This window comes from Diaphorobacter sp. ED-3, from assembly GCF_027625375.1.
Classification (GTDB): Bacteria; Pseudomonadota; Gammaproteobacteria; order Burkholderiales; family Burkholderiaceae_C; genus Diaphorobacter; species Diaphorobacter nitroreducens.
In genome coordinates, this window is the sequence record NZ_CP115182.1 from 3,906,308 (window position 1) to 4,114,005 (window position 207,698).

Genomic DNA, 207,698 nt, shown 5'->3' on the forward strand with positions numbered 1-207,698 from the left:
ATGCTGCGCTATGACAGCGTGCATGGCCGCTTCAAGGGCGAGGTTTCGGTCGAGGGCAACACGCTGATCGTCAACGGCAAGAAGATCCGCCTGACGCAGGAGCGCGACCCCGCCAACCTGAAGTGGAACGAAGTCGGCGCCGACATCGTGATCGAGTCCACCGGCCTGTTCCTGGACAAGGCCAGCGCCGAGAAGCACATCGCTGCCGGCGCCAAGAAGGTGCTGATGTCGGCCCCGTCCAAGGACGACACGCCCATGTTCGTGTTCGGCGTGAACCACGCCACCTACGCCGGCCAGGCCATCATCTCCAACGCGTCCTGCACCACCAACTGCCTGGCCCCCGTGGCCAAGGTGCTGCATGACAAGTGGGGCATCAAGCGCGGCCTGATGACCACCGTGCACGCCGCCACCGCCACGCAAAAGACCGTGGACGGCCCGAGCAACAAGGACTGGCGCGGCGGCCGCGGCATTCTGGAAAACATCATCCCCAGCAGCACCGGCGCCGCCAAGGCCGTGGGCGTGGTGATCCCCGAGCTGAACAAGAAGCTGACCGGCATGTCCTTCCGCGTGCCCACTTCCGACGTGTCGGTGGTGGACCTGACGGTGGAGCTGGAGAAGGAAGCCAGCTACGACGAGATCAAGGCCGAGATGAAGGCCCAGTCGCAGGGTGCACTCAAGGGCGTGCTGGGCTACACCGAGGACAAGGTGGTGGCCACCGACTTCGTGGGCGAGACCTGCACCTCGGTGTTCGACGCCGACGCCGGCATCGCCCTGGACAAGACCTTCGTGAAGGTCGTGGCCTGGTACGACAACGAGTGGGGCTACTCCAACAAGTGCCTGGAGATGGTGCGCGTGATGGCCGGCAAGTAAGCCGCAGCCTCCGCCGCTCACAGAGAACGCGCCTTCGGGCGCGTTTTTTATGTCAAATACGCCTCCAGCGCTTATCCATCAAGCGCAGGTAGCTATTTATTCAATAGCAAAGCACGTCCACGGCCAGCGCCTCATACTTGCGGCATGACCACCTCTCCCGCCCTCCCCACCGCCGCCGACGTGCTGCGCTTTTGGTTCGACGAGGCCACGCCGCAGCAATGGTTCGCCAAGGACGCCGCGTTCGACGCCGCCATCCGCACCCGCTTCGCCGCGCTGCATGCGCAGGCCGCGCAGGGGGAGTTGTGGCACTGGCGCGGCGATGCCCAGGGCCGCCTGGCGGAAATCCTGGTGCTCGACCAGTTCTCGCGCAACCTGCACCGCGACACCCCCGCCGCCTTCTCGCAGGACGGCATGGCCCTGGTGCTGGCGCAGGAGGCCTTGGCACAGGGTCTGGACGCGCGGCTGGAGCCCGCGCAGCGCGCCTTCCTGTACATGCCCTACATGCACAGCGAGTCGCCGCGCGTGCAGGAAGAATCGGTGCGCCTGTTCACCGCGCTGGGCAACCCGGGCAGCCTGCACTTCGCGCATGCGCACCGGGACATCATTGCGCGCTTTGGCCGCTATCCGCACCGCAACGCCGCTCTGGGCCGCGCCAGCACGGCCGAGGAGCTCGCCTTCCTGCAGCAGCCGGGCAGCAGCTTCTGAAGGCAAAAGGCCGCAGGAGCCCACGCTCCTGCGGCCTTTTTCATGGTGCAGCGCCCTACTGTCGGGCGCTGGCAGCTATTGCATCAATAGCGCCCGCTCACTCCGCCGTGCGGATGGTGTCGCGGCCGTTGCGGTCCTTGGCACGCTCGATGTCGTCGCCCAGCGCGCGCACCAGCTTCTCCACGGCCGCCGTGAAAGCATCGGCCACCTTGGCCGCCTCGGCACGCGCAGCCACAGGCTGGCGGCCAGCGGGGCGCACCTCGATCACGCAGCGCTTGTCGGCCGCGCCGGACTTGCCGCCGTCCACATCGGACAGGAACACCTCCACGCGCGTCACGTGCTCGCGAAAGCGCGCCAGCTTGGCGGTGGCTTCTTCCTGCACCCAGCGGGCCAGCGATTCGCCGCCCTGGATGTGGTCGTCGGTATGCACCTGGATCTGCATGTTTTCTCCTTCGTGAAGTGGATGGGTCGATGGGGCGGACGGTAGCGCCCCTGTCTTTATCATGCCCCAGTAGGCGCCTGCATGCTTGATTCGTATCAAGCAAAACGCACAGCCGCGCTCTGCGGCTCGTTCCTACAGCGTGCGGGCAAGCGCGGTGTTACAACTGAGTCGATGACTGTCCTGCCGCCCTGGCTACAGCCCGACCGCATGCCGTCGGTGACGCCCTCCCAGCCGCGCCTGAAGATCGGCCTGTCCGCGTGCTTTTCGCATGCGGACCCGGGCCGGCCGCTGTTCACCAACAAGACCCTGCAGTACGTGGAGCAGTCCATCGCGCACTGGATCATGTCGGCCGGGGCGCTAGTAGTGATGGTGCCCTGCCCCACGGGCGAGACCGCGCGCGGCGACGTCACGCTCAAGCACTACGCCGAGTGGCTCGACGGCGTGGTGATGCACGGCGGGGCGGACGTCTGGCCCGGCAGCTACGGCGAGGTGCCGCTCAAGGACGCATGGCTGGGCGACCGCGTGCGCGACCTGTACGACCTGGCGGTCGTGGAGGCCTTCGAGCAGGCCGGCAAGCCCATCTTCGGCGTGTGCCGCGGGCTGCAACTCATCAACGTGGCTTTTGGCGGCACGCTGTACCAGGACATCGAGACCCAGCACCCCGGCGCGCTGCAGCACCGCAACCCGAGCACCTACGACCAGCACTTCCACGAGGTGGACATCGTGCCCGGCACGCGGCTGGCGCGGCTGTATCCGGAGCAGCCGCGCGTCACCGTGAACAGCATCCACCACCAGGGCATCAAGAACCTGGCGCCCGGCTTCGACATCGAGGCCTGGAGCTACCCCGACGGCGTGCCCGAGGCGATACGCCGCAACCCGAGCCACGGGCGCGGCTACATCGCGGCGACGCAGTGGCACCCGGAATTCCGCGCCAGCGCGGCCGTCACGCTGGACGACTCGCCGCTGCTGCACGACTTCCTGGCCGCCTGCAGCCGGGCGCGCGTGCTGCCCCGACCCGGCCACAGCCCGCTGCAGATCCGCGACCGCGCGGAGCGCCTGCTGCGCCGCGCATTGCTGCGCAGGCGTTAACCAAAATGGTCGCTGGCGCTTGATAGGCAAGCGCTGACAGCTATCAATAACGCAGCATCAATGGTGGTGCCCGTGCCCGCCATGCACATGGCGGTGGGCGATCTCCTCGGCCGTGGCGGCGCGCACCTCGGTCACCTTGCAGGCAAAACGCAGCGCCTTGCCGGCCAGCGGGTGGTTGCCGTCCAGGTGCACCACGGGGCCCTTGATCTTGACCACGTGGAACATCTGCGGCTGGCCGTCGGCGCCGGGCCCCTGCAACTGGCCGCCCACCTTCACGCCGGGGGGGAACTCGCTCTTGGGGATGGTGCGCACCAGGCTCTCGTCGCGCGCGCCGAATGCGTCCTCCACCGCCAGTTCCAGCGTGACGGCATGGCCCGGGGCCTGGCCTTCCAGCGCGGCCTCGACCTTGGGGAAGATGTTCTCGTAGCCGCCGTGCAGGTAGGCCACATTGCCGGCATCGAGCGGCTTGCCCGTGGCGGGATCGGTGACGCGGTAGCTGAGCGTGACGGCGGTGTCTTGGGTAATGTTCATGGCTTGGTTTCCGTGGAGGGCGGCGGCGCGGGCAGGCGCCGCCACAAGGCCGCCATTGTCCCGCACACGCCAAGGCCGCGCGGGCGGCCGGGCCGGCCGCTGCGCAGGCGTTCAGGCCTGCGGCACCTCGTCCTGCGCGCTGCCCGGGTGGCGCGCAAAGCGCCGGGGGGCGCTGCCGTGCACCGGGTCGCTCGCATCCCAGGGCCAGCCGCCGAACTGCGTGCGGCGAAAGTCCTGCATGGCCTGCATGATTTCCTGCTGGGTGTTCATCACGAACGGGCCGTACTGCACCACCGGCTCGCCGATGGGACGGCCCTGCAGCAGCAGGCATTCCACGGTGTCGCCGCCGGTGTTGACCAGCTCCAGCGCCCGATCGGCCGCCACCTCCAGCGCCGCGTGGCCGCCCTGGGGCTCGCCGGCGATCGAGAGCCCTTCGCCCACGAACCAGTACAGCATGCGGCGCGTGCCCTGTCCGCGGGCCGCCGGCAGCGTCCAATGCGCGCCGGGCTCCATGCGCAGCGTCCAGATGGCGACGTCGGCGTCCGCCTGCGCGGCCCAGGACTCGGGGGGCGGCGGCAGCGGCGCGCCGGCGCCGTCCAGCGCGCCGGCGACCACGGTGACCGTGGTGCGCAGGCCGGCCGCGTCGGCATGCTCCAGGCGCGGGATGCGTTCGTTCCACAGCATGGTGAAGTGCGGCCGCACCATCTTGTGGCGCGCGGGCAGGTTCAGCCAGATTTGGAACAGCTCCAGCGGATTGGGCGCGTCGGTGTTCAGCAGCGGGAACATCTCCGAGTGCATGATGCCCGCGCCGGCGGTGACCCACTGCACGTCGCCGCCACCGAAGCGCGCGGCCGCGCCCAGCGAGTCGGCATGGTCGATCAGGCCCTTGCGCACCAGCGTGACGGTCTCGAAGCCCCGGTGCGGGTGGCCGGGAAAGCCGGGCACGTGCTCGCCGTGGTACATCGAAAAGCCGTCCTTGCGGCTGAAGTCGCTGCCCATCTGGCGCCCCTCCAGCGCCACCGCCTGCACGCCCATGGCGCCGTTGCCGGCGGGATAGGCGTCGTCATGGTGGGCGCAGAACAGGAACGGATCGAGCGTGGGCCACAGCGGCCCCAGGGGCTGGGATTGCAGGACGGGACTGGCGCGGGTGTTCATGGGGTTCCTTTCCAAGGCCGGCGCGGCGACACGGCGCAGGCACTGTGCATCATGTGGGGACGGAAGGCCATTTGCCCAGCGGGCGCCGGCGCGACACTGCGGCCCATGCGTGGAACGATGGCAGCCCAATCTTCGAGCAAAAACCGTCGCAAAGGCAGTCGGGCTGAGCGCTGGCAGCTACCTTTTCATGAGCAACCTGGCGCCCTGTGCGCGGGCCCCAGCTCCCGCAGCGAAGGCCCGCCCGCGTCACCTGCCCCGCGCCTTCAGCCCGGCGCGGAGTCCGCCAGCACCATCCACGACACGCCAAAGCGGTCGTTGACCATGCCGAACGCGGGCGAAAAGAAGGTCTTGGCCATCGGCGCCACCACCGTGCCGCCGTCGGCCAGCGCGTCGAACCTGCTGCGCGCCTCCACCTCGCTGGCCACCGAGAGCGTGAGCGAGATGCCGTTGAACACCGGGTGGCCGCCCGCCATGCCGTCCGAGGCCATGAGGGTCGTCTCCCCCACGCGCAGTTCCGCATGCATGACCTTGTCGCCGGGCACGGCGGCCGACACGGAGCATTCGCCCGCGGGCGGCTCGGGGCTGTCCCGAAAGCGCATCAGCAACTGCGTCTGCGCGCCCAGCGCCTGGGCGTAGAACGCCAGCGCCTCTTCGCAGCGGCCATCGAACATCAGATAGGGTTGGACTTGCATCGCGTTCTCCGCACAAAGGGCCGTGGGGTTGAAAGGCACCGCCTACGCCGCCGCGCCGATGGCGGGCCGGGCCTGTCCGCGCGGGTCCAGCGCCACCTGGATCTGCGGCGCCCCGCGCACGTCGGGGCGGGCGCGGTCGCCCAGGTCCTGCAGCGCGGTGAACTGCCCGTCCAGGTACAGGAAGGTGATGCTGGCGGCAATGTGGGCCAGCGCTTGCCGCGCATCGTCAAAGCCTTCGGCCTCCACGCGCCCGTCGCCATCCAGCTGGTAGGCCCAGCCCTGCGCCTGCGGTGCGAGGGCACCCAGGTCGATGAGCTTGTCGCGCACATTGCTGGCGTACACGCGCCCGCCCGATGCGTACAGCGTGAAGGTGTGGGCGGGGTGGCTTTCGGCCGGCGGCGGCGCGGCGTCGGTGGCGTCGGTGGCGTCGGTGGCGTCGGTGTGGGAGGGGCGAGAGGTCATGGCGGCGTCCTGGCGGTGGCAGGTGGGATGCCGCGCCACACATGATGCGGCCCCGGCAGCGCCATCGTAGGCAGCCGGCCGCGCGCGGGCTGTAGGAAAACGCCGGGCGCTGCTGCTTTGCATAAAAAAGGCCTACAGCCACCGCCCATCAAGCGCTGACAGCTATGCAAATAGGAGCATCAGCGCCGTCCGCGTCCCCACCACCAGCCCACCGCCAGGCCGACCACACCGAGCACCGCCACCACCGTGGCCGATCCCGCCATGCGCTGGCGGTTGCCGCCGTCGATGGAGGTCTGGTGCGAGGGGGCAAATAGATTGCCTTGGGTGAGCGGCGCGGGCGCTGCCCGGCGCAGCCCCAGGTCGCTGAACCAGCGCATGGCGCGGGCCGTGCCCTGCGGCGCCAGCGCATGCGCCACACGCCCGGGCATCGCGCCCAGGCCCAGCCAGGTGACGGCGCGCGGGTGGGCCGCATCGGCCAGGTCCACGATGGCCTGGGCCACCGCGCGCGGGTCCACCATGGGCAGCGGCGGGCGGATGCGCCGGCCCGTGTAGTTGGCGCCATGCGACAGGCCCGGCGAATCGACGAACGTGGGCGCCACGTCGCACACATGCACCTGGGGCAGGTCGACCACCTCGGCGCGCAGGCTTTCGGACAGGCCGCGCAGGCCGAACTTGCTGGCCGTGTAGGCGGCCGCGTAGGGCGCAGGCACCCAGCCGCCCAGCGAGATCAGGTTCACCAGCAGGCCGTGGCCCTGCGCGCGAAAGCGCGTAAGCGCCGCGTGCGCGCCGTGCACGTGGCCCAGCAGGTTGGACTCGATCACGCGGCGATGCGCGGCCAGCGGCACATCGTCAAAGCGCCCCACGGCTCCCACGCCCACGCCGTTGATCCACACATCGATGCGCCCGAAGTGGCGCACCGCCTTGTCGGCCAGGGCCTGCACCGCGTCGGCGTCGGTCACGTCGGTGGGAATGCCCAGCGCCTGCCCACCCTCGGCGCGGCAGGCCAGCGCCACAGGGGCCAGCGTGTCAGGGTTGCGCGCGGCCAGCACCAGGCGCGCGCCGCGGCGCGCAAACGCCAGCGCCGTGGCGTGGCCGATACCGCTGGAGGCGCCGGTGATCACCACCACCGGATTGGGCGAGGACGCAAAGACGCTGGACGGGCTGGCGGGCAAAGCTGTGGTCATGGTGCGGCGGGCCGCGCAGACGCTGCGCGGCGCAACGAAGGGCAAAACCCTATTTGTAACCGCGCTGGCGGCGCAACGGCGTAGGACAGCCGCCCTCACGCTGCGCATTTGCATCCAAACAGCCCGCAGCGCTTGCGTATCCAGCGCGAAGCGCTATGGGTAGCGCAGCATTCACGACAGCGGCTTGGTGCCGAAGCGCACCAGCAGCCCGCGCGGGGTGACGGTGATGCTCTCGGGCTGCAGGCCCATGCCGTCGGCCAGCGCCAGGTCTTTGTCGCGCAGCTGGTGCAGCACCACCTCGCGCAGCGACTGGTCGGCCAACTGCTGGCCGTAGCGCTGCAGCATGCCGGCGGCAGAGGGCTGCACACCGTCCAGGCGCAGCGCGTTCACATGCAGGTCGTGCGCGCGGATGGTGCGGTCGGTGGGTTCGTAGCGCAGGCCGAAGTCCACATCGAACGCGCCCGTGTATCGCCGCGCCTGCAGCAGCGCGCCGCTGGCCGCCACGTCCAGCACGGCGTTGAGGCGGTTGCGCTCGGGCAGCAGCGTGAGTTGCGGCGTCTGCAACTGCAGGTCCAGCAGCCCGCCCAGCGGGTAGCTGCGCGGGAAACGCTCGGCCAGTGCCTGCTGCAGCTGCTGGGTGCTGATGGTGTAGCTGGGCTGCGCGCTGGCACAGCCGGCGGCCAGTGCCAGGGCGGCGGTCAGTACGTGCGAGAGGGCGAGTCGGCGGTGCATGGCGTTGTCAGCGAAAGACTTGGCATTGTGCGCAGCGCCGCGGCCCGCGGTGCAACCAACTGCGTCAACCGGTGTGCTGCGGGCCGGCCAGCGCGCGCAGTTGCTGGTGCGCAGCGCTGTCCAGGTCCACGGGGCGCTGGTGCTTGGCCAGCAGGTAGCGCTCGCTGAACACGTCCAGCCAGGCCAGCAGCAACGCGGCCGCGTGGGTGTCGCCCGCCTGCGCCAGGCACAGCGCCGCCACCTCGGCGGTGCAGAAATGGTCGCTGCGCTTGGAGCGGCGCAGGCGGTAGCGCGAGGCCTCGTCGCTGTGCAGGCTCAGCACCGGGAAGCGGTCCAGATAGGGGCTTTTGCGGAACATCTTGCGCGCCTCGGGCCAGGTGGCGTCCAGCAGCACGAACAGCGGGCGCGGGCCCTGCGGCGCAGCGGCGGGCACAGCCGCGTCGGCCTGCGGCGCCACGGCCTGCACCACGCGCGCGGCCTGCGCGAACTCACCCGGGAACACCACGTAGGGCTGCCACTGCGGGTCGGCCAGCAGCGCCAGCAGGGCGGGATCGACCTCGGTGCGCGCCCAGCCAAACGCGTGGGTGTCGGGCACCAGGTCGGCGATCAGCCAGCCCGTGTTGCTGGGCTTGAGCGGCTCGGTGTCCGCCATCAGCAGGCACATACCCGCGCGCACCGCGGGCTGCGGGCGCAGCGCGCACTGGCAGTGGCTCAGGGGCAGGCGGCAGCCCTCGCAACGCTCGCGGCGCGAGCCGCCGCGCGCCAGGAACGGCTTGGCGCTGCGGGCCAGGCGCGCGGCGCGCAGCAAGGAAACGGCATGGGGCATGGAAGGGCGGCGTGCGCCGCAACGGGCGCGCACAAGGGTCGGCAAGCCGGCGATTGTGGGGCATGCGCGCGGCGCGGCCGCCGCTTTCATCAGGGTAAGCCCTCGCATCGCGGCGCAACTGTTTTAGCCATTGAAATTTAAAACACGGTCTTTGACCAACTACCGCACCCACGCCTAAATTTCATGACAGATCACGTTTCATCCAAAGAAACACACGCCATGCCCCCCACCCCCTCCAGCGCACGCCCCAAGGCCGTGGTGAACCACCTGCCCGGTGGCAGCACGTCCACCGTGGAGCGCGCCATGCGCGTGCTGCGGGTGATGTCCGAGGGCGGCAACGCGCGCCTGACCGACATTGCCGCCGCGGCCGAACTGGACAAGGCCACCACACTGCGCCTGCTGGAGGTGATGGTGCGCGACGGCTTCGTCGCGCGCGATGCGCAGAGCAAGCAGTTCTCGCTGGGGCCCGAACTCATGGTGCTGGGCGCGGCCGCGCTGCGGCGCTTTGACCCGCGGCCGCTGGCACGCCCCAGCCTGCTGCGGCTGGTGGGCCAGTTCGAGGACAGCGTGGTGCTGTCCATCCCCAGCGGCGTGGAGTCGCTGTGCATCGACGTGGAGGAAGGCACCTACCCCATCCGCGCCAACTACCTGCGCGTGGGCAGCCGCCGCCCGCTGGGCGCCGGGGCCGGCAGCCTGGCACTGCTGGCCTGGATGCCCGAGGCCGAGCGCGAGGCGGCGCTGGAAATCCTCGCCAGCCAGATGAGCCGCTACCCGCGCATCACGCCCGCGCTGCTGCGCGAGCGCATCGCCGACGCGCGCGAACGCGGCCACGTGGTGCTGCTGGACGTGGTCGTCGAGCGCATGGGCGGCATCGCCGTGCCCGTACTCGACCCCGAGGGACGCCCCGTGGCGGCCCTGAGCATTGCCGCGCTGAACGACCGCATCCTCGCGCGGGAAGCCGCCATGGCCCAGGCGCTGATGCGCGAATCCACCGTATGCCAGGTGCGCTGGTCCGAGGCCGTGCGCACCAGCCGCCGCCAGGCCGGCGCAGCCTCCCCCTCAAGAACCCTCCCGGAGACCCTGCGATGACCCCACCCTCCCCCGCCTACCTGCGCGGCGCGGGCAGCACACCCTTTGGCCGCCACGAAGGGCGCGGCGCGCTCGACCTGATGGCCGGCGCCGCGCACCAGGCGCTGGCCAGCGCCGGCCTGGCGCGCGCCGACATCGACGGCGTGCTGTGCGGCTACGCCACCACGCTGCCGCACCTGATGCTGTCCACGCTGTTCTGCGAGCGCTTCGCACTGGCGCCGCACTACGCGCACAGCATGCAGCTGGGCGGGGCCACGGGCGCGGCCATGCTGATGGCCGCGCGTGAGCTGGTGCGCTCGGGCCGCTGCCGCAACGTGCTGGTGGTGGCGGGGGAGAACCGCCTCACGGGCCAGTCGCGCGACAGCTCCATCCAGACCCTGGCCCAGGTGGGCGACGCCGACTACGAGGTGCCCAACGGCGCCAGCGTGCCCGCGTACTACGCGCTGATGGCCTCGGAATACATGCACCGCACGGGCGTCACCAGCGCCGACCTGGCCGAGTTCGCCGTGCTCATGCGCGCCAACGCCGCGCGCCACCCCGAGGCGCACCTGCGCACGCCCATCACCCATGCCGAGGTGCTGGCCGCCAAGCCCATCGCCGCGCCGCTGTCGCTGCTGGACTGCTGCCCCATTTCCGACGGCGCCATGGCGTTCGTCGTCTCGGCCGAGCCCGGCCCGCACGCCCCTGTGCGCCTGGCGGGCGCGGGCCAGGCGCACCGCCACCAGCACCTCACCGCCATGGCCGACGTGATGCGGTGCGGCGCATCCGATGCCGCCGCCCAGGCCTTTGCCGAGGCCGGCCTGACCCCTGCGGACATCGACTACCTGGGCATCTACGACTCTTTCACGATCACGCTGGTGATGCTGCTCGAAGAGATCGGCTTCGCGCCGCGCGCCGGCGCCGCCGCACGGGCCCGCGCGGGCGACTTCGCGCCCACGGGCGCGCTGCCGCTGAACACGCACGGCGGCCTGCTGTCGTTCGGCCACTGCGGCGTGGCCGGCGGCATGGCCCACACCGTGGAGGCCTGGCGGCAGATGACGGGCCAGGCGGGCGAGCGGCAGATCCGTGCGCCGCAACGCGCCTTCATCCATGCCGACGGAGGCGTGATGTCGTCCCACGTGAGCCTCATTCTTTCAACGGAGGGCTGACCGCCATGACCTCGCTGGCAACCCCTTTCAACGACGGCCTGCGCGCGGGCGTGGTGCGCTTTCAAAGCTGCGCCGCCTGCGGCCATGCCCAGACCCTGGCGCGCTACGCGTGCCAACGCTGCGGCCACGACGGGCTGGACTGGCGCGACGCCGCCGGCACCGCCACCGTGCGCGCCACCACGGTGGTGGCGCGCGCGCCCTCGGAGGACTTCCGCGCGCTGGCGCCCTACACGCTGGCGATCGTGCAGCTCGACGAGGGCCCGCGCCTCATGGGCCACGCGGCCGCGGGCGTGCAGATCGGCGAGCGCGTGCGCGCCGAATTCTTCGAGCACCTGGGCCGGCCGCTGCTGCGCTTCGTGCCAGATGAAGCAACACCCCCCTGAGACGCTTCGCGTCCTCCCCCCGCTCTCGCATTGCTGCGCAACGCGGGCAGGGGGACGCAGCCCTCGCTGCGGGGCGGCGCGGCCGGCCCAGGCCCTTGCTCGGCTGTCCTGGTTTCGGTTGCGCCAGTTGCATCGGCCGCGCTTTTCATCCATCGACTGAAAGATCACAAGGAGACAAACCATGCCATTCACCTCTTTACACCGCCGCCGCTTCACGGGCCTGGCCTGCGCCGCGCTGTGCGCCGCCGCCACGCCCTTTGCCTGGGCCAGCGACTACCCGAACAAGCCCGTGAAGCTGGTCGTGCCCTACCCGCCCGGCGGCCCCACCGACATCGTGGCGCGCGTGGTGGCGCAGAAGCTCCAGGAGCAGATGGGCCAGCCCTTCGTGATCGACAACCGCCCCGGCGCGGGTGCCAACATCGGCGCCGAAGCCGTGGCCCGCAGCCCCGCGGACGGCTACACGCTGGTGGTGGCCACCACGGCGCATGCCATCAACCCCTCGCTGTTCAGCAAGCTCAACTACTCCATCACCAAGGACTTCGCGCCTGTCTCGCAGCTCACCAGCGGGCCGCTGGTCATCGTGACCCACCCCGCCACGCCGGCCAACAACGTGAAAGAGTTGATCGCGCTGGCCAAGTCCAAGCAGGGCGGGCTCAATTACGCGTCGTCCGGCAACGGGCAGTCCACGCACCTGTCGGCCGAGCTGTTCAGCGCGTCGGCCGGCGTGAAGATGGCGCATGTGCCGTACAAGGGCAGCGCGCCCGCACTCACCGACGTGATGGGCGGCCAGGCGGACCTGATGTTCGACACCATGCTCTCGTCCATGCCGCACGTGAAGGCCGGCAAGTTGAAAGCGCTGGCCGTCACCAGCAGCCAGCGCTCGCCCAGCGCGCCGGACATCCCCACGGTGGCCGAGTCCGGCCTGCCCGGCTACGAGGCCATCGCCTGGAACGGCGTGCTGGCGCCCGCGGGCACGCCCAAGGAAGTGGTGGACCGCCTGAACGCCGAGCTGAAGAAGGCGCTGGACAACCCCGAGGTGAAGCAGCGCTTCGAGGCCCAGGGCTTTGCCGCCGCCTGGAACACGCCCGCCGCCTACGCCGGCTTCCTGCAGGCCGAGGTGGACAAGTGGGGCAAGGTGGTCAAGGCCTCCGGCGCCCGGATTGACTGAGGCCCGCTGAATGGCCGCGCCGCGCGCCACACGCTCGCCCCGCTGGGCGCTGCGGGGGCGGCGCGGCCGGCTTCAGGCCCCGGCCGGGTTGCCGCCGAGCTGGCGTGTGCTGGCTGCCTGCGCCGCGCCCCTGTCCCTGCCATTGCATTCCACGGCCCTGCCAGCGGCGGGGCGACTGAACGCCCAACGTCTCGCAACCCATCATGTCTGACCTTCTTACCTCCGCACTCAACCCCCGCTCGGTCGCCATCGTTGGCGCCTCCGAGAACATCCACAAGATCGGCGGCCGGCCCATCCACTACATGCAGCGCCACGGCTACCGGGGCACCATCTATCCCATCAACCCGGCGCGCGAGGAAGTGCAGGGCCACAAGAGCTACGCCGGCCTGGCCGCGCTGCCCGAGGTGCCCGACCTGGCGCTGATCGCCGTGGGCGGCGACAAGACGGTCGCCGCCGTGGAGGAGTGCGCCGCGCGAGGCGTGAAGTCCGCCGTGGTGATCGCCTCGGGCTTTGGCGAGACGGGCCCCGCCGGGCGCGAGCTGCAGGACCACATGGTGGCCACCGCGCGCGCCGCCGGCATGCGCCTGTACGGCCCCAACACGCAGGGCCTGGCCAACTTCGGCACGGGCGCCATCGCGGGCTTTTCCACCATGTTCATCGAAGTGCCGCCCATGGACGGCCCCGTGGGCATCGTGAGCCAGAGCGGCGGCATGAGCGCCATGGCCTACGGCCTGCTGCGCGGGCGCGGCCTGGGCGTGCGCCATGTGCATGCCACGGGCAACGAGGCCGACGTGACCGCGTCCGAGATGGCCTGGGCCGTGGCGCACGACCCCGATGTGCAACTGCTGCTGCTGTACCTGGAGAACATCGCCCACCCCGAGATGCTGGCCGCCACCGCCGCCTACGCGCGCGAGCGCGACCTGCCCATCGTCGCGGTGAAGGCCGGGCGGTCGGCCAGCGGGCAGAAGGCCGCGTCGTCCCACACGGGCGCGCTGGCCAACGAGGACCGCACGGTGGACGCCTTCTTCAAGCACCACGGCATCTGGCGCGTGCGCGACCCGCATGAGCAGGCACGCGCCGCGCACGCCTACCTGAAGGGCTGGCGCCCCGAGGGCCGCCGCCTGGTGGTGATCAGCAACTCCGGCGCCAGCTGCGTGATGGGCGCCGACGCCGCCGAAGACATGGGCCTGTCCCTGGCGGAGCTGAGCCCCGCCACGCAAGCCGACGTGGCCTCCAAGCTGCCGGGCTTTGCCACCGCCAGCAACCCCATCGACGTCACCGCCGCGCTGCTGTCCAACAGCGGCCTGTTCGGCGACGTGCTGCCCGCCGTGGCGCAGGACCCGGCGGCGGACCTGTTCTTCCTGAACATTCCCGTGGCCGGCGCGGGCTACGACGTGGACCGGTTCGCCCGCGACGCCGCGGCCTTCGAGGCCGCGACGGGCAAGCCCGTGGCCGTGGCCGCGTGGCAAGAGAGCGTGGCCGCGCCCTTTCGCGCGCACGGCATCGCCACCTTCCCCAACGAGGGCGAGGCCATCGCCGTGCTGGCCCAGGTGGCCGGCCACACGGAACGGATGCGCCAGCCGCGCGCCACGTGGCCCGCATTGCCCCACGTGCAGGTGCCGGCCGGCGCACAGGGCTTTCTCAACGAGGTGGACAGCCTGGGCCTGCTGGCGCGCCACGGCGTGCCCACGGTGCCCATGCACCTGTGCCGTACCGCCGACGAGGCGCGCGCAGCGTTGGACGCCATCGGCGCGCCCGCGGTCGTGAAGGCCTGCTCGGCCGAGGTGCCGCACAAGTCCGAGCACGGGCTCGTGGCCCTCAACGTGCAGACGCGTGAGCAGGCGGCCGAGCTGTTCGAGCGCTTCTGGGCCAAGATGGACGCCATGGGCGTGCAGCGCGACGGGGTGATCGTGGCGGCCACGCGCAAGGGCCAGCACGAGTTCATGGTGGGCGCGCGCATGGACCCGATCTTTGGCCCCGTGGTGGTGGTGGGCGACGGCGGCAAGTACGTGGAGGCGCTGAAGGACTGCGCCGTGCTGCTGCCCCCGTTCTCCGAGGCCGACGTGCAGGCCGCGCTGCGCACGCTGCGCATCGCCCCGCTGCTGGATGGTGTGCGCGGCGAGCCGCCGCTGGACGTGGCCGCCCTGTCGCGCATCGCCGTGGCCGTGGGCCAGGTGATCGCGGGTGCCGGCGGCGCCATTGCATCGCTGGACCTGAACCCGGTGATGGTGGGCGCCGCAGGCCAGGGCGCCGTGGTGGTGGATGCGCTGGTGGAAGTATCAAAAGCATAGCTGCTCGCGCTTGCTACATAAGCGCTAGAGCCGTTTTTGACCATGAACCGGCGCGCTGGCCGGGGCGCGGCGCACGCCCACCCTGGTGCGTGCGCTTGTGCCGCGCCGGGCCGGATGCGTGAGGGCTCGCCGCGCCACGCGTGCGCCCTGGGCGGGGTGGGCCTCGGGCGGGTCAGCCCCGCGCCGGGATGCCCCGCGCCTGACTAGCCCCGTGCCGGATCAGCCCCGCGCCGGGTTAGCCCCGCGCCGGGATGCCCCGCGCCGGAATCTCCAGCCCCCGCTGCACGGCGGGGCGTGCCACGAAGGCCGCCAGCACGCGCTGCACCTGCGGGAAGGCGTCAAAGCCCACCAGATCGCCCGCGCCGTAGAAGCCCACGAGGTTGCGCACCCAGGGGAACACGGCGATGTCGGCGATGGTGTAGTCGCTGCCCATGATCCAGTCGCGGCCCGTCAGGCGCTGCTCCAGCACGCCCAGCAGGCGCTTGGATTCGGCCACGTAGCGGTCGCGCGGGCGCTTGTCCTCGTAGTCCTTGCCCGCGAACTTGTGGAAGAACCCGAGCTGCCCAAACATCGGCCCCACGCCACCCATCTGCCACATCAGCCACTGCAGCGTCTCGTAGCGCGCGGCGGCGTCCTGCGGCAGAAAGCGCCCGGTCTTCTCGGCCAGATAGACCAGGATGGCGCCGGACTCAAACAGCGCCAGCGGTTGGCCGCCGGGGCCGTTGGGGTCGAGGATGGCGGGGATCTTGTTGTTGGGGTTGAGCGCGAGGAACTCGGGCGAGAGCTGGTCGTTGGTCTCAAAGCTCACCAGGTGCGGCTCGTACGGCAGCCCCGTCTCTTCCAGCAGGATCGACACCTTCACGCCATTGGGCGTGGGCAGCGAATACAGCTGCAGCCGGTCGGGGTGCGCGGCGGGCCACTTGGCCGTGATGGGGTGGGTCCATGCCATGGGCAACTCCTTTTTCAATCCTTGACGAGGCCGCAGTCCACCACCAGGTTCTGCCCCGTCACGGCGCGGCCCCAGGGCGAGAGGAAGAACAGCACCGCGTCGGCAAACTCGGCCGGCGTGGTCACGCGGCGCAGCGGGGTCAGGCTGGCGATCAGGTCGAACACCGCCTCGGGCGTGGCGCTGCTGGCGTCGGTGGTGCGCAGCAGCCCGCCCGACACCATGTTCACCGTGATCCCATCCGGCCCCAGATCGTGCGCCGCCGTGCGCGTGAGCGACAACAGCGCTGCCTTGGCCGCCGTGTAGTCGTGGTACGGCACCACCGGGTTCTGGAACAGGTTGGTGCCCACGTTCACGACACGCCCGAAGCCCTGCGCGCGCATGGCGGGCAGCGCGGCCTGCATGGTGTTGAGCGCGCCCTTGACCGCGCCCTCGATCTGCTGGCTGAAGCGCGCCCAGGTGATCTCGCCCAGCTTGGGGCGCGCATCGCCGTCGAACGAGAACTGCGCCAGCGCGTTGTTCACTACGGCGCTGATGGGGGCGCCGGTGCGCTCGCGCGCGGTGGCAAACAGGCGCTGCACGGCGGCCGCATCGGTCACGTCGGCCTGCAGCGCAATGGCGCGCGGGCCCAGCTCGTCGGCCAGCGCCTGGGCGGCGGCATCGCTGCGGTGGTAGTTGATGACCACGCCCGCGCCCTCGCGCGCCACGGCGCGCGTGATGGCCTGGCCCAGGCCCCGGGCGCCGCCCGTGACCAGCACCCATTGTTCAGACAGTTGCATGCGTGAACGCTCCGGGGGTCAGGCGGCCTTGGGCGGGCGGTGCAGCACGCACAGCTTGTTGCCGGCCGGGTCACGCAGATAGGCCAGGTACAGCCGCCCACCCGGCGCATGCTCGCGCCAGCCCGGCGGGTCTTCACACGTCACGCCGCCGCTGGCCACGCCCGCCGCATGCGCCGCATCCACCTGCTCGGGCGACTCGGCCGCAAAGCCCGTCGTGGCGCCGTTACCAAAGCAGGCCGGCTCGCCGTTGATGGGCGCGGAGATGGCAAAGGTGTTGCCCGCGTGGCGCCAAAAGGTGCGGCCCTTGGGGTCGGTGAAGCCAGGCTTGCAACCCAGGGCGCCCAGGAAGGCGTCGTAGAACTGCTTGGATTGGTCGGGGTTGCTGGCTCCCAGCATGACGTGGCTGAACATGGGGGTGGGTCTCCTTGATCCTTGGTGAAGCGCGTTGGTGCGCCCTATGTGGGCTGATGCGCAGCGGCTGAGGCCGCGCCGAGGATGGTAGCCGGCAACGCTACAAAGTGCAGGAGCAAGACCAAACGGTCAATGATTGGACCTCTATCGGCCAGGCGCAATCGGTCGTCAAACGGGAAACCAGTCTTTCAATGTTCGAGCTAAGCTGCCCGCTCGGGTAGAAAGCGTTTGGCAGCGAAGGGCAGGATGCCGTAGACGTCTGGAGCGGCAAAGCGATGACTGCCGTAGCGGGTCAGTTTGAGCGAGGAGTTAGGCCTCACTTAGGCCGCACTGGCATGAGCAAGCAACTCCCGGACCTTGATTCGAGCCGCGTAAACACTTGAGGCGACGATGAACTGGCCTGCAATCGCGGTCAAGAAGAGCAATAGACCGGTACCGTTGCTGATGCCGGATTTCGCGGCCCATGGGACTAGGGAGACAGCGGCGAAGATGAAGCAATAGATCAGACCAACCCAAACGTGAGCCTTGAGCAATGGGTAGTCCGGCCATTCGGTGAGCACTCTGATGGACTCCTTGTCTTCTTGCAGCAAAAGGCGAGATTCGTTAACCACCCACATGCCGATGCCGACCGGTGCCACGAGCATGTACCTCAGGAACTCTTCACTCAGCGACAGGGCATTCGCCAGCGAATCCAGTTCTGGCTTAAAGACAAGCCAGATCATTCCGGCAGCAAAAAGAACAAGCGCCTCAAAGCTCAGGGCAATGACGCGAATCCAGTAGAGCAACATTGTTGATCAATGCCCCATGTCCCGCTGGGCGTGTCCGAATTTTTGTGTAAACGGGTCGGACTTCAATTGACGGAGATGCGGTCTCCGAACTGAATGGTAAAGCGGGTCAGCGCGGCCTTCCAATCCCGGATGGGCATGGTCCACTTCTGGCTGATGTTGCGCAGCGCCAGGTAGAACAGCTTGGTCAGCGCCTCGTCGCTGGGGAACGAGCCCCGGTTCTTGGTCAGCTTCCTCAGGCTCATGTTCACCGACTCGATGGCATTGGTGGTGTAGATGACCTTGCGGATTTCCGGCGGGTAGTCAAAGAACGGGGTCAAGCGGCTCCAGTTCCTGCGCCAGGACTGGCCGATGGGCAGGTACTCGGCATCCCATCGGGCCTCGAACTCTGCGAGCATCAGTTCGGCCTCCTCGGCGGTGGCGGCCGTGTAGATACGGCGCAGGTCGGCCGCCACTTCCTTGCGGCGCTTCCATGAGACGTAGTTCAGGCTGTGACGCACCATGTGAACGATGCACAGTTGCACCACCGCCTTGGGGAAGACTGCCTCGATGGCGTCAGGGAAGCCCTTGAGCCCATCGACGCAGGCGATGAAGATGTCCTGCACGCCCCGGTTGCGCAACTCGGTGACCACCTGCAGCCAGAACTTGGCGCCCTCGGTCTGGGCCAGCCACAGGCCCAGCACCTCCTTGTCGCCCGTCATGGTGATGCCGATGGCCAGGTACACCGCCTTGACCCGCACCGCGCCCTCGCGCACCTTCACATGGATGCAGTCCAGATAGACGATGGGATAAATCGGCTCCAGCGGTCGGGCCTGCCAGGCCTTGACCTCGTCGGCCACGGCATCTGTCACCGAGGAAATCAGGCTGGGTGAGACCTCGGTGCCGTACATCTCTTCGAGGTGGGCCTGTATCTCGCGCACCGTCATGCCACGGGCGTACAGCGAGATGATTTTGTCGTCGAAGCCGGCCCAGCGGGTCTGGTGCTTGGGGATGAGCTGAGGCTCGAAGCTGCCATGGCGGTCGCGTGGCACTTCGATGGGCAATTCGCCGAACTCGCCCTTGAGGGTCTTCTTGCTCTTGCCGTTGCGGGTGTTGCCAGCGGGGTTGGCCACCGCCTCGTTGCGTTCATGGCCCAGGTGCTCAGTCAGCTCAGCGTCCAGGGCTCGCTCGACCAGCAGCTTGGTAAGTTGCTTGAGCAGACCGTTCTCGCCGATGAGGTCTTCGGGCTTCTTGTAGTTGGCCAGCAGGCCAGACAGCAGTTCTTCGGGTACGTCGTGTTTCTTGGTGTTCATTGTGCTTACGGACAGGCCGGCTTACGCCGGCGGTGGATTGTCCGTTTACACAAAATTCTGCACACCCTCGTCCCGCTCTTCGCTGACGCGCTCAAAATGCATTCTCGCGGCTGTTGCCAGCATTTCAGGCTCAGGCTCCTTCTCGAAGAGAAAGCTCTTCTGTGATTCTGCCGTACGGACGACGACCTCTGTATCTCCTTCTATGCCCACGGCTTTTCCGTGTCCATAGCCATCGGCCGCCATGAGCATTGCTGCATCAGTTATGTCTGGCTCCGACTTTGGCTGGTACTTCGGGTTCTCAAGAATCCGTTCGATCAGCTTCACCAGTTCGGTCGATAGGCCCTTACTGCTATCGGTCGTTTCCCGTATGGCGACTTCGGTCGCTTGTCGTCGTTTGACATACTTGTCCAGACTACCCCACAAGCGCCCGAAGAGAGGGTTTGGTGGGTGTACACGCGCAGAGAGCTCGGTAATCTTGTTCAACGAACTGAGCTTCTCAAGAAACGCACGGTAGTCGGCAACGGGCTCAATCGTGCAGTCGACAAAAAAGTTGTCGTAGGCGGCTTCAATGATCGCCTTGAATCGGCGCGGAAACACATCCTCCTGAATTCCGTTCCAAACATGAAGAAACGCAATACCGGAGAACTCAGGCAGATATACAAACGGCGCACTGGCCTCCAGCAAGTTAGGCGCAACTGCCTCGACTTGCTGCTTGGTTGGCTCGTCAACGAGTTTGACCGTACCCTGACGCGAGAATTTGGCGAGATTTCCGAAGACATAGGGAGAAGTTGCACTTCGCCGATCCGTTACGTCTGTGATGGTCCAAACAAACTCACCGATTGGCACAACAGGGGCCTTGGCAATCGCATCAAGCAGGCGGGATTGATTTAGTTCACCGAGCTTAATAACTCGCGAAAGATAGTAGCGACCCCGTTTCATGTGGTTATCCTTCCCAATTGTTTATCGTGTGTCGAACTCAATACACACTTGCCGAAAGTGGCTGCAGGTGGCACGGTCAGCCCGCTGGATGCCACAGAAGAATTTGAGATCTGAAGCGCTGCTTTTCGAAATGTGAGTGAAGGGCAGCAGAGATTCGAAAGTAGCCACCAAACATCTTTCAGAATTTATAAAACCAACAATCTCTGCGTAGCCCGCGTCGTGGCCACATAAACCACCCGCGCCTCCAATATGGCTTCCTGGTTTTCTGCGGCTTTTGCATCCGAGCCTTTTTCAGTCATCACCGCCACCACCGGCCACTCCAACCCCTTACTCGCATGCATCGTCATCACTTTGATGGAGTCTTCTTCGGGGCGGTAATCGCCTGAGCGCTTGCGCACCCGGTGCGGCAGCCCCTTGCGCGCCAAAGCCGTGGAGCATTCATCCATCTCCTTGTGATGCCTGCACAGCACGGCCATGTCGCCCCAGGCGTGGCCCTGAGCGTGCTGGTCGGCCAGTAGTTCGGCCATGCGTGCCACGCGCTCGGGCAGGGTGGGCAGGTCGATGACGATGGGCTCGGGGCCTTCGCGGCCGCAGCTCAGGGGTTGCAACAGGGGGATGCCGTCGTCGCCGCCCTCGGCGTCTTCGGGCTTGAGCATGTCGCCCGCCATGCGGTGGGCCAGCTGCAGGATCTGCCGCGTGTTGCGGTAGTTGATCTTCAGGATGGTGGTGCGGCCGGCGGCCTGGATGCCCACGCTCTTCAGGCTGAAGTTCTTTTTCTTGGTGCGGTCGTAGATGCTTTGCGCGTCGTCGTACAGCAGCAGCAGGCTGTTGGTGGTGGGGTCCACCATCTGCGTGACCAGCTTGAGCCATTCAGGCGCGAAGTCGTGCCCCTCGTCGATGAGGATGGCGTGGTACTGGCCTGCGGGGATGTGGCCCGCGTCCACGCCGTTGATGACGCGCTGCACGTACTCCTGCATCAGCTTGTCCACGGGCCAGCCGCGTGTGTTGTCTGGCAGCAGGTGGTAGGCGACGAGTTGGTCGCGGCACCATTTGTGGAAGTGGCGCACGTGCACGCGCTCCGCCAGCCCCTTGGCCTGCATGGTGGCGGCCAGCTTCACGGCCAGCGGCTCGTTGTAGCAAAGGATGAGGATGGGCTTGCTGCCGGGCGTCTGCGTTTGCGCCAGGTGCTCGGCGCGGTAGCCCAGAATCATGGTCTTGCCCGAGCCCGCCACGCCGTGGATCACGCGGTGGCCGTCACCCAGGCTGCGGGCCAACTGCTCTTGTTGCAGGTCCATCACGCGCATGATGTCGGGCAGGCGGGCGTCTTCGTCATCGCCCTCCGCACCTGTGCCAAACAGGCTTTGCTGCTGGGGCACGCGCACTTCGGGAAAGAGTATCCAGCGCACGCGGTCCAGCTGCGGCAGCGTGATGGCGCCCTTGCCGAAGCTGTGAGGGAACATGGCCCACAGCCGCTGCTGGAAGGCTTCGGCGTCCACGTCCTCGTACATCTCGTCCTTGCAGATGGCGAGGTGCGGGGGGATGGCCTCGCCCAGGCCGGCGCCCTCAAACTGCTTGCGCGTGATGTTGGTGAAGACCACGCCATGGCCCCAGGGGAAGGCCAGCTTGCCCTGGTACGGCCCCGCGCCCTGCACGAGCTGTGGGTCGCGCTCCAGCGCGTTGACCACCTGAATGGCGCAGTGCCGCGCCTGTTGCAGTGGGCTGATGACGACCTTGAGCTGCCCGTCGGGCGCAATCTCGAAGCGCTCGCGCGTGGCGCTGCGGATGGTGTCCAGGCGCCAGTCCTTTACCTCCAGGATCAGCGCGCCCCGCCGCGGGTGCAGCACCACGAAGTCGGGCCGCGTCTGCTTGGGGCCAATGGGCACGTCCCACCACAGCAGGTAGTCGTCCTCGAGTTTCTGTTCCAGCCGCTCGGCCAGCCTGCGTTCACCCGACTGCATGCGCCCCGCGCATGAGCCAAGTGCGGGTATCAACGTCGCCATTCCTCCCCGCCCATCCCATTTGTTTCGGATTGAAACCTTATAGGCGGCGAAGCTGATTCCAAACTGACGAAAACCCCGAGCCTGCGGCATCCGGCTGGATGGGGGCACGGTGCGTGGCTTAAGACAAAAACGGCCCCTAGCGCTTATGCAGTAAGCGCTAATAGCTATCGGAACAGGAGCAACATGAATTCAGGGCGTCAATGCCCTGCAGTCACGGCGCTGCACCAAGCGCATCAGGGGAGCACCACGGCCCCCGGCGCCGCCGCAAAGCCCGCTCAGCGCGCCGGCAGGGACGTGACCGCCCCGTCCACCGTCTGCTCGCGGCTGCCCCGCGGGCACGGTTGGTCGGTGTAGATCACGCGGCCGTCGGGTTGCTGGCATTTGCGCGGCGGCGCCATGGGGGCCGATGCGGCACCGGCCGCGCCCTGTGCGGCGGGCGTGGGCCGGCCGGCCTTGCCCGGCGGCAGGGTGTCGGGGCCGGGGCGGGTGATCTTGCGCCACATCTGCGCGGCCCAGGGGGCGGCGTGGGGCGTCCATTGGTCGGCCGTCCACCACGCGGCGGCGGCGCCGGCAATGACGGCGGCGGCCAGGCCGCCCCAGAAGATGCGCTCGCCGCGGCTCAGCATGGCGTCAGGCCAGGTGCTGGCTCAGGATGCCGGCCAGCTCGAACATGCCGACGCGGTCCTTGCCGAAGACGGCGCGCAGCTTGTCGTCGGCGACGATGGTGCGCTTGTCCTGCGGGTCCTGCAGGTTGTGGGCCTTGATGTAGTCCCACAACTTCTTGACGGCCTCGGGGCGCGCCACGGGTTCAGTGCCAATCACGGCGGCCAGTTGGGCGCTGGGCGCCTTGCCGGCGGCGGTGCTGGCCTTGCGCGGGGTCTTGGCGGCCGTGGTTTTGGCCGCGGCCTTCTTGGCGGCGGCCTTGGTGGCAGGTTTAGAGGCTTTTACGGCTCCAGCGCCCGTCCCGCGTGCGCTGGCAGCTCCTGTTTTTGCAGCAGCCGTCTTGCGCGGCGGGTATTTGGATTCGCGCTGCTCGAACTCGAAGTTGACCTTGCCCGCCTCTTTGTCCCAGGCCAGGAAGGCCTTGAACGCGCGGCGCGTGCGCATGCTGACGAACTTGTCCAGCAGATCGGTCTTGCCGGTGGCCAGCAGCTTTTGCATCTGCGCGCGCTCCACGGGCTGCTGCAGGATGACCTTGCCGCTCTTGAAGGTGCACGACGGCGTGGGCTGCTGGGCGGTGGGCACGGATTTGCTGCACACGTAGTTGCTGCCGTGTTCATACACGGGGGCGCCGCAGCTGGGGCAGGCACCTAAGCTTTCCTGGCCGGTAAAGTCCACGATCTCGCCCGATTCCTCGGCGTTTTTGTCGTCGCCAAAGTCGAATTCGAGCTTGTAGTTGCCCGCCTCTTCGTCGCGGGCAATGGTGACCTCGGCCACGAAGGGCCAGCCGGCCTTGGAGCGGAAGCCCTCCAGCGGGCCGATGCGGCGGTCGCGCAATAGCTGCTCGGCCTCGGCGGTTTCAAACGTGCGGCCCGCGGGCGACTTGGTGAACGAGAAGCCGCAGCCCTCGCCCGCGCCGTTCGCGCCCGTGCAGGCGTAGCGGCGGTAGTTCTCCTTCACCACGCCGCCGCAGTTGGGGCACGGCGTGGACAGCGTGGCGTAGTCGCCGGGGATGGTGTCGCGGTCGTATTCCTTGGCCTTCTTGACCAGCTTCTCGGTCATGGCCTGGATCTGCTGCATGAAGGCTTCGCGGCTCAGCTGGCCCTTTTCCATTTGCGCGAGCTTGAATTCCCATTCTCCCGTCAGGTCGGCGCGGCACAGCTCCTGCACATCCAGGCCGCGCAGCAGCGTCATGAGCTGGAAGGCCTTGGCCGTGGGGATCAGCTCACGGCCCTCGCGCAGCATGTATTTCTCGGTCAGCAGGCCTTCGATGATGGCCGCGCGCGTGGCCGGCGTGCCCAGGCCTTTCTCCTGCATGGCTTCGCGCAGCTCTTCGTCGTCGATCTGCTTGCCGGCGCTTTCCATGGCGCCCAGCAGCGTGGCTTCGGAGTAGCGCGCGGGCGGCTTGGTTTTCAGGCCCTTGGCCTCGGCGAACTCGGTGTGGGTCATCTCGCCGGGCTTGACGGGCACCAGCGGCTGGCCCTTGTCGCCGGCCTTGCCGTCTTCGACCTCGTTGGCGGCTTCCTTGCCGTAGATGGCCAGCCAGCCGGGCTTGACCAGCACCTTGCCCTCGGTCTTGAACGAGTGGCCCACCACCTGGCTGATGCGCGTGGTGACCTGGTATTCGGCACTGGGGAAGAACACCGCCATGAAGCGGCGCACCACCAGGTCGTAGAGCTTTTGCTCGGCCTCGGACAGGCCGCTGGGGGCCTGCGTGGTGGGGATGATGGCAAAGTGGTCGCTCACCTTGCTGTTGTCGAAGATGCGCTTGGACGGGCGCACGTAGCCGTCGTCCAGCGCCTGCTGCGCGAACGGCGCCAGGTGGCGCATGCCGCTGCCGGCCAGCATGCCGAAGGTCTGCCTGGCCACGGGCAGGTAGTCCTCGGGCAGCGCGCGCGAGTCGGTACGCGGGTAGGTCAGCGCCTTGTGGCGTTCGTACAGGCTTTGCGCCAGGGCCAGCGTGGTCTTGGCGGAGAAGCCGAACTTGCCGTTGGCCTCGCGCTGCAGGCTGGTCAGGTCGAACAGCAGCGGCGATGCCTGAGTGGTGGGCTTGCTTTCCTCGGTGACGGTGGCGGCCTTGCCGCGCACGGCGTCGGCGATCTCCTTGGCCTGGTGGTGCGACCAGACACGGTCGGCGCGGGCCTCGGGGTCGTCGCTCTTCTTCCACTTGGGGTCGAACCACTTGCCCAGGTATTCGCCGGCTTCGGCATGAAAGCCCGCGTGGATTTCCCAGTAGTCGCGGCTGACGAACTTGCGGATTTTTTCCTCGCGCTCCACCACCAGCGACAGCGTGGGCGTCTGCACGCGGCCCACGGTGGTCAAAAAGAACCCGCCGTCGCGCGAGTTGAAGGCCGTCATGGCGCGCGTGCCGTTGATGCCCACCAGCCAGTCGGCCTCGGAGCGGCTGCGCGCGGCGCTGGCCAGGCCCTGCATCTGCTGGTCGCTGCGCAGGTTCTCGAAGCCGTCGCGGATGGCCTGGGGCGTCATGCTCTGCAGCCACAGGCGCTTCACGGGCTTGCCCAGCCCGCCCTTGGCGCCACCGGCGTACTGTTCGATCAGGCGGAAGATCAACTCCCCCTCGCGGCCCGCGTCACAGGCGTTGACCAGTTCGGTCACGTCCTTGCGCCTGGCCTGCTTGACCACCGCGTTCAGGCGGCTCTTGGTCTTGTCCACGGGCTTCAGGTCGAAATACGGCGGGATCACCGGCAGGTGGGCAAAGCTCCACTTGCCGCGCTTGACGTCGAATTCCTCGGGCGCCTGGATCTCCACCAGGTGGCCCACGGCGCTGGTGACCACGTAGCGCTCATTCTCGAAATGGTCCTCGTGCTTCTCGAACTTGCCGGCAACCGGCGTGAGGGCGCGCACGATGTCCTGCGCCACCGAGGGCTTTTCTGCAATTACCAGTGTTTTGGTCATTTTGTGGGTCTCTTACGCCATACCGCGCCCTGCTGGCGCTTCTACAATCCGCCTCACACGCGCGCACGCGCACGCATGTGTGCACACATTCAAAGTAACAGAGTTTCCCCATGCCCCGCACCGCTTCCACCGCCGCCCCCACGCCCGCCGCCGGTCGGCGCATCCAGACCCGGCGCTCGGGCGTGCATGGCAAGGGTGTGTTCGCCGTGCAGGACATTGCCGAGGGCGAGGTCCTCGTCGAATACACGGGCGAGGTCATCAGCTGGCAGGAAGCCCAGGACCGCCACCCGCACGACCCCGCGCAGCCCAACCACACCTTCTACTTCCACGTGGATGAAGACCGCGTGATCGACGCAAAGTTCGGCGGCAATTCCTCGCGCTGGATCAACCACAGCTGCGACCCCAACTGCTTTGCCGACGAGCAGGGCGGCCGCATCTTCATCACCGCGCTGCGCAACATCCGCGCCGGCGAGGAGCTGAACTACGACTACGGCCTGATCATCGAAGAGCGCTACACGCCCAAGCTGAAGGCCGAATACCCCTGCTGGTGCGGCAGCAAGAATTGCCGCGGCACGCTGCTGGCGCCCAAGCGCGGCTGGGCGCCGCCGGGCCTGGCACCCCAACCTCCCACCGAAAAAGCCGGGAAGGCCCCAAAGACCCGCAAGGCCGAGGAAGCCAAGGGCAGCAGCAAAGCCGGCAAGCCCGCCAAATCCGCGAAACCCCGCCAGGGCCGCAGGAGCGCCCAGCGGTGAGCCCCGCCGCCACCCCCGTGCGCTGGCCGGCCGAGGCCCTGTGGGAGGCGATTGCGCCGCTGCTGCCCGGCTTCACCGTGGAGGTCCTGCCCAGCATCGACTCCACCAACAGCGAACTCATGCGCCGCGCGCGCGACGGCCGGCTGGAGCCCACGCTGCTGGTGACGGAGGAGCAGACCGCCGGCCGTGGCCGCCTGGGGCGCGACTGGCACAGCGCCGCCACCTACCGCGACACCGGCGTGGTGCCCGCGCTCACGTTTTCGCTGGGCCTGCCGCTGGCGCCGCACGACTGGTCGGGCCTGTCGCTGGCCGTGGGCGTGAGCGTGGCGCAGGCGCTGCAGCCCGTCCTGCCCCCCGAAGGCAGCGGGCACCCGCGCATCCTGCTCAAGTGGCCCAACGACCTGTGGCTCCAGGATGGGCGCAAGCTCGGCGGCATTCTGGTGGAGACGGCCACCGTGACCGCGCCCGGCGCGGCCGTGCCGCCGCTGGTGGCGGGCCAGAGCCGCTACGTGGTGGTGGGCATCGGGCTGAACGTGTTGCCCGTGCTGGCCGACGGGCTGCGCACGCCCCCCGCGTGCCTGCGCGAGGTGGACACCACGCTCACCGCGGCCAGCGCGCTGCAGCGCATCGCGCCGCCGCTGGTGCATGCACTGCTGGGTTTTGCCGAGCATGGCTTCGCCCCCTTCCAGGCACGCTTTGCGCAGCGCGACCTGCTGGCCGGGCGCGCCGTCACGCTGAGCGACGGCACGCAGGGCACGGCCCACGGCGTGACCGAGGACGGCACGCTGCTGGTGCACACCGCGCGCGGCATGCAGCCCGTCACCAGCGCCGAGATCAGCGTGCGCCCGCAATGACCGCCACGCCGCGTTCCCCGCGCTTTTTGCGCGCCCCCCGCACCCTGAAGGACTGAGCCATGCTGCGCCTTGCCGTCGTGCTTCTGCTGCTGGCCAACGCCGGCTACTACGCCTGGTCGCAGGGGCTGCTGCGCGGCTGGGGCCTGGCGCCGGTGGATGAGTCCGAGCCGCAGCGCATGGAGCAGCAGATCGCCCCGCAGAACCTGCGCCTGCTGCCCCAGGGCGGCAAGGGGGCCGCATCGTCCGCGGCACCGACGGGCCCGGCGTCATCCCCCGCAACCGCCGCCGCGCCCGCGGAGCCCCCGGCCTGCCTGCAGGCGGGCGTGTTCGACGCGCGCCAGGCCGACGCGCTGCGCCAGGCGGCGGCCGTCTTGCCCGAGGGCAGCTGGACCCTGGAGCCCACGCCGATCACGGGCCGCTGGATGGTGTACATGGGGCGCTTTCCCGACGAAGAGGCGGTGGCCAAGAAGCGCGCCGAGCTGCGCGCGCTCAAGATCCCCTACGACCGGCCCGGCGCGGCACTGGAGCCGGGGCTGTCGCTGGGGCGCTTTTCCACCGAGGAGGCCGCGCAGCGCGGCATGGCCCTGCTGGCCAACCAGGGCGTGCGCACCGCGCGCGTGGTGCAGGAGCGCGCCGACGCGCCCGGCTTCATGCTGCGCCTGCCGGCCGTGAACGACACGCTGCGCACACGCCTGGACACCACGCTGCAGCCGGCGCTGGCCGGCAAGACGCTGCGCCCCTGCGCCTGATCCCTGGCACGCGCCGCCGGCGCGGTTTGCCGGCCGCGGTGGCCTGCGCGGCATGGCGCGCGGCAGCCTTGATGGATGGCGGCCTTCGCGCCGGCAGCGCCGCTGCCGGCCCGCCGTCAGCCGTCAGCCCGCGTCCAAGCTGATCTGCGCAAAGCGGCTCACGCGCCGCATCTTGTCCACTTCCTTCTGAATCTGGGCCCCGAATTCCGCGGGCAGCGAGCCCGAGGGGAACAGCCCGTGGTCGGCCAGCGCCTTGCGCACGGCGGGCTCCTCCAGCGCCTGTGCGACGGCATTGCGGCGCGCGCGGACCACGACGGCGGGCGTGCCGGCGGGTGCCACCAGACCGAACCACGACGGATCGTTGTTGGTGAACAGGCTCAGCTCGGCATAGGTGGGCACCTTGGGCAGCACGGCCAGGCGCTGATTCCACGACACGGCCAGCGCGCGCAGCTTGCCCGCCTGGATATGAGGCAGCGACGACGCCACCTGGTCGCAGTACACCTGCACCTTGCCCTCCAGCAGGTCGGCCACGGCGGGCGCCGCGCCGCGGAAGGGCACGTGCTTCATGGACGTGCCGGTGGTGCTTTGCAGCAACTCGGCCCACATGTGGCCGATGGTGCCCGCACCGGGCGTGGCATAGGTGATCTTGCCCGGCTGGCTCTTGATCAGCTTGATGAACTGCTCGAAGTTTTGCGCCGGCACGCTGGGGTGCACCACCAGCACGCCCGGGGCCTTGACGATCTCGGTCACCGCCGCAAAGTCCTTGATCGCGTCGTAGGGCAGCTTCTTGTACACGGCGGGGTTCACGCCATGCGTGGAGAGCGTGGCCACGCCCAGCGTCATCCCGTCGGCCGCGGCCTTGGCCACCGCCTGCATGCCGGTGGCGCCGCCCGCGCCGGGCAGGTTGTCCACCTTCACGGGCATGCCGAGGATGCGCGACAGCGGCCCGGCCAGCACACGCGCGGTGATGTCGGTGGCGCCGCCCTGCGGGAAGGGGACCACCAGCCGCAGGGTGCTGCTGGAGGCCTGGGCGCTCGCCAGGCCGGGGATGGCGCCAGCGGCCGCCAGTGTCAGGATGTCTCTACGCTGCATGCAATGCTCCCTCAAGGTTGGTCTTTGGTAACAAACCATTCTGGTAACCCCGCGGGCCGCTGACCAATGAGCATTGCGACACATCTCATTTCAATGCGGAATGCACTGCCGGCGCACACCGCGTCGGCGCCCGGTGGCCGTAGGGAAGAAATCCCGCATTCACCCTTGCCTGGTAAGCGCTAGCAGCTATGTTTTTATCGCCACTGGCCTGCACAAGCGCGTGGAATGACAAAGGCCCGTCCATGGGAACGGGCCTTGCGTTGGGAACCTCGGTACAGCCGACCGAGGCCGCCGCCAGCGGTCAGCCGCGCGGGTCGGTCGCCAGCAGAGACTCCACCAGCGCGCGCAGGTCGGCGCGCAGCCGGTCGAACCCTGCCGGCAGGATGTCCAGCGTCTGCTCGTCCATGTAGAGCTTGCGGTTGATCTCCACCTGAATGCTGTGACGGTGCTGCGCCGGGTTGCCGTAGCGGCGCACCAGTTCCACACCCTTGTAGGGATGGTTGTAGTCCACGCTGTAGCCGCGCTCGCGCAGGAACGCGCAGATCTGCTGCGACAGCGCCGGGCTGGCGGTGGCCCCGTCGCGGTCGCCCACCACGAAGTCGGCATGGTGCAGGCCCGGGTAGAGCGTGGCGTGGCTGGCGGCCACGGCGGGCATGGAGTGGCAGTTGAGGTGGATGCTGTAGCCATGGCGCGCGTGGGCGGCGTCGATCTCGGCCGCCACCGCCGCGTGGTAGGGCCGCCAGCAGCGCTCGATGCGTGCACGCACCTCGTCCACGCCCAGCGGGCGGTCGTAGATGGGCTCGCCCTCGTCGGTGAACTTCCAGATCAGCCCCTTGCCCAGGCGCACCTTCTGCAGCACCACGGGGTCGGTGGTGACCGGGTCGGGCCAGGGCGCGTCCAGCAGGGTGGCGTCCAGTTCGGTGGTGTCGCGGTTGGCGTCCAGGTAGATGCGCGGGAAATGCGCCTCCACCCAGCCCACGCCCAGCCCGGGCGCGAAGGCGTAGAGCTTTTCGACGTGGGTGTCCTCCGCACGGCGCAGCACGGGCAGGTCCAGCGCAGCGCGGAAGTCGGCGGGGTAGACGGTGCCGCTATGCGGCGAATCCAGCACCAGGGGCGTGCGCCCCGCGATGCGGGAGACCATGCGTGCGGGTGACGCAGCGGGCGGCGCCGCAGGGGCGCCGGCTGCGCCGGGCTCGGCCTGCAGGTACTGGCTGTGGATCAGTTTCAGCACTGCTTGCATAGGCACACTCCGTGGAAATCAGTCCAGTTTGATCTTGGCATAGGCTGCCACCTGTTTCATCTTGTCAATTTCACGCGCGATCTGCGCGGAGAACTCGGCGGGCGTGGTGCCCGACGCATACAGCCCCTGGGCCGCCAGGCGATCGCGCACCGCCGGCTCCTTGAGGGCCTGGGCCACGGCCTGTTGCACGCGCTGCACCTGGGCCGCGGGGGTGGATTTGGGCGCCACCAGGCCGAACCACGACGCATCGTTGGCCTGCTTGTAGCCCAGCTCGGCATAGGTGGGCACGTCGGGCAGCACGGCCAGGCGTTCGTGCCAGGACACGGCCAGGGCCTTGAGCTTGCCGGCCTTCACGTGCGGCAGCGACGAGGCCACTTGGTCGAAATACACCGGCACCTGGCCGCCCAGCACGTCGTTGGTGGCCGGACCCGCACCGCGGTAGGGGATGTGCACCATGCTGGTGCCCGTGGCGCTCTTGAACAGCTCGCCCCACATGTGGCCGATGGTGCCGTTGCCCGGCGTCGCGTATTCCACCTTGCCGGGATGGGCCTTCAGGTGCTTCACGAGGTCGGCGAAGTCCTTGACGGGCAGCACCTTGGGGTTGACCACGATGATGCCGGGCGCCTTGACGATCTCGGTCACGCCGACGAAGTCCTTGATGGGGTCGTAGGGCAGCTTGCCCAGCACGGCCGGGTTCACGCCGTGGGTAGACAGCGTGGCCACGCCGAAGGTCAGCCCGTCGGTGGCGCGTGCCACCTCGGCCATGCCGATGGAGCCGCCCGCACCGGCCTTGTTCTCGATCACCACCGGCTGGCCCAGCAGGCGCTGCAGGGGTTCTTGCAGCGAGCGGCCGGCAATGTCGGTGGCGCCGCCCGGCGGGAAGGGCACGACGATGCGCAGGGGACGGCTGTTGTCCTGGGCGAAGGTCATTCCAGAAACTACAGAGGTAACCGCCAGCGCGGCAATCAGTTTGCGACGTTGCATGGACTCACTCCTTTGATGGTGCACGAAAGATAAACGAAGGGGTGCGGACGGAAAAGCAATAGCTGTGCCTGTTATCATTCCATTGTGGAATGTTTTGATCGGCAAACCCCATGATCCTGCGCCGCCTTCACCCGCCGCTGCACCTGCTGCGGGCGTTCTGTACCGTGGCCCGCTTCGGGGGCATCTCGCGCGCGGCCGAGGCGCTGCACCTCACCCAGAGCGCGGTGAGCAAGCAGGTGCAGGAGCTGGAGCGCTGGGTGGGCGTTCCGCTGTTCGAGCGCAGCCGCAAGCGCCTGTCGCTCACGCCCGCTGGAGAGCGCTACGAAAAGGCCGTGAGCGCCCTGCTCGCCCGCCTGGAGGCGGCCACGCTGGAGCTGATCACCAGCGGTGACGAGGGCGGCGCGCTGCACCTGTCGGTGCTGCCCACGCTGGCCGCCAAGTGGCTGATTCCGCGCCTGCCGCAGCTGCGTGCGCAGCACCCGCAGATCACGCTGCACTTCGTGCCCTACGTGCACGGCTACGACTTTGCCGACCCCGAGCTGGACTGCTCCATCCTGTTCGGCGATGGGCACTGGCCGGGCGCACGCGCGCACTACCTGACGGGCAACGACGTGGCCCTGATCGGCCCGCGCGCCGGGCTGGCCGGCGCGCCGCCCCTGCACAGCCCGCAGGACGTGGCACGCCACACGCTGCTGCGCCACGTGAGCGTGCCCGGCGCCTGGCAGCACTGGGCCGAGGCGCACGGCGTGAACGGCCTGGACCCGCTGGCCGGCCCGCAGTTCGACCAGTTCCAGACCATCATCCGCGCGGTGTCGGTGGGCATGGGACTGGCCCTGGTGCCGCGCTGCCTGGTGCAGGACGAGATTGCCGCCGGCACCGTCACCGAGCCGCTGCCCGGCGGCGGCTACACGAGCGACCTGGGCTACTGGCTGTGCTACCCCGAGTCGCGTGCGCAGCTGGCCACGCTGGTGCGCTTTCGCGACTGGCTGCTGGCGCTGGCGGACCCCGCGGCGGGCACGGCCGCACCGGCTGCTTGAATCCACCTCAAAATGCCCTCCAGCGGTTGCCCATCAAGCGCGAGCAGCTATTTAATCGATAGCATCGGACAGCGGCAGCGCTATGGCCCCGATTCGCGTGCCGCGAAACGCACGCTGAAGCGCGCGCCGGGCATGGCCGCGCCGGGGCGCACGTCCTCCAGCTCCACCTCGGCACCGTGCTGGCGCGCAATCTCGCGCACGATGGGCAGGCCCAGGCCGGAGCCGTCGGCGTCCGTCCCCAGCGCGCGGTAGAAGGGCTGGAAGACCAGTTCGCGCTCAGCCTCGGGCACGCCGGGGCCCGAGTCCTCCACCTGAAGCAGCAGCACATGGCTGAACGGGTCGGGCAGCACGCGCGCGGTGATCACGCCGGGCTGCTGCGCGCTGGACGGGGTGTAGTTGATGGCGTTGTCCACCAGGTTGCGCACCAGTTCCTTCAGCAGCGTGGGGTTGCCGTCCATCCACACGCCATTGGTGCCGGGCTCGACGCCGTCGTAGCCCAGGTCGATGTGCTTGTCCATGGCGCGCGGCACGCTGTCGCGCACCACCTCGATCACCAGCCGCGCCAGGTCCAGCGGCTGGCGCTGCACCACGGCGCTGCCGCCCTCGGCCCGCGCCAGCGCCAGCAACTGGTTGACGGTGTGCGTGGCGCGGATGGACGAACGCCCGATCTGCTTGAGCGACTGCTTGAGCTCCTCGGTGCTGGTGCCCTCGCGCTGCGCCAGGTCGGCCTGCATGCGCAGCCCGGCCAGGGGGGTCTTGAGCTGGTGCGCGGCGTCGGCCAGGAAGCGCTTTTGCGTGGCCATGGATTCCGACAGGCGCCGCAGCAGGTCGTTCACCGAGTCCACCAGCGGCGCTACCTCCATGGGAACGGCCTTGTGGTCCAGCGGCGAGAGGTCGTCGGGCTTGCGCGCGCGGATGCGCTCCTCCAGCTGGTGCAGCGGCTTGATGCCGCGCGCCAGCGCCAGCCAGACCAGCAGCACCGCCAGCGGCAGGATGACGAACTGCGGCAGCATCACGCCCTTGATGATCTCGGTGGCCAGCACGCTGCGCTTGGCGCGTGTCTCGGCCACCTGCACCAGCGCGGCGGGCGCGTCGGGCAGCGGCACGCGCACCCAGATGTAGGCCACGCGGATGTCGATGCCGCGCAGCTCGGCGTCGCGCAGCCGCACCTCGCCGGAGAACGCCTGCTCCTCGGGCGGCGGGCGCGGCAGGTCGCGTTCGCCCGACAGGTAGTCGCCCGTGGGCGAGAGCACCTGGTAATAGACGATGTCGGACTCGTCGGCGCGCAGGATCTCGCTGGCGGGCTGGGGCAGGTTGAACAGCACCTTGCCGTCCTGCACCGTGACGAGCTGCGCCAACGCATGGGCGTTGTACTCCAGCGCGCGGTCGAAGGGCTTGTTGGCCAGGCCCTGGGCCACCAGCCAGGTCAGCGCCAGGCTCACCGGCCACAGCAGCAGCAGCGGCGTGAGCATCCAGTCCAGGATTTCGCCGAAGAGGGAGCGCTGCTCGCGCTGGAAGATTTTCAAGGTGGTGGGTGTTTTTGGCCGCTAGCGCTTATGCATCAAGCGCAAGCAGCTATCAATAACAGAGCATCCACGGGTCCCGTCAGCCGGGGATCTTTTCCAGGCAGTAGCCCAGGCCGCGCACGGTGGCGATGCGGATCGGCCCGCGCTCGATCTTCTTGCGCAGGCGGTGGATGTAGACCTCGATGGCGTTGTTGCTCACCTCCTCGCCCCACTCGCACAGGCGCTCCACCAGCTGCTCCTTGCTCACCAGGCGGCCGGCGCGCTGCAGCAGCACCTCCAGCAGGCCCAGCTCGCGCGCGGACAGCTCCACCATCTTGCCGTCGATGGTGGCCACGCGGCCCGCCTGGTCGTACACCAGGGGCCCGTGGCGGATGGCGCTGCTGGTGCCGCCCATGCCGCGGCGCGTGAGCGCACGCACGCGCGCCTCCAGCTCCGACAGCGCGAACGGCTTGGCCATGTAGTCGTCGGCGCCCAGGTCCAGGCCCTTCACGCGCTCGTCCACGCTGTCGGCCGCCGTGAGGATCAGCACCGGCAGCGCCGAGCCGCGCCCGCGCAGGCGCTTGAGCACCTCCAGGCCGTGCATCTTGGGCAGGCCCAGGTCGAGGATCAGCAGGTCGAACTCGTTGTTGGTCAGGAGCGCGGTATCGACCTCGGTGCCGCTGGCCACATGGTCCACCACGGCGCCCGAGCCGCGCAGCGTGCGCAGCAGCCCGTCGGCAAGCACCTGGTCGTCTTCGGCGATGAGGATGCGCATGGGGTGTCTCTCCTGGTTGTCGTGCGCCGGCCTGCGCTCTGCCTGAATTTTAGGCCGCCGTGCCCTCGCCGCCGGCATAGGCCTCCAGGCCCAGCGCGACCACCGTGGCCACGTCCTGCCCCACCTCGGCGCGGAACTCGCCCTCGGCCTGCGCCACCGCCGCGCGAAACGCCTGCAGCCACGCCAGTCCCGTGGGCGTGAAGCGCACCAGGCGCGCACGCGCATCGCGCGGATCGGGCTCGCGCGTGACCAGGCCCCAGGCCGCGCACTGCTCCACCAGCGCGGCCATGGACTGCTTGGCCATGCCCGCGCGCTCGGCCAGGTCGGTGAGGCGGTCCCCCTGCAGCGACAGATGCCGCGTGATGTGGATGTGCGCGGCGCTCACCTGGTCGCGCGCCGCAAGGTTGGACAGCGCCAGCGGCACCTGCACGTCGCGCGCCATGAGCTGCAGCACGCGCGCATCGAAGCGCCGCATGGCATGGCCCAGCAGGCGGCCCAGGTGGGTCTGGCGCCAGCGGTCGTCGAGGCTGGGGGGAGCGGTCATCCGCATATTGTCAGCCAAACTGACCAAAAATTGATTGGATAACGCATCAACCGCCCATAAACTACTGTTCAAGCATCCAGCCTGTCATTGGAAACAGTTTCCAGGCAGGCACACGATTTCACCGTGATCCCGACCCGAAGGAGCATTTCATGGACGCCACCGTCAAAGGCAACGCAACCGCCGTCAACAGCGAAAAGGCCAAGGCCCTGCAAGCCGCCCTCGCGCAGATCGAAAAGCAGTTCGGCAAGGGCACCATCATGCGCCTGGGCGAGGGCGAGGCCATTGAGGACATCCAGGTGGTCTCCACCGGCTCGCTGGGCCTGGACATCGCCCTGGGCGTGGGCGGCCTGCCGCGCGGCCGCGTGATCGAGATCTACGGACCGGAAAGCTCGGGCAAGACCACGCTCACGCTGCAGGTCATCGCCGAGATGCAGAAGCAAGGCGGCCAGTGCGCTTTCGTGGATGCCGAGCATGCGCTGGATGTGCAGTACGCCAGCAAGCTCGGCGTTCAGCTCACCGACCTGCTCATCAGCCAGCCGGACACGGGCGAGCAGGCGCTGGAGATCGTGGACAGCCTGGTGCGCTCGGGCGCCGTGGACCTGATCGTGGTGGACTCGGTCGCCGCCCTCACGCCCAAGGCCGAAATCGAGGGCGAGATGGGCGACGCCCTGCCCGGCCTGCAGGCACGCCTGATGAGCCAGGCACTGCGCAAGCTCACCGCCACCATCAAGAAGACCAACTGCATGGTCATCTTCATCAACCAGATCCGCATGAAGATCGGCGTGATGTTCGGCAGCCCCGAGACCACCACCGGCGGCAATGCGCTGAAGTTCTACGCCTCGGTACGCCTGGACATCCGCCGCACCGGCACCATCAAGAAGGGCGACGAGGCGATCGGCAACGAGACCAAGGTGAAGGTGGTGAAGAACAAGGTCTCGCCCCCGTTCAAGACGGCCGAATTCGACATCCTGTTCGGCGAGGGCATCTCGCGCGAGGGCGAGATCATCGACATGGGCGTGAACGCGCGCATCCTGGAAAAGAGTGGCGCCTGGTATGCCTACAACGGCGAAAAGATCGGCCAGGGCCGCGACAACGCCCGCGAGTTCCTGCGCGAGAACCCTGGCCTGGCCGTGGAGATCGAGAACAAGGTGCGCGAGAGCCTGGGCATCGCACTGCTGCCCACGGGCCACGCGAGCCCGGCGGCCGACCTGCCCGAAGACAAGCCTGCGCGCGGCAAGAAGGCCGACAAGACGGGTGAGATCGAAGCGTAACCGCGCACCGGGTTTTTGAACGAAATCTGCCTCCAGCGCTTGACCATCAAGCGCTGGAAGCTCTTTTTTCAATAGCATTCATGGGATTCACCGCCCTCTCCCTCAAGGGCCGTGCGCTGCGCCTGCTCGCCCAGCGCGAGCATTCGCGCAGCGAACTGCAGGCCAAGCTGGCGCGCCACGTGCAGGAGGGCGACGATCTGCCGGCGCTGCTGGACGAGCTGCAGGCACGCGACTTCATCAATGCAGAGCGCGTGGCCGAGTCCGTGGTGCACCGCCGCGCGGAGCGCTTCGGCACCCAGCGCGTGCTGCAGGAGCTGCGGCGCAAGGGGCTGGACGAGGATTTGGTGCGCAGCACCGCCGCCCAGCTGGCGGGCACCGAACTGCAGCGCGCCCGGGCCGTCTGGCGCCAGCGCTTTGGCGACCAGCCCGCCGACACGCCGCAGGAGCGTGCGCGCCAGATGCGCTTTCTGGCCACGCGTGGCTTCGCCGCCGACGTGGTGCGCCGCGTGGTGCGGGGTGGTGATGAATGGGAATAGAACGGGGCTTGGCGCGCTTCTGTCCGGCGTCAAAGCTATTTCATCCATAGCAGCTGTCGACGCGCAGTCCGCCACCGGTCGCATCCCGCAACGCCGCGCCGTCGTGCAATGCCAAACCGCGCAATACGCGCGATGGCTTCAGCGCCGCCACGGACATGCCAGAGGCTTGAGGCCCGCGGCGCGGCTGTGCGCAGCCGGCCCCCGTTGAGCGCGTTGGGCCGCTGCGCGACCGCTCAACCCAGCAGGCGCTCCGGGTTGGCGTCCAGCTTGGTGAGCGCATCGCGCGTGGCGCGCAGCGTGAGGCTCTCCTCCTCCTGCGCCACCAGCAGGCCCGCCTGCAGGTAGGCCCCCAACCGGCGCAGCTGGATGAGGTAGCTGCCGCCATCGCGCGTGGCAAACAGGTGCAGTTGCTTGCGCTGGCTGTGCCAGGCGTATTGCACCTGGGTGGACGCGCCGTTGTGGTCCAGCGTGAACCAGGTGCCCAGCGGCAGCTGCTGCGCCCAGGCCACCATGTCGTCCTGCACAGGCGCACCGTTGTCGGCGATGACGTGGATGGACGAGGCGTCGATGCCCAGCAGCATCTCGATGTTGTCCGCACTCAGCGGCATGTCGCCCAGCGCCTCGTCGCCAATGTAGTCCTCCAGGTTCGCCAGGCGTTTGGCCATGGCATCGATGTGCGCCTGCGGGATCGAGGCCGTCTTGGAGAGGAAAGCGTCGGCCAGCGTGTCGGTGATTCCCTTGATCTGTGCGTCCTGCTCGGGCCCCGCCACGCCGATCAGCGCCAGCCCCTGGCGCAGGCTCTGCAGCAGCGCCGGCAGGTTCTGGATGACCAGCGCACGGTCGGCGCGGTTGGGCTTGGCGCCCGCCGCCCACACCAGGTCGGCCGCGGCGCGCTTGAAGGCGGCGGTACTGGCATGCTGGGCCCCGTCGCGCACGGCCGACATCGCCAGCACCTCGGCCCATGTCTTGAACAAGAACTCGCGGATCTCGTCGCGCACCGGCATGTCCTTGAGCAGCGCGCGCAGTTCGATGGTGTACTGGATCGCCAGCGTCTCGCGCTGCTCCACCTGCTGGGCCACGCTGACGATGCGCGAGGTGCCCTGCTTCTCGGTGAGGAATTTGGCGAGGAATTTCTCGAACTCGTCGTGCACCAGCTGGAACACGCGCTGGCCGGTCTCGGGGTACTGCTCGATCACCTGCACGATGCGGCGGATCTCGGCCTCCAGCGCGCTGCCATTGATGGAGCTGGCGTCAAAGCCCAGCACGCAGGCGCCCATGCGGTCGATGAGCTGGCGCGCGGGGTGCGTGAGGTTGCTGAAGAACTCGGGCTCGGCCAGCGCCACGCGCAGCACCGGCACCTGCAGGCGTGCAAACCACACGCGTACCGAGGGCGGGATGCGGTCTTCGCTCAGGATGCTTTGGAACATCAGCGCCACCACCTCGATGATGGCCTTCTCGCTGGCGGTACTGGCCTTCTTCTTGAACTCCACGGACCGCTCGCGCACGGCGCTCGCCACGCGGACCACGGCCTGTGGGCTGTAGTCCTCGACCAGCGTGGCCACGTCGCTGTAGTAGCTGTCGGCCGAGACGCGGTGCGCCGCCAGCGCATGGGCCAGCGCCGCGGACGCGGGGGGTGCCTTGACCATGTCGTAGCCCGTGGTGGGCTGCGTGAGCAAGCGCCGCAGCTGCATCATCACGCCCTGGGCGCGCTGGCGCGCGCGCACCAGCGGGCTGCCTATGCCGGCCATCACCGGCTGCCCGCGCATGCCGGGGGGCGGGGGCATGAAGGCCGACGCCGCCTGGCGCGTGGGGGCAAATTCCGTGGGCCGCCCCAGCGCGGCGCGCGACTGCTGCAATGCCTGCGAGGCCAGTCCCACGGGACCGGACGCGGGCGGCGGCTCGCCGGGGCTGCCGGTGTTGGGGCCGGCGGCCGCGCGGCGCACGCGGGCGCGCAGGTCGTCCTGCGCCACGACGCCCTGTTCGTCGTACAGCTTCACAAGGGCCTGGTACTGCGCCAGCGCCAGCGCCGCCAGTTCGCGCTGCAGCGGGTCGATCACCATCTGCAAATGGTCGCGCTGCAGGCCCACCTCCAACCACTGCTCGACCAGATGCAGGCACAGGGTTTCGGGGCGCAGGATATCGGTGCCGGCCAGCTCACGGCCTTCCAGATGCTGTGTGCGCTGCCGCGCGGCATCGAAAGGAGCGGCCACATGCTCGGTGAGGGTCAGCGCCATGCGCGAGGCGATGATCTTGTTCTCCAGCACGTCGTCGCCCAGCAGCTCAAGCCCATCGAACGCCTTGGACGCGTTGAGGGTGCCGCGCCCCTTGACGGGCGGGGGCGCCAGGCTTTCCCGCCAGGCCCGGCCCAGATGTTCCACCCAGGTCTTGCGGTGGGCCTGATGGCCCATCCAGGCATCGCGCCGCAACTGCATGTCGCGCTGCGTGGCGGTCTGCCCCATCAACTCGGTCAGGAAGTCATGGACTGTTTTGTCCAGCGCCGGCAAGCCGGTGCACAGCCCCTCCACGAAACGCTGGCGGGCCAGGTGGGCCAGCCGTCGGTGGGCAGAGGAAGTGGGCGAAAAATCCATAGGGCTCCGATATTAGCCCCAGCCGCTGTCGCGCCCCGGCCTTTGCATCGGCACGCGGACAAGGCGGCTGCGCACGCGCATCGTCAGACCACGGCGCCGGAGTTCGGGTCGGCCGGGTCGCCTTCCTTGCGGGTCGGCGCCTTGACCAGGTCTTCGCGCTTGACGCCCAGCCACATGGCGATGGCCGCGGCAACGAACACCGACGAGTAGATGCCGAACAGGATGCCGATGGTCAGCGCCAGTGCGAAGTAGTGCAGGCTGGGGCCCCCGAAGAAGAACATGGACAGCACCATGGCCTCGGTGGAGGCATGGGTGATGATGGTGCGGCTCATGGTGGAGGTGATGGCGTGGTCGATCACCTCTTGCGTGTTGAGCTTGCGGAACTTGCGGAAGGCCTCGCGGATACGGTCGAAGATCACCACCGACTCGTTCACCGAATAGCCCAGCACGGCCAGCACGCCGGCCAGCACCGACAGCGAGAACTCCCATTGGAAGAACGCAAAGAAGCCCAGAATGATGACCACGTCGTGCAGGTTGGCGATCACCGCTGCCACGCCGAACTTCCACTCGAAGCGGAAGGCCAGGTAGATCACGATGCCCAGCACCACCATGCCCAGCGCCATCAGGCCGCTGTGCACCAGTTCTTCGCCCACCTGCGGGCCCACGAACTCGGTGCGCCGCAGCGTGACCTCAGGGTCCTGCGCCTTCAGCGCGCTCAGCACCTGCTCGCTTTGCTGGGCCGAGGTGACGCCCTTTTGCACGGGCAGGCGGATCATCACGTCGCGCGAGGTGCCGAAGTTCTGCACCACCACGTCGGCATAGCCCAGGCCCGCGACGGTGTCGCGCACCTTGCCGATGTCGGCCGTCTGCGTGTAGGCCACCTCCATGACGGTGCCACCCGTGAACTCCACCGACAGGTGCAGGCCCCGCGTGACCAGGAAGAACACCGCCAGCGCGAAAGTGATGAAAGACACCGCGTTGAGCACCAACGCGTACTTCATGAACGGGATGTCTTTTTTGATGCGGAAAAACTCCATGGTTTTCCCCTTTCTTAGTTGCTGTTGCCGCGGGCAGCCACCGAGCGGTGCTCATCGCCCTCGGGCTTCCACACCTGGCCGATGGACACGCTCTTGAGCTTCTTCTTGCGGCCATACCAGAGGTTGACCAGGCCACGCGAGAAGAACACCGCCGAGAACATGCTGGTCAGGATGCCGATGCAGTGCACCACGGCAAAGCCGCGCACCGGCCCCGTGCCGAAGGCCAGCAGCGCCAGGCCCGCAATCAGCGTGGTGACGTTGGAGTCCAGGATGGTGGCCCAGGCGCGCTCGTAGCCCGTGGCGATCGCCGCCTGCGGGGCCACGCCAGCGCGCAGTTCCTCGCGGATGCGCTCGTTGATCAGCACGTTGGAGTCGATGGCCACGCCCAGCGCCAGGGCCATGGCGGCGATGCCGGGCAGGGTCAGCGTGGCCTGCAGCATCGACAGGATGGCGATCAGCAGCAGCACGTTCACGCCCAGCGCGATCGTGGAGAACACGCCGAACAGCCTGTAGTACACGCACATGAAGGCCGCGATGGCCACCATGCCCCAAACCACCGACTGGATACCCCGTTCGATGTTGTCGGCACCCAGGCTCGGGCCGATGGTGTATTCCTCGATGATCTCCATGGGCGCGGCCAGCGAGCCGGCGCGCAGCAGCAGTGCGGTGTCGTTGGCCTCGGCCGTGGTCATGCGGCCGGAGATCTGCACGCGACCACCGCCAATCTCGCTGCGGATCACGGGCGCGGTCACCACCTCGCCCTTGCCCTTTTCGAACAGCACGATGGCCATGCGCTTGCCCACGTTCTCGCGCGTGATGTCCTTGAAGATGCGCGAGCCCTTGGCGTCCAGCGTGAGGTTCACGGTGGGCTCCTGGGTCTGGCCGTCGAATCCTGGCTGCGCGTCGGTGAGGTTCTCGCCGGTCAGCACGACCTGCTTCTTCACGATCACGGCCTGGCCGTTGCGGTCCAGGTATTTCTCGGTACCGAACGGCACGGGGCCCGTACCCATTTCGGCGGCGCGCGCCTCGGTGCCCTCGTCCACCATGCGCACTTCCAGCGTGGCGGTGCGGCCCAGGATGTCCTTGGCCTTGGCCGTGTCCTGCACGCCGGGCAGCTGCACCACGATGCGGTCCAGGCCCTGCTGCTGGATCACGGGCTCGGCCACGCCCAGTTCGTTGATACGGTTGTGCAGTGTGACCATGTTCTGCTTCAAGGCCTGCTCTTGCACCTTGCGCAGGGCCTCGGGCTTGATGGTGGCGCGCAGGCGCATACCGTCGCCGTCGGCGCTGCTCACGACCGCCAGGTCCGGGAACTGGTCAGCGATCAGGTTGCGTGCCGCCGTGAGCGTGGCCTCGTCGCGCACGCGGATGTCCACGGCCTGCCCTTCGCGGCCGATGCCGCCGTGCCGGATGTTCTTCTCGCGCAGCGCGCTGCGCAGGTCGCCTGCGTACGACTCGATCTTCTTCGTGATCGCCGCCTGCATGTCCACCTGCAGCATGAAGTGCACGCCGCCGCGCAGGTCCAGGCCGAGGTACATGGGCCGTGCATGCAGCGCGGTGAGCCAGTCGGGCGAGCGCGACACGAGGTTCAGCGCCACGATGTAGGAAGGATCACTCGGGTCGGGGATCAGGGCCTTCTCGATCGCGTCCTTGGCCTTGAGCTGGTTGTCCGGCGTGTCAAAGCGCGCGCGCACCGAGTTGCCGTCGAACACGATGGAGTCCGAGGCCACGTTGGCGGCTTTCAGCGCATCCTCGACGCGCTGCTGGACCGCGGCGTCGACCTTCAGCGTGGCCTTGGCCGACGACACCTGCACCGCAGGCGCCTCGCCAAAGAAGTTGGGCAGGGTATACAGGGCCCCAATGAGCAACACGATCACCAGGATCGCGTACTTCCAGACCGGATAACGGTTCATGATCGCGCTCTTCAATCCATGCGGGGCAGCGGACGCGGGATGCGGCGCAGCACTGCCCTCATAACAAGGCCCGTAGGCCTACAGCTGGGACGGTTTACTTGACCGTGCCCTTGGGCAGCACCTGGGCCACGGCGCTGCGCTGCACCTGCACCTGCACGCCAGGCGCAATCTCCAGTTGCAGGTAGCCTTCGCTCAGGCCCACCACCTTGCCCAGCAAGCCGCCGGCCGTGGCCACTTCGTCGCCCTTGGCCAGCGCGTCGATCATGGCGCGGTGCTCTTTCTGGCGCTTCATCTGGGGACGGATCATGATGAAGTACAGCACCACGAACATCAGTACCAGCGGCAGCATGCTGGTGAGCGATCCCATCAGGCCGGCCTCGGCGGCTGCGGCGGGGGCGGTCTGTGCAAAAGCAGAAGAAATCAACACGGGAAGAACTCCAATGGTAGTAATAGGTGCAAAGGGGCTCCGCCGGGAGGCGCCAGGGCCTGCGGGCGGTGAGCCGGCCATTGTATGCGGGGGGCTGCCGGCCAGGGCTGCGCGCACCGGCGGCCGGCGGGCTGCGGGCACCCTCCGAGATTCAGTATCAAAACACCTTGCAACGCCCGTCCAATGAGCGCCAACAGCTATCACATATATAGCATAAAGCCCCGGACCAGGGGCGGTTAATGCATCGGATGCGACGCGCCCATCGTCGGCCTGGGCCTACGCCGGCGCCTGGCAGGGCTTCGTAGCATGCCTGTGTGCCGCCCGCAGCGGCCGGCGCCGCGCCGCGGCCCCTTCCCTCCCACCCCCCGTGTCAAGAAAGGAAACGCTTTCCATGGATTTCGCATCGGTATCCGCCTGGCTGGAGACAGAGTGGTTCTGGGGCATGTCCGCTGCCGAAGTATTGGCGGCGGCGGCCACGGCCATGGGCATCTACCTGGCGCTCACGCTGCTGCTGCGCTGGGCCGTCGCGCATGCCGACCGCAAATCCGGCGGCGGCGATGCCGGCGCGGCAAGCCTGCTGGCGCAGGTGCTCGCCGGAACCAGCCGTCTGCTCATCCTGCTGGCAGCACTGCTGGTGGGCACCGGCATGCTGGACCTGCCCGGGCGTTGGCATGACCGTGTGAGCCAACTCTGGTTCCTGGCCGTGGCGGTGCAGCTGGGGCTGTGGGGCACGCGCGCCATCAGTCTGGGGGTCGAACGCTACCGGCGCCACCATGGCGCCGCGGGCACGGGGCAGATCAGCGCCTCGGCCACGCTCATGTCCTGGGGGCTGCGCACGCTGGTGTGGGCCACGGTGCTGCTGGCCATCCTCTCGAACCTGGGGGTGAACATCACCGCCTTCGTGGCCAGCCTGGGCGTGGGCGGCATTGCGGTGGCGCTGGCAGTGCAAAGCGTGCTGGGCGATCTGTTCGCCTCCATGGCGATCGCGGTGGACAAGCCCTTCGAGGTGGGCGACTTCATCGTCGTGGGTCCCATCGCAGGCACCGTGCAGCAGGTGGGCGTAAAGACCACGCGCATCCGCGCCCTGAGCGGGGAACAGGTGGTGATGAGCAACACCGAGTTGCTCAAGCAGACCATCAACAACTATCGCCACATGCGCGAGCGCCGCATCGTGTTTGGCTTTGGCGTGGCGCAGGACACCTCGCCCGCGCAGGCGCAGGCCCTGGCACAAGCGGTGCGCGACATCATCGAGGCCGAACCGCAACTGCGCTTCGACCGCGCGCATTTCAAGGGATTTGGCGCCAGCTCGCTCGATTACGAAGTGGTCTACATCGTCAAAGACCCGGACTACAACCTCTACATGGACCTGCAGCAGCGCATCAACCTGGCGTTGCTGGGCCGGCTGCAGGCGCTGGGCATGCGGCTGGCGGTGCCGGTCAGCCGCGTGCAGTTGGCCGACCCGCCGGCCGGGCAGGAAGGCCCGTCCAGTGCGGCCGGCATGCCCATTCCTCAGAACGCGTGAACGACCGCGTTGCCCTCGGGCAGGGGCAGGCGGCGACGGGCGGGGTCAGAAGGAATGGGCGGGCATGACAGGCCCGCCCACCGTCTCAGGCCACTTGGCGGGGCGCACCCGCGTGTGGGGCGCGCCAGCGGTCCATGAGTGCGAACCACTTCTTGCGCGCGGCCTGCAGGTGGCGCTCCTTCACATGGCCGTAGCCGCGGATGTCCTCAGGGATACGCGCGATCTCCACCGCCAGCGCCAGGCGCTCGGCCGTCAGGCCCTTCAGCAGTTCCTCGATGCAGGCGCGGTATTCGCGGATCAGCGCGCGCTCGGTCTTGCGCTCCTCGGTCCGGCCGAAGACATCGAGCGCCGTGCCGCGCAGCCCCTTCATGCGGACCAGCACGCCGAAGGCCTTGCGCATCCAGGGCCCGTAGCTTTGCTTGACCAACTCACCCTTGTCGTTGTGCTTGGCCAGCAGCGGGGGCGCCAGGTGGTGCACCAGCTTGTAGTCGCCTTCGTACATCGCGGCGATCTTGTCGGTGAACGCCTTGTCGGTGTGCAGCCGCGCCACTTCGTACTCGTCCTTGTAGGCCATCAGCTTGAACAGGTAGCGCGCCACCGCTTCGGTGAGGCGCGTGCCCTGGCCCAGTGAATCCTCGGCCGCGCGCACCTTGTCCACGAAGGCCTGGTACTCGGCCGCATAGGCGGCGTTCTGGTAGCCCGTGAGGAAGTCCACACGCTTGGCGACCATCTCGGCCAAGCCGGGCTTCTTCACGAACTGGATCACCTGCGCGGCCTGGAACAGCGCCTGCACCTCGGCCAGGTTGTGCGCGCAGCGGCGTCCCCATTCGAAGGCGGCCTTGTTGTTCTCCACCTGTACGCCATTGAGCTCCATGGCGCGCATGAGCGCGGCGTGGGACAGCGGCACGCGGCCCTTCTGCCACGCATAGCCCAGCATCAGCGGGTTGGTGTAGATGCTGTCACCCAGCAACTGGCTGGCCACCTGCTCGGCGTCGAACACGCCCAGCAGCTCGGCGCCCACCGCCTGGGCGATGGCGGCCTCGCAGCCGTCAGCCGGGAACTGCCAATTGGGGTTGTGCACAAAGGCCGCGGCCGGTGTGCCGTGGCTGTTGAGGGCGACAAAGGTGCGCCCCGGCTGCATGGCGGCCAGCGTGGCCTTGTTCGCGGCAACGATGGGGTCGCAGCCGATCACCAGGTCCGCCTTGGCCGTGTCCACCTTGGTGGTGTGGATGGCCTCGGGGCGGTTGGCGATCTGCACATGGCTCCAGGTGGAGCCGCCCTTTTGCGCCAGGCCCGCCGCGTCCTGCGTGATGACGCCCTTGCCCTCCAGGTGCGCGGCCATGCCCAGCAGGGACCCGATGGTGATCACGCCCGTGCCGCCCACGCCAGCCACGACGATGCCCCACGCGGCCTCGGCCGCCGGCAGCACCGGCTCGGGGATGGGCGCCATCGTGGACAGGTCGCCCTTCTTCTCCTTCTTGGGCTTCTTGAGCTGGCCGCCCTCGACGGTGACGAAGCTCGGGCAGAAGCCCTTCACGCAGGAATAGTCCTTGTTGCAGGTGCTCTGGTTGATGCGGCGCTTGCGGCCGAACTCGGTCTCCACCGGCTCCACCGACAGGCAGTTGGACTGCACCGAGCAATCGCCGCAGCCCTCGCACACCAGCTCGTTGATGACCACGGTCTTGGCGGGTGTGGCCAGCAGGCCGCGCTTCCTGCGGCGGCGCTTCTCGGTCGCGCAGGTCTGGTCATAGATGATGGCCGTGCAGCCTGCGATCTCGCGGAACTCACGCTGGATGCGGTCCAGCTCGTCGCGGTGGAAGACTTCAACGCCCGGCGGCAGGTCGTTGAGCAGCTCGGGGTGGCCGGTGCGCGCGGCGTTGGCCGGGTGCGTGCGGCCGTGGTACTTCTCGGGCTCGTCCGTCACCACCGCCAGCCGGACCACGCCCTCGGCGCGCAGGCTGTGGGCGATCTGCGCCACCGAATGCCCCTCGGGGCGCTCGCCCACCTGCTGGCCGCCGGTCATGGCCACGGCGTCGTTGTAGAGGATCTTGTAGGTGATGTTGGCGCCCGAGGCGATGCTCTGGCGAATCGCCAGCAGGCCGCTGTGGAAGTAGGTGCCGTCGCCCAGGTTGGCGAACACGTGCTTGTCCTTGGTGAACGGCGCCTGGCCCACCCAGGTCACGCCCTCGCCGCCCATCTGCGTGAAGGTGCTCGTGGCGCGGTCGGGCATCCAGTTGGCCATGTAGTGGCAACCAATGCCGGCCACGGCGCGCGAGCCCTCGGGCACGCGGGTGCTGGTGTTGTGCGGGCAGCCGCTGCAGAACCACGGCATGCGCTCGCCGGTGTCGGTCTTCACCTCCAGCAGGCCGCACTCGCGCGCCTCCACCACGGAGATGCGCGCGTCCATGCGCGCCACGATGTCCTCGGGCACGCCCAGCTTCTTCAGGCGTTTGGCGATCGCCTTGGCGATGATGGCCGGCGTCAGGTCGGCCTTGGGCCGCAGCAGCCAGTTCTGGCTGGGATTGGGCATGCTCCATTCGCCGCCGGAGTTGTCACCCTCGATCTCGTCGAACTTGCCCAGCACGTTGGGACGCACGTCGGCGCGCCAGTTGTAGAGCTCTTCCTTGATCTGGTATTCGATGACCTGGCGTTTTTCCTCCACCACCAGGATCTCCTGCAGCCCCTGCGCGAAGTCGCGCGTGATGGTGGCTTCGAGCGGCCACACCACGTTGACCTTGTGCACGCGGATGCCCAGCTGACGGCAGGTGTCGTCGTCCAGGCCCAGGTCCACCAGTGCCTGGCGCGTGTCGTTGTACGCCTTGCCGCTGGCGATGATGCCGAAGCGGTCCTGCGGGCCCTGGATCACGTTGTAGTTGAGCTTGTTGGCGCGGATGTACGCCAGTGCCGCGTACCACTTGTAGTCCATGAGGCGCGCCTCCTGCTCCAGCGGCGCATCGGGCCAGCGGATGTGCAAGCCGCCGGGCGGCATGGTGAAGTCCTCGGGCATGACGATCTTCACGCGGTCGGGGTCCACAGAGATGCTGCTGGACGACTCCACCACCTCCTGGATGGTCTTGAGTCCGGACCACAGGCCCGAGAAGCGGCTCAGGGCAAAGGCGTGCAGCCCCATGTCCAGAATGTCCTGCACGCTGCTGGGGAAGAACACCGGCAGGCCGCAGGCCTTGAAGATGTGGTCGCTCTGGTGTGCCGCCGTGCTGCTCTTGCTGATGTGGTCGTCGCCCGCCACGGCGATCACGCCGCCATGCCGCGCCGTGCCGGCCATGTTGGCATGCTTGAACACGTCGGAGCAACGGTCCACGCCCGGGCCCTTGCCGTACCAGATGCCAAACACGCCGTCGTACTTCTTGGACTGGGGGTAGATGTCCAGTTGCTGCGTGCCCCAGACGGCGGTGGCGGCCAGCTCCTCGTTCACGCCGGGCTGGAAGACCACGTGGTGCTCCGCCAGGTGCTTGCGGGCGCCCCACAGGGCCTGGTCGTAACCGCCCAGGGGCGAGCCACGGTAGCCGCTCACGAAGCCCGCGGTATTCAGGCCCACGGCTGCATCGCGCTGGCGCTGCAGCATGGGCAGGCGCACGAGGGCCTGCACCCCACTCATGAAAGCGCGGCCGTGGCCCAGCGTGTATTTGTCCTCAAGGGTGACCGTCTCCAGCGCGCGGCGGACGTGTTCGGGCAGCGGGGCATTCATGTCTTGTCTCCGTGGGTTCTGTGATCCGCCGCCTCTGTTGGGCGCGGCGTGCGGGACGGTGCCGTGTGGGCGCCACCCGATCTGCGCAGTGTATGCGCGAGACACCGATATGTGTTTGCTTTATTTGCCGCGTTTACCCTGATGCGCGAAAGCTTCTTTCTTAAAACAATCCAAAAATGGAAACCTTGGACAAATACGACATCGCCATCCTGCGCGAGCTGCAGGCCGAGGCGCGCCTGACCAACGCCGAGCTGGCGCAACGCGTAGGCCTGTCCGCTGCACCGTGCTGGCGGCGCGTACGCGCCCTGGAGGAAGCGGGCTACATCCGCGGCTATCACGCGGAAATCGACCGCCACAAGATCGGCCTGGGCGTACTGGCGTTCGTGCGCCTGGACGCCGAGCGCAACACCGGCGACCTGACGCTGGCCATGGAGCAGGCCATCGCCCAGATCCCCGAGGTGGTCTCATGCCACTACATCAGCGGCACCGGCACCTTCGAGCTGCAGGTGGTGGCACGCGACCTGGACAGCTTCTCGCAGTTCGCACGCACCGTGCTGCTGAACCTGCCCAACGTGAAGGACATGCACACCAGCTTCTCGCTGGGCGAGGTCAAGGCAGGCGGCGCGCTGCCGTTGGCGCACCTGGGCCCGGTGCGGCCCGTGGTGCGTGGCGCCGCAGCGTAGGACCACTCCTAATTCAGTAGCTGGCACCGCTTTCCCTATAAGGGTTTGATCACATTTTCATTGCAACTGGTGCCCAGGCGCCACGATCCCAGCAACCCGCTGAAGCCGCCCGCGCATCGGGGCGGCGTTGTTCCAGCGAGGTCAAACTCCAGCGCGTTCAGGGAACATGACGCCAACGGCCATCGCGCCTGGCGGTCCTTCTCCTGGTGTCAGGCAGATGGCACACTCGCATCTTTTAGGCACCGCTGGCTGCATAAGCAGTCACACTTGAGCGACGAGCCTCTCGCCCTTTCACCTTCCCATGCAAGACCGCCTGAAATGGACGCAGTCCGCGCTGGTACGAATCCTTCGCCCCGCGGTCAGGCTGGCGTTGGCGATGGGACTGAAGCACGCCCAACTCGAAGAAATCCTGAGGGACCTGCTGCTGGAGGAGGCGCGCCATCTCTGGCGCAGCCAAGGCATTCCCGACCCCAACCTGAGCCAGATCTCGGTCACCACCGGTCTCAATCGCAAGGACGTGACCGCCAGAGTGCGCCAAGTACGCGATCCTTTGCCTGCCACCGAAGGGTCGTCGGCCGCCAAGGCTTTCACGGCCTGGTTGCAGCTTGCCGCCGAGGAGCCCAGCCGGCGCCGCCTTCCTATTGTGGACACCGGCCATGGCCCCTCCTTTGAACTGGTGGCGCGTCTCGCCACCCGCGGCGATGTGCACCACAGAACCCTGCTGGAGGAGCTTCAGCGCCTGAATTTGGTCAGGGGGCTGACGGGCGACGGCGAAGGCGAGGTGGAACTGGTGGGCGACGGTTTCATCCCGGGCACCAGTCTGCGGGACATGCTGGCCTTCACCGGGGACAATGTGCGGGACCATCTGCTGGCCGCCGTCAGCAATACCTTGGGGCAGCAGCCCCGGATGCTGGAACGCTCCGTCTATGCCTCGGGCTTGACCGTGTCGGAGTGCGAACGCATCCACCAGTTGGCGCGGGAACATTGGGATTCCGTGCATTACCGCCTGGTACGGGAAATGACCCAGGCCCATGCCTCTGCGGCAGGCATGGGAACGGCACGCATGCGCGTAGGGGTGTATGTCTACCATGAGGACGAGCCGCCGGACGTGAAGCCGACCACCCGTGCAGGCTCTGCAAGGCGCAGGAAAAAAACATGAGGACTGGGATATACGCGCTGATGACCACGCTGGGGCTGGTGCTCGCAGCCTGTGGAGGCGGCGACGGCGTGGGCTCGGGCGGCACCGGCATCGCCATGTCTTCCGTGGCCATTGGCAGCGTCGACAGCCTCGGCGAATCACCCAGCGGGTCGTACATGGTTGTGAACGGCGTGCGCTTCGATATCAGCCACGCCCAGGTGGAAGTGGAAGGCGTCTCGCAGGAAGACGCCAATGGTCAGCAAAGCCTGAAGAGCGGCCAGAGCAGCCTGAAACCTGGCATGACCGTGCAAGTGAACGGCACCCTCGATACCGGATTCAGCACGGGTACGGCCGCGCAGGTACTGTCGATACCGGAGCTACGGGGGGCGGTGGATGCCGTGGACGCGGCGCTGGGGCGCATCGAGGTAATGGGTGCGCGGGTATATGTCGATGACGAGACCGTGCTCGACGGGCTGTCCGGCTTGGCCGCCTTGCAAGTCGGCCAGATCGTGCAGGTACATGCGTTGCCCACCAGCAGTGGGCTGATGCGCGCGACCCGGCTGCAGCTGACCACCGCCACGCTCCCCTCGGTACAGCCCGTGCTGTGGGGCAGCGTGCAGGCCCTCGATACGGTGGCCCGCCGGTTCCAGTTGGGCACGATGCAGATCCAGTATGCACAGGCTGCCTTTTTGAACGGTCTGGAGGCGGGCATGCTGGACAACGGCATGCCGCTGTATGTGCATGCAGCCCAGGCACCGTCCGGCAACGTGCTCGTGGCCCGCGTGCTGCGGCCAGCGCACAGCCTCTCACGCCAGGCAGACACGCCCGTCGTGCTGGAAGGTGTGGTGACGAACTTCGCCTCTGCACAATCCTTTGCGCTGCAAGGCACGGATATCGATGGCTCGGGCGCGCAAATAACCGGGGGGCGGGCTGATGACATCCGCAACGGCGCAACGCTGGAAGTGGCGGGCCGGATGTCTGCCAACGGCGTGCTGGTCGCGCAGCGGATACGCGTGCGGCAAAGGGCTGTAGTTGACCCTCCATCCGCGTTGCCTCCTCCCGCAAACACCAACGGCAACGGGAACGGGAATGCCGGAGGCAACGGCAACGGCAACGGCAACGGCAACGGCAATTCCAACAGAGGCTGAACACCGTTTCGCACCCGCCGAGATTGCGGCCCCGGCACAGCAAGCGCGCCGCATTCCCGTCACAATGGCCGCACATGCCGCCCCAGCCCCTCCATGACAGCGGACCGCTGAGTTCACCACCCACACCGCCAGGCCCCGACGCGGCCTCCGCCGCCGCCCACACCGCCGAGGCCGCCGCCACAGCCGAGTTGCAGCACAGCGCGGCGCAGCGTGCGCCGCAGTCGCCCTTCGCGCCGCTGTCGGTGCCGGTGTTCCGCATGCTGTGGCTCACCTGGCTGGCGGCCAACACCTGCATGTGGATGAACGACGTGGCCACGGCCTGGCTGATGACCACGCTGACCGATTCGCCTGCCCTGGTGGCGCTGGTGCAGACGGCCTCGACGCTGCCCGTGTTCCTGCTGGGCTTGCCCAGCGGCGCGCTGGCCGACATCCTGGACCGGCGGCGCTATTTCATGGTCACGCAGTTCTGGGTGGCGGCCGTGGCGGTGGTGCTGTGCGTGGCCATCCTCTGGGGTGGGCTCAACCCCTACCTGCTGCTGGCGCTGACCTTCGCCAACGGCATCGGGCTGGCGATGCGCTGGCCGGTGTTTGCGGCCATCGTGCCGGAGCTAGTGAACCGCCAACAGTTGCCCGCGGCGCTGGCGCTCAATGGCGTGGCCATGAACGCCTCGCGCATTATTGGCCCGCTGGTGGCCGGCGCCATCATCGCCAGCGCGGGCAGCGCCTGGGTGTTCGTGCTGAATGCCGTGCTGTCGCTGGTGGCGGGGTTCACCATCATGCGCTGGCGGCGCCAGCCCATGCCCAACCCGCTGGGGCGCGAGCGCCTGACCAGTGCCATGCGCGTGGGTCTGCAGTTCGTGCGCGAGTCGCCTCCGATGCGCGCCGTGCTGTGGCGCATCTCGATCTTCTTCCTGCATGCCACGGCGCTGCTGGCGCTGCTGCCGTTGGTGGCGCGCGACCTGCAGGGCGGCGGCGCGGGCACCTTCACGCTGCTGCTGGCCTCCATGGGCGCGGGCGCCGTGAGCGCTGCCATGTTCCTGCCGCGCCTGCGCCAGATGATGTCGCTGGACCAGCTGGTGGCGCGCGGCACGCTGCTGCAGGCGCTGGCCACGGCCGTGGTCGCCATTGCGCCCAACGTGTACGTGGCGGTGCCGGCCATGCTGGTGGGCGGGGCGGCGTGGATCACCACCGCCAATTCGCTCACGGTGGCCGCACAGCTGGCGCTGCCCAACTGGGTGCGCGCGCGCGGCATGTCCATCTACCAGATGTCCATCATGGGCGCCACGGCCGTGGGCGCGGCGCTGTGGGGGCAGGTCGCCGCACTCTCCAGCGTGCACATGAGCCTGGCATTGGCGGCACTCACCGGGGTGCTGGTGATGGCGCTGGTACAGCGCCTGGTGAGCAACCGCCATGGCGAGGAGGACCTGAGCGCCTCGCGCGCCTTCCAGGCACCGCGGGCCGACAGCCCGCCCGCCGCCGGCCTGCGGCTGGTGGTCAGCATCGAATACTTCATCAACCCCGCACGGGCGGCAGAATTCCGCGCCGTGATGCAGGAAAGCCGCCGCGCGCGCCTGCGCCAGGGCGCCTTGAGCTGGGAGCTGCAGCACGACATCGCCGACCCGCGCCGCTACGTGGAGCGCGTGGTGGACGAATCCTGGACGGAGCACCTGCGGCGCTTTGACCGCGTCACCGCCTCCGACGTGGCGCTGCGCGACAGGCGCTTTGCCTTCCACGTGGGCGACGCGCCGCCCGTGGTGTCGCGCTACGTGGTCGAGGGCGAATGAATCACTACCATATTGATAGCTTTCAGCGCTTGCCTTACGGGCATTTCAGCATTAATTTGTATTGAAAGCGCCATAAATCAAGTTCGAACAGCTTCCAAATCAATAGCGCTACCGCGGCCACAACGCCCACAGGCGCAGGCCCTGCTTCAGGCGCCCGGCAATCTCGCCCGCCTCGGGGCCCCAGCCGGTGAAGTAATCCGCGCGCACCGCGCCCAGGATGGCGCTGCCCGTGTCCTGCGCCAGCACCAGGCGCGACAACTGCGCCGTGGGGCCGCTGGAGGCCAGCCACACCGGCGTGCCGTAGGGGATGCTCTGGCGGTCCACGGCGATCGAGCGCCCCGGCGTGAGCGGCACGCCCTGCGCGCCCTTAGGCCCGAAGGCGGCGTCCAGCGCGTCCAGCGGCTCCTCGCGGAAGAACACGTAGCGCGGGTTGGACCACAGCATCTCGTTCACGCGCTGCGGATTGGCCCGCACCCAGGCGGTGATGCCGGGCCAGGTGGCATCGCGCACCAGGCCCTGGTCCAGCAGCCACTTGCCCACGCTCTTGTACGGCTGGTCGTTGGTGCCCGCGAAGGCCAGGCGCACCAGGCGCACGCTGCCGTCCGCCTCCTGCACGCGCAGCCGGCCCGAGCCCTGGATGTGCAGCACCATGGCTTCCACCGGGTCGCGCACCCAGGCGATCGCGCGGCCGGCCAGCGCCGCCTGGGCCTGCGGCAGGGTGTCGATCTGCTGGCGCGTGTACCAGGGCTTGCGCGCCGCCAGATCGGCCGGGGGTGCATACAAAGGCACGCTGAAGCCGTTGCCCGGTTGGCGCGCGGCGTCCAGATAGGGCTCAAAGTAGCCCGTGAGCAGGCCGTCGGCCGCTCCGTCCAGCGACTCGACGCGGTAGGGCTGCAGGCGCTGCATCATCCAGCCGCGCTGCTCCTCGGGCGACGCGATGCTCAGGCGGCGCACATCGCCGCACAGCGGCGCGAACGCCGGCGCGGGGCGCTCGCAGCTGCGCAGCCAGGCGTTCCAGGCCTCGTGCAGCGCATCGCCCTCAAAGCCCGGCAACTCGCCCCAGCCCACCGGCACCCAGCGGCTCTTGGACTGCGTGAGCGTGCCCGGCACAGGCACCGGTACAGTGGGCGCGGCGGGCGGCTGCACGGACGGCACGCTGGGCGCCACGGGCGCCGGAGGACGGGTGGAGCACGCGGCCAGCGTTCCTACAATCAGCGCCGATACCACCAGGCGCAGGAGACGAAGATTCATGGGGCTGATTTTGCTTGAAGCATTGCTTGCACTGGTGCTCCTCGTGGGCATTGTCTGGTGGACCATGTTCAGCGGCCGCAAGGGCGGCGAGCCGCCAGCGGCCCCCAGCGAGCCTCCCTCGCGGGACGACGCCCCGCGCAACGACTGAGGTCGTTCTCGGGTTGTGGCCTGGCATCTGCGCGGCCCATCGAACGCAGGCCGATCGGCCCCAGGTCGCGCACGCGCGTTGCGCCGCGTCCTACAGACGAGGCGTCGCCGGATTGCTACGCTGCTCACACTGGCCCAGCCGCCCGCTGGAGGGCTGCGAGCCGACCGAGCAACAACAAAGGAGTTCTCTCATGCGCAAACCTCTCCTCATCGGCAGTCTCGCGGTGGTCATGCTGGCCACGGGCTGTGCCAACATGACCGACACCCAGCGCCGCACCGCCACCGGCGCCGGCGTGGGTGCGCTGGGCGGCGCAGCCATCGGCGCCATGACGGGCGGCCATGCGGCGCAGGGCGCCGTGATCGGCGCTGGCGTGGGCGCCCTGGGCACCTACATCTGGTCCCAGCACATGGAGCGCCAAAAGCAGGACATGCAGGCTGCCACCCAGGGCACCGGTGTGACGGTGACGCAGACGCCGGACAACCAGCTCAAGCTGGACATCCCGAGCGATATCTCGTTCGCCACCAACCGCTCGGACATCCAGCCCAACTTCCGCCCCATTCTGGACCGCTTTGCCGAGGGCCTGCGCAACAATCCGAACACCGAGGTGCGCATCGTCGGCCACACCGACTCCACCGGCAGCGATGCGATCAACAACCCGCTGTCGCTGGACCGCGCCGAGAGCACGCGCAACTACCTCACGGCGCGTGGCGTGAACGGCAACCGCATCCACGTGGAAGGCCGTGGCTCGCGTGAACCTGTGGCCTCCAACGACACCTCCGACGGGCGCGCCCGCAACCGCCGCGTGGAGATTTATGTGGGTGAGCGCCAGGGCCGCGGCTGATCTGCGGCGGGCCGTCGGCGCGGCAAGCCTGCCCGCGCCGACGATGTGAAGACGAAGACGACGCGCGCCCGCAAGGGCCCGCGTCTTTTTTTACGCCGGTGGCGCGGCGCGCAGCAGGTTGGCAAGCTCCACCGCCGACTTGACCTGCATCTTGTCGAACACGCGCGCGCGGTGCACCTCCACCGTGCGCACGCTGATGTCGAGCTGATCGGCGATGAGCTTGTTGGGCAGGCCTTCGACCACCAACCGCATCACATCGCGCTCGCGGTCGGTCAGGTCGGCCAGCCGGTCCTGCAGTTCGTGGCGCGCGCGGCAGGCCTCGATGTGCCGGGCCGACAGCTCCAGCGCTGCTTGTATGCGGTCCACGAGCTGATTGTCGGAAAACGGCTTCTCGCAGAAGTCGAACGCGCCGCGCTTGACCGTGGCCACGGCGGTGGGCACGTCGGCGTGGCCCGTGAGGAAGATCACCGGCATGCCCGCGGTGTCGCCGCGCTCCACCATCTTGTCGAACAGCGCCAGGCCGCTCATGCCGCCCGGCATGCGCACGTCCAGCAGCAGACAGCAGGGCTGGCGCTGCATGAGGCCGCTGGCGGTGCGCTCGGCCAGCATGGTCTCGAACGCTTCGGCGCTGGCGAACGCCTCGCTGAGCACACGGCGCGAGCGCAGCAACCAAGCCAGCGCCTCGCGCACCTCGGCGTCGTCGTCCACGATGTACACAGTGGCGTTGGAGGCGGGTTCCATCAGGGGTCGGCTTTCTGAAATGCGGGCAGGGTGAAAGTGAATACCGTACCACGCGGCTCACGCGCCGCATGGTCCAGAAAGCCTCCATGCTGCTCCACCACGGTGCGGCACAGGCTCAGCCCCAGGCCCATGCCTTCGACGCGGGTGGTGTAGAACGGCGTGAACAGTCTCTCGGCCACGTCCTCCGGAATGCCCATGCCCATGTCGGCCACCGAGAACTCCAGCCAGCTGTTGGACGCATTGGAGGCCGCGCGCCGCACCCGCAGATCGAGGATGCGCGGATGGATCTGCGGGTCGTCCATGGACTGCATGGCGTTGCGCGTGAGGTTCAACAGCACCTGCTCGACCATGGTGCGGTCGCACAGCGCGGGCGGCAGGCCGTCCTCGATCGACAGCACCACGCGCACGCCCAGCTTGCGCGCCTGCAGCCGGATGATGGGCAGCACCGCATCGAACAGGTCCTGCGCGCTGACCGGCTCGCGGGTCTGGTCGCGGCGCCGCACGAAGTCGTGCACGCTCTTGATCACGCGGCCCGCGCGCTCGGCCTGCGCTGCAATGCGCTGCACGCCCACGCGCACGTCCTGCAGGTCCTGGGGCGACGGCAACTCGGCGCCCGGCGCCGGCTCCAGCAGGTTGAGCGAGCCGTTGGCATAGCTGGAGATGGCCGCCAGCGGCTGGTTCAGTTCATGGCTCAGCAGCGATGCCATCTCCCCCACCGTGGCCAGGCGTGCCGTGGCCTGCAGGCGCTCCAGCGACGTGCGCGACAGCTCCTCCACGCGCCGCTGCTCGCTCACGTCGAGAAACGAGCCCATCCACCCCGTGTGCAGACCCTGTGCGTTGATCAACGGCGCTTCGTAGATCATGACGGGAAAGCGCGTGCCGTCCCTGCGCATGAAGGTGGATTCGTACCCTTCGCGCGGCGGGTCGAGCCGGCCCGACATACGCACCACCTGCCGCTCCGCATATTCCTGCGCGTGCTCGGGCGGCCAGTAGGGCAGCGGCGACGTCTGGCCCACCAGCTCGGATGCGGGAAAGCCCACCATGTCGCAGAACGCCGGGTTCACATAGGTGATGCGGCCGTTGAGGTCGCGCGCACGCAGCCCCGTGACCAGCGAATCCTCCATCGCCTTGCGAAAAGCCAGCGCGTCGCCCAGGTCGCGCTCGGCGCGCAGGCGGCGCCGGTTGTCGCGCACCAGCACCACCAGCACCGACACCAGCGCGATCGACATGGCCGTGACCAGGGCCGTGAGGACGTTGGGAAACACGCTGGGCGCGGCGTGCCAGCCGTCCATGCGCAGCACGAGGGTGTTGCCCGGCAGGTCGAACAGCTGCTGCGCCGTGAACATGCGCGAGCCGCGGCGCAGCGCGCCCACCAGCGCCAGCCGCGTGCCGTCGGCCTCGGTGAACGACACCTCCTGGGTGCGCTGCAGGCTGGGCGCCACCAAGTCCTGCAGCACGGTCTGCAGCGCGTAGGTAGCCACCAGGAAGCCGCGCACGCGTCCGTCCTGGATCAACGGCAGGCAGACCTCCATCATCTCGGCGCCCATGCCGTCGGGCAGGGGCTGGAAATAGCTGCTGGAGTACGACGGGCCGGTGATGCGCCGGGCGTTGGTACAGGCCAGCATGGTCTCCGAATGCGTGCCGCTGCGCGTGGTGGCGTCCCACGGCAGGGGGCGATAGGGCGACTCCGCATGTGCGCGCAGCAGCAGCTGCGTGTCCCGCCATTCGATGCGCACCAGCTCGCGGCGCGTGCTCAGCAGCTCGGCCGCGCGCGCCTCCCACGCGGCCAGATCGGGGTCGCCCGCCTGCAGCGCCTGCAGGTTCTGCAGGTTGTGCGCGAAGGCGTTGCGGATGTCGGCCACGGCGTCGGCAGTGTCGCGTTCCAGGCGGCTTTGCACCTGGCTGGCCTCGTAGCGGCCAGCCAGCCATACCTGGGTAACCAGCATGCCCGCCACCAGCGCCACCAGCAGCGTCCACAGGGACCAGCGCCGCCACGCACCCACCCAGCGGCGCCACCGACGGGGTACCTTGTCCTGGGGCCCGTCTTGGGGCGCCGAAGGGGGCAGCAGCGACTGCGGGCCCTGCTGCGGGCCCGCAGCATCTCTGTCCCGCCCGCCCGCCGGTCCGCCGCGCTCCACGGTGCCGCCCATCAGAGCACGCAATGCTCAAGCGCCGGCAGCTGGCGCCGCACCTGGCGCAGATGCGCCGCATCCAGCGTACCCAGGACCACGCCCGCGCCCTCGGGCTGCTGGGCCAGCACGCTGCCCCAGGGGTCCACCAGCATGCTGTGGCCCCAGGTGCGCCGGCCGTTCTCGTGCGTTCCGCCCTGCGCCGGCGCCAGCACATAGGCCAGGTTCTCCACGGCGCGCGCACGCAGCAGCACCTCCCAGTGGGCCCGGCCGGTGGTGTAGGTGAAGGCGCTGGGCACCAGCAGCAGGTCGGCACCCGCGCGCGCGTGCTGGCGGTACAGCTCGGGGAAGCGCAGGTCGTAGCACACCGACAACCCCACGCGCCACACGTTGCCATCCCGCGCCGGCAGGGCAAAGCGCACGCTCTCGCGCCCGGCCTGGATCACGCGCGCCTCATCGAAGCATTCAGTGCCGTTGTCGAAGCGGAACAGGTGGATCTTGTCGTAACGCGCCACGCAGTCGCCCGCGGGCGAGAACACCAGCGTGGTGTTGTGCACGCGCTCTTCGCTGTCGCACACCAGCGGCAGCGTGCCGCCCACCACCCACAGGCCCAGCTCGCGCGCCGCTTGCGCCAGAAACCGCTGGACCACGCCGTCGCCCATGGTCTCGCGCAGCGCCAGCTTGTCCGCATCGGCCAAGCCCATGGCGCAGAAATACTCGGGCAGCACCGCCAGCTCCGCGCCGGCCTGCGCCGCCTGCTCCAGCAGATGGCGCGCCTGCGCCAGGTTGGCCTGCAGCGCGACGCCAGAGACCATTTGCAAGGCTGCGACTTTCATGGTTTGTCTCCTGATGCCGGTGGAACGGTAGGGCTCGCTGCGCCTTCCGGCGCAGCGCTCTTGCGGCGCTGGATGCGCTCCACACGCGGTTCTGACCAGGTGCCGTCGATGCGGAATTCCTGCGTGGCGGCCTGGATCAGCGGGCCGCGCAGGAAAACCTGCGCGAGGAAACTGCCCAGGCCGATGACGGGGTTGATCGCCGTGGCCACGAGGGAAGCCGTCATGGCGTTGATTTCGGGCACGACCACCACGTGCAGGTCCTGCGTCTCGCGTTCGATGTCGGCGCTGCCTTCCATGAGCACGGCGGCATTCACGCCCTTCATCTGCAGATTGTTGGTGGTGGCCACACCGTTTTCGATGCGCATGTCGCCACGCACGAAGTCGAATGCGAAGCCTTCGCTGAACACGTCGCGGAAGTCCAGCGCGAAGCGCCGCGGCAGGGATTGCAGGCTCAACACGCTCAGCAGCTTGGCCAGTCCCGGGTCGGCCTGGAGGAACTGGCCTGCCTCCACGTTCACATTTATCTGGCCGCTCATGGTGCGGTAGTCGGGTGACAACGGCGAGCCCAGCCAACCCACCTGGCCCCCGATGCGTCCCTTGCCGTGGCGCACCACGCCATCCATGCCAAAGCGTGCCAGCAAGGCGCCGCAATCGCGGATGTCCAGCTCGAAGTCCATCACCGTGCGCCGTTGCGCCTGCGCCCCGCTGCCCACCAGCGCCCAGTGGCCCTGCGAGGTCAGCACGGCCTCGGGGGCGGTCAGATTGAACTTGGACAGGCGCCACTCGCGCTGGCCGCCCTCCGTGCCGCGGTTGCGCGCCTCGATCTCGATGCGCCCCAGGCGCCGTCCGCGCAACTCGAAATCCTCCACCACGATGTCCAGCGCCGGCAGCGTGCCCGGTTCGCGCGCATCGAGCAGCGCGTTGACCTGCGTCTCGGCCATCTGCGGAATGGCCAGCCGCGCCAGCCGGGCGTGCAGCAGCCCCTGGGCCGCATCGGCACGCGGCGCGGACGCGCCGGCAGGGCGGTACTCCAGGTACCCGTCCAGCTCATCGGCATCCACGTTGGCACGCCACACGGCGCCCTGCCGCGACGCCCCCACCACCACGTCGTGCAGCGTGCGCCCGTGCAGCGTGAGCGTGGCGGCACGCACGGCCAGGCTGGTGGGCAGGTAATCGGTGGCCAGTGCCTCCCCGGAGGGCGCGGGTGCCGGCACTACTGCCTGTGCCTGTGCTGACGGTGCCGAGGGCTCTTGCAACAGCGCCGTCCACGCATCCACGTCCAGCGCACCCAACACGGCGTGTGCCGCGACACCCTGGACGGGAGGCGCGGGCATCTGCGCCGGCGGCACGCCGATGGCGAGCGCGCCGCGCAGCACGCGCGCCTGCGGCCCGTCCAGTGCGCGCAGGTAGTTGAGCCTGCCCACGTCGCCCAACTCCAGCGTCAATTCGTCCTGCAAGGGCGCGGTATCCGAGGCTGCGGCCTCGGGCGTCAAGCGGTTCTCGAAGCGCACGGGCAACGGGGCCTGCGCTGCCTTGCCCAGTGGCGCGGGCGCCGTCAGCGAAAGACCGACGAGGTCGCTGGCCACCTGCAGTTCGGCCACTCCCCGCCGCACCCCCACGGCCACCGTGTAGGCGGCGCTGCCACTGGCGCCGCGCACCAGCCGCGACACCAGGCCCAGCTGCTGTGCCTCGCGCAGACCCTGGGCGGTGGCTGTGCCGCGCGCACGCACGCGCACCGAGGACTCTCCAGCCCCCGCCGGCGCCGCATTCATGCCGCCTTCCAGCCGTACCTCGCCCCCCAGGGCGCGTCCCTGCACGCCAACCAGCGTGAAACCGCTCTGGCTGAACTGCACCACGCCCCGGGCCGCGTTCACCAGGGGCGCCTCGGGCACAAAGTGCACGTCGTTGCCCGCCAGGGTGACGCTGCCGCGCACGGTGGACTGGTCAATACGGCTGATGGGCAGCGTCAGGCCCAGCTGCAGTTCGGCCACGCCGGTGGCGGCGGCCCGGTCCAGCGCCCCCTGCGTAAGCCGGGAGATGGGCGAGGCGCTCACCAGCGCCAGCATGTCGGGCAGCGGGCCGCGCACGTCGGCCCCGACCACCACTTCGGTGTGCTGCAGGTCCGCGATCTTCGCGTTCACTTTCTGCACCCGCAGCGCGGGATACCCGGCAAAGCGCCCCGTGGCGTTGCGCACTTCCATGCCCGCGCGGTCAAACACTAGCTCCCCCGACAGTGCCGTGAGAGCCGGCCAGGGCCGGTCGCCCGCGTGCAACAGCGCCGGTGGCACATAGCCGTACGTCACGTCCTTGACACGCGCTGCGATGTGGAATTCGCCCTCGCGCGGAACATGGCCATAGGGAAAGTCGTGCAGGTCGCCCTTCACGCGGAACTGCACCTGGCTGGCGGTCCCCGCAAGGATGGCGTCGCGTAAATAGTGCCGCGACTCCGCTGGCACGGTGAGCGGCAGGTAGCGATGCACGCGCGTGCCATCGGCCCGCGACAGCGTGCCCGAAAGGTCCAGCACCCCCGGAAAGCGCGCGCGCGCAGGCGACGCCGCAGGGTCGCCCGTGTGCCAGCTCAGCCGCGCCTCGCCCTGGGCGTCCGCATTGGCAAAGCGCAGCTGGCTGGTCTGGACCGCGATGCGCTCGCCCTCGATCTGCCAGCGCACCCCCGCTTCCAGCCGCTGCACGGGCACTACGGGCTCTTCAAACACGCCGGGCAGGCGCAGAGTCCCGTCGGCCATGGCCAACTCGGCCTGCCCCCCCGCCTGGGTGAGATCGAAAGACACCTGCGCACCACTGAGGCCGGCGACGGTAGGCACGGCGTCGTCCGCCGCCAGCGCCAACCCTGCGACCTTGCCGCGAACCTGGTACTTCTGCGGCTGCGCCAGCGGCCCTTGCCATTCGGCCCGCAACTGCTCCACCAGACCGCGCGGCGCATAGTCGCGCACCGCGCCGTGCACGGTGTCGCCCAGGGGCAGCCGGCTCGCGATCTGCGCCAGGGCGGCCAGGTCCAGCCGGTCTGCCTGCAGTTCGCCACGCTCTCGGCCTGCCTGGCCCTGTCCGCTGTGGCGCAGCGCCAGATTGCCGCCGGGCCAGCGCAAGCCATCGTCGGCCACGAACTGCAGATTCTGGGTGGACAGCTCAAAGCCGTGGTCCAGCCAGCGACCGCCCACCCGCCCCGTCACTGTGCGCAGCGCCAGTGGGCGCAGGTTCTTGCCCAGGGTAGCGTTGACCTCGTCGAGTGCCATGTCCACCGTGCCGCCGCCGATCTGGCCGCGCTGCACATCCACCCACGCGCGCACGGCGCCCCGGCCCTGCGCGACCTGCAGCCCCTCCAGATCGGCGTGCCGGTGCAGGCGCGACACGTCCACGCGCGGGAAGTGGGCGAACAGCTCGCCGCTCCAGCGCTGCCAGTCGCCGCTGTGCGTGGACAGCAGCGGCTGGCGGAACTGGCCGCGCAAGGTAAAGGGTGCGCCCCATTCGGCGGGCGGCGTGGCGTCCAGGCGCACCTGGTGGCGGCGCGCGCTGTTGCGCAGCACCACACTCACCTCGGTGAGCGCCAGCGGCTCGGCGCTACGCTGCTCGTCGGTCCAGCGCAGCGTGCCGGCGCGAATCGCCACCTCGGCCTGGGAGAACAGCCAGTCGGCCGCCGCACTGTCGCCCTCGGCGCTGTCGCGGAAGGCCAGGCCCGCGATGACGATGCGCCCGTCGCGCTCGCGGCGCATGTCCAGCTCGGGGCCTTCGATATAGATCTGCTCGAACCCAAAGCGCAGCAGCGAGCGCGGCGACAGCGCCACCATCACGCGCGGCAGGCGCAGCGCCTCGCGTCCCTGGGCGTCCAGCAAGGCCACGTCCTTCAGCTCCACCGAGGGGATCAGCCCTTCGCTGCGCGCGCTGATGGAATGGATGCGCACAGGTACCCCCAGTGCCCGTTGGGCCTGCTGTTCCAGCTGCGGACGGAAGTCGCCGATACGCGGCACAATCCAGCCATGCAGCCCCCCCCAGGCGGCCGCCAGCAGCAACCAGAAGGTCACCAAGGCGACCAATCCCCATCGCGCACAGCCCGCCACGAGTTTGAGAAGGCGGGAGGGATGGGGCGGAGACTCTGTCATGGCGGGCGAAACGATGGCAGGAATTATGACCCGCACATCCTCTGAGGGTTCAGCACCCCACGGTGTCGTTATGTACGGCCGCGCCCCGGCGTGGCCCGCGAGCGCACCGAGCAGCCCTTGCCATGCAGATGCCTTCGACTGATCCCGTGACCGCCGGCAGCCCGCCGTCGGAATACTCGCGCTTCCACCAGCGCCTGCACCGCCGTTACCAGGCCGAGCTGGCTCTGCTGCCACCGGGCGTGCCCACCCGCGAGACCATGGCCCAGGCCTGCGACGCCCTGCTGGCGCGCGGCCACGACCTGGGCGCGGCGCTGCGCATCCTGCGCCAACTGGTGATGGAGCGGCTGATCACGCTGGACTGCGACCAGGCCGCACCGCTGTCCGACATCACCCTGGCCGTGACCCGGCTGGCAGAGTTGGCACTGGACCGCGCCTGCCGGCACGCCCGCGCCGAGCTGGACGCGCGCCACGGCGCGCCGCTGGGGCCCCAGGGCCAGCCCGTGCAGCTGTGGATCGTGGGCATGGGCAAGCTCGGCGCGCGCGAGCTGAACGTCTCCAGCGACATCGACCTGATCTACGTCTACGAACACGAGGGCGAAACCGCCGGCCAGCCCGACGGGCGCGGCAAGCTCTCCAACCACGAATACTTCGCCCGCGCGGTCAAGGCCATCTACAGCCTGCTGGGCGACACCACCGAGCACGGCTTCGTGTTCCGCGTGGACCTGGCCCTGCGCCCGCACGGCAACTCGGGGCCACCAGCCGTGTCGCTGGCGTCGCTGGAGGAATACCTGCTGGTGCATGGCCGCGAATGGGAACGCTTTGCCTGGCTCAAGAGCCGCGTGGTGGCGCCGCTGGACTGCCTGGACATGCCGAACGTGCAGGCGCTGCGCGGCGTGGTGCTGCCCTTCGTCTTCCGCCGCTACCTGGACTACAGCGTGTTCGATGCACTGCGTTCGCTGCACCGCCAGATCCGCGACCACGCCGCCAAGCGCAGCGCCGGCCACCCCGAGCGCGCCAATGACGTGAAGCTCTCGCGCGGCGGCATCCGCGAGATCGAGTTCACCGTGCAACTGCTGCAGGTGGTGCGCGGCGGCCAGTTCCCCGAACTGCGCTGCCGCCCCACGCTGGAGGCCCTGGAACGCCTGGCCCGTGCCGGCCTCATGCCGCAGGAGACGGCCGAGCAGCTGGCGGCCGCCTATACCTTCCTGCGCCGCGTGGAGCACCGTATCCAGTACCTGGACGACCAGCAGACCCATGTGCTGCCCACGCGCGACGATGATCTGGCCTGGATCGCACGCACCCTGGGCCTGAACTGCTGCGACTTCCTGCGCGCGCTGGACGCGCACCGCGAGCTGGTGGCCCAGGAGTTCGACATCCTGCTCGGCGGCACGGGCCACAAGCAATGCAGCAATGGCGGATGCGGCGGCCCGCGTGCCGCAGCGGCTGCGTCGCCCGCCCCCGACCTGGAGGCGCTGCTGGAGCAACTGCCCGCCAAGGTGCGCGAGCGCGTGGCCGAGTGGCGCACCCATCCGCGCGTGCAGGGCCTGCGCGATGAGGCGCGCGCGCGGCTGTTTCGCATCGTGCAACGCACCGGGCGCTGGCTGGCCGAGGGCCAGGTCAACGAGGACGCCGCCGTGCGCCTGGTGGGCTGGCTGGAGCCACTGCTGCGCCGCGAGAGCTACCTGGCGCTGCTGCTGGAGCGCCCCTCGGTGCACGAGCATCTGCTGCACCTGCTGGGCGCCGCCAGGTGGCCCGCGCGCTACATGATGCAGCACCCCGGGGTGATCGACGAGCTGGCGGGCGACGCCCTGCTGTCCGAGCGCTTCGTGCCCGCCGACTTCGAACGCGAACTGGGACTGCGCCTGGCCGCGCTGCAGTCCACGGGCGAGGACGACGACGAGAACCTGCTCGACCTGCTGCGCCGCGCCCACCATGCCGAGACCTTCCGCACGCTGGCGCGCGACGTGGAGCGGCGCATCACCGTGGAGCAGGTGGCGGACGACCTGTCCGCGCTGGCCGACAGCGTGCTGCGCGTCACGGCCGAGTGGTGCTGGGGCCGGCTGCGCAACCGCCACCGTGAGCAGCCGCAGTTCGCCATCATTGGCTACGGCAAGCTGGGGGGCAAGGAACTGGGCTACGGCAGCGACCTGGACATCGTCTTCGTGTTCGACGACGACGACGAGCGTGCCCCCGAGGTCTACGCCGCCTTCGCGCGCAAGCTCATCAACTGGCTCACCGTGAAGACCGGCGAGGGCGACCTGTTCGAGATCGACACCGCCCTGCGGCCCAACGGCAATTCGGGCCTGCTGGTGACCAGCTTCCAGGCCTATGCCGACTACCAGCAGCAGCGCGGCAGCAACACCGCCTGGACCTGGGAGCACCAGGCCATGACGCGCGCGCGTTTCGTGATGGGCAGCGAAGGCCTGCACGCGCGCTTCGACGCCGTGCGCCAGGCCGTGATCACCGCGCCGCGGGATGCCGCCGCGCTGCGCAGCGAGATCGTCGCCATGCGCGAGCGCGTGCGCAGCGCCCACCCGGCGCCTGCGGACCAGTTCGACGTGAAGCACAGCCCCGGCGGCATGGTGGATGCCGAGTTCGCCGTGCAGTACCTGGTGCTGGCGCACTCCGCGGCGCACCCCGAGCTGCAGGGCAACGTGGGCAACATCGCGCTGCTGCAGCGCGCCGAGGCCGCCGGCCTGTTGCCTGCGGGCGTGGGCCGCGCCGCCGCCGACGCCTACCGCACGCTGCGCCACGTGCAGCACCGCGCGCGGCTCAACGAAGAGCCCACCCGCGTGCCGCCCGAGACGTTGGCCGCCGAGCAAGGCGCCGTGCGCGCGCTGTGGCGCGCCGTGTTCGGCTGAGTCGGCTACGGCATTTAGCTATATTTTTCATAGCTATTAGCGCTTACCCATAAAGCGCAAGGGGCACTTTTGATACATGGAATTTCCATTCGTGCGCAGATGTAGCGCCCCGTAAAAATCAAACAAACGTTTGATTCATCGCGGTCTAATGCGCCGCGATGACGACGTCCGCCCCCCCTCTCGCCCCCCCGCCCCCCCGCCCCGGCGCCCCCGGCGACAGCCCGCCGCCGGCGCGCACCCGGCTGCTGATGGCGGCGCTCAAACTGTTTTTCCGAACAGGGCTACGCCAAGACCTCGATCCGCGCGATCGCCGCCGAGGCCCAGGTCAACGTGGCCTCGGTGAGCTACTACTTCGGCGACAAGGCCGCGCTGTACGCGGCGCTGTTTTCCGCGCCCTTCGGCTCGCTGCAATCGCTGGTGCCCGACTTCATGCGCCCCTGCCTGTCCCTGCGCGCCGCGCTGCACTGCTTCTACCAGGGCGCGCTGGGGCCGCTGCACGACGGCGAGATGGCACGCCAGGTGGTGCGGCTGCACATCCGTGAAATGCTGGAGCCCACGGCGCAGTGGCAGATCGAGCTGGCAAAAGACGTGCGCGCACCCAACGAGGCCATGGCCGCGCTGCTGTGCCGGCACCTGGGGCTGCCGCAGGCCGACGACGACCTGCACCGCCTCACGCTCACCGTCACCGGACTGGCCTTTCAGCTGTGGAGCCACCAGGAAGTGGTGTGCGCCATGCAGCCACAGCTGCTCGCATCCCCGGCGGCCGTGGACCAGTGGGCGGAACGCCTGGCCGACTACGCCATGGCCATGGTGGCCACCGAGCGGCGCCGGCGTACGCGCGCTCAGCCTGCCACCCCTTCGGCCCCGGCCTCGCCCTCTCCTTCGACCTCTTCCACGCCCCGCCGGCGCACCGCCCGCAGGTCTACCGCACCATGAAGCGCCCCGTCCTCCAGCGCCTTGCGCTTTCCACCCTGCCCCTGGCACTGGCCGCCTGCGCCGTGCAACGCCCGCCCGCGGCCGTGCAGGCACCCGCACCCGCCGCCTGGCACGCACCGCTGCCCCACCAAGGCAGCGTGGCCGATCTGGCCGACTGGTGGCAGCGCCACAGCGACCCGCTGCTGGGCGCGCTGATCGTGGACGCACAGGCCCTCAGTCCCACGGTGGCCGAGGCCGGCGCCCGTCTGGCACAGGCCCGCGCGCAGCAGACGGCCGCACGCGCGGCGCTGCTGCCCAGCCTGGACGCGCAGGCCAGCGCCAGCCGCGGCTTCAACGAGCAGGTGCGCGGCGTGGCCACCACCGCGCAGGCGGGGCTGCAGGCCGGCTGGGAGATCGACCTGTTCGGCCGCAACGCCGCCGTGGCGGACGCCGCGCGCGAGCGCCTGGCCGGTGCTCAGGCGCAGTGGCACGAGGCCCGCGTTTCCGTGGCGGCCGAGACGGCTCTGCAGTACAGCAATTGGCACCACTGCGCGCGCCAGTTGCAAGTGGCGCAGGCGGATGCGCGCTCGCGCGGCGAAACGGCCCGCCTCACGCGCGAGAGCGAACGCGCCGGCTTCACCGCCCCCGCCACTGCCGCGCTGGCCACGGCCAGCCAGGCCGACAGCGCGGTGCGCGCCGAGCAGCAGCGCCTGCAGTGCGAGGTGATCGTCAAGACACTGGTGGCCCTCACCGGGCGCGACGAGCCCCTGCTGCGCACGCAGCTGGCTGCCGCGCCGCCGCTGCACCCGCCCGAGCAGCTGTTCAGCATCGACGGCCTGCCCGCGCAGACGCTGGCGCAGCGGCCCGACGTGTACGCCGCCGAGCGCGAGGTGGCGGCCGCCAGTGCCGAGGTGGGCGACGCCCAGGCGCAGCGCTACCCGCGCCTCACGCTCAGCGGCACCATTGGCCGCGGGTTGGTGCGCACCGCGGGGGTGCAAGCCACCAGCAACACCTGGTCCATCGGCCCGCTGGCCGTCACGCTGCCGCTGTTCGACGGCGGTCGCCGCGCCGCGCAGGTGGATGCCGCCCGTGCGCGCTACGACAGCGCCGCGCAGGCCTACCGCGCGCAGGTGCGCCAGGCCGTGAGCGAGGTGGAGCAGGCCCTGGCGCGGCTGGACAGCACCGCGCGCCGCAGCACCGACGCCCGGCGCGCCGCCGAGGACTACCGCCGCTCCTTCACCGCCACGCAGGAGCGCTGGCGCGCCGGCCTGGCGAGCCTGGTGGAACTGGAGGATGCCCGCCGCACCGCCCTCGCCTCGGACACCGCCGTGGTCGCGCTGGAGCAAGAGCGCATGGCCGCCTGGGTGGCGCTGTACCGCGCGGCCGGCGGCGGCTGGACGCCCGAGGCCGACGCGCCGGCGGCCCAGACTTCCACGCAGGCGGCCACCACGCCCCCTTCTTCTTCGCACTAAATCCCTTTCGACCGCCATGCCGCGCCTGACACCGACCCGCACCCTGATCGCCCTGGCTTTGCTGGGGCTTGCCGCGACCACCGCCGTCCTGCTGGGCAGCGGCCCCACCCATGTCGAGGACTCCGCACAGGCCGAGGGGCCGCGCCCCGCCCTCACCGTGGCCACCACCCAGCCGCAGCGCGGCAACGTGACCCAGCGCCTGCCGGCCAACGGCAACGTGGCCGCGTGGCAGGAGGCCAGCATTGGCGCCGAGGTGAGCGGCCTGCGGCTGACCGACGTGCGCGTGAACGTGGGCGACACGGTGCGCGCCGGCCAGGTGCTGGCCACCTTCGCGCCCGAGACCATCGAGGCCGACGTGGCCCAGGCCCGCGCCAGCCTGCTGGAGGCCCGCGCCGCCCAGGCCGAGGCGCAGGCCAACGCCGACCGCGCCAACACCCTGAGCGCCTCGGGTGCGCTGAGCCAGCAGCAGATCCAGCAATACGCCACCGGCGCGCAGACCGCACAGGCCCGCGTGGCGGCGGCACAGGCGGCGCTCAACGCCCAGCAGCTGCGCCTGAAACACACCCAGGTATTGGCGCCCGACAGTGGCGTGATCTCCGCGCGCACGGCCACCGTGGGCGCGGTGGTGGGTGCAGGCACCGAGCTGTTTCGCATGGTGCGCAAGGGCCGGCTGGAGTGGCGCGCGGAGGTCACCTCCAGCGAGCTGCCCCGCATCCGTCCCGGTGCCAAGGCGGTGGTGACGGCCGCCAGCGGCGCGCAGGTGGAAGGCACGGTGCGCATGCTGGCCCCGACGGTGGACCCGCAGACGCGCAATGCGCTGGTGTACGTGGACCTGCCGGCGCACCGCGAGATAAGGGCGGGCATGTTCGCGCGCGGCGAGTTCCTGCTGGGCGAGCGCGACGCGCTGCTGGTGCCCCTGTCGGCCGTGGTGGTGCGCGACGGCTTCTCGCACGTGTTCGAGGTAGGCACGGACTCGCGCGTGGCCATGCACCGCGTGCAGACCGGTGAGCGCAGCGGCGAGCGCGTGGCCATCACCTCGGGCCTGGCGCCCCAGGCGCGCATCGTGGCGCGAGGCGGCGCCTTCCTGAACGACGGCGACCTGGTGCGCGTGCAGGCTGCGCCTGCCGCAGATTCAGCACCAAAAGAGGCTGCAGCGCCCGTCCCTCAAGCGCAAGCAGCTAGCAAATAAGGAGCGACCATGAACCTCTCCGCCTGGTCGATCCGCAACCCCATCCCGGCGGCCATGCTGTTCGTGCTGCTCACGCTGGCCGGACTGCTGGCCTTCCGGTCCATGAAGGTGCAGAACTTTCCCGACATGGACCTGCCCGTGGTCATGGTCACGGCCTCCCTGCCCGGCGCGGCGCCGGGGCAGCTGGAGAGCGACGTGGCGCGCAAGATCGAGAACGCCATCGCCACCACCCAGGGGCTCAAGCACATCACCTCCACGCTGACCGACGGCACGGCCACCATCGCCGCCGAGTTCCAGCTCGAAAAGCCCGTGCAGGAGGCGGTGGACGACGTGCGCTCGGCCGTCTCGCGCGTGCGCGCCGACATGCCGGCCGACCTGCGCGACCCCATCGTCACCAAGCTGGAGCTGTCGGCCCAGCCCATCCTGGCGTTCGCCATCGCATCCGACAAGCTGGACGACGAGGCGCTGTCGTGGTTCGTGGACGACACGCTCACGCGCCGCCTGCTGGCCGTGCCCGGCGTGGGCGCGGTGAACCGCGTGGGCGGCGTGGCGCGCGAGGTGCGCGTGGCGCTGGACCCGCTCAAGCTGCAGGCGCTGGGCGCCACCGCGGCCGAAGTCTCGCGCCAGCTGCGCCAGGTGCAGGTGGAAAGCGCGGGCGGTCGCGCCGAGCTGGGCGGGGCCGAGCAGCCGCTGCGCACGCTGGCCACGGTGCAGACGGCGCAGGAGATCGCGGCGCTGGAGATCGCGCTGTCCGGCGGCCGCCATGTCCGCCTGGACCAGGTGGCCACCGTGACCGACACCGTGGCCGAGCCACGCACCGCCGCGCTGCTGGGCGACAAACCGGTCATCGGCTTCGAGGTCTCGCGCAGCCGCGGCGCCAGCGAGGTGGAGGTGGGCGCGGGCGTGCAGCGCGCGCTGGACCAGTTGATGGCCGACCACCCGCACCTGCAGCTCACGCGCACGGTGGATTTCGTGGACATCGCACAGGACGAGTACGACAGCTCGATGAAGCTGCTGTACGAGGGCGCCATCCTCGCGGTGGTGGTGGTGTGGCTGTTCCTGCGCGACTGGCGCGCCACCATCGTGTCCGCCGTGGCGCTGCCGCTGTCGGTGATACCGGCCTTCATCGGCATGCACCTGCTGGGCTTTTCCATCAACATCATCACGCTGCTGGCGCTGTCGCTGGTGGTGGGCATCCTGGTGGACGATGCCATCGTGGAGGTGGAGAACATCGTGCGCCACCTGCGCATGGGCAAGACGCCGTACCAGGCGGCCATGGAGGCAGCCGACGAGATCGGCCTGGCCGTGATCGCCACCACCTTCACGCTGATCGCCGTGTTCCTGCCCACCGCATTCATGAGCGGAATCGCCGGGCGGTTCTTCAAACAGTTCGGCTGGACGGCGGCGCTGGCGGTGTTCGCCTCGCTCGTCGTGGCGCGCCTGCTCACGCCGATGATGGCCGCCTACATCATGAAGCCCATGGTGGGCCACGAGAAGGAGCCGCGCTGGCTGGCCGCGTACATGCGTGCCTCGCACTGGTGCCTGAAGCACCGCGTCCTCACGCTGTTGGGCGCGCTGCTGTTCTTCGTGGGCTCGCTGGCGCTGATCCCGCTGCTGCCCTCGGGTTTCATCCCGGCGGACGACAACGCCCAGACCCAGGTCACGCTGGAGCTGCCGCCCGGCGCCAAGCTGGCCGACACGCGCGCCGTGGTGGCCCTGGCCACCGAGCGCGCCATGGGCGTGGGCCATGTGGAGAGCATCTACACCACGATCGGCGGCGGCTCGGCCGGGGCCGACCCGTTCGCCGGCGCGGGTGCGGGTGACCCGCGCAAGGCCACGCTCACGCTGCGCATGACGCCGCGGGGCGAGCGCCCGCGCAAGCAGGAGATCGAGCAGCGCCTGCGCGCCGCCATGCAAGAGCTGCCCGGCGTGCGCGTGAAGGTGGGCCTGGGCGGCTCCAACGACAAGTACATCCTGGCGCTGGCCAGCGAAGACCCGCAGGCGCTTGCGGCCGCCGCCCGCGCGGTGGAGCGGGACATCCGCACCATCGCGGGCATTGGCGGCGTGAGCTCCACGGCGAGCCTGGTGCGCCCGGAGATCGCCGTGCGTCCCGACTTCGCCCGCGCCGCCGACCTGGGGGTCACCAGCAGCGCCATCGCCGAGACGCTGCGCGTGGCCACCGTGGGCGACTACGACCAGTACCTGCCCAAGCTCAACCTGGCGCAGCGGCAGGTGCCCATCGTCGTGCGCCTGGAGGATGCTGCGCGCGAAGACCTGTCGGTGCTGGAGCGCCTCACGCTGCCCGGCGCGCACGGCCCGGTGCGCCTGGGCGAGGTGGCCGAGCTGTCGCTGGCCGGCGGCCCCGCGGTCATCAGCCGCTACGACCGCTCGCGCAACGTGAACTTCGAGATCGAGCTGGGCGAGCGCGGCCTGGGCGAGGTCACCGAGGCCGTGCGCCAGCTGCCCGCCGTACGGGGCCTGCCTGCCAGCGTGCGCCTGATCGACGTGGGCGACGCCGAGATGATGGGCGAGCTGTTCGCCAGCTTCGGCCTGGCCATGCTCACCGGCGTGGTGTGCATCTATATCGTGCTGGTGCTGCTGTTCAAGGACTTCCTGCAGCCGGTCACCATCCTCGCGGCGCTGCCGCTGTCGCTGGGCGGGGCGTTCGTCGCGCTGCTGCTGGCCGGCAAGAGCTTCTCGATGCCGTCGCTCATCGGGCTCATCATGCTCATGGGCATCGCCACGAAGAACTCCATCCTGCTCGTGGAATACGCCATCGTGGCGCGGCGCCACGGCATGAGCCGCATGGACGCGCTGCTGGACGCCTGCCACAAGCGCGCGCGCCCCATCATCATGACCACGCTGGCCATGGGCGCCGGCATGATGCCCATTGCCCTGGCGCTGGGCGGCGCGGACATGAGCTTCCGCTCCCCCATGGCCGTGGCCGTGATCGGCGGCCTCATCACCTCCACGGTGCTCAGCCTGCTGGTGGTGCCGGCGGTGTTCACCTATGTGGACGACTTCGAGCAATGGCTGCGCCACCGGGTACTGCGTCGTCCCCATGCGCGCGAGGCGCAGGCAGGCGAGGCGCGGGCACCCAGCTAGGGTCTAGCATGTTTTAGGGCTCCAGCGCTTTGACAGCAAGCGCTAGAAGCTATATTTTTAATAGCAAATACGCGGCATCGCGGGCGGTCAGATCGCAACAAGGTGAAACCCATGCTTTCAGCATGGTCGATAGCCAAAAGCTTTTTCGCCGCCTGCAGACATGGTGCAATGGCGGCGTGTATGGGCTTTTGCCCTCCCTGCCCTCCCTGCCATCCCTGCCATCCCTGCCATCCCTGCCATCCCTGCACCATGCCACGCCTGACCTTGCCGCTGCTCCTATGCGCCACGCTGCTGGGCCCCCCGCCGCCCAGGCGGCGGATGTTGCGGCAACTCCCGCAGTAGACGCCCAGGCCTGCCCCGCCCTGCTGCAGCACACCGTGCCGCGCCTGCAGGACGAGGCGCCGCAGGCCTTGTGCCAATACGCCGGCAAGGTGCTGCTGGTGGTCAACACGGCCAGCTACTGCGGCTTCACCGGCCAATACCAGGGCCTGGAAGAGCTGTACGCGCGCTACCGCGACCAAGGGCTGGTGGTGCTGGGCTTTCCGTCGAACGACTTTGCACAAGAAACCGGCAGTAACACCGAGATCGCCCAGTTCTGCGAAAATACGTTTGGCGTGCGCTTCCCGATGTTTGCCAAGAGTCACGTAAAGGGCAGCGAAGCCCTGCCGCTGTACCGCCAGCTCGCCGCAGCGTCCGCGGGCCAGACGCCACGCTGGAACTTCCACAAGTACCTGGTCAGCCGTTCGGGCAAGGTGGTGGGAAGCTACGGAAGTTCGGTGGAACCCCACAGCAAAGCGCTGATCCAGGCCATCGAGCAGCAACTGGCGGCGCCGCGTTGAGGCTTGGTGAAATTTTTTTGAATTTTTTTATGGGTGAGATCTGGAACTTTTTACCATCACCCCCACTCTAGGAGCTAACCGCGGCCGCGAATCCATCGCGGCGTGATCCGAATAACCGTTTTTAACGTTGCGAAGCCTTCCAGGCCCGGCCTGGCTGCAACCCTGGGGCGCTTCTCCTCCCTCCCTCTCTTCATTCGTTTCGGGGCGCTTCGCAACTTTTTTTATTCCGCAGCAAAAAGCGCGCACTTCCTCACGGAAGGCGCGCTTTTTCTTTAGGCCCAGTGGGTCGGCGGTTCAGCGCGGCTGGGTGTCGATGAAACTCTGGCGCTGCATCAGCTTGTCCATCAGGCGGGCCAGGTTGGGGTGGTCCGTGCGCCAGGCGATGTCAGGAAAGCGGAACTCCAGCCACCCGAGCGCGCTGCCGACGGCAATGTCCGACAGCGTAAGGTGGATGCCGCTGCAATAAGGCTTGTCGCCCAGCCCCTTGCTCATGGACTGCAGGCTGGCGCGCGCCTTGGCGAGCTGCCGGTCGATCCACGCCTGGCTGCGCTCGCCGTCCCGACGGCCGGCCCAGGTGGCCTCCAGGCGCGCGAGGATGGCGGCGTCCAGCAGGCCGTCGGCCAGCGCCTCCCAGGTCTTGACCTCGGCGCGCTCGCGCCCCAGGGCGGGAATGAGCTTGCCCACGGGGGACAGCGTGTCCAGGTACTCCACGATCACGCGCGAATCGAACACCGCCTCACCGCCCTCCATGATCAGGCAGGGCACCTTGCCCAGCGGGTTGGACGCGCTGATGGCCGTATCGTCGGCCCACACGTTCTCCTCGACGAACTGGTAATCCAGCTTTTTCTCGGCCAGCACCACGCGCACCTTGCGCACGTAGGGGCTCGTATTCGATCCGATCAGTTTCATGGTGGTGTGCAGCGCCTAGGGGGGATGGGGTTGGTCGGGTGAGCGCGATTCTAGGGGCGGGCGCGCCGGCCGCAGCCCCTCAGCATTCCAGGCGCCCACCTACAATGACGGCCCATGAGCCTGTCCACCATCACCGCCCTGTCGCCCCTTGACGGCCGCTACGCCGCCAAACTCTCCGCCCTGCGTCCCATCATGAGCGAGCACGGCTACATGCACCGCCGCGTGCAGGTGGAGGTGGCCTGGTTCATCGCGCTGTCGGACGCGGGATTCGCGGAGTTCAAGCCGCTGTCCACCGGCGCGCGCGCCTACCTGCTGGGCCTGGTGAAGAACTTCTCCGAGGCCGACGCGAGCGCCATCAAGGACATCGAGAAGACCACCAACCACGACGTGAAGGCGGTCGAATACTGGATCAAGTCCAAGTTCGAGGCCCGCCCCGAACTGGAGCAGGCTGCCGAGTTCGTGCACTTCGCCTGCACCAGCGAGGACATCAACAACACCAGCCATGCGCTGCAGATCCGCTCGGGCCGCGACCAGGTCATCCTGCCGGGCCTGGACCGCATCGTGCTCAAGCTGCGCGAGATGGCCCACCAGTTTGCCGACGTGCCCATGCTCAGCCGCACCCACGGCCAGACCGCCAGCCCCACCACGGTGGGCAAGGAGCTGGCCAACGTGGTCGTGCGCCTGCAGGCGGCCTGCGAGCGCATCGCGGCCGTGAAGATCCTGGGCAAGATGAACGGCGCCGTGGGCAACTACAACGCCCACCTGTCGGCCTGGCCCGACTTCGACTGGGAAGCCTTCAGCCGCAAGGTCGTGGAGACGCCCGAGCCGCTGGGCCTGGGCCTCACCTTCCAGCCCTACAGCATCCAGATCGAGCCGCACGACTACATGGCCGAGCTGTTCGACGCCATCGCCCGCGCCAACACCATCCTGGTGGACCTCTCGCGCGACATCTGGGGCTACGTGAGCCTGGGCTACTTCAAGCAAAAGCTCAAGGCGGGCGAGATCGGCTCGTCCACCATGCCCCACAAAGTCAATCCCATCGACTTCGAGAACGCCGAGGGCAACCTGGGCCTGGCCAATGCGCTGCTCAGGCACCTGTCCGAAAAGCTGCCCATCAGCCGCTGGCAGCGCGACCTCACCGACAGCACCGTGCTGCGCAACATCGGCGTGGCGCTGGGCTACGCCGCGCTGGCCTATACCTCGCTGATGACCGGCCTGAACAAGCTGGAGCTGAACGAAGAAGCCCTGGCCGACGACCTCAACACCAGCTGGGAAGTGCTGGCCGAGCCCATCCAAACCGTGATGCGCCGCTACGGCGTGCAGGGCGCGTACGAGAAGCTCAAGGAAGTCACGCGCGGCAAGACCGTGACGGCCGAGGCGCTGCACGCGCTGATCAACGGCCTGGAGATCCCCCAAGCCGACAAGGACCGCCTGCTGGCCATGACGCCGGGCAGCTATACCGGCAAGGCGGCCGAGCTGGCGCGCCGCGTCTGATCCAGCCGGTTTGAGCCTTTTGCCTGCCCGCGCTTGCCAGTCAAGCGCGGGCAGCTCTCATTTTGAAAGCATCCCATGGCCCTCAAGTCCACCATCTTCAAGGCGAACCTGCAAATCGCGGACATCGACCACGGCTACTACGCCGACCATGCACTCACCCTGGCGCGCCACCCCAGCGAGACCGACGAGCGCATGATGGTGCGGCTGGCCGCCTTGGCGCTGCAGGCCCATGAACTGCAGGACACCTGCCAGGGCGATGGCACGCTGGCGTTCGGCGCGGGCCTGTCCGATCCGGAGGACCCGGACGTATCGCTGACCGACTTCACGGGTCGCAAGCGGTTGTGGATCGAGGTCGGGCAGCCCGAGGACAAGCCGCTGACCAAGGCCTGCAGCAAATCCGATGCGGTCATCGTTTATTGTTTTCACCACGCAGCCGAGGTGTGGTGGAAGGGCATCGAGAACAAGCTCACGCGGCTGGACAAGCTGCAGGTCTGGCGCCTGCCCGCCGACGCCGCCCAGCAACTGGCAACACTGGCCGAGCGCAGCATGCAGCTGCAGGCGACGGTGCAGGAAGGCGGCCTCACGCTGAGCAGCACCCTGGGCAGCGTGCATGTGGAACCGCTGCGCTGGAAGTAACGTGGCGTTTTGAGCAAAAACACCTCTAGCGCCCGACCAACAAGCGCCACCAGCTCCTGAATAAATAGCAATTTACTGCGGCATCAAGGCGCCGCAATTCCAGCACTGCTCGAAGCCGCCCTCGATCGCCTCACCGCACGCGTGGCAGCGCCATTGGCGCTGCGGCAGATGCTGGAACTCCCGCAACAGCGCACGGGCGCGTTCTGCATGTTCGGGGTACGTCAGCCAGATCTCGGGTAGGCACTCTCCTGGCGGCAGGTGGCCCGCCGCCGCGCCCAGATGCTGGCGCTGCACGCTGGCGGGCATGCCGGCTTCGCACAGTAGGTCGCGCCACAGCGTGGCCATGGCGATATCGGGGGCCTGGGTCAAACGCAGCATGCGGCCACCTTAGCCGCCGCGCGCCCCGCCGTAAAGCCGGTCAACCAGCGCCGGGAGCGCCGCCGGCGCAATCGGCGGGGCGCTCGGCCGCACGTTCGGCATAGCGCGTGAAGCGCAGCGCCGTGCCCTCGCGGGTGATGCGCCGCCACACGGCGCGCTTGTCCATCGGGCTCATCGCCAGCCAGTGCTGCACCTCGGCAAAGCTGCGCCCGCAGCCCTTGCACCATTCATCCCCCTGGCTGGTGGAGCAGATGGCGATGCACGGTGTGTCGGGCGTGGTCTCATACCAGGCCAGCCACGCCGCCAGCGCCGCGGCGGGCATCTGCTGCGGCGCCACGTCCTCGGCCCGCGCAAACACCATGCGGCCATACACCTCGGCCAGCGCCTCGATTTCCGGCGCCAGTCCCACGCCATCGGGCGATGGGGCGCGGGCGCGCCAATGATTGATGGCGGCTTCGATATCGGCGATGTGGATGCAGGACATGGCGGGTAAGGGCGGGCCGATGATACCGCCCGTCCCGGTGTGTTCCATGCGCATGGCGGCGGGGCCGCCAGGGCCATTCGCTATGTTTTAAATAGCATGGCAGACATATTCCGCCGCGCATCTGGCAACATTTTCTTCAAACCGCCTTGCGCAAAAAACGCCTGCCGCTTGCGCGCCGCCCTCGTGGCATGTTCCAATCGCAGGTTCGAAGGGGAGTAGCTCCTGACCTCCAAGTCCTGACGGCCATCGCCCCGGGGTGCGGAGGCCCTCGGTCTGTCGTCAGTACGAAGCGCACCGCTTCCGGCAGCCCGGGCCCGGCATGCGCCACGCATCGCACGCGGCTGAGCAAGACCTTTGATGGCCCTGTGGGGCTGATCAAGGCCGTCCTTACCTCTTCGCGCGTCGCAACCCACGCGGGTGGACGAGTCCCTGGTCACCGTGCAGTGTCTCTCTTGCGGAGCCGCCCACCGCCACCTACAGTGGCTGCGGGCCTCCTTTCGGTTACTGATAACGAGGACTTTATGGAATTTCTGACTTCACCCGAGTTCTGGGTTGCACTGGGGCAGATCATCATCATCGACATCCTGCTCGGTGGTGACAACGCCGTGGTGATCGCCCTGGCCTGCCGCAAGCTGCCGCCCGCGCAGCGCACCAAGGGCATCATCTGGGGCACGGCGGGCGCCATCATCCTGCGCGTGGTCCTGATCGCCTTCGCGATGACGCTGCTGAACCTGCCCTTCCTGAAAGTGGTGGGCGCCATCCTGCTGGTGTGGATCGGCGTGAAACTGCTGGCCCCCGACGAGGACGGCCACGGCAGCGTGGCCGAGAGCGACAAGCTGCTGGCCGCCATCAAGACCATCATCGTGGCCGACCTGGTGATGAGCGTGGACAACGTGATCGCCATTGCCGGCGCCGCACAGAACGCGGGCGACCACTCGCTGCTGCTGGTGGTGCTGGGCCTGCTGATCTCCATCCCGATCATCGTGTGGGGCAGCCAACTGGTCATCAAGCTCATGGAGCGCTTCCCGGCCATCATCACCGCCGGCGGCATGCTGCTGGGCTGGATCGCCGGCGGCATGCTGGTCTCCGACCCCGCGCTGGCCAACCCCGACAAGTGGCAGTGGATGTTCAAGCTGGAGCAGTCCGACACCCTGAAGTACGCCGCCAGTGTGGCCGGCGCCCTGCTGGTGCTGGTGGTCGGCAAGGCCATCGTCGCGCAGCGCGGCAAGACGGCCCCTGCACAGCACGGCTGAAACAGGCCTTCCTGCACACGCACCCATAGGCCCGACAGGAGATCCGCCATGGACAAGGTCATCGTGTATGTGGACGACGCAGCCTACGCGCGGCAAGTCCTGGAGCCGCTGGCGACCCCCGCCACTGCGGGCACGATCCACTGGGTGCTGGTGGCCTGCGCACCGCGCATGACGCACCGCATCAGCAAATGGGTGAGCCATAGCGCACGCGAGAACTGGCGCGCCAAATGGGCGGACAAGCTGTTTGCCCAGCTGCAGCCCTGGCTGCGGGCGGAGGGTGCGCCCATCAGCACGGTACTGGCCAAGGGGCCGCTGCCCGAGCTGCTGGCGCAGCTGCAGGCCGAGCATGGCGCGTGCAGGGTGGTAGACGCCCGTCGCCCCAAACTGGAACAGGAGGTGAACACCCCGACCGACGCAGCGCCCGCCGCCGCGCCGGTCATCGTGCGCAAACCGCCACGGCGCTGGACGGTGCCCGGCTCGCTCGCCAGCCTGGGCCTGCTGTTCATGCTGGCCGCCGACTGATCGGCACGGCAGGACTCGGCAAAACCACTGTTCAGCCCAGCCGGCCCATCGCGTGCAAGCGCAGATGGGCCGGCTTTTTTTACACGCGCTCATGCCGCATGCGGCGCGGCGCATTCACCGGCCCGGTGCTATGCTGCGCGCCATGCGACTACTGCTCAAATGGCTGCTGAGCGCGGCCGCCCTGCTTTGCGTGGCCTACCTCTACAGCGGCGTGGAGGTGCGCAGCTTCGGCGCTGCGCTGATCGCGGCCTTTGTGATCGGCCTGTTCAACGTGGTGCTGCGCCCGGTCCTCGTGGTGCTGACGCTGCCGGTGACCATCGTCACCATCGGGCTGTTCCTCTTCGTGATCAACGCGCTCATGTTCTGGGCCGCCGCGTCGGTGCTGGGCGACGGTTTCCAGGTACACGGCTTTACCGCCGCGCTGATCGGTTCGCTGATCTACTCTCTGCTGGGCATGCTGATCGAATCAGCGCTCGGCGGCCTGTTCCTTAAGAAGTGACTCCACGGCACGCAGGCGCGTGTCGATGATCGACGCTTCGATGTAATCCCCCGCCGCGCTGCTGCGCCGCGCAAGGTCCTGCCCCGCCTTGAAACGATCCACCGCGGCCGCGTAGTCATAGCGTGCGGCGTGTGCCTCGGCCTCGGCGCGCACGGCGCGCAGGGGCTGCCCCTGCTGTTGCCATACCTGCGCCAGCGCCTGCCAGACGGTCGCGTCCCGAGGATGCGTGGCCACCCAGGTCTGCAAGGGCCCCGCCATCTCGCCTGCCGCGCCCGTGCGCAGCAGGGCCTGGGTGCGCAGCAGCATCTCTGGCCGTGCGGGCGCGGGCGCGCTGGGCACACCGCTGCCTTCCGTGACGACGCTGCCCTGCAGGTACGTCAGCGCCGCGGGCGCATCGCCCGCAGCCAGCTCCAGCTCAGCACCCAGCAGGCGCGCCTGGCGCAACGCGGCAGCATCGGAACCTGCGCTGGACTGCAGCGCACGCAACGCCTTGCGCGCAGCCGCCATGTCGCCCAACTGCACCGCGCTGAGGGTGGCCGCATACCAGGCCGCCACCCGCTGCGGTGCGGGCCGTGCGGCAAAGCCGGCGTCCTGCGGCTCGGCAACCCACTGTCGCCAAGCGTCGACACCGGGGCGCATCAGCACGCGCGCGCGCGCAGCCATCATCAGGTGCTCCAGCGTAGCCCGCGCGGGCTGCGCCGCACCCGGCGGGATGCGGCTGTGCATGTCCGCAATGCGCTGCGTGGTCAAGGGGTGGCTGCGCAGGTAGGGCCAACTGCCGTTGTCGTTGATGCGGTTGGCCTGCTGCAGCTTGTCGAACATGCCCACGAAGCCCTGCGGCGCAAAGCCAGCGGGCACCATCAGGCCGTAGCCCACACGGTCGGCCTCGCGCTCCATGTCGCGCGAGAAGTTCAGCTGGCTCTGCACGGCCAGCGCCTGCCCACCCACCATCAGGGCCTGGGCCGCATCGGGGCTGCGGCTCGCAGCCAGCGCGCCGAGGATCAGCGCACCCAGCATCAGCGGCGTCTGCCGCCCCTGCTGCGCGATCAGGCGTGAAATGTGGCGCTGGGTGACATGGCTGAGTTCGTGCGCCAGCACCGACGCGAGCTCGTCGCGCGTGCTCACCACGCCGATCAGCCCCAGGTGCACGCCAAAGTAGCCGCCCGGCAGGGCAAATGCGTTCACCGTACGGTCGCGGCCCAGCAAGATCTCCCAGGCAAAGCGTTCCTCGAGTTCGGGCGACAATTCCCCCCGCGCCTTGGCAGCCTGCACCAGTGGCAGGAACAGGCTCTGCACATACTCATTCAGCACCGCGTCATCGATGTAATCCGGGTCGCGGTACAGCTCGCGGATGATGCGGTCGCCCAGCTTGCGCTCGGCGCTGGTCGTCATCTCCAGGCCGTCTCCCAGTGTGGGCAGCGATGGCTGTGCCACCACAGCCGGTGCTTGCAGGGAGCCAAATGCTATAAAAAAAGAAGCTGTCAGCGCTTTCCAGCTGGGCGCTGGAAGCCAATTTTGTAGAGAACCTTGCACAACACTCCTTCACCCGCGCGAACGGGCCGGCCATCAATCGCGGCCATCTGCACATGGCCGTATGATGCCCCGGCCATTGGAATGTTTCGCACCCGGTTGTAAACCCGCCTTATGACAACGTCCCCCTCTCCCCTCACCCACTTCGACGCCCAAGGCCAAGCCCACATGGTGGACGTGGGCGCCAAACCGGCCACGCACCGCGTGGCCATTGCCACGGGCCGCATCGAGATGCAGCCCGCCACACTGGCGCTGGTCGAGTCGGGCACCGCCAAGAAGGGCGACGTGCTCGGCGTAGCGCGCATCGCCGGCATCATGGCAGCCAAGAAGACCAGCGAGCTGATCCCGCTATGCCACCCCCTGGCCCTGACGCGCGTGGCCGTGGAGTTCGAACTGCTGCCTTCCGACAACGCTGTGCAATGCACGGCTACCGTGGAAACGGTGGGGCCTACGGGGGTGGAGATGGAGGCCCTGACCGCCGTGCAGGTGGCGCTGCTCACCGTCTATGACATGTGCAAGGCGGCGGACAAGCGGATGTTGATGACGGGGGTGAGGGTGCTAGAGAAGCACGGCGGGAAATCGGGAAGCTTTGTGAAGTGAGATAAATCAAAACCCGCCCCATCGTCAATTGGCTACCGGCCGCCCACTTGCTATTCGAATTTGACTCCGTACCCTAGCTCACCAGAGCCAAGCTGGTAGGTTCGCTTTCTGGCCTCGGTGACGACGCAGTTTCCGCTAAGTGCGTGTCGTCCACTTTGTGGCAAAAAATCTTTACTCGTGCACCTCGAAGCCATCTCCTGGCAAAAAACCCAAAACGTGCGCGGATTTATCCAACACCGCCACCCATTCCTGCTTGTGCAATACGGGTAAAAATAATGCTTTGTCCACTGTCAGTCCATGCTGGCTCAGCAAGTGCTTGGCATCATCCTCAGTGGCTGGATAGTTGACAATAAACGCTTTCAACGGTTTGGCACGCGCCAAGGCCTTGGCTTGGTATGCTGTGTCGTAGGGTATGTAGAAGTTGGGTCGCTGTGAGTAATCCCGCCCACCGAACGTCGATTCAAGCATCACATCTTGGCGTTCTTGCGCATCTCTGGGATCCCGGATACCGACTGTCACGGGCCCCTTTAGCCAATGCGGACGTAATGACGCATCAAGCTGGTCAATGGCTTGGTGTACATCCGCGTCGCCGTAGTCACCTGATGTAATGACGCGGAAACGATCCACCTCGTGTACCAGAAATAATGGGCGCGCCTGGTGGACTATATAGACGCCATAGGTCAACGCTGCCAGTTGAATGAAGACCACCAGCGACATGTCGGTCAGCAATTCCCGGCGCGGTTTTCTGGGATTGAACAACACCAGTGTCAGCATGGGACCGCAGACCACATCGACGCTCACCAAAATGAGGAACAGAGTAAGCCCTCCTGAGAGCAGGCCGTACGGGTGGGGATACCAAACAAGAAAAACGAGTACGGCTGCAAACGCGGCCACGAATATCGAGGCCAGGAAATGAAACAACGCAGCCCTGGCGGCGGCTCGAATACGCAGAGAGAACGACATGATGAAATGGGAGAATCTGTCAGCGGCACTCAGCGGGCAGGTATTTGGCCGGTAGGGTGCCAAGCGTCACATTGGTCATACCGCGCGTTGTAGCAGTTATTGACGTATTCCCCGCGCAGGCCCAATCGATAGACTCATTGGAGGCGGCAGTAGGCGCAGCATTGTTCACATTAGGGGATAAGGTGAAAGTTAACCCATTGCGCCCCGAGGGGATGCCATTGCCAGAATTGGCCGCCACCGTTACGAAGATAGGCCAAGCCCCGTCAGAGGCATAGGGCGTACAAGCAGCGCCAACTGCTCCGGCGACGCCCACGCAGATATTAGCTACGTATTTTGACTGTTTACCCAACACAGGACTGAGATTTATAGCCGTAGCGGCAGCATCCAACCCTGCAGCACGGTTCTGCGTATAGCCTTCAGCGAGATGATTCTTGGCCACAGATCCAGCCACCAATGCCTCCGCAAATTTTGCACGGATGGCGTAGTCTTGGTATGCAGGTATGGCTATGGCGGCCAGAATGCCGATGATGGCCACGACAATCATCAGTTCGATCAAAGTAAAGCCTTTAATGGAGCGTACGGCCATAGGGTAGCCTCATCCCAAACACGGAGCGCCAAAAGTAGGGAAAAAAAGAGGGTGCCGCGGGGCACCCTCTTACATAGCTCATGTCAAGCCCTACTGATCTGCAAGGCTTAGCATGAATTACTTAACGGCACTCAGCCGGTGCGTACTTTGCGGGCAGAGGCGTCCCTGGTACAGTGATCGTCACCCCGGTGAAGCGTGCTTTAGCTGTAACTTGGGTGGAGCTAGCGCAAGCCCAATCAACAGCACCGGACACCGTGGCTGTCGGCTTTGCACCTTGCACCAATGGCAGGAACGAGACAACGTTACCGTTCATGCCAGTGGGGATGCCGTTAGCTGGTGTAGCAGCGATACCCATGTTGATTTGCCAAGGTCCTGTTGCACCGCCAGCGTGAGCTGCACAGTTAGCACCAACGGCCGGCGGTTGGTCAACACAGATGTTAGCCACATATTTGGACTGCTTTTCCTTGAAGTCGGTGGAGTTGATTCCCGCAGCAGCCGCGTCCAGAGCAGTCACGCCACCGGTTTGAAACGCCTCGCTCAGTACCGCTTTAGCGGAAGAGGCAGCGATAATACCTTCCGATACTTTGGCCCGAATGCTGTAGTCTTGGTAAGCAGGCAAAGCCACGGCAGCCAAAATACCGATGATCGCCACCACGATCATCAATTCGATCAGGGTGAAACCTTGTTGCAGGGTACGCTTCATAAATCCTCCTCGGAATTAGGTAATAGCCCCCGCAGAGGAATCCTGCGGGTTGAGAAAACTTGAGCAGCTTCTGTGCCAACATCAGAATGCAACCAAACGTTGCAGCGCGCGACATTTTTCACCAGTTTCCTAGGCCCCGCAAAGGAACAGCCTAATCAATCGGTCACACGTCGACACATTTGTCACCCCAAGGTGTTCTACGTGGAGAACTACGCAGCTCGGTTTGTTAGACGCAGCGTGACATTGGTGCATTCTGCGACCCGCGGCAGCACCCTTTCTCCCATCAGGCACTAACGGCTTTTAAGAGCGAAGCGCTAATGATCGCCACACTACCGTTGCCCTCTGCACGCTCTAGCCTTGCACAAACTCCATCTCAGTGCTGGCCAGAGCGATGCGGTCACCATTCTTGAGAGTTATGGGGTCCACTCCAATGGGCGTACCGTTCAGGAACGGAAAGTCCCCACCCTCCACATGAGCCAGCACGAAGCCGCTGTGCCGCTTGGTGATGGATGCCACGGCGACGCCGGGCTTGCCAATGGTGGTAACCACTTTTGTCAGCGCCACCTCACGGCCAGCGGCGGGGCCGTTCATCACCCGCACGGCGGCGCTCAGCACGACTGGCGCAGGGGCCGCAGGCTTGGCCAGCGGCGGCAACATGCCGGGCTTGAAGACCATCGTCTTCTCATAGTCATGACCAGGCTCTTCGTGCAGGAAGCGGATCTTGTACTTCCCCAATTCCACCGTGTCGCCGTTGCGCAAAGGCTGTCGCTTGATGGCCTTGCCATTGACATAGGTGCCGTTGGTGCTACCCAGGTCCTCTACTTCCACATCATCCCCATTCATGAGGAAGACCGCATGTTCACCACTGACGGCAAGGTTGTCGATGACCACGTCGTTGTAGGGGCGGCGGCCTACCGTTGTGCGTTCCTTGGTGAAGGTAACTTCCTTGATGACGACTCCATCGATCGACACGACCATTCTGGGCATGATCACTTTTCCTTATCCAAACAACTTAGCTAGTAGAGGGAAGTAGCAATTTCCGGGCACAGGCAAACGAAGCCCTGGCGGTCGGGCTGAGCTTGGCGGAAGGGTCACGAGGTGCGCAGCAGGCGCGCCATGAGACCGCCGCGTTTTTTGGCGTCCTGAGCGAGTTGCGTTTGCGCCAGCACTACGCTGATGTTGTCCCGCCCTCCCATGGCGTTGGCCATGGCCACCATGCGCGCCGCTTTATCTTGTAGCGCAATGGGCATCCGCGCCAGTTCGGCCAAATCTTCGTCACTCAACATATCCGTCAGGCCGTCGGAGCAAAGAATGAACAAGTCACCGGGCTCGACAGGAAATTCGTTGATTTCTATGTGCACGGACACATCCACCCCCAGCGCCCGTGTCACCAGGTTGCGCTGCCCCGAAACGGCTGCTTGTGCCGGCGTGAGCAGTCCCAGGTCGATCTGCTCCTGCAACCACGAGTGGTCGCGCGTGATCTGCCGCAAGAGGCCCTCGCGCCACCGGTAGCAGCGCGAATCACCGATGTGGCCGAGAATGAGCCGGTCGTCACGGAACACGCCGACGACCAGCGTGGTACCCATTCCCAGGTACTGGGGGTTGGACATCGAGGCCCCGAGGATCGCGTGGTTCGCATTGTCCACACAGGCCTCTAGTGCATGCCGTACATCCGAAGGCGATGCCGCGGAGCCGTCGCCTTGCAGCCAGCGGACCATCTCGGTGCCGATGTAGGTGATCGCCATCCCGGCAGCCACCTCGCCCGCGTTGTAGCCCCCCATGCCGTCGGCCAGGATGACCATCTGCGCCGTCTCATGGATGGCCACAGCGTCTTCGTTGTTGGAGCGCACCCGCCCCGTGTCCGTCAACGCGCAGAATTCGTAGCTCAGCATCGGCAGAGGTTTCATAAGAGACTCCCGCGATACGCCTCACGCGAAGGCGCTTTACATGCGGTTGAGGAGGGCATCGCTGCATATCCCTCACAACCAGCATTGCGGGACTGCGCATCATAGTCGAGGCGCACGGGGCGACAGGTCCGTCATGATGTTGAACGCGTGCAAGCCAGGCCCGTTGACGTGTGTTGCAAAAGAGGCCCTACGCAGCCCTTCTTGGCTGCCATTTTTGCTACTTCATGGACATGTCCGTCAGGTCGCGGCACATTCCCGTCGCACTACCGCGCGCCAGACTTTTCACGCCTGCCGAGGTTCGCCGCGGGATTGCATCAGCTTGCCCACCATCACCACCAGTACGGCGCCCGCTAGGGCGGCTACGTAGTGGAGCCACGGATGACCCATCGCGTAATCGTGGAGCAAGTTGTCGTTGACGATGGTCTCGCCTCCCACCCAACCGATCAACGCGGCCCCCAGCGTGACGATGACGGGAAAGCGTTCCATGAGCTTGATCATCAGGGTGGAGCCGAAGATCACCAGCGGTATGCTGATGGCCAGCCCCAGGACGAGCAGCACCATGTTCCCCTGGGCGGTCGCGGCGACGGCTATGACGTTGTCCAGGCTCATCACCAGGTCGGCAATCAGGATAGTGCGGATGGCCGCGAACATGCCCCCGGCGGATTTGGAAGCACCGTCATCTTCCTCTTCGCCCGTGAGAAGTTGATAACCAATCCACAGCAGCAGACAGCCCCCGACGATCTGCAGGAAGGACAGCTCCAGCAGCTTGGCCGCCACTACCGTCAATACGATGCGCAGCACCACCGCCGCGCCGGAGCCGAACATGACGGCCTTCTTCTGCTGCTGCGCAGGCAGCGAACGCGCCGCCAAGGCGATGACGACAGCGTTGTCGCCCGACAAAATGATGTTGATCCAGACGATCTTCACCAGGCCGATCCAGAAATCGGCATTGCTCAAGTACTCCATTGATGGCTCCAGTGTTATGAATCGAAAACGCCAGCCTGGGTAAACCAAGCTGGCGTTTCTTTTGTGTTGGAACCGACAGAGTAGAGAGGGACGACCCTCGCGCGCGTGCGTAATTTTGCGTAACCTGGCGCGCTACCGCGCCAGGCTCGCGGATTACAGCAGGCCCTTGAGCAGGCGACCCATCTCGGAAGGATTGCGGGTAATGGTGAAACCGCACTCTTCCATGATGGCCAGCTTGGCGTCCGCCGTATCGGCGCCGCCGGAGATCAGCGCACCCGCATGGCCCATGCGCTTGCCCGGAGGAGCGGTCACGCCGGCAATGAAGCCCACGATGGGCTTCTTCATATTGGCCTTGCACCAGCGGGCAGCTTCTGCCTCGTCGGGGCCGCCGATCTCGCCGATCATGATCACGGCGTCGGTGTCAGGATCGTCGTTGAAAGCCTTCATCACGTCGATGTGCTTGAGGCCGTTGATCGGGTCGCCGCCGATGCCGACGGCGGACGACTGGCCGATGCCCAGTTCGGTCAACTGTGCCACGGCTTCGTAGGTCAGCGTGCCGGAACGGCTCACCACGCCCACACGGCCCTTCTTGTGGATGTGACCGGGCATGATGCCGATCTTGATCTCGTCCGGCGTGATCAGGCCAGGGCAGTTGGGGCCCAGCAGCAGCGTGCGCTTGCCGCCAGCGGCTTCCTTGGCCTTCATCTTGTTGCGCACTTCAAGCATGTCGCGCACGGGAATGCCTTCGGTGATGCAGATCGCCAGGTCCAGGTCGGCCTCGACGGCTTCCCAGATGGCGGCGGCCGCGCCTGCGGGCGGCACGTAGATCACGGAGACGGTAGCACCGGTTTCCTTGGCGGCGTCCTTGACCGACCCAAAGATTGGAATGTCAAAAATCTTCTCGCCGGCCTTCTTGGGGTTCACACCCGCCACGAAGCAGTTCTTGCCGTTTGCGTATTCCTGGCACTTTTCCGTGTGGAACTGACCGGTCTTGCCGGTGATGCCCTGGGTGATGACCTTGGTGTCTTTGTTGATGTAGATCGACATGTTTTATCTCCGGGCCTGCTTAACGGACGGCTTCGACAATCTTCGTGGCGGCTTCCGCCATGGTGTCGGCGCTGATGATGGGCAGGCCGGATTCGGCCAGCATCTTCTTGCCCAGCTCTTCGTTCGTGCCCTTCATGCGCACGACCAGCGGCACCTGCAGGTTCACGGCTTTGCAGGCGGTGATCACGCCGGTGGCGATGGTGTCGCACTTCATGATGCCGCCGAAGATGTTGACCAGAATGCCCTTGACCTTGGGGTTCTTGAGCATGATCTTGAAGGCTTCGGTGACCTTCTCGGGGGTGGCGCCGCCACCCACGTCCAGGAAGTTGGCCGGCTCGCCGCCAAACAGCTTGATGGTGTCCATGGTGGCCATGGCCAGGCCCGCGCCGTTCACCAGGCAGCCGATGTTGCCGTCCAGGGAGATGTAGGCCAGATCGAACTTGGAGGCCTCGACTTCCGCCGGATCTTCCTCGTCCAGGTCGCGCAGGGCCACGATTTCCGGGTGACGGAACAGCGCGTTGGCGTCGAAGTTGAACTTCGCGTCCAGGGCCATCAGGTTGCCCTTGGAGTCGCAATTCAGCGGGTTGATCTCGACCAGGGACGCGTCGGTGTCCATGTAGCACTTGTAGAGCTTGGCGAACAGGTCCACCGCCTGGTCCACCGAAGCGCCCGTCAGGCCGATGGCGGCAGCCACCTTCTTGGATTGCTCGGGCGTGATGCCGGTCAAGGGGTCGATCATCTCGGTGATGATCTTCTCGGGCGTGGAGTGGGCCACTTCCTCGATGTCCATGCCGCCTTCGCTGGAAGCGATCAGCGCCACTTTCTGCGTGCCGCGGTCGGTGACCAGGGACACATACAGTTCGTTCTTGATGTCGGCGCCATCTTCAATGTACAGGCGGCGCACCTTTTGCCCTTCAGGGCCGGTCTGGTGCGTGACCAGTTGCATGCCCAGGATCTCGCTGGCGCGTGCCTTCACGTCATCAATGGTCTTGGCCACCTTCACGCCACCGCCCTTGCCACGGCCACCGGCGTGAATCTGGGCCTTCACGACCCACACGGGGCCGCCGAGCTTTTGTGCGGCTTCCACGGCTTCTTGCACCGTGAAAGCGGGGATGCCACGCGGGACGGGCACGCCGAAACTGCGCAAGATTTCCTTGCCTTGGTATTCGTGAATCTTCATGAGGTCTCTCTCAGGGGAAGGATGGTGTTTGTACCCGTTCTGCCGAAGAGCGGAAATACAGCCGCATGCTCGGGAATGGCAACCGGTAAATGTATCATGCTGCGACGCACCATTGATGTGGATATAACTTACGCCCCCGGCCCCACCTCTGGGCCGGCCCTTGCAGGAGCTACTGATGTCCAAGGTCTTTATTGATGGCGAGGCAGGCACCACCGGCCTGCAGATTCGTGAGCGCCTGCAGGCCATGCCCCAGGTGGAGTTGGTCAGCATCGCCCCCGAACTGCGCAAGGACGCCGCCGCCAAGCGCGCACTGATCGCCGGTGTGGACCTGGTTGTGCTGTGCCTGCACGACGATGCCGCGCGCGAAACGGTCGCGCTGGTGGACGCCATCACTGCCGAGACCGGCCGCGCCATCAAGATCATTGATGCCTCCACCGCCCACCGCACGGCGCCGGGCTGGGTGTTCGGCTTTCCCGAACTGGCGCCCGGCCAGTTGGAGGCCGTGCGCAACGCCACGCGCGTATCCAACCCCGGCTGCTATGCCACCGGCGCCATCGCCCTGCTGCGCCCGCTGGTCGACGCCGGCCTGGTGCCTGCCGACCACCCGCTGGCACTGCCGTCGGTGAGCGGCTACTCCGGCGGCGGCCGTACGATGATCGAGGCCTACGAGCAAGGCCAGGCGGCGCCCTTTGAGCTGTATGCGCTGGGCCTGTCGCACAAGCACCTGCCCGAGATCCTGAAGTACACCGGGCTCACGCGCCGCCCGATCTTCATCCCCTCGGTGGGCAACTTCCGCCAGGGCATGCTGGTGCAACTGCCGCTGCATCTGGATCTGCTGCCCGGCCAGCCGAAGGCGGCGGACCTGCACGACGCACTGACGGCCCATTACGCCAAGAGCAATACGCCCGAGCAGTGGGTGAAGGTGCTGCCGCCCACCGAGGACGGCAAACTCGATGCCCTCGCGCTCAACGACACCAACCAGTTGGAACTGCGCGTGTTCGCCAATGAGCGCTACCGCCACGCCGTGCTGGTGGCGCGCCTGGACAACCTGGGCAAGGGCGCGAGCGGCGCCGCGGTGCAGAACCTGCGGTTGATGCTCGGGCTATAACATCAAAAAACATAGCTGCCTGCGCTTATTTCATCCAGGTTTCAACGGAAAAATCCTTTGAAATGGATGTACAGCAAGCGCAAGCAGCTCATTTTTATATAGCGAACACGTGCCCGTACCGCGCCGGCTGATCCGCCGAGCGGTCAAGGCTGCGCAGCATGCCCCCGCCCGGCAGGCGAGCGCCGCGAAGCACGCACTGCCGTCGCTGCTTTCAGGCCTGCCCCACGCGCTGGAACAGCCCGCCGGGCAGGCGCGCGACACGCCCCTCCAGTTCCAACTCCAGCAGCCGTACCTGCAGCGTGGCGGCATCCAGCCCCGTGCGCGCCACCAGTGCGTCCAGCCCCAGCGGATCGAACCCCAGCGCATCCAGCACACACTGATAAGACGGCGCAAGGGGCTCCTCGGACGCGTCCTGTGCTGCGGGGATGGCGGCTGCCGGCGCATGCCAGCGCAGTTCTTCCAGCACATCCTGCGCCGACTCCACCAGCTTGGCGCCCTGGCGTATCAGCGCGTGGCAACCACGCGACTGGGGCGCGTGGATGGAGCCGGGTATGGCGAACACCTCGCGCCCCTGCTCGGCCGCGAGCCGCGCGGTGATCAGCGAGCCCGAGGCCAGCGCCGCCTCCACCACCAGAGTGCCCTGCGACAGGCCGGAGATGATGCGGTTGCGCTTGGGAAAGTTGGCCGGCAACGGCGGCGTGCCCAACGGGTATTCGCTGACCAGCAAGCCGTGGCGCGCGATGCGGTGGGCCAGCTCCTTGTTGGCACGCGGGTACACCCGGTCCAGCCCGGTGCCCACGATGGCAATGGTGGCGGGCGCGGCGCCGTCGGGCGGATCGATCAGCGCACCCTCGTGCGCCGCCGCGTCGATGCCCAGCGCCAGCCCAGAGATGATGCACAAACCCGCCTCCCGCAGAGCGCGTGCGAACTGCCGCGCATGATCCGCCCCCTGGGCCGTGGGGTTGCGGCTACCCACCATGGCCAGGCTGTGCGCCGGCGCGAACGGCGCGCCGCCCTGCACGAACTGCGGAGCACCCAGCAGGTACAGCAGCAGCGGCGGATCCTCGGTGGCCAGCAACGCAGGAGGATAGGCCTCGTCACCCAGCGTGACGATGCCGTGCGCCGGCTGCGCGGGCGCCCGCCCGTCCAGCAGCCACTGCCACGTCCGCTCGGTCAGCGCCTCCAGCTCCTCGGGCACGCGGGCGAGCGCGCGCGCCTGCGCCGTGGTGACGCAGGACTGCCAGGCCCTCTCGCCCTGCGCAAAGATGTTCTGGGGAAGGCCGAACGCGGCCAGCAGCCTGCGCGCGGCACCGTTGCCCACGCCAGGCGTGAGCATCAGTCGCAGCCAGGCGGCCAGTTCGTCGCGTTGCATGCGCGGTGACAAGGCGGGGGAGCGGCCGCCCGCAGGTGACGGCGCCCGGGGCTTACTCGGGGTTGACCAGACGGTCGCCCACACGCACCGCCTGCTGCGACTGCAGGATCAGGGCGTAGGACACGCGGTCGAACGTGAGGAACACCATCGCCACGCCATTGCTCTCGCTGGGCAGGCGCACCATGGCGCGCTGCTCGTCGGTCTTGTCCTTGAAGCGCTCGCCCTTGGTGAGCAGCTGCAGCACATGGCCGGCTTCCATGCCGTCGCGCGTACCGCGGTTGATGGTGATTACCTGGTTCTGGCCGGCGTTGGCCACGGCCGCGCTGCCGTAGATCGACACCACGCTGGCATCCACGGGGCCCTGCGGTGCCCGCGGGGTGTAGCTGTTGAAGCTGCGCTGTGGTGCGGGCAGCAGGCGGTCGCCGGCCCGGATCTCTTCCTTCGCGCCCCTCAGGTCCACCGTGGCGGGAACGATGTCCACCGCTGTGCCGTGGGCTTGCCCCTCCAGCACTTCCCCCCGGCCCTCGCTGGAACTCTTGCCCCGCGCTACATCGCTCTGGGGCACTGGAGTGGTAGTTTCACTGCGCACCAGTTCGGCGCGGCCGACATACTGCGCTTCGTAGCCCAGCACCTCACCAGTGTGCGGATCCTTCAGCGGAATGGCGTTGCGGAACACGCGGTACTGGCGCGGCACGCCAGGCGCCATCACGAGGGGGCTGCCTTCAGGGCCGCGCACGTAGGCGCGGTCGCCGTTGGCCATGATCATGCGTTCGTCGCGCGTGGCCACGATGCGCGGGGCCTGCTGCAGTGTGAGCTCGTCCACCACCAGAGGCTCGACGAGGAAGGGTTCGATCAGGTGCGGCTTGAGCGTGGGCAGCGCCGTGCCGGCCAGGCTGTCATAGCGCGTGCGCGGCGACACGCGCACGGTCTCGGGCGCGCCTTTGCGGCTGGTGCTCAGGCGGGCATAGCCGTCCACCTTTTCCAGGTACAGCGTCTGGCCCGGGAAAATCAGGTGCGGGTTGGGAATGGACTGCAGATTCATGCCCCACAGTTCCGGCCAGCGCCAGGGGCGCTTCAAATACATGCCGGAAATACCCCACAGCGTGTCTCCCCGTTTCACCACGTAGGTATCGGGCGCATTGGCAGCCAATTCGGACAGGGGAACGCCGCGTGAAGCCACCTGCTGCGCGGTGGCGCGCTGCTCGGAAGTAATCGGGTAATTCTGGGCCTGCGCCGCCGGTGCCATGGCGGCACCCGCCAACAAAGCCAGTGCGCCGAGCGCCGTCACGCGCATACGGGCCTGAGCCGCCATATTGTTCCTCGTGTCATTCATTGGAAAAACGCCCCTCTCGCTGCGGTGCAGTTAATTGTTTTACAGAAGAAACTGCCGCGAATACATTACAAACCATTTGAGATTCTGTGCCCAAGCCCTTGATCGGGCAACGATTATTGTGATTGGGCCCCGCAATGGCGGGCAAAAGTGGCGAAAATAGCGACATATTGAGCGCTCTGCCATGGCAATTCTTCCGATTCTCTGTTACCCCGATCCTCGCCTGCACAAGGTCGCCCAGCCCGTGACGGCGGTGGATGAGCGCGTGCGCGCCATCGTGGACGATATGTTCGCCACCATGTACGACGCCCATGGCATCGGCCTGGCCGCCACGCAGGTCGATGTGCACGAGCGCATCGTGGTGATCGACGTCTCCGAAGAGCGCGACACGCCGCTGGTGTTGATCAACCCCGAGATCACCTGGGCCAGTGCCGAGAAACAGGTGGGCGACGAGGGCTGCCTGTCGGTGCCTGGCATCTACGATGGCGTGGAGCGCTCCACTGCCGTGCACGTGCGCGCGCTGGACCGCGACGGCCAGCCGCGCGTGATCGAGGCCGAGGGCCTGCTGGCCGTGTGCATCCAGCACGAGATGGACCACCTGCTGGGCAAGGTGTTCGTGGAATACCTGTCGCCCTTGAAGCGCAACCGCATCAAGACCAAGCTGCTGAAGCAGCAAAAGCAGGCCGAACGCGCATGACCCCGCTGCCGGCGCACGCAACCGCACCGCGCCGGCTCCGCTGGAGCGCACTGCTGCTGGCTGTTTTTTTGGCGGCCTGCGCCGTACCCGAATGGCAGAAAGCAGGCACGCCGCGTGCGGACATCGAGCGCACCATGGGCGCACCCACGCTGACCGTAATGCTCCCTGAAGGCGGAGAACGGCTGGTCTACAGCCGCCAGCCCGCAGGCCAACAGGTCTACCACCTCGACTTTGACGCCCGGCAACGCCTGGTGCGGGTGGAGCAGGTACTGACGCTGGAGCGCTTCCATGCGCTGCGCAATGGCGTCGATACGCGCGCAGCCGTGCGACGCACCTTCGGCCCGCCTGCGCTGGTGGAGAAGGTGGCGCGCTTCAATGGCGATATCTGGACCTACCGCTTTCGTGACAATGGAGAGCCCCGCCAGGCCCATGTGCACATCGACCCGGCGGGCGTCGTGCAGCGCGTGATGTTCACGGACGAGCGGCTGAACGACAACGACCCCTTTCACTGAGCCCCACCCCGGGGCCGCTATTCCACGCGTTGTATGAGAGTCATTTTTGCCGGCACGCCCGAGTTTGCGCGCGTGGCCCTGGAACGCCTGCTGGCCGCGGGATTCACCGTGCCCCTGGTGTTGACCCAGCCCGACCGCCCCGCGGGCCGCGGCATGAAACTGCAGGCTTCACCCGTCAAGCAGTGCGCGCTGCAGCACGGCATCGCCGTGGCGCAGCCGCTGAGCCTGCGCCTGGATGGCAAGTACCCCGAGGACGCAGCGGCCGCCAAAGCCTCCATCGAGGCTGCGCAGGCCGATGTGATGGTGGTGGCCGCCTATGGGCTGATCCTGCCGCAGTGGGTGCTCAACACGCCCCGGCTCGGCTGCCTGAACATCCACGCCAGCCTGCTGCCGCGCTGGCGCGGCGCGGCGCCCATCCACCGCGCCATCGAGGCCGGCGACGCGGAAACCGGCGTGACCATCATGCAGATGGACGCGGGCCTGGATACCGGCGACATGCTGTTGCTGGAAAAGACCGCCATCAGCCCCGCCGATACCACCGCCACGCTGCACGACCGGCTGGCGCAGCTGGGCGGGCGGCTGATCGTGGAGGCGCTGGAGATGGCCGCCTGCGGGGGCCTCAAACCCACACCGCAGCCGGCCGAGGGCGTGACCTACGCGCACAAGATCGACAAGGCGGAAAGCACCATCGACTGGAACCAGCCGGCGGAGGTGATCGCCCGGCGCGTGCGTGCCTTCGACCCCTTCCCCGGCGCGGCCACCACGCTGGGGGCCGATGCCATCAAGGTATGGAGCTGCAAAATAGATAGCTGCTCGCGCACGCTGGATGCGGCCTGCGGCCAGATTTTGTCTATAGATGCCGACGGCATCTGCGTGGCCTGCGGCGCCGGCAGCCTGCTGCGCTTGACGGTGCTGCAACGCGCGGGCGGCAAGCGGCTGCCCGCCGCGGACTTCCTGCGCGGCTTCCCACTGGCGCCAGGCATGGTGCTGGGCGCCGCCCCATGAGTCTGCCTTTCCTGCGCGCCCAGCTGCGCGACCCGGCCTTCCGCCAGGGCGTCAGTGACATGGCCGGCACCTGCCTGGGCATCGGCGCCTGGGGCCTGGTGACGGGCGTGGCCATGGCCAAGAGCGGCATGTCGCTGCCGATGGCGCTGTTCATGTCGCTGGCGGTGTATGCCGGCAGCGCACAGCTGGCCGTGCTGCCGCTGATGGTGGCGGGCGCACCGCTGTGGGTGGTGTGGCTCACGGCCACCTGTGTGAACCTGCGCTTCGTGATCTTCAGCAGCATGTGGCGCAGCTATTTCGCCCACCTGCCGCGCCGCCACCGGCTGGCGCTGGGCTACTTCAGCGGCGATGTGATCTTCGTGAGCTTCATGAAGCGTTTTCCCAAGCCCGTGCCTGCGCCCGAGCAGGTGCCCTATTTCTGGGGCGCGGCCTCGGCCAACTGGCTGGCCTGGCAGGTGCCGTCCATTGCGGGCATCGTGCTGGCCAACGCCATCCCGCTGTCCTGGGGGCTGGGCTTTGCGGGCGTGCTGGCGCTGCTGGGCATCCTGCTGTCCATGCTGAACGACCGCGCCACCTGGCTCGCCACGGCCGTGGCCTGCACGGCGGCGGTGGCCACCTTCGCGCTGCCGCTCAAGCTCAACATCCTGGTGGCGATCGCCGCAGCCGTCACCGCAGGGCTGGCCGCCGAAGCGGCCGAGCGCGCGCTGCGGCGTGCGCGTACCCGCGCGGTGGGAGGCGACACATGAACGGTGCCTGGATCGAGCCGGCCATCGCCATCCTGGGGCTGGCGGGCATCACCCTGCTCACGCGCGCGTTCTTCATGATCCCCGAGCGCGACCTGCCGATGCCCGACTGGCTGCGCCGCGGCCTGAAGTACGCGCCGCTGGCCGCGCTGGCCGGGGTCATCGCGCCCGAGCTGGTCATGAGCCAGGGCGCGCTGATCCAGACGCTGCAGGACGCACGACTGCCCGCCGTGGCCGCCGCCGCGGGCTACTACTTCTGGCGCCGCGGCATCCTGGGCACCATCGTCGTGGGCATGGCGGTGTACCTGCCGCTGCACATCGGGCTGGGCTGGTAGAGAGTTACGGCGCGGTTACCAGGCGCCTACAATCCGCGCAGTTTTCATGACCGCACCGTGACGGCGCGGCGCACTCACCCACTGTTCCCATGCACATCCTTCGCTTTTCCGACCTTTGCGCCCAAGGCCAGGCCCGTGGCCAGCGCGTGTTCATCCGTGCCGACCTGAACGTGCCGCAAGACGACGCCGGCCGCATCACCGAGGACACGCGCATCCGTGCCTCCGTGCCCTGCATCCAGATGGCGCTGGAAGCCGGCGCCGCCGTGATGGTGACCAGCCACCTGGGCCGCCCCACCGAGGGCGAGTTCAAGCCCGAGGATTCGCTGGCCCCGGTGGCCCAGCGCCTGTCCGAACTGCTGGGCCGCGAGGTGCCGCTGGTGGCCGACTGGGTGGACGGTGTGCAGGTGCAGCCCGGCCAGGTCGTGCTGCTGGAAAACTGCCGCTTGAACAAGGGCGAGAAGAAAAACGACCCCGAGCTGGCGAAGAAGATGGCCCAGCTGTGCGACATCTACGTGAACGACGCCTTCGGCACCGCCCACCGCGCCGAGGGCACGACCTACGGCATCGCCGAGTACGCGAAGGTGGCCTGCGCCGGCCCGCTGCTGGCCGCCGAGATCGACGCCATCCAGACCGCGCTGGCCCACCCGAAGCGCCCGCTGGTCGCCATCGTGGCCGGCTCCAAGGTCTCGACCAAGCTGACCATCCTGCAAAGCCTGTCCAAGAACGTGGACGGCCTGGTGGTGGGCGGCGGCATTGCCAACACCTTCATGCTGGCGGCCGGCCTGCCCATCGGCAAGAGCCTGGCCGAGCCCGACCTGGTGAACGAAGCCAAGGCCGTGATCGCCGCCATGGCCGCGCGCGGCGCCGAGGTGCCGATCCCCACCGATGTGGTGGTCGCCAAGGCCTTCGCGGCCGACGCACCCGCCACCGTGAAGAAGGCCAGCGAAGTGGCCGAGGACGACCTGATCCTGGACATCGGCCCCGAGACGGCGGCCCAACTGGCCGCGCAGCTCAAGGCCGCGGGCACCATCGTCTGGAACGGCCCCGTGGGCGTGTTCGAATTCGACCAGTTCGCGGGCGGCACCAAGGCCATCGCGCAGGCCATCGCCGAATCCAGCGCCTTCAGCATCGCCGGCGGCGGTGACACCCTGGCGGCGATTGCCAAGTACGGCATCGAGAAGGACGTGGGCTACATCTCCACCGGCGGTGGCGCGTTCCTGGAGGTGCTGGAGGGCAAGCCCCTGCCGGCCATCGAAATACTGCAAAAGCGCGCGGCAGGCTGATCCCGCCCCAGAACGCTATAAAAATCAGAGCTGCTAGCGCTTATTGCATAAGCGCTAGCAGCTCTTTTTACTTGCACTCCTGCACCTGCACGGCGCGGGCCGGCCACAGCACGGTGCCGATGGCCACGGCCATCAGGCCCACGGCGCTCCAGTCCTGCCAATGCAGCACCTCACCCAGCCACAGCGCGCCGCTGAACACGCCCAGCACCGGAATCATCATCACGCTGAGCGTGGAGGCCACGGGCGGCAGCGTGCGCACCAGGAAGAACCACGCCGTCTGCGCAAAGCCCAGCGCCAGCAGCCCGTTGTAGAGAATGGCGGCCCAGGCCTGGGCGTCGGGTGCCACCCAGCGCTCGCGCTCGAACGCCACCGCCAACACGGTGAGTACCACGCAGGTGATGGCCACCATCCAGAACGACAGCGTAAGCAGCGGCACCGGCACGGTCAGGCGCCGCAACAGCTGCGTGCCCATGGCCCAGCTCGCGGCAGACACCAGCATCAACGTCACGCCCAGGGGCCTGCCGCCCAGCGCGCCGATCTCATGCCACAGCAGCAGCAACACGCCCACCAGCGCCGCGCCCACGCCCACCCACGCACGACCGGCCAGGCGGTCGCCGAACACCAGCGCGCCCAGCACGGCCGAGAAGATGGGCATGGTGTAGCCCAGGATGGCCGCGCGTCCGCTGGACAGCTGCGGGATCGCCAGGATCATGAGCACGTGCCAGAGCACCATGTTGGTCAGCGCCAGCAGCGCCACGCGGCCCCAATGCGCGCGCGCAATAGTGAAGGGCAGCTTGCGCACCCCTATCACCGCGGCCAGGATGGGCAGGCCCAGCCACAGCGAGGCCATGCGGAAGGTGAGCGGCGGAAAGTGCGCCACACCCATCTTCATCACCGGCCAGTTGAGGCCCCACACCAGGGTCAACAGGGCAAGAACGACGAGCTGGCGGCGGGAAAGGGCAGGCATGGACGGCGATTGTGCCGGGCAGGCGCCGTCCTTGCCGAAGCCGCCCGCGAAAACACCTGGACGCCGTGGTGCACGGCACCGGCATGGTGTTGCCTAAAATCACGGACATGACTTTTCTTGACATGCTGCGCGACGCCACCACGCGCAACGACTCCCTGTTGTGCGTGGGCCTGGACCCCGAACCCACGCGCTTTCCCGAGTCCGTGCGTGGCGAGGCGCACAAGATCTACGACTTCTGCGCCGCCATCGTGGACGCCACGGCCGACCTGGTGTGCGCCTTCAAGCCGCAGATCGCCTACTTCGCCGCGCACCGTGCCGAGGACCAGCTGGAGCGCCTGATGCAGCACATGCGCTGCAACGCCCCGCATGTGCCCGTGATCCTGGACGCCAAGCGCGGCGACATCGGCTCCACGGCCGAGCAATACGCCAAAGAGGCCTTCGAGCGCTATGGCGCGGATGCCGTGACGCTCTCGCCCTTCATGGGCTTTGACTCCATCGAGCCCTATCTGGCCTACCACGGCAAGGGCGCCTTTCTGCTGTGCCGCACCTCCAACCCCGGTGGCGATGACCTGCAGGCCCAGCGCCTGGCCAGCGTCGAAGGCCAGCCGCTGCTGTACGAGCACGTGGCCCGCCAGGCGCAGGGCCCCTGGAACAAGAACGGCCAGCTCGGCCTGGTGGTGGGCGCCACGTACCCACAAGAAATAGAGCGCGTGCGCGCGCTCGCGCCCACGCTGCCGCTGTTGATCCCCGGCGTGGGCGCGCAGGGCGGCGACGCAGCCGCCACGGTGCGCGCCGGGCTGCGCGCCCACGGGCCAATCATCGTGAACTCCTCGCGCGCCGTGCTCTATGCCTCGGGCGGTGCGGACTTTGCCGCGGCCGCACGCAGCGCAGCCCAGGCCACGCGCGCCGCGCTCAACGCCGCGCGCGCCTAGCCCAGCGTTTTCCGGCCATGCAACTCAAGTGGCTGGAGGACTTCATCGCCCTGGCGCATGAGCGCAGCTTCACCCGCGCGGCGGAACTGCGCCATGTGACGCACCCGGCGTTCGGACGGCGCATCCGCGCGCTGGAGGCGTGGGCCGGCACGCCGCTCACGGAGCGCGACGGCGGCGGGCCCGTGCGGCTCACGCCCGCGGGGCAGGCCTTCCTGGAAACCGCGCAGCAGATGGCGCAGAACCTGGCCCATTCGCACGAGGAGTTGCGCGCCATCGCGGGGCGGCAGGCGCGCACCGTCACCCTGGCCACCGGCCGTACCCTGGCACGCACCGTGGTGGCCGACTGGCTGGCCCGCATACAGCCCGTGTTGGCGGGCGGCGAGCTGCGCGTGCGCACCTGTGCGCTGGATGAGTCCGTGGCCATGATCGAGCGTGGCGAGGCCGACTTCACCCTGGCCTACCACCACACCTCGCTCGCCGTGCGCCTGGACGCACGGCAGTTCACCCACCTCACGCTCGCCAGCGACCGCTTGGTGCCCGTCTCCCGCGCCCGCGCCGGCGGTGCGCCGCTGCACCACTTTGGCGGCACGGATGCGGTGCCCTACCTCGCCTACTCGCACACGCTGGCGCTCGGTCGGCTGGTGGAAGACCGCCTGGCGCATGACCCGCTGGCGCCGCGCCTGGCGCGCGTGGTGGAATGCGACTCGGCCGACGCGCAGTACGAGTACGTGCTGCGCGGCCTGGGCGTGGCCTGGCTGCCCTGGTCCATGGTGCATGCCGACTGCCAGTCGGGGCGGTTGGCCCGCGCGGGCGACGAGCGCATGCAGGTGCGCTTCGACGTGCGCATGTACCGGCCCAAGCGCCGGCTCTCGCCCTGGGCCGAGGCGCTGTGGGCCACATTGGCGCGCCAGTGATCCCCGGAGAAACCCGCGGGCCACGTGCCCACAATGCACGGCCTGGTGCCACTTCGGCACGACGCAGCCACGGTGCGCTTTCCACAATGGCACCCACCTCGACCTGCCTATGGAAAACGCCATGCACACTTCCCGCACCCCCGCCCCGTTGCGCCGCGCGCTGCTGGCCAGCGCCGCGCTGCTCGCCGCTGCCAGCCCTGCCGCTTTCGCGCAAGCGCCCGCCTACCCCAGCAAGCCCATCACCATCGTCGTGGGCTACCCGCCCGGCGGCAGCACCGACCTGACCGGCCGCGCCGTGGGCGCGGAGCTGTCCAACCGCCTGGGCGTGCCCGTGGTGATCGAGAACCTGGGCGGCGCGGGCGGCGCCATTGGCGCGCAGAAGGTGGCCAGCAGCGCGCCCGACGGCTACACGCTGCTGGTTGGCGCCAGCAACGAGATCGCCATCAACAAGCTGGTGACCAAGAAGGTCAAGTACGACATCAAGGACTTCACCGCCATCGGCCTCGTAGCCTCGCAGCCCCTGGTGCTGGTGGCCAGCACCGGCACCGGCGTGAAGAACCTGGCCGAATTCACCGAACGCGTGCGCAAGAACCCCGGCAAGTTCAGCTATGGCAGCTCGGGCGTGGGCACAGCGCTGCACTTGGCCGGCGAGATGATCAAGGAGCAGGCGGGCCTGTTCATGACGCACATCCCCTACCGCGGCGTGGCGCCGCTCACCAACGACCTGGTGGGCAACAACCTGGAATTCGGCGTGTTCGTGCTCTCCAGCGGCCTGCCGCACATCAAGAGCGGCAAAGTGATCGCCCTGGGCACCACCGAGGCCAAGCGCTCGACCGTCGCGCCCGACATTCCGGCGCTGGCCGAATCGGCGCAATACAAGAACGTGGACATCGGCACCTGGTTCGCCCTCATGGCGCCCGCCCACCTGCCCAAGCCCGTGGCCGAGCGGCTCAAGAAGGCGCTCAACGAGACGCTGGAGTCGCCGGACTTCCGCAAGCGAATGGAAGCCGCGGGCTCCACCGTGGCATCCCCCAGCCTGGACGTGGACAAGTTCCTCGCCGCAGAGGTCGCCAAGTACAAGAAGATCATCGAGTTCGCCAAGATCGAAGAATGATGAGCGCTCCCCTGCCTTTCACTTTGACCGCGCCCGACCTCGGCGCCTGGCGCGCCGGCAACACCGGCACCGACGGCGTGTGGCGCTTCGACTCCGGCACGCCGGGCCGCCACGTGATGATCAGCGCCCTCGTGCACGGTAACGAGCTGTGCGGCGCCTGGGCGCTCAAGGGCCTGCTGGAAGCCGGCCTGCGCCCCGCGCGCGGCACGCTCACGCTGGCGCTGTGCAATCTGGCCGCGTTCGACCGGTTCGACCCCCACCACCACGACGCCGCCCGCTTCGTGGACGAAGACCTCAACCGCCAGTGGGTGGATGCGCGCATGGACGCCGGCGACACGCTGGAGCGCCGGCGCGCGGCCGCGCTGCGCCCCTTCGTGGCCGAGGCCGACTGGCTGCTGGACCTGCACTCCATGCACGAGCCCTGCGCGCCGCTGCTGCTCACCGGCATGCAGCCGCGCAACCTGCACCTCGCGCGCACCCTGGCCGCGCCCGAGCACATCGTGGTGGACGCGGGCCACAAGGACGGCACGCGCATGCGCGACTATGGCCGCTTCGGCCAGCCCGATGCCGAGGGCGGCGACACGCGCTCGCTGCTCGTCGAATGCGGCTTCCATGGCGACCCGGCCAGCCGCGCCGTGGCGCAGGACCAGTGCGTGCGCTTCCTGCAAGCGGCGGGCGTGGTGGATTCCGCCACCCTGGCACGTGGGCTGCCCGGCTGGCGCCTGCCCGACGCGCCGCGCCAGTGGGCGCTGGAGGTCACCGGCCCGGTGGTCGCCAGGAGCGAGCGCTTTCGTTTCACCCAGCCCTTCACGGGCCTGGAGGTGATCCCCCAGGCCGGTACCGTCATCGGCGACAACGATGGCGAGCCCGTCACGACGCCGTACGACGACTGCGTGCTGGTCATGCCCAGCACCCGCCAGGCGCGTGCCGGCGTGACGGTGGTGCGCTTCGCCACGCGGCGGCCGCTGTAGGCGGCACGGCCAGCGGCCGGTGCTTCGCCCCGCGCAGGGCAGGCCGGCCGCGTGGCAGCGTCTGGGGCATGCGCAGGTTTCGCTTCCATACTGATAGCTGCTAGCGCCCGTATTTATTGGCCTAATGGCCAAAAACACCCTCAAACCCGTCCCAACACCTCTGGGACGGGAAGGCGCCAGCGCGCGCCCAAAAAGCTGAACTCGTTCAAGGACAGACCGGTTTTTGCCGAATAACATTACGTTACACGCCCTTGGCATCTCTATCTCTTTGTCTCGCCCGCCCACTCGGCGGTCTCGCGGACAAGGAAAGGTTCCCGCTATGACCTCGCTTTCTCAGCGCCTGCCGCTGCTTTACAAATTCCTCATCCTGGGCCTCGCCGGCATCCTCATGAGCGCCGTGCCCACCTGGCTGTTCGTGAGCGGCGCGCTCGACGACCTGGCGCGCGCCCGCCACGAGGCCCGTGGCGCCCCGCCGCTGCTGGCGCTGCACAAGGTGGTGCAGGGGCTGCAGGTGCACCGCGGCCTGTCCAACGGCATGCTGGGCGGCGACGAGACCCTGGCCGCGCGGCGCCCGGCCGCGCGCGATGCGGTGAACAAAGCCTTCGCCGAGGCCACCGCCCGCCTGGACGCGGCGCAGGTGCCCGCGGCCCAGCGCGACGCCTGGCAGCGCGCCCAGCAGGCCTGGCAGCAGCTGGAGCCGGCCGTGGCCGCACGCTCGCTGCCCGCCGCGCAAAGCACGGCGCAGCACACGGCGCTGATCACGTCGCTGCTGCAGACCGGCGAGCAGCTGCTGCACAGCTACGAGCTGCAGCTGGACCCCGACTTCGCCACCAACGCGCTGATCCAGGCCTCGCTGGTGCATGCGCCGCAGCTGGGTGAGAAGCTGGGCGTGATGCGCGCCCAGGGCGTGGGCTTCCTGGGCCGCGGCGGCGAACTGCCGCCGGAGGCCAAGGGGCTGCTGCAGTCGCTGCGCCAGCGCGTGGTGGAGCTGCAGGGCGACACGCTGCGCAACCTGGCGCGCGCCACCGAGGCGAGCCCTGCCTTTGCGGCCACGCTGGGCACCCCGGCGCGCACGCTGGACGCGCAAATCACGGCCACGCTGGCCCTGGCCGACAAGGCCCTGCTGCAGGCCGACACGCTGACGCTGCCCGCGCAGGAGTATTTCGACACCTACACCCGCACCATCGACGCGCTGTACGCACTGAACGCCCAGGCCATGCAGGGCGTGGACGAGGCCCTGCAGGCGCGTATCGACCGCCTGCGCGCCACGCTGGCGTGGCAGGCGCTGGCGCTACTGGGCACGCTGGCGGGCGCCACGGTGCTGATGCTGGTCTTCGTGCGCTCCATCACGCAGCCGGTGGCGCAGGCCGTGGAGCTGGCCCGCGCCGTGGCGCGCGGTGACCTGTCGGGCAGCGACATCGCCCACGGCAGCAACGAGATGGGCCGCCTGATCGCCGCGCTGTTACAGATGCGCCGCCAGCTCACCGAGGTGGTGGGCCGCGTGCGCCAGGGCGCGGAGGGCGTGGCCACGGCCAGCGCGCAGATTGCGCAGGGCAACACCGACCTGGCAGCCCGCACCGAAAGCCAGGCCAGCGCCCTGGAAGAGACCGCCGCATCGATGGAGCAGATGACCGCGACCGTGCGCCAGAACGCCGACAGCGCCGCGCGTGCCAGCGAGCTGGCCACCAGCGCCAGCGGCGTGGCCGCGCAGGGCGGCGAGGTGGTGGCGCAGGTGGTGCAGACCATGCACGGCATCCACAGCTCGTCCGGCAAGATCGCGGACATCATCGGGGTGATCGATTCCATCGCGTTCCAGACCAACATCCTGGCGCTGAACGCCGCCGTGGAGGCCGCGCGTGCCGGCGAGCAGGGCCGCGGCTTTGCCGTGGTGGCCAGCGAGGTGCGCAGCCTGGCGCAGCGCAGCGCGGGCGCTGCGCGCGAGATCAAGGAGCTGATCTCCGCCAGCGTGCATGACGTGGAACGCGGCAATGCGCTGGTGGAGCGCGCCGGCAAGACCATGGAAGATGTGGTGACCGCCGTGCGCCGCGTCAACGACATCATGGGCGAGATCAGCAACGCCAGCCGCGAACAGTCGCTGGGCGTGGCCCAGGTGGGCGAGGCCGTGAGCCAGATGGACCAGACCACGCAGCAGAACGCCGCGCTGGTCGAAGAGATGGCCGCCGCCGCCGCCAGCCTGCGCAGCCAGGCGCAGGAGCTGGTGGAGGGCGTGGCGGTGTTCAAGCTGGGCGAACGACCGCACGCCGTTGCGCTATCCAATTAATAGCTGTTAGCGCTTATCCATAAAGGGTTTGAGGCCACTTTGCCTCAAACCCGCATTCGCCTCAGGCTTGCAGACGCGCCATCTCGGCGTCCACCGCGTCGTGGCGCTGCAGCATGGCGGGCGAGGGTTGCTTGCCCAGCTTGCTCACCAGCACCACGGCCAGCGCGCCCAGAACGAAGCCGGGCACGATCTCGTACAGGCCCAGCCAGCCGCCCTGCTTCCACACCACCACCGTCACGGCACCGACCACGATGCCGGCCAGCGCGCCGTTACGGGTCATGCCGCGCCAGAACAGCGACAGCAGGATGACCGGCCCGAACGCCGCGCCGAAGCCCGCCCAGGCGTAGCTCACCATCGACAGCACGCGGCTGTTGGGGTTGCCCGCGATGACGATCGCCACCACGGCGATGGCGAACACCATCGCTCGGCCCACCCACACCAGCTCGCGCTGCGTGGCGTTCTTGCGCAGGAACACGCGGTAGATGTCCTCGGTCAGCGCGCTGGAGCACACCAGCAACTGGCACGACAGCGTGCTCATCACCGCCGCCAGAATGGCCGCCAGCAGCAGGCCGGCGATCCAGGGGTTGAAGAGCTGGCGCGCGATCTCGATGAACACCGTCTCGGCATTGGCCTGCACGCCGGCAGCCTGCTGCGTGTGCACCGCGAAGTACGGGATGCCGACCAGGCCCACAGCCACCGCGCCGCCCAGGCACAGCACCATCCAGGTCATGCCGATGCGGCGCGCGCGCGGGATGGATGCCACCGAATCCGCCGCCATGAAGCGCACCAGGATATGCGGCTGGCCGAAGTAGCCCAGGCCCCAGGCCATGAGCGAGACCACGCCGATCACGCTGGCGTTGTGCATCAGGTCGAGCTTCTGCACACCGATCATCTCGGTGAGGCTCTGGCCGGCCTGCAGTTCGCCGGTGATGGCGAAGTAGGCCACCACGGGCGCCAGGATCAGCGCGGTGATCATCAGCGAGGCCTGGATGGTGTCCGTCCAGCTCACCGCCAGGAAGCCGCCGATGAACACATAGGCGATGGTGCACAGCGCCCCCACCCACAGGGCCGTCTGGTAGGGCAGGCCGAACATGCTCTCGAACAGGCGCGCACCGGCCACCACGCCCGAGGCGCAGTAGATGGTGAAGAACACCAGGATCACCGCCGTGGTCACCAGGCGCAGCACGTTGGAGCCGTCCTCGAAGCGCGAGGCCAGGTAGTCGGGCAGCGTGAGGGCGTTGTTGGTGCGCTCGGTGTACAGGCGCAGCCGCGCGGCCACGAGGCGCCAGTTGAGGTACGCGCCGATGGTCAGGCCGATGGCGATCCACGCCTCGCTCAGCCCGCTCAGGTACACCGCGCCGGGCAGGCCCATGAGCAGCCAGCCGCTCATGTCGGACGCGCCGGCCGACAGCGCGGTGACGAAGCTGCCCAGGCTGCGCCCGCCCAGGATGTAGTCGGAGAGGTCGGTCGTCGCGCGGTAGCCCAGCCAGCCGATGAACAGCATGGCCAGCAGGTAGATGCCGAAGGTGATGACGGTCGGGTCTAGCAGGTTCATGAAACGTCCAGGCCCGCGGGGCGCGCTGCGCGCCGCGAAGTCCTGCCAAAAAAAGGTGGAGGGGAAGCCGGCGCGGAGGCCGGGGGCTGCCGTGCCGACAAGCGCCGGCCAGCGAAGTGGCGCGATGATTCCAGAGCCCGCGCCCATTCATTCGCCATAAAGCCGCGCTGGCGTAGTGAAACACTCCGCCGCGGCGCGCAACTGTAACTGCCGGCGGCGCAAAACCTCAGGGTTACTACTGATTTTGGGCGGCAGACAGGTATGGCGCCAGGTAGCGGCCCGTGTGGCTGGCCGCATTGTGGGCCACCTGCTCGGGCGTGCCCTCGGCCACCACGGTGCCGCCGCCGGCCCCGCCCTCAGGGCCCATGTCGATGACCCAGTCGGCGGTCTTGATGACGTCCAGGTTGTGCTCGATGACGATGATGGTGTTGCCCGCGTCGCGCAGCTGCAGCAGTACCTTGAGCAGCAGGTCGATGTCGGCGAAATGCAGGCCGGTGGTGGGCTCGTCCAGGATGTAGAGCGTACGGCCGGTGTCGCGCTTGGAGAGTTCCTGCGCCAGCTTCACGCGCTGCGCTTCGCCGCCCGAGAGCGTGGTGGCGCTTTGGCCCAGGCGGATATAAGACAAGCCCACGTCCAGCAGCGTCTGCAGCTTGCGCGCGATCGTGGGCACGTCCTTGAAGAAGGCGTGGGCGTCCTCCACCGTCAGGTCCAGGATCTGGGCGATGTTCTTGCCCTTCCACTGCACCTCCAGCGTCTCGCGGTTGTAGCGCTGGCCGTGGCACACGTCGCAGGGCACGTACACGTCGGGCAGGAAGTGCATTTCCACCTTCACCACGCCGTCGCCCTGGCAGGCCTCGCAGCGCCCGCCCCCCGAGCCCTGCGCCACGTTGAAGGAGAAGCGCCCGGGGCCGTAGCCGCGCTCCTTGGCGGTGGTGGTCTCGGCCATCAGTTCGCGGATCGGCGTAAATAGGCCCGTGTAGGTGGCCGGGTTGCTGCGCGGCGTGCGGCCGATGGGGCTCTGGTCGACGTTGATGACCTTGTCGAAATACTCCAGCCCCTCGATGGTTTCATGCGCTTCGGGCTCGTCGTGCGCGCGGTAGAGCTGGCGCGCCACGGCCTTGTGCAGCGTGTCGTTGACCAGCGTGCTCTTACCCGAGCCGGACACACCCGTCACGCAGGTGAACAGCCCCACCGGGAACTGCACGCTCACGCCCTTCAGGTTGTGCCCCGTGGCGCCCACCACGCGCAGCGCCTGCAATTGCCCCTGCGTGGCGCGGTGCTCGGCCAGGCGCTCTTTCTTGCGCAGGCTGGCAGTCGTCTCGGGAAAGCGCGACTTGGGCTTCTTGTCGGGTTCGGGCGCTGCGGCGCTCTGTTGCAACACGGGCAGCCAGGGCGTGCGCCGCGCAGGCACCGGCAGGGTCTTGGCGCCGCTCAGGTACTGCCCGGTGAGCGATTGCGGGTTGGCGCACAGCTCGTCATAGGTGCCCTGCGCCATCACGCGACCGCCATGCACGCCCGCGCCGGGCCCCATGTCCACGCAGTGGTCGGCGGCGCGGATCATGTCCTCATCGTGCTCCACCACGATCACGCTGTTGCCCAGGTCGCGCAGCCGCGTGAGGGTGGCGATCAGCCGGTCGTTGTCGCGCTGGTGCAAGCCGATGCTGGGCTCGTCCAGCACGTACATCACGCCGGTCAGGCCGCTGCCGATCTGCGAGGCCAGGCGAATGCGCTGCGCCTCGCCGCCCGAGAGCGTCTCGGCGCTGCGGTCCAGGCTCAGGTAGGACAGGCCCACGTCGTTCAGGAAGGTGAGGCGCGCGGCGATCTCGCGCACGATCTTGCCGGCGATCTCGGCCTTGGCGCCGGCCAGCTGCAGCGACTCGAACCACTGCAGCGCGTCCGCCAGCGTGCGGTGGCTCACGTCGTAGATGCCCAGCGCGGCGTCGCCCTCGCCCACCTTCACATGGCGCGCTTCGCGGCGCAGGCGTGCGCCGTGGCATTCGGGGCAGGGCTGGGCGCTGCGGTAGCGCGCGAGGTCTTCGCGCACCACGGCCGAGTCCGTGTCGCGGTAGCGCCGCGCCATGTTGGGCAGGATGCCCTCGAAGGGGTGCTTCTTGACGATGGGCTTGCCCTTGTTCGGGCCGCTGTCCAGCAGGTAGCTGAAGGCGATCTCTTCCTCGCCCGAACCGTGCAGGACGACCTCGCGCACGCGTTCGGGCAACTCCTCGAAGGGCGTCTCCACATCAAAGCCGTAATGCCGCGCCAGGCTCTCCAGCATGGCGAAGTAGTAACCGTTGCGCCGGTCCCAGCCCTTGATGGCGCCGCTGGCGAGGCTGATGGCCGGGAAAGCCACCACGCGCGCGGGGTCGAACACCTCCTGCTGGCCCAGGCCGTCGCACGCGGGGCAGGCGCCCGTGGGCGAGTTGAACGAGAACAGGCGCGGCTCCAGCTCAGGCAGCGAGTAGCTGCACACCGGGCAGGCGAACTTGCTGGAAAACAAGTGCTCCTGGCCCGAGTCCATCTCCAGCGCCAGTACCCGGCCGTTGCCCTCGTGCCCGCCCACCCGCAGGGCGGCCTCGATGCTCTCGGCCAGGCGCTGCTGGGCGTCGGGGCGCACCTTCAAGCGGTCGATCACCACGTCGATGTCGTGCTTCTCGGTCTTCTTGAGCTGCGGCAGGCTTTCGTGCTCGTAGATCTGCCCGTCCACGCGAAAGCGCACGTAGCCCAGCGCCTGCATCTGCATGAACAGCTCGGCGAACTCACCCTTCTTCTGGCGCGCCACGGGCGCCAGCAACATGAGCTTGGTGTCCTCGGGCAAGGCCAGCACCGCATCCACCATCTGGCTCACGGTCTGCGACGACAGCGGCAGGCCGTGGTCCGGGCAGTACGGCGTGCCCGCGCGCGCGAACAGCAGGCGCAGGTAGTCGTGGATCTCGGTCACCGTGCCCACGGTGGAGCGCGGGTTGTGGCTGGTGGCCTTCTGCTCGATGGAAATGGCCGGCGACAGACCCTCGATCAGGTCCACATCGGGCTTGTCCAGCCGCCCCAGGAACTGCCGCGCATAGGCCGACAGGCTCTCCACATAGCGGCGCTGCCCTTCGGCATACAGCGTATCGAACGCCAGGCTGGACTTGCCCGAGCCCGACAGCCCGGTGATCACCACGAGCTGGTTGCGCGGGATGTCCAGGTCGATGTTCTTGAGGTTGTGCGTGCGCGCCCCGCGGATGCTGATGCGCTGCTCGCGCAGGACCTGCGCCAGTGGGCGCCCTCCGGCCGCATCGGCAGGCGAAGGGTGGCGATCGTCGGAGGGTGGCTCGAAGGTGGGCATCGCGCGTGCCTGGAGGCAAACGCACGATGATAGGTCACCCACCCCGCCCGCGCAGAAGCCGCGGCCGGAGCACCCTGGGCGTCAGTCTGGTAAGCCATGCAGATGCTCCCAAAAAAATAGCTGTTTGCGCTCATCTGTATTGCATCTGACCGCGATTTCATGCCCAATTCGCCACACGCCGCGATGGCCCGCCCTGCCGCGTGCGGCCCGGCCATGGGTGAGAATCCGTGCTTTGACTTGCCCCCGCGCCCGTGCCGGACACCACCACACCCACTCCGCCCTCCACCGCCATGACCCCGATGGAGCGCCGCGCCAGCGTCAGCCTGGCGCTGATCTTCGCGCTGCGCATGCTGGGCCTGTTCCTGGTGCTGCCGGTCTTTGCCCTCGAAGCCCGCAAGTACCCGGGCGGCGACGACCCCGCCCTGGTGGGGCTGGCCATGGGGATATACGGGCTCACGCAGGCGGTGCTGCAGCTGCCGCTGGGCATGGCGTCGGACCGCTTCGGGCGCAAGCGTGTCATCGTCCTGGGGCTGCTGGTGTTTGCCGCGGGCAGCCTGCTCGCCGCGCTGGCCGACTCGGTGATGGGGCTGCTGGTGGGGCGCGCGCTGCAAGGTGCGGGCGCGGTGTCCGCCGCCGTAACGGCGCTGCTGGCCGACCAGACACGCGACGCGGTGCGCACCAAGGCCATGGCACTGGTGGGCGCCAGCATCGGGCTGATGTTCGCCATCGCCCTGGTGGCGGCGCCGCTGCTGGCCGCGCACATCGGCCTGGCCGGCCTCTTCGGCCTGACCTGCGCGCTGGCGCTGGGCGGCGTGGCCGTGGTGCTGTGGATGGTGCCGCCCGAGCCGGTGCAGCATGCCGACGCACCGCGCGGGCGCCTGGCCGACGTGTGGCGCCATGCCGACCTGCTGCGCCTGAACCTGGGCGTGTTCGTGCTGCACACGGTGCAGATGGCCATGTGGGTGGCCGTGCCGGCCCTGCTGGTGCAGGCCGGCTTGCCCAAGGACGCGCACTGGCAGGTGTACCTGCCGGCCGTGGTGCTGTCCTTCGTCGCCATGGGCGGGCTGTTTGCCATGGAGCGGCGCGGACGGCTGCGCGCGGCGCTGCTGGTCGCCATTGGACTGGTGCTGGTGGTGCAGATGGGCTTTGGCCTGCTGGCGGCCGGAGGCGCTGCGCCATCGCTGATGCCGGTGGCGGCGCTGCTGTTCATCTTCTTCTGCGGCTTCAACGCGCTGGAGGCCACGCAGCCCAGTCTGGTGTCGCGCATGGCGCCGGCCAACCTGCGCGGCGCGGCGCTGGGCGCCTACAACACGCTGCAGTCGCTGGGCCTGTTCGCGGGCGGCGCGCTGGGCGGCGCGCTGGCGAAGTGGGCGGGCGCGCCGGGATTGTTCACCGCCACCGCCGTGCTCACGGCCCTGTGGCTGCTCATCACCTGGCCGCTGCGGCCGGTGGGACGCGGCGGCGGCCACTGATTTTTTCACCCTCCGGCGCACCGGCGGCGTGCAAGCCGCTATGCTGCGCACCTGCGGCCTCGCAGGGGTCGCCTGTTGGACTCATCTGGCCCGGAACCCTTCCCTGCCGTCCGGGCTAAGCACAAGGATTTTTCATGGCATCCGTGAACAAAGTCATCATCGTCGGCAACCTGGGGCGCGACCCCGAGATGCGCACCTTCCCCAGCGGCGACCAGGTCGCCAACGTGCGCATCGCCACGACGGACCGCTGGCGCGACAAGAACACCGGCGAGAACAAGGAAGCCACCGAATGGCACAGCGTGGTCTTCAACGGCCGCCTGGCCGAGATCGTCGGCCAGTACCTGCGCAAGGGCTCCCAGGTCTACGTGGAAGGCAGCCTGCGCACGCGCAAATGGACCGACCAGAGCGGCCAGGAGCGCTACACCACCGAAATCCGCGCCGACACCATGCAGATGCTGGGCAGCCGCCAGGGCATGGGCGGCGGCTATGACGACAGCGGCTACGGCGACAACGGCGGCGGCGGTGGTGGCGGCTACGAGGCCCCGCGCCGCGCCGCACCCGCGCCGCGCCCCGCCCCCCCCGCGGCCCGCCCCGCCCCCGCGCCCGTGGCACAGCCGCCGCGCGCCGCATCGGGCTTTGACGACATGGACGACGACATTCCGTTCTAAAAAACACTTAGCTCTTGGTTGTCAACATCGGGCCCGCAGCCCAATAGCTGCGGGCCTTTTTCGTTGTTTACATCGCCTTCCTTGTTCGGTGCTGGGGCTGGGTATCGTCCACCCCCATGGTGCGTAAACAACAGAACCCATACGTGATCCGCAAGGTCGTGCTCGCTTCAGGCGAGCGCTTTCCCGTGCCCGTCGAGCGGGCCACAGGACTGCCGCTCTACAAGCCGACGCTGTACGCGCTGACCCGGCTTCGGACGAAGAACCGCGCGAGCGAAACGATCGGCCAAAGCAGCCTGGCCATCATTGTCCTGATGCGCTTCTTGAACGACCACCAGATCGATCTTGACGAGCGAATGGCAAGTGGACGGCTGTTCACTCTCTCAGAAATCGAAACGCTCGTTCGGTACTGCCGTACTTTGGTGGACGATCTGGAGCAATTGAAGCCGAAACCTCCGTCGACTCGCGCTTCGAATGTTTCTTCACTTGAACGCGCTCGGATGCGAAAACGAGGAAGGGCAACTACTCGTGAGCTGAAGACCGGCAGTGCTGGAACAAGAGGTCTCTATATCGCCAATTACCTGCAATGGCTGGTGGAGCTGAGAGCCACTGATGCTATTGTGAAACCACATCGCGGCCAGGCCGAAGCTCAGCGCCCGCGAGTCCGCGGTCGACGATCAGTACGGTAAGTGGCTGGTGACTGGACAGCTCGATGGCCCGATCGAGGAGAGGCTTGTACGCGATGACCTTGCCGTCGCGGATGCCTGCGTCTGCGGTGATGACGAGTCTTGGTGTGCAGTCCTCGATGCGAGTTGCCAGGCTGCCGCTCGCGAAGCCGCCGAACACGACCGAGTGCACCGCGCCTATGCGCGCGCAGGCGAGCATGGCGAACGCGGCCTCCGGGATCATCGGCATGTAGATGAGCACGCGGTCGCCCTTGCGGACGTTGTTCGCGGTGAGCACCGCTGCCATTGCCTGTACTTCGACATGCACCTCGGCGAAGGTGAAGGTCTCCTCCTGGTTGACCTCGGTCGACCGCCAAACGAGCACCACTTGATCGGCGCGCTGTGCGAGATGCCGGTCTACTGCGTTGTGACAGAGGTTGAGCTGGCCGCCGGTGAACCAGTTGGTGAACTCGGGTTGGGTGGGGTGAAGTGCTGTCTCGAAAGGGTGATGCCAGTCGATGGTCTGTGCTTCCCGGGTCCAGAACGCATCAGGTGATTCGATGGACTCGCGGTAGAAAGATGAGTAGTCCATGGGCGTGCCTCGCCAGGAGCGATAGAAGAGGGACAACGCCGCGCTTCAAAGGCGCGGCATCGGGCTTCAAGCGTTCTTCGGGCTGACAGGCAGCGGCACCATGACCGGCTGGCCGGGCGTGGTGCAACCCGTGTCGCAGCACTTGCCGGGCTGGCGGTTTTTGGTGATGGCACGGTTCTCGTCATGGAGGACACCGCGCTCGAGCAGGCGCTCGACCAGTTCCACCTTGCTGCCGACCGGGTAGTTGCGCCAGATTTCCTGCTTCATCGCGGCTGGCGAGCCGCCACCGTGCAGGCTGATGATCGAGTACCAGCCGCCCTGGTAGGACGCGGTGAGGTCTTCGATGAAGCGCGCCGTCTGGATGCGCTTGTCATAGGGGATGTTGGGGCTGGCTTGAAGCACCTCGGACAGCTTCGCAGCCGTTGCGGGGTTGTGATCCTCGTCCGGGCCAGGCAGCGCCACGATGAGACCACCAGAGACTTCGTGCGCGATGCGGTGCATGTCGTAAATCTGGGTCGCCAGCAGCAGCTTGCCGATGTTGCTGAAGACAGGGTCCGGCATGTACGAACCGCTGTGCTCGTCGCGGGTGGCGTAGACGCTGGCCGCCACGCCGCAAGCGTAGAAGCCTTCAGTGATCTTGATGAGCTCGACCATCGGGTCGCGCAGGTTGCTCTTCTTCGCCGGATCGAGGCCATTGGCCTCGCACATCAGCGCGCCGGCCCCGATGAGCAGGTCACCGAAGCCAGCACGCGCGCCAATACAGCTATGGCGATGGTGGGTCGCGTAGCTGTAGGTCAGGACGTGGCTGTGCTCCCAGTCGCCCGCGTAGAACACACGGTCCCAGGGCACGAACACCTTGTCGAAGATGACGACCGCGGTCGACTGGCCATACTTGCGCGAGAACAGCGCGTCGCCGTGCTCAAGCCTCTCGCCAGGGCGGCCGGCGGGCCGCGACACGATGGTGATGCCAGGGGCGTCGCAACGGACCGCGCAGCAGACCGCGAAATCCGCGTCCTCGGGGCCCATGTTGCGGCTCGGCATGACCAGCAGTTCATGCATGTAGGGGCCGCCGGTCACGATGGCCTTGGTACCGCTGATGACGATGCCCTTGCCGTTTTGCTCGACGATGTGGACGTAGGTGTCGGGGTTGGCCTGCTGGTGCGGCTTCTTGCTGCGGTCACCCTTCGCGTCGGTCATCGCCACGCCCAGCGACAGGTCCTTGTCCTGAACGTGGGCCAGGTACTCCGCGAAGCGCGCGCGGTGCTCGGTGCTGCCCTTGGCGTCGTCGAGGGTGGCAGAGACCTGGGCAATGCCGTTCAGCGCGTCATGCGCGAGATAGCGCTGCGCGCAGCCGGTCTCCTGGCAAAGCACGCGCACCGCTTCGAGCTTGTTCAGCAGGTCGCCGGCCGACTCGTTGACGTGAAGCATCCGGCTGACGACGCGGTTGCGCGAGCCCTGGGTGGCGAGTGCGATGGGCTGCAGCTCCTCGCGAAGCGCGTAGTCGTAGGTGAACGCCAGGGCATTGACTCCGGGGCGGAAGGCCGGCTCGTCGGCCACGCTCTCGACCTCGCGACCATCGACGTAGACCTTGGGCTTGTATTCCCGCAGTGACTCACGGTACTGGTCCCCCGTCATGAGGTTGACTCGGGTGGGGCTCGCTGCGGCTTCGAGAGGGGCGTTCATGATGTCTCCTGTTGAACGGTGTCGATTTAGTTTAAACACCGTTCAATTTATTGGTCAACGTATACTTGACCAATGATCTCAGCCAGCAACACTGCCCGTCGCCCGGCAGCCAAGAAGGCGAAAGCACCCAGCGGTGCCCGTCAGGCGCGCAACCAGGCGCTTGCTGATCTCCGGCGTGAACTGGTGCTGGACGCCGCGCGGTCGGCGTTCTTCGAGCTGGGGATGGAGAAGACCAGCATCCGCGAAATTGCTCAGCGTGCGGGGTACACGCCGGGCGCGATCTATAGCTACTTCGCCAGCAAGGAGGAGATGTATGGCGCGCTGCTCGCGGAGTCGCTGGACCGTCTGAACGAACATGTGCAGGCGGCGCTGGCCAAAGGACCCACGGGCGCGGAGCGCCTTCGCGCCGCAGCTGGCGCGTTCTTCGACTTCTACCTCGCCAACCCTCGAGACCTGGACCTGGGCTTCTACTTGTTCCAAGGTATGAAGCCGCGCGGCCTCACGCCAGAGCTCAATGACATGCTGAACTCCCGATTGCTTCAGGCGCTGCAGCCCACGCAGGCGGAGCTGGAGGCCTTGGGCATGCCGTCAAAGGTCGCGCTCCAGGAGGTAACGGCGCTGTTTGCCCACATCGTCGGCATCCTGGTGATGAGCCACACCGGCCGGATCAGGATGTTCAAGCAAGCATCAGTCGACCTGTTCTCGACGTACCTATCGCAGCTCGTTGACCGTGCGGCCAGAAAAGCAAAGGCGCCCAAATGAACGTCATCACAGCCTCCAATTGCGTCCTGGTGCTCGTCGACTACCAGGGGCGCTTGATGCCGGCCATCCATGACGCGGAACGGGCCGTCGCGAATGCGGTGCTGTTAGCCAAGGCTGCGCACTTGCTGGACATCCCCGTCCTGGGTACGGAGCAGAACCCTCCGGGCCTGGGGCCAAATGATGAGCGGGTCCGCTCAGCCTGTGCGCAGACGCTGGCCAAGACGCATTTCGATGCTTGCCAGGACGGCCTGGTCGGCCTGTTGGATGCGGCGCGCCCCGGCTTCACCCAGGTCGTCGTTGCTGGCTGCGAGGCACATGTCTGCATGCTGCAGACGGTCCTGGGTCTGCTAACGGCGGGCAAGCAGGTCTGGGTGGTGGAGAACGCCAGCGGCTCGCGCCGTCCGTCCGACCATGCCGCTGCGATGCACCGGCTTGGAGGATCGGGCGCCACCGTCGTTACCCACGAGATGGTGATCTTCGAATGGCTGAACGACTGCAAGCATCCGAAGTTCAAGGATGTCCTTGCGCTCGTCAAGGAAGCTGGGTAGCCAACCGCCTGAGCCGACCGGAGCGGCGCTGCCGAGAGTCGTATTTCAGCTGCCCTCCCTGGCCGGCGAGGTTGCCTGCGTTCAGTGGCAGGTTCTAGCCGAAGTGGTCGCTCAGGCGCTGCGCCACGAACGTCTCAGATCAGCCAGAAGCGGTCCATTGACCCGCCCTGCGCAACATGTCTGGGTGCCGGATCGACCGCCGCCGGACTCGTTGCTCAACAGACGCTGGACCGGAGTGCTACGGGAGCGTCGGAATACGCACCTCCCAACCCTACCCACACTTCGGCCATCCGAGGCCCATTTTGGGCAGAGTTTGAAGCGTCTGGCTGCTGAACCCACACTTGCGACCAGCGATACCGCAGCGACGCCCGTGGGCATTGGGCAAAACGGCGTATCAACAGTTCCTTGTGCTTAGAACCGTTCTGATTCGGCCTCGCACCAAGCACAACGGGCGCCCCAGGGCGCCCGTTTGCTATTGCAGTGATAGCTGCTCGCGCTGGATGGACAAGCGCTGCAGCCCGAAAACACTCAAATCAGTGCACCACCATGAGGGAGAACGGCCAGACATAGGCCTGCATCGTCACGTACAGGCCCACCAGGCAGGCCAGCGCGATGGAGTGGAAGAACACGTAGCGCAGGATGTCGCCCTCGTGGTCGAACCAGCGGGTGGCGGTGGAGGCCACGACGATGGACTGCGCGTCGATCATCTTGCCCATCACGCCGCCCGAGCTGTTGGCTGCGCCCATCAGGTTGGGCGACAGGCCCAGCTGCTCGGCTGCCACCTTCTGCATGCCGCCGAAGAGCACGTTGGAGGCCGTGTCCGATCCCGTGAGCGCCACGCCGATCCAGCCCATGAGCGTGCCAAAGAACGGGTACAGCACGCCGGTGTTGGCAAAAGCCAGGCCCAGCGTGGTGTCGGTGCCCGAATAGCGCGTGAGCGTACCCAGCGCCAGCATCAGCACGATGGTGAGCAGCGAGTAGCGCACCAGCCAGAAGGTGCGGAAGAACGTGGTGACGATGGCCACCGGGTTGTACTTCATGACCAGCGCGCTCACCACGGCCGACAGCAGGATGCCCGTGCCGGTGGCCGACAGCAGGTTCAGCGTGTAGACGGCGGCCTCCTTGTGCGGCGCGGGCACCACAGGCGGCACCTTCTCGATCAGGTTGTGCAGCCCGGCCATGGGGAAGGCCGGCGCGAAGATGCCATTGAGCCAGGCCTTGACCGAGGGCAGGCCCCAGATGAACACGAACACCGACAGGATGACCCAGGGGGTCCAGGCGGCCACCAGCGCCTGGGTGCTGTGGCGCTTGACCGGCTGCGGCGGCTTGGCCTCTGCGGCGCTGGGGTCATGCCCGCGCAGCGAGGGCGACGTCCACACCGTCTTGGGCTTCCACACGCGCAGGAAGGCCACCAGGCAGACCATGGAGACGATGGCGGCGATGATGTCCACCAGCTCTGGCCCGATGTAGTTGGACACCAGGAACTGAGGAATGGCGAAGGACACACCCGTCACCAGGATGGCCGGCCAGATTTCCATCATGCCCTTGCGGCCGGCGAAGGCCCAGATCAGCCAGAACGGCACCAGCAGCGAGAAGAAGGGCAGTTGGCGGCCGATCATGGCCGTCACCTCCATCAGGTCGTAGCCGTGCACCTTGGCCAGCGTGATCACCGGCGTGCCCAGGGCGCCAAAGGCCACCGGCGCCGTATTGGCGATCAGCGACAGGCCCGAGGCCGCCAGCGGCGAGAAGCCCAGGCCGATGAGGATGGCGGCCGTCACCGCCACGGGGGTGCCGAAGCCGGCCGCGCCTTCAAAGAACGCGCCGAAGCAAAAGGCGATCAGCAAGAGCTGGATGCGGCGGTCTTCCGTGATGCCCGACAGCGAGTCCTGCAGCACGGCGAAGCTGCCGTTCTGCTCGGTGAGCTGGTGCAGGAAGATGATGTTCAGCACGATCCAGCCGATGGGCAGCAGGCCGGTGAAACCACCGAACAGCGCCGCACGGCCGGCCATGTCGCCCGGCATGCCGTAGACGAAGACCGCCACGAGCAGCGCCGTGATCAGGCCCATGCCTGCCGCGATATGCGCCTTGATGTGGAAAAAGCCCAAGGCCGCGAGCATGACCACCACTGGCAGCGCGGCCAGTGCGGTGGAGATGACCATATTGCCCAGTGGGTCGTAGATTTGTTGCCAGACCTTAGCCTGTGCCCCCTGTTGTTGTCCCGGTTTTGGAAGGAGAAATGCCTCGCACGCCCAGTACCGGAGGTCAACCGGCTGGAGCGGCGCGGACGAGACTGTAGAAAGCCCGCCCGCGACGCAGCGTGAAAAAACCGGAGACCGATGCTGAAGCAATTTCACACCATAGCAAGGACGCAGGTCCGGCATCCCGGCTATTCGGGTATCCCCTGATGCCGCCTACACCCCCCGGGGCGGGCTTTCAGCCGTTCACGGCCGCAATCACCCCACCGCCCAGGCACACCTCACCGTCGTACAGCACGGCCGACTGGCCCGGCGTCACGGCCCACTGCGCCTCGGGGAACTGCAGGCTGAAGGCGTCGCCCTGTGCGGCCAGCACCGTGCAGGCGGCGTCCTGCTGGCGGTAGCGCGTCTTGGCGGCGCAGGCGCCTGCTGCGGGCGGATGGCCGGCAATCCAGCTCGCGTCCTGCGCATCCAGGCGGTGCGACAGCAGCCACGGGTGCTCGTGGCCCTGCACCACGCGCAGGGTGTTCGTCTCCAGCTCCTTGCGGGCCACGAACCAGGGCGCATGGTCGCCGCCGCCGCGCACCGGCTGGCCAGACGGTGCTTTCGCCCCGGCGCCTTTTTCCTTGACACCGCCGATCCCCAAGCCCTGCCGCTGGCCCAGCGTGTAGAACGACAGGCCCACGTGGCGGCCCAGCTTGCGCCCGCGGTCGTCCAGGATGGGGCCGGGTGCATGCTGGATGTAGCGGTTGAGGAACTCGCGGAACGGTCGCTCGCCGATGAAGCAGATGCCGGTGGAGTCCTTCTTCTTGGCGTTGGGCAGGCCGATGTCGGCAGCGATGCGGCGCACCTCGGTCTTGTGCAGCTCGCCCACGGGGAACAGCGTCTTGGACAGCTGCGCCTGGTTCAGGCGGTGCAGAAAGTAGCTCTGGTCCTTGGACGGGTCCAACCCCTTGAGCAGCTCGAACAGGCCCGTGGCCGGGTTCTGCCGCACGCGCGCGTAGTGGCCGGTGGCGATCTTCTCGGCGCCCAGGCGCATGGCGTGGTCCAGGAAGGCCTTGAACTTGATCTCGGCGTTGCACAGTACGTCCGGGTTGGGCGTGCGGCCGGCCTGGTATTCGCGCAGGAACTCGGCGAACACCCGGTCCTTGTACTCGGCGGCAAAGTTGACGTGCTCGATCTCGATGCCGATCACGTCGGCCACGCTGGCCGCGTCCAGGAAGTCCTGGCGGCTGGAGCAGAACTCGCTGTCGTCGTCATCTTCCCAGTTCTTCATGAAGATGCCGACCACCTCATGGCCCTGCTGCTTGAGAAGGTGCGCCGTGACGGCGGAGTCCACGCCCCCCGACAGGCCCACCACGACCCGGTGTTTTTTCATCGCCCGGCCGCCCCAAGAGGAAAAGCGGCCCCTCTGGGGGGCAGCGACCACACGAAGTGAGGAGCGTGGGGGGCATGTTTCATAGGTGTGCGATTATCCCAGCCCACCCCGGCCGGGCGGCGCCTGGGGTCAACCGGGTGTTGGAGACGATGGAACTGCGGCAATTGCGATATTTCGTGCGGGTGGTGGAGCTGGGCTCCATGAGCCGCGCCGCGTTGGACCTGAACCTGGTGCAGTCCGCGCTGAGCCAGCAGATCACCCGGCTGGAGGGCGAGCTGGCCACGCGCCTGCTGCACCGCACGCCGCGCGGCGTGGCCCCCACCGAGGCCGGGGCCGCGTTCTTTCGCGAGGCGCAGCTCACCCTGCGCCATGCCGAGCAGGCGGTGCGCGCCGCCCAGCAGGCGCGGCTGTCGGGCACCGTCACCGTGGGCCTGGCGCCCACCACCTCGGCGCTGCTGGGGCTGCCGCTGATGCAGGCCATGCGCGCGCGCTACCCCGACGTGCGGCTGCACATGGTGGAGGGCATGTCGGGCCACCTCTCGGCCATGCTGCATGCGCGCGAGCTGGACCTGGCCGTGCTGTTCGACTCGCGCCTGCACCAGGCGCAACTGGCCGGACGCACCCAGCGCTGGCAAATCCAGCCGCTGCTGGAAGAAGACCTGTTCCTGATGCGCGGCGCCGCCGCCCCGCGCCTGGCCGCCGAGGTGGCGATCACTGAGCTGCGCGAGGAGCCGCTCATCCTGCCCACCGGCCCGCACGGCCTGCGCAGCACGCTGGACACGGCCTTTGCCAGCGCGGGCATCGCGCCGCATGTGGTGCTGGAAGTGGACTCGCTGGCCATGGTGATGGCCGCGGTAGACGCCGGTCTGGGCTCCACGCTGCAGCCCTGGGCGGCACTGGGCCGCTACCCGGACGCGGCCACGCGCTTTCAGTGCGCGCGCCTCACGGGCGCACCGGCGCGGCGCGTGAACCTGCTGTGCAGCCTGCCGGACGAAGAGCTGTCCCCCGCCGCACTGGCTGCACGCGTGGTGCTGCTGGACTGTGCCCGCGGTCTGGTCACCGAGGGCCGCTGGATCGGCACCTCACTGCTTGCGCAGGCACCGGCAGGGGTTCCCGCCCCGTAGCGGCTGCTTTCGGGCGTCGCGCCCGGGCGCGCAGCCATCACCGTTCGTGATACCCCCATACCCGCCCGCGGCTGCACGGCTGGCGGGCCGCTGCCTACAGTCCACGCTCGACTGCTGCGCCCCTCGCCCCTACCGGGTGCGCCTCCACGAGCGAAATCTATGCAATCTCCCCCGATGGACACCGATGTCCTGGTCATCGGCGGCGGCAACGCCGCCCTGTGCGCCGCGCTGATGGCCCGCGAGGCCGGCAGCCGCGTGCTGCTGCTGGAATCGGCCCCGCGCGCCTGGCGCGGCGGCAACTCCGCCCACACCCGCAACCTGCGCTGCATGCACGACGCGCCGCAGGACGTGCTGGTCGATGCCTACCCTGAAGAAGAGTACTGGCAGGACCTGCTGAAGGTGACCGGCGGCCAGACCAACGAGCACCTGGCGCGCCTGGTGATCCGCGCGTCCAGCACCTGCCGCCCCTGGATGCGCCGCCACGGGGTGCACTTTCAGCCCGCGCTGGCCGGCACGCTGCACGTGGCGCGCACCAATGCCTTCTTCATGGGCGGCGGCAAGGCGCTGGTGAATGCCTACTACCGCAGCGCCGAGGCGCTGGGCGTGCAGGTGCGCTACGAATCGCCCGTGGAGCGCATCGAGATCGAGAACGGCACCTTCCAGGCCGCCTGGGTGAAGGGCCAGCGCATCACCGGCAAGAGCTGCGTGCTGGCCGCCGGCGGCTTCGAGTCCAACCGCGAATGGCTGCGCGAGGCCTGGGGCCAGAACGCGCGCGGCGAGTGGCCGGCCGACAACTTCCTGATCCGTGGCACGGCCTACAACCGCGGCGTGCTGCTGAAGCACCTGCTCGACGACCACGGCGCCGACCGCATCGGCGACCCCACGCAGGCGCACATGGTGGCCATCGACGCACGCGCGCCGCTGTACGACGGCGGCATCTGCACGCGCATCGACTGCGTTTCGCTGGGCGTGGTGGTCAACCGCGAGGGCGAGCGCTTCTACGACGAGGGCGAAGACTTCTGGCCCAAGCGCTATGCCATCTGGGGGCGCCTGGTGGCGCAGCAGCCGGGGCAGATCGGCTACTCCATCATCGACAGCAAGGCCATCGGCCGTTTCATGCCGCCGGTATTCCCCGGGGTGAAGGCCGACAGCCTGCCCGCGCTGGCCGAAAAGCTCGGCCTGCCCGCAGAGACCTTCATGCAGACGCTGAACGCCTACCACGCCGCCTGCCGCATGGGCCAGTTCGACCACACCACGCTGGACGACTGCCATACCGAGGGCCTGGCGCCCGCCAAGACCCACTGGGCGCGGCCCATCGACACCGCGCCGTTCTACGGCTACGCGCTCAAGCCCGGCGTCACCTTCACCTACCTGGGCCTGCACACCGACGACACCGCCGCCGTGCGCTTCGCCGACCAACCCAGCCGCAACCTGTTCGTGGCGGGCGAAATGATGGCCGGCAACGTGCTGGGCAAGGGCTACACCGCCGGCGTGGGCATGTCGATCGGCACGGCCTTCGGCCGCATCGCCGGGCGCAACGCCGCGCTGGCCGCCGCGGGCCAGGCTGCCGCGCACGGCGCGGTGAACGACGAGGGCTGAACACCATGCAAACCCTGAAATCCCTGACCGACGAAGCGATAGGCCTGGCCCAGGGCGGGCCCGCCCGCGTGATTCCCATCGTGCCCGCGCCGGCGCAGAGCGCCGCCGAGACCGAGGTGGCGCGGCAGATGCAGATCTGCAACGCCTGCCGCTACTGCGAGGGCTTTTGCGCCGTGTTCCCGGCCATGACGCGCCGCCTGGACTTCACCCAGGCCGACGTGCACTACCTGGCCAACCTGTGCCACAACTGCGGCGCCTGCCTGCACGCGTGCCAGTACGCGCCGCCGCACGAATTCGCCGTGAACATCCCGCAGGCCATGGCCCAGGTGCGCGGCCAGACCTACGCCGACTACGCCTGGCCGCCCGCGCTGGGCCGGCTGTACCGCCGCAACGGCCTCACGCTGTCGCTGGCCCTCGTGGCCGCGCTCACGCTGTTCCTGGTGCTGGGCGCCGCGCTGCAGGGCGGCGGGCTCGGCGCGCTGTGGGGCGCGGACCTGGGCGGCAACTTCTACCGCCTGTTCCCGCACAACCTGCTGGTGGGCCTGTTCGCGCCGGTGTTCCTGTTCGTGGTGTTGGCCTTGTCCATGGGCGTGCGCCGCTTCTGGAAGGACGTGAAGCCCGCCACCAGCGGCGCCGACGTGAGCGCCCCCGCCGCCACCGAGGCCGCGCACGACGTGCTGCGCCTGAAGTACCTGGACGGCGGCCATGGCGACGGCTGCCACAACGAGGACGACGCCTACACCCTCAAGCGCCGCCGCGCGCACCACCTCACGTTCTACGGCTTCCTGCTGTGCTTTGCCGCGACCTCGCTGGCCACGGTGTACCACTACGTTTTCGGCTGGCCGGCGCCCTACGAGGCACCCAGCATTCCCAAACTGCTGGGCGTGGCGGGCGGCGTGATGCTGGTGCTGGGCACGATCGGCCTGTGGTACCTGAACCGCACGCGCCACCCCGCACACGGCGACGCCGCGCAAAAGCCCATGGACCTGGGCTTCATCGCCCTGCTGTTCCTGGTGGCCGCCAGCGGCCTGGCGCTGTGGCTGGTGCGCATCACCCCGTCGGCCGCGCCCGCGCTGGCCCTGGTGCTGTGCCTGCACCTGGGCGCGGTGATGGCCCTCTTTGCCACGCTGCCCTACGGCAAGTTCGCCCACGGCGTGTTCCGCACCGCCGCGCTGCTGCGCCACACCACCGAAAAGCGCCAGCCCAACCCTATCGGGCTGGGCAGCGATTGATTGCTTCTAAAACCATAGCTGTTAGCGCTTGATGGATAAGCGCTAGAGCAACATTTGACTTACAACGACTAAAGGAGCCTCGCCATGAAAAAACGCACCCTGATCCAGGCCGCCGCCGTGGCCCTCACCTCCGTCGCCTGGGCCGGCCCGGCACTGGCGCAGGACTTTCCGCCGGCCAAGCCGGTCACGCTGGTCGTGGGCTTTGCGCCCGGGGGCGCAGCCGACGCGGCGGCCCGCCTGATCGCCAAGAAGCTGGCCGAGAACATCGGCCAGTCCGTGGTGGTGGAGAACAAGGGCGGCGCGGGCGGCAACATCGCCCACCAGCAGGTGGCCGCGGGCGTTTCGGATGGCACGGTGCTGCTGTTCGGCTCGGTGGGTCCGCTGACCATCGCGCCGCACCTCATGAAGCTGCCCTACGACCCGTTCAAGGACCTGGCGCCGATCTCGGGCGGGGTGTACTTCCCCAACGTGCTGGTGGTGCACAAGGGCGCGGGCGTGAAGACCCTGGCCGAGTTCGTGCAACTGTCCAAGGCCAAGCCCGGCAGCGTGGACTATGCCTCCACCGGCGCGGGCTCGGCCTCGCACCTGGCGGGCGAGCTATTCAACCAGCGCGCCGGCATCGACATGGTCCACGTGCCCTACAAGGGCGGCGCCCCCGCGCTGCAGGACCTGCTGGGCGAGCGCGTGACCAGCTACTTCGCCGCGCCGCCCACCGCCATGCCGCACGTGGAGGCGGGCAAGCTGATCCCGCTGGCCACCACGGGCCTGACGCGCCCGGCCTACCTGCCGAACATCCCCACGGTGGCGGAATCGGGCTTCCCGGGCTTTCAGGCGCTGAACTGGTACGCCTTCGTGGCCTCGGGCAAGACGCCCGCGCCGCTGCTGGAGCGCTGGAACAAGGAGATCGTGAAGGCGCTCAACGACGCCGGCGTGAAGGAGGCCCTGAACAAGCACGGCCTGTCGCCCCACCCCACCACGCGCGCCGAGCTCGCCAGCTTCATGAAGAAGGAATACGACCAGTGGGGCGCCATCGTGCGCGAGCGCAAGATCACCGCGCAGTGACCTCCCCATGAGCAGCTGCGCCGCATCCCCCTGCTCTCGCTTTGCGGAAGGAGGGGCGACGGCCAGTGACCGTGCCAAGCCCGCGCCACGGCGTCTGCTGGCTTGGCTGGCGCTGCGAGCCAAGCCCAGCGCCCTGATCCTCAGCCCGGCGTCCGCAGCACGCTGGCGTCGGTGTGGATCAAGTCCAGCGGCGCGCGCCGGCCGGCCAGGTAATCCTCGACGCACTGCAGCACCAGCGGGCTGCGGTGGCGCGCGCTGCAGCTGCGCAGCTCCTCGGGGGTGAGCCACACGGCGCGCAGGATGCCGTCGTCCAGCGACCGCCAGGCGTGGTGCGCGCCCACATTGCCCGCAAACGCAAAGCGCAGGTAGGTGATGTCATCCCCCGTGCGCGTGCGCGTGAAGCGGTTCAGGTACACGCCCACCAGCGCCGTGGGCTCGAAGTCGTAGGCCGTCTCCTCCAGCACCTCGCGCACGCAGGCCTGGATGGGCGACTCTCCCGGGTCCAGGTGGCCCGCGGGGTTGTTCAGCCGCAGCCCGTCGGCCGTGTCTTCCTCGACGAACAGAAAGCGGCCCTCGCGCTCGACGATGGCGGCCACGGTGACGTTGGGTTTCCAGCGGTTTGGCATAGCCGCGATTATCACCAGCGCATGTGGACACTTTCTGACGGCTTGCGCTGGGTCAAGTTCCGGCGCGCCCCGAACGCGCAGCGCTCGGGATAATCCCCACCCCATGCTGCAGCGCATTCGCCACCACCGACGCCTGGGCTCCGCGGTCCTCGCGGTGTTCGTGTGTGCGTGGCTGGTGGCGCTGTGGGCCAACGTGCAGGTGCGCCAGGCGCTGCCGGCAGTCGACCTGGCGCACCTGGACGTCTGCTTCGCCGCACCCGCGGGTGGCCCCGCGCCGCACGCCGACCCGGCTGCGCACGACAGCCACCATGCCGACCCCGGCTGCCTGCTGTGCATTGCCCTGGCCACACCGCCGGCGCTGACGCTGGCCGCCCTGCGCCCGCCCGCCCCGCACGTGCACCCCGCACAGCGCAGCCGCGCGCCGGCCGTGGCGGCCTGGCGCGCCCAGGCGCCGCTGCCCCCGCGCGGCCCGCCTTCCACCCACGCCTGACTGCAACCACCCGCCGGCCCATGGGGCTGGCGCCTTCCGTTGTTTGCCTGCGCGCTGATCTGCCGCCCCCGCGGCCGAGCAGCGCCGGGCGTGGATTTCTCATGACTGCATATTCCTTCCGCGCGCCTGCCTTGCGGTGCGCGCCCCTGTCCTCGCACCTCACCCCCTGCGCGCTGGCCTGCGCGCTGCTGCTGGCAGGCCCGGCCCTGGCCGCGAACGACGCCGTGAACAACGCGGCCGCGGCCCCCGAGCACACGCTGCGCGACGTGGTCGTCACGGCCGTGCACGACCACTCGCCCGTGCAGGTGGTGGCCGACCCCAAGCAGCCGCGCCAGCCCGTGCCGGCCAGCGACGCGGCCGACTACCTCAAGACCATCCCGGGCTTCTCGGCCATCCGCAGCGGTGGCTCCAACGGCGACCCGGTGTTCCGCGGCCAGTTCGGCTCGCGCCTGCCGCTGCTGACCAACGGCACGCAGCTGCTGGGCGCCTGCCCGGGGCGCATGGACGCGCCCAGCTCCTACATCTCGCCCGAGACCTACGACACGCTCACCGTCGTCAAGGGGCCGCAGACCGTCGTCTGGGGGCCGGGCACCTCGGCCGGCGTGGTGCGCTTTGACCGCGAGCGCCCTGACTTCACCGAACCCGGCGTGCGCCTCAGCGCCAGCCTGCTGGGCGCCAGCGCCGGGCGCAACGACCAGAACGTGGACTTTCAGGCCGGCAACGCGCAGGTGTACGTGCGCGTGACCGCCAACCATTCCCACGGCCAGGACTACAAGGACGGCGACGGACGGCGCGTGCCCTCGGCCTGGGACAAATGGAACACCGACGTGGCGCTGGGCTTCACGCCCGACGCCGACACGCTGCTGGAGCTGAGCGCCGGCACGGGCGACGGCGAGGCGCGCTACGGCGGGCGCGGCATGGACGGCACACAGTTCAAGCGCGAGAGCTGGGGCCTGCGCTTTGAGAAACGCCACCTCACACCCTGGCTGGCCAAGCTGCAGGCACAGGTCTACGGCAACCGCGCCGACCACGTGATGGACAACTTCACGCTGCGCACCTTCCAGCCTGGCGGCAGCATGTCCATGCCCATGGCCAGCAACGTGCGGCGCACCACCGAGGGCGCGCGCGTGGCCGCCACGCTGCAGTGGCAGCCCGACTGGCAGCTGGAGACGGGCCTGGACGCGCAGCGCAGCCCGCACGACAAGCGCAGCGGCACGCCCAGCGTGCCCTACGACAGCAAGCCCTGGATGCGCGACGCCAAGTTCGAGAACCTGGGCGCATTTGCCGAGCTGTCATGGCAGGCCCAGGCCGACACGCGCTGGGTGGGCGGCCTGCGCCTGGACCGCGCCGAGGCCTGGCGCTACCCTGCCCCGAGCGGCATGGGCGGCATGGCCCCGGCGGCCGGCGCGGACCACCGCACGCGCTCGGCCATGCCCAGCGGCTTCGTGCGCTGGGAACGCACGCTGGCGCCGCAGGGCGCGCTGGTCTACGCGGGCCTGGGGCACGTGCAGCGCTTTCCGGACTACTGGGAGCTGATCTCCCCCGGCAACAGCGCGGCCAGCGCCGGCAACGCCTTCGCCACGCTGCGCCCCGAGAAGACCACGCAGCTGGACATGGGCGCGCAGTGGAAGGGCGCGGACTGGCAGCTGTGGACCTCGGCCTATGTGGGCGTGGTGCGCGACTACATCCTGTTCGACTACACCGGCATGAAATCGGCCGTGCGCAACGTCGACGCCCGCACCGCCGGGCTGGAGTTGGGCGCCAGCCAGCGCCTGGGCACGGCGTGGACGGCGCAGGGCACGCTGGCCTACAGCTGGGGCCGCAACACCAGTGAAGGCCGCCCGCTGCCGCAGATGCCGCCGCTGGAGGCGCGCCTGGGCCTGGAATACGCCCAGGGCCCGTGGAGCGCCGGCGGCCTGTGGCGCCTGGTGGCCGCGCAGCACCGCCATGCCAACGGCCAGGGCAACGTGGTGGGCCGCGACCTGGGCGCGAGCGCCGGCTTCGGCGTGCTGTCGCTGCACGCGGGCTACCGCATCAACGCGCAGCTGAAGCTTGCCGCAGGGGTGGACAACCTGCTGGACAAGAACTACGCCGAGCACCTGAACCTGGCGGGCAACGCCGGCTTCGGCTACCCGGGCGGCGTGCGCATCAACGAACCCGGCCGCACGCTATGGCTGCGCGCGGACCTGCAGTTCTAGGCTTCGGAGGCAATTAAAAAGATAGCTGGTCGCGCTTGCCGCATGGGGCTTTCAGGCACAAAACATGCTGAAACCCTTTGATGGCAAGCGCTAACAGCTATCGTTTTTACAGTGCCTGCGCCATGTACACCGCGCCAGCGCCGTAGCTGTCCAGGTGGCGCTGCTGCGCGGCGTCCTGCACCAAGTGCGCGGCATAGCCCTGGCGCGCCCAGTAGGCTTGCGAGCCCTGCACCGACACCAGCGCCGTGTGGCGCAGCCCCGCCGCGCGGGCCCGCGGCAGCAGCCGCGTGAGCAACGCACGCGCCAGGCCCCGGCCGGCGCAGGCGGGCAGCACCGCCATGTCGTGCAGGTACAGGGTGTCGGGCGCCGGCACGGCATCGAAGTCGCCGTGCAGCGGCGTGACCTTGCCCAGCAGCGAGTGGTAGGCCGCCAGGTAGGCGGCCACGCGCCCCTCATGCTCCAGCACCAGCGAGCAATTGGCGGGGCTGGCCAGGCGGCGGGCAAACACCTCGGCGCTTTCGACGTAGGCGTCGCCGTAGCAGGCGCGCTGCACCGCCAGCAACGCGGGCAGGTCGGCCGGCGTGAGGGCGCGCGGCGCGCCGGTCATCGCTGCGGCGGCAGGGCCCTGGACGGGTGCGGAAGGTAGTCGTCCAGCGACAGGCCCTTCTCTTTCAGCAGCCCCTCCAGCACCGGCGCCAGGCGGCCCAGGCTTTCCTGCACCGCTTCGCGCACGGTATCCACCACCACCTGGGTGCTGCGCTCGATCTCGATGTTCAGGCGGTCGCCCACCTGCACGCCCTCGAACACGGTGGCGCGGCGCGTCTCGGGGATCAGCCAGACCTCGAACCAGCCCTCGGCGCGGTCCACCTCGGCCACGGTGAGGCTGGCGCCGTGGAGGGCGATGTAGCCCTTGGCAAACACGTAGCGCCGAAACGCCTCGGGCACGGCCACGCGCCAGACAAGGTTGTTCTCCAGTTCGCGGCGCTCCACGAGCGTGCCGGTGAAATCCACGTGGCCCGACAGCGGGTGGCCACCGATCTCGGCACCGTCCTTGGCGGCGCGCTCTACGTTCACGCGGTCGCCCACGGCATAGCTGCCCAGCGTGGTGATGTTCAGGCTTTGCAGCATCACGTCGAACGTGGCGCGCGTGGGCGAGAGGATCTCGGTCACCGTGAGGCACACGCCGTCCGTCGCCACGCTGGCGCCGATGGCGAGGTCCTGGCAGAAGCCAGCGGGGAATTCGAGGGTGAAGGTGCGCAGGCCGGCGCGGTCGTCGATGGCGGCGATGCGCGCGGTGGCCTGGACGATGCCTGTGAACATGGCGCGGATTCAGATAGCGGAAGACTCCGGGATTGTGCCAGCCGCACTCACGCAGCGCCGCCGCCCTCCGCCGCCGGCAGGCACAGGCGCAGCCGCGCCCCGCCCAGCGGCGAGGCCTGCGCCTGCACGCTGCCGCCATAGGTCTGCGCCAGCGCGCGCACGATGTCCAGCCCCAGCCCCGAGCCGGGGCGCTGCTCGTCCAACTGCACGCCGCGCTCGAACATGCGGTCGCGCAGCGCCTCCGGAATGCCGGGGCCGTCGTCGTCCACGGTGAAGCACAGCAGATCGCCCTCGCGCCGCACGTCCACCACCACGCGCGTGCGCGCCCACTTGCCGGCGTTGTCGATCAGGTTGCCCAGCAGTTCGTACAGATCCTGCTCCTCGCCGCGAAAGGCGCCGTCTTGCGCCTGCGGCGCCAGCTCGAACGCCAACTGCCGGTCGGCATGCAGGCGCTGCATGGTGCGCAGCAGGGCCTGTACGGGCGCCAGCACCGGCGTGCGCAGCCCCGTGGCGCGCACGGCGGCGGCGGCACGGGCGCGGGCGAGGTGGTAGTCCACCTGGCGGCGCGCGCTGGCCACCTGCTCGGTCACCAGCTGCGCCAGCGGCGTGCTCTCTTGTGCCGCGGCATTCGCCAGGATGGACAGCGGCGTGTGCACCGCATGCGCCAGGTTGCCCGCCTGGGTGCGCGCGCGCTGCACCATGTCGGCGTTCTCGGCCAGCACATGGTTGAACTCATTGACCAGCGGCTGCAGCTCCTGCGGGAAGCACCCCTCCAGCCTCGCGGCGCGCCCGCCGCGCACGGTGGCCAGCTGCTCGCGCAGCAGTTGCAGCGGGCGCAGTGCCAGCTGCAACTGCACCGCCACGGCGATGGCCAGGCCCAGCGCCAGCAGGCCCAGTGCGATCAGCAGCAGGTGGGTGAAACGCTGCAGCGGCTCGGCCAGCAGGGCCGTGTCGCCCGCCACGACCAGGCGCAGCGGCGGGGCGTCGTCCTCGGGCAGCTGCAGAGTGCGTGCCACGGACAGCAGCGCATGGCCCTGCGCATCGTGCAGCTGCAGCACGCGGTAGCCGCGCGCGGGGTAGTCGCCCGGCACGGGCGGCAGCGCCAGCACATGGTCCCACAGCGAGCGCGAGCGCGCCACCGCGGCCTGCGGCGCCGCGCCCACCTGGTCCACCTGCCAATACAGGCCCGACAGCGGCTGCGCCAGCCGCGCATCACCGGCCAGCGGCGCCACGGCCGTGCCGCCCTGCGGGGTCCATTCCACCGAGGCGCTGAGCTGGTCGAGCTGCACCACCAGTTGCGCCTGTAGCTGCTGGGTGATGTGGTCTTGGAACAAGGTGCGCAGCGCCCAGCCCGCGAGCGCGACGCTGAGCAGCATCCACGCCAGCGTGCCCGCCAGCAGGCGCAGGCGCAGAGAGCCGCCCACCCTCATGCCGTGGCGCCGGCCTCGGCCAGGCGGTAGCCCAGGCCGCGCACGGTCTCGATGCTGCCCGGCGGCAGCTTCTTGCGCAGGCGGCCCACGAAGACCTCGATGGTGTTGGAGTCACGATCATTGTCGTGCGGGTAGATGTGCTCGGACAGCTCGGTGCGCGACAGCACCTGCCCCTTGCGCTGCATCAGGAGCGAGAGCAGTTTGAACTCATGGCTGGTGAGCGTGAGCGGCTGGCCGTCCACCAGCACGCGCGCCTGGCGCGTGTCCAGCCAGATCGGGCCGCACTGCCACTGCGCGCTGGCGTGCTCCCCCAGGCGGCGCAGCAGCGCACGCAGGCGCGCGAGCAGCTCCTCCATGTGGAAGGGCTTGGCCAGGTAATCGTCTGCGCCCGCGTCCATGCCCGCCACCTTCTCATGCCAGGCGGCGCGCGCGGTAAGGATCAGCACCGGCATGTTGCGCCCCGCCGCGCGCCAGCGGCGCAGCACCGACAGGCCGTCCAGCACGGGCAGGCCCAGGTCCAGCACCACGGCGTCAAAGTCTTCCACCTCGCCCAGGTAGTGGGCCTGCGCGCCGTCGCTGGCGGCTTCCACCGTGTGGCCCGCCGCGGCGATCGCCTGCACCAGTTGGTCCCGCAGCGTAGGTTCATCTTCCACGACGAGGATGCGCATCAATGTTCCTTGCGTTTGATCTGCAGCACACGTCCATCGACCGCGTCGATCTTCAGCTTGGCCATGCGGCCGTCCTGCTGCAGCAGGCGGATCTCGTAGAGGAAGCGACCGTCATCATGCTCGAACTCTACCTTGAGCACCTGGCCCTGGTACTCGCGCTCGACCTTCTCGAGCACGGTACGCAGCGGCAGCACCTGGCCGCGCTCCAGGGCCTGGCGCGCCAGGTCATGGTCGCCATGGCCGCGCTCGGCGGCCTGCGCGGCAGTGCCCGCGGTGGCGGCGGCCACCGCAAGGGCCATCAGCACGAAGGGGCGGCGCAATGCGTTCATGGGCGTTTTTTATACGTGCACGGCGATGAATGTCGCATGAACGCGGCCTTCAGCACGAGTTCATCGTGGCTTTTCCAGAATCGTTGCCAAGCCGCTCGCCACACACCCGGCGGGCCACTTGCTCAACGCACAAGAAGGAAACGCCATGCGCATCAAGATCGTCCTGGGAGGCTGGCTGCTGGCCATCACGCTGGCCTGGCTCGCGGTACTGCCGCCCGAGCTGGGCGTCTCCCCCCTTGTGGATGCACAGGGGGCGGCCACTGGCTGGTGGCAGCTGCGCCAACAGGCGCTGTATCTCTCGGGTCTGTGGAGCATCGGCCTGATGGCACTGGCCATGGTGCTGGCGCTGCGCCTGCCCTGGCTGGAGCGCCCGCTGGGCGGCATGGACCAGGTCTACCGCCTGCACAAGTGGGCCGGCATCGGTGCGGCGCTGACGGCCATCCTGCACTGGGGCGCCGATGCATCCAGCGACTGGATCAAGGGCCTGTGGGGCCGCGCCGGCCGGCCGGCACGTGACGCCGTTCTGCCCTGGCTCACCGACGCCCGGGGCTTTGCCAAGGACCTGGGCGAGATGGCTTTTTACCTGCTGCTGGCCATGGTGGCCATCACGCTGCTGACCCGGCTGCTGGCCTACAAGCCGTGGCGCTTCCTGCACCGCGCCATGCCGCTGGTGTTTCTGGCGCTCACGCTGCATACCGTGGCGCTGATGCCGCTGACCTTCTGGACGCTCCCGCTGGGCCTGCTGATGGGCACGTTGCTGGCGCTGGGCAGCCTGGCCGCCGTGTGGTCGCTGGCCGGCTGGATCGGCCGCGCACGCAGCCACGCCGGCCACATCCATGCGGTGCGCACGCTGGGCGATGGCGGCGCGGCGGCGCCCGTTGAGGTGATCTGCGCCCTGCCGGCAAGCTGGCCAGGCCACCGCGCGGGGCAGTTCGCCTTCGTGCGCTTTGATGCGTCGGAAGGCGCGCACCCCTTCACCATCGCCAGCGCACCGGGCAGCCTGGGCACCAGTGCGCAAGGCGAGTCATTGCTGCGTCTGGTCATCAAGCCACTGGGCGACTACACCCGCACCCTGGGCCGACGCCTGCAGGCCGGGCAGCGCGTGGACATCGAAGGCCCCTACGGCCGCTTCGACGGCCGGGGCCGCCACCGCCGCCAACAGGTGTGGGTGGCGGGTGGCGTGGGCATCACGCCTTTCCTGGCACTGCTGGAAGCCCGGCAGCCGGGCGCCACGCCGGGGCCCTCCAAACTGCAGCCGGTGCAGATGCACTACTGCACCCGCGACGCCGCCACCGATCCGCTGCTGCCGCGCCTGCGCACGCTGTGCGCGCAGGCCCAACCACCGGTCACGCTCACGGTGCACGGCGACGCCCAGGGCCAGCGCCTCAGGCCCCAGGACCTGGAGGCCACCCCCGGCCCGCTGGACATCTGGTTCTGCGGTCCGCAGGGTCTGGGCGATGCGCTGCACGCGCACGCCAGCGGCCCCCGCCCGTGGCGCGTGCACCGCGAGTCCTTTGCCATGCGTTGATCCACCGAAAGGAGCTTTCCATGAAACACCCGACCCCGTTGCTGGCCCTGTGCCTGGCCCTAGCAGCAGCCCCTGCGCTGGCGGACGATGACTGCGAGGCCCCCGTGCAGCACTGGCAGTCACGCGACGCCGTGATGCGGCACGCGGCCGCTCAGGGCTGGCAGGTGCAGCGCCTCAAGATCGATGACGGCTGCTACGAAGTGCGCGGCCGCGACGCCCAGGGCCGTGCCTTCAAGGCCAAGCTGGACCCCCAGACGCTGCGCGTGGTGAAGATGAAACTGCGCGATGACAGCCATGAACCTGAGCGCGAACGCCGGCGCGAGCGCGATCGCACCCCGTCCCGCGATGCGGCTCCCGCCCAGGACACTGCGGCACCCCTGACGGCGCCGGCCCAAAACCCCGTACTGACGCCCGGCACCACGCCACGCAGCCAGATCGAATGACCCTTTGAATCATCCACACGCTCTTACCGGAGAACCTCCATGTCCAGCACCAAACCCCTGCTGACCACCGTGGCCGCCGCCTGCGCGCTGACCCTGCCCGCCTTGGCACACAGCCGCGAGGTCACGCTCTCGACCACCCTCAAGAACTACGGCGGCGACGGCGCCTACCTCGCCGTCTACCTCACCGACGCCAAGGGCGCCTACGCGGGCACGCTGTGGGTGGCCGGCGGCAAGGCCAAGTACTACAAGCACTTGGCCGACTGGAACCGCCTGTCCGCCAAGGACGGCAAGCGCCTGCAGGGCGTGACCGGCGCCAGCGTGGGCGCGGGCCGCACGCTCAAGGTGACGGCCGACCTGGCCGACGCGCTGCTCGACGCGGGCTACGAGATCCGCATCGACGCCGCCGCCGAGGACATGCGCGACAGCCCGTCGGAGATCCGCGTGCCCCTGTCCACCGCCCAGGCCGGCAAGCCGCAGGCGGGCAAGCAGTACATCCAGTCGTTCACCTACCAACTGAAATAAGCGAGGGGGCATCCATGGTTTGGCGGCAGATCCACCGCTGGTTGGGCCTGGTGGCCGGCGCGCTCGCGCTGGTGCTGGGCATTACGGGCACACTGTTGGCCCTCGACCCGCTGCGCAACGCTTGGCAGGCAGCCCCCGCGGCGCAGGACCTGCCGGTGGCGACGCTGGTGCAGCGCGTGCAGGCCAACGTGCCCGGCGCGGAGGAAATCCGCCACCTGCCCTCGGGTGGCATCGTGGTGCATGCCTTTGACAACGGCCAGGCCCAGGCCCTGCGTGTGGACCCTGTGGACGGCCGCGTGCTGGGCGGCTACGAGCCCTCGCTGCTGCCACGCTGGGTGAAGAACCTGCACCGCTCCCTGCTGCTGGGCGACGCCGGGCGCATGACCGCGGCCGTGGTGGCGCTCGCCATGCTGGTGCTCTCGGTCTCGGGGCTGGTGCTGCTGCTGCGCCGCATGGGCGGCTGGCGGCAACTGGCCGGCCCGGTGCGCGGCACGCTGGCGCAGCGCCTGCACGTGCTGGCGGGACGGGTCATCCTGTTGGTGCTGGCGGTGTCCGCCGCTGCTGCCCTGGTCATGAGCGCCGCCACCTTCGGCCTGCTGCCGCTGGATGCCCTGGCAGAGCCCGACGTGGCCTCCGTACAGGGCAGCCAGGCCGCCCTGCGCGCCGACCAATTGCCCCTGCTGCAGGAGCTGCGCGTTCAGGACCTGCGCAAGCTGAATCTGCCGGCGGCCGACGATCCGCAAGACACCTGGCGCGTGACCACCGCGCAGGGCCAGGGCTGGGTAGACCGCTACAGTGGCCAGACCCTGGCCTGGCAGGACGCCACGGCGGCGCAGCGCGTACACGACTGGGCGTTGCTGCTGCACACCGGCGAAGGCGCGTGGGTATGGGCGCTGGTGCTGGGCGCCATGGGAGCCAGCATCCCGCTGTTCTGGACCACGGGCGTGGTGTTGTGGTGGCAGGCCCGTCGCAGCCGCCCCCGCATGGCCAACAACAGCCCGCTCGCGCAAGCCGACAGCCTGGTCTTCGTGGCCAGCGAAGGCGGCACCACCTGGGGCTTTGCCCAGGCCCTGCATGCCGCACTGGTCGCCACAGGCCAGCGCGTGCACACCACGGCACTGGAGCACTGGCGCGTGCCACCGACCGCACGCCAGGTCTATGTGCTGGCGGCCACCTATGGCGACGGCCAGCCGCCGGCCCATGCGGCGCGCGCGCTGGACGCCATCACGCGCCAGCCCGTCACGGGAGCGCAAGTCACGGTACTGGGCTTTGGCGACCGGCAGTTTCCCGCCTTCTGCGCGTATGCCGAGGCGCTGGAGCAGGCGCTGTGCGCGCAGGGCTGGCCCACGCTGCTGCCGCTGGAGCGCATCCATCAGCAGTCCGCGCAGGAGTTCGCACGCTGGGGACGGGCCTTGTCGCAAGCACTGGGTCTGCCCCTGCAGATCGACTACCAGCCGCGCCTGCCGCGCACGGTGGCACTGACGCTCGCCGCGCGGCAAGACTTTCCGGGCGGCGCGGGCGAACCCGCGGCCATCCTGCGCTTTGCCCTGCCCGCCCGCGGCCTGCCCCGCTTCGCCGCGGGCGACCTGATCGGCATCGTCGCGCCCGGCCAGGCCGTGCCGCGCTACTACTCGCTGGCCAGCGGCACGCGCGACGGCTTCGTGGAAATCTGCGTGCGCCGCATGCCCGGCGGCGTGTGTTCCAGCCACCTGCATGCGCTGCAGGCGGGCGACAGTGTGCAGGCGTTCATCCGCTCCAACCCGGGCTTCGTGCTGCCCGCGGGCCGCGCGCCAGTACTGCTGATCGGCGCGGGAACGGGCGTGGCGCCACTGGCAGGTTTCATACGCGACAACACGCGCCACCGCCCCATGCACCTGTACTACGGCGCGCGCCATCCCGAACGGGACTTCTACTTCGGCACCGAGCTCCCGTCCTGGCAGGCCGACGGCCGCCTGGCCGGGCTGCACACCACGTTCTCCCGTACACCGGGCGGTGGCTATGTGCAGGAAATCCTACGCCGCGATGCCACGCAGGTGCTTGCACTGATCGCGCAGGGCGCCCTCGTGCGTGTGTGCGGCAGCCGCGCCATGGCCCAGGGCGTGGCACAGGTGCTGGATGCGCTGCTGGGCCCGCAGGGCCAGAGCCTGGCGCAACTGAAAGAGCAGGGACGCTATGCCGAAGACCTGTTCTGACCCGCGGCGGCTGGCGCTGCATGGCCCCACCATGGGCACGCGCTGGTCGGTTACCTGCGATGCGGCGCCAGACACCGATGTGCAGGCGCTGCAAACCGCGCTGGCCGCCGCCGTGCAACTCGTGGATGTGCAGATGTCGCCCTGGCTGCCGGGCAGCGATCTCAACCGCTTGAACCACGCCCCCGTGGGGGCCTGGGTCACGCTGCCCGCTGAAATCCTGGAAGTATTGGTCTGCGCGCTGGACGTCTGCCGCCTGAGTGCGTGCGCCTTCGACCCGGCCGCGGGTGCGCTGGTCGATGCCTGGGGCTTTGGAGCGGTGCGCGACGCTCCCGACGCCAAGGCGATCCGCACAGCCACCAGCGCGGCACCTGTCGCGCGCACCCCCACGTACGAGGCGCTGGAGCTGGACAGCGGCATGCTGCGCGCCCGCAAGCACGCACCCGTGCACCTGGACCTGTGCGGGATCGCCAAGGGCTACGCCGTGGACCGCATGGCCGACGTGCTGCGGCAGAACGGCGTGCCGCACGCCCTGGTGGCGCTGGACGGCGAGCTGCGCGCCGTGGGCGGCCAGGCCGATGGCCAACCCTGGGCCGTCGCGGTGGAAAGCCCCGAGACCGGCCGCCGCGCCGTGCACAGCGTGGTCGAACTGCAGGACCTGGCTGTGGCGACCTCGGGTGACTACCGGCACTATCTCCGGGTAGGCGACGCACGGCTGGCGCACACCATGGACACGCGCCGTGGCGCCCCCGTGCGCAACGAAGTCGCCTCTGTCACCGTGTTGGCGCGCCAGTGCATGCACGCCGACGCCTGGGCCACCGCGCTGCTGGTGGCCGGCCCTGGCGAAGGGCTGGCGCTGGCCCAGCGCATGGGGCTGGAGGTGCTGTGGATGCTGAGGCGCGGCAACGGACTGGTCACGCTGGGGCTGGGCCGGTTCGGCTCGGGCGCACCGGCGAGCGGGGTATGAACGGCAGGTGAATCCAGCGTTCAGCACTGATTCACCGCCTCCCGCGCAGACTGCAGGCACAGTCACTTTCGGCTGCAATCACCGGGCACAAAGGAGTTCATCATGCGCACCACCTTCTCTCTCGCCGCGATCGGAATGCTGGTGGCCGCCCTCGGCGCCCCCGCATTTGCCGGGGACCGCGACCACCAGGACCGCCGCCACCCGCGTGAGCGCGCCATGGTCACGCGCTGCAACGACAACGCAGGCCAGGGCATGCAGACCATCCCCAACAATGCAAGCGCCCAGGAGCGCGCCCACGGGTGGCAGTATTTTTCGGACCCTGCCGCCTGCCGCGCCGTCGTCATCAGCCCCCAGGGCGACTACTACTTCAGCCGCGGCAGGGGCCTGCGCTGGGTGGCCGCGGCGCAGACGGAGGTCTGACGGGACGAGGCAAGGAGCTGGAACCCACGAGGCCGCTTATGCGCCGCCGGGCTCCACGCCATTCCACGCCGCAGCCTGCAGGCTTTCGGGCAATTCATGCGCCAGCGCCTGGTGCTCGCGCTCATGGTGATGCTCCAGGACATGCCGCAGCGCATGCGCCGCATCCAGCAGCCCCAGCACCGCAGCGCGGCGGGCCTGCTCGCCCTGCGGCGGCTGCTGCGCCATTGCCCGCACCTTCAGCAGGTACTCGTCGGCCAGCAGCGCGATACGGTCGTGCTCCACCAGGTACACCCGCGCGGCCCAGCGGGCACCCGGCGGCACATGGGGCAGTAGCCGCGTATTTTCGATCTCGATGTGCTGGGCCAGGTCGGCGCGCCAGCGCTGCAGGCGCCGCAGCGCGCCCTCGAAATCCGCGCCCACGACATCCAGCAGATGGGCATGCAGCTGCGCCTCCAGGCGCTCATGCTGGTGTTCGAAAAATCCGGGGGAACTACTCACGTGCATAGATCGGAAAAGGCCACGACGACCGGCGCAGGGGTTATACACCGCAGCCCCGCTGCGCCGGCCTGGGCGAGCGCTCACAGGGCCTGGATCTTGATTTTTGCTAAGGAACCGGGCATTGGGTTGAACGCCCCGGCGGCCGGCGCTCTATCTTGTAGAGCAGGCATATGGTCCCATGCCGGAGCCCATGAGATGGCCGGCATCAGCAACCCATGCGCCTGCGGTCGATTGGCCCATTTCTTGAAGGAGAAATTCATGCAACTCGCAGCATTCGTGCGCCACCTCGCTGACTCGCTCGCCCACTGGGCCGTCCGCCCCGCCTCGGCCCACTGCGACACCAACGATGGCCCCGCCGTCACCGATGGGCGCCGCGCGCTGGACTGCGGCAACGTCAACATCGCACTGAAGTGGGTGCGCCCCGAGGATGAGAACGAAGTCCGTACCGCCTTCGAGCGCGCCCGGCGGGTTCGCACCGCGGGCGGCGAAGCGGCAGTGTTGGCGGACCAGTGGTTCTTGGAGAACCTGGTGCGCATCCACCGCGCCGGTGAAGGCGCAGCCTACGACGGCATCAAGCCCGCTGGCACGGTGATCCCCGCACAGGTGCGCGCGGCCGACGAGGCGCTGGAGCGCGGGACGATCGAGCCGCTGCGCGGCCTCATCGACACGGCGCGCTGGGACGAACTGGAAAAGCGCTTCAACCACGCCCTCGCGCTCAAGCGCTTCGACACCAACGACCTGGTGGCCGCGCGCACCTACATGGATGCCTACGTCGCGTTCTTCAAATACGCCGAAGGACACGACCATGAACACCACCATGCACACGCCGGCCACGGGCACGCCGCCGGCGGCTGCGGGCACCATTGATGTTCTGGCTCACCCGGGTGCGATCGCACTCCATGGCGCCCACGCTGCCCGATGGCAGCCTGGCGCTGACGCGCCGCCTGGGGCGCACCACGCCCCTGCGGCGGGGTGACATGGTGATCGTGCGCCTAGGCGAGCAGGGTCACGCGATGGTCAAGCGCATCATCGGCCTGCCAGGTGAAAAGGTAGCCCTGAAGGCTGGCGCTGTCCATATCGATGGCCGCGTGCTGCCAGAACCTTATGCCAGCCCTTCGGTGTTTACTGACAGCTACCGCGTGCTGCCGGACCACTATTTTCTGCTGGGGGACAATCGAGACGCCTCCAGCGACAGCCGCACCTGGCGCGACCCCTACGTGCCGCGCAAGGCCATCCTTGGGCGGATCGTGGCATGGCCTTGCGCGCGGCACCTGCAAGGACTCCAGCGAGGAATCACACACCCATGGCAACCATGAAAACTCCCGCCTATTACGACGCCGTGCCCTCCATCGTGATGGTGGATCCGCTGGCCCAGATACTCGGCTCTGCTGAAGATGGCCTGCTGGACTACCGCTACATCGACGCAGTCAAGCTGACCGGTCATTCCTGCCCCACGGTGGCCGGCGCCTGGCTCATGACTCGCGCCGCCCTGGCGCAGCTGTACCCCGGTGGCACGCCGCGGCGCGGCGACATCCGGGTAGAGCTGCGCCAGCCGCTGGACGAGGGCGTGACCGGCGTGGTTGCCAGCGTGGCCGCCCTGGTCACAGGCGCCGCCAACGCCGGCGGGTTCAAGGGCTTGGCCGGGCAGTTCGGCCGCAAGGACCTGCTGCAATTTGCTGTCCCCATGGACGGAGACATCCGCTTTACGCGCACGGATACCGCGAAGTCCGTAGCGTGGGTGCGCCGGGGATTCCCGGCACCCCGCTCGGCCGCCCTGGCCCAGCTGATGCGCGACGCGCTGGCGCGCGGGGCCCCCGAAGACGCCCGGCGTGCCTTCGCGTCAGCCTGGAGCGCGTGGGTCGCCCAGTTGCTGCAGCCTGGCGGCGAATCAGAGTGGGTAGCAGTGGCGACCCGTTGAGCCATGGCGCGGCGCGAGATTCCCAGCGAAGTGCTCCTGGCGCGCCTGCCGCTGTTCCAGGCGCTGGATACCGCGACGCTGGCGCGCCTGGCGGCCGTTACGACGCGGCACCCCTTCAAACGCGGGGAGCCGGTGTTCCGCCGGGGCGACCCGGTGGAAGGCATGTATGTCGTGGTCTATGGCGAAATCAAGCTCTGGGGCCGCACACCCAAGGGCGCACCGCGCCTGACCGGCATGGCCGGTCCGGGGCAATGTTTCGGCGAGCCGGTGATGTTCCTGGAGCGTGCGGCGGTCGTGACCGCCGAGGCCGCCAGCGACGCGCTGCTGCTGCGCATTGCCCGCACGGCCATCTTCAACGAGCTGGACAGCAGCCCTTCGTTTGCACGCGCCATGATCGTGGGCCTGAGCCGGCGCGTGGAAGGCCTGGTGCAGGAGTTGGAACGGCAGGCACTGAGCAACGGCACCGAGCGGTTCGTGGCCTATCTGCTGCACCGCTGCGACGATCCGGGCGCCCCTTTTGAAACCACGCTCCCGGCCGCCAAGAACGCGATCGCCTCGCAACTGAACCTCACGCCCGAACACTTTTCGCGCATCCTGCAGGAGTTGCAGCAGGCCGGGCTGCTGCGGGTCACGGGGCGAAAGATCGCCGTGCCCCAACCCGATCGATTGATGGGTGCGTGGATGCGGGAGTGATCCCCGCGGGCTCTTTGCCCAGTGCCATACAGAGTCTGGCTATCCAAAGTTCACACCCATTTCCCCGGCGCAAGCACCTACACTGCCGCCATCCCTTGTACTTCTGGCGCGCTCTTGCATGGCAGAACAGTCCTCCTCACATCGCCACGGCCTGCAGGGCCTGAGCAGTGCCGAAGCCGCCGAACGCCTGGCACGCGACGGACCGAACCAGTTACCCGGCAACGCACCCAAGTCGACGTTCGCCATCGTGCGCGAGGTGCTCACCGAGCCCATGTTCCTCATGCTGCTGGCCGCGGGCGGCGTCTATCTGGCGCTGGGGGACAAGGGCGAGGCGCTGTTCCTGCTCAGCTTCGTCTTCGTGGTCATCGGCATCACGCTGGTGCAGGAGCGCCGCACGCAGCGCGCGCTGGAGTCGCTGCGCGACCTGTCCGCACCCCGCGCCCTCGTGCTGCGCGATGGAGTGCAGCTGCGCATTGCGGGACGGGATGTGGTGTGTGGCGACCTGCTGGTGCTGCGCGAAGGCGACCGGGTCGCCGGCGATGCCCAGTTGCTCAGCGGCCAGCTGGAGGTGGATGAATCCCTGCTCACAGGGGAATCCGTACCCGCCGCCAAGCACCCCTGCGCCAGCGAAAGCGCGTCCACCCTGCAGGCTGACACCGATAGCGACCGCGTGTTCGCCAGCACCGTGGTCACCCGCGGAACGGGCCTCGCGCGGGTGCATGCCACAGCAGGGCATACCGCCGTGGGCCGCATCGGCGCGGACCTGGCGACCACACAGACGCCGTCCTCGCCGCTGCAGCAGCGCTCGCGCCGGCTGGTGCGCAGCCTGGGGCTTCTGGCCCTCGTGCTGGCCGGCGCCCAGGTGCTGCTGGGCTGGGGCTGGGCGGGCCGCCCGCTGCTGGACAGCCTGCTGTCGGGCATTGCCCTGGCCATGGCGCTGCTGCCCGAGGAAATCCCGGTGATCCTCACCGTGTTCCTGGCGCTGGGGGCCTGGCGCATCGCCCAGCGGCAGGTGCTGACGCGGCGCATCACGGCCGTGGAGACCCTGGGCGCGGTCACCGTGCTGGCGGTGGACAAGACCGGCACCTTGACCATGAACCGCATGGCCGTGGCCGAGCTGGCCACGCCCACGCTGCAGTGGCGCGCCGAGGGCGCCGAGGGCGCCCAGGCGCTGCCCGAGGCGCTGCACCCACTGGTCGAATGGGCCATGCTGGCCACGCCGGGCGATCCGTTCGACCCCATGGAAAAGGCCATTCAGCACTTCGGCCACACCTGGCTGCAGGGGACGGAGCACGTGCACGACGGGCGCGAGCCCGAGTTCGCCTACGACCTGTCGGGCGAGATCCTGGCCATGACCCGCGTGTACGCCACCGGCGCGCCCCAACAGCACCTGCTGGCCACCAAGGGGGCGCCCGAGGCCGTGGCCGACCTGTGCCACCTGGACGCGGACCGGCGTGCGGCGCTGCGCCGGCAGGTGGAAGACCTGGCCGAGCGCGGCCTGCGCGTGCTCGGCGTGGCACGCGGGCAGTGGACGGGGGAGGGCGCCTCGCCGGGCGAGCCACCGGCATGGCCCGGCAGCCAGCACGACTTCGACTTCGAGTTCCTCGGCCTCGTGGCGCTGGCCGATCCGCCCCGGCCCGAGGTGCCCGAGGCCATCGCCCAATGCCGCAGCGCGGGCGTGCGCGTGGTGATGATGACGGGCGACCACCCGGCCACCGCCCGCGCCATCGCGCGGCAGGTGGGCCTGTCCGAACGGCCGCAGGTGCTCACCGGCGATGAGCTGCAAGCGCTGGACGACGCCACGCTACGCGAGCGCCTGCGCCACACCGACCTGTGTGCGCGCCTCAAGCCCGCGCACAAGCTGCGCCTGGTACAGGCCCTGCGCGCCGATGGTGCCGTGGTGGCCATGACCGGCGACGGCGTGAACGACGCCCCCGCGCTCAAGGCCGCCGACGTGGGCATCGCCATGGGCGAGCGCGGCACCGATGTGGCGCGCGAGGCCGCGGCCCTGGTGCTGCTGCAAGACAGCTTTGCGCACATCGTCGCCGCGATCCGCCAGGGGCGGCGCATCGACGACAACGTGCGCAAGGCCACACGCTTCGTCTTCGCCGTGCACGTGCCCATCGTCGCGCTGGCGCTGGTGCCTACCCTGCTGCACTGGCCCGCGCTGCTGCTGCCGGTGCACATCGTGCTGCTGGAGCTGCTCATCGACCCGGCCTGCTCCGTCGTCTTCGAGGCCGAGCCCGAGCAGGCCGACACCATGCAACGCCCTGCCCGCCCGGTGCAGGACTCGCCCTTTGCCCTGCGTGCGCTGCTGGGGCCCCTGGCACAAGGCCTGGGCGTGGCCGCGCTGCTGCTGGCGACGCAAGCCTGGCTGCATGCCCAGGGCTGGGAGGCCGCCCAGGGCCGCGCCGTGGTGCTGGGCACACTGCTGGTGTGCGTGCTGCTGCTCATCCAGGCGCAGCGTGACCCGACGCGGCCGCTGCTGGTGCTTCAGCCGCGCGCCAACCGCTGGCTGGCGCCCATGGCGGCGGCCGTGGGCCTGTTGCTGGCAGCGCTCCTGGGCATTCCCGCTCTGCGTGCGCTGATGGGCCTGGCCCCCGCAGGCCTGGCCGCCTGGGGCGCCGGCGCCGCGGTGCTGGCCCTGGGCCTGGCCTGGCTGGAGGGGCTGCGGCAGATCGCCCGCCGCGGGGCAGGCGCCCGACCGGGCACCTCTTCGGGCCCGGCCCGCTGAGCCGCCGTTCGCTCTTTTTTCAGGAGCTTATGACGCTTTATGGACAAGCGTTTGCGGCGTTTTTAACCGGAAAACCTCATGCCGGCACGGGCGTCGCGGGCCGGGCCTCCGCGCCACGCGCATGGGTCAGCAGGCAGCCGATGAAGTCCATCAGCGTCGTCGAGGCATGGTCGCGGTTCCAGACCACGGTGATGGGCCCGAAACGGATGCGCGAGTCGATGGCGATCTTGCGGAACAGCCCCAGCGCGCCCAGGTGGTCGGCCATGGATTCGGAGCACACGCCCACATAGTCGCCCTTGTGCAGCAGGGCCTGCATCATCGCCAGCGAGGCCGTCTCCACCTTCGGGGTGAGCCACGAGGCCTCCTGGGCGATGAGGAAGGCGTCCATCTGGATGCGGGTCAGGGTGCCGCCGGGCGGCATGACCCATTTCTCGGCCAGCAGGTCGGCAAAGCTCAGCCCTTCCCAGCGGTCCCAGTACTGGCTGCCGCGGCCGATGACGATGGCCACCTGGTCATCGAACAGGACACGGTGCTCCAGCCCCGGACGGTGGGCACGCGCATCCAGCACGCCGATCACCGCGTCCAGCGCGCGCGTTTCCAGCCCCTTCAGCAGGTTGTCGAACGGGCCGTCGTGGATGAACACGGCCACGTTCGCATGGTCCTGCTGGAAGGCATTCACGGCTTCGGGCAGGCCTCCGGCGATCCCCGCCCAGACGCTGCCGACGTTCAGCCGCGGCACGCGCCCCTCGGCGACGGCATGCATCTCGCTGCCGGTGCGCACGATGTCCCCCAGCACATTGATCGCCAGGCGCTTGAGCAGGTGCCCCGCGGGCGTGAGCTGCACCCTGCGCCCGCGCACCACGAGCGGCGTGCCCACCACGCTCTCCAGTTCCGCCAGCCAGTGCGACATTGCCGACTGGGTCATGTGCAGCCGCGCCGCCGCCTCGGTGAGCGTGCCCGCCTCCTCCAGCACGAGGAAGGACTCCAGGTGCCGCACCTTCAGGCGACGCGCCCAGGAGGTGCCGGTCGGCCGTTCATTCATGAGTAAACCTTCATGGTTGTATTGTGCCTTTTCACTGGCGGATGCCTCCAGGCGTCATGACAATGTGTTCATCTTTTACCGCCGTCAACGAAGGGATCGCCGTGTCGCACGCTCTGAGCCATGTTTCCAAGTTCCTGGTGGGGGCCGCCCTCGTGGCCTCTGCGGTGTCCGCGTACGCGCAGGGCGCCTACCCTAACCGCCCGGTGCGCCTGGTGGTCTCGCAAGCGGCGGGCGGCAGTTCCGACACCATCGCGCGCCTGTGGGCCGAGCATGCCGGCAAGGCGTTGGGCGGCACCATCGTGGTGGAGAACAAGCCGGGGGCGGGCGGCATCATCGCGGCGCAGAACGTGCTGGGCCAGCCGGCCGACGGCTACACGCTGCTGTACGGCAGCGTGTCGCTGATGGTGCTCAACCAGTTCACCTACAAGCCGCTGCCGTACGCCCCCGAGAAAGACTTCGCGGGCGTCGCCATGCTCACCACGGTGCCCTTCGTGCTCTCGGCCAACCCGGCCACGGGTATCAAGTCGCTCAAGGAGCTGACCGATAAGGCGAAGGCCGCGCCCGGCAAGCTGAACTTCGCCTCGGCGGGCCTGGGCAACTCCACGCACCTGGCGGTGGAGCTGCTGTCCAAGGCGCTGGACATCTCGATGACCCACATTCCCTACAAGGGCGAGGCGGACGGCATCCTGGCCACCATGGGCGGGCAGACGGAGGTCATGGCCCCGGTGTACGGCACCGCGCTGCCCCACATCAAGAACAGGAAGCTGAATCCCCTGGTGGTGCTCGCGCCCCAGCGCGCCCCGGACCTGCCGGACGTGCCCACCGCCAGCGAGCTGGGCGTGAAGGGCTTCGACAACATGGGCTGGAGCGGCATCGTGGCGCGCGCCGGCACGCCGGCCGACATCGTGGACAAGCTCAACCAGGCCACGCAGGCGTTCCACCAGAACGAACAGGTCCAGGCTAAGCTCAAGTCCATGGGCGTGATTCCGGTCTCCGGGCCGGCCTCGCTGGTCATGGAGACCACCGCCCGCGACACCAAGGCCTGGGGCCCCACGCTGGATGCGTTGAACCTCAGCGCCAAGTAAGCACGCCGCGAACCTCCCCCTTCCGTCAACCGCCCTCCTACGCCATGACACGAGAAGCAATGGTCGTCTGCCCCCAGCCCGAGGCCGCCGAATCGGGTATCGACATCCTGCGCGCCGGCGGCAACGCGGTGGACGCCGCGGTGGCCACGGCGCTGGCCCAGACCGTGGTCGATCCGCTGATGTGCGGCATTGCCGGCTTTGGCACCGCGGCCGTGTACCTGCCCGGCTCCCAGGTGCACGAGTACTTCGACTTCCACTCCCCCGCGCCGCTGGCCGCGCGCGAGGACATGTGGGAGCACCTGCTCGAGGGCGAGACGCCGGACGGCTTCGGGTTCATCCTGCGGGGCCGGGTCAACGACATCGGACCGCAGTCCATCGGCACGCCCGCCACGCTCAAGGGCCTGGAGGCCATGCACCAGGCCCACGGGCGCCTGCCCTGGAAAGCGGTGGTCGAGCCCGCCATCCGCTGGGCCAGCGAGGGCTTCTTCGTGCGCCCCGGCATGCACGCCTTCTGGATCGACGAACCCACCATGGGCCGCGTGGGCAACCTGGAGCGGCTGCAGTACAGCCCGGAGGGCCGCCAACTCTACTGCCGCCCCGACGGCCGGCCCAAGCCCATCGGCGCGCCGCTGCGCAACGAGGGCATGGCGCGCGTGCTGCAGCGGATCGCCGACGAGGGGTCGCACCCGTTCTACCACGGCGACCTGGCCCAAGAGATGATGGCCCACCTGCAGTCGCAGGGCGCGCTCATCACCCTGGAAGACCTGGCCCGGTACCAGGTGCAGCGCCACGCACCGCTGGTGGGCAGCTACCGCGACCGCACCGTCACCACCAACCAGCCGCCGGGCGGCGGCGCCATGCTGCTGGAGATGCTCAACATCCTGGAGCATTTCGACCTGGGGGCGATGGAGCACAACAGCCCGGCCTACATCCAGCGCGTGTGCGAGGCCATGAAGCAGGCCACGTCGGACAAGGACCGCTACATCGGCGACCCGCGGTTCTTCGAGGTGCCGCTGGAACTGCTGCTGTCCAAGGACAGGGCGCGCGAGGTGGCCGAGCAGATCCGCGCGGGCCGGCGCTTCACCGTGGAACGCCTGAACCCCGGCGCGCCCGTGCCGCGCGACACCACGCACCTGAGCGTGGTGGATGCCGACGGCAACGCCGTGTCCATGACGCACTCGCTGGCCATGCCCTCGGGCGTCATCACGCCAGGCATGGGCTTTCTCTACAACGGCTGCATGGGCGTCTTCGACCCGCGCCCGGGCCGCGCGGGCAGCCTGCAGCCCGGCAAGAGCCGCTTCACCTCGTCCTGCCCCACCATGACCTTCAAGGACGGGCGGCTGGACATCGTGCTGGGAGCACCCGGCGGCACGCAGATCGCCATGGGCGTGCTGCAGGTGCTGCTCAACGTGATCGACCACGGCATGGAGATGCAGGCCGCCGTCTCGGCGCCGCGCTTTTCCTCCACCAGCAACGCCATTGACGTGTGCAACCGCATTCCGCGCCATGTCACGCGTGAGCTGGAGTCCGCCGGCTACCGCATCGGCCGCAACCCCTACAACTACACCATCGCCTGGGTGCATGGCGTGCAGGTGTGCGCCGACGGCCTGCACGGGGGCGCCGACCCCGGCCGCGACGGCGTGGCCTACAAGCTGCGCTAGGGGCAGCGGCGCGCCGCGCTTACCAGAGCATTCACCAGCGCACCGCCAGCCCCGCCGCATGGCCGCGCGTGAAGGCTTCTTCGAACACCGAGTAGCCCGACCAGTCGGCGTGCGCGAACAGCAGGCGCTGCGTGCCCGGCGTGGGCGGCACGGGAACACGCTCTCCATTTAATAGCTGGTAGCGCTTGCCAGACAAGCGCGAGAGGCCGATTTGGCTCAAAAAAGCCTGCGTGCCCGGTACGGGGATGGACATGGCGTGGCCGTAGCGTGTGATCTCCATGCGTGTGGCGCGCTCGGGCAAGTCCGGGTGGGGCACGGACAGGGCCGCCAGGATGGCGCTGCGCCAGTGCGTCCAGGGTTGCTCTGCCAGCTGCTGGCGGGCGCCCGGCACGTCGCCCAGCGCCTGGTAGTAGGTGAGCACCGTGGGGCCGCTGGCGGCGGCGCGCGGGTCCAGGCGCTGGTGGCCGGCATGCACGTAACCCAGGCCGCCGGGCACGGGGTCGGCATAGAGCACGTTGTCCCACGCGGGCGCGGCGCCCTCGCGGTCGGCCAGCGGCGCACTCACATGGATATTGGCCACCAGCCACGGCGCCCACTGCAGGCGGCGCGCGGCCTGGGCAAGGAAGTCCGGCGCAGGCTGCACCACGCGCGCGGCGACGTACACCGGCAGCGCCACGATGCAGCGGCGCGCCTGCCAGCGCTCGATGCTGTCGGTGGCATGCAGGTACACATCCACCTCCACGCCGCGGCGCGTCTCGGCGATGCGCAGCACGCTGGCGCCGGTGCGCAACTGACCGCCCTGCACCAGCGGCGCGGCCAGGCGCTGGGTGAGCCAGCCGTTGCCCTCGGGCCAGGTGAGCACGCCCTCGCGCTCATCGCCGGCATCGGCCTCCAGGCCCGGGGCATGAAAGCCGTGGCGGCTGGCGAAATAGTGGATGCCGGCCCAGGCCGAGACGCGCGCCGTGCCGGCGCCATAGTCGTCGCGGCAGCAGTAGTCCAGGTACCAGCGCAGGTGGGCGTCATCCAGGCTCTGCTGCGCCAGCCACGCATCGAAAGTCATAGCATCCAGCGCTTGATGGGCGGACGCCAACGGCTTATTGGGCACCCAACTCTTGAGCACCGGCATGGTGAAGCGCACGCCGCGCGAAAGCGCGGCCACCTGCTCGGCAAAGCGCCGGTACTGCGCCAGCGTGGACTCCCCCACCCCGGCGACGGGCAGCAGGCCCTCCTGCCAGTGGCCATGGAAGTAGAGGCGCTCCTGCGGGCTGTGGCTCAGGTGGCGTTCGTCATACCGCCAGCGGCCGGCCACGCGCTGGCGCAGGCCCAGCTCCTCCAGCAGGTCCTGCACCTCGCGCGCATGCTCTCCGGGCACGGGCAGGTAATGCGCGCCCAGCGGGCAGGCAATGCCGTTCACGCTGCCGGCGCGGCTGTTGCCGCCGGGCTGGTCCTCCATCTCCAGGCACTGGAAATCATCCACACCCGCCAGGCGCAGCGCGCGTGCGGCCGCCAGCCCGGCCACCCCGCCACCCGCGATCACCACCTCGGTGCGGCGCACGATGTCGGGCGTGTAGGGCGCGCCCTCGGCCAGCCGGTCGCGCAGCGCATGGCCGCGCGCCATGTCGATGCCGGTGTAACCGCCCAGCACGTCGGCCGGCGCAGGCTTGTCGCAGCCGGACAGGCCGAGCCCCGCGGCCAGGGCGGCGCCGGCCTGCAGCAACTGGCGCCGGCGGTGAGAGAAAGGAGTGTGGGCGGGGTGGGACATGGGCCGCCCACTGTACGGCATCGGCCCCGGCCGGGTTCGTCAGACACCGCCGGCAGGGGGCAGGGTCGTCCCGCAGCATCGGCCCAGGGATCAGTGGGCGACCTGGCCCCACTCCTGTTCGTAGGTGTGCACCAGCACCTGGTTGGACAGGCGGTTGACCTCGGCGGGCACGCGCGCCATGTCCCGCGGGAAGTCGAACAGCAGGGGCAGCGCGGCCGCGTCCAGAAAGCGCAACCCCGCGGGCAGCTCGGCCGGCACGCGCCAGGGGCGGCGGCTGGCGATGACGAAGCCCCATTCGCCAAAGCTCGGCACATGCGCGTGGTAGGGCCGCGCCTGCAGGCCCACGGACTCGATGGTCGTGACCACCGTCCAGAAGCTCCTGCGCGCCACCAGCGGCGAGGTCGTCTGCACCACCGCATAGCCGCTGGCGGCCAGGCGCTGGTCCAGCAGCGCGTAGAAGCTGTTGGTGTAGAGCTTGCCGATGGCGAAGTTGGTGGGGTCGGGAAAGTCCACCACGATCACGTCATAGGTGTCATCTCCCTGTTGCAGCCACTGGAAGGCATCGGTGTTGACGATGGTGAGCTTGCGTGACGCCAGCGCATCGCCGTTCAGCTGCCGCAGCGTGGGGTGGCTGCCGAAGAGCTGCGTCATCGCCGGGTCCAGCTCGACCAGCGTGACCGACTCCACCGAGGGGTACTTGAGCACCTCGCGCACGGCCATGCCGTCGCCGCCGCCGAGCACCGCCACGCGCTTCGGATGACCGTGCGCGGCCATCACGGGGTGCACCAGGGCCTCGTGGTAGCGGTATTCGTCGCGCTCGGCGAACTGCAGGTTGCCGTTCAGGTACAGGCGATGCCCCGCGCGCCCGTGCGTGACCACGATGCGCTGGTAGGGCGAGGCGCTGCTGAGCACGATGCGGTCCTGGTAGAACTTGTCCTCGGCAAAGCGCGTGATGTGCTCGGCCCCCAGCAGCCCCGCCAGCAGGGCCGCCAGCACCAGCGCACAGGCCAGCGCATGCGCGCCAAAGCGCCGCAGCTCATGCCGGAACAGCCACAGCGCCCACACGGCCACGGCCGCGTTCATGAAGCCGAACAGCAGCCCCGTGCGCACCAGCCCCAACTGCGGCACCAGCAGCAAAGGGAACGCCATCGACACGGCCAGCGCGCCAAGATAGTCGAAGGTGAGCACCTGGCTCACGAGGTCCTTGAGCTGCACGTTGCGCTTCAGGATGCGCATGACCAGCGGGATCTCCAAGCCCACCAGCGTGCCCACCAGCAGCACCATGCCGTACAGCAGCACGCGGAAGGCGCTAGGCACGTAGGCATTGGCCAGGAACAGCACGGCAGGCAGCGCCCCGCCGATAAGCGCCACCAGCAACTCGATGCGCAGGAAATGCGCGGGCAACTGCCGCTCGAAGTAACGCGACAGCCACGAGCCTACGCCCATGGCGAACAAATAGGTGCCGATGACGGTGGAGAACTGCAGCACCGAGTCGCCCAGCACATACGACGCCAGCGCCCCGGCCGCCAGCTCGTACAGCAGCCCGCAAGCGGCCACCACGAACACGCTGGCCAGCAGGGCGACGTCGATGGGGCGGGGGCCCGGCAGGGGTACGGCCGGGGTTGTGATGCCAGGGGCGCCGCCAGGAGTGCTCATGCCAGCGCCGTGTCCAGTTGCTGCGCCAAGCCTTCGATGGTTAGCCAGCCAAACACCGCGCGGGCGCCGCTGGTGCGCGCCCACAGCTCTCCGACCTGGCGTTTCTCGATTTCGTAAGGGTCGTTCAGCAGGTGCGCGCCTTTGAACTCCAGCAGTGCCACGCGCCCGTCCACCAGCTCGGCCACGAAGTCGGCATAAAAGCGCCCGCGCGAGGTGGGCAGGCCAAAGCCGCAGGGCGCGGTGTCCAGGTTGCGCACCCAGTGGCGCACCTTCGGGTGGCGGTCGATGAGCTGCGCACATTGAAACTCTTGCCCGCCATCCTTCAGATCGGCCAGCACCGGGAAGTAGTGCTTGCCAAACTGATAGCGCCCGCCGTAACGCGAGGCCACGGGCGCGGGATAGCGGCCCGGCTCGAACACATGCGGGTGCGCCCAATCGGGCTCGATCAGCCATGCACCGCCATCCCCCAGACCCAGCACCTGTTGCTGAAAGGCACGCCGCGTGGCCGCCTCGCGCAGGTCGCCCACATGAGCCTCGATGGCGCGTGTCAGCTTGAAGCGCGCCTGCGCCAGCACCACCAGCGGCACGCCGCAGCCGTGCAGTTGGTGGTTCACCACGGCAGCCAGGTAGGCGCGGCGCTGGCTCTGCGTGAACCCGGCCAGTTCAGGTGCCTTGAACAGGGACTGGTCCAGCCAACCCACCAGGGTGTCGGCATCGATGCTACTGCTCTCCCAGTCCATGGCCATTTGCGCGCTGCCCGCAAGGCGCAGCGCCACGCGGGCGCCGTCCATGCCGATCTCGAAAACGTCCGACTCCTGCGCCACCTGAAAGCTGGGCAACTGCACCGCCTGCGGCGCCAGCAGGTCCAGCTCCACGGCCTCCAGCACCGCCTCGCGCTCCAGCGGCCACAGGGGGGCCTGCGCGTCAAGCCGATAACCCAGCGTGGGTAATGGCGCAAAGGGCATGTTGCGCGATGCGGGCGCAGCTTGCGCCGCCACCAGCGCGTTGTGCTGTGCCACCTGCTCGCGCACTTGCTCCTGCTTCTTGGCGCCGCGCACCTGGGCCAGCAGCAGCGCTTCGGTGTCCTGGCCGATGTGGCCGGTCACCACCACCTGCTGCACGCCGGCAATCGCCCGCTGCTGCACGCCAGGCAGGGCCAACAGCTTGGGTGAGGCGGCAATTGCTTCAAAATTTGTAGCTATTGGCGCTTGCTGGATGGGCGCTGGAGCCTGATTTTTCTCCAAATCGTTGTCCCACAGCGGCAGGCTGCTCGGTGGCGCGATCATGCTCGCCACATCCAGCGCCTCAAAACCCATGTGCTCGATCAGCCGATCCGCCAGCGCATGCGCGGCTTGTGAGAACTCCGCCGCGCACACATGGGCGTAGGCGCGGTTGAGCGCCTCGCGCCCCCGGCGCGCGGCGTAGGGCATGCGCAGCACGCGGCCCAGCAGTTGCTCCACCGCCGTGGCGCTGCTCAGTTTCTGCAGGCTGCACAGCACATAGGCAAACGGGCAGTCCCAGCCCTCGCGCAGCGCCTGCACGGTGATGACGTAGCGCACCGGGCAGTCGCGCGCCGCCAGGGGGATGTCATCCAGACCACGCTCCTTGCCGGTGGCCACGACCACCTGATGGGCCGGCAGCTTCAGTTCATCGACCAGATAATCGCGCAGCTTTTCGGGCGGCATTTCTTCGCCCGCGTTCTGGGCCTGAAAGAGCACGATGGGCCGCACATAGCCCGCGCCCGCCGCCTCGTCCTTCAGTGCCTCGGCCTCCAGCTTGCGCTGGGTTTGCACCGCGCCGAATACGGCGGCGGGCCAGCCCTCGGGGTGCTCGGCCAGTACGATGGGCAGCTTGATCATGTCCTCGGCCGCGAGCTCCTGCGCACTGACGTGGTACAGCACGTTGGTCTTGGCGGCAATGGGAGTGGCCGTCAGCTCCAGGATGAACGAGGGGTTGAGCCGCTGCAGCGCCGTGAAGCTCTTGTCCGTCTTGGCGGTGTGCGCCTCGTCCACGATGAGGAGGGGCTGGTGCAGCGCCAGCCAGTTGGCCAGGCTCCAGCGCGGCTGGCCCGCAAAGCCTGCCAGCACGCCGGTGGCGTCGCGCTCCACATCCTCGTGCGTCACCAGCGCGTCGGGCAGCTCGCGCAGGCGGCCCAGCGCCCGCTCGTCCACGCCCCTGAAATGCGGCTCGAAACTTTCTGAAAAGCTGTACACGTTGCGCTGGCCCGCATCCTCGATGCGAAAGCTCTGGATCGACGCCACCACCACGATGGCGTTGCGCCCCCACTCGGGCGGGGCAATCTGGGCCACGTCCTCCAACACGCACACGCGCAGCCCCTCACCGTAGGCATCGGCCAGCGCAGCGCGGTAGGGGTGGCCGGGCGTCTGCAAGGCCTTCAGCGTCTGCTGGCGGATGGCATCACTGGGCACCAGCCAGACGGTCACCGGCGCATCCACCGCCGCCCACTCGCGCGCCAAGAGCGGCACGGCATGCGCGGCCAGCACCGTCTTGCCACCGCCCGTGGGGATGCGCAGGCACACGCAGGGCAGATCGTCGCCAAACGCCCCCGCATGCCAGGGGCGGCCCGCCAGTTCGCTGAACGCACTCACGGGGCCCTTGACCCGCGCCGCGCGGGCAAAGGCGGCCAGAGTGTCGAGCGCGGTCTGCTGGTAGGTCTTGAGGGAGATGGGAGTCATGGAAGATGGTTTCCCTGTGCGATGCGGTACGCCTGCTGCGGTGACTTGGGCTTGTCCGGTTGGGTCATGGCGATGCGCTTTTGCGCCAGCAGCGGGCGCAGGTAATCCTGCCGGATAGTTTCGGGCTTGCGACTCAGCAGCAGGGCCAGTTCTTCGGCCCGCCATGCACGCAGACTGCAAAGCTCCACCACCAGTTCGCGCACCGGCTCCGGTGGGTGGCGCCGACCTATGCCGCCGATACGAGCAGCCAATTGACCTGGAATTTCATCCAGTAGCGCATTCCGTTCCTGGTCCGACTTGCTGGATAGGCTCCCAGGCTTACTGGATAAGACCTCAGTCATGCTGGATAAGGGGACAGGCTTACTGGATAAGACCTCAGTCATGCTGGATAAGGGGACAGGCTTACTGGATAGCGCGTCCAGCTTGCCAGGCAAGGCGCCAGGCGCTCCGCCCAGCAGCCTGTCCGTAGGCCGGTACCACGTGGCCGAGCCGCGGCCCTGCTGGCTGAACAGGCCCGCGTCCCGCAAGCGCCGCAGGGCACTACTGGCGGTGAGGGTGTCCACCTTGTTCAGAGCGCGGTAGGTCGCGTTGTCGATGGCGTTGGCCTCGCGGGCCACGACCAGGGCGCGGGCCTCTTCGTCGCTGAGGTGCAGCGCCTTGAACTGGGCCAGCCAGCGGATGTCATCCTCCCCCAGAAAGTGGTGAAAGAAAAACAGGGTGGTGAACTGATCCTGCCCCCGATCGGACTCGAACAAGGGCGGCACCAGCCCCGCTGTGTCCATCGCCTCGCGCATGGCCCGAATGCCGCTGCCCTTGGTTTCGGCAAAGCGGGTTTCGTGCAGCACGGCGGCGATGTGGGGGTTGCGCGGCATGGAGCCTGGTTCGCCCAGGTGATCGGGCGACTTGAGCGAAAAACCCGGGTTGCGGATTTCGAGCCGGTTGGCATAGCGAATCACCTGCACTGGCGCCTGTACACGGTAGCTGCGGTGCATCAAGGCATTCACCAACGCCTCGCGTAGCGCGCGCAGCGGGATGACGGGCTTGTCACGGCGCTGCAACTGGCCCTCTTCCAGCCTGAAACCCTTGGGCAGGTCGTCCAGCACGGCCGCCTGGGTGCGGCGCAGCAGCGTGAACAGCGGCGCACGCAGCTCGACCGTGTCGAAGCGGCGATCGGGATGCGGCACCCATTCCCGCCCCGGCACCCGGATGTAATCGACCCGCGTCATCGGGAAGCAGCGCCGCAAAGCCCCGGCCTTCCCAAACAGCAACAAGCCCGCCACCGTGGGCTTCCAGTCGCCTGCCGCATCGCGCCGCACCGCGTTCAACGCCTGCAACAGCTCTGCGTCCGTCCACCTCAGTTCCTCGGCGTCGGGGTTGGCCTCGGCCCGGGCCTGGCGGTAGTCGGCAATGGCGGCGGCGTCGAAATCGTCCTGCTCGGCGCCAGAAACCAGCCCCACGTCAAAGCTCTCGCGTTGGCGCGACTGGTACAGCATCTCCAGGTCGTCCTCGGTACACCGCTGGTCGGTGCTGCCAATGCGGCGAAATGCGCCCTTGGGTAGGCCGGTTGCCTTGAAATAAATCGGTTTGTCCTGTGGCGCAGCCTCGGGCACGAACACGACGACGGGTTCACCCGCCAGCGTTTCGGTGCGGATATCCACCCGCAGCGGCATGTTGAACGTTGTGGCGCACTGGCTGGCCAGGTCTGCGCTGAGCTTGTCCGGCTGAGGTACGCCCTCCACGGCATAACCGGGGAACAGCGCCTGTTCGTCCGGCACCACCCCCAGCAACAGCCAGCCGCCGCCCAGATGGGGCTCATTGGCAAAGGCGCAGATGGTTTCCAGCAATGATTTGCCCGGCTCCTGCGCACGCTTGGCCTCAATGCGCTCGTTTTCATCGAGCAGGTTCAGGCTTTCCAGCAGTTCCTGGGCATTCATCGCCTCACCTCGCCTTCACGTCATACGGAATGTGCTTGAACGTCACCCGCGCACGCGCCAGCGTCTCGGGGCCCAGGCGGTTAGCCTCGCCATAGACCACCAGCGGCGCCTCGGGATGGGGCGTAGCGGCGTGCAGTTGCAAGAGCGCATCGAGGACGGCGCGCGTGAGCACATTGCCGCTGGCCGGGCGCTTGTCGCCCAGGATGCCGTTGAAGAGCAGGTAGTAGGCCGTGCGGCTGCGCAGCACCAGCTCGGGAGGCTCGGTTTCAGGTGGAATTGCGGCCTCGGGTGCATCAGGCAAGCGCGAGAAGCTATCAAAAACAGAGTGCGTACCGAGCCAGGGCGTGCCCGCCTGGCCGTTGGCGGAGTCGAAGGCGGTGCCCGTCTCCTGTTGCCAGACAAAAGCCGCCAGCGTGGCGAAGCGTACCTCGGGGTGGATGCAGCCTTGTGCGTCAAAAACGGGAGCACCCAGGCGGGCGAAGCGAAAGCCGCCGCCGCCCTGCCAGCCCACCGCCTGGCTGATTCCGCCCTGCTCGCCCGCTACCACCTTCTCCAGCCGGGGCAGGCAGTGCGTGGCGGCGTGCTCGCCCATCTCGATGCCGATCCAGCGGCGGCCCATCTTGTGGGCTACGGCGGCCGTGGTGCCGGAGCCGAGGAAGCTGTCGAGAACCAAGTCGCCGGGGTTGGATGCGATATGGAGGATACGTTGGAGCAGGCGTTCGGGTTTGGGGGTGCCGAAACTGGTGTCGCCACCGAAAAGGGTATTGGCTTCCTTCTTGGCTTCGTCTGTGTGACCAACCTCTTCCGATGGCCACCATGTCCAAGGAGCCAGTCCCGGAACTTCGGAGAGGTAGCGAATGATGTTGGGCTGCGCATCCCCGTTCTTGCCGAAGTAGATCCTGCCCTCGCCAAGCAGACGCTCGTAGGTTGCTCTGGCGATGCCCCAGCAACGTCCTTCTGGCGGGTAAAACGATTTGCCGCTGGGCGTGATGACCTCGTAGAACTGTTCGGGTGTGGCATGACCTGCTTGAGCCGTCATCGGCACCGGCCGCCAACGTCCTTTGGGGTCGTTGTTGGGGTTGCGATAGACCTTGGCCTGCTCCTCATTCATGGGAACCAGATTGCGCTCACGTTTGAAGCGCTCAGGACTGCGCGCATAGACATGCAGGTAGTCATGCACATCGCCAATGGCTTCGCGGTTCTCGCGTGAATAGCGCTTTTGCCAAACACAACTCGCCACAAAATTCCGCCGCCCAAACACCTCATCCATCAACACCTTGAGGTAATGCCCCTCGTTGTCGTCGATGGTCACCCAGATCGAGCCGTCCTCGCTCAGCAGCTCGCGCAGCAGTTGCAGGCGCGGCAGCATCATGCTGAGCCACTGGCTGTGCTCCAGGTGGTCGTCGTAGTGCTCGAACGCGCTTTGCGTGTTGTACGGCGGGTCGATGAAGATGCACTTCACCTTGCCTCGGTAAAACGGCAGCAGGGCCTTCAGGGCTTCGAGGTTGTCGCCCTGGATCAGTAGGTTGCCCTGCGCGCTGGCGGCATCGCCGTGGGTGGAGACGGTGTCCAGCAGCCGGTAGGGCACCTGGGCGGCGGTGGTGAAGGCGGTGGAGCGGTTGAGCCAGTCGAGGGTGGGCATATCAGGCAGTCAAAGGCCCGCAGCGGGGGGCGCAAGGCAAGCCCGCTATTGTGGTGCAGGCATTGCCCGGCCCGGGCCTTCAGTGAATGGCCGCCGCCACGATGATGCTGATGCCCAGGCACATCGCGGCCACCACCATCGCCAGGGCGCGGTTCTGCTTTTCCACGATCTCGGCCCACAGGTCGGTGGGCGTGATCTTGTCGATCAGCCAGAAGCACAGCCAGAAGATGACCACGCCGATCAGCGCGTAGAGGATGGACCCGAGGAAGGCCGCGGGCCGAAGCCATTCGATTCCCATCATGGCGTTTGCTCCTTGGAAGGGTTGAGAGAAGAAGGTGTCACAAAAGTCGTCACTTGTGGCCGCCGCCCGTGCTGTAGCCGCCGAACGAGCCGCCCGAGCTGCGGTAGTACCCGCCTGAAGAGCCCGAGCAATTGCTCATGAGCACCAGCAGGATGATCAGCACGATGAGGATCACGATCACCGTGCCGCAGCCGATGCCAGAGCCCGCGGCCACCGGCCCCGCGTCCTGGCGGCGGAACAGCGCCGCCTTGTCGCCCAGCTTGAAGGCCTGGGCCACGGCGCTGCTGTCCATGCGGCTGCCGTGCGACCAGGTGACCTCGCTGCGCGACTGCTCGCGCGACAGCAGGCCCTTGCCGTTCACGGCGGCAAAGTCGCTGTTGCTGGTCTTTTGGCCGCGCTCCACGGGCCAGTAGAACTCGCCCGCCACATAGTTGGTCTCGGCCTGGTAGGTGGAGGTCAGGCGGTACTGCGTGCCCAGGTAGGTGGCGGTGGGCGCGCCCGGCTTGTGCTGCGGCGCGCCCGTGGCGGGGCGCACCAGGCTCCAGCCATCGCTGGCGTCCACCAGGAACAGGAAGCCCCGCTGGCGGTGGTACAGCAGGTATTCCTCCCAGCCGAAGTGCTCATCATCCCCGGGCTCCACGCCCGTGCGGTGCTGAAAGCCCACCACCTGCCATGGCGCGCCCTCGAACTGGCCCACGCTGCCCAGCGGGATCAGCGGCTGCACCGGTTCGTACTGTGCGGCGTGGCGCAGCTCGCCACCCAAACCCGCGCTCAGGTCGATCAGGCTGTGGCACGACGGGCAGGTGCAGCTTTTGGTGCTGGACAGCTGCACCTGCACCGGCGCGCCGCAATGGGGGCAACTGAACTGGCGGCCCTTTTCCTCCTTGGCGGACTCGTCCTTCAGGCCCTGGAACTGCAGATCCTCCAGCCGCACCGCCCGGCCGCGCTGCACCTGGGGCGGCTGGGTGCCGTAGTCGATGGAGAGCACCTCGCCGTCGGCCGAGCGCAGCTCCACCACCTGGAACGGCGTGCCCAGCGGCGGCAGCTTCGGCACCTCGCCCTCGGCCGCGACGAGTTGTACGCGCACATTGGCCGCCACGCTGAACGGCTGGCCGGCCACGGCCGTGGTCATGCCGACGCGAAAGCGCTCGGCTTCGGGCAATTCCCGCCCCAGCGTGGCCGGGCGGGTGAAGACATAGGCGCCGTTGTCCTCGCTGAGCGTGGCGGTGCTGCCGTCCTGCAGGAAGGCAACCCACTCGGTCCAGCGGCCTTCCTCGCCCTGGTATTGCAGGCGGCCGATCAGCGTGAAAGGCAGCGTCTGGCCGTCCAGCGCGATGCGTCCGCTGGCCAGGAGCTGCAGCGGGCTGTGGTCGTCGAAGACCTCGGCCATGCGGCCCAGGCGCTGCAGCACCTCGCCGCTGCGCACCACGGTGCTGTGGCAGTAAGCGCAGATGGCATGGGTGGATTGCGCGCTCTTGAATTCGACCGGCGCCCCGCAGCCCGGGCAGGGCGCGCGGTAGGTCCGCTGGGTGCCGCTGTCGGCCATGCGTCGTGGATCTAAGGTGTTTTTGGCCTTCAGCGCTTGTGTGGCAAGCGCTGGCAGCTACTAAAAAGAGAGTGTACGCGCGTCAGATGAGCTTCTTGAGCAGCTCCGCCTTCTTCGCGTCGAACTCCTCCTGCGTGAGGATGCCCTTGGACTTGAGCTCGCCCAGCTTCTCCAGCGTGGCCATCACTTCCTCGGGCCGCACGCCCACCGGCGCGGCGGCAGGCGCGGCCTGCGGGGCCGATGGCGCAGCGCCGCCCTGCAGGCCCTGTTGCAGGTTCTGCGCCAGCACCTGGCCCAGCGCCACGCCGGCGCCCAGGCCCATGGCGTCGCCCGCCACGCTGCCGCCACCGTTTCCACCACCCGCCGCGCCTTCGGCGAACTTCGGGATGGCCTGCGCCGTCTGGTACTGCATGAACTTGCCCATGTCGTTGCCGACCATGCCCATGCCGATCTTCTGGTCGAGGATCTTCTGCAGCTCTTCGGGCAGCGAGACGTTCTGCACCGTCATCGATTCGAGCTTCAGGCCGATCTTGGCGAACGCGGGCTGCAGTTCGTGTGCCAGCGCGTCGGCAAACATCACCTGGTTGGCCGCGAGGTCGAGGAACGGCAGGCCGCTGCCCGCGATGGCGTTGCTGATGTTCTGCAGCACCAGGCCGCGCAGCTGGCCCTCCAGGTCCGCCGAGGAGTAGGACTCGCGCGTGCCCGAGATCTCGGTGTGGAACAGCTTCGGGTCCGCGATGCGGTACGCATAGTTGCCGAAGGCGCGCAGGCGCACCGCGCCAAAGTCCTTGTCGCGGATGGTGATGGGCTGGGGCGTGCCCCACTTCTGGTCCACCTGCTGGCGCGTGCTGAAGAAGTACACGTCGCTCTTGAACGGCGACTGGAACAGCTTGTCCCAGTTCTTCAGGTAGGTCAGCACCGGCAGCGTCTGCGTGGTCAGCTTGTAGGTGCCGGGGCCGAACACGTCGGCCACCTGGCCTTCGTTGACGAACACCGCCATCTGCGACTCGCGCACCACCAGCGTGCCGCCGTTCTGGATTTCCATCCCCTCCATCGGGAAGCGCCAGGCCAGCGTGCCATCGCCGTCCTCGGTCCACTGGAGGATGTCGATGAACTGCTTCTTGATGAAGTCCATGAGGGCCATGCGGTGCTCCCGTTCGGGTCGGTTGAGAGGTTGAAAAAAAGAGAGCGGCCATCATATCCGCGGCGATTCGACAGTTTCTATCTGCAACTTAGCCAGGAACAATTGGCCAAACCAAATGCGAATGACTAGCATTCTCCATATACCGCTACAGGAGAACACCATGTCCCGCATCCGCATCGCCGCCCGCCACAACCTGCCCACGCTGGCCAAGACCGGCAGCTATTACGTGATCCACATCTGCGTGGCCGCCCTGGTGGCGTATGCCGTCACGGGCAATCTGATTGCGTCGCTCACCCTCAGCCTGCTGGAGCCCACGGTGCAGGCTGTGGCCTTCTTCTTCCATGAAAAGGCCTGGGAGCGCGCCCGCCAGCGCCGCGAGGCACAGGCACACGCCCCTGCGGAGGCCGCCCATGCGCATGCCGCCTGAGACCCCGGCCCACCTGCGGTCGGAGTCGTTTACCGACTGGCTGGCGCAGCAACTCGCGCACCTCGCCCGGGCCGCATGATGGGCTAGCGGGTTGCGATTGCTCTTATTTACGTAGCTATTAGCGCTTGCCAGATAAGCGCCAGAGGCACTTTTCGTCTAAACCGACAGCGTCACGCCCGCACGTCCAGCAACGCGCCCGCCATCTCATCGGCGCGGCGCAACACCAGCAGGTTGGCCTGCAAGGCATAGGTGGCACTGATCTGCTCCACGGCCTCCGCTTCCAGCGCCACGCCGGGCGCGGCCGCAGGCGCTGCCACGCGCGCCTGCACGCCGCCCGGCGCCGGTGCGGCCTGCTGGTCCACCGTCTGGCGCCGAAAGCCCGGGGTGTTCAGGTTGGCCACGTTGTGGGCACTGCTGTCCAGGCGCAGCTGCGCGGCCTGCAGACCGGATTGGGCGATGGCGGCAAGGGTGGTCATATGCCTTGCATTATCGGCAGCGCGGCCCGGCGCTTGAGCGACCCGGGCGGGCCGTCAGACCCCATGCGCCTGCAGCAGGCAGCGCTGCAGCAGCTGCGCGGCCCGGCTGGGCGCGGGTGAGCGGCGCACCAGGCTGACGAAGCGGCAGTCGTAGCGGAACACCGCGGGCCGCACGGGCTGCATGCGGCCCTGGCGCTCGAAGCTCTCGGCATAGTGGTCGGGCAAAAAGCCCAGAAAGCGCCCCGACAGCACCAGCGTGGCGATGGACTCCTGGTCAAACCCCGTGGCCGCGCGCGTCAGGCGCGCCTCGTGGCTCAGCTCCATGTTGGGCGAGTGGTAGCCCAGCCCCGCGAACGGGTAGCGGCGCACGGCGTCCCAGTCCAGATCGTCGTGGGGTGCGCCGAACAGCGGGTGGCCCGCGCCGCAATACAGCAGCATGGTCTCGCCGAACAGGTCGGAATAGACCAGGCTCTGCGAGCTGCGGTGGGCGGGGATGATGCCCACCTGGAAGCTGCCGTCGATCACGCCGCGCTCGATGGCGTTGATCGACCCCACATGCAGCTGCAGCTGAACGTCGGGCGCTTCCGCCGTGAAGGCGGCGATGGCGTCGCCGATGCGCGCGGCCGGGTTGCTCGCCGTCTTGTCGAACACCGCCACGGCGAGTTGTCCGCCCATGCGGTCGTGGATGTCGTCGATGCTGCCCAGAAAGCCGCGCACCGAGGCCAGCAGGCGCAGCGTCTCCTCATAGACCCGCTGTCCCTCGGGCGTGAGCGCAAAGCCCGCGCGCCCGCGCCGGCACAGCGTCAGGCCCAGGCGCGTCTCCAGGTCCTTCACATGGCGGCTCACGGTGCTGGTGCCGATGTTCAGCTCCAGCTCGGCCGCGGCCATGCCGCCGCACTCGACCACGGCCTTGAACACCTGCAGCAGGCGCAGGTCCATGTCGGACAGCTGCCCCAGCACGGCGCGCGGACGGCGGGCGTTTTTTACTTGCATGGATTGCTAAGTGAATGTGGATATTTGTTGCTTCAACGGATTATTACCATGACCAACAATGCGCGCATTCCCTTCAGGAGATCGCCATGAGCTTCGCCGTCATCGACCCCAACCCCGCAGCCGCCGTACGCACCGACGCCGCCTGGCTGGAAGCCCACTGGATGCCCTTCACCGGCAACCGCAACTTCAAGGCCCAGCCGCGCATGATCGTGAGCAGCCAGGGCGCCTACTACACCGACGCCGAAGGGCGCAAGATTTTTGACGGCCTCTCGGGCCTGTGGTGCTCGGGCCTGGGCCACGGCCGCACGGAGGTGGCCCAGGCCATCGGCCGCGCCGCCGCCACGCTGGACTACGCGCCGGCCTTTCAGTTCGGCCACCCCGCGTCGTTCGCGCTGGCCAACAAGCTCAAGGAACTGACGCCCGCCGGGCTGGACTATGTGTTCTTCACCGGCTCCGGCTCCGAGTCGGCCGACACCTCACTCAAGATGGCGCGCGCCTACTGGCGCGCCAAGGGCCAGGGCACCAAGACGCGCCTGATCGGCCGCGAGAAGGGCTACCACGGCGTGAACTACGGCGGCATCTCGGTGGGTGGCATCGTTGGCAACCGCAAGCTGTTCGGCCAGGGCGTGGAGGCGGACCACATTCCCCACACCCAGCCGCCGGCCGGCACCTTCCAGAAGGGCATGGCCGAGGACGGCGGCCGCGCGTTGGCTGACAAGCTGCTCGACGTGATCGCGCTGCACGACGCATCCAACATCGCCGCCGTGATCGTGGAGCCCTTCTCGGGCTCGGCCGGCGTGGTGATTCCCCCGAAGGGCTACCTGGAGCGCATCCGCGAGATCTGCACGCAGAACAACATCCTGCTGATTTTTGACGAGGTCATCACCGGCTTTGGCCGCTGCGGTGCCTGGACCGGGGCCGAGGCCTTCGGCGTGACGCCGGACATCCTGAACTTCGCCAAGCAGGTGACCAACGGTGCGCAGCCGCTGGGCGGCGTGATCGCCGCCAAGGAGATTTACGACACCTTCATGGCGCAGGGCGGCCCCGAGTACATGCTGGAGTTCCCGCACGGCTACACCTACTCGGCCCATCCCGTGGCCTGCGCGGCGGGCAACGCGGTGCTCGACATACTGCAAAAGGAAGACATGCCCGGCCGCGTGAAGGCGCTGGCGCCCTACTTCGAGAACGCCGTGCACGGCCTGAAAGGCGCCAAGCACGTGGCGGACATCCGCAACTACGGCCTGGCCGCCGGCATCACCATCAGCGCCCTGCCCGGCGAGCCCGCCAAGCGCCCCTACGAGATCGCCATGAAGTGCTGGGACAAGGGCTTTTACGTGCGCTACGGTGGCGACACCATCCAGCTTGCGCCCCCGTTCATCAGCACCCAGGCCGAGATCGACCGCCTGGTCAGCGCCCTGGGCGATGCCCTGCACGAAACCGTTTGAACTCCTGTTTTGATAGCTGTTAGCGCTTGATGGATAAGCGCTAGAGCCCGTTTTAGCTTAGAACATCATGCACCACGACAAGAACGTCACCACCACCATCGGCCACCTGATCGACGGCAAGATCGTTGCCGACACCGAACGCACGCAGCCGGTGTTCAACCCCGCCACCGGCCAATCGACCACCCGCGTGGCGCTGGCGAGCAAGGCCACGGTGGAAGCCGCCATTGCTTCGGCCGAGGCCGCCTTCCCGGCCTGGCGCAACACGCCGCCGCTCAAGCGCGCGCGCGTGATGAGCAAGCTCAAGGTCCTGCTCGAAGAAAACGCCGACAAGATCGCTGCGCTGATCACCGCCGAACACGGCAAGGTGCTGGCCGATGCCCACGGCGAGCTGCAGCGCGGCATCGAGAACGTGGAATACGCGAGCTACGCGCCCGAGCTGCTCAAGGGCGAGCACAGCCGCAACGTGGGCCCCGGCATCGACTCGTGGAGCGAGTTCCAGGCGCTGGGCGTCACCGCCGGCATCACGCCGTTCAACTTCCCGGCCATGGTGCCGCTGTGGATGTGGCCCATGGCCGTGGCCTGCGGCAACACCTTTGTGCTCAAGCCGTCCGAGCGCGACCCCACCAGCACCCTGTTCATCGCCCAGCTGGCGCTGGAAGCGGGCCTGCCCCCCGGCGTGCTGAACGTGGTCAACGGCGACAAGCTGGCCGTGGACACGCTGCTGCAAGACCCGCGCGTGAAAGCCGTGAGCTTTGTGGGCTCCACCCCCATCGCCGAGTACATCTACGCCGAAGGCTGCAAGCACGGCAAGCGCGTGCAGGCCCTGGGCGGTGCCAAGAACCATGCGGTGCTCATGCCCGACGCCGACGTGGCCAACGCCGTGAGCGCGCTGATGGGTGCGGCCTATGGCTCCTGCGGCGAGCGCTGCATGGCCATCCCCCTGCTGGTGGCCGTGGGCGACGAAGTGGGCGACGCCGTGATTGCGGGCCTGAAGACCGAAATCGCCAAGATGAAGGTCGGCCCCGGCACCGACAACAGCAACGACATGGGCCCGCTGGTGACCAAGCCCCACTTCGAGAAGGTGAAGGCCTATGTGGACAGCGGCGTGGCCGAAGGCGCCACGCTGGTGGTGGACGGCCGTGGCGTGCAAGTGGCGGGCCACGAGGAAGGCTACTTCCTGGGCGCCTGCCTGTTCGACAACGTCAAGCCCGGCATGAAGATTTACCAGGAAGAAATCTTCGGCCCCGTGCTCGGCGTGGTGCGCGTGAAGACGCTGCAGGAAGCCATGCAGCTCATCAACGACCACGAATACGGCAACGGCACCTGCATCTTCACGCGCGACGGCGAAGCCGCCCGCTACTTCACCGACCACATCCAGGTCGGCATGGTGGGCGTGAACGTGCCGCTGCCCGTGCCGGTGGCCTACCACTCGTTCGGCGGCTGGAAGCGCAGCCTGTTCGGCGACCTGCACGCCTATGGGCCGGATGCCGTGCGCTTCTACACCAAGCGCAAGACGATCACCCAGCGCTGGCCCTCGGCGGGCGTGCGCGAGGGGGCGGTGTTCAGCTTCCCGAGCAGCCGCTGACGGCACGGCGGGGGTTGAGAAATGCGGCTGCTGGGCAGGCGTCGGCATCGCTATTACAGTTGTTCACAACAATTTGTCTGCCCATGAAGCTGGCCCCCGATCCCTCTTCCCGCAGCAGCGTGCATTGGACCGTGCGCATGAACCGGCGCGATCGCACGATCTTCTACCCGTTGCTTTTTCTGGCGCTGGGTTCGCATCTGCTCGTCACCGACGCGCCAGGATGGACGTGGGTGTTGCTGGCCTTGAACTACCTGGTCTTTCCCCAGGCCGCCTACTGGCGGGCACGACACGCGGTCGACCCGCTGCGCGCAGAAATGCAGAACCTGGACACCGACGTCGTCCTGTTTGGCCTGTGGGCTGGCATCCTGGGCTTCCCGCTGTGGATCACCTTCATGCTGGTCGCATCGGGCTGCATCAACGTCGTGGTCTTCCACGGCGCCCGAGGGGGTATTCGCCTCGTTGTGGGAATTGCCACCGGCGTTGCACTGGCGACGATAGTGGCCCCGCTGACGTAGAAGCCCGACACGGACCTGCGCACCTCCCTGCTCTGCATAACGGCCATGGGGCTGTATCTGTTCGCATTCGCCAGCGATGGCTATCACTGCGCCATAGCCCAGCAGGGTGCATGCGCAGTTGCGCAAACAGTGCGAGGAAATCCAGTCGCTGCAGGTCCAGTTGAGCGAACAAGCCCTGCGCGACCCACTGACCGGGCTGTCCAACCGCCGCCATCTGGACACCGTGTTGGCGGCCACGCTGGAACGCTGCCGCAGCGAAGGACAGCCGCTGTCGCTGTTGCTGCTCGACATCGACCATTTCAAGAGCATCAACGATGCACATGGCCATAGCACCGGCGACCTGGTGCAGCAGGCAATGGCGCAGTTGCTGCTGCAGCATGTGCGCCCCGAGGACACAGCCTGCCGCCTGGGAGGCGAGGAGTTCGTGGTGGTGCTCGACAACACCCCACTGGCCGTGGCGATCGAGCGCGCATAGGAACTGCGGCGGGCTTTCGAAGCGCTTCGTATCCGTGCTCCAAGCGCGGAATTGACTGCCACCCTGTCCTGCTGCGTGGCGGCCTTCCCGGACCAAGGCGATACGCCCCAGGCGCTCATCGCTTGCGCCGACCAGGCGATGTACGCTGCCAAACAGGCCGGCCGCAATCGCGTGACCAGTAGTGCCAGGCCTCCCACCGAGCAAACGGCGGACAGCACGTTGATGGCCTGAGCCGTCGGGCATACGAGGTCCGATCGCAACCTGCGGTAAAACTGTTTCACCCACATACGCATGTCTGCGTACCAGGGTTTCCACGCAAGCCTCCCCTACAATCGCGGTCCCTCAGAGCCTGTTTGCGCTCCTTTCCTGCTTCGCAGCCCTTGAAGGCCGGCAGGCGATCGCGGCAGGCTCGCGATCAGCTGACAACCCGCCCCGGCGGTTCGGGCGCGGCGTCAGCCCCCTGACTTTTGAGCTGGAGACGCCTCAATGCCCGATACCCCCGCGGCCCCCCCCACGTCCGACAAGCGCGCCCTGCTGCGTCGTGCCGCACTCGAATATCACGAGTTTCCCCAGCCCGGCAAGATCACGATTGCTGCGACCAAGCAGATGGTCAATCAGCATGACCTGGCACTGGCCTATTCCCCCGGCGTGGCCGCGCCCTGCGAAGAGATCGTCAAGGACCCCGCCGCTGCCTTCCGCTACACCGCCCGCGGCAACCTGGTCGGCGTGGTGACCAACGGCACGGCCGTGCTGGGCCTGGGCGATATCGGCCCGCTGGCCGGCAAGCCGGTGATGGAAGGCAAGGGCGTCCTGTTCAAGAAGTTCTCGGGCATCGATGTGTTCGACATCGAGATCAACGAGAAGGACCCGGACAAGCTCATCGAGATCATTGCCTCGCTGGAGCCCACGTTCGGCGGCATCAACCTGGAAGACATCAAGGCCCCAGACTGCTTCTACATCGAGCGCAAGCTGCGCGAGCGCATGAGCATTCCGGTGTTCCATGACGATCAGCACGGCACGGCCATCGTCGTGGGCGCCGCCATCCTCAACGGCCTGAAGGTGGCCGGCAAGGACCCCAAGAAGATCAAGCTCGTGACCTCGGGCGCCGGCGCGGCCGCGTTGGCCTGCCTGGGCCTGCTGGTCAAGCTGGGCATTCCACGGGAAAACATCTGGGTGACCGACCTGGCCGGCGTGGTCTACGAAGGACGCACCGAGCTCATGGACGAGGACAAGGTGCAATACACCCAGAAGACGTCCGCCCGCACGCTGGCGGAGGTGATCGAGGGTGCCGACGTGTTCCTCGGCCTGTCGGCCGGCGGCGTGCTCAAGCAAGACATGGTCCGCAAGATGAACGCGCGCCCGCTGATCTTCGCGCTGGCCAACCCCAACCCCGAGATCTCGCCCGAAGACGTGAAGGCGGTCCGCGACGACGCCATCATCGCCACCGGCCGCACCGACTATCCGAACCAGGTCAACAACGTCCTGTGCTTCCCGTACATCTTCCGCGGCGCGCTGGACTGCGGCGCCACGACGATCACCACCGAGATGGAGATCGCCGCCGTTCATGCCATCGCCGAGCTGGCCCAGGCCGAGCAAAGCGAAGTGGTGGCTGCCGCCTATGTCGGCGAGCCGCTGGCCTTCGGCCCGGACTACCTGATTCCCAAGCCGTTCGACCCGCGCCTGATGATGAAGATCGCGCCGGCGGTGGCGCAGGCCGCGGCCGACAGCGGCGTGGCGCAGCGCCCCGTGGCCGACATGGACGCCTACCGCGACCATCTGCAGACCTTCGTCTACGCCTCCGGCACCACGATGAAGCCGATCTTCACGGCGGCCAAGGTGGCTCCCAAGAAGCGCGTAGCCTTCTCCGAGGGCGAGGAAGAGCGCGTGCTGCGCGCCGCGCAGATCGTGGTGGACGAGAAGATCGCGCGCCCCACGCTCATCGGCCGCCCGGCCATCATCGCCCAGCGCATCGAAAAATTCGGCTTGCGCCTGAAAGAGGGCCAGGACTACGACGTGGTCAACGTGGAGCAGGACCACCGCTACCGCGACTTCTGGCAAACCTACCACCGCATGACCGAGCGCAAGGGCGTGACGGTGCCCATCGCCAAGATCGAGATGCGCCGGCGCCTGACGCTGATCGGCTCGATGCTGTTGCACAAGGGCGAGGTGGACGGCCTGATCTGCGGCACCTGGGGCCACACATCGCACCATCTGCAGTACATCGACCAGGTGATCGGCAAGCGCGCCGGCGTGAACACCTACGCCTGCATGAACGGCCTGCTGCTGCCCGATCGCCAGGTCTTCGTGGTGGACACCCATGTGAACTACGACCCCACGGCCGAGCAGCTCGCCGAGATCACCATCATGGCGGCCGAGGAGATGATGCGCTTCGGCATCAAGCCCAAGGCAGCGTTGCTGTCGCACTCCAACTTCGGGTCCAGCAACCAACCCAGCGCGGTGAAGATGCGCCAGACGCTGGACCTGCTGCGCGTACAGGCGCCCTGGCTGGAGGTGGACGGCGAAATGCACGGCGACGTGGCGCTGGACGGCAAGGCCCGCTCGGCCCTCATGCCCCATGGCACGCTGGCGGGCGACGCCAACCTGCTGGTCATGCCCAACATCGACGCGGCCAACATCTCCTACAACCTGCTCAAGACCGCCGCTGGCGGCAATATCGCCATTGGCCCGGTGCTGCTGGGCGCGGCTGAGCCGGTGCACATTCTCACCGCCAGCGCCACGGTGCGCCGCATCGTCAATATGACCGCCCTCACCGTGGCGGATGCCAACGCGGCCCGATAACGGCCATGACAAGCGCCGCTCTACGAGTGGGCGCTGACAATTGCCCTTCGTTCCTGCCCATTTTTTGGGCAGGCGCTTGCCTTATGTGCGCCTTTTTGTCACACTAGCGGGTCGAAATTTCGGGTTAACCCGTAGTTTCTGAAAGGTGTAGTGGATGTTGCAGGCTGTCGCCATCCGGGCGTATAAGGCAATGGGGGCGTGCGTTCTGGGTGCTGCGGTCACGCTTGCGCCCGTGGTGGTGTCCGCGCGGCAGCTCCCTGACACTGCCGCCAATCCTCCCATCTCGCTGGCTGAGCTCCCCCCGCAGGGGCGGGCCACCTATGCGCTGATCCATGAGGGTGGGCCGTTCCCGTACGACAAGGATGGTTCGGTATTCGGCAACCGTGAGCGTCTGCTCCCCCTGAAGAAACGCGGCTATTACCGCGAATACACGGTGCGCACGCCCGGCGTGCGCCACCGGGGAGCGCGGCGCATCGTGTGCGGGGGCGCTCCCCGCACACCGGACGCCTGCTATTTCACCAGCGACCATTACGCGAGCTTTCGAGAAATCAGGGAATGAACGCCAGGAATGCCCCTTGCGGCAAATCCCCTGGCAAGGCCCCTGATGCATCGCACCAACGGTTTTTCTTCCGCTAGCCGCCTTCGCCAGGCTGTCGGATACTTCTTATTCGTGGACCTCTAAAAGAAAGAGCAACGGAGATGGAAACGCCACTTCGTAAAGACCAGGAAACGCTTCTGCGCGGTGTGCGCCCCAATATCGTGCAGTCGATCCGTGCCTTCCGGGTGCACGACCTGCAGGACACGGCGCGCGCCATGGGCCACCACTTCCTGTATGCCAACCTGGCACATGCGCAGTCCAAGCAGGACATCCTGGACCTGATCGCCACGCAGTTCACCTTCCCGGCGCACTTCGGCAAGAACTTCGACGCGCTGTACGACTGCATGACCGATCCGCTGCACAAGTCGGGCCCGCAGCCGGGCTTCATCGTGGTGCTGGAGCAGATCCCGATCACGGCCAAGTTCGACAAGGAAGCCCGCGAGCAGCTGCTGGACATCTTCCGCGATGCCGCCGACTACTGGGGCGACCGCAAGATCCCGTTCCGCTGCTTCTATTCTTTTCTGTAGCCCGTTCTGCAACCGCCGGCCAGGCGGAACGGGCGCAGGAGGAGCACGGCAGTGCCGCCTCCCAGGCCATAGAGATCGCGATCGATCCCGTGGGCGAGAAGATGCCCACCGACAAGCTGGTGGACGTCTCCCCCATGGCGCTGCGCATGAGCAGCCCCTTCAACGCTGGCTACTGGCTCACGGCCGCGTGATGAAGCATGACCGGCCGCAGCCCTGCTCCGGCCGGTCACGGTTTTGCGCTTTGAATCAAATCGGGCGCTAGCGCCCTACCAATAAGCGCGAGCAGCTCCTATTTCAGGAGCATTCCTGCGCCAATGCGACATACTCGCTCACCGGCACCTCCTCGGCCCGGCGCTGGGTGTCGAACGTGCCGGCAAACTGCCGCGCTTCGAGCCAGCGGCCCAGCGTGTGGCGCAACAGCTTGCGCCGCTGGCTAAAGGCCACCTGCACCAACTCCTCCAGCACGGGCATCGATAGCGCCTCGGGCGCTTCGTGCGGCACCATGCGCACCACCGCACTGTCCACGCGCGGCGGCGGATCGAAGCTCTCGGGCGGCACGAACAGCACGTTCTCCATGGCGTAGCGCCATTGCAGCATCACCGACAGCCGGCCATAGGCGCTGGTCGCCGGCGCGGCCACCATGCGGTCGATGACTTCCTTTTGCAGCATGAAATGCTGGTCCGCAATGACCCGCACGTGCGCCAGCAGATGGAACAGGATGGGCGTGGAGATGTTGTAGGGCAGGTTGCCGACCACTCTTATCTTGGGAGCATTCAGCGCTTGCGCTACCTGCGCAAAGTCCACTTTCAGCACATCGGACTCGATGACATCGAGCTGCCCGTGCTGACGCAGCCGCGCGGCCAGGTCGCGGTCCAGTTCGACCACCGTGAGCCGGCCCAGGCGTTCGACCAGCGGCTGGGTCAGCGCCGCCAGCCCCGGGCCGATCTCCACCATGGGCTGCCCGGGCTCGGGCGCGATGGCGCGCACGATCGCATCGATGATGCCCGAGTCGCTCAGGAAGTGCTGGCCGAAGCGCTTGCGCGGGATGTGCTTCATTGCGGAGCGTCGCGGTATTCCACGTAGGCCCGGCCCCGGGCTTCCTGGATCCAGGTGGCGAAGGCCTCGTCGAGCTTCTTTTCGCGCACGGTGTCGCGCACCATGTCACGCTGCTCGCGCTGGGTGAGCTTGGCCTCGCGGCGCTCCAGCAGCTGGATCAGGTGCACGCCAAAACGCGACACCACGGGGCGGCTGATCTCGCCAGGGCGCAGGGCATTGAGCGCCTCTTCAAACTCGGGCACGTAGCGCCCGGGCGATGCCCAGCCCAGGTCGCCGCCGTCCTTGGCGCTGCCGTCCTGCGAATACTCGCGTGCCAGCGCCGCGAAGTCGGCGCCGCCGCGCGCGACGCGATCGCGCAGATCCTCCAGCCGCTCAGCGGCCTGGCGTTCCGACAGGTTGGCATTGGTGCGCAGCAGAATGTGGCGCGCGTGGCTCTGCACGGCCGTGGTGGGCACGCCGCTCTGGGTCTTGTCCACCACCTTCAGGATGTGAAAGCCCGCAGGCGAGCGCACAGGGCCGACCACGCTGCCCACGCTGGCTTGCTGCGTGGCGTTCACGAACAACTCGGGATAGCGGTCGGCCGGGCGCAGGCCCAGCAGTCCGCCGTTGGCGCCTTCGGGCGCATCGGAATACTCGCGCGCCACGGCGCCAAAGTCGCCGCCCGCCTGCACCTTGGCCAGCGCCTCCTGCGCGCGCGCCGAGCGCTGGGCCACCTCGTCCGGGCCGGCGTTCTCAGGCACTTTCACCAGGATGTGGCCCAGGTTGAGTTCCAACTTGCCCGGGCCGGCGGCCTGCCGCTGCTCGCGCAGGTACTGGTCCACCTCCAGGTCGCTCACACGCACGCGCGACTCCACGTCGCGCTCGCGCAGGCGCAGCGCCAGCAGCTGGTTGCGCAGCTCTTCGCGAAAGCGCTCCTTGCTGATGCCATCGGCGGCCAGGCGCCGGTGCATTTCGTCCACGCTGATGCTGTTCTGCCGCGCCACCGACTGCTCGGCCTGGTTGACGGCATAGTCGTCCACCTTGATGCCGGTCTCCTTGGCCTGCTGCACCTGGATCTTCTCCAGGATCAGGCGCTCCAGCACCTCCTTGGCCAGGAGCTCCTGCGGCGGAACCTTGCCGCCCTGGCTGGCGATCTGCTGCACCACGCGCTCGGTGCGCTGGCGCACCTCGTTGTTGGTGATGGGCTCGGAATTGACCACGGCGACGATGTAGTCCGCCTGCCGCGGCGCGTTGGAGGCCGTCGCCCCGGCCGGCGGCAGCAGCGTCGCTGCGGAGGGCAGCCGCGGCTGGCCGGAGGCCGATGGGCGCAGCCCCTGCGCATGGGCGCTCATGGGCACCAGCGGTGCGACGGCGGTCAGGCAGACCAGGCCCAGGGTCAAGGCACGGTGTTTCATGGCGTGGTGCAAATTCATGGTGCAAGGCGGCGCGTCGCCCCAGCGGGGCGGCGCGCAAGGCGATCAATCGTACTGGGTGAAGCGGCTGGGGGTGGACACGCTTTCGCGCAGGAACTGGTAGCGCGGCACATTCTGCTTGAGGCTGGACAGCGGGTTGGAGCCCAGCGACAGGCGCGAGAAGCCGATGAATTCGATCTGGAACATGAGCCGGGTGTTGGACGACGTAACGCTGCGCTGCAGGCGCTCCAGCACCACGCGGCCGATCCAGCAGCAGCTCTCGTACTCCAGGCCCACCACGGTGTCCACCAGTTTGCGGTCCTGCAGGCTGTAGTTCAGCCGCCCCACGCTGTACCAGCGCCCCCCGGCAGAGGAGGGCTTGTCGCCGCGGTCGCCCCACAGGTCGTTGAGCGGCCACTGCCAGCCCACATCGATCTGCTCGCTGGGCTCGGTGATCAGGCCGGTGACCTTCTGCATGCGGTAGGCCGCGCTCACCGTGCGGTAGTTGCCGGGCGAATAGCGCGCCCCCACCGTGGTGCGCAGGGACCGGCCGGTCTTGGGGTTGTATTGCACCGTGGAGTCGAAGCCCCACTGCGGCGTCCAGTTGATGCCCGCGCCCAGCAGCACGTCCGACAGCCGCTCGTTCACCGGCGAGCCGCCGGGCATGGTGACTTCCTGGTCGGAGAAGCGCACGCGCTGTGCCACGCCGAAGCGCGCGGCCTCGGCGCCGGTGTCGGGGTCGAGCAGGCGCGTGGTCACGCCCAGCGTGAGCAGGTTGTTGTCGGCCAGCCGGTCCTGTCCGCCAAAGGCGTTCTCGGTGTAGATCGACGCGAAGTTGAAGTCGTTCACCGCGGTGTCGTAGATCGGCAGCAGGCGCTGGTCGCGGTACGGGGTGTAGGTATAGAAGGCGCGCGGCTCCAGGGTCTGCAGGAAGTCGCGGCCGAAATAGCGGGCGTCGCGCTCGAACACCAGGCCGCTGTCCAGGCTGAACGTGGGCAGCGTGCGGCTGGCGGTGCGCTGGCCGTTGGCCAGCGGCGCATCGAACTCGTAGTGCGTGCTGTGCAGCTGCACGCGCGGTGTGATGAAACCCGCCGGCGCCAGGAACGGCCGGCTGACCTGCGCCATGGTGTAGCTGCGCTTGGCGTTGGGCTGGCCGGTGTAGGCGCGGTCGGCGTGAAAGCTGGTGTAGTCGGCCTCGACACTCGCATCCAGCCCGCCGGCCAGCTGCAGCGGCCGGTACTCCCAGCGCAGCTGCGGCATGCGGTCGTAGGGCGGGATGATGGGCGCGTTCACGTCCTGCAGCGTTTGCCACTTGAGGGTGCGCAGCAGCAGCGAATGCTCGCCGCGCGCCCAGTTCAGCGTCGCGTCGCCCGGCAGCAGGCGCTGGGTGAGCTGGTCGTTCACGCCGCTGCGGCCACTGTTGCGCTGGGAAAAATCGCGCCAGTAGTTGTCGTCGCTCACGCGCTTGATGTCGATGCCCAGTCCCACGCCGCCTGCGGGCGTATCAAAGGTAGCGCGGTGCTTGATGCCGTAGGCCCAGCGGTCGCGGTCGCGCAGCCGGTCGTTGGGCATGTAGTCGGCCGTCAGCTCGCCGCTGTAGCGCGGCTCCAGGTAGCGGAACTCCGTGCCCAGGGCCACGCCGCGCCGCGTCATGACCGTAGGCGTGATGGTGGCGTCGCGGTTGGGCGCGATGTTCCAGTAGTACGGCTGCGCGTACTCGAAGCCGCTGACGCTGTCCAGCCCGAGCGTGGGCGGCAGCAGGCCGGACTTGCGCCGGTCCGACAGCGGGAAGGTGATGTGCGGAATCGGCAGCACCGGCACGCCCTTGAACTCCAGCACGCCATTCTCGGCCGTGCCCACGTCCTCCACGCGGTCCAGGTGGATGCGCTCGGCGCGCAGGATCCAGTCGGGCTGCCAACTGGCCTCGTCGGTGCGCTCGCAGGTGGTGTAGGTGGCGTTGTGCACCACGGAACGGTCGCGGTCGAGGAAGTCCACGCGCGAGGCCTCGCCATGCGCCGCGGTCTCCAGGAAGCGGTAGCGCGCGTCGCTGAAGAAGCCGGTGAAGGCCTCCACGCGCAGGTCCAGCTGCGAGCCTTCATACCGGTTGCCCGCGCGGTTGATGAGCACGTTGCCGCTGGCGCGCGCGCGGTCATCGGCCACGTCGTATTGCATGCGGTCGGCATGCACCACCGTGTCGCCGCGGCGCAGCTCGGCGTTGCCCTCAATCGTGGCCTGGATGTCCGGTTGGCCCGTCACGCGGTCTCCGCGCACGAACACCGGCAGTTGCTGGCGGATGCCGTAGGGCAGCACCTCCTGCAGGCGCGGGCTGGAGCGCAGCGCCGGTGCAGGCTCGGTCGGGACAGCGTCCGCCGCGGGCTGTGCCTGGGCCAGCACGGCCAGTGGCACGCCGCACAGCATCAGGGCCGCCAGCCGCGCCAGCATGCGGCGCGGAGGCAGGGGCGCGGCGAATGGGCGGTGCGTCGGGACGTGCAGGGCGTGGGGCAAGGGGAGACGATCCATGGATTGCGACGGACGGCGGGCCGCTGGGCACGGGCACCGCGGGCCACCCCGCCGGGGAAGGCCGGGTTTGTAGAATCCGATTATCCATGAGCCACCCCTCTTCCCCCACTCCTGCGGGCACATCCGAGCCGGCCACGGGCGCCGTGCACACGGGCGCCGTGCATGCGGGCGCCGTGCATGCGAGCGCCGTGCATTGGACCGACCCGGCCCGCCAGGCAGCCTTCAACGCCTGGCTGGCCCCGCTGGCCGCCTCGCTCCAGTTGCGGCCCGAGTCCCTGCGCCCGGCGTCCGCGGACGCGAGCTTTCGCCGCTACCTGCGCCTGGACGCTGTTGATGGCACCAGCCGCATCGTCATGGACGCGCCGCCCGACAAGGAAGATTGCCGCCCGTTCGTGCAGGTGCAGGCGCTGCTGCAGGCCGCCGGCCTGCGCGTGCCTCAGATCCTGGCCTGGGACGAGGCGCACGGCTTCATGCTGCTGTCCGACCTGGGCGCGCAGACCGCCATCGAGCGCCTGGACCCTGCCAACCCGGCCGCCGCGCACGCCTGGTACCTGCAGGCCGTGGACCTGCTCATCGACTGGCAGCGCGCCTCGCGCCCCGGTGTGCTGCCGGCCTACGACGAGCCGCTGCTGCGCCGCGAGCTGCAGCTCTTTCCCGACTGGTACATCGCCCGCCACCGCCAGGCCACGCTGACCGATGCGCAGCAGACCACGCTGGCCCGCGCCTTCGACGCCATCGTGGCGCAGAACCTGGCGGCCCCCAGCGTGTACGTGCACCGCGACTTCATGATGCGCAACCTGATGGTGGGTGCGGACGAGCGCCTGGGCGTGCTGGACTTCCAGGACGCGGTCTACGGCCCCGTGACCTATGACATCGCCAGCCTGATGCGCGACGCCTTCATCAGCTGGGAAGAAGACTTCGTCATCGACATTACCGTGCGTTACTGGGAGAAGGCCCGCCGTGCGGGCATTCTCGGCGCCGCGAGCGGCAGCGGCTGGGGTGCGGACTTCGGCGACTTCTACCGCGCGGTGGACTTCATGGCGCTGCAGCGCCACCTGAAGGTGGCCGGCATCTTCGCGCGCCTGACGCTGCGCGACGGCAAGCCCAAGTACCTGGCCGACGCGCCGCGCTTTATCGCCTACATCCGCCAGACGGCCGGCCGCTACCGCGAGCTGTCGCCGCTGCTGCGGCTGGTGGACGAACTGGAAGGCACGCAGGCCGCCATGGGCTACGCCTTCGGGCGCGTCTAGGTTTACAAGCCAAATCGGCCTCCAGCGCTTGTCCATCAAGCGCTGGCAGCTACTATTTTTGAAAGATATGCCCCGTTTTCACTGCCCCCTGCCCCTGGCCGCTGATGCGCAGCTCACGCTGCCGCCGACGGCCGCGCGCCATGTGCAGGTGCTGCGCCTGCAGCCGGGCGACGCGGTCACGCTGTTCAACGGCGAGGGCGGCGAGTGGAGCGCCACCGTCACCCACATGGGCCGCAGCGATGTGCAGGTGCAGGTCGGCAGCCACAGCGCCGTGGAGCGCGAGGCCGCACGCGCCGTGCACCTGGTGGTGGGCATGCCCGCCAACGAGCGCATGGACTGGCTGGTGGAAAAGGCCACCGAGCTGGGTGCCGCGAGCATCCAGCCGATTGCCGCGGCACGCAGCGTGCTCAAGCTGTCCGGCGAGCGCGCCGCCAAGCGCCAGCAACACTGGCAGGCCATCGCCGTGGCGGCCTGCGAGCAATGCGGGCGCAACCGCGTGCCCTCCGTGCACGCGCCGCTGTCCCTGGCCGACTGGCTGCGCCAGCCCCCTGCCGACGCACTCGCACCGGACGCCGCACGCCTGCTGCTGTCGCTGCGCAGCGGCAGCCGCCCGCTGCGGGAAGCCGCGGCCGAGGCGGGCGCCGTCTGGGTGCTGCACGGCCCCGAGGGCGGCCTGACCGCGCAGGAGGAAGACGCCGCGCTGGCCCAGGGCTTTGCGCCGGCCAGCCTGGGCGCGCGCGTGCTGCGGGCGGAAACTGCCTCGGTGGCGGCGCTGGCGCTGCTGGGGCTGGCCTGATGCGCGCACTGGCCCCGGACGACCTGGCGCCACAGGTCGGCGATGACACGCTGGACAACGGCGTGGGCGCAGGCATGGGCGTAGGCATGGGCGCCATCGCGGACTTCTTTCGCGACGCCTACAGTTTTGACGATACCGCGCAGGACTCCCCGCTGCTGTGGCACCTGTCGCGCCAGCAGCCGCTCACGCAGGCGCTGAGCGGCCTGTTCCACGGCCCGGCGGCACTGGTGCAGCTGCGCGTGTGGGTGTTCCTGCAGCTGGCGGCGCAGGGCGACGCGCAACTGCCGCGCGAACGCATCGACGAACTCTTTCACGCGCTGCGCCCCGAAGCGCTGGAGACGGTGCTCAAGCGCCTGCGCGACGTGGGCCTGCTCGCCTGGGACGAGACCCAGCGCAGCTACCACCTGCCCGCGCTGGCCCAGCGCGTGGCCGGCCTGCTGGCGCCGCTGACCAGCCCCGCGCCCGAGGACGACCACGCCGACGGCGGCGAACTCGCCGCCCTGCTGGGCCAGGTGGTGGGCGCCAACCAGCTGGGCAGCGTGGATGCCGGCCAGGTGCAGCTGCTGCAGGCGCAGCTGGCACGCTTGCACGGCGAGTTTGCCGACGCCATCGCCAGCGGCTCCGAGTTCCGCCTGCGCGAGGCGCGCAAGCGCTACGACCGCGCAGCCCAGCTCATCGACCGCGCCTCCGACGCCATCACCGCCATCATCGGCAACAGCCACGGCCACCTGCTGCTGGAGCGCGCGGCGCGCGGCCTGGGCCAGGCGCAGTCGCGCCTGCTGGCCATGGCCAGCCAGTTCAACCGTGCGCTGCAGCAGATGGACCGCCAGCGCGTGACGCTGGGCACCACCGGCATCACCAGCACCGACGTGAAGCGCTGGCTGCAGGCCGCGCCGCAGCTGCACCGCCTGCTGGACGGCGCCGTGGCCCAGCCCACGCAACTGGCCACGCTGGCCCCGCACGAGCTGCTGGACGTGGTGGAGGCCGAGTTCGAACGCGACCGCCCCCAGCCCGCGCTGGCCGAGGCCCTGCCCGGCGCGCAGAGCGCGCCCGCCGGCACGCTGACCGCCGTGGCCCTGCCGCGCGAGCTGGGCGACCTGAATGCGCTGCTCGCCGAATGGGCCCGCGTCGGCGGCCATGCCGATACCGCCCGCACCGCGGCCGAGGCCCTGCTGGGCCCGCGCCCCGGCGCCACGCGCTACGCGCAGCTGGCCTACAAGGCCCAGCTCATGCCCCTGCTGGGCGATCCGCAGGCCGCCGTGCTGCCGGGCCTGACGGGCGAGCTGGCGCGCCAGCCGTGGCGCATCGAATGGCAGCCGCAGGCCGAGCCGCTGGACCACCACCAGGTGGAGCTGCTCAGCCGTGGCCGGCTGGTGCCGGCCGAACCCGACCGCCCCCAGGGCACCGAGGAAGTGAAGAATGGATGACGCCGCCCTGCTGATCGCCGAGCTGCTCACGCGCCGCTGGCTGCCCCGCAGCCACCCGCGTGTGAAGCGCGCGCTGGTCGATGCCGAACTCTTTGCCCAGGTGGAGCAGCGCCTGGCCCAATCCGGCCTGCGCTGGATGGACAGCATCTACGCCGACCACGTGAGCGTGGCCCTCTTGAGCGCCGCGCAGAACGGGGTGATGGGCGAGTCCGGCCTGAACGCCAACAACAACCTGGAGCTGCCGCGCGACGCGCAGGCGCTGCTCATCGTGCTGTGGGCGCTCATCGTTTTACCGAAGCGCGAGCGCCAGACCAGCCGCGTGCAGGAGGCCGACGCGGGCCAGAACGACTTCTTCCCCGGTGCCAAGCCCCTGCCCCAGGCCAGCGTGGCCAGCCCCGTGCTGTCGTACAAGGCGCTGCTGGAGGACTACGGCCCGCAGCTGGGCAAGAAGCTGCGCCTGGACGCCAACCTCAAGCTGCTGGAGCGCCATGGCTTCATCCTGCGCCGCCAGGACGAGATCGCCGAGGGGCCGCTGCTGGACGTGCTGCTGGACTACGACGTGCTCGCCCCGCGCATCCTGGACGGTGCGCTGGCCGACGTACTGCTGCGCGAGCGCGCGGCTGCGCCGGAATCCGAGCCAAATCAGCCTCTAACGCCCGAACAGCAATCGCCAGCAGCTATGAATAACGAAGCATCCACGGTGCAGGAGAACTGACCGCCATGTTCCACCTGCAAACCCTGGAACTCGTTCACTGGGACTACTGCCAGCGCGTGTCGCTGCCGCTGGACGGCTCCATCATCACGATTGCCGGCCCCAACGGCTCGGGCAAGACCACGCTGCTGGACGCCATGCGCACCCTGCTGGGCCTGCGCTGCTCGGCCCCGCGCGACTACCGCACCTATGCGCGCCACGCCGGCGCGCAGACCGCCTGGCTGCGCGCCGTGGTGGACAACCGGCCGCAGGGCCGGCAAAGCTCCAGCCGCCCGTTTGCGCGCCGCCTGCTCTACAGCGACCAGGTCACGCTGGCCTGCCGCATCGACAAGAACGGGGGCGACTGGCAGCGCCGCTACTGCCTGGTGGAGGGCGATGTCTCCATCGAGCAGCTGCTGGACATGCCCGAGAAGGACCTGGGCTTCATGGGCGTGGAGGCCTGGGGCCGCGTGCTGGCCGCCGCCGGCCTGTCGCCGGCGATTGCGCGCGTGCTCTCGCTGGAGCAGGGCCAGACCGACCGGCTGTGCGAATTCAGCCCGCGCGAGCTGCTGCGCCTGGTGTTCGACGTGTTCGGCGACCAGCAGGTGCTGGACGCCTACGACCAGGCGCGCGAGCACCAGCAGCAGCTGGCGCGCGAGATGGCGCAGGCCGAGCGCGAGCTGGACCACAGCCGCGCGCAGCTCTCCGAACTGCACAACCGCGTGACCAACTACAAGACCTGGCAGATGCGCCTGGCCGAGCGCGAGCGCCTGGCCACCGAGGTGCTGCCCGTGCTCGGCTGGTGGGGCGAGCGCGAGCAGCTCACCAAACAATCGCGCGAGCTGCGCCGCCAGAAGGCCCAGCACCGCGCGGCCCTGGCGGAGCAGGCGGTGCAGAACAAGCGCCTGCTGCACCTGCTGGAGGAAGGCACGCGCGCGCAGCAGCAAGCCGAGCAGCTGCGCGCAGAGCGCGACCAGGCGCGCACGCAGCTGGACGAGGCCACACGCCACGAGGCCCCGCTGGAAAAGCTGGCCCAGCGTGAGCAGGAGCTGCTGGCGCTGGTGGACAAGGGCAGCAATGCCGACGAACTGCAGGCCCACCTGGCCCAGTTGCAGGACAAGGAATCGGCGCTGCAGGACGAGCGCAGCCAACTCACCCAGCGGCGCAAGCTGGCCGCCGCGCAGCTCGCCGCGCTCGAAGGCCAGAGCCTGCCGCCGCTGCCGCCCGAGGTGCTGCGCTTTCGCAAACAGCTGGCCAATGCCGGCATCGGCCACCGCTTCGTCGCCGAAACCGTGGAAGTGCAGGACGAGCGCTGGCGCGCCGCCATCGAGGGCGTGCTGCGCGGCCACCGCTGGGTGGTGCTGCTGGACCAGGCCAACGACCTGGCCGAGGCCTGGGAGCTGGGCGAGCGCGAGCGCTACCGCCACTACATCGTCGAGCCGGGCAGCGTGGCGCTGAAGGGCGAGAGCGGCACGCTGCTGGAGCATGTGCGCTTCACCGCGCCCGTGCCGCGCTGGCTGGTGCAGCAACTGCAGAACCTGCGCTGCGTGGCCGACCCGCGCGAGGGCAAGAAGCTGGGCGGCACCTGGATCACACCCCAGGCCTACATGCACGACGGGCGCGGCGCGCGCTCCATGTGGGTGGAGGCGCATGAGCACCAGTTCGGCGCCAGCGCCGTGCAGGCACGCCGCAGCGCGGCCGAGCGCGACCTGGCCCGCATCGATGCCCAGCTGGCACCCGTGCTGGACCAGCTCATGGCCCTCAAGCGCCAGATCACCGACACCCGCCGCGCCCTGGAAGGCCACAGCGCCGCCGAGGAGCTGGCGCGCCGCAGCGACGAGTTTGCCCAGGCGCGCGAACAGTTGCCCGCCGCCAAGCAGGCGCGCGTGGCCGCGGCCCAGCTGTGGCAGCGCCTGGAGCAGGAATCCACCCGCGCCCATGACCGCCACCGCGCCTTCAACGACGAGCACAAGCGCCTGGAGGCGCAGCTGCAGCGCGCGCGCGGCGACAGCGAGCGCGCCGCGCAGGAGTGGAGCGCGCGCCGCCGCCAGCAACAGGGGGCCGTGGCCCGCAGCCAGGCCCAGCGCGCGCAGTTCCCGGCGCGCTGGATCACGCCCGCCGCCATGGGCGCGCTGGTCGACGAATACGTGAACGACACCCAGGCCAAGCTGCGCCTGCATGCCGTGGAGCAGGAGCTGGAGCAAGGCACCTGGGAGCAGGACGCCACCGTGGAAGAACGCCACCGCCGCATGGACGTGACGGTGCGCGAGCAGGCGGCCAGCCTGTCGGACCACCAGGTCAAGAACGCCCAGGCCGCCACGGCGGTGCTGAACGCGCGCGAGAGCTACATCGAGGTGCTGCGCAGCACGGTGCGCCGCTACCGCAAGAACATCCAGGAGCTGGGCCAGCTGGCCGGTGTGGAAGTGGCGGCCGACCTCCCCCTGCTGGAGAACGACGACACCGTGCTCGCCCAGGCGGGCCTGAAAGTGCATTTCGCCTTCGACGGCAAGGGCAGCATCGGGCTGAACGACGGCGAGGCCTCGGGCGGGCAGCAGGTCATCAAGTCGCTGATCCTGCTGGTGGGCCTGCTGAAAGACGAGGAAAGCGGCTCGGGCGGCTTCGTCTTCATCGACGAGCCCTTCGCCCACCTGGACGTGCGCAACATCCAGCTCGTGGGCCACTTCCTGCGCAGCACGCGCGCGCAGTACGTGCTGACCACGCCCATCACGCACAACCTGGAGGTGTTCGAGCCCGCCGAGATCACCCTCGTGACCAGCAAGAAGCCCGCCGGCAGCCGCTGGGCGCCGCCCATCGCCGTGGCCAAGCGGCGCGGCGTGCCGGAGCTCAAACCCCTCAGCGCATGATCGCCCTGCGCACGCAACCCAACGGGAACAGGCGCCGTACGCGGCACGGCGCACCGTGGACGAGCCTGCCAACGTTGCGCCCCGCCCAACAGGCCCTTTTGTGCGACTGGCTGCGCGCCGACGCGGCAGAACGCCAATGGCAGTCCCTGTTGGACATTGCGGGCGCGCAGCGGCTGGAGCTGGCCGAGGGTCTCCTGGATCTGCTGCTGCATGCCGGTGCGCTGCACACCAAGGAACGCTTCATCCACGCCCAGTGGCGCGTCGAACGCATCGTGTGGAGCGATGTGGCCGTGCTGCAGGAGGCCGTGGGCCTGCGCAGCGCAGCCACCCGCGAGAGCGCTCGCCAGCAGTTGGCAGCACAACTGCAGGCCCTGGGCGAGCAGGAGCCCTGGCTAGAAAGCGCTGTGCGCCACTGTCTGGACAGCCGCCAGGGCGAGACGCTGCGCCAGGCGCGCCTGCAGTTGCTGCAAGCCTTGGCCAGTTGGCAGGCCGACCAGCGCTTCGGGTTGCGCCAGGATTTCGCCCAGCACGCGCGCGGCACCACCAAGGCCATCACCCCGACTGAATGGAAATGGCTGCAAGCCCATGTGCCGCTGGAAGCGCTGGGCATCGCCCGCTTCGCGCCGCTGTTGTGGCTGGGCGGCTCGCTCACTCTGAATACGCCCGGGGGCTGCATCGATGTGGCGGCTGCCGGCCTGTGCGGCCTGCCCACGCGCCTGTTTGGCGCGCCGGCTCGGGTGCGGGCGCCCCGCCGCTACTGGCTGATCGAGAACCGTGCAAGCTTCGAGCGCCAGGCACTGGCGGCCGCGCCCGGCACTTGCGTGGTCTGGCTGCCCGGCCAGCCGCCGCAGAGCTGGCGGGAGGCGATGCAGTGGCTGCTACAGCAAGCCCCCGCACCAGCCGATGTGAGCTGCGACCCTGACCCCGCGGGCGTGGCCATCGCGCTGGCCGCAGGTGCGCTGTGGCATGCGGTGGGCCTGCCTTGGCAGGCCCACCGCATGCAGCCGCAAGACTGGGGCGCGGCCCCGCGCCTCCCGCTGAGCGCACACGACCATGCCTGGCTGCAGCGCCTGCAGGCCGACCCCGACCTGCCAGCCACGCTGCGCACCCTGTGCACCGCGTTGCAAACCCAAGGCCACAAAGCTGAGCAGGAATTCTGGCTGTAGCGCAACCGGCGCCGCACTGCACAGCGGCCGGTACCGCCCGTCAACGCAGTCCCACGACAGGGCATCGGGACAACTCATCGCCCCCTGGCAGGCCAGACCTCCAGCTCACGGCAACTACCTATTCTCAGACCGCGCGCGGGCCGCTTACAGTGCACACAGCGTGCGCGGTCCGCAGCCCCGCGCCTCTGAGAAAAGGAGCTTGCGTGAACCAGGAGGCCACGGGCCGCCGCGGCCTTGCCCAGCGGACGCTGGATGCACTCATCACGACCGATCCCCATCAGCGCATCCGCCTGGCCATGGCGGGGGTGTCGGCGCTGCTGATGCTGGGCTGCATCGGGGCGATGCACCTGGTGGCCGCCGCCGGCCTGACCTATCCCGTGCCGGTGTACTGGTGGACCCTGGCGTGCGGCGCGGGCATCACCACGGTGTTCGTGCTCATCCGCAGCGGCGCCAGCCGGCGCTTTGCCGACCCGTCGCTCACGCTGTTCCAGATCGTCTATGCGATTGCCTGCAACGCGGCGGCCTATGTGATCGCCGGCCCCGCGCGCGGCATTGCGCCGCCCATTCTCGCGGTCATCATGATGTTCGGCGTCTTCGGGCTCACCCCCCGCCAGATGGTGGGCGTGGCGCTCTACGGGCTGGTGGCCTTTGGTGCAGCGGGCGCCGTGGTGCAGTGGTGGCATCCGGCTTGGCTATCGCCCGACAGCCAGCCCCCGGCGCTGTCGGCGGCCTACCTGGTCATGATCGCGGTGGTGCTGGCCAGCAGCACCTTTCTCACCACGCGCGTGCACAGCGCGCGGGCCCGCCTGCGCAGCCAACAGCGCGAGCTGGCCGCCGCCGTGGAGCAGATCCGCGAACTGGCCGTCCGCGACGAGCTCACAGGCCTGCCCAACCGCCGCTGCATGCTGGAGATGATGCGGCTGGAGCATGCGCGCGCGCAGCGCAGCCGGCAGCCCCTGCTGCTGGCGCAGCTGGACCTGGACCATTTCAAGGCGGTGAACGACACGCACGGCCATGCGGCCGGCGACGTGGCGCTGCAGTCGTTCGCGCAGACGGTGCACGGCTGCGTGCGGGCCAGCGACCTCCTGGCGCGCTGGGGCGGCGAGGAGTTCCTGCTGCTCATGGCCAATACCCACCCGGCGGACGGCACGCGTCTGCTGGAGCGCGTGCGCGCCACCGTGGCCGCCACGCCCGTGGCCCTGCCAGGCGGCATGCAGCTGTCTCTGACGGTGTCGGTCGGGCTGGCGGAACTGGCCCACGGCGAGAGCACCGCCGCGCTGCTGCAGCGCGCGGACGCGGCCCTCTACGGCGCCAAGCGCCTGGGGCGCAACCGCGTGCTGCTCGCGCACTGAGGGCGGGTTTGCTCCTAAAAAAGTAGCTGCTAGCACTTGCTAAACAAGCGCCGCAGGCCGATTTGGCTCAAGCCGCCACGGGCTGCGCCCGGCGCACCGGGCAGCGCTGCTCCAGCCACGATTCCAATTGCGCGAACACGGGCGCCGCGTCGCGCTCGTTGAAGATCTCGTGGTACAGCCCCGCAAAGCCCTGGGCATGCACCACGGCCGGGGGCGCCGCTGCCGCGAAGGCACGGCTGCCCGCGGGATTGACGATGCGGTCGTCCTCGCCCCACAGCAGCAGCGTAGGAACCGTCCAGCGCGCGGCGCGCGCCAGCGTGGCGGGGCCGGCATCGGCAATGAAGCGCGCCAACCGCGCGCTGATGCGGTCGTGGCAACGCCGGTCGGCCCGGTAGGCGGCCACCACGGCCGGGTCGTGCGACAGGTGTTCAGGGTTCAGGCCGTTGCCCACGCGCAGGTTGGGCACCAGCCGGGGCAGCGTGGCCAGCAGCAGCTTTTGCAGCGGGTTCATGAAAGTGGCCAGCGCGGGCGACGAGAGCACCAGCGCATCCACGGGGCGCACGCCCCGCGCCACGAAGCTCGCCGCCACCAGCCCGCCCATGCTGTGGCCCAGCAGCACCAGCGGCTCGCCGGGCCGCAGCCGCGTGCGTGTGGCGTCCACCAGGTCCGCCAGGTCGGCCAGCAGGCGCAGGTCGCTGGTGAGGCCGCCTCGCGGCCCGCCGGAGTCGCCGTGGCCGTAGTGGTCGTAGCCGCGCACGCTGAAGCCCCAGCCGTTCAGGCGCTGGGCCAGGGCCTCGTAGCGCCCCGCGTGCTCGCCCAGGCCGTGCACCAGCAGCACGGCGCCGCGGCGCTCCTGCGCGGGCAGCGGCCAGTCCTGTACGGCGAGGTTCTCGCCGTCGCTGGCGGTGAAGGGGCGCAGCGTGGGTTCGCTCAGTTCCTGCATGGCCGTGCGCGTTTTCAGGCCGGCATGCTGGCGATCACCTGCGCCACGGCCGCGGTGAGCTTCTTGGCGTAGGGCACGTGCAGGAACTCGTTGGGGCCGTGGGCATTGCTCTTGGGGCCGAGCACGCCGCAGACCATCATCTGCGCCGTCGGGAAACCGCGGCTCAGCATGTTCATGAGCGGAATCGTGCCGCCCTGGCCGATGTAGCCGCAAGGCGCACCGAAGTGCGCCTGGCTCGCGGCGTTGAGCGCCTGCTCGAACCACGGCGTGATGGCCGGGGCGTTCCAGCCGCTGGCCGCGCCATCGGGGGCGAAGGTGACCTTGGCCTGGTAGGGTGCGTTGTCCTCCAGCACGGCCTTCATCTCCTGCAGGCAGGCGGCGGCGTCCACCAGCGGCGGCAGGCGCAACGACAGCTTGAAGGCCGTGTAGGGGCGCAGCACGTTGCCCGCGTCCTTCAGGGCGGGGAAGCCCTCGGCCCCCGTCACGCTGAGCGTGGGCTCCCAGGTGCGCTTGAGCAGCGCCTGTACCGGGTCGGTGGTGGTGGGCAGGGCAAACACCGTGCTGCCACCGCAATCGGCATGCGCCCAGGGGAAACGCTTGTAGACCTCCTCGCCCAGGATGGCGGCGGTGGCCCGCGCCTGCGCCAGGCGGTCGGGTGGCACCTCGCAGTGGAAGTGCGCAGGCAACAGGCGGCCCGTGGCCGAGTCCTCCAGCCGGTCGAGCACCTGGCGCATGATGCGAAACGACGACGGCACCAGACCCGATGAGTCGCCCGAGTGCACCCCCTCGGTGAGGATCTGGACCTTGAGCGTGCCGCTGGCCATGCCGCGCAGGCTGGTGGTGAGCCACAGCTGGTCGTAGTTGCCCGCACCCGAGTCCAGGCAGATCACCAGCGCCACGTCGCCCAGGCGGGTCTTCAGCGCGTCGATGTAAGGCAGCAGGTCGGCGGAGCCGCTCTCCTCGCAGGTTTCGATCAGGCCCACGATGCGCGGGTGCGGCACGTTCTGGCGCTTGAGCTCCTGCACCGCGGCCACGCTGGCGTAGACCGCGTAGCCGTCGTCGGCGCCGCCCCGGCCGTAGAGCTTGCCGTCCTCGTACTTGGGTGTCCACGGGCCCAGGTCGCTGCGCCAGCCCTCGAATTCGGGCTGCTTGTCCAAGTGGCCGTACATCAGCACGGTCTGCGTGGACCGCGGCTGGGTGGCCGCCACCTCGAAGAACAGCACCGGAGTGCGCCCCGGCAGGCGCACGATCTCCAGTTGCAGGCCGGCCACCTTTTGCGCCTCGACCCAGTGCGCGGCATTGCGCAGCACGGTCTCCAGGTGGCCCTGTTCGCGCCAGTCGGGCGCAAAGCCCGGCGACTTGGCGGGGATGCGGATGTAGTCGGTGAGCTGCCGCAGGATGTCTTCGTCCCACACCCGCCCCACGCGTTCCAGCGCGAGTGCGGCATCCAGGGCGGCGGCGGGCAGGCGGTCGTTCATGGCAGAACCTCTGTCGGTGCGCAAAAGGCGCAGGATACGCCAACACCCGCCGCCCGGCGACGGCGATCTGCACGCTGCCCTATTAGTCCACCGCCGGTGCGGGCGCGGGGCGCTGTGCCGCCAGCGCCGTGGACTCCACCCGGTTGCGCCCCGCGAGCTTGGCCGCATACAGCGCCTCGTCGGCCCCCTGAACGAGCCTGTCCCAGCCGTCCGCGGGCTGCAGGGGCCCGCCGCAAACGCCGATGCTCACGGTCGCCGGTATCTCCTTGCCGCCACCCACACAGGGCAAACGCTCCACCGCGCGGCGCAGCGTCTCGGCAAGCTCCAGGGCCCCGCCGAGCGGGGTGTGCGGCAACAGGACCATGAATTCTTCACCCCCGTAGCGACCCACCGGGTCCTGCGCCCGCAGGCGCGTGCGCAGCAGGTCCGCCACATGGCGCAGCACGCTGTCGCCCGCCAGGTGGCCATGGCTGTCGTTGACGAACTTGAAGTGATCGATGTCCACCAGCATCACCGCGTAAGGCTCGCGCAGGCGCACGGCGCGGGCCACATCGCGCTCCAGCGCCATGATGAGCGAACGGCGGTTGACCAGCCCCGTGAGCGCATCGTGCGCGGCGAAATAGCGATTGTCGGCATCGGAGCGGTCCTTGCCCATGAGGATGAAGCCCAGCGAACTCAGGATCACCACCACGAAGGCCGCCATGAAGGTGATGGACTGCATGGCGTTGCCCTGCATCAGCCCCTCGACCGGTATGTCGCGCGTGGCGGCGAGCATTCCGCGCACCCCCAGTAGCAATACCTCCATCACCAGGCCCACGCTGAGCAGCGTCGCGCCGCGCAGGGACGCAGCCGGCCGCTCGCGCCACAGGGACCACAGCACCATGCCCAGCTGCAGCGGCGGCACCACGCCCGCCGTGATGATGCGTGCGCGGTAGTCGTCAATGAAGAACGCAAACAACAGCGCCGTCGCCGCGACCGGCACCGCCATGCGGCGCCACGGCAACGCCCGCCCCTGGAACTGGTGCACGGCCGCCAGCACCATGGCGAACGTGCCCGACAGCAGCGTGTTGGCCAGGACGATGCTGGCCCAGTCGGACACCAGGCCGCGCAGGGCGTACAGCACGTACGTGGAGGTGTGCATCATCAGCCCCAGCGCCCACAGGCTGATGCCCTCGCGGCGCCCCGGGCCATGCGCGCAGCGCGCGAGGATAACCGCCCCGCCCCGGCGAGGCCCGCACTCAGGTAAGCGCGAGGGCCCCCACGCGCAGGTCGGCCACCTCAGCCATTGGCGCGGGTGCATGCGCAGGTGCCGCAATCAGGGACGCGTCGCCCAGGGTCGGCCCCAGCCTGAACACCTGCACGGCCGCGGCCAGGCGCGCCGCCTGCTCGCGCAGGCTGTGCGCGGCGGCGGCGGACTCCTCCACCAGCGCGGCGTTCTGCTGCGTCATCTGGTCCAGCTGGCCCACGGCCTGGTTGACCTGGCCAATGCCGCCGGCCTGCTCAGACGCTGCGGCCGTGATCTCGCCAATGATGTCGCCCACGCGCTGCACGCTGCCCACGATCTCGCCCATGGTGCTGCCGGCGTCCTGCACCAGGCGCGCGCCCGTCTCCACCTTCTCCACCGAGGCCTGGATGAGCTGCTTGATCTCGCGCGCCGCCTCGGCGCTGCGGCCCGCCAGGCTGCGCACCTCGCCCGCCACCACGGCAAAGCCGCGGCCCTGTTCGCCGGCGCGTGCAGCCTCCACGGCGGCGTTCAGCGCCAGGATGTTGGTCTGGAAGGCAATGCCGTCGATCACGCCGATGATGTCGGCGATCTTGCGCGAGCTCTGGTTGATGTCGTCCATGGTGGTCACTACCTCGCCCACCACCTGCCCGCCGCGGGCCGCCACCTGCGCGGCGGAGGCCGCGAGCTGGTTAGCCTGGTGGGCCGCATCGGCGGACTGGCGCACGGTGGCCGTGAGCTGGTCCATGCTCTGCGCCGTCTGCGCCAGGCTGCCGGCAGTGGCCTCCGTGCGTGCCGACAGGTCCTGGTTGCCGCTGGCGATCTCGGCGCTGGCGGTGTCGATGCTGTCCACAGCCGTGCGCACCTCTTGCAGCATCTGCACGTAGCGCAGGCGCATGCCTTCCACTTCCCGCACCAGCGTGCCGATCTCGTCGCGCCGCCTGGTCTCGAAGCTCTGCGTCAGGTCGCCCTGCGCGACGAGCGTGATGGCCTGCGTGAGCCCGGTCAGCGGCTGGCTGACGCCGCGGCGCAGCATCACGAACAGACCCACGCCCAGCAAGCCGACGGCCAATGCCATCAATCCCCACACGGCCCAGGTGACGTGGCGCTGGCCGGCCATGGCCTCGGCGTCCGGCACCTCGGCAACCACCCACCATCCGCCCTGTGTCTTGCGCAGCAGCGCCCAAGGGTCCTGCGCGCCGGGCGAATACACCGCCGCCGCGTCGCGCACGAAGCCCTCTGGCGCAGCCACCAACGCCTCGAAGAAGGCCCGTGACTGGGGGAAGGCCTCCAGCACCCGCTGGCCCCGCGCCGTGGGGTGGTACACGAAGCCGGCCTGCTCCAGCCCGGCGCCGGGGTTGATCACGTACACGCCGCCGTGCTCGAAAAAGCGTGTCTGCTCCACCTGCTTTTGCAGCATGGCGTGGAAGATGCTGACGTCATTGCCGATGAACAACAGCGCCACCACCTTGCCTGCCGTGTCCTTGACCGGCAGGTAGTGGCCCATGTAGGGCTTGCCTGCGACCACGGTGATGCCGGTGTAGGGCTCGCCCTTGACGACTGCCGCGTAGGCAGGATCGGCACGGTCCAGCGGCATGCCCTGCTGGCGCTGACCTTGCGCATCTTTCACTGAGGTGGTGATGCGCACGAAGTCGTCGCCCTTGCGCGCAAACACGGTGGCCACGCCGCCGGTCTCGTTGGCGAACTTGTCCACCGCGCTGTAGTCCTCGTTGACCAGCGCGCCGAAGCTGCGCAGCTCCCCCGCGCCCTCGTCGAGTTGCATGGTGGCCTCGAAGTAGCGGCGAAAGCCGCGCATGGTGGCCTGGACCAGCTCACGGTTGGTGTTGTCCGCCGCATCCAGCGAATGGGCGACGGCCTGGGTGGTGCCGCCAATGCTCTGCACCAGCTGCGCCCGCGTGCTGCGTTCGGTCAGAACCGCCAGGGCCAGCCCCACGCCCACCAGCACCAGGGCCACAAGCCCCAGGGCGGTCAGCGTGACCCGGCGGGCAACGGAATGGTGGGCAAGCGAATCGGCGGCCATGCATGTCTCCAGAAAAAGGGGTGCGCCGGGTCGTCCCGGTCTGTCTGGAAATCTACGGCAGGCCTGCCGCTACATCTATTCACAATATCCCTTACGCGGTCTCACGTACCACGCATCCCGCCCAGAGGCCCGGCATCGGGAACAGGGGAATTTTGGCCGCTAGCGCTTATCCATCAAGCGCTAACAGCTACAATTATAATAGCAAAAACCCCGCCGGCGAGAAATGTCCCCTGCGCGCCGGGCTGGACGGTGCGATCAGTCGTGCTCGAAACGGAACACTGCCGTGCCCGCACGCGCATTGGGCAGCCAGCGCACCTCGCGCCCGTCCTGCAGGCCGAAGGCGTCCAGGATGCGCAGCTTGTTCTTGTGCGCCAGCACCTCGAAGTCCTTGAACGTGCCCACGCGGATGTTGGGCGTGTCGTACCACTGGTAGGGCAGGCGCCGGGTGACGGGCATGCGCCCGCGCAGCACCGACACGCGGTTGGGCCAGTGTGCGAAATTGGGGAAGGCGACGATGCCGCTCTTGCCCACGCGCGCAGTCTCGCGCAGCATCACCTCGGCATTGCGCAGGTGCTGCAGCGTATCGATCTGCAGCACCACGTCGAAGCTGTTATCGCCGAACATCGCCAGCCCCTCGTCGAGGTTGAGCTGGATCACGTTCACGCCGCGGCGCACGCAGGCGAGCACGTTGGCGTCGGCGATCTCGATGCCGTAGCCGCTGCAGCCGCGTTCGCGCTGCAGGTAGTCCAGCATCGCGCCATCACCGCACCCCAGGTCGAGCACGCGCGCGCCTTCGGGCACCAGGCGCGCAATGGCTTGCATGGTGGCGTGGTCGCTCATGGTTGTCCTCCCTGCAGCCCCTTGGCAACACTATCAAAATAAGAGCGCACTACGCTCATGTAGCGCGGGTCATCAAGCAAGAACGCATCATGCCCGTGCGGGGCGTCGATCTCGGCGTAGCTCACGTCGCGGCGGTTTTCCAGCAGCGCGTGCACGATCTCGCGGCTGCGCTGGGGCGAGAAGCGCCAGTCGGTGGTGAAACTCACCAGCAGGAACTTGGCACGCGCCACGGCCAGCGCCTGCGCCAGATTGCCGCCATGCTGGCGCGCGGGGTCGAAGTAATCGAGCGCGCGCGTGATGAGCAGGTAGGTGTTGGCGTCGAAATAGTCGCTGAACTTGTCGCCCTGGTAGCGCAGGTAGCTCTCGATCTGGAACTCGATGTCCTGCGTGCTGTATTTCAGATCCATGCCCTCGCGCAACTGGCGCCCGAACTTCTCGTTCATCACGTCGTCGCTCAGGTAGGTGATGTGGCCGATCATGCGCGCGATGCGCAGCCCGCGCTTGGGGATCACGCCGTGGCGGTAGAAGTGCCCGCCGTGAAAGTCCGGGTCAGTGACGATGGCCCGGCGCGCCACTTCGTTGAAGGCGATGTTCTCGGCCGTGAGGTTGGGGGCGCTGGCCACGACCACGGCGTGGCGCATGCGTTCGGGGTACTGCAGCGTCCAGGAAAGCGCTTGCATGCCGCCCAGGCTGCCGCCCATTACCGCCGCCAGTTGCGCGATGCCCAGGCGGTCCAGCAGGCGCGCCTGCGCATCGACCCAGTCCTCCACTGTGACGACGGGGAAGTCCGCACCGTAGACCTCGCCCGTGTCCGGGTGGCGGTGCATGGGCCCCGTGGACCCGAAGCACGAGCCCAGGTTGTTGACGCCGATGACGAAGAACTGGTTGGTGTCGACAGACTTGCCCGGCCCAATCATGTTGTCCCACCAGCCCTCGCTCCTGGGCTGGCCTGCGTAGCTGCCTGCGACGTGGTGCGAGGCATTGAGCGCATGGCATACCAGTACGGCGTTGGAGCGGTCGGCGTTGAGCGTGCCGTAGGTCTCGTAGGCCAAGGTGTAGTCGCGGATCGAGGCCCCCGACTGCAGCGGCAGGGGCTCGGCGAAGTGCATGGTTTGCGGTGTGGCGATGAACGACATGAAAAAACCCGGCTTCGCTAAACAACGAGGCCGGGTCCGGGTGCGTGCTGGGGTGGCAGGCGTGTCGATCGGTCACGTCTTTAGCTGGATTTGTAAAGCGCCCGCAAGCGGTGCAAATCGGCGCGTCTGCGGGCCATTATGCCAAAGGCGTCGCATCTCCCGCAAACAGCGCCAGCAGGCCCAAGACCAGGAAGATCAACGCAGACACCAGATGCACCACGCGGATCGGCACCTTCTTCACCAGACGATCCCCCAGCCAGACCACGGGCGCATTGGCCAGCATCATGCCCAGCGTAGTACCCGCCACGACCCAGAAGTAGGCGCTGTACTGCGCAGCCAGCATGACGGTGGCGACCTGCGTCTTGTCGCCCATCTCGGCCAGGAAGAACGCCACCAGCGTCGTGCCGAACACGCCGAAGCGCGGCGCCGCACCGTCACCGTCGTCGTCCAGCTTGTCGGGAATCAGCATCCACACCGCCATGGCAATGAAGGAAAGACCCAGCACCCAGCGCAGCACCTGCGGCCCCAGCACGGTAGTCACCCACGACCCCACCGCGCCTGCCAGCGCGTGGTTGGCCAGCGTGGCCACGAAAATGCCCAGCACGATGGGCCAGGGCTTGCGAAAGCGTGCGGCGAGCACCAGCGACAGCAGCTGGGTCTTGTCACCCATCTCGGCAAGGGTGACGATGGCGGTGGAGACGAGGAAGGCTTCCATGGGGCGGTCGCAATAGATTTCCGGCCGGAAGTACATCGGACAGCATTGACCACGCCCCGACTCCGGCCTGATGGATCGGTACGCGGTCAATGGTCTCGCCCGACCCGCTGTGGCAGCGGGTCCCATGCACCATGGCGCCCAAGGGCCCCAAGTCTGTTGATGCATGCATCCTCTCGCGTCGCAGTCGCAGCGGACTAGCGCGGGGCAGGCTACTCCCCAAAGACAGCGGAGGATTGTATCCGGCGGAAGAAGGCACCTTTTTGCCCAGCTAGACACAGTAGTTACCCTGGAAAGTGTTGCAGGCGCGCAATTACGACATCCTTGGGGTTATGGCAATGCTTGATAATGGCCCTGCAGTTCTGCCATGCGGAAGTGCACGCTGCGGTGTCTGGTCAGTTTCGCGTCTTTGAAGTCGTCACAGGTTTGTTGATTGCGTCGGGCTCCATCGCATTTCATGTTTTTTCTAGGAGTCCGATCATGGGCAACAAACTCTACGTGGGCAACCTGCCCTATACCTTCCGCGACCAGGATCTGGAGCAGACCTTCAGCCAATTCGGCGCCGTGCAAAGCGCCAAGGTCATGATGGAGCGCGACACCGGCCGCTCCAAAGGTTTCGGCTTTGTCGAAATGGGCAGCGACGCTGAAGCCCAGGCCGCCATCCACGGCGCGCATGGCCAGAACTACGGCGGCCGCGACCTCGTGGTCAACGAAGCCCGTCCGATGGAACCCCGCCCGCCCCGCAGCGGCGGCGGCTTTGGTGGCGGTGGTGGCTACGGCGGTGGCCGCAGCGGCGGTGGCGGTGGTTATGGCGGCGGCTACGGTGGCGGTCGCTCCAGCTATTGATATTCCGCTGAGTCAAAAAAAGGAGCCTTAGGGCTCCTTTTTTTTGCGTCAGATTGACGACACGTGCGTTGAAAACCCCTTGCATCTTTACAAAGGTTCTGGCGCATAATGTTTTGACGAGGCTATTGCCTCGTAGAGGTTGCGGTGATCCGTCAGTTTTCGCGCATAGGGCGTCATTGTGATTAACTGGCTGCGGGTTCGGGACTCCGTCGCTCATTCCATTGTTTTTGAGGAGTCCCTTAATGGGCAACAAACTGTACGTCGGCAATCTGCCGTACTCGGTGCGTGACCAAGATCTGGAGCAAGCCTTCAGCCAGTTCGGTGCGGTGACCAGCGCCAAGGTCATGATGGAGCGCGACACCGGCCGCTCCAAAGGCTTTGGCTTCGTGGAAATGGGCAGCGATGCCGAGGCCCAAGAGGCCATCAATGGCATGAACGGCCAGTCCCTCGGCGGCCGCAGCATTGTCGTGAATGAAGCCCGTCCCATGGAAGCGCGCCCCCCCCGCAGCGGTGGCGGCTTTGGTGGTGGTGGTGGTGGCGGCGGCTACGGCGGCGGCCGCAGCGGCGGTGGTGGCGGCTACGGCGGTGGTGGCGGCTACGGCGGCGGCGGTGGTGGCCGCAGCGAAGGCGGCTTTCGCAGCCCCTACGGCTCCGGTCCACGTGGCGGCGGCGGTGGCCGTGGCGGCTACGGCGGTGGCGGCAACAACGGATATTGATTTTGGCAGGCGCGGGTAAAAGCGCGCTCCACCATCACAAGGCTCCCTCGGGAGCCTTTTGTCCTTCCAGGCCTCAGGGATTGGAAGATCGGCCCTGCCCCGCGCGATGCTTGCGTGGCCGTCCCGCCAGCAGCCGGTCGAACCAGGCATCCGGCAATATGCGCAGTAGTTTGGCCACTACGCCCATCTGCCAGGGAATCACCCGGTACGTCGCCCCCGCCTCAATGGCACGGAACGCGCGGTCCGCAAATGCCTGTGGCGGCAATAGGAAGGGCATGGCATACCGGTTCTCCCGCGTCAGCGGCGTATCCACATAGCCCGGGCAGATCGTCACCACCTGCACGCCGGTGCCGCGCAGTTCCCCCCGCAGGCTTTCGCAGTAGCTGATCACCGCCGCCTTGCTCGCGCAATAAGCTCCATGGCCAGGCAGGCCCCGGATACCCGCCACGCTGCCGATTCCCACCAGCCGCCCGCCGCCGCGGCGGACCATCGCATCGATGAACGGATGAAAGGTGGCCGCCATGCCCAGGTTGTTGGTCGCAAAGGTCTGCGCCATGACATCGAGGTCGCCGCGCTGCGCCGTGTCCACCCCGACGCTGATTCCCGCGTTGGCCACCACCACATCGGGCAGCCCTTGGCGCTCCAGACAAGCGTGGCACGCCGCGATGACGCTGTCAGGCTGCGCTACATCTGCGCTATATATTTCATAGCTACTTGCGCTTATCCCTACTGCTCTAGCCCAAGATTCGATCATATCGACGCGCCGCGCCACAAGGGCCAACCGCCACCCTGCCCGGTGGTAGCGCTCGGCCAGCGCCTGGCCGATGCCGCTGGAGGCTCCAGTGATCAACACCAGCGGGCGGTCTTGCGGAGCCGAACGCGCCATCTCGGTCACCGGCGCACGGGTGCCGGCATCAGCGTGCCCCGCACGCGGCCGCGCAGTTGCATGACCTGCTCCAGGTTGTCGTAGTCCATGCTGTCGGCGGTGAAAGTGTCAGCGCCGCGCTTGAGTGTTACGGGCTGGTCGGAGCGCACGCGCTCTTCATTCACCCATGCATGCAGGAACTCCCCCTGGAACTCCAGCCGCGGCACTGGCGCGCGGCCTTTGGGGGCAGACGCCTCGCGCGTGACGATGGCATTGCCGTAGAGTTGAACCTCGCTGCCGTCCCCGTTGGACAGCGCACGATTCGCACGGGCGGTAACGACGCGCCCCTCCTCGTTTACCGAGCGCATGCGCGCCTGGTCGATCTCCAGCGTGTCGTTGTCCGCGTAATGGCGCGCCAGGGTGCCGCGGATCTCGCTCTGCAGTCGGCCCGTGGCATCAAAGCTTTTAACCGCAAAGTCGCGCATGTAGTAGTCGGGCTCGTGGCTCACGGGGCGCTCCTGCGCCGGCTGCTGCGGCCGCGGCGCGTTGCGCACCAGCCACCAGGAGCCCAGCGCCAGCAGCCCCATGAGCAGCACGGGCAGGTAGAGCGACAGGCGTTCCCACGCCAGGTGTAGGCGTGAGGTCATGCGGCATGCGCGGCCAACAGACCGGCGTAACGGCCACTGGCGACCAGCAGCAGGTCGCAGAACTCCCGCGCCGCACCCGCGCCACCCGGCGCGGCGGTGACATGGTGGGCGACGGCGCGGGCCTCGATGTGGGCCTGCGCGGGCGCGCAGGCGAAGGCCACACGGCGCATCACCGGCAGGTCGGGCCAGTCGTCTCCGATGGCGGCGGCCTGCGGCCACGACAGGCCCAGCTCGGCCAGGATGGACTCGGCCGCCGGGCGCTTGTCCTCGGTGCCGAAACGCGCATGCATCACCCCCAGCGCCTTCAGGCGCAGCCGCAGCGCCGGTGAATCACGCCCCGTGACCACCGCGGGCGTGATGCCCGCCTGCTGCAGCAGCTTGATGCCGTGTCCGTCAAGCGTATGAAAACGCTTGAGGGTCTCGCCCACTTCAGAGAAATACAGGCCGCCGTCGGTCAACACACCGTCCACGTCGAAGAAGGCGACGCGCACCGGCTGCGCCAGCAGCAGGAGTTGCGGATCGAACTGCAGGGCCGGTTGCAGGGGGGGCAGCGGCGTGGCGTTGGACGGGGACATCAGATCACCTTGGCTCGCATCAGGTCGCCGATGTGCACCACGCCCACCAGCACGCCGTCGTCGTCCGTGACCAGCACGCTGGTGATCGAGTGATGCTCCATGGCCTGCGCCGCATCGGCCGCCAGGGCATCGGCTGCAATGGTGCGCGGGCTGGCATGCATGACGTCCTGGGCGCGCGTCTCGCGCAGGTCCACGCCGGCCTCGATGCGCCGGCGCAGGTCGCCGTCCGTGAAGATACCCACGGGCCGGCCCGCATCGTCTACCACCGCGGTGGCGCCCACGCCCTTGGCGCTCATCTCGCGCATCAGGGTGCTGAAATTGGCATCGGGCGGTACGTGCGGCACGTCGGCGCCCGCGCGCATGACGTCGCGCACATGGGTCAGCAGCTTGCGGCCCAGCGCACCGCCGGGGTGCGACCGCGCGAAATCCTCGGGGCGAAAGCCGCGCGCGTCGAGCAGCGCCACCGCCAGCGCGTCACCCATGGCCAGCTGCGCCGTGGTGCTGGTGGTAGGCGCCAGGTTCAGCGGGCAGGCCTCGCGCTGCACGCTGCAGTCCAGCACCAGGTCCGCGTGGCGCGCCAGGGTGGACTGCAGCCCGCCCGTCATCGCGATCAGCGGGACGCCCAGGCGCTTGAGCACCGGTAGCAGCACGGTGATCTCGCTGCTTTCGCCGCTGTTGGAGAGCGCCAGCACCAAGTCGCCGTTGGTCACCATGCCCAGGTCGCCATGGCTGGCCTCGGCAGGGTGCACGAAGAACGCGGGCGTGCCGGTGGAGGCCAAGGTGGCGGCGATCTTGCGCCCCACGTGGCCGCTCTTGCCCATGCCCATGACCACCACGCGGCCCGTGGTTGCCAACACGCGCTGTACCACCTGCACGAAGCCGCCGCCCAGGCGCTCGCCCATGGCATGCAGCGCCTCGGCCTCCGTGCGGACGGTCTCGCGTCCCAGGCGCAGGGCCTGTTCGGCATTGAAAGACGAGGTAGCGGCAGGAGCGACAGGCATGGATGAATTCTATCGGTCGGCCCACCTGCGGCTCGGCTACGATGAAACATGTCCTCTCTCGCCCTGACCCTGCTTTACCTGCTGGCCGCCGTGCTGGGCGTGGTGGCATGCCGCAGCCTGCGGTTGCCGCCGATGATGGGCTATCTGGCGGCGGGCATCCTCATCGGCCCGCATGCCCTGGCCTTGACGCAGAACTCCGAAGGCGTGCGCCACCTGGGCGAATTCGGAGTGGTGTTCCTCATGTTCACCATCGGCCTGGAATTCAACCTGCCCAAGCTGCGTGCCATGCGCCGCCACGTGTTCGGCCTGGGCCTGCTGCAGGTGCTGGCGTGCATGGCGGCCTTCTCCGCATGGTTGCTGCTGCTGGCGCGGCTGACCGGCGGCGTGTGGGACATGGGCTGGCAGACCGCACTGGCGCTGGGCGGAACGCTGGCAATGAGCAGTACAGCGATCGTCGTGAAGCTGATGTCCGAGCGCGGCGAGCTGGAGAGCGAGCATGGGCGCAGGGTGTTGGGTATTTTGCTGTTCCAGGATTTGGCCGTGGTTCCCATGCTGGTGCTGGTGCCTGCGCTGGGGTCCGAGCCCGAGCAACTGCTGACGGCGCTGGCGGTCGCCCTGCTGAAGGCCACAGTACTCGTGGCGGTACTGCTGGTTGGCGGCCAGCGCGTGATGCGCTGGTGGCTCACGCAGGTGGCGCGGCGCAAGAGCGACGAACTGTTCATGCTCAACCTGCTGCTGGTCACGCTGGGGCTGGCCTGGCTGACCGAACTGGCAGGCCTCTCGCTGGCCCTGGGCGCCTTCATCGCCGGCGTGCTGGTGTCCGAGACCGAATACCGGCACCAGGTGGGCACCGACATCCGCCCCTTCCACGACGTGCTGCTGGGGTTGTTCTTCATCACGGTGGGCATGATGCTCGACTGGCACGTGCTGGTGGAGCGCTGGTCGCTGGTGCTCGTGTTGCTGGCCGCGCCGCTGCTGATCAAGACGGCCATCATCGTCGCGCTGGCCCGCGGGTTGGGGACGACAACGGGCGTATCGCTGCGCACCGCGCTGTACGTGGCGCAGGCAGGGGAGTTCAGCTTCGTGCTGCTGTCGCTCATGCAGGTCCACGGCCTGCTGCAGCCCGCACTGATGAACCCGGTGCTGGCGGCCATGGTGCTGTCCATGCTGGCTACGCCATTCCTCATCCAGTACAGCAACCGCATCGTCATGAAGCTGGTGGCCAGCGACTGGCTGCAGCAGTCGCTGCAGGTGACCACCATCGCGCGCCAGGCCATCAACACCAGCGGGCACGTGCTGATCTGCGGCTACGGCCGCTCGGGGCAGAATCTGGCACGCATGCTGGAGCGCGAAGGCATCGCCTACATGGCGCTGGACCTGGACCCCGACCGCGTGCGGCAGGCCGCCGCCGCGGGCAACTCGGTCGTGTTCGGCGACGCCACGCGCCTGCAGGCGCTCAAGGCAGCGGGCCTGGCGCGTGCGGCCGCCCTGGTCGTCACCTACCTGGACACTCCCGCCGCGCTCAAGGTGATTCACCATGCGCGCACCCACGCGCCACAGCTCCCCGTGGTCGTGCGCACCCAGGACGACTCTCAACTGGAGAAGTTGCAGGAGGCCGGCGCCACCGAGGTGGTGCCCGAGGCCATCGAGGGCTCGCTGATGCTGGCCAGCCACGCACTGGCGTTGGTGGGCGTGCCCATGCGCCGCGTGCTGCGCCTGGTGCAAGACCAGCGCGATGCACGTTACGGCCTGCTGCGCGGCTACTTCCACGGGGCGGACGACGACACGCCGTCCGAACGCGACCAGGAGCGGCTGTACTCCCTGTCCCTGCCCGCGGGAGCCGCCGTGGTGGGGAAGCCGCTGGCCGACCTACCCCTGCATGGCATCGGCGTGCGTCTGGTCAACGTGCGTCGCGCCAGCGGCGCCATGTCCCCGCCCGACGACCGCACGCCCCTGGCCGAAGGCGACACGCTGGTGCTGTCCGGCCATCCCACCGCCCTGGGCCTGGCAGAGGAGAAGCTGCTGCGCGGCTGATTACACTGTGCGCCCTGGCGGTGCCCGGCAGGGTCTGCACATCCGAATCGTTCTCTCTTTTGCCCCACCCATGACAGCCCTTAGCGTCAACGACTACCTGCGCCAGCACATCCGCACCGTCCCTGACTGGCCCGCGCCGGGGGTGCAGTTCCGCGATATCACGCCCCTGCTGCAAAACCCCAAAGTGTTCCGCGTGCTGATCGACGCCTTCGTGCACCGCTACATGGACCGCGCGCTGCGCCCCGATGTGGTGGCCGGACTGGACGCCCGCGGCTTCATCCTGGGCGCGGTGGTGGCCTATGAGTTGAATGTGGGCTTCGTTCCCATTCGCAAGAAAGGCAAGCTGCCTTTCACCACCGTCGAGGAAACCTACGAACTCGAGTACGGCAGCGCGACCGTGGAACTGCACGCGGACGCGGTCCAGCCCGGCGACCGGGTGCTGCTGATCGACGACCTGATCGCCACCGGCGGCACGATGATGGCCGGCAAGAAACTGCTGGAAAAACTGGGCGCGACCGTCATGGAAGGCGCCGCCATCGTGGATTTACCGGAACTCGGCGGCTCGGCACGCCTGCGTGCCAGCGGACTGCCGCTGTACACGCTGGTGGACTTCAGCGGCCACTAGACCGCTGGGCTGCCGCAGTCCCCGCAGCCGGTTCTTCAGCGCAGGTCGCCGTATTGCGTGGAGCTGAGGTCGGACGACCGGCCGTCCTGCCCCGGCATGACAGTGTCCTCGAACCCCGTGGGCGCGGGGCTTGGTGGCAGCAGCGGGCCGCTGCGCGTGGTAACGCCCAGGGCCGGCCCGGCCGCGGGCGCACGCGCCACAGCGCTGGTGAGCGCCTGCTTGAACGCCGCCACCTCGTCGGCCTCGATGGGCTCGAACCGCGGCGCCGCGCGCGCGGGCGCGGGTGGCACCAGCGGCGCTGGACGCGAGGGTAGTGCCGCTCCTTGCGACGCGGCAGCGGCGGGCCGGGGCGTCCCGGAAATGATGGGCGATGCGGGGGTGGCAGAAGCCTGCGGCGCGGGCGCCTGGGCCGCCGGGGTGCGCGGCTGCACGCCCGTGCTGATCTGGTCGTTGGTGCGCCAATACACGGCGGTCACCAGGATGTCGAAACGAGAACGGGCGGTCTGCGTCACCAGGGTTTCAATTTTGCCCAGCCGCGCCATGTCCCGCCCGTACTCCGGCGCCAAGTCCATCATCACCAGGAACTGCGCCCCACGCTGGTCCAGCGACAGGACCTTGAACTTGTACCCCGCCGACAGCACGCCGGCACGCACCATGGCGTCACGCACCACGGTGTACAGCAGCTCGCGGCGCTCCATGCGTTCGTTCTTGCGGCCCGTGGCGGGCTCGGAGGCCGCGGCGGGTTGCGGCTCCAGCAGGGGTTTGCCTGCACGCGCCGGGGCCGTGCCATTGGCCTGGGTAGCGGCGGGTGCCGGGCGCGCACGCGCGACCGGAGGCTTGGATTTGCGGGTGAACCAGCTGAACAATGACATGCTTGCCTTCGCGAAGAAGCGCTCAAAAACGTCGGCAAGTGTACTGCGCGCGCGTCGGCCGAGGCGTGACAGTTGCAGGGTCGGCCGCGCCGCGATGGGCGCTGTGGTCACAAAGCGTGGCGCTCGCGCGCCGCGCTCAGGTCGACGCGATGCGGCGGCGGCGGTTGCCCAGGCGCTTGGCCAGCACGGCGCCGGCCGCCATCGCCAAGTGCAGCGCTACCGCCGGTTGGCGATTGCAAAGTTCCGTAAAGCGCAGAGCGGGCAGGCTCCAGAGCTTGCTCGGTGCGCCCGCCTGCACCGTGGCGCTGCGGGGCTGATGGGAAAAGAACGCCCCCTCGCCCACCATCGAGCCGGGGCCGACAATGGCCAGGCGCAGCCGCTGCTTCTCGTCCTCAAAGTGCACGCTGAGCGAGCCGCTTTCCACCAGGTACAAGGTGCGGTCGTTGGTGCCCTTGGCAAACAGCACCTGTCCCGAGGGGATGCTGATGGGCAACAGGTAGGCGGACAGCCAATCCCACTGCTCGGCTGTGAGCACGTTGTTCATGCTGTCGTCCGCCGTCGCGTGGGTGATGGCCTGGATCAGACCCGAAAGGTCGACTTTGGAGGAGGGAGCGGTGATGGCATTCATCGGGCGCGAACGGTAACGCGCCGCCGTCATCTGCACAAGCACTCATTACCCTTACTTACACATGGCGTTGCGCGCCCGCCGCGCGGCTATTTGCCGATACAGAAGCTGGAGAAGATGACACCGAGCAGATCGTCGGACGTGAACTCGCCCGTGATGGTGTTGAGGGCGTTTTGCGCCAGGCGCAGCTCCTCGGCCAGCAGGTCCAGCGCCGGCCCGTCGCTTTCCAGTTGCGCGGCCGCCTCCATGAGGTGGGCGTCCACGGCGCGCAAGGCTTCGATGTGGCGCGCGCGGGCGATGTACACGCCCTCCGCAGCCGACTGCCAACCCGCGATTTGCAGCAATTGCCGACGCAGCGTATCCAGCCCCTGGCCGGTGCGCGCGGACAGCAGCACCGCCTGGCTCTCACCCTCGCGCGCAGGCGCCGCCGCCTGCGGGGCGGCGTCGGCCTTGTTCCAGACGTCGACCACCGGCACGCCCGCGGGCAGCCGGTTGGAGAGCGTGTGCGCAATGGCGGCGTCGTCGTCCTGGTACTGCGCGCTGCCCCAGCGCGTGAGGTCGTGCAGGAACAGCACCGCGTCGGCGCCCGCGATCTCGTCCCAGGCGCGGGCGATGCCGATGCGCTCGACCTCGTCGTCGCTTTCGCGCAGGCCCGCCGTGTCGATCACGTGCAGCGGCACGCCCTCGATCTGGATGGTCTGCTGCACCTTGTCGCGCGTGGTGCCGGCGATCGGCGTGACGATGGCCAGTTCCGCCCCTGCCAGCGCGTTCAGCAGCGAGCTCTTGCCCGCGTTGGGCTGCCCGGCGATCACCACCTTGATACCCTCGCGCAGCAACGCGCCCTGGCTGGCACGCTGCATCACGCGGGCCAGCGATTGCTGCAAATTCGATAGCTGCCCGCGCGCGTCTGCCTTGCGCAGGAAGTCGATTTCCTCTTCAGGAAAGTCCAGCGTCGCCTCCACCAGCATGCGCAGGTGCACCAGCGCGTCGCGCAGCGTGTGGATCTCGCGCGAGAAGTCGCCCGACAGTGAACGGCTGGCGCCGCGCGCGGCCGCCTCCGTGCTGGCGTCGATCAGGTCGGCGATCGCCTCGGCCTGGGCCAGGTCGATCTTGTTGTTGAGGAAGGCGCGCTCGGTGAACTCGCCGGGCTCGGCCAGCCGCAGGCGGTCCAGCACGCCGCCCGTGGCCGCCTCCAGGCAGCGCGCCAGCAGCAGCTGCAGCACCACGGGGCCGCCATGGGCCTGCAGCTCCAGCACGTCCTCGCCGGTGTAGCTGTGCGGCGCGGGAAAGTACAGCGCCAGCCCCTGGTCGATGGCCTGGCCCGCGCCATCCCGAAACGGTAGGTAGGTGGCCTCGCGCGGCTTGAGCGCGCGGCCGCACAGCGCCTGCACCAGTGCGCCGATCTGCTTGCCCGAGACCCGCACGATGCCCACCGCGCCGCGCCCCGGCGCGGTGGCAATGGCAACGATGGGGTCGGAGTGGCGCGGCAGCATGGGCTTACAGGTGCGGTGGAGAGGGGCAGCGCATGATAGCCGCGCCCCGCCCGGCGCCATGAAGAAGGCCCGCGCGGGGCGGGCCTGGGGCGTGGGTCACGCATATTTGATAGCTGCTTGCGCTTGTCCAACGTCGGTTTCAGGGGTTTTTGTATCTGAAAACCTTTGTAGCCAAGCGCTGGCAGCTATCGTTTTTAAGGCCTTCGGCTTGCCGCGATCACTTGATGGTCGTCCACGCGGGCATGGGGCGATCGTCCGCGCGATGCGGCGTGTCCACGTTCTTGCGCATCGCCCAGGGGCGGATCTGGTGGTGCAGCGGCAGGTAGTAGTACTCGTCCTTGACCAGCTTGAGCGCGTCGTTGATCAGCGCGTCGCGCTTGGGAGCATCCATCTCGACCTTGATCTGCTGGATCATGCCGTCGAGCTTGGCGTCGGAAAAGCGCCCGCCGTTGTAGACGCCAGCCGAGGTCTTGCCGTCCTTGGTGGACATCAGCGAGTCCAGCGAATACAGCGCGTCGAACGTGGCCACGCCCCAGCCGAACAGGTAGGCGCTCACGTCGTTGTTCATCACGCGGGTGACGAACTGCGCCATGGGCGCAGTTTGCAGGTTGGTCTTGACGCCGATGCGCGTCCACATGGCGGTGACGGCCTGGCAGATGGCCTCGTCATTCACGTAGCGGTCATTCGGGCAGTCGAGCTTGAGCGAGAAGCCGTTCGGGTAGCCGGCGTCGGCCAGCAGCTTCTTGGCGGCCTCCACGTCGTACTTGGCGGCACGCTCGTCCAGTTGCTTGGTCCAGCCATGCACCATGGGAGCGATCATGGTGCCCGCAGGCACCGACAGGTTGCGCATGGTGCGGCTGTGCAGGCCCGCAGAGTCGATGGCCTGGTACAGCGCCTGGCGCACGCGCTTGTCCTTGAGCGGGTTCTTGCCGGCCGTGCCCGCGCCGGGCAGCTCGTCGCGGAACTGGTCCAGGCCCAGGTAGATGGTGCGGTTCTCGGCCCCTTCGATGAGCTTGATGTCGGGGTTGGCCTTCATGCGCGCCAGGTCCTGCGGCGGCGGGTCGACCACGAAGTCCACCTGCCCCGAGATCAGCGCGGCCGAGCGCGTGGCGGCCGACTTGATGGGAGTGAACACCACCTCGTCGATGTTGCCCTTGGGCTTGTCCCACCAGTTGGGGTTCTTCTTGAGCGTGACCTTCACGTCCGGCTGCCAGCCCACCATGACGAAGGGGCCCGTGCCGTTGGCGTTGCGCGAGGCGTAGTTCTCTTCCTTGCCCGCGTAGTCTTGCGACTTCACCGAGTTGTGCTTCTCGGCCCAGGCCTTGTTCATGATGCGCGCCTCGGTCAGCTCGCGCAGCAGGATGGGATTGGGGCCCTTGAGGAACACGTCCACCGTGTGCTCGTCCACCTTCTTGACTTCCTTGACGCTCTGCACCGCGGACATCATGTTGGACGGCGCCGTGCCGGCGCGCGTGAGCGAGAACACCACGTCATCGGCCGTGAATGGCGCACCATCATGGAATTTCACGCCCTTGCGAAGTTCAAAACGCACCTGTGTGGGGGAGACCTGCGTCCACTTGGTGGCCAGCGCGGGCTCGATCTGGTACTTGTCGTCATAGCGCACCAGGCTCTCGTACACCTGCTGCAGGAAGGCGTGCGTGGTCTGGTGGTTCTGCGCGTGGGGGTCCACGGTGAGGATGTCGTTGGCGCCGGCCCAGCGCATGGTGGCGGCGTGGGCGGTGCCCATGGCCACGAGCACGGCGGCCCCCAGCAAGCCCAGTTTGAAGGTGGTACGTTGAATCATCCGTCTGGCTCCTGTGTGTTGATGGTTACTACCGAATCACGTAGTAGCAATCATCGTACCGAAAACAACAACGGCCGCTGAGCGGCCGTTGCGGGGAGCAGGGGATTGCGGCCGGGAAGGCCGCGCTCCGTCAGCGGAACTTGGGCAGGTTGAACTGCGGCGGCACGCCCATGCGGGTGTTGATGATCCACTGCTGCGCGATCGACAGGATGTTGTTCGTCAGCCAGTACAGCACCAGGCCGGCCGGGAAGAAGAAGAACATCACGCTGAACATCAGCGGCATCAGCCACATCATCTTGGCCTGCATCGGGTCCGGCGGCGCGGGGTTCAGCGCGGTCTGCAGCAGCGAAGAGAGCGTCATCAGGAGCGGCAGGATGAAGAATGGGTCGGGCGAGGACAGGTCCTTGATCCAGCCGATCCACGGCGCATTGCGCATCTCCACGCTGGACAGCAGCACCCAGTACAGCGCAATGAACACCGGGATCTGGATCATGATGGGCAGGCAGCCGCCCATGGGGTTGACCTTCTCCTCGCGGTAGATGCGCATCATCTCCTGCTGCATCTGCTGAGGCTTGTCCTTCAGGCGCTCGCGCATTTCCATGATGCGCGGGTTGATGGCCTTCATCTTGGCCATGCTGGCATAGGCCTTAGCGTTGAGCCAGTAGAAGGCGATCTTCAGCAGGAACACCAGCGCCACGATGGACCAGCCCCAGTTGGCGATCACCTTGTGCAACTGGTCCAGCAGCCAGTACAACGGCTTGGCCAGGATGGTCAGCCAGCCATAGTCCTTGACCAGCTCCAGGCCCGGGGCCAGCTTTTCCAGCAGCGTCTCGATCTGCGGGCCGGCGAACAGGCGCGCGTCCACGGCCTTCGACTGGCCGGGGGCGATCTCGCCCAGCGGCGTGATCATGCCCACCGAGTACAGGTTGGTGTCCACCTTGCGCACGAAGTTGTCGCGCTGCACGCCGTCGCCCAGCAGCCACGCGGTGGCGAAGTAGTGCTGCACCATGGCCACGTAGCCGTTGCTGGAAGACTTGTCGATCTCGGCCTTGCCATTCTCGATGTCCTTGAACTCCACCTTTTGGTACTTCTTCGCCTCGGTGTACACGGCCGGACCGGTGAACGTGGAGTAGAACGACGACTCGCCCGCCGGCTTGTTGCCATCGCGCACCAACTGCAGGTACAGCTGGGGCGATACCGGGGCAGTGCCCGTGTTGACCACCTCGTGCTTCACGGCCACGTCGTAGGCGCCGCGCTTGAGCGTCCAGGTCTTGACCAGCTTCACGCCGCCCATGTCGGCCGACTCGAAACGCACGGTCAGCTCGTTCTGGCCGTCCTGCAGTTCGCGCGGACCGGGCACGACCGCCATGGGGGTCTTGTGCGTGGGGAAGGCGCCGCCGGCGCCGTTGCCGATGAGGCCCGTCTGCGCGACATAAACACGCGAAGCGCTCTCGTCCAGCAGCAGGAAGGGCTTGGTCTTGTCCTCCATCTCGGGATACTGCAGCAGCTCTCCGTGGACCAGCGAACCGCCTTCGGAGTCAAAGCTCAGGCGCAGCACGTCGGTGCTCACCGTCACACGCTCGCGCGGGATGGCGGCAGGCGGCACGCTGGCGCCTGCGGGCGGCTGCGGCGCCGCGCCCGGCGTGGCGCTGGCGGCGGCCACCGGCACGTCGGCAGCGCCAGCGCCGGAGGCCGCTACCGCGGGCGTGCTGGCCGTCTGCGCCGGCGGCGTGGGGAAGAAGGTGGCCTTGTTGCCGTTGTGGATCTGCCACTTGTCCCACAGCAGAACCATGGAAAAGCCAAAGATCACCCACAGGATGGTGCGGCGGATGTCGTTCATGAAGTCTTCTTACGTGAGGAAGAGGGAGTGTCGTCGGAAGGCGTGAGCCGTGAAAACAGGCGCATGCCGCGCGGCAGCTCCTGCGGCACGGGGTCCAGCCCGCCCTCGCACCAGGGATGGCAGCGCGCCAGGCGGCGCACGGTCAGGTAGCTGCCGGCCGCGGCACCATGTTGCTCCAGCGCCTGCAGAGAGTACACCGAGCAGGTGGGCTCGAAGCGACAGGCCGACCCGATCCAGGGACTTAGCAGCAGCCGGTAGCCGCGCACCAGCCCCATGAGCAGCGCGCGCATCATGGTCGCGCCCCTGTCGAGGCCACCCTACTGCGGCGTTCGGCCGCGGCAAAGAGCTGTTCCAGTTCGGCGCGCACGGCCTGCTTCAAAGCCTCGGAGGTGGCGCTCACGAACTGCTTGCGATCAAAGCCCATGCGCAGGCGCACCACGTGCGCGCCGCTGGGCATGCGCGCCTCGAACCCGCTGGCCACGGCGTAGATCTGGCGCTTGATGGTGTTGCGCGTGACTGCGCGGCGGGCCCAGCGCTTGGGCACCATGGCGCCCAGCCACACGCCGCCCGCCTGCCCTCCAACGAGAAACAGGGCCTGCGATCCCTGCGCCTGCGGCGAGGAATCGGGCCCTGTGGCTGGCGGAACTCCATCGGTTGCCACCGGCGGCAAACCCAGCCGGTGCAATGCGAAGTGCGCCGTGCGGGAGACGGTGCCTCCCGCCATGGCTGCCTGGAACTGGGGGCGCGTTTTCAGCCGATGCATGGGTGCAGCGTCCCCGGCAGGGAACTGGCGGTGCAAACCCGTAAGCGGCCGAAAGCCGAGCGGCCCGGCCTCAGACGGCCAGACGCTTGCGGCCCTTGGCGCGGCGAGCGTTGATGACGGCACGGCCGCCGCGCGTCTTCATGCGCACGAGGAAGCCATGGGTGCGCGCACGGCGCGTCTTGGAGGGCTGGTAAGTACGTTTCATGTTCTCAATCCTTGAAGGTTCAGTTACGGGCGCGGCTTCGATCGGCAGCACCCGCCGGGCCTGCTGCATCCTGCATGGAATGCGCGAAAAGCAGCCGCCCGGGCTTGATCACCCTGAACACCATTCAGGGAAACCGCGGATTATTGCAGGCTCGGTGAATCCTGGCAATGCCTGGGGCGTATCGGCCTACTTCGCGATCCGGTGCATGTAGGGCCGCGCATGCCCCCTTACCGCCTCGCTCAGATTGTGGATAACTCCTTGACAAGCTAGAATCGCGGGCCTTGTACCGTTCCTCCTATCCACAACAAGAATCACCTGAA

Annotated in this window: 182 protein-coding genes, 1 pseudogene and 1 riboswitch (1 of these 184 cut by a window edge); of the genes and pseudogenes, 88 read left to right on the plus strand and 95 right to left on the minus strand. The window is 68.3% G+C overall.

Going from position 1 to position 207,698, the window contains the following annotated elements:
• Positions 1 to 870, plus strand: the 3' portion of a protein-coding gene (gene gap / locus PCQ86_RS18865) for a type I glyceraldehyde-3-phosphate dehydrogenase (RefSeq protein ID WP_015914543.1). Its footprint begins 132 nt before the window's first position; the window shows 870 of its 1,002 coding nt (coding positions 133–1,002); its start codon lies off the left edge, out of view; the stop codon is at positions 868 to 870.
• Between the two features lie 144 nt (positions 871 to 1,014).
• Positions 1,015 to 1,575, plus strand: a complete 561-nt coding sequence (locus PCQ86_RS18870) for a DUF924 family protein (protein ID WP_103738487.1) — start codon at positions 1,015 to 1,017, stop codon at positions 1,573 to 1,575.
• A 97-nt stretch (positions 1,576 to 1,672) separates the two neighbouring features.
• Here PCQ86_RS18870 and PCQ86_RS18875 read toward each other — a convergent pair whose 3' ends face one another.
• Positions 1,673 to 2,017, minus strand: coding sequence for an HPF/RaiA family ribosome-associated protein (locus PCQ86_RS18875; RefSeq protein ID WP_015914545.1), 345 nt, complete (start codon positions 2,015 to 2,017; stop codon positions 1,673 to 1,675).
• A 171-nt stretch (positions 2,018 to 2,188) separates the two neighbouring features.
• On the opposite strand from PCQ86_RS18875, the gene PCQ86_RS18880 reads away from it, so the two are divergent.
• The gene (locus PCQ86_RS18880; protein ID WP_011807048.1) at positions 2,189 to 3,106 is read left to right on the plus strand and encodes a gamma-glutamyl-gamma-aminobutyrate hydrolase family protein; all 918 of its coding nucleotides are present in this window, start codon (positions 2,189 to 2,191) and stop codon (positions 3,104 to 3,106) included.
• Positions 3,107 to 3,163: 57 nt separating this feature from the next.
• On the opposite strand, the gene PCQ86_RS18885 is transcribed toward PCQ86_RS18880, so the two are convergent.
• The 7 genes from PCQ86_RS18885 to PCQ86_RS18915 form a co-directional block, all read right to left on the minus strand.
• Positions 3,164 to 3,637: an FKBP-type peptidyl-prolyl cis-trans isomerase gene (locus tag PCQ86_RS18885; RefSeq protein ID WP_047351192.1), complete on the minus strand. Its 474-nt coding sequence runs from the start codon at positions 3,635 to 3,637 to the stop codon at positions 3,164 to 3,166.
• Positions 3,638 to 3,748: 111 nt separating this feature from the next.
• Positions 3,749 to 4,792: a pirin family protein gene (locus tag PCQ86_RS18890; RefSeq protein ID WP_011807050.1), complete on the minus strand. Its 1,044-nt coding sequence runs from the start codon at positions 4,790 to 4,792 to the stop codon at positions 3,749 to 3,751.
• 263 nt (positions 4,793 to 5,055) lie between these two features.
• Entirely contained in the window at positions 5,056 to 5,484 is a 429-nt protein-coding gene (locus PCQ86_RS18895; protein ID WP_270174477.1) for a VOC family protein, read from the minus strand.
• A 42-nt stretch (positions 5,485 to 5,526) separates the two neighbouring features.
• Complete coding sequence (locus tag PCQ86_RS18900; RefSeq protein WP_270174478.1) at positions 5,527 to 5,946, minus strand: hypothetical protein; 420 nt, start codon at positions 5,944 to 5,946, stop codon at positions 5,527 to 5,529.
• Between the two features lie 179 nt (positions 5,947 to 6,125).
• Entirely contained in the window at positions 6,126 to 7,130 is a 1,005-nt protein-coding gene (locus PCQ86_RS18905; RefSeq protein WP_270174479.1) for an SDR family oxidoreductase, read from the minus strand.
• A 171-nt stretch (positions 7,131 to 7,301) separates the two neighbouring features.
• A complete protein-coding gene (locus PCQ86_RS18910) occupies positions 7,302 to 7,862 on the minus strand; it encodes a DUF1439 domain-containing protein (RefSeq protein WP_220638126.1) in 561 nt (186 codons plus the stop codon).
• Between the two features lie 64 nt (positions 7,863 to 7,926).
• Complete coding sequence (locus PCQ86_RS18915; protein ID WP_270174480.1) at positions 7,927 to 8,688, minus strand: tRNA-uridine aminocarboxypropyltransferase; 762 nt, start codon at positions 8,686 to 8,688, stop codon at positions 7,927 to 7,929.
• Between the two features lie 219 nt (positions 8,689 to 8,907).
• Between PCQ86_RS18915 and PCQ86_RS18920 the strand changes: the two genes are divergently transcribed.
• From PCQ86_RS18920 to PCQ86_RS18940, 5 genes are all read left to right on the plus strand, one after another.
• A complete protein-coding gene (locus PCQ86_RS18920) occupies positions 8,908 to 9,777 on the plus strand; it encodes an IclR family transcriptional regulator (protein WP_270174481.1) in 870 nt (289 codons plus the stop codon).
• Complete coding sequence (locus tag PCQ86_RS18925; RefSeq protein WP_011807057.1) at positions 9,774 to 10,925, plus strand: thiolase family protein; 1,152 nt, start codon at positions 9,774 to 9,776, stop codon at positions 10,923 to 10,925. The genes PCQ86_RS18920 and PCQ86_RS18925 overlap by 4 nt, the downstream gene beginning before the upstream one ends.
• A 5-nt stretch (positions 10,926 to 10,930) precedes the next feature.
• Positions 10,931 to 11,308, plus strand: a complete 378-nt coding sequence (locus PCQ86_RS18930; protein WP_011807058.1) for a Zn-ribbon domain-containing OB-fold protein — start codon at positions 10,931 to 10,933, stop codon at positions 11,306 to 11,308.
• A 181-nt stretch (positions 11,309 to 11,489) separates the two neighbouring features.
• Positions 11,490 to 12,476 (plus strand): tripartite tricarboxylate transporter substrate binding protein, encoded by a 987-nt coding sequence (locus tag PCQ86_RS18935; RefSeq protein ID WP_270174482.1) that lies wholly within the window; start codon positions 11,490 to 11,492, stop codon positions 12,474 to 12,476.
• 203 nt (positions 12,477 to 12,679) lie between these two features.
• Complete coding sequence (locus PCQ86_RS18940; RefSeq protein ID WP_270174483.1) at positions 12,680 to 14,767, plus strand: acetate--CoA ligase family protein; 2,088 nt, start codon at positions 12,680 to 12,682, stop codon at positions 14,765 to 14,767.
• A gap of 235 nt (positions 14,768 to 15,002) precedes the next feature.
• On the opposite strand, the gene PCQ86_RS18945 is transcribed toward PCQ86_RS18940, so the two are convergent.
• The 9 genes from PCQ86_RS18945 to PCQ86_RS18985 all read right to left on the minus strand — a co-directional run bounded on the left by PCQ86_RS18945 (position 15,003) and on the right by PCQ86_RS18985 (position 25,495).
• Positions 15,003 to 15,716 carry a glutathione S-transferase N-terminal domain-containing protein gene (locus PCQ86_RS18945; protein WP_270174484.1) on the minus strand — a complete coding sequence of 238 codons (714 nt, stop codon included), beginning with the start codon at positions 15,714 to 15,716 and terminating at the stop codon, positions 15,003 to 15,005.
• Between the two features lie 14 nt (positions 15,717 to 15,730).
• Positions 15,731 to 16,492, minus strand: a complete 762-nt coding sequence (locus tag PCQ86_RS18950; RefSeq protein WP_270174485.1) for a 3-oxoacyl-ACP reductase — start codon at positions 16,490 to 16,492, stop codon at positions 15,731 to 15,733.
• Between the two features lie 18 nt (positions 16,493 to 16,510).
• Positions 16,511 to 16,903 (minus strand): VOC family protein, encoded by a 393-nt coding sequence (locus tag PCQ86_RS18955; RefSeq protein ID WP_011807063.1) that lies wholly within the window; start codon positions 16,901 to 16,903, stop codon positions 16,511 to 16,513.
• A 320-nt stretch (positions 16,904 to 17,223) separates the two neighbouring features.
• Positions 17,224 to 17,691 (minus strand): hypothetical protein, encoded by a 468-nt coding sequence (locus PCQ86_RS18960; protein ID WP_270174486.1) that lies wholly within the window; start codon positions 17,689 to 17,691, stop codon positions 17,224 to 17,226.
• A 62-nt stretch (positions 17,692 to 17,753) separates the two neighbouring features.
• The gene (locus tag PCQ86_RS18965) at positions 17,754 to 18,980 is read right to left on the minus strand and encodes an IS256 family transposase (protein WP_011805843.1); all 1,227 of its coding nucleotides are present in this window, start codon (positions 18,978 to 18,980) and stop codon (positions 17,754 to 17,756) included.
• A 45-nt stretch (positions 18,981 to 19,025) separates the two neighbouring features.
• Positions 19,026 to 19,919, minus strand: coding sequence for a hypothetical protein (locus tag PCQ86_RS18970; protein WP_270174487.1), 894 nt, complete (start codon positions 19,917 to 19,919; stop codon positions 19,026 to 19,028).
• Positions 19,920 to 20,104: 185 nt separating this feature from the next.
• Positions 20,105 to 21,877 (minus strand): DEAD/DEAH box helicase, encoded by a 1,773-nt coding sequence (locus tag PCQ86_RS18975; protein ID WP_270174488.1) that lies wholly within the window; start codon positions 21,875 to 21,877, stop codon positions 20,105 to 20,107.
• Positions 21,878 to 22,194: 317 nt separating this feature from the next.
• Positions 22,195 to 22,545 carry a DUF4124 domain-containing protein gene (locus tag PCQ86_RS18980; protein WP_270174489.1) on the minus strand — a complete coding sequence of 117 codons (351 nt, stop codon included), beginning with the start codon at positions 22,543 to 22,545 and terminating at the stop codon, positions 22,195 to 22,197.
• Between the two features lie 4 nt (positions 22,546 to 22,549).
• Positions 22,550 to 25,495 carry a DNA topoisomerase III gene (locus PCQ86_RS18985; protein ID WP_270174490.1) on the minus strand — a complete coding sequence of 982 codons (2,946 nt, stop codon included), beginning with the start codon at positions 25,493 to 25,495 and terminating at the stop codon, positions 22,550 to 22,552.
• A gap of 110 nt (positions 25,496 to 25,605) precedes the next feature.
• Here PCQ86_RS18985 and PCQ86_RS18990 point away from each other — a divergent pair, with 110 nt between their 5' ends.
• From PCQ86_RS18990 to PCQ86_RS19000, 3 genes are read left to right on the plus strand one after another with little or no spacing between them, the layout of a single operon-like run.
• Complete coding sequence (locus PCQ86_RS18990; RefSeq protein ID WP_270174491.1) at positions 25,606 to 26,247, plus strand: SET domain-containing protein; 642 nt, start codon at positions 25,606 to 25,608, stop codon at positions 26,245 to 26,247.
• Entirely contained in the window at positions 26,244 to 27,101 is an 858-nt protein-coding gene (locus tag PCQ86_RS18995) for a biotin--[acetyl-CoA-carboxylase] ligase (RefSeq protein WP_270174492.1), read from the plus strand. The genes PCQ86_RS18990 and PCQ86_RS18995 overlap by 4 nt, the downstream gene beginning before the upstream one ends.
• A 59-nt stretch (positions 27,102 to 27,160) precedes the next feature.
• Positions 27,161 to 27,850 carry an SPOR domain-containing protein gene (locus PCQ86_RS19000; RefSeq protein ID WP_270174493.1) on the plus strand — a complete coding sequence of 230 codons (690 nt, stop codon included), beginning with the start codon at positions 27,161 to 27,163 and terminating at the stop codon, positions 27,848 to 27,850.
• A gap of 123 nt (positions 27,851 to 27,973) precedes the next feature.
• Here the strand turns inward: PCQ86_RS19000 and PCQ86_RS19005 are convergent, their stop codons facing one another.
• The 3 genes from PCQ86_RS19005 to PCQ86_RS19015 all read right to left on the minus strand — a co-directional run bounded on the left by PCQ86_RS19005 (position 27,974) and on the right by PCQ86_RS19015 (position 31,166).
• Positions 27,974 to 28,942 carry a tripartite tricarboxylate transporter substrate binding protein BugE gene (locus PCQ86_RS19005; RefSeq protein WP_270174494.1) on the minus strand — a complete coding sequence of 323 codons (969 nt, stop codon included), beginning with the start codon at positions 28,940 to 28,942 and terminating at the stop codon, positions 27,974 to 27,976.
• Positions 28,943 to 29,243: 301 nt separating this feature from the next.
• Entirely contained in the window at positions 29,244 to 30,182 is a 939-nt protein-coding gene (locus PCQ86_RS19010; RefSeq protein ID WP_011807078.1) for an N-formylglutamate amidohydrolase, read from the minus strand.
• 18 nt (positions 30,183 to 30,200) lie between these two features.
• Entirely contained in the window at positions 30,201 to 31,166 is a 966-nt protein-coding gene (locus tag PCQ86_RS19015; protein ID WP_011807079.1) for a Bug family tripartite tricarboxylate transporter substrate binding protein, read from the minus strand.
• 110 nt (positions 31,167 to 31,276) lie between these two features.
• On the opposite strand from PCQ86_RS19015, the gene PCQ86_RS19020 reads away from it, so the two are divergent.
• Positions 31,277 to 32,203: a LysR substrate-binding domain-containing protein gene (locus tag PCQ86_RS19020; protein WP_015914570.1), complete on the plus strand. Its 927-nt coding sequence runs from the start codon at positions 31,277 to 31,279 to the stop codon at positions 32,201 to 32,203.
• Between the two features lie 80 nt (positions 32,204 to 32,283).
• On the opposite strand, the gene PCQ86_RS19025 is transcribed toward PCQ86_RS19020, so the two are convergent.
• The 3 genes from PCQ86_RS19025 to PCQ86_RS19035 form a co-directional block, all read right to left on the minus strand.
• Positions 32,284 to 33,729 carry a sensor histidine kinase gene (locus PCQ86_RS19025; protein ID WP_270174495.1) on the minus strand — a complete coding sequence of 482 codons (1,446 nt, stop codon included), beginning with the start codon at positions 33,727 to 33,729 and terminating at the stop codon, positions 32,284 to 32,286.
• A gap of 79 nt (positions 33,730 to 33,808) precedes the next feature.
• Positions 33,809 to 34,483, minus strand: a complete 675-nt coding sequence (locus PCQ86_RS19030; RefSeq protein ID WP_011807082.1) for a response regulator — start codon at positions 34,481 to 34,483, stop codon at positions 33,809 to 33,811.
• A gap of 49 nt (positions 34,484 to 34,532) precedes the next feature.
• The gene (locus PCQ86_RS19035) at positions 34,533 to 35,027 is read right to left on the minus strand and encodes a MarR family winged helix-turn-helix transcriptional regulator (RefSeq protein WP_088888100.1); all 495 of its coding nucleotides are present in this window, start codon (positions 35,025 to 35,027) and stop codon (positions 34,533 to 34,535) included.
• A 149-nt stretch (positions 35,028 to 35,176) separates the two neighbouring features.
• Between PCQ86_RS19035 and recA the strand changes: the two genes are divergently transcribed.
• Positions 35,177 to 36,298 carry a recombinase RecA gene (recA, locus tag PCQ86_RS19040; RefSeq protein ID WP_011807084.1) on the plus strand — a complete coding sequence of 374 codons (1,122 nt, stop codon included), beginning with the start codon at positions 35,177 to 35,179 and terminating at the stop codon, positions 36,296 to 36,298.
• 80 nt (positions 36,299 to 36,378) lie between these two features.
• A complete protein-coding gene (gene recX, locus PCQ86_RS19045) occupies positions 36,379 to 36,834 on the plus strand; it encodes a recombination regulator RecX (protein ID WP_011807085.1) in 456 nt (151 codons plus the stop codon).
• Between the two features lie 233 nt (positions 36,835 to 37,067).
• Here recX and PCQ86_RS19050 read toward each other — a convergent pair whose 3' ends face one another.
• From PCQ86_RS19050 to yajC, 4 genes are all read right to left on the minus strand, one after another.
• Positions 37,068 to 39,422, minus strand: a complete 2,355-nt coding sequence (locus tag PCQ86_RS19050; RefSeq protein ID WP_270174496.1) for a DUF1631 family protein — start codon at positions 39,420 to 39,422, stop codon at positions 37,068 to 37,070.
• An 83-nt stretch (positions 39,423 to 39,505) separates the two neighbouring features.
• Complete coding sequence (secF, locus tag PCQ86_RS19055) at positions 39,506 to 40,459, minus strand: protein translocase subunit SecF (protein ID WP_270174497.1); 954 nt, start codon at positions 40,457 to 40,459, stop codon at positions 39,506 to 39,508.
• A 14-nt stretch (positions 40,460 to 40,473) separates the two neighbouring features.
• Positions 40,474 to 42,372, minus strand: a complete 1,899-nt coding sequence (secD, locus tag PCQ86_RS19060; protein ID WP_047351244.1) for a protein translocase subunit SecD — start codon at positions 42,370 to 42,372, stop codon at positions 40,474 to 40,476.
• 94 nt (positions 42,373 to 42,466) lie between these two features.
• Positions 42,467 to 42,799 carry a preprotein translocase subunit YajC gene (gene yajC / locus PCQ86_RS19065; protein ID WP_196994804.1) on the minus strand — a complete coding sequence of 111 codons (333 nt, stop codon included), beginning with the start codon at positions 42,797 to 42,799 and terminating at the stop codon, positions 42,467 to 42,469.
• 391 nt (positions 42,800 to 43,190) lie between these two features.
• Here yajC and PCQ86_RS19070 point away from each other — a divergent pair, with 391 nt between their 5' ends.
• Positions 43,191 to 44,321 carry a mechanosensitive ion channel family protein gene (locus tag PCQ86_RS19070; RefSeq protein ID WP_047351245.1) on the plus strand — a complete coding sequence of 377 codons (1,131 nt, stop codon included), beginning with the start codon at positions 43,191 to 43,193 and terminating at the stop codon, positions 44,319 to 44,321.
• An 85-nt stretch (positions 44,322 to 44,406) separates the two neighbouring features.
• Here PCQ86_RS19070 and PCQ86_RS19075 read toward each other — a convergent pair whose 3' ends face one another.
• Positions 44,407 to 48,027, minus strand: coding sequence for an indolepyruvate ferredoxin oxidoreductase family protein (locus tag PCQ86_RS19075; protein WP_270174498.1), 3,621 nt, complete (start codon positions 48,025 to 48,027; stop codon positions 44,407 to 44,409).
• Positions 48,028 to 48,203: 176 nt separating this feature from the next.
• Here PCQ86_RS19075 and PCQ86_RS19080 point away from each other — a divergent pair, with 176 nt between their 5' ends.
• From PCQ86_RS19080 to PCQ86_RS19095, 4 genes are all read left to right on the plus strand, one after another.
• Complete coding sequence (locus tag PCQ86_RS19080) at positions 48,204 to 48,710, plus strand: Lrp/AsnC family transcriptional regulator (protein WP_011807092.1); 507 nt, start codon at positions 48,204 to 48,206, stop codon at positions 48,708 to 48,710.
• 301 nt (positions 48,711 to 49,011) lie between these two features.
• Entirely contained in the window at positions 49,012 to 49,869 is an 858-nt protein-coding gene (locus PCQ86_RS19085) for a DUF6502 family protein (RefSeq protein WP_011807093.1), read from the plus strand.
• A 20-nt stretch (positions 49,870 to 49,889) separates the two neighbouring features.
• Positions 49,890 to 50,996, plus strand: a complete 1,107-nt coding sequence (locus PCQ86_RS19090; RefSeq protein ID WP_270174499.1) for a DUF5666 domain-containing protein — start codon at positions 49,890 to 49,892, stop codon at positions 50,994 to 50,996.
• 74 nt (positions 50,997 to 51,070) lie between these two features.
• Positions 51,071 to 52,780: an MFS transporter gene (locus PCQ86_RS19095; protein WP_015914582.1), complete on the plus strand. Its 1,710-nt coding sequence runs from the start codon at positions 51,071 to 51,073 to the stop codon at positions 52,778 to 52,780.
• A 108-nt stretch (positions 52,781 to 52,888) separates the two neighbouring features.
• Here the strand turns inward: PCQ86_RS19095 and mltA are convergent, their stop codons facing one another.
• The gene (mltA, locus tag PCQ86_RS19100; protein WP_011807096.1) at positions 52,889 to 54,097 is read right to left on the minus strand and encodes a murein transglycosylase A; all 1,209 of its coding nucleotides are present in this window, start codon (positions 54,095 to 54,097) and stop codon (positions 52,889 to 52,891) included.
• Here mltA and PCQ86_RS19105 point away from each other — a divergent pair.
• Positions 54,030 to 54,179: a hypothetical protein gene (locus PCQ86_RS19105; protein ID WP_270174500.1), complete on the plus strand. Its 150-nt coding sequence runs from the start codon at positions 54,030 to 54,032 to the stop codon at positions 54,177 to 54,179. The two genes, mltA and PCQ86_RS19105, sit on opposite strands and share 68 nt — an antisense overlap.
• Before the next feature lie 190 nt (positions 54,180 to 54,369).
• A complete protein-coding gene (locus PCQ86_RS19110) occupies positions 54,370 to 55,020 on the plus strand; it encodes an OmpA family protein (protein ID WP_011807097.1) in 651 nt (216 codons plus the stop codon).
• A 90-nt stretch (positions 55,021 to 55,110) separates the two neighbouring features.
• On the opposite strand, the gene PCQ86_RS19115 is transcribed toward PCQ86_RS19110, so the two are convergent.
• The 4 genes from PCQ86_RS19115 to PCQ86_RS19130 are packed head-to-tail and all read right to left on the minus strand — an operon-like array spanning position 55,111 to position 62,841.
• Entirely contained in the window at positions 55,111 to 55,761 is a 651-nt protein-coding gene (locus PCQ86_RS19115; RefSeq protein WP_011807098.1) for a response regulator transcription factor, read from the minus strand.
• Complete coding sequence (locus tag PCQ86_RS19120) at positions 55,761 to 57,911, minus strand: two-component system sensor histidine kinase NtrB (protein ID WP_270175467.1); 2,151 nt, start codon at positions 57,909 to 57,911, stop codon at positions 55,761 to 55,763. The genes PCQ86_RS19115 and PCQ86_RS19120 overlap by 1 nt, the downstream gene beginning before the upstream one ends.
• Positions 57,911 to 58,726: a carbon-nitrogen hydrolase family protein gene (locus PCQ86_RS19125; RefSeq protein WP_011807100.1), complete on the minus strand. Its 816-nt coding sequence runs from the start codon at positions 58,724 to 58,726 to the stop codon at positions 57,911 to 57,913. Before PCQ86_RS19125 ends, PCQ86_RS19120 begins: the two co-directional genes overlap by 1 nt.
• A complete protein-coding gene (locus PCQ86_RS19130; protein WP_270174501.1) occupies positions 58,723 to 62,841 on the minus strand; it encodes a YhdP family protein in 4,119 nt (1,372 codons plus the stop codon). The genes PCQ86_RS19125 and PCQ86_RS19130 overlap by 4 nt, the downstream gene beginning before the upstream one ends.
• Positions 62,842 to 62,963: 122 nt before the next feature.
• Between PCQ86_RS19130 and glnE the strand changes: the two genes are divergently transcribed.
• The 6 genes from glnE (at position 62,964) to PCQ86_RS19160 (ending at position 73,222) form a co-directional block, all read left to right on the plus strand.
• Positions 62,964 to 65,702, plus strand: coding sequence for a bifunctional [glutamate--ammonia ligase]-adenylyl-L-tyrosine phosphorylase/[glutamate--ammonia-ligase] adenylyltransferase (gene glnE / locus PCQ86_RS19135; RefSeq protein WP_270174502.1), 2,739 nt, complete (start codon positions 62,964 to 62,966; stop codon positions 65,700 to 65,702).
• Positions 65,703 to 66,032: 330 nt separating this feature from the next.
• Complete coding sequence (locus tag PCQ86_RS19140; RefSeq protein WP_270174503.1) at positions 66,033 to 66,638, plus strand: CerR family C-terminal domain-containing protein; 606 nt, start codon at positions 66,033 to 66,035, stop codon at positions 66,636 to 66,638.
• Positions 66,635 to 68,089, plus strand: coding sequence for an efflux transporter outer membrane subunit (locus tag PCQ86_RS19145; RefSeq protein WP_088888086.1), 1,455 nt, complete (start codon positions 66,635 to 66,637; stop codon positions 68,087 to 68,089). Before PCQ86_RS19140 ends, PCQ86_RS19145 begins: the two co-directional genes overlap by 4 nt.
• Positions 68,090 to 68,105: 16 nt before the next feature.
• Positions 68,106 to 69,278 (plus strand): efflux RND transporter periplasmic adaptor subunit, encoded by a 1,173-nt coding sequence (locus tag PCQ86_RS19150; RefSeq protein WP_270174504.1) that lies wholly within the window; start codon positions 68,106 to 68,108, stop codon positions 69,276 to 69,278.
• A 9-nt stretch (positions 69,279 to 69,287) separates the two neighbouring features.
• Complete coding sequence (locus tag PCQ86_RS19155) at positions 69,288 to 72,383, plus strand: efflux RND transporter permease subunit (protein ID WP_270174505.1); 3,096 nt, start codon at positions 69,288 to 69,290, stop codon at positions 72,381 to 72,383.
• Positions 72,384 to 72,661: 278 nt separating this feature from the next.
• Positions 72,662 to 73,222 carry a glutathione peroxidase gene (locus PCQ86_RS19160; protein WP_270174506.1) on the plus strand — a complete coding sequence of 187 codons (561 nt, stop codon included), beginning with the start codon at positions 72,662 to 72,664 and terminating at the stop codon, positions 73,220 to 73,222.
• Between the two features lie 294 nt (positions 73,223 to 73,516).
• Here the strand turns inward: PCQ86_RS19160 and PCQ86_RS19165 are convergent, their stop codons facing one another.
• Complete coding sequence (locus tag PCQ86_RS19165) at positions 73,517 to 74,131, minus strand: glutathione S-transferase family protein (protein ID WP_270174507.1); 615 nt, start codon at positions 74,129 to 74,131, stop codon at positions 73,517 to 73,519.
• Between the two features lie 114 nt (positions 74,132 to 74,245).
• Here PCQ86_RS19165 and purB point away from each other — a divergent pair, with 114 nt between their 5' ends.
• Positions 74,246 to 75,625 carry an adenylosuccinate lyase gene (gene purB, locus PCQ86_RS19170; RefSeq protein ID WP_270174508.1) on the plus strand — a complete coding sequence of 460 codons (1,380 nt, stop codon included), beginning with the start codon at positions 74,246 to 74,248 and terminating at the stop codon, positions 75,623 to 75,625.
• A gap of 75 nt (positions 75,626 to 75,700) precedes the next feature.
• Positions 75,701 to 76,261 carry a YaeQ family protein gene (locus PCQ86_RS19175; protein WP_011807110.1) on the plus strand — a complete coding sequence of 187 codons (561 nt, stop codon included), beginning with the start codon at positions 75,701 to 75,703 and terminating at the stop codon, positions 76,259 to 76,261.
• Between the two features lie 72 nt (positions 76,262 to 76,333).
• Here PCQ86_RS19175 and PCQ86_RS19180 read toward each other — a convergent pair whose 3' ends face one another.
• Both PCQ86_RS19180 and PCQ86_RS19185 read right to left on the minus strand, forming a co-directional pair.
• The gene (locus PCQ86_RS19180) at positions 76,334 to 76,639 is read right to left on the minus strand and encodes a putative signal transducing protein (protein ID WP_011807111.1); all 306 of its coding nucleotides are present in this window, start codon (positions 76,637 to 76,639) and stop codon (positions 76,334 to 76,336) included.
• 40 nt (positions 76,640 to 76,679) lie between these two features.
• Complete coding sequence (locus PCQ86_RS19185; protein WP_103738417.1) at positions 76,680 to 77,123, minus strand: DUF3717 domain-containing protein; 444 nt, start codon at positions 77,121 to 77,123, stop codon at positions 76,680 to 76,682.
• A 521-nt stretch (positions 77,124 to 77,644) separates the two neighbouring features.
• On the opposite strand from PCQ86_RS19185, the gene PCQ86_RS19190 reads away from it, so the two are divergent.
• The 3 genes from PCQ86_RS19190 to PCQ86_RS19200 all read left to right on the plus strand — a co-directional run bounded on the left by PCQ86_RS19190 (position 77,645) and on the right by PCQ86_RS19200 (position 79,397).
• Entirely contained in the window at positions 77,645 to 78,376 is a 732-nt protein-coding gene (locus PCQ86_RS19190; protein WP_015914595.1) for a TerC family protein, read from the plus strand.
• Positions 78,377 to 78,424: 48 nt separating this feature from the next.
• Entirely contained in the window at positions 78,425 to 78,898 is a 474-nt protein-coding gene (locus PCQ86_RS19195) for a hypothetical protein (RefSeq protein WP_103738377.1), read from the plus strand.
• Positions 78,899 to 79,040: 142 nt separating this feature from the next.
• Positions 79,041 to 79,397 (plus strand): phage holin family protein, encoded by a 357-nt coding sequence (locus tag PCQ86_RS19200; RefSeq protein ID WP_041836445.1) that lies wholly within the window; start codon positions 79,041 to 79,043, stop codon positions 79,395 to 79,397.
• On the opposite strand, the gene PCQ86_RS19205 is transcribed toward PCQ86_RS19200, so the two are convergent.
• Positions 79,365 to 80,930 carry a M48 family metalloprotease gene (locus PCQ86_RS19205; protein WP_270174509.1) on the minus strand — a complete coding sequence of 522 codons (1,566 nt, stop codon included), beginning with the start codon at positions 80,928 to 80,930 and terminating at the stop codon, positions 79,365 to 79,367. The two genes, PCQ86_RS19200 and PCQ86_RS19205, sit on opposite strands and share 33 nt — an antisense overlap.
• Before the next feature lie 111 nt (positions 80,931 to 81,041).
• Between PCQ86_RS19205 and moaC the strand changes: the two genes are divergently transcribed.
• Positions 81,042 to 81,527 carry a cyclic pyranopterin monophosphate synthase MoaC gene (gene moaC, locus PCQ86_RS19210; protein ID WP_270174510.1) on the plus strand — a complete coding sequence of 162 codons (486 nt, stop codon included), beginning with the start codon at positions 81,042 to 81,044 and terminating at the stop codon, positions 81,525 to 81,527.
• A gap of 171 nt (positions 81,528 to 81,698) precedes the next feature.
• Here the strand turns inward: moaC and PCQ86_RS19215 are convergent, their stop codons facing one another.
• From PCQ86_RS19215 to sucC, 8 genes are all read right to left on the minus strand, one after another.
• Positions 81,699 to 82,490, minus strand: a complete 792-nt coding sequence (locus PCQ86_RS19215) for a pilus assembly protein (protein ID WP_270174511.1) — start codon at positions 82,488 to 82,490, stop codon at positions 81,699 to 81,701.
• A gap of 19 nt (positions 82,491 to 82,509) precedes the next feature.
• Positions 82,510 to 83,076, minus strand: coding sequence for a prepilin-type N-terminal cleavage/methylation domain-containing protein (locus PCQ86_RS19220; RefSeq protein ID WP_270174512.1), 567 nt, complete (start codon positions 83,074 to 83,076; stop codon positions 82,510 to 82,512).
• Positions 83,077 to 83,197: 121 nt separating this feature from the next.
• Positions 83,198 to 83,779, minus strand: coding sequence for a prepilin-type N-terminal cleavage/methylation domain-containing protein (locus PCQ86_RS19225; protein ID WP_270174513.1), 582 nt, complete (start codon positions 83,777 to 83,779; stop codon positions 83,198 to 83,200).
• Between the two features lie 351 nt (positions 83,780 to 84,130).
• Positions 84,131 to 84,766, minus strand: coding sequence for an FHA domain-containing protein (locus PCQ86_RS19230; protein WP_270174514.1), 636 nt, complete (start codon positions 84,764 to 84,766; stop codon positions 84,131 to 84,133).
• 104 nt (positions 84,767 to 84,870) lie between these two features.
• Positions 84,871 to 85,686, minus strand: a complete 816-nt coding sequence (locus PCQ86_RS19235) for a Stp1/IreP family PP2C-type Ser/Thr phosphatase (RefSeq protein ID WP_088888075.1) — start codon at positions 85,684 to 85,686, stop codon at positions 84,871 to 84,873.
• A gap of 282 nt (positions 85,687 to 85,968) precedes the next feature.
• Entirely contained in the window at positions 85,969 to 86,652 is a 684-nt protein-coding gene (locus PCQ86_RS19240; RefSeq protein ID WP_270174515.1) for a TerC family protein, read from the minus strand.
• A 153-nt stretch (positions 86,653 to 86,805) separates the two neighbouring features.
• Positions 86,806 to 87,699, minus strand: coding sequence for a succinate--CoA ligase subunit alpha (gene sucD, locus PCQ86_RS19245; RefSeq protein ID WP_015914606.1), 894 nt, complete (start codon positions 87,697 to 87,699; stop codon positions 86,806 to 86,808).
• Positions 87,700 to 87,718: 19 nt separating this feature from the next.
• The gene (gene sucC, locus PCQ86_RS19250) at positions 87,719 to 88,879 is read right to left on the minus strand and encodes an ADP-forming succinate--CoA ligase subunit beta (RefSeq protein WP_011807128.1); all 1,161 of its coding nucleotides are present in this window, start codon (positions 88,877 to 88,879) and stop codon (positions 87,719 to 87,721) included.
• A gap of 175 nt (positions 88,880 to 89,054) precedes the next feature.
• On the opposite strand from sucC, the gene argC reads away from it, so the two are divergent.
• A complete protein-coding gene (gene argC / locus PCQ86_RS19255; RefSeq protein ID WP_270174516.1) occupies positions 89,055 to 89,987 on the plus strand; it encodes an N-acetyl-gamma-glutamyl-phosphate reductase in 933 nt (310 codons plus the stop codon).
• Between the two features lie 211 nt (positions 89,988 to 90,198).
• Here argC and dprA read toward each other — a convergent pair whose 3' ends face one another.
• Positions 90,199 to 91,359: a DNA-processing protein DprA gene (gene dprA / locus PCQ86_RS19260; protein WP_270174517.1), complete on the minus strand. Its 1,161-nt coding sequence runs from the start codon at positions 91,357 to 91,359 to the stop codon at positions 90,199 to 90,201.
• A gap of 52 nt (positions 91,360 to 91,411) precedes the next feature.
• Positions 91,412 to 92,671, minus strand: a complete 1,260-nt coding sequence (locus tag PCQ86_RS19265) for a LysM peptidoglycan-binding domain-containing protein (RefSeq protein ID WP_270174518.1) — start codon at positions 92,669 to 92,671, stop codon at positions 91,412 to 91,414.
• Positions 92,672 to 92,873: 202 nt separating this feature from the next.
• Here PCQ86_RS19265 and def point away from each other — a divergent pair, with 202 nt between their 5' ends.
• From def to PCQ86_RS19295, 6 genes are all read left to right on the plus strand, one after another.
• Entirely contained in the window at positions 92,874 to 93,386 is a 513-nt protein-coding gene (def, locus tag PCQ86_RS19270) for a peptide deformylase (RefSeq protein WP_011807132.1), read from the plus strand.
• Positions 93,383 to 93,898, plus strand: a complete 516-nt coding sequence (locus PCQ86_RS19275) for a hypothetical protein (protein WP_047349388.1) — start codon at positions 93,383 to 93,385, stop codon at positions 93,896 to 93,898. The genes def and PCQ86_RS19275 overlap by 4 nt, the downstream gene beginning before the upstream one ends.
• 33 nt (positions 93,899 to 93,931) lie before the next feature.
• Positions 93,932 to 94,903, plus strand: coding sequence for a methionyl-tRNA formyltransferase (fmt, locus tag PCQ86_RS19280; RefSeq protein WP_270174519.1), 972 nt, complete (start codon positions 93,932 to 93,934; stop codon positions 94,901 to 94,903).
• Complete coding sequence (locus PCQ86_RS19285; RefSeq protein WP_123675493.1) at positions 94,900 to 95,649, plus strand: AzlC family ABC transporter permease; 750 nt, start codon at positions 94,900 to 94,902, stop codon at positions 95,647 to 95,649. The genes fmt and PCQ86_RS19285 overlap by 4 nt, the downstream gene beginning before the upstream one ends.
• Positions 95,646 to 95,981, plus strand: a complete 336-nt coding sequence (locus tag PCQ86_RS19290) for an AzlD domain-containing protein (protein WP_011807136.1) — start codon at positions 95,646 to 95,648, stop codon at positions 95,979 to 95,981. The genes PCQ86_RS19285 and PCQ86_RS19290 overlap by 4 nt, the downstream gene beginning before the upstream one ends.
• 89 nt (positions 95,982 to 96,070) lie before the next feature.
• Positions 96,071 to 97,264 (plus strand): phosphoglycerate kinase, encoded by a 1,194-nt coding sequence (locus tag PCQ86_RS19295; RefSeq protein ID WP_270174520.1) that lies wholly within the window; start codon positions 96,071 to 96,073, stop codon positions 97,262 to 97,264.
• Between the two features lie 67 nt (positions 97,265 to 97,331).
• Here PCQ86_RS19295 and PCQ86_RS19300 read toward each other — a convergent pair whose 3' ends face one another.
• Positions 97,332 to 98,231, minus strand: coding sequence for a DMT family transporter (locus PCQ86_RS19300; RefSeq protein WP_270174521.1), 900 nt, complete (start codon positions 98,229 to 98,231; stop codon positions 97,332 to 97,334).
• Between the two features lie 107 nt (positions 98,232 to 98,338).
• On the opposite strand from PCQ86_RS19300, the gene pyrF reads away from it, so the two are divergent.
• The 5 genes from pyrF to PCQ86_RS19325 all read left to right on the plus strand — a co-directional run bounded on the left by pyrF (position 98,339) and on the right by PCQ86_RS19325 (position 104,443).
• Positions 98,339 to 99,163, plus strand: a complete 825-nt coding sequence (gene pyrF, locus PCQ86_RS19305; protein ID WP_270174522.1) for an orotidine-5'-phosphate decarboxylase — start codon at positions 98,339 to 98,341, stop codon at positions 99,161 to 99,163.
• Positions 99,164 to 99,180: 17 nt separating this feature from the next.
• Positions 99,181 to 100,077, plus strand: a complete 897-nt coding sequence (locus tag PCQ86_RS19310) for a LysR family transcriptional regulator (protein ID WP_088888065.1) — start codon at positions 99,181 to 99,183, stop codon at positions 100,075 to 100,077.
• Positions 100,078 to 100,198: 121 nt separating this feature from the next.
• Entirely contained in the window at positions 100,199 to 101,191 is a 993-nt protein-coding gene (locus tag PCQ86_RS19315; protein ID WP_270174523.1) for a Bug family tripartite tricarboxylate transporter substrate binding protein, read from the plus strand.
• Positions 101,188 to 102,162, plus strand: a complete 975-nt coding sequence (locus tag PCQ86_RS19320; RefSeq protein WP_270174524.1) for a succinylglutamate desuccinylase/aspartoacylase domain-containing protein — start codon at positions 101,188 to 101,190, stop codon at positions 102,160 to 102,162. Before PCQ86_RS19315 ends, PCQ86_RS19320 begins: the two co-directional genes overlap by 4 nt.
• Positions 102,163 to 102,481: 319 nt before the next feature.
• Positions 102,482 to 104,443, plus strand: a complete 1,962-nt coding sequence (locus PCQ86_RS19325) for a methyl-accepting chemotaxis protein (RefSeq protein WP_270174525.1) — start codon at positions 102,482 to 102,484, stop codon at positions 104,441 to 104,443.
• A gap of 61 nt (positions 104,444 to 104,504) precedes the next feature.
• Here PCQ86_RS19325 and putP read toward each other — a convergent pair whose 3' ends face one another.
• Positions 104,505 to 105,998: a sodium/proline symporter PutP gene (gene putP / locus PCQ86_RS19330; RefSeq protein ID WP_270174526.1), complete on the minus strand. Its 1,494-nt coding sequence runs from the start codon at positions 105,996 to 105,998 to the stop codon at positions 104,505 to 104,507.
• A gap of 235 nt (positions 105,999 to 106,233) precedes the next feature.
• Positions 106,234 to 109,323, minus strand: a complete 3,090-nt coding sequence (uvrA, locus tag PCQ86_RS19335; RefSeq protein ID WP_270174527.1) for an excinuclease ABC subunit UvrA — start codon at positions 109,321 to 109,323, stop codon at positions 106,234 to 106,236.
• Positions 109,324 to 109,613: 290 nt separating this feature from the next.
• On the opposite strand from uvrA, the gene PCQ86_RS19340 reads away from it, so the two are divergent.
• From PCQ86_RS19340 to PCQ86_RS19350, 3 genes are all read left to right on the plus strand, one after another.
• The gene (locus PCQ86_RS19340; RefSeq protein WP_011807146.1) at positions 109,614 to 110,795 is read left to right on the plus strand and encodes an MFS transporter; all 1,182 of its coding nucleotides are present in this window, start codon (positions 109,614 to 109,616) and stop codon (positions 110,793 to 110,795) included.
• Positions 110,796 to 110,929: 134 nt separating this feature from the next.
• Positions 110,930 to 111,463 (plus strand): single-stranded DNA-binding protein, encoded by a 534-nt coding sequence (gene ssb / locus PCQ86_RS19345; protein ID WP_270174528.1) that lies wholly within the window; start codon positions 110,930 to 110,932, stop codon positions 111,461 to 111,463.
• A 116-nt stretch (positions 111,464 to 111,579) separates the two neighbouring features.
• A complete protein-coding gene (locus PCQ86_RS19350; RefSeq protein ID WP_270174529.1) occupies positions 111,580 to 112,149 on the plus strand; it encodes a hypothetical protein in 570 nt (189 codons plus the stop codon).
• Here PCQ86_RS19350 and PCQ86_RS19355 read toward each other — a convergent pair.
• Both PCQ86_RS19355 and PCQ86_RS19360 read right to left on the minus strand, forming a co-directional pair.
• Complete coding sequence (locus PCQ86_RS19355) at positions 112,076 to 112,717, minus strand: AMP-binding protein (protein WP_333489924.1); 642 nt, start codon at positions 112,715 to 112,717, stop codon at positions 112,076 to 112,078. The genes PCQ86_RS19350 and PCQ86_RS19355 overlap by 74 nt on opposite strands.
• 66 nt (positions 112,718 to 112,783) lie before the next feature.
• Positions 112,784 to 114,400 (minus strand): 4-hydroxyphenylacetate 3-hydroxylase family protein, encoded by a 1,617-nt coding sequence (locus tag PCQ86_RS19360; protein ID WP_270174530.1) that lies wholly within the window; start codon positions 114,398 to 114,400, stop codon positions 112,784 to 112,786.
• A 72-nt stretch (positions 114,401 to 114,472) separates the two neighbouring features.
• Here PCQ86_RS19360 and PCQ86_RS19365 point away from each other — a divergent pair, with 72 nt between their 5' ends.
• Both PCQ86_RS19365 and PCQ86_RS19370 read left to right on the plus strand, forming a co-directional pair.
• On the plus strand, positions 114,473 to 115,162 hold the full coding sequence (locus PCQ86_RS19365; RefSeq protein WP_270174531.1) for a TetR/AcrR family transcriptional regulator: 690 nt from the start codon (positions 114,473 to 114,475) through the stop codon (positions 115,160 to 115,162).
• A complete protein-coding gene (locus tag PCQ86_RS19370; protein ID WP_270174532.1) occupies positions 115,159 to 115,710 on the plus strand; it encodes an isochorismatase family protein in 552 nt (183 codons plus the stop codon). Before PCQ86_RS19365 ends, PCQ86_RS19370 begins: the two co-directional genes overlap by 4 nt.
• A gap of 533 nt (positions 115,711 to 116,243) precedes the next feature.
• Here PCQ86_RS19370 and PCQ86_RS19375 read toward each other — a convergent pair.
• Together PCQ86_RS19375 and mnmA are read right to left on the minus strand one after the other, a co-directional pair.
• Complete coding sequence (locus PCQ86_RS19375) at positions 116,244 to 117,890, minus strand: L-lactate permease (protein ID WP_270175468.1); 1,647 nt, start codon at positions 117,888 to 117,890, stop codon at positions 116,244 to 116,246.
• A gap of 253 nt (positions 117,891 to 118,143) precedes the next feature.
• Positions 118,144 to 119,283: a tRNA 2-thiouridine(34) synthase MnmA gene (gene mnmA / locus PCQ86_RS19380; protein ID WP_270174533.1), complete on the minus strand. Its 1,140-nt coding sequence runs from the start codon at positions 119,281 to 119,283 to the stop codon at positions 118,144 to 118,146.
• 149 nt (positions 119,284 to 119,432) lie between these two features.
• Between mnmA and PCQ86_RS19385 the strand changes: the two genes are divergently transcribed.
• From PCQ86_RS19385 to PCQ86_RS19400, 4 genes are all read left to right on the plus strand, one after another.
• Positions 119,433 to 120,407, plus strand: a complete 975-nt coding sequence (locus tag PCQ86_RS19385; RefSeq protein WP_088888058.1) for a LysR substrate-binding domain-containing protein — start codon at positions 119,433 to 119,435, stop codon at positions 120,405 to 120,407.
• Between the two features lie 174 nt (positions 120,408 to 120,581).
• The gene (tcuA, locus tag PCQ86_RS19390) at positions 120,582 to 122,006 is read left to right on the plus strand and encodes an FAD-dependent tricarballylate dehydrogenase TcuA (RefSeq protein WP_442874562.1); all 1,425 of its coding nucleotides are present in this window, start codon (positions 120,582 to 120,584) and stop codon (positions 122,004 to 122,006) included.
• A 5-nt stretch (positions 122,007 to 122,011) separates the two neighbouring features.
• Complete coding sequence (gene tcuB, locus PCQ86_RS19395; protein ID WP_011807152.1) at positions 122,012 to 123,238, plus strand: tricarballylate utilization 4Fe-4S protein TcuB; 1,227 nt, start codon at positions 122,012 to 122,014, stop codon at positions 123,236 to 123,238.
• A gap of 84 nt (positions 123,239 to 123,322) precedes the next feature.
• On the plus strand, positions 123,323 to 124,300 hold the full coding sequence (locus PCQ86_RS19400) for a Bug family tripartite tricarboxylate transporter substrate binding protein (RefSeq protein WP_011807153.1): 978 nt from the start codon (positions 123,323 to 123,325) through the stop codon (positions 124,298 to 124,300).
• Positions 124,301 to 124,440: 140 nt separating this feature from the next.
• Here PCQ86_RS19400 and PCQ86_RS19405 read toward each other — a convergent pair whose 3' ends face one another.
• On the minus strand, positions 124,441 to 124,926 hold the full coding sequence (locus tag PCQ86_RS19405) for an NUDIX hydrolase (RefSeq protein ID WP_047349257.1): 486 nt from the start codon (positions 124,924 to 124,926) through the stop codon (positions 124,441 to 124,443).
• Between the two features lie 103 nt (positions 124,927 to 125,029).
• Here PCQ86_RS19405 and PCQ86_RS19410 point away from each other — a divergent pair, with 103 nt between their 5' ends.
• Both PCQ86_RS19410 and PCQ86_RS19415 read left to right on the plus strand, forming a co-directional pair.
• Positions 125,030 to 125,416, plus strand: coding sequence for a hypothetical protein (locus tag PCQ86_RS19410; RefSeq protein ID WP_041836129.1), 387 nt, complete (start codon positions 125,030 to 125,032; stop codon positions 125,414 to 125,416).
• A gap of 101 nt (positions 125,417 to 125,517) precedes the next feature.
• A complete protein-coding gene (locus PCQ86_RS19415) occupies positions 125,518 to 127,614 on the plus strand; it encodes a TonB-dependent copper receptor (protein ID WP_231403331.1) in 2,097 nt (698 codons plus the stop codon).
• A gap of 106 nt (positions 127,615 to 127,720) precedes the next feature.
• On the opposite strand, the gene PCQ86_RS19420 is transcribed toward PCQ86_RS19415, so the two are convergent.
• From PCQ86_RS19420 to PCQ86_RS19440, 5 genes are read right to left on the minus strand one after another with little or no spacing between them, the layout of a single operon-like run.
• Positions 127,721 to 128,221, minus strand: a complete 501-nt coding sequence (locus tag PCQ86_RS19420) for a GNAT family N-acetyltransferase (RefSeq protein WP_270174535.1) — start codon at positions 128,219 to 128,221, stop codon at positions 127,721 to 127,723.
• Positions 128,218 to 128,934: a riboflavin synthase subunit alpha gene (locus PCQ86_RS19425; protein WP_270174536.1), complete on the minus strand. Its 717-nt coding sequence runs from the start codon at positions 128,932 to 128,934 to the stop codon at positions 128,218 to 128,220. Before PCQ86_RS19425 ends, PCQ86_RS19420 begins: the two co-directional genes overlap by 4 nt.
• Before the next feature lie 47 nt (positions 128,935 to 128,981).
• Positions 128,982 to 130,364 (minus strand): sensor histidine kinase, encoded by a 1,383-nt coding sequence (locus tag PCQ86_RS19430; RefSeq protein ID WP_270174537.1) that lies wholly within the window; start codon positions 130,362 to 130,364, stop codon positions 128,982 to 128,984.
• Entirely contained in the window at positions 130,361 to 131,032 is a 672-nt protein-coding gene (locus PCQ86_RS19435; RefSeq protein WP_270174538.1) for a response regulator transcription factor, read from the minus strand. Before PCQ86_RS19435 ends, PCQ86_RS19430 begins: the two co-directional genes overlap by 4 nt.
• Positions 131,032 to 131,361 carry a PepSY domain-containing protein gene (locus PCQ86_RS19440; RefSeq protein WP_172209003.1) on the minus strand — a complete coding sequence of 110 codons (330 nt, stop codon included), beginning with the start codon at positions 131,359 to 131,361 and terminating at the stop codon, positions 131,032 to 131,034. Before PCQ86_RS19440 ends, PCQ86_RS19435 begins: the two co-directional genes overlap by 1 nt.
• A 145-nt stretch (positions 131,362 to 131,506) precedes the next feature.
• Between PCQ86_RS19440 and PCQ86_RS19445 the strand changes: the two genes are divergently transcribed.
• The 6 genes from PCQ86_RS19445 (at position 131,507) to PCQ86_RS19470 (ending at position 137,430) form a co-directional block, all read left to right on the plus strand.
• On the plus strand, positions 131,507 to 132,889 hold the full coding sequence (locus PCQ86_RS19445; RefSeq protein ID WP_270174539.1) for a ferredoxin reductase family protein: 1,383 nt from the start codon (positions 131,507 to 131,509) through the stop codon (positions 132,887 to 132,889).
• 20 nt (positions 132,890 to 132,909) lie between these two features.
• Positions 132,910 to 133,332, plus strand: coding sequence for a PepSY domain-containing protein (locus PCQ86_RS19450; protein WP_103737009.1), 423 nt, complete (start codon positions 132,910 to 132,912; stop codon positions 133,330 to 133,332).
• Between the two features lie 39 nt (positions 133,333 to 133,371).
• On the plus strand, positions 133,372 to 133,854 hold the full coding sequence (locus PCQ86_RS19455; protein WP_047349248.1) for a DUF2271 domain-containing protein: 483 nt from the start codon (positions 133,372 to 133,374) through the stop codon (positions 133,852 to 133,854).
• Between the two features lie 14 nt (positions 133,855 to 133,868).
• Positions 133,869 to 136,046, plus strand: a complete 2,178-nt coding sequence (locus tag PCQ86_RS19460) for a PepSY domain-containing protein (protein WP_270174540.1) — start codon at positions 133,869 to 133,871, stop codon at positions 136,044 to 136,046.
• Complete coding sequence (locus PCQ86_RS19465) at positions 136,027 to 137,010, plus strand: FAD:protein FMN transferase (protein ID WP_270174541.1); 984 nt, start codon at positions 136,027 to 136,029, stop codon at positions 137,008 to 137,010. The genes PCQ86_RS19460 and PCQ86_RS19465 overlap by 20 nt, the downstream gene beginning before the upstream one ends.
• Before the next feature lie 102 nt (positions 137,011 to 137,112).
• Entirely contained in the window at positions 137,113 to 137,430 is a 318-nt protein-coding gene (locus tag PCQ86_RS19470) for a hypothetical protein (protein ID WP_011807170.1), read from the plus strand.
• Positions 137,431 to 137,466: 36 nt separating this feature from the next.
• Here PCQ86_RS19470 and PCQ86_RS19475 read toward each other — a convergent pair whose 3' ends face one another.
• Positions 137,467 to 137,934, minus strand: a complete 468-nt coding sequence (locus PCQ86_RS19475) for a hypothetical protein (RefSeq protein WP_270174542.1) — start codon at positions 137,932 to 137,934, stop codon at positions 137,467 to 137,469.
• Positions 137,935 to 138,008: 74 nt separating this feature from the next.
• Positions 138,009 to 138,188: a hypothetical protein gene (locus PCQ86_RS19480; RefSeq protein WP_270174543.1), complete on the minus strand. Its 180-nt coding sequence runs from the start codon at positions 138,186 to 138,188 to the stop codon at positions 138,009 to 138,011.
• Between PCQ86_RS19480 and PCQ86_RS19485 the strand changes: the two genes are divergently transcribed.
• The 5 genes from PCQ86_RS19485 (at position 138,187) to PCQ86_RS19505 (ending at position 143,273) form a co-directional block, all read left to right on the plus strand.
• Positions 138,187 to 138,795 (plus strand): DUF6448 family protein, encoded by a 609-nt coding sequence (locus PCQ86_RS19485; RefSeq protein ID WP_015914650.1) that lies wholly within the window; start codon positions 138,187 to 138,189, stop codon positions 138,793 to 138,795. The genes PCQ86_RS19480 and PCQ86_RS19485 overlap by 2 nt on opposite strands.
• On the plus strand, positions 138,795 to 139,244 hold the full coding sequence (lepB, locus tag PCQ86_RS19490) for a signal peptidase I (RefSeq protein WP_015914651.1): 450 nt from the start codon (positions 138,795 to 138,797) through the stop codon (positions 139,242 to 139,244). Before PCQ86_RS19485 ends, lepB begins: the two co-directional genes overlap by 1 nt.
• On the plus strand, positions 139,232 to 139,846 hold the full coding sequence (locus PCQ86_RS19495) for a hypothetical protein (protein ID WP_202944278.1): 615 nt from the start codon (positions 139,232 to 139,234) through the stop codon (positions 139,844 to 139,846). The genes lepB and PCQ86_RS19495 overlap by 13 nt, the downstream gene beginning before the upstream one ends.
• A gap of 3 nt (positions 139,847 to 139,849) precedes the next feature.
• The gene (locus PCQ86_RS19500) at positions 139,850 to 140,539 is read left to right on the plus strand and encodes a Crp/Fnr family transcriptional regulator (protein WP_015914653.1); all 690 of its coding nucleotides are present in this window, start codon (positions 139,850 to 139,852) and stop codon (positions 140,537 to 140,539) included.
• A gap of 118 nt (positions 140,540 to 140,657) precedes the next feature.
• Entirely contained in the window at positions 140,658 to 143,273 is a 2,616-nt protein-coding gene (locus PCQ86_RS19505) for a cation-translocating P-type ATPase (protein WP_270174544.1), read from the plus strand.
• Between the two features lie 76 nt (positions 143,274 to 143,349).
• Here the strand turns inward: PCQ86_RS19505 and PCQ86_RS19510 are convergent, their stop codons facing one another.
• A complete protein-coding gene (locus PCQ86_RS19510; RefSeq protein WP_270174545.1) occupies positions 143,350 to 144,315 on the minus strand; it encodes a LysR family transcriptional regulator in 966 nt (321 codons plus the stop codon).
• A 101-nt stretch (positions 144,316 to 144,416) separates the two neighbouring features.
• Between PCQ86_RS19510 and PCQ86_RS19515 the strand changes: the two genes are divergently transcribed.
• Positions 144,417 to 145,400 (plus strand): Bug family tripartite tricarboxylate transporter substrate binding protein, encoded by a 984-nt coding sequence (locus tag PCQ86_RS19515; protein WP_187305976.1) that lies wholly within the window; start codon positions 144,417 to 144,419, stop codon positions 145,398 to 145,400.
• 44 nt (positions 145,401 to 145,444) lie between these two features.
• Positions 145,445 to 147,061, plus strand: coding sequence for a gamma-glutamyltransferase (ggt, locus tag PCQ86_RS19520; RefSeq protein ID WP_270174546.1), 1,617 nt, complete (start codon positions 145,445 to 145,447; stop codon positions 147,059 to 147,061).
• 31 nt (positions 147,062 to 147,092) lie between these two features.
• On the opposite strand, the gene PCQ86_RS19525 is transcribed toward ggt, so the two are convergent.
• The 8 genes from PCQ86_RS19525 to PCQ86_RS19560 form a co-directional block, all read right to left on the minus strand.
• Positions 147,093 to 148,823, minus strand: a complete 1,731-nt coding sequence (locus PCQ86_RS19525) for an FAD-dependent oxidoreductase (RefSeq protein ID WP_270174547.1) — start codon at positions 148,821 to 148,823, stop codon at positions 147,093 to 147,095.
• A gap of 90 nt (positions 148,824 to 148,913) precedes the next feature.
• Complete coding sequence (locus PCQ86_RS19530) at positions 148,914 to 150,479, minus strand: polyamine aminopropyltransferase (protein ID WP_270174548.1); 1,566 nt, start codon at positions 150,477 to 150,479, stop codon at positions 148,914 to 148,916.
• A complete protein-coding gene (locus PCQ86_RS19535; RefSeq protein WP_270174549.1) occupies positions 150,476 to 153,175 on the minus strand; it encodes a DEAD/DEAH box helicase in 2,700 nt (899 codons plus the stop codon). Before PCQ86_RS19535 ends, PCQ86_RS19530 begins: the two co-directional genes overlap by 4 nt.
• Positions 153,172 to 155,109: an ATP-binding protein gene (locus PCQ86_RS19540; RefSeq protein WP_270174550.1), complete on the minus strand. Its 1,938-nt coding sequence runs from the start codon at positions 155,107 to 155,109 to the stop codon at positions 153,172 to 153,174. The genes PCQ86_RS19535 and PCQ86_RS19540 overlap by 4 nt, the downstream gene beginning before the upstream one ends.
• Positions 155,110 to 155,113: 4 nt before the next feature.
• Positions 155,114 to 156,751, minus strand: a complete 1,638-nt coding sequence (locus tag PCQ86_RS19545) for a site-specific DNA-methyltransferase (RefSeq protein ID WP_270174551.1) — start codon at positions 156,749 to 156,751, stop codon at positions 155,114 to 155,116.
• A 79-nt stretch (positions 156,752 to 156,830) separates the two neighbouring features.
• Positions 156,831 to 157,052, minus strand: coding sequence for a DUF350 domain-containing protein (locus PCQ86_RS19550; RefSeq protein ID WP_015914656.1), 222 nt, complete (start codon positions 157,050 to 157,052; stop codon positions 156,831 to 156,833).
• A 49-nt stretch (positions 157,053 to 157,101) separates the two neighbouring features.
• The gene (locus PCQ86_RS19555) at positions 157,102 to 158,598 is read right to left on the minus strand and encodes a DUF4178 domain-containing protein (protein WP_270174552.1); all 1,497 of its coding nucleotides are present in this window, start codon (positions 158,596 to 158,598) and stop codon (positions 157,102 to 157,104) included.
• Positions 158,599 to 158,680: 82 nt separating this feature from the next.
• A complete protein-coding gene (locus PCQ86_RS19560) occupies positions 158,681 to 159,742 on the minus strand; it encodes an SPFH domain-containing protein (RefSeq protein WP_047349239.1) in 1,062 nt (353 codons plus the stop codon).
• Positions 159,743 to 159,902: 160 nt separating this feature from the next.
• Here PCQ86_RS19560 and PCQ86_RS19565 point away from each other — a divergent pair, with 160 nt between their 5' ends.
• Positions 159,903 to 160,169 carry a DUF2061 domain-containing protein gene (locus tag PCQ86_RS19565; protein WP_011807179.1) on the plus strand — a complete coding sequence of 89 codons (267 nt, stop codon included), beginning with the start codon at positions 159,903 to 159,905 and terminating at the stop codon, positions 160,167 to 160,169.
• A 170-nt stretch (positions 160,170 to 160,339) separates the two neighbouring features.
• Here PCQ86_RS19565 and PCQ86_RS19570 read toward each other — a convergent pair whose 3' ends face one another.
• Together PCQ86_RS19570 and PCQ86_RS19575 are read right to left on the minus strand one after the other, a co-directional pair.
• Positions 160,340 to 160,645 (minus strand): flagellar basal body protein, encoded by a 306-nt coding sequence (locus PCQ86_RS19570; RefSeq protein WP_270174553.1) that lies wholly within the window; start codon positions 160,643 to 160,645, stop codon positions 160,340 to 160,342.
• A 54-nt stretch (positions 160,646 to 160,699) separates the two neighbouring features.
• Positions 160,700 to 161,638 carry a LysR family transcriptional regulator gene (locus PCQ86_RS19575; RefSeq protein ID WP_196994755.1) on the minus strand — a complete coding sequence of 313 codons (939 nt, stop codon included), beginning with the start codon at positions 161,636 to 161,638 and terminating at the stop codon, positions 160,700 to 160,702.
• 86 nt (positions 161,639 to 161,724) lie between these two features.
• Here PCQ86_RS19575 and PCQ86_RS19580 point away from each other — a divergent pair, with 86 nt between their 5' ends.
• From PCQ86_RS19580 to PCQ86_RS19610, 7 genes and pseudogenes are all read left to right on the plus strand, one after another.
• A complete protein-coding gene (locus PCQ86_RS19580; RefSeq protein ID WP_270174554.1) occupies positions 161,725 to 163,083 on the plus strand; it encodes an aspartate aminotransferase family protein in 1,359 nt (452 codons plus the stop codon).
• Positions 163,084 to 163,150: 67 nt separating this feature from the next.
• The gene (locus tag PCQ86_RS19585; RefSeq protein WP_270174555.1) at positions 163,151 to 164,668 is read left to right on the plus strand and encodes a CoA-acylating methylmalonate-semialdehyde dehydrogenase; all 1,518 of its coding nucleotides are present in this window, start codon (positions 163,151 to 163,153) and stop codon (positions 164,666 to 164,668) included.
• An 83-nt stretch (positions 164,669 to 164,751) separates the two neighbouring features.
• A complete protein-coding gene (locus PCQ86_RS19590; RefSeq protein ID WP_270174556.1) occupies positions 164,752 to 165,183 on the plus strand; it encodes an MASE2 domain-containing protein in 432 nt (143 codons plus the stop codon).
• Positions 165,184 to 165,343: 160 nt separating this feature from the next.
• Positions 165,344 to 165,889, plus strand: a pseudogene (locus PCQ86_RS19595) (GGDEF domain-containing protein).
• Positions 165,890 to 166,144: 255 nt separating this feature from the next.
• Entirely contained in the window at positions 166,145 to 168,457 is a 2,313-nt protein-coding gene (locus PCQ86_RS19600; RefSeq protein ID WP_270174557.1) for an NADP-dependent malic enzyme, read from the plus strand.
• A 154-nt stretch (positions 168,458 to 168,611) separates the two neighbouring features.
• Entirely contained in the window at positions 168,612 to 169,016 is a 405-nt protein-coding gene (locus tag PCQ86_RS19605; protein ID WP_011807185.1) for a ribonuclease domain-containing protein, read from the plus strand.
• Positions 169,017 to 169,156: 140 nt separating this feature from the next.
• Positions 169,157 to 169,582, plus strand: a complete 426-nt coding sequence (locus PCQ86_RS19610) for a barstar family protein (protein WP_011807186.1) — start codon at positions 169,157 to 169,159, stop codon at positions 169,580 to 169,582.
• 294 nt (positions 169,583 to 169,876) lie between these two features.
• Here PCQ86_RS19610 and rsmA read toward each other — a convergent pair whose 3' ends face one another.
• The 3 genes from rsmA to PCQ86_RS19625 all read right to left on the minus strand — a co-directional run bounded on the left by rsmA (position 169,877) and on the right by PCQ86_RS19625 (position 174,549).
• The gene (gene rsmA / locus PCQ86_RS19615) at positions 169,877 to 170,638 is read right to left on the minus strand and encodes a 16S rRNA (adenine(1518)-N(6)/adenine(1519)-N(6))-dimethyltransferase RsmA (protein WP_252101502.1); all 762 of its coding nucleotides are present in this window, start codon (positions 170,636 to 170,638) and stop codon (positions 169,877 to 169,879) included.
• On the minus strand, positions 170,635 to 172,032 hold the full coding sequence (locus tag PCQ86_RS19620) for a peptidylprolyl isomerase (RefSeq protein WP_374608101.1): 1,398 nt from the start codon (positions 172,030 to 172,032) through the stop codon (positions 170,635 to 170,637). Before PCQ86_RS19620 ends, rsmA begins: the two co-directional genes overlap by 4 nt.
• 63 nt (positions 172,033 to 172,095) lie before the next feature.
• Positions 172,096 to 174,549, minus strand: coding sequence for an LPS-assembly protein LptD (locus tag PCQ86_RS19625; RefSeq protein ID WP_123675455.1), 2,454 nt, complete (start codon positions 174,547 to 174,549; stop codon positions 172,096 to 172,098).
• An 86-nt stretch (positions 174,550 to 174,635) separates the two neighbouring features.
• Between PCQ86_RS19625 and PCQ86_RS19630 the strand changes: the two genes are divergently transcribed.
• From PCQ86_RS19630 to PCQ86_RS19660, 7 genes are all read left to right on the plus strand, one after another.
• On the plus strand, positions 174,636 to 175,799 hold the full coding sequence (locus tag PCQ86_RS19630; RefSeq protein WP_270174558.1) for an aminoglycoside phosphotransferase family protein: 1,164 nt from the start codon (positions 174,636 to 174,638) through the stop codon (positions 175,797 to 175,799).
• A 67-nt stretch (positions 175,800 to 175,866) separates the two neighbouring features.
• Positions 175,867 to 176,595 (plus strand): 16S rRNA (uracil(1498)-N(3))-methyltransferase, encoded by a 729-nt coding sequence (locus tag PCQ86_RS19635; protein ID WP_015914679.1) that lies wholly within the window; start codon positions 175,867 to 175,869, stop codon positions 176,593 to 176,595.
• Positions 176,595 to 178,022, plus strand: a complete 1,428-nt coding sequence (locus tag PCQ86_RS19640; protein ID WP_270174559.1) for a hypothetical protein — start codon at positions 176,595 to 176,597, stop codon at positions 178,020 to 178,022. Before PCQ86_RS19635 ends, PCQ86_RS19640 begins: the two co-directional genes overlap by 1 nt.
• Positions 178,015 to 178,737, plus strand: coding sequence for a hypothetical protein (locus tag PCQ86_RS19645; protein ID WP_270174560.1), 723 nt, complete (start codon positions 178,015 to 178,017; stop codon positions 178,735 to 178,737). The genes PCQ86_RS19640 and PCQ86_RS19645 overlap by 8 nt, the downstream gene beginning before the upstream one ends.
• 5 nt (positions 178,738 to 178,742) lie before the next feature.
• Positions 178,743 to 181,577: an ATP-binding protein gene (locus PCQ86_RS19650; protein WP_270174561.1), complete on the plus strand. Its 2,835-nt coding sequence runs from the start codon at positions 178,743 to 178,745 to the stop codon at positions 181,575 to 181,577.
• A 74-nt stretch (positions 181,578 to 181,651) separates the two neighbouring features.
• Positions 181,652 to 182,743: a hypothetical protein gene (locus PCQ86_RS19655; protein WP_270174562.1), complete on the plus strand. Its 1,092-nt coding sequence runs from the start codon at positions 181,652 to 181,654 to the stop codon at positions 182,741 to 182,743.
• Positions 182,744 to 182,946: 203 nt separating this feature from the next.
• Positions 182,947 to 184,095 (plus strand): GGDEF domain-containing protein, encoded by a 1,149-nt coding sequence (locus tag PCQ86_RS19660; RefSeq protein ID WP_270174563.1) that lies wholly within the window; start codon positions 182,947 to 182,949, stop codon positions 184,093 to 184,095.
• Positions 184,096 to 184,162: 67 nt separating this feature from the next.
• Here the strand turns inward: PCQ86_RS19660 and PCQ86_RS19665 are convergent, their stop codons facing one another.
• From PCQ86_RS19665 to PCQ86_RS19695, 7 genes are all read right to left on the minus strand, one after another.
• On the minus strand, positions 184,163 to 185,038 hold the full coding sequence (locus tag PCQ86_RS19665) for an alpha/beta hydrolase (RefSeq protein ID WP_015914684.1): 876 nt from the start codon (positions 185,036 to 185,038) through the stop codon (positions 184,163 to 184,165).
• 14 nt (positions 185,039 to 185,052) lie between these two features.
• Positions 185,053 to 186,516, minus strand: a complete 1,464-nt coding sequence (locus PCQ86_RS19670) for a M20 family metallopeptidase (protein WP_270174564.1) — start codon at positions 186,514 to 186,516, stop codon at positions 185,053 to 185,055.
• A gap of 82 nt (positions 186,517 to 186,598) precedes the next feature.
• Complete coding sequence (locus PCQ86_RS19675; protein ID WP_270174565.1) at positions 186,599 to 187,657, minus strand: GGDEF domain-containing protein; 1,059 nt, start codon at positions 187,655 to 187,657, stop codon at positions 186,599 to 186,601.
• Between the two features lie 97 nt (positions 187,658 to 187,754).
• Positions 187,755 to 189,779: a methyl-accepting chemotaxis protein gene (locus tag PCQ86_RS19680; RefSeq protein ID WP_270174566.1), complete on the minus strand. Its 2,025-nt coding sequence runs from the start codon at positions 189,777 to 189,779 to the stop codon at positions 187,755 to 187,757.
• Positions 189,780 to 190,034: 255 nt separating this feature from the next.
• The gene (metW, locus tag PCQ86_RS19685) at positions 190,035 to 190,619 is read right to left on the minus strand and encodes a methionine biosynthesis protein MetW (protein WP_011807201.1); all 585 of its coding nucleotides are present in this window, start codon (positions 190,617 to 190,619) and stop codon (positions 190,035 to 190,037) included.
• Positions 190,616 to 191,755 (minus strand): homoserine O-succinyltransferase MetX, encoded by a 1,140-nt coding sequence (metX, locus tag PCQ86_RS19690; RefSeq protein WP_252101513.1) that lies wholly within the window; start codon positions 191,753 to 191,755, stop codon positions 190,616 to 190,618. Before metX ends, metW begins: the two co-directional genes overlap by 4 nt.
• A 136-nt stretch (positions 191,756 to 191,891) precedes the next feature.
• Entirely contained in the window at positions 191,892 to 192,470 is a 579-nt protein-coding gene (locus PCQ86_RS19695; RefSeq protein WP_015914689.1) for a TMEM165/GDT1 family protein, read from the minus strand.
• Positions 192,471 to 192,497: 27 nt separating this feature from the next.
• A riboswitch (yybP-ykoY riboswitch) is annotated at positions 192,498 to 192,700 on the minus strand.
• Positions 192,701 to 192,947: 247 nt separating this feature from the next.
• Between PCQ86_RS19695 and PCQ86_RS19700 the strand changes: the two genes are divergently transcribed.
• Positions 192,948 to 193,313, plus strand: a complete 366-nt coding sequence (locus PCQ86_RS19700; RefSeq protein WP_011807204.1) for an RNA recognition motif domain-containing protein — start codon at positions 192,948 to 192,950, stop codon at positions 193,311 to 193,313.
• A gap of 242 nt (positions 193,314 to 193,555) precedes the next feature.
• A complete protein-coding gene (locus tag PCQ86_RS19705) occupies positions 193,556 to 194,029 on the plus strand; it encodes an RNA recognition motif domain-containing protein (RefSeq protein WP_270174567.1) in 474 nt (157 codons plus the stop codon).
• Between the two features lie 73 nt (positions 194,030 to 194,102).
• Here PCQ86_RS19705 and PCQ86_RS19710 read toward each other — a convergent pair whose 3' ends face one another.
• The 4 genes from PCQ86_RS19710 to PCQ86_RS19725 are packed head-to-tail and all read right to left on the minus strand — an operon-like array spanning position 194,103 to position 197,117.
• A complete protein-coding gene (locus PCQ86_RS19710) occupies positions 194,103 to 194,915 on the minus strand; it encodes an SDR family oxidoreductase (RefSeq protein WP_270174568.1) in 813 nt (270 codons plus the stop codon).
• Positions 194,916 to 194,920: 5 nt separating this feature from the next.
• Entirely contained in the window at positions 194,921 to 195,541 is a 621-nt protein-coding gene (lptC, locus tag PCQ86_RS19715; RefSeq protein WP_270174569.1) for an LPS export ABC transporter periplasmic protein LptC, read from the minus strand.
• A complete protein-coding gene (locus PCQ86_RS19720; protein WP_196994728.1) occupies positions 195,538 to 196,116 on the minus strand; it encodes a KdsC family phosphatase in 579 nt (192 codons plus the stop codon). The genes lptC and PCQ86_RS19720 overlap by 4 nt, the downstream gene beginning before the upstream one ends.
• The gene (locus tag PCQ86_RS19725; protein ID WP_270174570.1) at positions 196,116 to 197,117 is read right to left on the minus strand and encodes a KpsF/GutQ family sugar-phosphate isomerase; all 1,002 of its coding nucleotides are present in this window, start codon (positions 197,115 to 197,117) and stop codon (positions 196,116 to 196,118) included. Before PCQ86_RS19725 ends, PCQ86_RS19720 begins: the two co-directional genes overlap by 1 nt.
• A gap of 48 nt (positions 197,118 to 197,165) precedes the next feature.
• Between PCQ86_RS19725 and PCQ86_RS19730 the strand changes: the two genes are divergently transcribed.
• Entirely contained in the window at positions 197,166 to 199,151 is a 1,986-nt protein-coding gene (locus PCQ86_RS19730; RefSeq protein WP_011807210.1) for a monovalent cation:proton antiporter family protein, read from the plus strand.
• A gap of 70 nt (positions 199,152 to 199,221) precedes the next feature.
• The gene (locus PCQ86_RS19735; RefSeq protein ID WP_015914697.1) at positions 199,222 to 199,776 is read left to right on the plus strand and encodes an adenine phosphoribosyltransferase; all 555 of its coding nucleotides are present in this window, start codon (positions 199,222 to 199,224) and stop codon (positions 199,774 to 199,776) included.
• Between the two features lie 35 nt (positions 199,777 to 199,811).
• On the opposite strand, the gene PCQ86_RS19740 is transcribed toward PCQ86_RS19735, so the two are convergent.
• The 8 genes from PCQ86_RS19740 to rpmH all read right to left on the minus strand — a co-directional run bounded on the left by PCQ86_RS19740 (position 199,812) and on the right by rpmH (position 207,378).
• The gene (locus PCQ86_RS19740) at positions 199,812 to 200,648 is read right to left on the minus strand and encodes a hypothetical protein (protein ID WP_270174571.1); all 837 of its coding nucleotides are present in this window, start codon (positions 200,646 to 200,648) and stop codon (positions 199,812 to 199,814) included.
• Between the two features lie 136 nt (positions 200,649 to 200,784).
• A complete protein-coding gene (locus PCQ86_RS19745) occupies positions 200,785 to 201,276 on the minus strand; it encodes a Crp/Fnr family transcriptional regulator (protein WP_270174572.1) in 492 nt (163 codons plus the stop codon).
• An 86-nt stretch (positions 201,277 to 201,362) separates the two neighbouring features.
• Positions 201,363 to 202,766: a tRNA uridine-5-carboxymethylaminomethyl(34) synthesis GTPase MnmE gene (gene mnmE / locus PCQ86_RS19750; RefSeq protein WP_047349217.1), complete on the minus strand. Its 1,404-nt coding sequence runs from the start codon at positions 202,764 to 202,766 to the stop codon at positions 201,363 to 201,365.
• A gap of 217 nt (positions 202,767 to 202,983) precedes the next feature.
• Positions 202,984 to 204,570, minus strand: a complete 1,587-nt coding sequence (locus tag PCQ86_RS19755; RefSeq protein WP_011807215.1) for an ABC transporter substrate-binding protein — start codon at positions 204,568 to 204,570, stop codon at positions 202,984 to 202,986.
• A 130-nt stretch (positions 204,571 to 204,700) separates the two neighbouring features.
• Positions 204,701 to 206,410 (minus strand): membrane protein insertase YidC, encoded by a 1,710-nt coding sequence (yidC, locus tag PCQ86_RS19760; protein WP_172209104.1) that lies wholly within the window; start codon positions 206,408 to 206,410, stop codon positions 204,701 to 204,703.
• Complete coding sequence (gene yidD, locus PCQ86_RS19765; protein WP_011807217.1) at positions 206,407 to 206,703, minus strand: membrane protein insertion efficiency factor YidD; 297 nt, start codon at positions 206,701 to 206,703, stop codon at positions 206,407 to 206,409. Before yidD ends, yidC begins: the two co-directional genes overlap by 4 nt.
• The gene (locus tag PCQ86_RS19770) at positions 206,700 to 207,173 is read right to left on the minus strand and encodes a ribonuclease P protein component (protein WP_270174573.1); all 474 of its coding nucleotides are present in this window, start codon (positions 207,171 to 207,173) and stop codon (positions 206,700 to 206,702) included. The genes yidD and PCQ86_RS19770 overlap by 4 nt, the downstream gene beginning before the upstream one ends.
• A gap of 70 nt (positions 207,174 to 207,243) precedes the next feature.
• The gene (gene rpmH / locus PCQ86_RS19775; protein WP_005798102.1) at positions 207,244 to 207,378 is read right to left on the minus strand and encodes a 50S ribosomal protein L34; all 135 of its coding nucleotides are present in this window, start codon (positions 207,376 to 207,378) and stop codon (positions 207,244 to 207,246) included.
• Positions 207,379 to 207,698 lie beyond the last annotated feature (320 nt).

What these genes read in the sequence shown, in the direction of transcription:
- PCQ86_RS19325 (WP_270174525.1), top strand. Translation starts at nt 102,482, where the DNA reads ATGACCTCGCTTTCTCAGCGCCTGCCGCTGCTTTACAAATTCCTCATC.
- PCQ86_RS19235 (WP_088888075.1), bottom strand. Translation starts at nt 85,686, where the DNA reads ATGAAACCTCTGCCGATGCTGAGCTACGAATTCTGCGCGTTGACGGAC.
- argC (WP_270174516.1), top strand. Translation starts at nt 89,055, where the DNA reads ATGTCCAAGGTCTTTATTGATGGCGAGGCAGGCACCACCGGCCTGCAG.
- metX (WP_252101513.1), bottom strand. Translation starts at nt 191,755, where the DNA reads ATGTCGTTCATCGCCACACCGCAAACCATGCACTTCGCCGAGCCCCTG.
- PCQ86_RS19030 (WP_011807082.1), bottom strand. Translation starts at nt 34,483, where the DNA reads ATGCGCATCCTCATCGCCGAAGACGACCAGGTGCTTGCCGACGGGCTG.
- PCQ86_RS19645 (WP_270174560.1), top strand. Translation starts at nt 178,015, where the DNA reads ATGGATGACGCCGCCCTGCTGATCGCCGAGCTGCTCACGCGCCGCTGG.
- PCQ86_RS19610 (WP_011807186.1), top strand. Translation starts at nt 169,157, where the DNA reads ATGGAAACGCCACTTCGTAAAGACCAGGAAACGCTTCTGCGCGGTGTG.
- PCQ86_RS18900 (WP_270174478.1), bottom strand. Translation starts at nt 5,946, where the DNA reads ATGACCTCTCGCCCCTCCCACACCGACGCCACCGACGCCACCGACGCC.
- PCQ86_RS19190 (WP_015914595.1), top strand. Translation starts at nt 77,645, where the DNA reads ATGGAATTTCTGACTTCACCCGAGTTCTGGGTTGCACTGGGGCAGATC.
- mltA (WP_011807096.1), bottom strand. Translation starts at nt 54,097, where the DNA reads ATGGTCCACCAGACAATGCCCACGAGGAGCACCAGTGCAAGCAATGCT.
- PCQ86_RS19180 (WP_011807111.1), bottom strand. Translation starts at nt 76,639, where the DNA reads ATGCTGCGTTTGACCCAGGCCCCCGATATCGCCATGGCCACGCTGTGG.
- PCQ86_RS19465 (WP_270174541.1), top strand. Translation starts at nt 136,027, where the DNA reads ATGCCGAAGACCTGTTCTGACCCGCGGCGGCTGGCGCTGCATGGCCCC.
- PCQ86_RS19445 (WP_270174539.1), top strand. Translation starts at nt 131,507, where the DNA reads ATGCGCATCAAGATCGTCCTGGGAGGCTGGCTGCTGGCCATCACGCTG.
- pyrF (WP_270174522.1), top strand. Translation starts at nt 98,339, where the DNA reads ATGACTTTTCTTGACATGCTGCGCGACGCCACCACGCGCAACGACTCC.
- putP (WP_270174526.1), bottom strand. Translation starts at nt 105,998, where the DNA reads ATGAACCTGCTAGACCCGACCGTCATCACCTTCGGCATCTACCTGCTG.
- PCQ86_RS19400 (WP_011807153.1), top strand. Translation starts at nt 123,323, where the DNA reads ATGAAAAAACGCACCCTGATCCAGGCCGCCGCCGTGGCCCTCACCTCC.
- PCQ86_RS19510 (WP_270174545.1), bottom strand. Translation starts at nt 144,315, where the DNA reads ATGAATGAACGGCCGACCGGCACCTCCTGGGCGCGTCGCCTGAAGGTG.
- PCQ86_RS19455 (WP_047349248.1), top strand. Translation starts at nt 133,372, where the DNA reads ATGTCCAGCACCAAACCCCTGCTGACCACCGTGGCCGCCGCCTGCGCG.
- PCQ86_RS19435 (WP_270174538.1), bottom strand. Translation starts at nt 131,032, where the DNA reads ATGCGCATCCTCGTCGTGGAAGATGAACCTACGCTGCGGGACCAACTG.
- PCQ86_RS19565 (WP_011807179.1), top strand. Translation starts at nt 159,903, where the DNA reads ATGTCCCGCATCCGCATCGCCGCCCGCCACAACCTGCCCACGCTGGCC.
- PCQ86_RS19315 (WP_270174523.1), top strand. Translation starts at nt 100,199, where the DNA reads ATGCACACTTCCCGCACCCCCGCCCCGTTGCGCCGCGCGCTGCTGGCC.
- sucC (WP_011807128.1), bottom strand. Translation starts at nt 88,879, where the DNA reads ATGAAGATTCACGAATACCAAGGCAAGGAAATCTTGCGCAGTTTCGGC.
- dprA (WP_270174517.1), bottom strand. Translation starts at nt 91,359, where the DNA reads ATGCAACGCGACGAACTGGCCGCCTGGCTGCGACTGATGCTCACGCCT.
- tcuA (WP_442874562.1), top strand. Translation starts at nt 120,582, where the DNA reads ATGGACACCGATGTCCTGGTCATCGGCGGCGGCAACGCCGCCCTGTGC.
- mnmE (WP_047349217.1), bottom strand. Translation starts at nt 202,766, where the DNA reads ATGCTGCCGCGCCACTCCGACCCCATCGTTGCCATTGCCACCGCGCCG.
- PCQ86_RS19020 (WP_015914570.1), top strand. Translation starts at nt 31,277, where the DNA reads ATGATCCTGCGCCGCCTTCACCCGCCGCTGCACCTGCTGCGGGCGTTC.
- ssb (WP_270174528.1), top strand. Translation starts at nt 110,930, where the DNA reads ATGGCATCCGTGAACAAAGTCATCATCGTCGGCAACCTGGGGCGCGAC.
- PCQ86_RS19620 (WP_374608101.1), bottom strand. Translation starts at nt 172,032, where the DNA reads ATGAAACACCGTGCCTTGACCCTGGGCCTGGTCTGCCTGACCGCCGTC.
- PCQ86_RS19555 (WP_270174552.1), bottom strand. Translation starts at nt 158,598, where the DNA reads ATGGCCGACAGCGGCACCCAGCGGACCTACCGCGCGCCCTGCCCGGGC.
- PCQ86_RS18870 (WP_103738487.1), top strand. Translation starts at nt 1,015, where the DNA reads ATGACCACCTCTCCCGCCCTCCCCACCGCCGCCGACGTGCTGCGCTTT.
- PCQ86_RS19550 (WP_015914656.1), bottom strand. Translation starts at nt 157,052, where the DNA reads ATGATGGGAATCGAATGGCTTCGGCCCGCGGCCTTCCTCGGGTCCATC.
- PCQ86_RS19320 (WP_270174524.1), top strand. Translation starts at nt 101,188, where the DNA reads ATGATGAGCGCTCCCCTGCCTTTCACTTTGACCGCGCCCGACCTCGGC.
- PCQ86_RS19155 (WP_270174505.1), top strand. Translation starts at nt 69,288, where the DNA reads ATGAACCTCTCCGCCTGGTCGATCCGCAACCCCATCCCGGCGGCCATG.
- PCQ86_RS19505 (WP_270174544.1), top strand. Translation starts at nt 140,658, where the DNA reads ATGGCAGAACAGTCCTCCTCACATCGCCACGGCCTGCAGGGCCTGAGC.
- PCQ86_RS19130 (WP_270174501.1), bottom strand. Translation starts at nt 62,841, where the DNA reads ATGACAGAGTCTCCGCCCCATCCCTCCCGCCTTCTCAAACTCGTGGCG.
- PCQ86_RS19200 (WP_041836445.1), top strand. Translation starts at nt 79,041, where the DNA reads ATGCGACTACTGCTCAAATGGCTGCTGAGCGCGGCCGCCCTGCTTTGC.
- PCQ86_RS19360 (WP_270174530.1), bottom strand. Translation starts at nt 114,400, where the DNA reads ATGAACGCCCCTCTCGAAGCCGCAGCGAGCCCCACCCGAGTCAACCTC.
- PCQ86_RS19600 (WP_270174557.1), top strand. Translation starts at nt 166,145, where the DNA reads ATGCCCGATACCCCCGCGGCCCCCCCCACGTCCGACAAGCGCGCCCTG.
- PCQ86_RS19755 (WP_011807215.1), bottom strand. Translation starts at nt 204,570, where the DNA reads ATGATTCAACGTACCACCTTCAAACTGGGCTTGCTGGGGGCCGCCGTG.
- secF (WP_270174497.1), bottom strand. Translation starts at nt 40,459, where the DNA reads ATGGAGTTTTTCCGCATCAAAAAAGACATCCCGTTCATGAAGTACGCG.
- PCQ86_RS19500 (WP_015914653.1), top strand. Translation starts at nt 139,850, where the DNA reads ATGGCGCGGCGCGAGATTCCCAGCGAAGTGCTCCTGGCGCGCCTGCCG.
- PCQ86_RS18895 (WP_270174477.1), bottom strand. Translation starts at nt 5,484, where the DNA reads ATGCAAGTCCAACCCTATCTGATGTTCGATGGCCGCTGCGAAGAGGCG.
- uvrA (WP_270174527.1), bottom strand. Translation starts at nt 109,323, where the DNA reads ATGCCCACCTTCGAGCCACCCTCCGACGATCGCCACCCTTCGCCTGCC.
- PCQ86_RS19560 (WP_047349239.1), bottom strand. Translation starts at nt 159,742, where the DNA reads ATGGCCCTCATGGACTTCATCAAGAAGCAGTTCATCGACATCCTCCAG.
- ggt (WP_270174546.1), top strand. Translation starts at nt 145,445, where the DNA reads ATGACACGAGAAGCAATGGTCGTCTGCCCCCAGCCCGAGGCCGCCGAA.
- PCQ86_RS19240 (WP_270174515.1), bottom strand. Translation starts at nt 86,652, where the DNA reads ATGGAGTACTTGAGCAATGCCGATTTCTGGATCGGCCTGGTGAAGATC.
- yidD (WP_011807217.1), bottom strand. Translation starts at nt 206,703, where the DNA reads ATGATGCGCGCGCTGCTCATGGGGCTGGTGCGCGGCTACCGGCTGCTG.
- PCQ86_RS19525 (WP_270174547.1), bottom strand. Translation starts at nt 148,823, where the DNA reads ATGTCCCACCCCGCCCACACTCCTTTCTCTCACCGCCGGCGCCAGTTG.
- PCQ86_RS19625 (WP_123675455.1), bottom strand. Translation starts at nt 174,549, where the DNA reads ATGGATCGTCTCCCCTTGCCCCACGCCCTGCACGTCCCGACGCACCGC.
- PCQ86_RS18875 (WP_015914545.1), bottom strand. Translation starts at nt 2,017, where the DNA reads ATGCAGATCCAGGTGCATACCGACGACCACATCCAGGGCGGCGAATCG.
- fmt (WP_270174519.1), top strand. Translation starts at nt 93,932, where the DNA reads ATGAGAGTCATTTTTGCCGGCACGCCCGAGTTTGCGCGCGTGGCCCTG.
- PCQ86_RS18970 (WP_270174487.1), bottom strand. Translation starts at nt 19,919, where the DNA reads ATGAAACGGGGTCGCTACTATCTTTCGCGAGTTATTAAGCTCGGTGAA.
- PCQ86_RS19355 (WP_333489924.1), bottom strand. Translation starts at nt 112,717, where the DNA reads ATGGACTACTCATCTTTCTACCGCGAGTCCATCGAATCACCTGATGCG.
- PCQ86_RS19405 (WP_047349257.1), bottom strand. Translation starts at nt 124,926, where the DNA reads ATGCCAAACCGCTGGAAACCCAACGTCACCGTGGCCGCCATCGTCGAG.
- PCQ86_RS19015 (WP_011807079.1), bottom strand. Translation starts at nt 31,166, where the DNA reads ATGCAACGTCGCAAACTGATTGCCGCGCTGGCGGTTACCTCTGTAGTT.
- PCQ86_RS19385 (WP_088888058.1), top strand. Translation starts at nt 119,433, where the DNA reads ATGGAACTGCGGCAATTGCGATATTTCGTGCGGGTGGTGGAGCTGGGC.
- PCQ86_RS19420 (WP_270174535.1), bottom strand. Translation starts at nt 128,221, where the DNA reads ATGACCGGCGCGCCGCGCGCCCTCACGCCGGCCGACCTGCCCGCGTTG.
- PCQ86_RS18935 (WP_270174482.1), top strand. Translation starts at nt 11,490, where the DNA reads ATGCCATTCACCTCTTTACACCGCCGCCGCTTCACGGGCCTGGCCTGC.
- PCQ86_RS19425 (WP_270174536.1), bottom strand. Translation starts at nt 128,934, where the DNA reads ATGTTCACAGGCATCGTCCAGGCCACCGCGCGCATCGCCGCCATCGAC.
- PCQ86_RS19745 (WP_270174572.1), bottom strand. Translation starts at nt 201,276, where the DNA reads ATGAATGCCATCACCGCTCCCTCCTCCAAAGTCGACCTTTCGGGTCTG.
- PCQ86_RS19720 (WP_196994728.1), bottom strand. Translation starts at nt 196,116, where the DNA reads ATGTCCCCGTCCAACGCCACGCCGCTGCCCCCCCTGCAACCGGCCCTG.
- PCQ86_RS19165 (WP_270174507.1), bottom strand. Translation starts at nt 74,131, where the DNA reads ATGAAACTGATCGGATCGAATACGAGCCCCTACGTGCGCAAGGTGCGC.
- PCQ86_RS19470 (WP_011807170.1), top strand. Translation starts at nt 137,113, where the DNA reads ATGCGCACCACCTTCTCTCTCGCCGCGATCGGAATGCTGGTGGCCGCC.
- PCQ86_RS19460 (WP_270174540.1), top strand. Translation starts at nt 133,869, where the DNA reads ATGGTTTGGCGGCAGATCCACCGCTGGTTGGGCCTGGTGGCCGGCGCG.
- PCQ86_RS19095 (WP_015914582.1), top strand. Translation starts at nt 51,071, where the DNA reads ATGCCGCCCCAGCCCCTCCATGACAGCGGACCGCTGAGTTCACCACCC.
- PCQ86_RS19010 (WP_011807078.1), bottom strand. Translation starts at nt 30,182, where the DNA reads ATGCAAGCAGTGCTGAAACTGATCCACAGCCAGTACCTGCAGGCCGAG.
- PCQ86_RS19230 (WP_270174514.1), bottom strand. Translation starts at nt 84,766, where the DNA reads ATGCCCAGAATGGTCGTGTCGATCGATGGAGTCGTCATCAAGGAAGTT.
- PCQ86_RS19545 (WP_270174551.1), bottom strand. Translation starts at nt 156,751, where the DNA reads ATGCCCACCCTCGACTGGCTCAACCGCTCCACCGCCTTCACCACCGCC.
- PCQ86_RS18880 (WP_011807048.1), top strand. Translation starts at nt 2,189, where the DNA reads ATGACTGTCCTGCCGCCCTGGCTACAGCCCGACCGCATGCCGTCGGTG.
- PCQ86_RS19275 (WP_047349388.1), top strand. Translation starts at nt 93,383, where the DNA reads ATGACCCCGCTGCCGGCGCACGCAACCGCACCGCGCCGGCTCCGCTGG.
- PCQ86_RS19540 (WP_270174550.1), bottom strand. Translation starts at nt 155,109, where the DNA reads ATGAATGCCCAGGAACTGCTGGAAAGCCTGAACCTGCTCGATGAAAAC.
- PCQ86_RS19115 (WP_011807098.1), bottom strand. Translation starts at nt 55,761, where the DNA reads ATGGAACCCGCCTCCAACGCCACTGTGTACATCGTGGACGACGACGCC.
- PCQ86_RS18930 (WP_011807058.1), top strand. Translation starts at nt 10,931, where the DNA reads ATGACCTCGCTGGCAACCCCTTTCAACGACGGCCTGCGCGCGGGCGTG.
- recA (WP_011807084.1), top strand. Translation starts at nt 35,177, where the DNA reads ATGGACGCCACCGTCAAAGGCAACGCAACCGCCGTCAACAGCGAAAAG.
- PCQ86_RS19575 (WP_196994755.1), bottom strand. Translation starts at nt 161,638, where the DNA reads ATGCAAGTAAAAAACGCCCGCCGTCCGCGCGCCGTGCTGGGGCAGCTG.
- PCQ86_RS19700 (WP_011807204.1), top strand. Translation starts at nt 192,948, where the DNA reads ATGGGCAACAAACTCTACGTGGGCAACCTGCCCTATACCTTCCGCGAC.
- rpmH (WP_005798102.1), bottom strand. Translation starts at nt 207,378, where the DNA reads ATGAAACGTACTTACCAGCCCTCCAAGACGCGCCGTGCGCGCACCCAT.
- lepB (WP_015914651.1), top strand. Translation starts at nt 138,795, where the DNA reads ATGTTCTGGCTCACCCGGGTGCGATCGCACTCCATGGCGCCCACGCTG.
- PCQ86_RS19050 (WP_270174496.1), bottom strand. Translation starts at nt 39,422, where the DNA reads ATGGATTTTTCGCCCACTTCCTCTGCCCACCGACGGCTGGCCCACCTG.
- PCQ86_RS18980 (WP_270174489.1), bottom strand. Translation starts at nt 22,545, where the DNA reads ATGCTGAGCCGCGGCGAGCGCATCTTCTGGGGCGGCCTGGCCGCCGCC.
- PCQ86_RS18915 (WP_270174480.1), bottom strand. Translation starts at nt 8,688, where the DNA reads ATGCCCCATGCCGTTTCCTTGCTGCGCGCCGCGCGCCTGGCCCGCAGC.
- PCQ86_RS19075 (WP_270174498.1), bottom strand. Translation starts at nt 48,027, where the DNA reads ATGAATGCCCCGCTGCCCGAACACGTCCGCCGCGCGCTGGAGACGGTC.
- PCQ86_RS19125 (WP_011807100.1), bottom strand. Translation starts at nt 58,726, where the DNA reads ATGAAAGTCGCAGCCTTGCAAATGGTCTCTGGCGTCGCGCTGCAGGCC.
- PCQ86_RS19370 (WP_270174532.1), top strand. Translation starts at nt 115,159, where the DNA reads ATGAACGTCATCACAGCCTCCAATTGCGTCCTGGTGCTCGTCGACTAC.
- PCQ86_RS19440 (WP_172209003.1), bottom strand. Translation starts at nt 131,361, where the DNA reads ATGAACGCATTGCGCCGCCCCTTCGTGCTGATGGCCCTTGCGGTGGCC.
- PCQ86_RS19635 (WP_015914679.1), top strand. Translation starts at nt 175,867, where the DNA reads ATGCCCCGTTTTCACTGCCCCCTGCCCCTGGCCGCTGATGCGCAGCTC.
- PCQ86_RS19105 (WP_270174500.1), top strand. Translation starts at nt 54,030, where the DNA reads ATGGGGCTGATTTTGCTTGAAGCATTGCTTGCACTGGTGCTCCTCGTG.
- PCQ86_RS19695 (WP_015914689.1), bottom strand. Translation starts at nt 192,470, where the DNA reads ATGGAAGCCTTCCTCGTCTCCACCGCCATCGTCACCCTTGCCGAGATG.
- yidC (WP_172209104.1), bottom strand. Translation starts at nt 206,410, where the DNA reads ATGAACGACATCCGCCGCACCATCCTGTGGGTGATCTTTGGCTTTTCC.
- PCQ86_RS19475 (WP_270174542.1), bottom strand. Translation starts at nt 137,934, where the DNA reads ATGCACGTGAGTAGTTCCCCCGGATTTTTCGAACACCAGCATGAGCGC.
- PCQ86_RS19290 (WP_011807136.1), top strand. Translation starts at nt 95,646, where the DNA reads ATGAACGGTGCCTGGATCGAGCCGGCCATCGCCATCCTGGGGCTGGCG.
- PCQ86_RS19285 (WP_123675493.1), top strand. Translation starts at nt 94,900, where the DNA reads ATGAGTCTGCCTTTCCTGCGCGCCCAGCTGCGCGACCCGGCCTTCCGC.
- PCQ86_RS18955 (WP_011807063.1), bottom strand. Translation starts at nt 16,903, where the DNA reads ATGTTCAGCCACGTCATGCTGGGAGCCAGCAACCCCGACCAATCCAAG.
- PCQ86_RS19530 (WP_270174548.1), bottom strand. Translation starts at nt 150,479, where the DNA reads ATGAGCACTCCTGGCGGCGCCCCTGGCATCACAACCCCGGCCGTACCC.
- PCQ86_RS19590 (WP_270174556.1), top strand. Translation starts at nt 164,752, where the DNA reads ATGAAGCTGGCCCCCGATCCCTCTTCCCGCAGCAGCGTGCATTGGACC.
- PCQ86_RS19365 (WP_270174531.1), top strand. Translation starts at nt 114,473, where the DNA reads ATGATCTCAGCCAGCAACACTGCCCGTCGCCCGGCAGCCAAGAAGGCG.
- PCQ86_RS19005 (WP_270174494.1), bottom strand. Translation starts at nt 28,942, where the DNA reads ATGCAGCGTAGAGACATCCTGACACTGGCGGCCGCTGGCGCCATCCCC.
- PCQ86_RS19195 (WP_103738377.1), top strand. Translation starts at nt 78,425, where the DNA reads ATGGACAAGGTCATCGTGTATGTGGACGACGCAGCCTACGCGCGGCAA.
- glnE (WP_270174502.1), top strand. Translation starts at nt 62,964, where the DNA reads ATGCAGATGCCTTCGACTGATCCCGTGACCGCCGGCAGCCCGCCGTCG.
- PCQ86_RS19070 (WP_047351245.1), top strand. Translation starts at nt 43,191, where the DNA reads ATGGATTTCGCATCGGTATCCGCCTGGCTGGAGACAGAGTGGTTCTGG.
- PCQ86_RS19640 (WP_270174559.1), top strand. Translation starts at nt 176,595, where the DNA reads ATGCGCGCACTGGCCCCGGACGACCTGGCGCCACAGGTCGGCGATGAC.
- PCQ86_RS18920 (WP_270174481.1), top strand. Translation starts at nt 8,908, where the DNA reads ATGCCCCCCACCCCCTCCAGCGCACGCCCCAAGGCCGTGGTGAACCAC.
- PCQ86_RS18945 (WP_270174484.1), bottom strand. Translation starts at nt 15,716, where the DNA reads ATGGCATGGACCCACCCCATCACGGCCAAGTGGCCCGCCGCGCACCCC.
- PCQ86_RS19485 (WP_015914650.1), top strand. Translation starts at nt 138,187, where the DNA reads ATGCAACTCGCAGCATTCGTGCGCCACCTCGCTGACTCGCTCGCCCAC.
- moaC (WP_270174510.1), top strand. Translation starts at nt 81,042, where the DNA reads ATGACAACGTCCCCCTCTCCCCTCACCCACTTCGACGCCCAAGGCCAA.
- PCQ86_RS19675 (WP_270174565.1), bottom strand. Translation starts at nt 187,657, where the DNA reads ATGCACACCTCCACGTACGTGCTGTACGCCCTGCGCGGCCTGGTGTCC.
- PCQ86_RS18990 (WP_270174491.1), top strand. Translation starts at nt 25,606, where the DNA reads ATGCCCCGCACCGCTTCCACCGCCGCCCCCACGCCCGCCGCCGGTCGG.
- PCQ86_RS19495 (WP_202944278.1), top strand. Translation starts at nt 139,232, where the DNA reads ATGGCAACCATGAAAACTCCCGCCTATTACGACGCCGTGCCCTCCATC.
- sucD (WP_015914606.1), bottom strand. Translation starts at nt 87,699, where the DNA reads ATGTCGATCTACATCAACAAAGACACCAAGGTCATCACCCAGGGCATC.
- PCQ86_RS19220 (WP_270174512.1), bottom strand. Translation starts at nt 83,076, where the DNA reads ATGGCCGTACGCTCCATTAAAGGCTTTACTTTGATCGAACTGATGATT.
- PCQ86_RS19035 (WP_088888100.1), bottom strand. Translation starts at nt 35,027, where the DNA reads ATGACCGCTCCCCCCAGCCTCGACGACCGCTGGCGCCAGACCCACCTG.
- PCQ86_RS18905 (WP_270174479.1), bottom strand. Translation starts at nt 7,130, where the DNA reads ATGACCACAGCTTTGCCCGCCAGCCCGTCCAGCGTCTTTGCGTCCTCG.
- PCQ86_RS19145 (WP_088888086.1), top strand. Translation starts at nt 66,635, where the DNA reads ATGAAGCGCCCCGTCCTCCAGCGCCTTGCGCTTTCCACCCTGCCCCTG.
- purB (WP_270174508.1), top strand. Translation starts at nt 74,246, where the DNA reads ATGAGCCTGTCCACCATCACCGCCCTGTCGCCCCTTGACGGCCGCTAC.
- PCQ86_RS19740 (WP_270174571.1), bottom strand. Translation starts at nt 200,648, where the DNA reads ATGTCATTGTTCAGCTGGTTCACCCGCAAATCCAAGCCTCCGGTCGCG.
- PCQ86_RS19150 (WP_270174504.1), top strand. Translation starts at nt 68,106, where the DNA reads ATGCCGCGCCTGACACCGACCCGCACCCTGATCGCCCTGGCTTTGCTG.
- PCQ86_RS18910 (WP_220638126.1), bottom strand. Translation starts at nt 7,862, where the DNA reads ATGCACCGCCGACTCGCCCTCTCGCACGTACTGACCGCCGCCCTGGCA.
- PCQ86_RS19670 (WP_270174564.1), bottom strand. Translation starts at nt 186,516, where the DNA reads ATGAACGACCGCCTGCCCGCCGCCGCCCTGGATGCCGCACTCGCGCTG.
- PCQ86_RS19120 (WP_270175467.1), bottom strand. Translation starts at nt 57,911, where the DNA reads ATGGGCGGCACCGTGGAGCGCGGCGGACCGGCGGGCGGGCGGGACAGA.
- def (WP_011807132.1), top strand. Translation starts at nt 92,874, where the DNA reads ATGGCAATTCTTCCGATTCTCTGTTACCCCGATCCTCGCCTGCACAAG.
- PCQ86_RS19160 (WP_270174506.1), top strand. Translation starts at nt 72,662, where the DNA reads ATGCGCCACGCTGCTGGGCCCCCCGCCGCCCAGGCGGCGGATGTTGCG.
- PCQ86_RS18965 (WP_011805843.1), bottom strand. Translation starts at nt 18,980, where the DNA reads ATGAACACCAAGAAACACGACGTACCCGAAGAACTGCTGTCTGGCCTG.
- secD (WP_047351244.1), bottom strand. Translation starts at nt 42,372, where the DNA reads ATGAACCGTTATCCGGTCTGGAAGTACGCGATCCTGGTGATCGTGTTG.
- PCQ86_RS19000 (WP_270174493.1), top strand. Translation starts at nt 27,161, where the DNA reads ATGCTGCGCCTTGCCGTCGTGCTTCTGCTGCTGGCCAACGCCGGCTAC.
- PCQ86_RS18975 (WP_270174488.1), bottom strand. Translation starts at nt 21,877, where the DNA reads ATGCAGTCGGGTGAACGCAGGCTGGCCGAGCGGCTGGAACAGAAACTC.
- lptC (WP_270174569.1), bottom strand. Translation starts at nt 195,541, where the DNA reads ATGACCTCACGCCTACACCTGGCGTGGGAACGCCTGTCGCTCTACCTG.
- PCQ86_RS19090 (WP_270174499.1), top strand. Translation starts at nt 49,890, where the DNA reads ATGACCACGCTGGGGCTGGTGCTCGCAGCCTGTGGAGGCGGCGACGGC.
- PCQ86_RS19415 (WP_231403331.1), top strand. Translation starts at nt 125,518, where the DNA reads ATGACTGCATATTCCTTCCGCGCGCCTGCCTTGCGGTGCGCGCCCCTG.
- PCQ86_RS19680 (WP_270174566.1), bottom strand. Translation starts at nt 189,779, where the DNA reads ATGGCCGCCGATTCGCTTGCCCACCATTCCGTTGCCCGCCGGGTCACG.
- PCQ86_RS18985 (WP_270174490.1), bottom strand. Translation starts at nt 25,495, where the DNA reads ATGACCAAAACACTGGTAATTGCAGAAAAGCCCTCGGTGGCGCAGGAC.
- PCQ86_RS19605 (WP_011807185.1), top strand. Translation starts at nt 168,612, where the DNA reads ATGTTGCAGGCTGTCGCCATCCGGGCGTATAAGGCAATGGGGGCGTGC.
- PCQ86_RS18960 (WP_270174486.1), bottom strand. Translation starts at nt 17,691, where the DNA reads ATGTTGCTCTACTGGATTCGCGTCATTGCCCTGAGCTTTGAGGCGCTT.
- tcuB (WP_011807152.1), top strand. Translation starts at nt 122,012, where the DNA reads ATGCAAACCCTGAAATCCCTGACCGACGAAGCGATAGGCCTGGCCCAG.
- PCQ86_RS19735 (WP_015914697.1), top strand. Translation starts at nt 199,222, where the DNA reads ATGACAGCCCTTAGCGTCAACGACTACCTGCGCCAGCACATCCGCACC.
- PCQ86_RS18950 (WP_270174485.1), bottom strand. Translation starts at nt 16,492, where the DNA reads ATGCAACTGTCTGAACAATGGGTGCTGGTCACGGGCGGCGCCCGGGGC.
- metW (WP_011807201.1), bottom strand. Translation starts at nt 190,619, where the DNA reads ATGAGCGACCACGCCACCATGCAAGCCATTGCGCGCCTGGTGCCCGAA.
- PCQ86_RS19535 (WP_270174549.1), bottom strand. Translation starts at nt 153,175, where the DNA reads ATGACTCCCATCTCCCTCAAGACCTACCAGCAGACCGCGCTCGACACT.
- PCQ86_RS19300 (WP_270174521.1), bottom strand. Translation starts at nt 98,231, where the DNA reads ATGCCTGCCCTTTCCCGCCGCCAGCTCGTCGTTCTTGCCCTGTTGACC.
- PCQ86_RS19710 (WP_270174568.1), bottom strand. Translation starts at nt 194,915, where the DNA reads ATGGCGCGTTCGGCTCCGCAAGACCGCCCGCTGGTGTTGATCACTGGA.
- PCQ86_RS19080 (WP_011807092.1), top strand. Translation starts at nt 48,204, where the DNA reads ATGGAAACCTTGGACAAATACGACATCGCCATCCTGCGCGAGCTGCAG.
- PCQ86_RS19430 (WP_270174537.1), bottom strand. Translation starts at nt 130,364, where the DNA reads ATGAGGGTGGGCGGCTCTCTGCGCCTGCGCCTGCTGGCGGGCACGCTG.
- mnmA (WP_270174533.1), bottom strand. Translation starts at nt 119,283, where the DNA reads ATGAAAAAACACCGGGTCGTGGTGGGCCTGTCGGGGGGCGTGGACTCC.
- PCQ86_RS19580 (WP_270174554.1), top strand. Translation starts at nt 161,725, where the DNA reads ATGAGCTTCGCCGTCATCGACCCCAACCCCGCAGCCGCCGTACGCACC.
- PCQ86_RS19185 (WP_103738417.1), bottom strand. Translation starts at nt 77,123, where the DNA reads ATGTCCTGCATCCACATCGCCGATATCGAAGCCGCCATCAATCATTGG.
- PCQ86_RS19340 (WP_011807146.1), top strand. Translation starts at nt 109,614, where the DNA reads ATGACCCCGATGGAGCGCCGCGCCAGCGTCAGCCTGGCGCTGATCTTC.
- PCQ86_RS18885 (WP_047351192.1), bottom strand. Translation starts at nt 3,637, where the DNA reads ATGAACATTACCCAAGACACCGCCGTCACGCTCAGCTACCGCGTCACC.
- PCQ86_RS19665 (WP_015914684.1), bottom strand. Translation starts at nt 185,038, where the DNA reads ATGCAGGAACTGAGCGAACCCACGCTGCGCCCCTTCACCGCCAGCGAC.
- PCQ86_RS19085 (WP_011807093.1), top strand. Translation starts at nt 49,012, where the DNA reads ATGCAAGACCGCCTGAAATGGACGCAGTCCGCGCTGGTACGAATCCTT.
- PCQ86_RS19225 (WP_270174513.1), bottom strand. Translation starts at nt 83,779, where the DNA reads ATGAAGCGTACCCTGCAACAAGGTTTCACCCTGATCGAATTGATGATC.
- PCQ86_RS19570 (WP_270174553.1), bottom strand. Translation starts at nt 160,645, where the DNA reads ATGACCACCCTTGCCGCCATCGCCCAATCCGGTCTGCAGGCCGCGCAG.
- rsmA (WP_252101502.1), bottom strand. Translation starts at nt 170,638, where the DNA reads ATGAAGCACATCCCGCGCAAGCGCTTCGGCCAGCACTTCCTGAGCGAC.
- PCQ86_RS19410 (WP_041836129.1), top strand. Translation starts at nt 125,030, where the DNA reads ATGCTGCAGCGCATTCGCCACCACCGACGCCTGGGCTCCGCGGTCCTC.
- PCQ86_RS19450 (WP_103737009.1), top strand. Translation starts at nt 132,910, where the DNA reads ATGAAACACCCGACCCCGTTGCTGGCCCTGTGCCTGGCCCTAGCAGCA.
- PCQ86_RS18940 (WP_270174483.1), top strand. Translation starts at nt 12,680, where the DNA reads ATGTCTGACCTTCTTACCTCCGCACTCAACCCCCGCTCGGTCGCCATC.
- PCQ86_RS19585 (WP_270174555.1), top strand. Translation starts at nt 163,151, where the DNA reads ATGCACCACGACAAGAACGTCACCACCACCATCGGCCACCTGATCGAC.
- PCQ86_RS19265 (WP_270174518.1), bottom strand. Translation starts at nt 92,671, where the DNA reads ATGGCGGCTCAGGCCCGTATGCGCGTGACGGCGCTCGGCGCACTGGCT.
- PCQ86_RS18890 (WP_011807050.1), bottom strand. Translation starts at nt 4,792, where the DNA reads ATGAACACCCGCGCCAGTCCCGTCCTGCAATCCCAGCCCCTGGGGCCG.
- PCQ86_RS19730 (WP_011807210.1), top strand. Translation starts at nt 197,166, where the DNA reads ATGTCCTCTCTCGCCCTGACCCTGCTTTACCTGCTGGCCGCCGTGCTG.
- PCQ86_RS19630 (WP_270174558.1), top strand. Translation starts at nt 174,636, where the DNA reads ATGAGCCACCCCTCTTCCCCCACTCCTGCGGGCACATCCGAGCCGGCC.
- PCQ86_RS19350 (WP_270174529.1), top strand. Translation starts at nt 111,580, where the DNA reads ATGGTGCGTAAACAACAGAACCCATACGTGATCCGCAAGGTCGTGCTC.
- PCQ86_RS18925 (WP_011807057.1), top strand. Translation starts at nt 9,774, where the DNA reads ATGACCCCACCCTCCCCCGCCTACCTGCGCGGCGCGGGCAGCACACCC.
- PCQ86_RS19770 (WP_270174573.1), bottom strand. Translation starts at nt 207,173, where the DNA reads ATGCATCGGCTGAAAACGCGCCCCCAGTTCCAGGCAGCCATGGCGGGA.
- PCQ86_RS19480 (WP_270174543.1), bottom strand. Translation starts at nt 138,188, where the DNA reads ATGAATTTCTCCTTCAAGAAATGGGCCAATCGACCGCAGGCGCATGGG.
- PCQ86_RS19215 (WP_270174511.1), bottom strand. Translation starts at nt 82,490, where the DNA reads ATGTCGTTCTCTCTGCGTATTCGAGCCGCCGCCAGGGCTGCGTTGTTT.
- PCQ86_RS19110 (WP_011807097.1), top strand. Translation starts at nt 54,370, where the DNA reads ATGCGCAAACCTCTCCTCATCGGCAGTCTCGCGGTGGTCATGCTGGCC.
- PCQ86_RS19705 (WP_270174567.1), top strand. Translation starts at nt 193,556, where the DNA reads ATGGGCAACAAACTGTACGTCGGCAATCTGCCGTACTCGGTGCGTGAC.
- PCQ86_RS19725 (WP_270174570.1), bottom strand. Translation starts at nt 197,117, where the DNA reads ATGCCTGTCGCTCCTGCCGCTACCTCGTCTTTCAATGCCGAACAGGCC.
- PCQ86_RS19295 (WP_270174520.1), top strand. Translation starts at nt 96,071, where the DNA reads ATGCACATCCTTCGCTTTTCCGACCTTTGCGCCCAAGGCCAGGCCCGT.
- PCQ86_RS19650 (WP_270174561.1), top strand. Translation starts at nt 178,743, where the DNA reads ATGTTCCACCTGCAAACCCTGGAACTCGTTCACTGGGACTACTGCCAG.
- recX (WP_011807085.1), top strand. Translation starts at nt 36,379, where the DNA reads ATGGGATTCACCGCCCTCTCCCTCAAGGGCCGTGCGCTGCGCCTGCTC.
- PCQ86_RS19310 (WP_088888065.1), top strand. Translation starts at nt 99,181, where the DNA reads ATGCAACTCAAGTGGCTGGAGGACTTCATCGCCCTGGCGCATGAGCGC.
- PCQ86_RS19175 (WP_011807110.1), top strand. Translation starts at nt 75,701, where the DNA reads ATGGCCCTCAAGTCCACCATCTTCAAGGCGAACCTGCAAATCGCGGAC.